Source organism: Cutibacterium sp. LaCa_286, assembly GCF_057198075.1.
The window spans coordinates 1-230,686 of record NZ_CP191091.1 but is presented as its reverse complement, the minus strand read 5'-3'; the positions used below and the strand labels follow the sequence as shown (position 1 = coordinate 230,686).

The window sequence follows — 230,686 nt, the reverse complement described above, 5'->3', positions numbered from 1 at the left end:
ACTGGACCACGCCTCGCGTCTGGCGACGTTCCGGTCGTGGGGCATGGGAGCCACGGTGCCCCGTGAACGTGCCAGCTCACGAGGTATCAGGAAGCGGTGGCGTAACTTCAAGGAGCGAAAGGCAGCTGGGACGAGCTGACGCGTACCACGCTCCCCTCGCACGGCCCCACCACTCGTCGACATCGTGGGATCCCCGAACCCCACGACCGGTGGATGCCGTCCTCCCGACGGTTCCTCGATCGTCCCATGACATACCCGGCGCGAAGGGGCCGGTCGTGAGGACACGCCGGCAGGGGTTCGTCGCACGGCCGACGTCACACGTGGTCAGATCGCCACGCCCACCTGGCGCGTCGTCGCCACGCCTACATGACACGTCGTCGCCACTCCGGGACGGAACGCACCGTCAGGTACACCATGCCACCCAGCGCGATCGGCACGCCGAACACCAGTCCGGCCAGCTGGCCCCATGGCACCCACGTCAACGTGGCGTGCTGTCCCAGGAGGGACAGGGCGATGATGGGGGGCACTGCCCCCACCAGTGCTCCGGCAACATGTCCGACGAAGGTGGAGATCAACGTCTGGATCGCCGTCATCCTGCGCATCGATTCACGGGAAGCCCCTATGGACGACAGGGTCTCGCGTTGGGACCGGGAATCCGCCAAGGTCAGGACGGTTGTGAGCATGCCGATGGCCATGAGCATGACGATCGCGATCCCGGTACCCCGATTCACGATGGTGCGCCCCATCCGCGAAGGTCCGGAATCCAGCACGAGGGTACTGGTGGGGCCAGAAGCCGCCGTCAATGACCGACTGATGGCTCTTCGATCATGGGCGCTGATCCCATGCGGCGTCCGAGCCCATATGTCTCCCTCGCTGGTCTGGACGTCCTGATTCGCCACGCCGAGCAGCCGAGCAGCCGCATCCCGACCGATGAGCACGGGAACTTGAGTGGCCTCGGTGTGGGATGGCGCCTGGAAGGCATCGACCTGCCGCACCTGGCTCAGTTGGGTGGCTGCTTCGCTGAACATCCCGATCGTGAGCTTGCCATCCTCCAGTTGATCGTGATTGAGCACCACCGGTCCGCGATGCAGGGCATCCAGGACGGCAGCATCAGGCTCGTGCCCGGTGATGATCGTGTACAGCGACCCGTCGTCAATGACGACCGGAAGCTGCGAACCCGTGACCTCACGCAGACCGGTGTGGGGCCCCTCGGAGGCTGGGCGCGCACCGGCATTGGGCACCTGTGCCGTGAGGATGTCACAACCCGACCGCCGCCGGCACCCCGGCTGCTTGATGAGTTCCTCAGTGACATGATCAACTGGCCCCACAGTGGCCTGAACCACTGCGATCTGTTGGGTGCGCACCACCTCGGGAACGGGGCGACCGGGAGCAACCGTCGACTCCAGCACGGCAACGTTCCTGGGCAGCCGGGGTGTGTAGTGATCCACGTTCAGCCGATCGACGAACCCACCAATGGTCAACACGGAGCTGACCAGCGTCATGACAGCCATTGATGCCGCCACACATGCCGAGGCACGTTCCCGATTGCGATCCATGTCACGCAGGGCAAGGGTGGCATAGACCCGCCGTTTGGGAAATTTCCCGACACTCCAGTGCAACACCCACGGAATGGTCATCAAGATGGCTGGGTACAGCAGCATGACGCTGAGGAGTACCGGAAGCAGCACCTCACTGTCGGCGAGTTGGGTGACGGAATGGCCGGCCGCCGTCGTGTGGGGCACCACGATCATCACCGCAAACGCCAGCAGGGACAGGATGAGAATGATCCATCGGCCGCCCAGTCTCCTCGGGGGCCGCAGGACATCTCGCACTCCCAGCAATGGATTGGTCGAGGCGACCTGTCGGGCCGGCAACCACGACGCCATCAGTGAGGACGCCATGCCCATGACGATGGCGCACAGGGCGTACCGCCAACGAAATGACATGGGAACCGGATAGTCCAGGGAATTGAGGTTCTGCAGCCAGATGACGAAATTGGCTCCTCCACACCCCAGCACCGCCCCCAGGATGGAGCCAGTCAATCCGAGCACCAGCCCCTGCTGCAGCACGATTCCCACGAGTTGACGCTCCACTGCCCCCGTCGTGCCCAGGATGGAGAGGGTCTGCCGTTGCCGCTGGGCACAGATGACGAAGGCCGAGGCAGCCACCGTCGCGCTGATGAGCGCCACGAGCGCTCCGCCGGTGAGGATCTGCGCAAGGAGCTGGGTACGTACTTCGAGCGAGTAGTCACCGGACAACGCAGCACGACTCACGACGGCCAGGCCCATGTCATTGAGATGGTCGACTTGTGCAGCTGTGAGCTGGGGACCGCGCACGAAGTAGCTGGGAAAGGTGTCGGAGACCACCAGAGAGCTTTCCGGGCGTACCCAGACCTCAGGTTCCCAGGTCTTCGAGGAGCGAACCAGACCGGTGAGAAGGTACTGCCTGCCATCCATGGAGACCGTCGTACCCACCTGCCAGTTGAACTGCTTGGCCGTGGTGGCTGACGCCCACATCTCGCCGGCAGCAGGCATCGGGGCATTCGGAATGACGAGACGCCGGTTGAGCATGCTGGTGAGATCAATGCCGTACACCTGCACATTGACCCAGGTCTTCCCCCACCTCAACGGTTGCCTGGCGGTGCGCATGCGATGCAATTCATGGTTGTCGAGCGTGAGCTTCTCCAGCGCCTTGCTCTGCTCGGTCTCCAACTCGCCCGGCGTGCTGTCCACAGCAGAATCCCCGCAGGAACGGCGGCTGAGCCCGTCCTGTCGACAGTGACCGTCCCAGTTGTCGATCCGCTCGACGATGAAGTCTGCGTCGCCCAGGATGTCACGGATCTGATCGTTCGGAGTGAGGTACTGCGCCTCGAGCGCGGTGCCCATCGCCGTCACGAAGATCACGGGCAGGGCGATGAGCATGACGATGACCATCGAGCGGTATCGGTGCTGAGTCATGTCCCGCCAGGCCAGTCGGGACAGCAGGTTCAGACGAGCCTCGCGACGATGCCCGTGTCGGAACAGCACGGCCCTGTGATGCCGAGGTGCCGCCCCACCGGATGGTTCCGCTCGGTGCCCTGTCTGTCCAGGTCGGTGCTCGGCCTGCTCAAGATGGTCATCCTCGCCCGAGACGTCACTCATGTCCACGGTCCGTCATCGGGGTCGAACGGATCGTCGAGGTCGCCGAACGGGTCAGGTGGCATGGCGTCGGGGATCTCGGGCCCGGTCTGATCATCATCGGACGCGACGCCGGTCACATCATCGGCAGGCTCAGCAGCGTCCACGATGTCGGCGACGTCGTCCTGCAACAGCAGGTCCATCGGATCACTGTAGGCCGCCGTCTCGTCAACGAGGACGCCGTCACGCAGGAAGACGACCCGATCGGCCCATCCAGCGTGTCGGGCCTCGTGGGTGACGAGGAGGACGGCGACCCCGGAATCGGCCAGATCTCGGATGAGGGACATGACCTCGTCACCGGAGGTCGAGTCCAATGCGCCAGTGGGCTCGTCGGCCAGGAGCATGCGACGATCCCCCACCACGGCACGGGCTATCGCAATGCGCTGGCGCTCGCCTCCCGACATGTCATCGACGAAACGATCGGCCAGCTGCGCCATGGAGAATTGTTCGAGCACGGACATGGCAGCCTCACGTGCCCGAGAGCCGGGAACCCCGTCGAGTTCGAGAGGCAGACAGACGTTCTCCATCGCCGTGAGGGTCGGGACGAGGTTGAGTTCCTGGAAGACGAACCCGAGCTGACGCCGTCGTATCCGTGCCAGGTCGTCGCGGCTCAGCCCATCCAAGGACTGCCCGGAAATGCGCACCTGCCCGCTGGTGGGCCGCTCCAGGCCCCCGGCAATGGCGAGCAGGGTGGACTTGCCGGAGCCCGAGGAACCCATGATCGACACGAATTCCCCGGTGTCCACCGACAGGTTGACGTCGTGCAGGGCAGTGACCTTGCCCTGCCCGTGACCGAATGAACGAGTCACATGGTCGAGCGCAATCACCGGTTGACGAGCAGTGCTGGAAGCAGACGTCGTACCTCGCGATGCATCCATACCTGCCTTCAAGGTTCAGACCTCCAGAGCTCAGCCTGCCACACCACCAGACGGTGGCGTGGCATCCTCGCGACAAGGATACAGAGCCTACGAGGTACTGAAGCTCACGGGAAGCAGGCGCACAGAACCATTGCTCGTTCTGGCTTGCCTGCCTCCGGTGCAGGACTGGCCTCAGTGCGCGAGCTGAGTCTCACGTGCCGGGGACTCCTCGGGAGCCTCGACGCGCTTCTGATGGGAGGCACGCACTGCGGCAGCCTCGCAGTGGTCGAGCCAACGGATCTCCGCCTCGGCATCGAAGACCATCCGCTCCAGGATGAGCTGACCGGCCAGATCATCCTCGGCAATGGTGCGGCGAACCTGGCGGTACTGCTGCAGGGCCGAGACAGTCACCCGACGCTGGGCCTGCACGATTCCTGCAACGTCACGTCCCTTGGTGGATGCAGCGATGGCCAACTTGATGGCGATCTCATTGCGAGGTGGCGTGTCCTGGACGACCGGGTTGCCGAACCACTGGTCAACGGCGCGACGGCCTTCCTCGGTGATGGTGACGATGACACGCCCTTCCTGGTTCTCCTCGCCACGCACGCAGAGCCCATCGCGCTCCAGACGCTCAAGGGTGGTGTACACCTGACCGATGTTGAGCGGCCAGGAGTGGTTGGTTCGCCGATCGAACTCAGACTTGATCTGGTAGCCATGGCGCGGCCGCTCGGCAAGCAGTGCCAGGATGGCGAACTTGATGGACATGGTCCCTCCCTGTGCGTTGCACCAATGAGCGGGGCTCACCGATACAACGAATCGATTTCAGTGTCGACATACCTAGGAACCCCACAGCCTCGAGAAATATTCCTTCTCCTGCCATGCAAGGCCCATACACATGCCATACATGTAATTGAAACGGCTCAGCAGCTTGACGACACCCGCTCACGATGCCACCAACATGTGCCCATACGCAGCGTGCCAGCCATTTCTTGTTCCCAAGGATATCTCACGGCATCTCGCCGAACACCACCACCCCTTCCTTTGCCAGGACAACAAGGAAGCTCTCCTTGTGACGAGTGGTTTCAGGCGAGAAACTTCACAGTTCTGTGGGCTTTCCTGAGAATTTCTGTGTGTCCCTGAATCTCTGTGTGTCTCTGTGGGGTCCACTGCCACGCGGCGTCTGCACCGGGAGAGATGCAACAGCCACGGGCAGCGAGACAGCCATGGTGGCGTCATGACCGCGAGGAGTTCCATGGCCCCACCCTCTGAGGACGCCACGGCCCCGTCGGAGCCACACCGCCATGTCCCCTCCCCGCAGGCTCGGCGTGCCCGCATCGGCACCCTGCTCATGTTCACCGTCAATGGGATGACATTCGCCTCACTGGTACCGCGCCATCCGCAGATCAAGGCCGATCTTGGCGCGTCCCGGACGACATGGGGGCTCGCCGTGGGACTCGGGCCACTCGGTGGGCTGACCCTGGGGTTGTCCGCAGCTCACCTCATACGCCGACATGGTTCGCGCACCATTGCCCTGTGGCCCCAGATCCTCTCGACGACCTGCCTCCTCCTGCTGGCCCGCGCACCACACATCGCATAGGTGTTCGTGGCGATGATCGTCATGAACGTCTTCGACGCACTCACCGACATCGCCATGGACAATGTCAACTCCACCCCGGGACTGGCGGCTGGGTCCGGCCTCACGGTGGCGACGTGGAGCAGAAGGTTGGGTTTCATGATCCACCCCGTGCTCATCGGCCTGCTGGGCGACACCGTCTCGCTGCGTTGGGCGCTGGTCTGCCTGCCGGCAGGGGCAGTGCTGATCCTGATGGCCACCCCGGCGTTCCAGCCAGTCACAGCGGCGCCCCCGGACTGACACATCCACAGAGGTGATGACAGCCTGAGGCTGATCGATCAGCGACCGGTCAGGCGTTGGCCTCGACGTGCCGCCGCCCCTCGAAGGCACGTCCCAGGGTGACCTCGTCGGCGTACTCCAGATCGCTACCGACGGGGAGCCCGGAGGCCAGACGCGAGACCGCCACCCCCATCGGCGCAATGAGCCGGGAGAGGTAGGTGGCCGTCGCCTCCCCCTCCAGATTGGGGTTGGTGGCCAGAATGACCTCGGTGACGGTGCCATCGGCCAGTCGCTGCATGAGTTCGCGAATGTGCAGATCGGACGGGCCCTTGCCATCCAACGGCGAGATGGCACCACCAAGGACGTGGTACAGGCCGCGGTACTCGCGGGTGCGCTCGACGGCGACGACGTCCTTGGACTCCTCGACGACGCAGATCACCGTCTGGTCCCTGCGCGGGTCGCGGCAGTACTGACACTCCTCGTCGGAGGAGACGTTGAAGCAGATGTCACAGAACCGGGCCTTCTCCTTGACCTCACGCAACGCATCCGCCAGCGCGCCGACCTCCTCGTCCGGAGCGTCCAGGACGTGGAAGGCGATGCGCTGGGCACCCTTGGGGCCGATGCCCGGCAGTTGCGCCAGGGCATCGATGAGGTCCTGAAGCGGACCGTCGTACATGTGGTCTCCTCCTCGATCACTGTGGCACGGCCGATGACCGTGGTTCAGTGCTACCACCTCACACCACCTGGCAGGTGATGATCCAGTCAGGTTCGGTGCCGGGTGTACCGGCCATGCACTCCGAGACTGACAACCGAGACGATCAGAGTCCCATTCCCGGAATCTTGGGTGTCATGGCCTGCTGGGCTGCCGCAGCCTTGCCGCTGGCGTCATGGACGGCAGCAATGACCAGGTCGGCCAGGGTGTCGGTGTCGTCGGGATCGACGGTCTGCGGGTCGATCGTGAGCCCGGTGAGTTCCCCGGTGCCGGTGACGACGGCTTTGACGAGCCCACCGCCCGCCGAGCCGTCAAAAGTGGTGGACTCCAGCTGCTGCTGGGCCTGGGCGAGTTGGGCCTGCATGGCCTGGGCCTGGGCGAGCAACCCGTTCATGTCCACGTTGGACAGGTCGAAACCGCCGTTGGGTGTCGTCATGATGGATCCTTTCAGTGTTGTTCGAAAAGGGGACTGACACCGCGAGGAGCGATGTCTTCCTGGGCCCAATGGGGGTGGTGACGATCGATTGGTGGTGGTTCGTCACGGCCGATTGCCGTGCAACCTCAGGAGGCGGACCCCCGTTCGTCGGTGAGGACGACCCCGCCAAGTTCTGTGGTGATGAGTTCGATGGCCGATTCCCCCGAGGAGTCCAGGATCTCCCCGTCACCGGAGTCGGCCAGCTCCCACATGTCGTCGGGGGGCATGTCGTCGGCTGGAGGCTCCGATGGTACATGCCGGTCGAAATCACCATGCGGGTGCCCACCCGTCCCGCTGGCCTGGCCGGAGGCGTCATGGGCAGTGGACCTCTTCTGCCCGGGTGCAGGAGCGTCGAACCGATGAGCCCGGCCAGCAGCCTCGTCCGGGCCGGAGGCGGCACCGCGGGGGGTGGGCTGCGACGTCAGACGTCGCCGTGCGGGGTCCAGGAAGCGAGACCGCGCCGATTCCGGGTACACCTCGGCAGGTGTCTGCACCTGGTGTGGTGGCGGCGTCTGGCCCGACTCCGGGACGTCGGCAGCCTCGTTCACCGAACTCGTGTGCGCCGAGAGGTTCTCCTCACCTGAGGGGTCTGGATTCTCCTGGGAAGCGTCCGATGGCTCCACGGGGCTGTTCGCCACCTGGGAGACGTCCGGCGGGGTGCTCTGCGCACCTCGGTGGATGTCGTCGGCGTCATCGGCACCATGCGTGGAATCGTCGTCGGCAGCTGGGGGGCCACCAGCGGGACCCGTTTGGCGTGTCTGGGAGCTCTGCGGATGGGGGTTCGCCCCGGTCGCCCGACTCCGTGCATCGGGGGTTCCCCTGCCGGGAGCACCTGCTGATCCTGGCCGGGGGCCGTCCGGCCTGTTGCGACGCTCGTCATGGCCACGATGGGCCAACGTTTGGACGTCACCGGTCACCGGGACGAAATCCACGTCGACACCGAGCAGTTGGGCGACGACGTCATGCAGATGCTTGGCATGGTCACCGTGCAGATAACTGTCTCGCGCACCGGGGTTGGAGAATCCCAGGGTCGCCTGATTGCCGTTGACCCCGAGAATCTGCGCGTACTGGTTGAGCACGACGCTCATGTAGCGGCTGTACTCGGATCGGAACACCTCGATGATGCGTGGCCAGGCGTCGCGCAGCATGGTGACGTCCACCCCGTCGGGCCGCTCGGCGGTGGGGCCAGCGGATGGCACAGCAGGACCAGCGGATGCCGACGGATCAACCGGCCGAGCCCCCGACGAGGCAGCCTCGGAAGGCTGCTGGTGGGGCGGTCGTCCGCGCATGGGAGGTTCTGAGGCGGACCTCTGCTGCATCGGGGCCTGGGACTGCTCGGGAGTTGAGGACTGGGCAGAAGTTGTGGACTGGGCAGGTGTCTGGGACTGCGCGGCCCGCGGGTCTTCCCGTGAACCGGCCTGTCCTGTCATGCTCTGCGACGGCGCCTGGGGCTCCTGGGGAGCTGTCGTTCCGGCACCAGTGGGACGGTAGTCCGCGCGCCCCGGTCGTGGGCGACGCGGTCTCTCGGTCGGGTCGGGGGAGGGTGTCGTCCGCGCACCGGGCTGACTGCCCTGCCGGGCAGTTGCCGGAGCTGACCCGCCATCTCTCGAAGACTTGTCCAGAGCAGGATCGCCACCCCGCGGGGCACTGGCCGGGCGGCCCGGACGCGCTGGACGCTCACCGCTCTGCCACCGCTGGTGCTGGGCGGTCTCGTCATGCGACGACTCAACCTCGACGAGATCTCCGGAGCCGGCAGCACCGGCACCGACGATCCCCACCCGTCGTTCCAGACGGTCCAGACGCGCGTGCACCCCACGTTCGTCGGTGTCGGCGTCCGGCAGCAGGATGCGGGAGCACATGAGCTCCAGGTGCAGTCGGGGAGCAGTCGTCCCCCTCATCTGGGTGAGTCCGGTCGCCAGCACCTCGGCGGCTCGGGTGAGTTCCCCCGCCCCCATCGCAGCCGCCTGGTGGGCGAGTCGCTCCCCCTGCTCCGGGGAGACGTCGATGAGTCTGTTGTTCACTGCATCGGGTACGGCAGCGAGGATCACCAGGTCACGCATCCGGCGCAACAGGTCCTCGGCGAATCGACGCGGGTCCTGCCCCATGTCCATGACCTTGTCGATGGTGGCGAAGACCTCGTGGGCATCACCAGCGGCGAACGCATCGACCACCTGGTCCAGCAGGGCGTCGGGGGTGTAGCCGAGCAGGGCAGCCGCCAACTCGTAGGAGACGCCGTCCTCGTCGGCCCCGCCCAGCAGCTGGTCGAGCACCGAGAGTGAGTCACGTACCGATCCGCCACCGGCCCGTACCACCATCGGCAGCACGGCATGGTCGACGGTGATGTCCTCCTTGTCGCACAGCGTCTCCAGGTAGTTCACCAAGGTCGCCGGGGGCACCAGCCGGAACGGGTAGTGGTGGGTTCGGGAGCGGATCGTGCCGATGACCTTCTCCGGCTCCGTCGTGGCGAAGATGAACTTCACGTGCGGCGGGGGTTCCTCGACGAGCTTGAGCATCGCGTTGAAGCCCTGGGTGGTGACCATGTGGGCCTCGTCGATGATGTAGATCTTGTAGCGGGAGCGCACCGGGGCGAAGAATGCGCGTTCCCGCAGGTCACGAGCCTCGTCGACGCCGCCGTGGGAGGCCGCGTCGATCTCGATGACGTCGATGGAGCCTGGGCCGCCACGCGCCAGGTCGCGGCACGACTGGCACCCACCGCATGGGTACGGGGTCGGCCCCTGCTCACAGTTGAGGCAGCGGGCAAGGATGCGGGCACTCGTCGTCTTGCCGCAACCGCGCGGCCCGGAGAACAGGTAGGCGTGGTTGACGCGCCCGTTGACGATCGCACGCTTCAACGGTTCGGTGACGTGCTCCTGACCGATGACCTCGTCGAAGGTGTCCGGGCGGTAGCGCCGGTAGAGGGCCAGTGGCGGGTTCTGCACCGACGTGTCTCGTGAGTCGGCGGCGGCCGCCGGGGTGGGGGACGCGTCGGTGTCCCCGGGTGGGTCACTGGCGGCGGGGGCATCGTCGTCGGTCACGTCCGCCGGCTCGGTGAGTTCGGCGACTCGATCGACCACGCGGGGGTCGAAGGAGTCGTCCTGCTCGTCGGTGTCCAGACCATCGGGCTCGGCAGGGGACTCCGACCCGGCAAGGACGTCATCAGGCTGGGTCGGTTCCTCCGCCGCCGGGTCGGCATCCTGTTCCGGCTTCGATGCGCTCGCCCGGGAATCCGTCTGATCGGTGGAGCCGGAATTGTGCAGCTCCTCCCGGGGCGGCTCGTCCTGACCGAACAGGTCTGGGCCGTCCTGGTCGTACCACTCGTCGGCATCGCGATCATTGCTGGCCTGGTAATCCTCGTCCACGCACAGAAGCCTAGTTGACCGGTGAGACAGTTCTCAGGAGACGAAGCTCAGAACGACGACGAGAAGCGTCACCACCGTGAAAACGGTCCATGCGATGAGGACGGCACCGCGTGCGGAATGCCCCAGCCGGCTGGCCTTGCGACCGCATGACGTCGCAAGCAGGGCCGGGACGAGGAAGGCTGCGATCTCGCAGGCGATGACTGTGTAGGTGACGGAGTCCGGGACCCCGGGTGAGTGCAGCTGTGGATACCCCAGATTGGCTGGCAAGGTCGTCTGGACGAGCATCGCGACGAGCCCGGAGAGCACGAAAATCAGTAGACAGCACCATGTGATCCGGTTCCAGATCTGTCCGGCCCGATCCGTCGTGATGATTCGACTGGGCATGCACACCCCCTGACTGTGACGATCCTGCTGCCGCACGCTTGCACCGGCTGGGCACGGCCCGGCCTGCCAGGAACGAGACTACGACACGACCTGCTTCGTGCCCAGTGCACCTCGCACACAGTGCTGACCAGGAGAATCAGAGATCTCGAGGCGCGCAGGCCCTCGCGGGGCGACAAGGAGCCCGGTCATCAGGAAAGCCCCCTTGAAAAGGGCCTTGACCACCATGGAAAGCCCCCTTGAAAACGAAAAGGGGCTCCCCGCGCACCCGGTAGAGCCAACCTACCCTTGCTGCCTCTCGGCCCTGGGGGAGTTCGGTCAGGTGCCGCCGCGCGGAGAACCTTGCATCCATACTAGAGCGCCACCCAACCCCCCGCCAAACCAACCCGCAGTGTTCGAACCGCACAGCTGCCCCGACAGTTGGATCGGGGCGTTGCGGGAGTCGACACCGGTTTCGAGAAGCCTGAACGGCGCTGCTCAACGACGTGGATGTCAGACTCTGATACCTGCCCAGGCCGTAGTGAGGCCCCACGACCGGTGCCATGAACGGGTCACCTCGTCCGCGGGTTCGGAGCTGGGGATGTGGAGGTGCCCCCACACCAGGTTTCGAGGGGTTGCAGAGGTCTCTTCCTCGCATCATTGAGCCCTCGGGGGTTGCAAGGGGGTCGCCCCCCTTGCATCATTAAGTAATGACTCGCATTGACGCGTGGCTGTGGTCCGTTCGAGCCTTCAAAACGCGCTCCATGGCCACTGCCGCCATCAAGGGCGGCCACGTACGGCTCAACGACGCCCCGGTCAAACCCGCCCATGAGGTGCACCCCGGAGACGTCGTCACCATCCGCACCCCCGGCTGGGATCGGGTGCTCAAGGTGGTTCAGCCGATCTCCAAACGAGTCGGCGCCAAGGACGCCGCCCTGGCCATGGAGGATCTCTCACTCCCCCGCCCGGCATATCTCAATGCCCCGGTTGCCAGACGTGACCGAGGCGCTGGCCGACCCACGAAACGCGACCGCCGCAAGATCGACAGCCTCATGGGACGCTCGAACCGAAATGTCTGATTGGCGTCATCGTCCGTTCACCCGTATGATGTCTCGCGGAGGATTCGCCTAGAGGCCTATGGCGCTCGCTTGGAAAGCGGGTTGGGTTCACGCCCTCACGAGTTCGAATCTCGTATCCTCCGCCACTAGCCCACTTGACCATTGGTCAGGTGGGCTTTTTCGCGGGACTGCCCCGCTCGTTCCGACACCGAGCCAGGACACAGCTCGCGGGAGCACCGAACGCAGGGCAGCACCGATACCGGACAGAGCACCATGCCCACACCCCAGCTCCACCTCCACCTTCGAGACTCTCGCCCTCGCCACCCCACCTTCGAGGCCCGCGTCCGGCAGCCAATAGCCTTGTGGTCATGGAGTCGCTCGTGGTCACCGGTGGGGCCGGATTCATCGGCAGCAACTTCGTGCACTGGGTGATCCAGCACACGGATGTCCGAGTCATCGTCCTGGACGCCATGACCTACGCAGCCAACCCGCGTTCCCTCATCGGCCTGCCCAGTGATCGTTGCACGGTGGTTCCCGGCAGCATCACCGACGCAAGTCTGGTGGACGACCTCGTGCGCGAGGCAGACGCTGTCGTCAATTTCGCAGCGGAGTCCCACAACGACAACTCGCTGCGCAATCCCGAACCCTTCCTCACGACCAACGTCATGGGCACCTACACCGTGTTGGAGGCGGTTCGACGCCATCACGTGCGATTCCACCAGGTCTCCACCGACGAGGTGTTCGGGCCACTGGGAATGACGGACCCACCAGTCACGGCCGACGCGCCGTACCGCCCGTCATCTCCCTACTCGGCATCCAAGGCCAGCGCCGACCATCTGGTGCGAGCCTGGGTGCGTTCCTTCGGGGTGGCCGCGACCACATCGTGTTGCACGAACAACTACGGGCCACGTCAACATGTCGAGAAGTTCATCGCACGCCAGATCACCACCATCCTCGACGGCCATCGCCCCAGGCTCTACGGCGACGGCCGGCACATACGCGACTGGATCCACGTCACCGATCACGCCCGGGCCATCTGGACGATCCTGCACCACGGACGAATCGGACAGACGTACCTCGTCAGCGCCGAGAACCAGGCATCCAACCTCGACGTCGTTCGCCTCATCCTCGACCTCATGGGGCATCCGATGGACGACTACGACCTCGTCGCGGACCGGCCCGGCCACGACCTGCGATACGCCCTGGACTACACTCGAACGCGTGAGGAGTTGGGCTGGCACCCGCAGTACACCGATCTGCGCGCCGGACTCGCGGACACAATCGACTGGTACCGAGCCAACGAGGCCTGGTGGCGCCCCGACAAGGCAGCCACCGAAGCCAGCTACGCACGAACCGGGCAATGACTCCCGGGCGAGAATGACCCCGACAACGATCACACTCCACCACGACTGCCCCAGGAAGGCACCCCCAGGGAATCGACCGTCGTCTTGCAGGGCTCCGCACCCGTCCCCCGCAGCCCAGCAAGACACCTGAGGTCTCATCGCGTAACATGTGGCCTTGTCACAGGTTTTCCAGCGCTTTTGTGTGCCGTTGACGCACTGTCGTGCTCCTTTTTTCCGTGGGCACTGGGTAGACTCGCTGTGACTAGGGTGTGTTCTGCAACCTGACGAGCGCATTTCGCAGGGCCTGGAAAGGGGGACTCGTGGGTATCTTGGACAAGTTCAACGTGGACCTCGAAAGGGTCTCCGACAACCTGTTCTCCCGAATATCCAAGTCCGAGGTGGAGCCCGTCGAGATTGCCGCTCGACTGCAACGCGAGCTCGATTCCCACGCCAAGCTGTTGTCCAAGGGTCGCCGGCTCGTCCCCAATGAGTTCACGGTGCGCCTGTCACCTCAGGACTACGAGCGTCTGGCCCCCTACACCAAGACACTCAACGGCGAGATCATTCCCCAGCTGAGGGATCACGCCACCGAGCGCCGCTACGTCTTCAACGGGCCGATCCGCGTCGACTACGACTTGGACGAGGAGTTGGGAATCGGTCGTTTCGAGGTGGACTCCGGTCCTCGTGCCCAGGCCACCCACCCCAGTTCGGGACGGCTCGTCCTGGAGGTCAACGGGGTGCGTCATCCCCTCACCCCACCCGGACTGTTCATCGGACGTGGCACCGAGGCGGACCTGCGGCTCAACGATCCAGGAGTGTCACGCATGCATGCCCGCCTGCACGTGTGGCCCACCGACGACGGCGTGGGGGTGTCCATCGAGGATCTGGGATCGACCAACGGCATCATCGTCGACGGGGTCCGGGTGAGCACGACAGAACTGCACGACGGATCGCGCATCGAGGTTGGTTCCACTCGCATGCTCGTCCACGCCCCGACGGGAATGTGATACATGAGTGAGTTCCTCATCGGCGTGTTGCGTATCGCCTATCTGGCAGTGCTGTGGGCGTTCATCCTCCTCGCCGTCAATGTCATCAGGACCGACATCTTTGGCCACAGCGTGGCGCGCGGCGCCGAGGGACATGTCGGCACCCCGGCCACAGACTCCACTGGTCGCCGCCGACACCGACTGGGCCGCAGGAAGGCTGACCGGCCCGCCACCCTGCAGATCATGTCCGGTGACCAGGCCGGCCTGGAGATTCCGCTCATCGACACGATCGTCATCGGCCGTGGCGGGGGCTCCACCCTCGTCATCGAGGACGACTACGCCTCCACCGAGCATGCCGAGATCAGCCAAGGATTTGATGGACTCTGGTTCGTCGAGGACCTCACCTCCACCAACGGCACCTACGTCAATGGGCAGAACATTGAGGAGCTCACCCGTCTCGACGTGGACGACGAGGTCCGCATCGGTCGAACCGTGATGGTGGTGCGGGGCCAGCGGTGACGACGACTTTCTCCCTCAACACACGCAGCCACAGCGAGATTGGGCTGGTCCGCAAGAACAACCAGGACTCGGGCTACGTCTCCGCCACGATGCTGGCGGTGGCCGACGGCATGGGTGGTGCCGCCGCCGGCGACCTGGCCTCCACCGTGGCCATCGACCACATCTGTGCCGCCGATGCCCACCGTGAGGGTGAGGACATGCTCACGACTCTTGCCGGGGCCGTGGCGGCAGCCAATGATGACCTCGCCGACCTCGTCGCCTGGGACGCGAGCCTCGATGGCATGGGTACGACCTTCTGCGGAGCCATGTTCTCCGGGACCCAGCTCGGCCTGGTGCACATCGGTGACTCACGTGCCTACCTGCTGCGCAACGGCCAGCTGAGTCGTCTCACCCACGACCACTCCTGGGTGCAGTCCCTCATCGACGAGGGTCGCATCACCCCGCAGGAGGCTGCGGTGCACCCGCACCGTTCGCTGCTGCTCAAGGTGCTCAACGGACAGGCCCAGCACTCCCCAGACGCCAGTCTGGTCGACGTGCGTCTGGGTGACCGGTTGCTGTTCTGCTCCGACGGGCTGTGTGGTCTCGTTGACGACGAGACCATCAAGCGCCTGCTGACAAGGCCAGATCCCAACGAAGCCCTGTCCCGCCTCGTCGACGCCGCACACCGTGCCGGAGGCAAGGACAACATCACCATCATCGTCTCCGACGTCGTCGCACAGAGTGACGAACTGGACGCCGTCGAGGGCACGGTCATCGGGGCTGCCGCCACGACACGGATCCCACGTCACGAGAGCACCACCGAGATCCCGACGACATCCGAGCGTCCCGCGCATGCAGCAGATCACCCCAGCCGCCAGGTGCTCTTCGACTCAGAGGCCGAGGAGTCCATGCGCTACGCCCCGATCGCGAAGTCGGCCAGGCAACGATTCCGCTCCTGGCTCGTCGTGCTCGTGTGCATCGCCGCCGTCCTCGTCGCGACGGTCCTCGGCGCCCGGGCCTACCTGAGGTCGCAGTACTACGTGGGAACCAGTGGTGAGAACGTGGCGATCCATCAAGGTGTCCCAGAGAAGCTGTTGTGGATGGACCTGCATTCCGTCGTCGAGGATTCCGACATCAGGGTGGCCGACCTGCCCCGTGACTACCGCAGTCGTGTGGAATCAAGCATCCGGGTGCCCTCGGTGGAGTCCGGGCGAGCCACGCTGGAGGAGCTGCGTATCGGTGAACAGTACTGCCGGGCCGTACGCGACCAGCATGCCCGCTCGACCAGCACGACGCCATCAGCACCCGCAGCGCCGCCTGGCACACCATCCTCGGCAACGGTGAGCCCGTCGGCGGCTCCCTCTGCCAGCAGCACACCAACTTCTGAGGCCCAGTTGCCCCAGGTGCAGGCAGGAGACTGCCCATGAGCGTGTCCACCGACGAGCAGCAGACCATCATCGTCCAGCCCAAACGTCATTGGAGCCAGCTGGGACTGCTCATCCTCGCCTGGGCGTTGGGGGTGAGTGGCTACCTGCTCACCGAACTCAACATCCACGATGACCTACCCACCAACTGGCAGGTCATCGTGGGCGGTTGGCTGGCAGTCGCGCTGGCATGTCACCTCGTCACGAGGTTTGCCATTCCCTACGCCGATCCCATCATCCTGCCAGTCGTCGTCACCCTCAACGGGCTCGGCCTGGCGATGATCCACCGCATTGACCTCATTGCGAGTCCGCCCCGGCAGCGTTTCGAGGCCCAGCTCGTCTGGACCCTGGGCGGCATGATCCTGTGGGCGTTGACGGTGACCGTCCTGCGCGACTATCGGAAGTTGCAGCAGATTCCCTACGTGCTGTTCCTCGTCGGTCTCGTGCTGCTCCTGCTGCCCATCGTCCCGGTGATCGGTACTGAGATCAACGGGTCGCGGATCTGGGTGCACCTCGGACCGTTCTCGTTGCAGCCCGCAGAGATCGCAAAGGTCGTCCTGGCCATCGCCTTCGCGGGATATCTCGTGGAGAAACGCGACGTGCTCTCGGTGGCGGGCAGGAAGGTGCTGGGGCTTCAGTTGCCGCGGCTGCGCGACATCGGCCCCATCTCCGTGGTGTGGCTCGCATCCATGCTCGTCATCGTCTTCGAGCGGGATCTCGGCACCGGCATGCTGTTCTTCGGCATGTTCGTCGTCATGCTCTACGTGGCCACCGGCAGGACTGGTTGGGTGGTGCTCGGTGGCACCGCCGCGATCGTCGGGGCGTGGGGAGCCATCGCCCTCACCCCGCACGTCGGTACTCGTATCAATGCCTGGCTGCACCCGTTCGACGACTTCGACAAGAACCGTCAGGTCATCGAGGCCCAGTACGGCATGGCCTGGGGAGGTCTGGCCGGGCGCGGATGGGGGCTGGGACGTCCCGGCCTGGTGACCTTCTCGTGGAGCGACTTCATCTCGTCCTCCATCGGCGAGGAACTGGGCGTCACCGGGCTGCTCGCCATCATCGTGCTGTACGCCCTGCTCGTCTTTCGTGGCCTGCGAGCCGCCCTGGCCTCCCGGGACGGTTTCGGGACGCTGCTCGCCGCGGGGCTGGCCTTCGTCTTCGCCCTGCAGGTCTTCGCCATCATCGGTGGTGTGACCAGGTTGCTGCCCCTCACCGGCCTGACGACCCCATTCATGAGCCAGGGCGGGTCGTCACTCATCGCCAACTGGGTGATCATCGGAATCTTCATGACCATCAGCCACCAGGCCCGCCGCCCCGTCGACCAGATCATGATTCCGACTCCACGAGGGGGTGAGCAGGCATGAACCGCCCGATTCGCGCCGTCGCCGTGTTCACGGCACTGATGTTCCTCGCGTTGTCCGTCAACGTCACCTATGCTGCGCTGTTCCGGCAGTCCGACCTCAACAACGACTCCCGCAACACCCGCGTACGTGACGCCGAATTCTCCCAGAACCGCGGTGACATCCTCGTCGGGTCGACGGCCGTGGCTCGTACCGTCGCCTCCGACGGGCAGTTCCACTACCAGCGCACCTACGCGCACGGCAAGAAGTACGCCCCCATCACCGGGTACTACTCGTACTACTACGGGCGCACCATGCTCGAGCAGACCCAGAACCCACAGCTGACCGGCACCTCGGACGCCCAGTGGCTCTCGCGTCTGACCGGCACCCTGGGCGGGCACAAGCCACAAGGCGGCTCCTTGTTGACGACCGTCAATGCCAGTGCCCAGGACGCAGCCTGGGAAGGCCTGCGAGGCAAGAAAGGTGCAGTCGTCGCCCTCGACTACTCCACCGGCGCCGTACTGGCGATGGCCTCCAACCCGTCCTTCGACCCGAACCTGCTGGCCACCCACGACCTCAAGGCCTCCCAGCAGAGTTGGAAACGGCTGCTGGACGACCCCGACAATCCGATGGCCAACCGGGCCAGCCGTGAGATCTACCCGCCGGGGTCCACCTTCAAACTCGTCACGGCCGCCGCTGCCCTGCAGCACGGTTACACACCAGATTCCCAGGTGAGCTCGCCCAAGGCGTACACCTTGCCGAACACCACCAATTCCCTGACCAACGAGATCAACTGTGGCGGTGACAACGTCACCCTCACGCATGCCCTGGAGATCTCGTGCAACACCGCTTTCGCCAAGCTCGGTGTGGGACTCTCCGAGCGCACCCTCGCCGATCAGGCCAGCAAATTCGGTTTCGGTTCCGAGCCCGACTCCGACATCTCGATGGCCACCTCGAAGTTCCCCACCCAGCTCAACGACGCCCAACTCGCGCTGAGCTCCATCGGCCAGTACAACGTCGCCGCCTCCCCGCTGCAGATGGCGATGGTGGCTGCGGGAATCGCCAACGACGGTGTACTCATGGAGCCCTACCTCACCAGATCCGTGCGAGCCGCGAACCTGCAGACGGTGTGGAGCCACAAGGACACCCCGATGTCGACCCCGATGACCCGCAAGTCGGCGAAACAGCTGCAGGAGATGATGGTCTCGGTCGTCAACAACGGTACTGGCAGGAATGCCAGGATCAGCGGCGTCACGGTGGGGGGCAAGACCGGTACAGCCCAGACCTCCCCGGACAAACCGCCCTATGCCTGGTTCGTCGGCTGGTCCGACAAGCCGAAGGTTGCCGTGGCGGTGTTCGTCGAGTCGTCCAACACGGAGCGCTCCGAGATTGCCGGCGGACGTCTCGGTGCCCCTATTGCTCGCGACGTGATCGAGGCCCTGAGATGATCGACACGGCACCGCTCCTCACCACGGTGATCAGCACTGGCAGGACGCCCGGAAGTACTGGGGCGAATGCCAGGACGAACATGCCAACCATCACCAACAGGTGGCACATCCTCACCAGCAGTCCCGTCCGCACGAACGCGGCGTCCTGCTGTGAACCCTGCGAAGGAGTACTCCCATGAGTGATTCAACGACATGGCTCGGTGATCGCTACGAGCTACTCGACATCATTGGTCGCGGCGGCATGGCCGAGGTGTGGCAGGCCCGTGACCACCGGCTGGGGCGTCTGGTCGCCGTCAAGCGCCTGCGCGTCGATCTGGCCAGTGATTCCACCTTCCAGGCCAGGTTCCAGCGTGAGGCACAGTCGGCGGCCGGGTTGAACCACCCGAACATCGTGGCCGTCTACGACACCGGTGAGACCACCGATCCGACCACCCACATGCCGGTGCCCTACATCGTCATGGAGCTGGTGGAGGGCCACACCCTGCGTGAGGTGCTGCGGGACGGTCGCAAGATCCTGCCCGAACGTGCCCTGGAGTTCTGCGTGGGGGTGCTCAATGCCTTGGCGTACTCCCATGCAGCCGGCATCGTCCACCGTGACATCAAGCCGGCCAACGTCATGCTCACCCGCAACGGGTCGATCAAGGTCATGGACTTCGGTATCGCTCGGGCAGTGGCAGACACCTCGGCGACGATGACCCAGACGGCAGCTGTCATCGGCACCGCCCAGTACCTGTCCCCGGAACAGGCTCGCGGTGAGACCGTCGACAACCGTGCCGACATCTACGCCACCGGATGTCTGCTCTACGAACTGCTGGTGGGACGTCCCCCCTTCGTGGGTGACTCGCCCGTGTCGGTGGCCTACCAGCACGTACGTGAGGTCCCCTCACCGCCGTCAACCCTGGACTCTGAAGTGACGCCGGCCATGGACGCCGTCACACTCAAGGCCTTGGAGAAGGACCCGGAGCACCGCTACCCCACCGCCACACAGATGCGTGAGGACTTGGAACGGGTCCTCACCGGAGCAACTCCGCAGGCTCTCCTCGAGAGCAATGAGGACGCCTCTCCCGACGACCAGGCCACCCTGCTGGTTCCAGCCGTCACCGCTGAGGAGTCGCCGACCCGAGCCCTCACCTCGACGCCGGCCCACGCGGCCCCTGGCGAGCCCGTCGGTGATGATGTGGCGAATGAGGACGAGACGAAACCACGCAAGAAATGGCCCATCATCCTGGCCATCGTGCTGGTGCTGGCCGCAGCCGGTACTGGATTCGCCCTGTGGCACGCGCACCGTTCCGGTCCCCCCGCCCCCAGTCCCACACCGCAGGTGAAGATGATGAAGGTTCCTGCCGTCAAGGGACTGAGCAAGGACGGTGCCATCTCGACCCTGAAGAATGCCGGTCTCACCGCAGAGGTGAAACACACCAAGTCCGACAGGGACACCGCCAATCAGGTGCTCAAGCAGAATCCAGAAGCTGGCAAGTCGGTCCCGATGGGGACGACGGTGACCATCACCGTCAACGACGGACCTGGCCAGCACACAGTCCCTAAGCTTAAGAGTCTCGAGGAGAGCGACGCTCGTCAGGCCCTCAAGGATGCTGGATTCAGTGATGCCGAGATCCGGGTGGAGTCTGACAATAATCCGCCGGCCAGTAGGGGAACGGTCATCCGGGTCTCGCCCTCGGAAGGTAGTAAGGTCGACGACGGCACGATCGTGACACTCACCTTGGCCACCGGGAATTCCGTGGTCCCCAACGTCGTAGATATGTCCCTAGAAGATGCCCAGAAGGAGCTCGAAAGGGCTGGGTTACGGGTTGCGCTCTCGTCAGGAGACGCTTCTGACAAGAGCGCAACAGTGCTCTCACAAACCCCGTCGGGAGGTAGCGATGAAATCGTTGATTACGGAACCGTGGTGACACTGACCGTCGCCACACGTCAGCCCGACAATCACGAGCAGCCTTCACATTCCCAAGGCACCGCAACCACCCAGCCGACTCAAACCACCGAGCCGGCCGCCCCCACGCAGACCGACCAGCCGAGTGAACCCACCGATCCCAGCGAGGAAGGTGACCCAACCGAGCGCTGAGGCAAGGGCGGTGGCCCTACCCTTTTCCCGGCAAACCTGACGAGAGCAGGAGCTCACGGGTGCCCGTCAAACCTGACGAAAGCAGGTACCACGAGGTGCCCGGGCACCTCGTCCCGTGACGGCGGGGAGGGGATCTGACTCGTCGACCTTGGCCGAGGCCGACGTCATGTCGGCCGGCTCACCTCGTGGGTTGCGGGGTGACCACACCTGTGGTGGCCTGGCCCGCGAAGGGCGGCATGATCACCGAGGGCTTGTCCCTGACCTTCCACCCCAGCTGGTAGGCGTCGACGTACTGCTGGTAGATGCGCACCGACTCCGACTCGTCCAAGGCTTGGTGCAGCGACTCCAGATCGCCGATCGCCTGGATGTGGTACGGCGGGGCGTAGGGCACCCCGTGCAGGACGACGGTGTTGCCCACGCACTTCACCGCAGTCATGGCGGTGACGCGCTGACCCTGGATGGTCATCGCCTCGGCACCACCGGACCACAACGCATTGACCACGGCCTGGATGTCCTGCTGGTGCACGACGAGCATGTTTGCATCGACCCCATCGGCCTCGACGGACAGTGGTGCATCGGAGAGGACGACCTCGATCGCGGGACCCTTGACAGGTTGCAAACCTGCCGGTGCTGCCACGGCGCTGGCAGTGGGATCGGCAGAAGGGGCTCCCTGTTTCTCCCGCGACAGTTTCTCCACCTCGCTGCGCAGGCCATTGGCCTCGGTCTGCAGGTCGGAGTTGCGCTGCGCCTGTTTGCGCACGATGTCGGTCATCGAGGAGTTGGTGTCGGGGCGCAGATCCTGGCCGCGGGAGTTGATGGCGGCCGTCGTCATCATGAATCCTGCCAAGCACACGACGAGAATCGACGCGCCGCGACGTCTGCGTTTGGTGTGCGGGCTGGACCCGTGATCCGACGAGGGATCGGCATCTGGGTCCTCGTCAACGTTGCGCCCCGGCCGCGGAACAGCCCTGGAACTCGAGGCAACCTTCTCTGGGCGTGAACTTCGAGAAGCAGGACGCTCAGTCCCGGGATGCTCGTCATGGTCGTCAGCCATGATCTTGCCTTCCATCAGTCCATCAGTTCCTTAGGGCGCGGCCCCAACCAACCGCCGTGCGCCAACGACTCAACTGTAGTTGCCGGTCTGTCAGCAGCTGTGCTGTGTCGTCTGCAGTGTCTGATGGGCGTGGACGATTACCTGCGCCGTCGAACCGTCAACTAGGCTATCCCTACCACAACGTCGATCTCACATTCTAGGAGCAGTGCCGTGCCGGAATCGAAGGTTCGTCCCTCTGCCAAGAAGAAGGCCCAGGCCAAGCAGCACGACAAGGAGCGTGAGGCCGAAGCCAGGAAGAAGGCGGCTCCCGTCGATCGCTCCTGGGTGCCGTGGGTCTTCGTGCCGCTGGGTCTGTTCGGGGTGCTGTGGCTCGTCGTCTACTACATCGGCGGCGCGTACATCCCGTTCATGAAGGCCATGGGAAACTGGAACATGCTGGTCGGCATCGGTTGCATGGCCGCATCGTTCGTCGTTGCAACGTTCTGGAAGTAATCGGACCAGGGCTGGCCACGTGGATGTGACCAGCCCTGCACCTGGTCTCTAGCTTCCCGTGACGTCCGGGCACAGTGCTCGCACGCCACGGGTTCGCGTGCGGTGGCGTACCACGACGCCACCGCAGCAGCTCACCGTTCTGGTTTGAGCAGGGGGAACAGGATCGTCTCGCGGATACCGGCGTCGGTGAAGAGCATGACGAGCCGGTCCACACCAAGTCCCAGCCCACCCATGGGTGGGCAGCCGAACTCCAGGGCCTCGAGGAAGTCCTCGTCGAGCTCCATGGCCTCCGGGTCGCCGGCAGCTGCTGCCAGGGACTGTTCGGTGAGCACCTTGCGCTGGATCACCGGGTCGACGAGCTCGGAGAATCCGGTGCCCCGCTCCATGCCACCAATGATGAGGTCCCAGGCCTCCACCATGCGCGGGTCGTCGCGGTGCGGGCGAGCCAGCGGCTGGGCGATGGCCGGGTAGTCACACACGAAGGTCGGCTGGATGAGGGTCGGCTCGACGATCTCGCCGAAGAGTTCCATGACGATCTTGCCGGCCTCCCATGCCGGATCGATCTCGACGTCGTGCTCGGCGGCGATGGCACGCAGCTCCTCGACGGGAGTGTCCAGGGTGATCTCACGTCCCAGACGCCTGGACAGCTCGGGATGGACGTGCACCCACTCCCACTGCCCGTCCAGATCGATGACGCCCTGCTCGGTCTGGATCTGACGCCCGCCCAGCGCATCGGCAGCACGCACGATGATCTGCTGGATCACCTCGGCGATGGTGAACTGGTTGCCCCAGCTCATGTAGGCCTCGAGCATGGTGAACTCGGCGGAGTGGTTGGAGTCGATGCCCTCGTTGCGGAACACCCGCCCCATCTCGTAGACGCGATCCATGCCACCGACCATTGCCCGCTTGAGGTAGAGCTCCAGGGCGATGCGCAGGCTCATGCCGATGTCGAAGGCGTTGAGGTGCGTGTTGAACGGGCGGGCAGCCGCGCCACCATGCACCAGCTGCAGGATCGGTGTCTCGATCTCCAGAAAGCCCAGCTCGTCCAAGGTGGTACGGATGGCCCGGGTGATGGCGGCACGCACCCGCACCATCTGACGAGCCTCCTCACGGGCCACCAGGTCGGCGTAGCGACGCCGTACACGGGTCTCCTCACCGAGCTCCTTGTGCAGGGTGGGCAGGGGACGCAGTGCCTTGGAGGCCATCTTCCACTCGGTGGCCATCACCGAGAGTTCCCCGCGGCGAGATCGGGCGACGAATCCCTTGACCCACACGAAGTCGCCCAGGTCCACGTCGGACTTCCAGGCGGCCAGGGCCTGCTCACCGACGAGGGCCTTGGACAGCATCACCTGGAGGCGTTCCCCGTTGGACGACTCGGTGAAGCCGTCCTGCAGGCTGGTGAAGCAGAGCTTGCCGGTGTTGCGCAGGAACATGACACGTCCACCGATGGTGACGACGTCGTCGGGAACCTCCTCACCGACCTCGAGGGTGAGCTCACCAGCCTCGTCGGTGTACTTCTCACGGATCTGTTTGAGGGTGTGATCGCGCAACAGGTCGACCGGGTAGGCCTGCCCACCCTCGTCGATGATGCGAGCGCGCTTGTCGAGACGCACCTGCATCTGCTCGGAGACCTCAGGGGACGTCTGTGGAGTGTTTTCACCAGTCTGCTGATCGTCAGTCACCAGACAAGACTACCCAGCGAGTCGGTCAACCAGCCAGCCGGTCACGGCCGTGCCTCGGGCGAGGCGCCCCGACGTCACCTCGGACGCACCATGACCCCCGTCTCGTCACGTACGAACTGCACTTGGGAGAGGTCTGGCACGACGACGTCGGCGTGGATCCGCTCGATGGGCAGGGTCGTGAGGAGCCCCAAGGTGGCACATCCAGCCGCCTTGCCCGAGACGAGACCAGCCTCGGAGTCCTCCACGACGAGGCATTCTCGCGGATCGACGTGCAACCGCTCGGCCGCAGCAAGCCACGGCTCGGGATCCGGCTTGCCGTGCTCGACGTCGGTACGGGTGATCGTCACCGAGGGAACGGCCAGCCCCTCGAACAGGTCACAGCGTTTCTCGAAGAGATCGCGGTCGCAGGAGGTGACGATGGCACACGTGTGATCGTCCAGCCCCGCCAGGGCGTCCCGCCCACCGGGGGCCAGGACGATACCGTCGGTGGCGCCCAGCTCGAGCTCACGGATGCGCGCCAAGGCCTCGGGGCGTCGATCGGGGCCGATGACGGCGTTGACGGTCTCGATGACGGGCACACCGTGTCGCAGGGCAGCAGCCTCGACCCCGAACTCGTGCACCCACTGTCGCCAGGAACGCTCCACCGCACTGGTCGAGTTGACGAGGGTGCCGTCGAAGTCGAACAGGACGGCCTGGAATCGACGCGACACCCACTGGGCCAGATCTGCGGCAGACATGCCCCCAGCTTACCGAACCCGCAGTCCGTACCGTTCGGTCTGACGAGCTGCTGCGTCGGCAACGGCCGGCAGCATCGTCGAGACGGGAACGTTCCCGGTCCAGGCGCGAGTGATCGGGGCGAAGGCCTCACAGGTGGCCTGCCAGGCCGGTGATCTCGCCGAGTCACGGGTGATTCTGCCCCCCAGGTCGGACAACTGGGCAACGACGTCGGACCCGATGAACTGCCAGGCCTGCGGGGTGACGAGCTTGTCGACATTGGCAGCCGGCATGAGTCCGCGGGGCACGAGCAGCTCGGCATTCCTGCTGCACGTGGCAGCGAAGGCCAACGCGTCGGTGACGCTCGGACAGTCCTTGAAGACGGCCCACGAGCTGCCGCCGTAGGAGACGATGCGTTCGGACTGCCCGGTGGGGTTGGGCAGCTGGGCCACCGCCCAGTCGTGTTGCCGCGAGCTGGGGCGCCGGGACAGCCCGGACACGAGTGCCGGTATGTCGCGTGGGGCACCGATGTGCCCGACGAGTGCCCCGGAACCCAACAGCTGAGCGATCTGAGGGGTGGCGAATCCGTGGCTGAGCGGCAGGCCTGCGTCACGTACGAGTTTCTGCCACGTCAGTGCCAGCGCAGCAACCTGCGCGGAGTCGATGTTGATCTGCCAGTCACCGTCGTCGGTGACCCGGAACCACGGGGTACCGGTGGCATCACAGATCGCGGCGAACCAGGCGATGTCGTTGACCGGGAAGTCGGTGATGTACCTGCCCCGTCTGGCAAGTGTCGTGCCCACCTTGAGCAGATCGTCCCAGGTCGTCGGCACGGCAACCCCGGCACTGTCCCAGGCCTCGACGTCGTAGAACAGCACCAGGGGCGAGGAGTCCAGGGGCAGTCCCTGGATACGATCCAGGTAGGTGATGTGGGACATCGGGCCACGGTCGAAGATGTCGCGGTACTGCTCGGCAAAACCGGTGACATCGCCCAGGATGCCCTCCTGGGCGAACTGGGGGACGAGGATGTCGGGAAGTTGGGCCAGGCTGGGGGCATCGGCGGTGTCGATCGCCTTGCGGAGCTGGGCAAGGTACCCCGGCCCGACCATCGATTCATGGATGGTGATGGCCGAGGCCGGGCGGCGGCGTCCGAAGTCGAACGCCATCTGTGTCATGGATCGTGCCTGCTCGTTGGGTGGCAGCTCGTGCCACACCCGTACGCGGTGATCCTCACCGGAGGCGGAACGGTCCCGGGCACGGGGAGCGCAGGCCGTCGCTGCAGCGGATGCCGCCAGCAGGGACAACACCGTCCGTCGCCCTGGCTGCGCCATGTCATTGCCTGCCTTCCAGCCCCACGATGGCTCGTTCGTCACGTCTCGATGCCCCTGCGGCATCGACACCAGAACCCTAACGCGTGGGGTTCCTCGGTGCGCAGGATCGCCCGGCCGGCCGATCGCGTGGCCATCGTATTCTTGATACGTACGTGTTCGTCCGTGAGCGAGAGGGGGCGGTACCCGCTTGCGAGTGAGTGCTCACTCACATAGCCTGACCCCGTGACACCCCGAGCCAACCCCATGCCCGCCGACCAACGACGCGCGTCCATCATTGCCGCAACCCGCCCCCTGCTGGCCGAGCACGGGCTGGACCTCACCACCAGACAGGTCGCCGAGGCCACCGGCATCGCCGAGGGGACGATCTTCCGTCACTTCGCGTCCAAGGACGAGCTCATCTCCGCCGTGATCGCCGACAGTCTCGACGTCGATTCCCTGAGTGCGGACCTGCGTGCCATCGACCTCGAGCTGCCCCTCACCGATCGGGTCGCCGAGGCCATGACCGTACTACGGAGCAGCTTCACCTCGATCCATGAACTCACCGCAGCCCTCAAGACCCGTCCTCAGCACACCTGCGTGATGCGCGGGCAGGACAAGGAGGGGTTCAGCCATCCCAGTCACGACATGATGGCCACCTGGACTCGCGAGATCACCACCCAGATCGTGCGTCTGCTGGAACCCGACGAGGAGCGACTGTGCGTCGACCTCGACGTGGCGGCCCAGCTCGTCCTCGCGGTGAGCCACATCGGCCTGCACCGTTTCGATCCCACCTCCGTCACCTTCTCGGCAACCCAACTGACCGACGTCGTGCTGCACGGCGTCGTGCGTCATCCCGAACCGATGGAACAGGAGCCGTCGTGCTCATAGGACTCATCAACCGCCACATCAAGCCGTACTGGCCGCAGCTGGTGCTCATCGTCATCCTGCAGGCCGGCGCACAGGTGGCTGCGCTCACCCTGCCCACCATCAACGCCAACATCATCAACAACGGTGTCGTCACCCTGGACACCCACTACGTCAAGACCCACTCGGCCGTCATGCTCGGCGTCGCCGCAGTCCAGGCCCTGTGCCAGATCGTCGCGGTGTACCTTGCCGCCCGAACTGCCATGGGATTCGGTCGCGACGTGCGCGACGCCGTCTTCGACCGGGCCCTGAGCTTCTCGGCGCGCGAGCTCAACCAGTTCGGCGCCCCCTCGCTCATCACCCGTACCACCAATGACGTCCAGCAGGTACAGATGCTCGTCTTCCTCACCCTGGCGATGATCGTCGGCGCCCCGATCATGATGGTCGTCGGCGTCGTCATGGCGCTGCGCGCCGACGTCGAGTTGTCGTGGATCATCGTCGCCGCCGTCGTCCTGCTGGGCAGCATCGTCGGAGTCATCGTCGCCCGGATGGGCCCGCTGTACCGCACCATGCAGCAGCGCATCGACGACCTCAACCGCGTCGTGCGCGAGCAGATCACCGGCATCCGCGTCGTGCGGGCCTTCGTGCGCGAACCCTACGAGTCACAGCGATTCGACCGGACGAACTCCCAGCTGCGCGACGTGCAGATCCGCGTCGCCCGACTCATGGCAGCGATGTTCCCCGTCGTCATGTTCGTCATGAACCTCTCCCAGGTGGGAGTGTTCTGGTTCGCCGCCCCCCGCATGGACTCCGGACATCTGGAGGTCGGCGCCCTGGCATCGTTCACGACCTACCTCATCCAGATCCTCATCTCCGTGATGATGGCGGCAATGATGGTGGTCATCTGGCCCCGGGCCGCCGTGTGTGCCGAGCGCATCACCGAGGTGCTCGACACCGAGACGAGCGTGCCGGAACCTGCCCGGCCCCTCACCCGCATGCCCGAACGTGGCACCGTCGAGTTGCGTCACGTGGAGTTCAGCTACCCCGGTGCGCAGTCCCCGGTGCTCTCCGACATCTCGTTGCGCATGGAGCCGGGAACGACGACGGCGATCATCGGCTCGACCGGTGCCGGCAAGACGACCCTGGTCAACCTCATCCCCCGGCTCTTCGACGCCACCGGCGGGCAGGTGCTCGTCAACGGGGCGGATGTGCGCGACCTGGACCCGGAGGCCCTGTGGAGCACGATCGGTCTGGTGCCGCAGAAGCCCTACCTGTTCAGCGGTACCGTGGCCAGCAATCTGCGTCACGGCAACTCCGAGGCCAGCGATGAACAGCTGTGGGAGGCACTGCGCATCGCCCAGTCCGACGACTTCGTCCACACCATGGACGGTGAGCTCGAGGCGAGCATCTCCCAGGGCGGCACGAACGTCTCGGGTGGTCAACGTCAGCGGCTGTCCATCGCCCGGGCCCTGGTCAAGAAGCCCGACATCTACATCTTCGACGACTCCTTCTCCGCCCTCGACGTCACGACCGACGCGAAACTGCGCCGGGCGCTGGGCCGGCACACCGCCCAGGCCGCGGTGCTCATCGTCGCCCAGCGTGTCTCGACCATTCGCGACGCCGATCAGATCCTCGTCATCGACGAAGGTCGCATCGTCGGTGCCGGGAACCACGAGACCCTGCTCGACACGTGCCCCACCTACCAGGAGATCGTCAACTCCCAGCTCTCGGCCCAGGAGGCGGCAGCATGAGTTCGAAGCCCACGTCCACGAAGGCCACCACGAAGAAGTCGACCACCCTCACGGCCGAGGAACAGGCCGAGATCGCACGTCAGTCGTCCCGCACCATCCGCCGAGGTGGCGGCCACGGTGGCGGCAGCCGGGTGGCCGAGAAGGCCGTCAACTTCGGTCCCTCACTCAGACGTCTGCTGGGCACCCTCAAGCCCTACCGGGGCGTGTTGAGCATCGTCGTCGCCATCGCCGCCATCGCCGTGACGATGAACGTCATCGGACCGAAGATCCTGGGACGTGCCACCGACGTCATCTTCGGCGGCATCATGACCCGTAGGATCGGTGAACGCATGCCCCAGGCCAAGGGGCTGACGACCGAGCAGTTCATCGACCAGCTCAGGTCCAGCGGCAGGGCCGACGGCAAACTCATCGACATGCTCGGCCAGTACCCCGGCCTGCGCATCGGTGAAGGGGTCGACTTCCACCGGCTGGGCATGATCGTGCTGCTGGCCCTGTGCCTGTTCACCGTCTCGGCGATCCTCATGTACCTGCAGGGGGTGCTGCTCAACACCGCGGTGCAGCGTGCGATGTACGACATGCGCAGCCAGGTGAGTGCCAAGCTCGACAAGCTTCCGCTGAGCTACTTCGACAGGCAGCCGCGCGGCGAACTCATGAGTCGGATGACCAACGACATCGACAACGTCGCCCAGACCCTCACCCAGACCATGCAGCAGCTGCTCAACGCCATTCTCACGGTCATCGGTGTGCTCATCATGATGTTCTGGGTGTCGCCGCTGCTGGCCGTGGTGAGCCTCATCGTCATCCCGACTGCCGGGTTCGTCGCCGCACACATCGGCAAACGTGCCCAGGTGCAGTTCGCCCACATGTGGAAGGCCACCGGCATGCTCAATGCCGAGGTCGAGGAGAGCTACACCGGCCACTCCCTGGTCAAGGTCTTCGGGCGACGCCAGGAAGTCACCGAGAGCTTCCACGAACGCAACGAGGAGCTTTACCAAGCCTCCTTCCGGGCACAGTTCGTCTCGGCGACGATCCAGCCGGTGATGTTCCTCATCGGCAACATCAACTACGTACTCATCGTGCTCATCGGTGCGCTGCGCGTGGTTGCCGGGCGCATGCCACTGGGTGACGTCCAGGCATTCATCCAGTACTCCCGGATGTTCACCCAGCCGATGACGCAGATCGCGTCCATGACGAATCTGCTGCAGTCGGGGGTGGCCTCGGCCGAACGCGTCTTCGAGGTGTTGGACGCCGAGGAGCTCTCCGCGGAGGGCGAGGGCCACCTGCCCCCGACACGTGGCCACGTCGAGTTCGAACACGTCCGCTTCTCGTACTCCCCCGACAAGCCGCTCATCACCGACCTCAACCTCGTCGCCAGACCAGGCCAGACGGTTGCCATCGTCGGGCCGACCGGGGCGGGCAAGACGACCCTGGTCAACCTGCTCATGCGGTTCTACGAGATCGACGAGGGCCGCATCACCCTGGACGGGATCGACACCCGCACGGTGCCGCGCGCGCAGCTGCGCTCCCACGTCGGCATGGTGCTGCAGGACACCTGGCTGTTCAGTGGCACGATCCACGACAACATCGCCTACGGACGACCCGAGGCCACCGAGGACGAGATCCTCGCCGCCGCCAAGGCCGCCTACGTCGATCGGTTCGTCCATTCCCTGCCCGAGGGCTACGACACCGTCATCGACGAGGAGGGATCGAACATCTCGGTGGGTGAGAAGCAGCTCATCACCATTGCGCGAGCCTTCCTGGCCCGTCCCGACCTGCTCATCCTCGACGAGGCGACCAGCTCGGTGGACACCCGCACCGAGATGCTCGTCCAGGAGGCCATGAACAGATTGCGCCAGGGACGCACGAGTTTCGTCATTGCCCACCGGCTGTCGACCATCCGCGACGCGGACCTCATCCTCGTCATGGAGCACGGCGACATCGTCGAGCAGGGTTCCCACGACGAGCTGCTCGCGGCGAAGAGGCACTACTACGACCTCTACCAGTCGCAGTTCAGCGCGAGCGTGCCCCCGGAGGCATGATCGTCCGTTTCCCGTGCCGAGACCGCGGGGGCTCACCTGCGACCTCGGCACGTGCTGCCAAGACGTGACGCAGGACCCGCCGGTCCGACTCGGTGAGCAGCCTGACCAGTTCGACGAGGGTGTCCGAGCGTGCTGCACCGGCCTCGCCGAGCACCTGGGCCATCTCGCCGGCCAGGAACTGTGCCTTGGAGCTGGCCGGCCGGTACCACCAGGCCCGTTGGCGCTGCTGGCGCACGACGACATGCTTCTTGGCCAGCCGGCCGAGCACCGTCATGACGGTGGTGTAGGCAATCCTGGCGTCGGCGAGCAGTTGGGTGTGGACGTCTCGAACGGACTGTTCCTCCTGCGATGCCCACAGCACGTCCATGACGCGATGCTCCAACTCTCCCAGTACGGCCATGTCCTCAGTCTAACCACAAGTACGACGCATCGTAGTAGCAGCGTGGGGAAAGGCCGTCCAGCGCGTCGTGCCCTTATACACCATCCCTCCGTCAGGAAATGGACATCCCCTCCTCTTTTGTAACTTTCGACAGAAAGTACAATGCTCGGGCCATCCTTGTAGACTCCTACCCTCAGTCGTAGTAGGTTTCGTCTCATGGACCAGACAACGATCGCCCGATGGCAGTTCGGGATCACGACGGTCTACCACTTCTTCTTCGTCCCGATCACCATCGCTCTGTCGATGCTTGTCGCTGTGATGCAGACGGCGTGGTACAAGACTGACCGCGACAGGTACCTTCGGCTCACCAAGTTCTTCGGCAAGCTCTTCCTCATCAACTTTGCACTGGGTGTCGTCACCGGAATCGTGCAGGAGTTCCAGTTCGGCATGAACTGGTCAGAATACTCTCGATTCGTCGGCGACATCTTCGGCGCTCCCCTGGCTCTGGAGGCGCTGCTCGCGTTCTTCATGGAGTCGACCTTCATCGGCCTGTGGATCTTCGGCTGGGACAGATTGTCCAAGGGCGTGCACCTGGCCACGATCTACCTCACCGCCATCGGCACGGTGGTCTCCGCCGTGTTCATCCTGGCCGCCAACTCCTGGATGCAGAACCCGGTCGGAGCCACCTTCAACCCGCAGACCGGCCGTGCCGAGCTCACCGACTTCGGCGCCGTGCTGGGCAACCCGGTGTTCCTCACCACCTTCCTGCACACGATCGCCGCGTCGTACATGGTCGGCGGGGCCCTCATTGCCGGCATCTCGTTCTGGCACCTGTCCAAGGTGGCCCGTGGACGTCACACCTCCGAGATCTCCGACGCCAGTGAGGTCGAGGACGTCTCCACCTGGCGCTGGGCAACGAAGTTCGGCGCCTGGGTGCTCATCGCTGCTGCCGCGATCACAGCTGTCAGCGGCGACATCCAGGGCAAGGAGATGACCAAGCTCCAGCCCATGAAGATGGCTGCGGCCGAGGCCGCCTGGGAGTCCACCAGCGATTTCTCCGTCATCACCTTCGACACCGGCGACGGCACCGAGGAGATCGGCGGCATCAAGATCCCCGGCATGCTCGGTTTCCTCGCCAACAACGAGTGGGGTTCGCAGATCCAGGGCGTCAACGACCTCAAGAAGCACGACGTCAACGCCTACACCTACACCCACAACGACGGTTCCCAGACCGAGCTGCAGGCCTCCTACGCCTCCGTGCTGCGTGAGAAGGTCGACGCCAACAACATCGACCTGGCCCCGAGCATCGGACTGTCCTACTGGAGCTTCCGTCTCATGATCGGGCTGGGCATGGCCGGTGCCCTCATCGGACTCATCATGCTCATCGAGCTACGCGGGGGACGCAACCCCCGGCAGACCGGATGGCACAACTTCTGGACCTTCGTCACGCCGTTCCTGCCACTCATCGGTATCTCGTTCGGGTGGATCTTCACCGAGATGGGCCGTCAGCCGTGGATCGTCACCGGCGTGCTGCCCACCGCCTCCGCCGTCTCACCGGGGGTGTCGGCCGGATCGGTCCTGTTCTCCACGATCGCCTACACGGTGGTCTACGGAGCCCTGGCCGTGGTCGAGCTCTTCCTGTTCCTGAAGACGATGCGAGCCGGCCTGCCCGACGTCAGCACCACCGACAACGCCGCGGACGGGGACGCCCCCCTGTCCTTCGCATACTGAGGAGATGAGCACTGTGTTCCCGCTTCTTGAAGTTGCTCATTCTGCACTGACGCCGGTGTGGTTCATCCTCATCGCCGTCCTGTGGATCGGATTCTTCTTCCTCGAGGGATTCGACTTCGGCGTGGCCATGCTCCTGCCCTCCCTGGGCAAGGAGGACGAGGACCGCGACATCATGGTTCGTGCCATCGGACCGACCTGGGACGGCAACGAGGTGTGGCTGCTCACCGCTGGCGGTGCCACCTTCGCCGCATTCCCCGGCTGGTACGCGACGATGTTCTCCGGGCTGTACCTGCCGTTGCTGCTCGTGCTGCTCGGTCTCATCGTTCGGGGGGTGTCGTTCGAGTACCGCTCCAAGCACCCGTCCAGTTCCTGGCGCAACACCTTCGACTGGATGGCCGCCATCGGCTCCTTCCTGCCGTCCCTGGTGCTCGGCGTCGGGTTCGCGAACTTCGTGCGTGGTCTGGCCGTCGGTCCCCATGACGTGCCCGGCGGCGGTACCGCCCCGCTGGTGACGACCTCCTTCTGGGGACTGTTCACCCCGTTCGCCCTCGTGGGTGGTGTGCTCTTCGTCATCCTGTTCTGCGCCCACGGCGCCGGGTTCATCGCCCTGAAGACCCGTGGACCGATCCACGAGCGGGCCTCGCGGAAGGCCGTGCGGCTGGGCTGGATTGCCGCCGTACTCATGGCTGCCTGGGCGATCATGCTCAACACCATGTACGCCCCCGAGACGAGTGTGCGCCACACCCTCACCTGGATCCTCGGCCTGCTGGCCGCCATCCTGGTGGCCGTGGCCGCCACGTCGCAGAAGAAGGGCAGTGACGGCCTGGCCTTCGTCCTCAACGGTCTGGCCATCGCCGTCATGATGGTGACGATGTTCATCAAGATGTGGATCAACATCGGATTCGTGCCCGAGGGCATCGAGTTCGACATGTGGATCGCCTCGTCCAGCCCGATGACGCTGAAGATCATGACGATCGCCGCATGCGTCTTCGTACCGATCGTGCTGGCCTACCAGGCGTGGAGCTACTGGGTGTTCAGCAAGCGGCTCTCGCGAGAGGCCATCTCGGACAACGCCGTGGCAGCCTGAGATTTGCTCGACCACCCATCACCTTGACCCCCGGGAGTACTCTCCTGGGGGTCAAGACATGTACTACGGAAGGTGCACATGGCTGCCCCGCTTGATCCCCGGCTCGTGCGTCGCGCCCGAGCGACCCTGCCGTTCCTCGTCGCCCTGTGCGTGGTCGGGGTGGGCACCGCCCTGCTCATCCTCGCCCAAGCTTGGTTGCTGGCGGAGTCGATCTCCTCGGTCTTCGACACCCACACGACGACCGGTCTGGCACGGTGGGCCGGACTGCTCGCCGCGGTGTTCGCCGGACGGGCACTGCTGGCCTGGGCCCAGGAGTCGCTGGCCCATCGCGCCTCGGCGGCGGTGAAGTCACAGCTGCGCCGAGACATCCTGACAGCTCGGCTGGCCCGTCCCACCGACGCACGCACCTCCTCGAGCACGCTCATCACCTTGGTGACGACCGGCTTGGACGCCCTGGACGGCTACTACTCCAAGTACCTGCCCCAGTTGGTGCTCGCCTCGATCGTGCCGGTGGTGCTCGCCATTGCCATCGGTCTGCAAGACCTCAGAAGCCTCGTCATCGTCATCATCACCGTGCCACTCATCCCGGTGTTCATGGCCCTCATCGGCTGGCGCACCGAGGCGGCGATGAAGAGACGCTGGCAGACCCAGTCGAGACTGGCCAATCACTTCGCCGACCTCGTCGCCGGGTTGCCCACCCTGCAGGTCTTCGGACGGGCTCGTGCCCAGCTCACCGGGCTCAAGCGCACCGAGGACGCCTCGCGAGCCGGAACCATGGGCACCTTGCGCATCGCCTTCCTCTCCAGTTTCGCCCTGGAGCTGCTCGCCACCTTGTCGGTGGCACTGATGGCCGTGACCATCGGTTTCCGGGTCGACGCCGGCGGCATGGATCTGCGCACCTCACTGTTCATTCTCATTCTGGCCCCCGAGGTGTACCTGCCCCTGCGCCAGGTGGGAACCCTCTACCACGACGCGGCGGACGGCATGGCAGCTGCCGAGGAGGCCTTCAGCCTCATCGAGCACGGCCAGCTCACAGCCGGGCACGCCCAGACCGTCCCTTCGGCTCGCACCTCCCCGCTCGTCGTCGACGAGCTGACCTACACCTACCCCGACGCGCAGACCCCTGCCGTGGATGGTGTGAGCCTGCGCATCGACCCCGGTGAGCTCGTCGCCCTGGCTGGCCATTCCGGTGGCGGCAAGACGACGGCGATGAACTGTCTGCTGGGCTTCCTGACCCCGCAGGCCGGGTCGATCAGGATTGGTGACGTCGACCTGTGCCAGGCCAGTGCGGCGACCCTGCAGGCGTGGCGGGAACAGATCGCCTACGTCCCGCAGACTCCTGGCCTCATCCACGGCACCGTCGCCGACAATGTACGGCTGGGGCATGGCGAACTCACCGACGCCCAGGTCCGACAGTTGCTGGATCGCTGCGGGGGCCAGTCGCTGGGTCTCGCCAAGACGGTCTCGGACGACGCCGAGGGGCTGTCTGCCGGGGAGCGACGCCGCGTGGCACTGGCCCGAGCCCTGGCCCGGGTGGAGCTGGGCGGGGCCGGGCTACTCGTGCTCGACGAGCCCACCGCCGGGTTGGACGCCGACACCGAGCAGACCGTCCTGGACGCGGTACGAGCCAGCGGTGCCTCGGTGCTCGTCGTGAGCCACCGCCCCCAGGTGCTCGACCAGGCCGACCGCGTCGTCACCGTGACGGAGGTGGCGGCATGACCAACAGACACACTGAGGGCGCGAGGCCCACGACATCCACCACGCCCAGCAGCACCGGAGCCGCCAGCGAGCGACCCGTCGAGGCGGAACTCCATGACACGCAGCATCCGAGCACGAGACGGGGAAACACGAACAGAGTGGGGGCAGGACCCATGACGAACTCCACGGACGCTGGGTCTCGTTGGCAGACCGAGATGCACCAGGGCGAGCAACACACGGGGCAGGTCAAGCGCACGGGGCAGCTCATGAGCCACCCCTCCCCCGGCGTCGAGCTGGCCGAGACCGGCCCGGTACGCACCCCACGCAATCTTCTGAGGATCCTGCTGGCCGACGTCAAGCACGGCCGTTGGCTACTCGTGCTGTCCACCCTCCTGGCCGCCTGCGCCTCAGGTGCCTCGGTGGCACTCATGGGCGTGTCGGCCTGGCTGCTCTCGCGGGCCGCCGAGATGCCTCCGGTGCTCTACCTGGAGGCTGCTGCCGTCGGGGTGCGATTCTTCGGTATCTCCCGCGGCGTGTTCCGCTACGCCGAACGACTCGTCGGCCACGACCTGGCCCTGCGGATGCAGGGAGTGCTGCGGATGCGCAGCTACGACAAGTTGTCCGGCACCACCTTGGTGGGGCGACGACGCGGCGACCTGTTGGTACGCGTCACTGCCGACGTCGAGGCGATCCTGGACGTCGTCGTGCGAGTACTGGTGCCGGCCTGTGCGGCATCGCTTGCCATCATCGGGACGACGGCCCTGCTGGCCCGATTCTCCCCGGCCAGCGCCGCCTGGCTGCTCGGTTCGGCCCTGCTGGCCGGGGTCGTCATCCCGTGGCTGACGCAGGTGGCCTCCCGGCGCGCCGATGGGAGCACGGTGCCGCTGCGTGGCGAACTCGCCAATCGCACTAGGGAACTCGCTCATGCCGCCCCCGACCTGGTGGCCCTCAACGCCGCCGATCATCAGATGGAGCGGGTGCTCGAGGTGGACGCCAAGCTGCGTGACGCCGAGCGCCGGGCAGCCTGGGTGCGTGGTCTGGGCACTGCTGGGCAGATCCTGGCAGCCGGGGTGGCCGTCGTCAGTGCGCTGCTCGTGGGTGGGCAGGCCGTCGCGGACGGACGTATCGGTGGGCGGATCCTCGCCGTGCTGGTGCTCACTCCGCTGGCCCTGCACGAGGTGTTCGGCTCGTTCAATGCCGCCGCACAGACCTTCACCCGGGCTCGGACGGCCCTGAATCGCATCGTGGAGATCCTCGACGCCCCGACCGTGGGAGTGGGCGACTCCCCCACCGCCGAGAGCACCGGGCAGTCGCCCAGTCTGGAACTCACCGACCTCACCGTCGGCTGGCCGGACGGGCAACCGGTGCAGGGCCCCCTCGACCTGCAGATCCATCCCGGCGAGTCAGTGGCCCTGGTCGGGCCCTCCGGCATCGGCAAGACGACGATCGCCGCGACGATCATGGGGCTCATCCCGCCGATGTCCGGGCAGGTGCACACCACCGGGCGAGTGCGCTACCTGGCGCAGAATGCACACGTCTTCACCACGAGCATCGCCGAGAACGTGCGTATCGGTGCCCGTCAGGCCACCGATGAGGAGGTTGTGACGGCTCTGCAGCGAGCCGGACTGGATCTGCCGCCCGATCGGCTCGTCGGTGAGGACGGGGCGACGATCTCCGGCGGTGAGGCCCAGCGCCTGGCCCTGGCACGGGTACTCGTCTCGCACGCCACCAGCACGGATGACGGGGAAACTCACGAGCCGACGCCGGTGCCGGTCGCCGACACCGCGCCCGGTGACGTCCTCATCCTCGACGAGCCGACCGAGCATCTGGACGTGGAGACCTCCGAGGCTCTCATGGACGACCTCTGGGCCACGACACCGGGTGCGGCCAAGCTCGTCATCACCCACGACCCGCTCGTCATGGAGCGCTGCGACCGGGTGTGGGAGCTGGGTTGACCTCACCGACGCAGTGGCCAATGACAGGACACAACCTGATCGCAGGAAACAGACTCCAGCCACTTGCCCATCTCCACCATTCTCAGTATCCTTCGCCTGTGCAGACACAGTTGACGTGCCAGTTCTCTCGCAGCCAGGACGCTGTTCTGCAGCAGGACTGGAACGATCGGATGGGGTCGACAGCTCAAGGGGATCATCCCGCCTCCATACGAGGAATCCATGGAAAGAGCTCTGTTTCCGTCGCCTCCTTCCGAGTGAATTACTGACTGAGGCCCAACATATGATTCTTGACGAGGTGACGTTCTCCTACCGGCGCCGCCAGCCCGTGCTGACTGGCGTGAGTCTCGAGTTCACCCCGGGTCGCACCGTGCTGCTGGGCCCCAATGGTGCTGGCAAGTCGACCCTCTTCTCGTTGTGCTGCGGGTCTCAGGTGCCGAACTCGGGCTGGATCGGGCTGGACGCGAGGCACCCGTCATCACCGCGCGAGTTGCGTCGCCGGGTCGGTCTCATGCGCCAGAACATCCGCCCCATTGCCGGGCTGAGCGTGCGCGAACAGGTGACCTACTGCGGCTGGCTCATGGGGTTGCCGCTTCGCGAGGCCTCGTCGCGCACCGACGAGATCCTGGCAGCCGTTGATCTCATGCCCAAGGCGCAGACCCGCTGTGGGCAACTGTCCGGGGGCCAGCTGCGTCGCGTCGGGCTCGCCCAAGTGCTCATCGGTCGGCCACAGGTGTTGCTGCTCGACGAACCCACCGCAGGACTGGACCCGGCACAGCGGATGCGGCTGCGCACCGTGTTGCACCGCGTTCCCGACGACAACGTCGTGGTCGTCTCCACCCATCAGGTCGAGGACCTCACCGAGGACTACGACCGGGTCGTGGTCCTTGACGCTGGAGGGGTGGTCTTCGACGGCACCCCGCGAGCCTTCCTCGACCTCGCCCCCGAAGGGACGCCGCGACGGGCCGACATGGCCTACCTGAGTCTGGTGACCGACGAATGAGGTGGTCCACGAGGCTTCGGACGGCTCCAGGGGCCTGGCTGTCGCCACTGGTGGCACTGGTCCTCGTACTCAGCACCCGCAAGCCCACCGGGGAACCGTACTGGGTCAGTCGCATCGTCGCTGATGCCGGCGCAGCGGTGATCACCACTGCACTGTGTGCCCTGGCCGGGGCCCTTGAGGGACACCGACTGCGCACCGTGGCACTGACGTGCGACCGAGTGCGGCCCTGGTGGCGCGTCGTCATGGCCCCATGGGTGTGGTCGGCCACGGTGCCCACTGTTCTCCTCACTGTTCTCATGTCTCGGCATGGCTTCGCCACCCATCTGCTGGGGTGGCAGGTGTTCGGGGCGACGGCTGTGTCCATATGGGCGTGGGCGCTGGCCGGGATCGCCCTGGGACTGTCGATCCCCTTGGCCGTGGCAGCGCCGCTGGCTCTGGCCACACCCCTGGCATGGGTCATCTTCCCACCGGGAATGTCCATCTACTGGCTGCGTCACCTCACCGGGGAGTGGATCGACTGCTGCTCAGTCACCCAGACCCTTGATCCAGCCGTCGTCGCCGGGACAGCAGCCGTCAACCTCGGGCTGTTGCTCGCCTCCGGTCTCGCCGTGCAGGCCCGGGTCGTCCGAAAGGGCCGCAACCTGCTCCTGACCACCAGCATCGTCGTGCTGGCCGGTGGACTGGTCATCGGGGCCAGCCAGGTGAACCAGATGGACGCCTTCCCCACGAGGCCCCGTGAGATGGCCCTCACCTGTCGGCCGGTCACCGGCACGTCGGCCCGGCTGTGCCTGCTGCCCGAACATGAACCCCAGCGCAGTTCGGTCACCGCTGCGATGCAGCGGGTGTGGCCCGTCTGGGCACGCTCTGGAGTGCAATTGCCCGTGGTCTACTCCGAGCAGCCTGTGTCGGACATTGACGCGGTTGCCGTCAGCGCCTCCCCGGATCTCACCGATCCCTCCCGCGTCACGGCAGCCCTGGCGAGCGCCACCGCGACGTACCACTGCCCGGCACTCACCTCGGGACAACAGCCCGTTGAGGTCGTCGAGTTCGCCGGTCGCATCGACGCATGGCTGCGCCGGGTGGCTCGCGACGGTGGGCTCGAGGTGAGCACCGACGACCTGGACCCTCGGGACCAGAAGTGGGCCGATGACCTCACCGCCCGCAGTGCTGCCGTCCAGCGACACACTGTCTCCCAGATGCAGGACTATTTGAGGGCGTGTCCGCGGTGAGACTCTGGCTGAAGAATCGCATGGCCGTGTGCCAGCTCGTCGTGACGTGCGTCTTCTCGGTGGTGTGCGCGCTCACCGACCCGACCGGGGTCACCGTTCCAGCAGTCTTCGGCAGCATGGGGACGGTCGTCGTCGTGGCCAATCTGTTCGGGTTGGTTCTGGCGGTGCTGTACTCCGTGGGGCTGAGCAGGGCCGAACCCGACGTGGAGTACCGCTCGTCTCGGCCGGTTGGCTGGTGGGACGCCGCCCTGGGCGTGATCATCGTCCTTCTCATGATCCCTGGGTTGTGGGGTGGCCGCTCCAGTGCCTCGGTGGTGCGTGACGTACCGGTGCTCATGGGGTTGACGATGCTCGCGTCGCGTTGGGTGCCTCGCGCTCTGGCCTCGCTGCCCGCGATCGGATTCTTCTTCGTCTGTCTGCTCGCCGGGCGTCAGACCGAGGGAGCCGACGCGTGGTGGAACTGGGTGGTCGCCGACCCGTCGGGAGCTGTGAGCCTGGGGTGGGCCGGGGCGTCGATGGTGTTCGGAGTGCTGGCCATGGGCCTGCCCCGACGTGGCACCGCGCCGCAGGCGTGACTGACCCGTTCGCACAGCGGCTGGATGACGTTCAGGCGAGGCTCCGCGTCGGTGGTGTCGCTCACTGAACCCCCTCCGAACTGCAGTACGTGTCTGCGACGCATTGATGCCCCCGGGTTCGGGCGGAGGCGTCACCGACGAGGCGGTCAAGTACTCAACGTCACCGCGGTGCCCGCCGCCAAGGAGGCGGGCACGTCAATGAGGCGCTGGTTGTCGCTGCCTCGCCACGCCAGGGTGAGGGTGCGACGGGCAAGCAGGAAAGGGCCGTCGACCAGCACGTCGACCTCACCGAACAGCTGGGCGAGGTCGGGCTCGGCCTGGGCACGGCGCAGCAGCACCTCGAACCGGTGACCCGACCAGCACCACACGTCCCACCCGATCTCGTGGGCGTGACGCGCGAGCACAGCAGCATCGGCGGCCTGCTCGCTGGCAACGATTCGTTCCTCTCGGCCCGCCGCAGCTGAGTCTCACAACCCTCGGGCTGCCCAAGCGGCACCCGCGCAGAAGGCCGAGCCCCGTCACCGGTGGCCTCGACCCTATGAGGTGGCGGCTGGTGCCTGCGCCTCGGCCGTTGCGACCGGAGTCGTGGGAGGCCTGGGAATCGGCGGGACGATGATCGGCGCTGCCGTCACCAGCCTCGTCATCGCTCTGGGCGGTGCCTTCTTCACCAGATGGTTCTCCCGGACCCACGACAATGTCTCGGGAGCTCGTCAACGTCGAGGGATGTGGACCCGCATGGTCACAGTGGCCCTCGTCGTGAGTGTGTTCACGGTTGTCGTCGGGGTGCTGTGGTTGGCGCCATCGGTCGGTCAGGAAGCCGGATCCTGGGTGCATCGGGCCACCGGCTCGCTCGAGCAGTGGCGGGAGTCAGCCCAACGTGCCTGGCCCTATCTCAAAGCTGCCTGGCACGCCTTCCGGTGAACCTTCTCACGCCATCGTTCACCGAGGGCGTGACACTTTGTGTACTGGGTGCAGATTCTGCACTTGATGCAGACACTGCACTCAGTACAAAATTGTGAGTGTGACTTCACCAACAGCAATCCGCACTCAGGGCGTCATTCGCCGTGCTGCAATGGAATTGGCGGTCGAGAAGCCGGTGGACGAGGTCACAGTCGACGACATCGCCGAGCGTGCTGGGGTGTCGCGACGAACCGTGTTCAACCACTTCCCGTCCAAGTATGACGTCTATCTGCCTCCGGTGGTCGCCCACTCGGAGGAGGCCCTCGAGACCTTCGCGACGGACACCTCGACGTCACTGGCCGATGCCATTCGCACCCTGCTCGATGCCAGGTGGCGAAGCTTCGACGTCGACCTCGACGATCTGCGAGAGCTCATGAGAATCAGCGGGGAGAGCACCGAGCTTCGGATGGCCCTCAAGGAGTCCGTTGACTGTCAACGCGCTGCCCTCATGGCGGCAGCTGCTCGCCGGATCGGCCGCTCCGAGGACTCTCTGGAAGTCCTTGCCCTCGTGGGCACCATCCAGGCGATGGAGCGCTCAGTCTTCCAAGCGGCCATGGTCCGTCCTGGGGCCAGTTCTGCCGAGGTGGTCGGCACCTTTGACCGGGTCGTCGATGTCTGGGTCAGGCTGTCCGCGGAATTGGCCGGCGATCAGGTGTCGGTTTTGACGCCGTGAGCAGCGAGCTGACTCGTCACAACCTGCGCGACAACGCGCCCCGCATTTCCCATCCAACATCAGAAAGCTGTGACATGTCTGCAACTGCTGCCGCTCCTGAGGCTGCCAAGTTCAAACCAGATCGTCGATTCTGGGTTGTCTATCTCTGCCTCATGATGGTGATGTTCCTGTCCTCCTTGGACCAGACGATCGTCGCCACCGCTCTGCCGACCATTGTCGGTGACCTGTCCGGCGTCGAGCACATGGCGTGGGTCATCACCGCGTACACCCTGGCCATCACCGTCGGTATGCCGCTGTATGGCCGTCTCTCCGACCTCATCGGTCGTAAGACCCTTTACCTCATCGCCATTGGCCTGTTCCTGCTGGGGTCTGCCCTGTGCGGCACCGCTAACACCATGATCACCTTCATTTTCTTCCGCTTCATCCAGGGCCTGGGTGGCGGTGGCCTCATGATCTTGTCCCAGGCCATCACCGGCGACCTCATCCCACCGCGCGTTCGTGCCGCCTACATGGCGCCGATGGGCGCGATGTTCGGTGTGTCCTCGGTGCTCGGCCCGCTGCTGGGCGGCTGGCTCACCGACTCGATCTCCTGGCGCTGGGTGTTCTGGATCAACTTGCCGCTGGGTGTCGTGGCCTGGGTGGCCTGCCTCTTCGCCCTCAAGCTACCCAAGCATGAGCTGACGACGAAGATTGACTGGCTAGGTCTAACCCTCATGGACGTCGGCGCCGTGGCCATCGTGCTGGTGGCCACCTGGGGCGGTTCCCAGTACCACTGGCTGTCCTGGCAGATCATCGGCCTGAGCGTCGTCGCGGTCGTGGCGTGGGCTGTGCTGCCCGTCGTCGAGTGTCGGGTCGAGGATCCGGTGCTGCCGCTGGAGCTGTTCCACAACCGCACCTTCGTCGTCTCGACGATCATCGGAATGCTCGCCATGGGCGCCATGTTCGGTGTGCTGGCCTATCTGCCGACCTACATGCAGATGACCTACGGCTACTCGGCCACGGTGTCTGGTCTACTGCTCATCCCCATGACGATCGGTATTCTGTTGGCCTCGACGGTGACTGGCCTGTTGACCTCCCGGATAGGTCGTTACCGCATCTTCATCATCATCGGCCCGATCGTCGCTGCCGGTGGCATGACGCTGATGTCGACCCTGAACCAGGACTCCCCGGTCTGGCGGATCATGGGCGACACCTTCGTCCTCGGTCTGGGCATGGGTATGTTCTTCCAGCTGCTCGTCATGGCGGTCCAGAACGACGTCCGCCCAACCCTGCTGGGAACGGCCACCAGCCACAACAACTTCTTCCGTCAGATCGGTGTGTGCCTGGGCTCTTCTCTTATCGGCGTGGCCTTCACCACCCGCCTGACCAATCGTGTCACGGACCTGTTCACCTCCCTGGCCACCAGCAAGGATCCGACCGTTCTCAAGGCGCTGGGCTCGATGAGCTCGCACAGCCACGCCGCAGCCTCGCTGACCCCGGGTGCCGTCAATCAGATGCCTGACGCCATTCGGGACGGTATCGTCCAGGCCTACGTCAACTCCCTGACCCCGCTGTTCCTGTGGATGGCCCCGATGGTTGCTGTAGCAGGTCTGCTGGCCTTCCTCCTCAAGGACGTGCCGCTGTCCCACCACACTGGTATCCAGATGCGCGCCGCGTCTGAGTCTAGGGAGAGAACTTCTCAGGAGACTTTGGCAGCCTCCGGTGACGCCGTGGAGATTCCTTCCCTGGACGCCCGCGCTGAGGCTCCGGACGGCTCGGAGAGGGACGAGCCCTCCGGTACGCCACGGCATACCGCAGATGCCGTGAAGGTTGAAGGAGCTCCGCCGCGTCGAGCTGCTGGACCGGAACGACCAGCACAGGCCTGACAGTTCGGGACGCGCCACCTGGAAGAGGTGGCGCGTCCCGGCGTCTAGTTGTAATCGCCGGACAGGTTAGGTACGCGGTCGGCGGGTGATTTGCCTTTGAGCGCGGTGTGTCCGCGGTGGTGATTGTAGTGGTGCAGCCAGCCGGGGAGTTCGGCCAGGCGGTCGGTCTCGCTGGCGTAGGGCCGTGCGTAGGCCCACTCGGCGACCAAGGTCCTGTTGAACCGCTCGACCTTGCCGTTGGTCTTGGGCGTGTAGGGCCGGGTGTACTTGTGCGTGATGTGGGTGTCTTTGAGTGCCTTGTTGAAGGCTTTGGACCGGTAGCAGGAGCCGTTGTCGGTCAGGACCCGCTTGACGGTGATGCCCTGGCTGGCGAACCAGGCCTGGGCCCTGGTCCAGAACCCGGCGGCGGTGTCCTTGCGCTCATCGCTGAGGACCTCGACGTAGGCCAGGCGGGAGTGGTCGTCGACGGCGTTGTGGATGTAGTGATACCCACCCCCGCTGCCGGATCGGCCACGGTTGCGTACTCCTTGGGCGCGTCCGACCATGCGGTGGCCGCCGCCGTCGGGGATCCGGCCCAGCTTCTTGATGTCGACGTGGACCAGCGAACCGGGGGTGTCGTGTTCGTAGCGGACGGGTGTGGGCTGGGCGCGTAGCCGGGCGCCGGTGGCCTTGTCGATCCAGGTCAGGGGTGGGCATCCGTAGCGTTGCAGGATCTTGCCGACGGTCGAGACGCTGAGGTGCTGGTGGCGTAGGTGGTAGGCGATGCGTGCTGGGCCCCACTGGTGGGTGATGCGCAATCCCACCACCCGTCGTTGCGTGCGACGGCAGACCCGTCGGGGCTGGTGGTGGGATCGGCTGGAGTGATCACGCATTCCGGCCGGCCCGTGGGCGCGGTAGCGCTGTGCCCAGCGTTGGGCCGTGGTGACGCTGACGTTGAAGCGTTCGGCGGCCCGACGCAGGGGCCAGCCATCCTCGACGATGCAGCAGGCCAGGCGCAAACGTCCGGTTTCGGACAACGGGGCATTACGGTGGGTCATGAGGGCCTCTTGGGAGTCGTGCTTTGTGTGGTAGCAACACACTCCACCCAGAGGCCCTCGCCCGTGTCCAGCCAGAGCTGTCTCTGACCAGCCCGATGTACCTAACCTGTGTGGTGGTTACAGCTAGCCTGGACGAACTCAACGACCAGATCCGTGTCTGGGAAGTCGACGACAACACCCGCCGGATCGCCGGCCATGCGAACACGATCGGGCAGGACTACCGCGCCGAACTCGACCACCTGGCGCCGCTGCCGGCCGATGACTTCGACCCCGGCCTGATCCTCCACCCACGCGTCGACCGCTCCGCCCTGATCACCGTGCGCATGGTCAAGTACTCCGTTCCGGCGCACCTGATCGGGCAGCGCGTCCGGGTCATTCTGCGGACCTCGTGCGTGGTCGTGCTCGAGGGCCGCACCGTGGTCGCCACCCATCCCCGCCTCGGCACGCGTGGGGTGACCCGGGTCGAGCTGGACCACTACCTCGAGGTTCTGCGCCACAAGCCCGGCGCGTTCCCCGGCTCGACCGTCCTGGCCCAAGCCAGAGCCGCGGGGGCGTTCACCGCCGCCCACGACGCGTTCTGGGCTGCCGCCCGCAAGACCAGCGGCGACGTCGCGGGCACCCAGGAGTTGATCGACGTGCTCCTGCTCCACCGATCCCTTCCGGCCGAGGCGGTGATCGCCGGCATCACCTCAGCCCTGTCCGTTGGTGCGATCAGCCCCGACGTCGTCGCCGTCGAAGCCCGCCGCCACGCCATCACCCACACACCCGCCCCAGTCAGCCCGACCAGGCGGGGGACGGTCGTGAACCTGCCACCACGACGCCCCACCGACCCGCACCAGGTCATCGCGCACCTGCCCGAGGACACCCGCCCCCTGCCCACTGTCACTGCCTACGACGAACTCCTGCGCCGCCGCCAACCCGACCCCGCCCCGGCCTCCGCCGAGGTCCACCACCACACCCAGACAGGAACCCCATGACCACGAACACCAGCAGCTCCCGTCCGGGCAGTCTTCGTCGTCGTCACGGCCTCACCGAACAAGCCGCGCAGGCCGCGATCGACCAGGCCTGCCGCCGGCTGCGGCTGCCCACCATCCGCGCCGTCGTCGACGACGCCGTGACGGCCGCCACCAAGGAACAACTCACCTACCAAGGCTTCCTCGCCGAACTCCTCCTGGCCGAGGTCGACGACCGCGACCGCCGCTCCACCCTGCGTCGCATCAAGAGCGCCGGCTTCCCCCGCGAGAAATGGCTCGCCGACTTCGACTTCACCGCGAACCCCAGCATCAACCCCGCCACCATCAACGAGCTCGCCACCGGCGACTGGATCCGCCGCGGCGACCCCCTGTGCCTGATCGGGGACTCCGGCACCGGCAAATCCCACCTGCTCATCGCACTCGGCACCGCCGCCGCCGAACAGGGCTACCGCGTCCGATACACCCTCGCCACCCGGCTCGTGAACGAGCTCGTCGAAGCCGCCGACGAGAAACAACTCACCAAGACCATCAACCGCTACGGCCGCGTCGACCTCCTCGTCATTGACGAGCTCGGCTACATGGAACTCGACCGGCGAGGCGCCGAACTGCTGTTCCAAGTCCTCACCGAACGCGAGGAGAAGAACGCCATCGCGATCGCCTCCAACCAGTCCTTCTCCGCCTGGACCGACACCTTCACCGACCCCCGCCTGTGCGCCGCGATCGTCGACCGCCTCACCTACAACGCCACCATCATCGAAACCGGCACCAACTCCTACCGCCTCGCCCACACCCGAGCCCGACAGGCCGGGTGACACACTGCAAATAGGCAGTCGCCTACCGCCGGATCCACCAGTTGGGTCCGGCGGGTAGGCGTCACTCCCTGAGTCAGTTGCTGAGAGCGGTGAGCTGTTGCGTGCCGACGGGTTCGCGGGTCTGGGTGGGGATGACGGCCATGCGGTTGGTGGTGGCGGCCACCGCGTCCAGCTGCTGTTGCTCGGAGCGTGCGCGGGTGGCGAGCAGTGGGCTGGTGGGGTGGGCTGCCGCGAGGGAGTTGTTCACGACCCACGCCCACGGGTGGATGTTGGCGCGTTCCAGGTCGCTGGCCAGGGCCTGCGCCTCGGTGACGGGGGTGGTCTCGGGCAGGGTGACCACGATGATCTTGGTGTGGTCGGGGTCTTGGAGCCGCATCAGCGGGGTGGTGACGTGGCCGCGCCGGTCGTCGTCGAGGTGGCGGGTGATGTCGCGGTGGTAGGAACCGGTGGCGTCCATCAGGAGCAGGGTGTGGCCGGTGGGGGCGGTGTCCATGATGACGAACTGGTCGCGGGCCTTGTTCACGGCGCGGCTGAACTGCTGGAAGACGGCGATCTCCTCGGTGCAGGGGCTCATGAGGTCCTCGGCGAGGGCGGCGCGGCCGGCGTCGTCGAGCTTGGCGCCCTTGGAGGCCATGACGTGGTCGCGGTACTCCTGGATGGCCTTCTCAGGGTCGATGGCGCTGACCTCGAGCCCGTCGACGTCGTTGCCGAGGGTGGTCGACAGGTGCGCGGCGGGATCGGTGGTGGTGAGCAGGACCTTCTTGCCGCGCTGGACCAGGGCGATGGCGATGGCGGCTGCGACGGTGGTCTTGCCGACACCGCCCTTGCCCATCGTCATCACGAGCCCATGGTCGGCCTCGGCGAGCTGGTCGACCAGGCCGGCGAGGTGCGGCTGCTGGCCGATGCCCTGCCCGCCGGTGTCCTGCGCGTCGGCCTGCGGGGCGTCCTCGTCGTGGAACAGGGTGGCGAGTGCCTCCAGGCCGACCATGTTGACGCTCTTGAGGCTCACCGTGTCGCGGGGCAGGGCTGCCAGGGCGGCAGGCATGGCAGCGAGCGCGGCCTGTTCGCGGTCGTGGATGGCGCGGGACAGGTCGTCGGTGGCGGCCACGGCGGGCAAGACGCCGTTGACGACCAGGTTGGTGGCGTGGATGTCGAGCTCGGCGAGCTCGTCCAGGGTGCGGGCGACCTCGCGCAGCGTGGACTGCTGGGCCCGGGCGACGAGCACCAGGCGGGTGCTGGTGGGGTCGGTGAGGGCCTCGACGGCGGCGCGGTAGGTGGCGCGGTTCTTCTCGAGCCCGCTCATGGGCCCCAGACAGGACGCGTCGCCCTTGCCGTTGTCAAGGTAGCTGGTCCAGCTGCCGGGCAGCTGCAGCAGGCGGATGGTGTGGCCGGTGGGGGCGGTGTCGAAGATGACGTGGTCGTAGCCGGCGGTGGCCTGGGTGTCGGCGAGCAGGTCGGTGAACTCGTTGAACGAGGCGATCTCGGTGGTGCAGGAGCCCGACAGCTGCTCGGTGATGGCCTCGATCTCCTTGATGGGCAGGACCGCGCGCACCGGTTCCAGGATCTTGTTGCGGTAGGCCTCAGCGGCCTCGTCGGGGTCAATCTCCAGCGCGTCGAGGCCGGGCACCTGCGGAATTGGGGTGATCTTGTTGCCGATGGTGGCACCGAACACCTGGGCGATGTTGCTCGCCGGGTCGGTGCTGACCAGCAGCACCCGCTTGCCCTGGTGGGCGAGGTGCACGGCCGTGGCGCACGCGATGCTGGTCTTGCCGACACCGCCCTTGCCAGTGAAGAAAAAGTGCCGGGGCGGGTTGTCGAGAAACTGGGTCATCACCATCTCCTGAAAGTTCGAGTCGGGGTCAGCAGCAGCCGGACACGGTGCTGGTAGTGGCGGGCTGCCCACAGCAGCCAGTGGACGCGGCGGGGGCTTCCTGCTGCGGGCCGCAGCATCCGCCCTGGGGCTGGGCGTCCTTCGTCGGGTTCAGGCCGGCGTAGCGCTCCAGCTCGTCGCGGCGCGGGTGGCGGCCGGCCAGCACGGTGACGTCGTCGACCAGCGTCAGGGGTAGCCCCTCGGAGCCGGCGGCCTGCAGGAACTTGACGACCACGGGGTGCTCCGCGAACTGCGCCGGCTCGCTGGCCAGATTGGCGCGGTGGACGTCCACCCCCTGCGCCTTGAGGGCGTTGACCGCGGCGGTGAAGTCGACCAGCTCCTGGTCGAGGTCGGGGCCGCAGACCCCGGTGTTGCAACACAGTGCAGGTTCGAAGACACGGATGACGGGCATGGGAAACCTCCGGCTCGGGTGGAGGACGACCATCACGCATTGATGACCGTCGATATGAGTGAGCGTGGCACACATATCGACAAGTGTCAATATGAGCGGGTAGCATGTCTGCATGACCGAACTGCTGGAAGCCCCGATGGCCGCCGCCGAGGCCTGCGCGCCGGGTGGTGGCACGATCTCGATGGAGCAGGCGGAACGGGTTGCGCTCGTCGTGAAGGCGCTCGCTGACCCGGTGCGGCTGCGGATCCTGCACCACATCGCGGCCAGCCGGTGCTCCAGCGTGTGCGCGTGCCACATGCCCGAGGTGTTCGGCGTGACCCAGCCGACGCTGTCACACCACCTGAAGAAGCTGGTCGAGGCCGGGCTGGTGGACAAGGAAATGCGCGGCAAGTGGGCGCACTTCACCCCGCGACCCGAAGGGCTGGCCGCGTTGCACGAGTACCTCGCCATGCTGGGCTGAGGCCCGGCGACCCGAAAGGACATCCCCATGCACGTTGTGTGCGTCGGCGGCAGCGATGCCGGCATCTCCGCGGGGCTGCGTGCCCGCGAACTCGACCCGTCGACCGAGGTCACCGTCGTGGTGGCCGACGCCTACCCGAACTTCTCCATCTGCGGGATCCCCTACTACATCTCCGGCGAGGTCGGAGACTGGCACCACCTGGCACACCGCACCCGCGCCGACCTGGAGGCCGCGGGCCTGCACCTGCTGCTCGACACGCGCGCCACCCGCATCGACGTCGACGCCCGTCAGCTCGAGGCCATCGGACCCGACGACACCCCCGCCCTGGTCGACTACGACGCGCTGGTGGTCGGCACCGGCGCCCGGCCCGTGCGTCCCCCGATCACCGGACTCGACACCCTCGGCGCCGCCGACGGCGTCCACCTGTTGCACTCCATGGGCGACACCTTCGCCCTGGGCGACTCCCTCGAGAAGCTGCAGCCGCGCACCGCCTTGGTTGTCGGCGCCGGCTACATCGGCCTGGAGATGGCCGAAGGCCTCACCACCCGCGGCATCCACGTCACCCAGGTCGAGGCCGCCCCCGAGGTACTGTCCACCCTCGACCCCGAACTCGGTACCCTCGTCCATGCCGAACTCGTGCGGCACGGGGTCGATATCCACACCGGTACGAGCGTCACCGGCATAGCCAAGGGTGCTGACGGCCTGCACGTGACCGGTCAGGCCAGAGACGGCGAAGCCCTGTCGTGGGATGTGGACCTCGTTCTGGTCGTGGTCGGTGTCACCCCCGAGACCGACCTGCTCGTCCGATCTGGAGCCCAGACAGGGCCCCGCGGTGCGGTGCTCGTCGACGAGACGATGGCCACCGGCCTGCCACACGTGTGGGCCGCCGGCGACTGCGTGGCCACCCACCATCGCCTGCTCGGCACCACCTACCTCCCACTGGGCACCACCTCCCACAAACAGGGACGGGTCGCCGGCGAGAACGCGCTGGGCGGCAACGCCCGATTCGCGGGCAGCATCGGCACCCAGGTGCTCAAGGTGTTCGACCTGGTCGCAGCCCGCACCGGGCTGCGGGAGCACGAAGCCATCGCCGCCGGGTTCGACCCCGCCAGCACCACCTCGGCGCCCGACGACCACAAGGCCTACTACCCGGGATCCCACCCCATCACCATCCGCATCACCGGCGACCGCGCCACCGGCAGGCTGCTAGGTGCCCAGCTCGTCGGGCACCTGACCACCGAGACCGCCAAGCGGGTCGACACCTACGCCACCGCGCTCTTCCACGGCATGGACGTGGCCGACATCAATGACCTCGACCTCGCCTACACACCGCCGCTGGGCTCGCCCTGGGACGCCATCCAGATCGCCGCGCAGGCATGGGTGACCCAGCACCAGCCAGCGAGCACTCGCACCCAACCCTGACCCCTTGCAGTAATGAGCGCCCCCGCCGAGCGTGAACCCCGGGGGCGCTCCTCAGCGCGCGCTCACCACCCGCCCACACCCCCGACGGGCCAATCGTCAGCACGCCGCCGCCAAGCCATCCCCACCCCCGCCATGACAGGTGACCTCCACCCGGCCTAGCTCCACGGCCGCACCCCGACGCACCCGAAAGGGTTGAATCTCGACGACGAACACCCCGTGACTTGTCATATTGACGGTTTTCTATATGATGAGGACGTTCATATCGATGATCGTCAATGTGAGGTAGTCATGGCCGTAACCAACACCGAACCACCGTCCACACCGACCCGGACGCCCGTGGCGCAGCAGCTGTCCACGCTCGATCGCTACCTGCCCGTGTGGATCCTCGCGGCCATGGTCGTCGGGCTCCTGCTGGGCCGTGTCGTCCCCGGCATCGGCACGGCGCTGGCCGCCGTCGAGGTGGACGGCGTCTCGCTGCCCATCAGCATCGGGCTGCTCGTGATGATGTACCCGGTGCTCGCCAAGGTCCGATACGACCGGCTCGGGACCGTCACCCACGACCGGCGCATGCTGGTCTCCAGCCTGCTGCTGAACTGGGTCGTCGGTCCCTTGGTGATGTTCACGCTGGCATGGACCTTCCTCGCCGACCTGCCCACCTACCGCACCGGCCTGATCATCGTCGGGCTCGCGCGCTGCATCGCCATGGTCATCATCTGGAACGACCTGGCCTGCGGTGACCGCGAAGCGGCCGCCGTGCTCGTCGCGATCAACTCGATCTTCCAAGTCGTCGCCTTCGCCGCGCTCGGCTGGTTCTACCTGTCCGCCCTGCCCTCCTGGCTCGGCCTCGAGCAGACCAGCCTGAACGTCTCCGCCTGGCAGATCGCCAAGAGCGTCCTGATCTTCCTCGGCATCCCGCTGGTCGCCGGATACCTGACCCGCACCCTGGGCGAGAACGCCTGGGGCCGCGAAACCTACGAGCACAGCTTCCTGCCGAAGATCGGCCCCTGGGCGCTGTACGGGCTTCTGTTCACCGTCGTCGTGCTGTTCGCCCTGCAGGGCGAACAGATCACCAGCCGCCCCCTCGACGTCGTCCGCATCGCCCTGCCGCTCCTGGCCTACTTCGCGGTCATGTGGGGCATCGGCCACCTGCTCGGACGGAGTCTGCACCTGGGCTACGAACGCACCACCACCCTCGCCTTCACCGCCGCCGGCAACAACTTCGAACTCGCCATCGCCGTCGCCATCTCCACCTTCGGTGTCACCTCCGGCCAAGCCCTCGCCGGCGTCGTCGGCCCCCTGATCGAGGTCCCGGCCCTCATCGGACTCGTCTACATCAGCCTCTGGCTGCGCAAACGCTACCCCGTCGACAGCCAGCACTGACCAGCCTTCTCACCCCCACAGGAGCGCCCATCACCACACCACCCACCCAGTGACCCGGCCAACCACACGACCCCGGGCGACCGCCCCCGCGAACGTCCAACCCCAACCCATTCGCTAGAACGATCAACCCAAGAAGGAACCATGCGCTACTACACCTCCGTCGACGGCTACACCATCGACACAGGAAGCAGCCCGTTCACCCCGCAGACCCCCGCGCCCGCCGTCCAGCCCAAGGCCGAAGCGTCGGCCGTCCAGCCCGAGCGCCAAGAGCCCGCCCCCGAAGCGGCTGCCCCGCGAACCTCCGAAGCCAGCAGCGCGCCGTGGAACTACACCACGCGACAGGCCACCCACATCGACGAGGCCGGCTACAGGGACACCACACGGGGCACCATCGCCACCGACAACACCGACTGGAAGGGCGTCACCCGCGGGGTCGTCAAGAGGCGCTTTCCGCCCCAGCACTGACACCAACCCCATGGCACGCAACCCCACGCGCGTGCCATGGGCCTGCTGGCTCGCTTCGAAACCGGGCGGGTAGGTGTCCGCTATCCGATCCCGAACGGATCCTGTCCGCACGTAACGGGGTGGAGCCAATTGAGGCCGTCATTCCGGGGCCGGATTAGCTTGACACAGCCATGGCGGTCTGGGTGCTGGCGCCCGATGTCCCAGTGGATCGCCAGCAGCGGGCTTTGCGGGTGGTTGACGAGTTCTACAAGCGGGCGCTGCAGTACGGCGATGATCTCGAGCCATACGTGGATCGCACCCACCCGGAGGCCGGCTCTTGGCTGGATTCCCGCGAGCACATGCGACACCGTCGGACAGAGGCCAGGTCGAGGTGGGCCGATGCTGCGGGCCTGACCAAGAAGCAGGCACTGAACGTGACCACTGTTGTGGGGGCAGCCGCCGAAGTGGTCTTCAGCCCCAGCGCTGCTCTGGACGTGCGCCTGCTGTGGCGGCTGATGAGCGGCGACGCCCACGCCCTGACGTGGCAGCTGGTGGGCCGCAGCACCCTCACCCAGCATGTCGGCGGGGGCATGGCCGAGTTCGCGGCGGGTGGCGACCTGGTCGAGCTGGCCGACGTCTTTGGCAAGTGCTATCGCCTCACCAAGCAGGGTTGGTCGCTGTTCGACCGTCGATGCGAAACACCTAAGCAACCTTGCCCTGCTGCTTCGGCGTCACGATGACCGTCTCGGGGTTCACGATCCTCTTCCGCCAGTCCTTGTAGGCGTTCTCCTTGGTGCCGGGGGCCGCCAGCTCGATAGTGAACAGTGCGTCGATCAGGGCCCGCTTCTCGTCCTGGTCGAGCAGGGCCCACTCGTTGGCCACGGTCTCCGGGGGCACATCGAGAATGCGCTGGGCCACCGGGGAGACCGGGGCTGGCAGTTGCTCCTCCAACGCCGCGCGACGCGCGGCGAGCCGCTTGTTGGCGGCCTTGAACTGAGCGTCGTCCATCTCGTCGTCGGCCAGCATTGTGGCGTAGTGGATCCTCTTGGCGTCGATGTCGGCCAACTCCCGCTGGATGGCGGCCGCATCGACGTCGGGCGCGGCGGGTGCCAACAGGGCCCTCATCTCGACCTTGCGCAGGGCCTTGACCATGAGGTCTTCGACCAGGTCGTCGATGGGCGCGGATTCCCTGTAGACATGCGTCTGGTCGGTGCGGCAGCGGTAACGGCGCCGACCTGCTCAACGACAAGCAGAAGGACCGACTGGACACCCTGCTCGCCGACGACGCCCACGTCGAGGTCGAGGTCACGGAGCGTCTACCAGCGCATGATCGCCGCCTACCGCCACGAGAACCGGCGCCACGGCCGCGAGCTGATGGCCCGGCTCATCGACTCGATCAGCACCGGCGTCCCCAAGGCCCTGGTCGAGATCACCAAGCTCGGCAGGACGCTGAAGAAGCGCGCCGCCGACGTGCTGGCCTACTTCGACCGGCCCAGCACCTCCAACGGGCCCACCGAGGCGATCAACGGCAGGCTCGAGCACCTGCGCGGCTCGGCACTGGGGTTCCGCAACCTGACCAACTACATCGCCAGATCCCTGCTCGAGACCGGCGGGTTCAGACCCCGACTACACCCTGGATTCGGATGAGCCGAATTTCCTTGGCGTCCATAAAGAGGGTCACGTCGAGATGACGTGCTCATCCCTGACAAACCACCGGAGCACAACAGTCCCACGCTCGACACAGCGACTCATCTCGGCGGAAAGACGCCTGGCCCTGGGGACACTGGTGGATCATCGCTGGCGTTGCATGGACTCGACCGTCGAGTTCTCCTCCCATTCCACCGCGGTGCCCGCCGCCAAGGAGGCGGGCACATCGATGAGGCGCTGGTTGTCACTGCCCCGCCACGCCAGGGCGAGGGTACGACGAGCCAGCAGGAACGGGCCGTCCACCAGCACGTCGACCTCACCGAACAGCCGGGCGAGGTCGGGCTCGGCCTGGGCACGGCACAGCAGCACCTCGAACCGGTGACCCGACCAGCACCACACGTCCCACCCGATCTCGTGGGCGTGACGCGCGAGCACAGCAGCATCGGCGGCCTGCTCGCTGGCCTCGCCGCCGGTGAGCGTGAGCCCCTGCGCCAGCGACGAGGCACGCATGTCGGCCATGATCTCCGCCACCGGCATCACTGCACCACCGCACGGGTCCCAGCTGGCAGGATTCTGGCACCCTCGGCAGTGCAGGGAGCAGCCTTGGGCGAAGACGGCGTATCGCACCCCGGGTCCGTCGACGATGGACTCGGGCTCGATCCCCGCGATCCTCATCTGCGTCAGCCGTGCCGGACGCGGTCGTTGACCTCGGCGCGCTTGGCGTCGTTGAACCGGTCCAGCCCACCGACGAGGTAGCCGGTGATACGACGGATCCGCTCGAACGGCCCGGACTCCTCACCACGCCCGCACCGGGGGCACTCGTCGTCGATGATTCCGGTGTAGCCACACACCGGATCACGATCGACCGGGTGGTTGATCGAACCGTATCCCACACCGGCGTCGTGCATGGCCCGCACGATCGTCTCGAACGCCTCGACGTTGCGGCTGGGATCGCCGTCGAGCTCGACGTAGGAGATGTGCCCACCGTTGGTCAGCGCATGGAACGGCGCCTCCAGACGGATCTTCTCGGCTGCACCGATGTGGTGCCAGACCGGGATGTGGAACGAGTTGGTGTAGTAGTCGCGGTCGGTGATTCCCGGCAACGCACCGAACCGTTCCCGGTCCATCCGCACGAACCTGCCCGACAGCCCCTCGGCCGGGGTGGCCAGGGTGGAGAAGTTGAGCCCGGTCTCCTCGGCGGCACGGTCGGTACGCTCCCGCAGATGGCTGATGAATCGGTATCCGAGGTCCCAGGCCTCCTGGGACTGCCCGTGATGGGCCCCCACGAGGGCGGTGAGGGTCTCGGCCAGGCCGATGAACCCGATCGAGAGGGTTCCGTGGCGCAGCACCTCCTCGATGCTGTCGTCGGAGCCGAGCCCCGCAGAGTCGATCCACACACCCTGCCCCATGAGGAACGGGAAGTTGCGCACCTTCTTGCGAGCCTGGATCTTGAATCGTTCCAGCAGCTGATCGATGACCAGGTCGATGGATGCGTCGAAGTCCGACATGAACCGATCGACGTCATGGTCTGCCTGGATGCCCAGACGCGGCAGGTTGATGCTGGTGAACGAGAGGTTGCCACGCCCCCAGGTCTGCGCCCTGCTGGTGTCGTGGACGTTGGACATGACGCGGGTGCGGCAGCCCATGTAGGCGATCTCGGTCTCGGGGTGGCCGGGGCGGTGGTACTCGGCGTTGAAGGGGGCGTCCTGGAAGGAGAAGTTCGGGAAGAGACGCTCGGCGCTGGTGCGGCAGGCCAGCTGGAAGAGGTCGTGGTTGGGGTCGCCAGGATGGTAGTTGACCCCTTCCATGACGCGGAAGATCTGGATCGGGAAGATCGCCGTCTCGCCATTGCCCAGCCCGGCGCGGGTGGCCTCCAGCAGGCAGCGCATCACCAGCCGGGCCTCCGGGCTCGTGTCGGTGCCGTAGTTGATCGAGGAGAACGGCGTCTGGGCACCGGCGCGCGAGTTCATCGTGTTGAGGTTGGCGATGAAGGCCTCCATCGCCTGGTAGGTGGCTCGTTCGGTCTCGGCCACCGAGCGGGTGCGCACCTCGTGGTGGACTCGGGCCACCTGCTCGGCGGAGAGTTCGGGCCAGGCCTCGGCGAGTCGTTCCCGCTCGGCGTGCTGGGTGGCGTCGTCGGCCTCCAGGGGCCAGGTGGCGGCAAGCTGCGTCACCTCGTCCTGACGTTCCTGGTCAGCACCGAGGACGCCAGCGGACTGAGCCATGTTGGCTCGCATCCGATCGGCGCAGGTGAGGGCGACGCCGGGGGCCATGTCCCGGTCGAAGTTGGGGACGGCCTGACCACCATGCTGGTCGTTCTGGTTGGACTGGATCGCGATGCACGCCAGGGCTGCGTAGGAGTTGATCGAACGCGGGGAGCGCAGGTGTCCGTGCCCGGTGGAGAAACCGGTGCGGAACAGCTCGCTGAGGTTGATCTGGCAGCAGGTGGTCGTCAGGGTGAGGAAGTCGAGGTCGTGGATGTGGATGTCACCGTCCCGGTGGGCGGCGGCATGGGCCGGGTCGAGCACCGAGAGCAGGTTGAACTGCTTGGCCGACTCGGTGCCGAAGCGCAGCATCGAGCCCATCGCGGTGTTGCCGTCGACGTTGGCGTTCTCACGCTTGACGTCGCTGTCCCTGGCATCGGAGAAGGTGATCTCGCGCAGTGAGGTCATGAGGGCCGACTGCTGCTCGCGAGCCGTGGAGCGGCGCTGCCGGTAGAGGATGTACGCCTTGGCCGTCTCGGCCTGGCCGCGCTCCATGAGGACCTTCTCCACGACGTCCTGGATGTGCTCGACGTCGGGGATCACGGGGCCGGTCGCGGTGGCAGCCACCGTACCGGCACCGGGGCGCTGCTCGCTGCGTAGTTCGTCGACGACGGCCAGTGCGACGCTCAGCGAGATGGCCTCGGCCTCGGCGACGCCGGTGGCCTCCAGGGCCTTGCGAGCGGCATGGGCGATGCGGGCTGGGTCGAAGGCGACGATGCGCCCGTCGCGCTTGCGCACCTGACGCAGCACGGTGGAGGACGTCTGCCCCGGTCCATGCGACGTGAGCTGGGACGTGGTGGTGTGCCTCACGGGTGTGGTCGAGGGCGTCTGGGGGTGGTGTACGGTCATGTCTCTCCTCGGAGTTCGCCGCCCCTGTCACAGGGCTCGTGCAGCCGGGTCACAGCCCGGGTACTGGCAGGTCTTCGGACTCGGGGACGCGATCGTTCGATCTCCTACTGGGCGACGCTTCCCAGCCAGTGGCCAGTGCGTGTGTCGCCGGTCGTTTCCCCATACCGCTGCGGGACAGTCCCGGATTCCCACCGGGTTCCCTCTTGGCTCTCATATCCCAACATCTTGTGTTTGGACTGAAAGACCAGTACGACATCTAGTTATACACCATGTGGGACCTTCCGGCAGGCACACCCTGGGGCGTGTTCGGTGCAGGCGAATCTGCGGGCATGGGGAACGCCTCCACCCGATTGCTCGAGCGGAGGCGTTCCTCAAGGGATTGCGTCAGTCGATCGGCTCACTGATCTTTCACGACGACGACGTGGAGCTGACGTGGTCCGTGCACCCCATTGACTCGGGCCAGCTCGATGTCACTGGTCGCCGAACCGCCCGAGATCCACGTCAGCGGGTGATGATCGAGCACGGCCGGACAGATCCTGGCAGCCGGTCTGGCCGTCGTCTCCGCTCTGTGGATCGGTGGCAATGCGGTTGCCGACGGGCGTATCGGTGGGCGAATCCTGGCTGTGCTGGTCCTGACCCCGCTGGCCCTCCACGAGGTGTTCGGTGCCTTCACCGGGGCTGCCCAGACCCACACCCGGGCCAAGGCAGCACTACTGCGGGTCGTCGAAGTGTTGGACGCCCCGCAAGTCGGGACAGGAGACTCCCCCACCGCCGGGGCATCTGAGGAGGAGCCCTCCCTCGTCATCGACGGATTGACGGTCGGGTGGCCGGGTGGCCACCCCGTGCTGTCCGATGTGAATCTGACGGTTGCTACCGGGGAATCGGTGGCCGTCGTCGGGCGGTCGGGTATCGGCAAGACGACCCTCGCCGCAACCATCATGGGACTCATCCCGCCGCTGGCCGGTTCCGTGACGACGACCGGACGGGTGCGATACCTGGCCCAGAACGCTCATGTCTTCGCGACCTCGATCAGCGAGAACGTGCGCATCGGATGCAAGGACGCCACCAAGTCCGAGGTCGCCACTGCTCTGGATCGGGCCGGATTGACCATCCCGCCAGAAAGAGTCGTGGCCGAAGACGGCGGAACCTTGTCCGGTGGCGAGGCACAAAGGCTCGCCTTGGCTAGGGTGCTCGTCAACCACGACACATCCGAAGACCCTTCGGCCCATGATGTCCTCATCCTCGACGAACCGAGTGAGCACCTCGACGTCGAGACGGCCACCGCCATCATGGATGACCTGTGGGCGTCCACCCCCAAAGCCGCCAAGCTCGTCATCACCCACGACCCGCTCGTGATGGCCCGATGTGACCGGGTGTGGGACGTGGGCTAACTTACGCAGCAAACTCGCCGGGGACCGCCAACGTCGGACACACCGGGAGCATCTCCCCGGAACCTGCAACTTGCATTGGCGTCTCGACCTACCCACACCGTAGGTTCCTAGAACGCAGCAGATGCCCTTGCCCACTAGGCTCGCTGGCCATTAACCCTCGCTTAAGTCAGTGCAAGCACGGGTTTCCGACGCCCCAATGCGTCCTCCCCGGTCTCCCGAGGCAAACCTTTCCCGGCCCCAACGACGGGAGTCACTCAACCTCACGAACCAGCTGCAGTGGCGACCTTCAGCATTAAATGAGACTAATCTGAAATCTACACGGTCGTTACTTAATTGTGACACCCTCCACGTTATGATTTCGGCTGTGTCATCCATACGGCCCTCTCTTCAGATCCCCTTCGTCTATCTCACTACTGTCTGCCTCCTCGCAACAGCCGCACCTGCCTCTGCACATTCCACAACCTCCCTCAGTGCAGACGACAGTGCAGCACTCACCCGCAGTGCAGCCGCCTCCGCCAGTGTCGCACCAACAACATACCGAGAGTTCGTTAGTGATAGTCCTACGACTGCATCAACAGCTCAGGACACCGAACGTACTGAAGTTCGTGCCTCTAACAGCGGTAATTCAATTACTCACTTCTCAAACAATGAGTCTTTCTCAGTTTCCCTACCCGGGTCCTCCAGCACCGTCACGAGGAGCAGCGATAGCACAGTCGCAACTCTCGGCGACGGTGCCAGATCGGATAACTTTACACTAGCTATCACCAGCCCTGCTGAAGGTGAAGCAGCAGTCCACTCAATCCTCCTGACTGAGAGCGCTCCTCAAACGTTCTCCTACACCTTCCACGACATCACTCGGATCAGCAGCGACGGGCATGGCGGCGCTGATCTGTTTTATGCGGATTCGAACGACGAACTCGTTCAAGTTGGGCACGTCGAGCGTGCATGGGCTCGCGACGCAATCGGCCGGCCTGTGCCAACGCATTACGAGATCCATGGTAAAAAGCTCACCCAGGTCGTTGATCACAGAAGCGGTGGCTACACCTATCCAATCGTCGCCGACCCATCGTGGTCGGAAATCTGGTCCGCAATCAAGCATGGCGGATCGAAGGTCGCCAGCGCAGCCAAGTGGCTTGGCTCGAAAGCTGGATGGGTCGTTGGCAAGAGTTGGTCAGGCGTCAAGGTAATGGCCCCAAAGGGACTCAAAGCGGGGAAGTTCCTCGCGAAGAAGGTCGGACCGGGGGCCATTGTGCTCTGTGCTGCGGGAGCTGGCTGGGCTTGGTACCGCTCCGACGCACACGGCTGGGTCCGCGTTGGTGACACTGTCAGCGGCTGCCTATTCTAGTCTAAGGATATTCATCACCATGTCTCAACACTCTTTGCGCAACGCCTTCCTGGCCTTGGTCGGCTGGCTTGTCGCCGGTTTCATCGTCGTCAAAATCACCGATGCGCTCACCCACGGCACGCACTGGTGGATCTACATCCCGTTCGCTGTGATCGGCCTCGCGTCAGGGGCCATTCATGCTGCCACCGCACGTAGTAGAAGCTCGGACTCTCATTGACGCAGGCGCCTCCCGCCAGCCCCGCACGCAATACGCCCCCACCCCACGGCCCTGCCCTGCTCCCACCCCCGTGTGGTATTCGCGCTCCTGACACGGACCCGTGCCACGAGAGATGGCACCACCGGCACGCAGAACCCGCATCACCACACGCCGACACACAACCAGGCGGCCCCGGTCAAACCGGGACCGCCTGGCCTGGACGCGTGTGAACTACCTGGCGTGCCTCATCACGCCAGGGTCCGAATCACTGATCTTTCACGACGACGACGTGGAGCTGACGTGGTCCGTGCACCCCATTGACTCGGGACAGCTCGATGTCGCTGGTCGCCGAACCACCCGAGATCCACGTCAACGGGTGATGGTCGAGCACGGCCGGCTTGACGGCCTGCACGGCCTCCGGCACATCGGAGACGACCTGGCTTGCCTTGATCACGCAGACGTGACGGTCGGGAACCAGGGTGAGGGCACGTCGTCCCTGGTCGGCCAGATGGGTGAGCACGATGGTGCCGGTGTCGGCCACACCGGAGGCAGCTGCCGTGACGACGGCCTGGGTGTTGTCCAGTTCGGTCTTGCTCAGTTCCGGATCGTCGACACGAACCTCGATGCCAGCCTCGGCGATGGCCGTGCGCCAGGACTCGTCGAGTCCGGGGGGGACGACGACGGACTCGTCGGCACCGGTCTCCTTGAGGGCGTCGACGACGGCCTGGGGCACGTCGACGGCGGGAACCTCCACGACGGAACAGTTGTAGTCGCGCACCCGCTGCACGAAGGTGCCCACGACGTCGTCCATGTCGATACCCCGACCGTACTGCCAGGTGATCGGCGCATCCTTCTGCGGATCGGACTGCGTGACGTCTGCGGTGGCCTGGCGGATTCGGGCCAGGATGTCCTCACGGGCCTGAACTTCGTCGATCATCAGTGCTCCTCCCGATTCTTCTTCCACCAGTTGCGGAAACTCTGCGACGGGATCTCGTCGACGTCGCGGTACTTGAGCCATCGTTCGGCCACGGGAACCGGGATCGGCCCCAGCTTCTTGCCGCGCATCACCTTGCCGGCCAGCTGCGAGCCCTTCTGGACCATCTCGAAGTGTTTGGCGTCACCCAGGGCCCACTGTGAGGTCTTCATGAGCCCCATCTCACCGGCCACCTCGTAGTCGGCGGGGATCTTGTCGGCCTTCTCGGACTGCACGACACGCTGACGCAGGTGCACGAGGATGTCGGTGAAGGGGATCTTCACCGGGCACACCTCGTTGCACGCACCACACAACGAGCAGGCGTAGGGCAGGCCCCGGTCGACGGGATCCTCCACACCACGCAGCTGCGGGTTGAGGGCGGCACCGATCGGTCCGGGGTACACCGAACCGTAGGCGTGGCCGCCGGTGCGCTCGTAGACCGGGCAGATGTTGAGGCAGGATGCGCAGCGGATGCAGCGCAGCACCTCGCGTCCCAGCTCGTCGGCCAGAGCGTCGGTACGACCGTTGTCCATGAAGATGACGTGCTGCTCCTGGGGGCCGTCACCCTCGGTGACACCGCTCCACATCGAGTTGTAGGGGTTCATCCGCTCGCCGGTGCCCGAACGGGGCAGCAGCTTGAGGAACACCTCGAGGTCGTCGTAGCTGGGCAGCACCTTCTCGATACCGACGACCGACACGAGGGTCTCGGGCAGGGTGAGGCACATGCGGCCATTGCCCTCGGACTCCACGATGACCAGTGATCCGGTGTCGGCGAGCACGAAGTTGCCACCCGAGACGGCCACCTTGGCGCGCAGGAACTTCTCACGCAGGTGCAGACGGGCCGCGTTGGTGAGCTCCGGCGGGTTCTCCGAGATGTCCTCGGGGGCCGGGCGGCCGTAGTTCTTCATCTCCTGCAGGAAGATCTCCCGCACCTCGGAACGGTTGCGGTGGATGGCCGGCACGACGATGTGGGAGGGGCGGTCGTGGCCCAACTGCACGATGAGCTCGGCCAAGTCGGTCTCCCAGGCGGCGATGCCCTGTTCCTCCAGATACTCGTTGAGGTCGGTCTCCTGGGTGGTGATGGACTTGATCTTGACGACCTCGTCCACCCCCTTGGCCTTCGCGACCTGGGCGACGATCTCGTTGGCCTCCTGGGCGTTGCGGGCCCAGTGCACGTGCACCCCGTTGGCCTTGAGGGATTCCTCGGCCTGCAGCAGGTAGGTGTCCAGGTGACGCCCCACCCGGTCCTTGATCTCCTTGGCGGCACCACGCAGATCCTCCCAGTCCGGGGACTCGGAGACGCGCATGGCGCGCTTGTTGCGGATCGTCGTGGTGGCGTTGCGCATGTTCTTGCGCTGCACACCAATGCTCAGCTCATGCTTGGCGGCCTCGGAGAACTTCGGCATCCCCAGGAACGTTCCGGGGTTGTCCGGGGCCGGGGTGAGACGGGCCACCCCGTTGTTGCCCTCGGTGATCCGACGTAGTTCGGTGGTCATGGTCAGTCCTCCTCCGTGTTCGCCAGGATCTCGGCGAGGTGAATGGGCTTGACGCCAGAGTTCTGCCGCGACAGCACACCGCCGATGTTGAGCAGGCAGGAGTTGTCACCTGCGACGACGTACTCGGCGCCGGTCTCGCGCACGTGGCGGGCCTTGTCGGCCGCCATGGCGGCGCTGACGTCGGGGTTCTTGACACTGAACGTGCCGCCGAAACCGCAGCACTGCTCCTCGGCGGGCAGGTCCACCAGGGTCATGCCGCGCACGTTCTGGAGCAGTTTGAGTGGTCGGTCGCCCAGGTGGATGAGACGGCGTCCGTGACATGACGGGTGGTAGGTGACCGAGTGCGGGAAGTACGCACCGACGTCGGTGACACCCAGCACGTCGACGAGAAACTCCGGCAGATCGTAGATGCGCTTGCTGGTCTGGGCCGCTGCTCGCTCGAGCCCCTTGTCGCCGATGTGCTCGGCGATCATGGTGTGCTGGTCACGCACGGCTGCGACACACGAGCCCGACGGGGCGACGACGTAGTCGTAGTCGCTGAACGCGTCGACGTAGGAACGGATCATCGGAACCGTCTCGTCGAAGTATCCGGTGTTGGTGGTGATCTGGCCGCAGCAGGTCTGCTCGTAGGGGAACTCGACGGTGCAGCCGAGTCGCTCGAGCAGGCTGGTGACGGCCTGCCCGGTGCGAGGGAACATGACGTCGTTGATGCACGTGATGAACAGTGCGACGGTCATCCCCTGACCGGGACGCCCAACCTTCTCGGTGGCGTTCTGCGGGGTGATGGTGGTCATTGGAGCACCTCCTGATGGTGCATGGAAGGGGTTGACGACGTGACAGTAGTAATCATGGCACCATCCAGCCCAGGACCGGGGTGGACATGAGTCCAACGAGGATACACATGAGTACCAGCAGGATGAGCGAGTACTTGAACACCTTTCTCAGGATGACCGACTCGCCACCAGTCAGACCGATGGCCGTGGCAGCCACGGTGAGCGACTGCGGAGAGATCATCTTACCGACGACACCGCCGGAGGCACCGGCACCGACGAGCAGGTGCTTGGTGCCCGCCACGCCCAGGTGGGATCCGGCACCGATCTGGTCACCCACGCTGGCCTGCAGCTGGGAGAACAGGATGTTGGCCGAGGTGTCCGAACCGGTGACATAGGTACCGATCCAGCCGAGGATCGGGGCGAGGAACGGGTAGACGGCACCGGCACCGGCAATGAACAGGCCCAGGGCGAGGGTCTGGCCCGAGTCGCCCATGACGTAGGCCAGGGCGACGACCGCGCCGATCGTCAGGGCGGAGAACTTCATCTTCTTGGCGTTGGTCCACAGCTCGGTGAAGATGTCCTTGACCGGCACCTGGTAGATGAGTCCGACGAGGATGGCGACGATGGCCAGCAGGAATCCGGGTTGCGACAGCCAGGGCCAGGTGAAGCTCTGGTGGGCCGATGGTGCGCCGGAGGCGGACATGAGTCCCGAGAGCCCAGGCCAGTTCATCGGGGTGTCCGCCTTGACCAGGTCCTGTTTGATACTGGGGATGGCTGCCACGGAGAAGACGACGATGACGAGGATGTAGGGCACCAGGGCCATGAAGATACGGTGGCCGGTGAGACCTTCGGTGGAGGGGGCCTCGGCCGAGACGGGTTCGGTCTCCAGTGCCTCGTCCATGGGGATGCCGATACGCTCGGCGGCTTCGCGGCCGCCCTTGGGCTTCCACACCTTGAGGAAGATCATGGCCAGGGCGACGGTGACGACGGCGGCGAAGATCTCGGTGAGGTTGTACACGGCTGTGCTGCCGACGATGATCTTGGTGGCTCCGAAGACGATGCCGACGAACAGGCCGAACGGCCACACCTCCCTGACGCCCTTGCGGCCGTCCATGATGGCCAGCATGAGGAAGGGCACCACCAGGCAGAGCACGGCACACACCCGGGCGGTGATCGGGGCGACGTCGGTGACGTTGAGCCCACCGGTCTTGGCGGCCATGAGCACCGGCAGACCGACGGCGCCGAAGGCCACCGGAACGGTGTTGGCGACCAGGGCCGTCACTGCGGCACGCAGCTTGCCGAAGCCGATGGCAACGAGCATGGCGGCGGCGATGGCCACCGGGGCACCGAAGCCGGCCAGGGCCTCGAGCAGACCGCCGAAGCAGAAGGCGATGAGGATGCCGAGCACACGCGGGTCGTCACTGATGAGGAAGAAGGTGCGGCGCAGGTCGTCGAAACGACCCGAGATCACCGTCACCTGGTACATCCAGATGGCACTCAGCAGGATCCACACGATGGGGAACAGACCGTAGAGGAAACCCTCCACACTGCTGGAGAATGCCGTACCGAACGGCATCTTGAAGGCGGTGATCGCCACGACGAGGGCGACGAGCCACGAGAAGAGGCCGGCCCAGTGGGCTTTCCATCGCAGAGCGCCCAGGGTGATGAGCATGGAAAGAATGGGTAGCAGCGCCACCAGGGCAGACAGCCACTGCTTCCCCAGGGGGTTGGGATCAGGCGTGAACGCCTCGAGCAATACCATCGGGACTCCGTTGTTCCACAGTTTTGTTGTTCCACAATTTTTCAGGGCAAGGTGCAGGGATGGCCACGCGTCCCAGCGAGCACATCCGTGCAGGACCGTTATTGGTCCGACCAATAACATTGAGCCTATGGGGCGAGATTTCGCGTCGTCAAGCGGTCTAGCCGGATACTTCTACCATGCTTCTGCACGTTCGTGCAGGGGCTCGATCATGACCACGCGGACGCGACGACGTGCTCCCTCGGGCGGTGACGAGCACGTCGGGTGTGCCACACTGGTGAACCACACGAATGAGGCTGCTGGGCCCCACCGGTGACGTCGACGTCACCGTGCCACGGGCCATGACAGTCCCGGGAGGAAACCGTCGCCTGCGACGATCATGCTCACGCACCCCGAGAGAACACGCCCCATCCGGTGTCCCCCGAGAGCCCTCCGCCCGGAGCGCCCCGAACCAGGAGTGAGACGATGCCCGACAGTTTTGTCAGACCCGGCAGACGCAGCCACGGCGGAGGTTTCGACGTCGCCCTGGACTACTTCGAGGAAGGGATTTCCTCAGGACGACTCACCAATGGTGACAAGCTTCCCAGTGAACGTGACCTCGCCGCGCAACTAGGTGTGAGCCGCGGGGCGGTGCGTGAGGCGATACGGATGCTGCAGGCCCTGGGCATCCTCGTCTCGGAGACCGGGCGGGGCAACGGCACCCGGGTGGAGTCGTCCCCGTCCAACGCCATCGGAAGAATTCTGCGGCTGCAGCTGGCCCTCTCCCTCGTGTCGTTCTCCGACCTCACCGAGACCCGCGTCGCCCTGGAGCGCGCCACCAGCGCTGCTGCCGCACGTCAGCGTCGCCCAGAGCCGTTGGTCCGGGCGCAGAAGGTTCTGGATCGCATGTCCGACGCGAGCGACCAGGACACCTTCAACGAGCTGGACACCGATTTCCACATCGCCCTGGCCGAGGCGGGGGGCAATGGCCTCATGAGTGACCTCACGGTGGCCATCCGCGAAGCGGTGCACTCCCCCATCAAGTCGGCAGAGTTGGCGGTGGCGGACTGGCCCGGCACCCGACGGCAACTCGTCGACGACCACGTCGCCATGCTGCAGGCCGTCAAGGCCGGGGACACGGAACAGGCCGCGCGCCTCACCGAGAAGCACATCCGGTCGGCCTACGCCACCTTGCTGCACGAGTGAGCCACCCGGGAAGATCGCCTCGGGCAGGGTGCCCCCGAACCAGCGAGGCGGGCCACTGCCAGACCAGTCATCGTCGGGGCACGCGGTCACGTCTGCGTGGGAACGCTCAGCCCTGCTGCTTGTCGAGTTCTGTCTGCAGACGCTCGAGCTTGGCCGTCATCTCGCCGGTGCGACCGGGGCGGATGTCGGCCTTGAGCACCAGCGAGACGCGAGTGCCGTACTCACCGACCGCCTCGGTGGCGCGCTTGACGACGTCCATCACCTCATCCCAGGAGCCCTCGATCTCGGTGAACATGGAACTGGTGTGGTGCGGCAGACCGGACTCCTGGACGATGCGCACGGCGGACGCCACGGCGTCGGCGACCCCACCGTCCTCGCGGGAGGCACGACCACCACTGGGAACGAGACTGAATGCAACGATCATGGGTCCAGTATGTCCCCAGTACCCACTCAGGAGGGGGGGGAACCGGACCACTTCGGGAAATCATCTAGACTGCTCGACGCGGGCCTTGTCACACGAAAGTTCCCCGGCACATCGCACGAGGTGCTTCGTCACCGACACACGATCAGCCACCACCGCGGTGGCTCTCAAGCACAGTCGTACGTCCGCGAGGAAAGGATTCATGTCCAGCGGAGTCATCACACCTGCCACGATCCCCCAGCAGAGACGGTTCATCCGCAAGGTCACCCTTGCCACCGCGTGGGGAGAGGGTCTTGATGGCTACGACCTGGGAATCATCAGCGTCGTCATCGCCTCCATCGCCAAGGACCTGCACATGGGGGCTGGCGTGACGGGTCTCATCGGTGCGTCCTCACTCATCGGCATCTTCATCGGGGCACCCCTGTTCGGTTACCTCACCGATCGCTATGGCCGACACAAGATGTTCCTGCTCGACCTGGTGATCTTCCTCATCGCCGGTGTGGCCCAAGCCCTGGTCTCCGACGGATGGGTCCTGTTCTCCCTCCGCTTGGTCCTTGGCATTGCCGTGGGTGCGGAGTACTCGATCGGTGCCCCCATGCTTGCCGAGTTCATCCCCGCCCATGACCGGGGCAGACGTCTTTCGCTGCTGGAGGTCTTCTGGTACGTCGGGTTCCTGCTTGCCGTGATCGTCGGGTACGCATTCGCCGACGCAGGAATCCACTGGCGGTGGACCCTGGCCACGAGCGCCGTGCCGGCCGCCATCACCCTCGTCGCCCGCCTCGGCATCCCTGAGTCTCCTCGCTGGCTGGCACGTCAGGGACGCACCGACGAGGCTAGAGAGATCGTTGAACGTTGCCTCGGAGACGGTTACTACGACGCTGAGGCCATGGATGCCGAGGAGCCCCGATCAGGTGGGATGGGGAGGCTCTTCGCCCCGGGGGTGCGAAGCCGTACCCTCTTCGTCTGCACCTTCTGGACCTGCCTGGTGGCACCCTATTTCGCCATCTTCACGTTCGCTCCCCAGGTTCTCGGGGCGCTGCATCTCGATGATCCGAAGGCGGCCACCATCGCCACCAACAGCATCGCGCTGCTGGGGGTCACCGTCGGCATGGTGGTGATCGAGAGGATCGGACGCCGTGCCATGCTCATCCCGCCCTTCTGGGTCCAGACCGTGGCACTGCTGGTCATCGGACTCTGGAGCGGGGCCCCGACGTGGATCGTGGTGGTCTGCTTCGCGGCGTATGCCTTCTTCAACTCCGTGTCCGGGAATCTCACGGCGGTCTATCCAGCCGAGATCTTCCCCACCGATGTCCGCACCAGTGGCGTCGGCCTCGCCGCCGCTGCCAGCCGGGTGGGTGCCGCCATCGGCACCTGGCTGCTGCCACTGGGAATCGCCCACCTCGGCATCAGGGCATGCATGCTCATCGGCGCAGCCATGTGCGCCGGCGGCGCGCTGATGTCGCACTCCATGGCTCCCGAGACCACCGGGAAGGCCCTGACCCGAACCAGCGGTTGATCCCCCAGCGGACAGACGAGATGTGATGACCGTCCTGCACCAGACGAAGCTGGTTCGGGTGGTTCCTCAGGTGCACAGCGCTGCTCACCCAGAGTGAACATCCGTGCCACGCAATGAACAAAATTGCATGAGTGTCGTCAGTTGATGAACGAACCGCAAAAGGTACTACCATCGGTCGTAGTTGACCCGATGATCGAAAAGGGAGAAGTCAGGCATGAGCACGGACACCCCGGTCGCCCCCGAGGAAGAGGGCTACTTCGTCAAGGAACGGCAGGACATTGCCGAGCGCCCAGACCTGTCGAACACCACAGGGCGCGTGTCGCCGGTACGGTCGCGCCGTCCCGTGTACCTGGACATGCTGCCACCGTGCAACGGTGGGTGCCCCGCTGGTGAGAACATCCAGGAATGGCTGCGCCTCATCAAGGCCCACGAGGAGGAGAAGGCGTGGCGTCAGCTCACCACCGACAACCCCTTCCCCGCCATCGAGGGGCGTGTCTGCTACCACCCCTGTGAGGTCGAGTGCAACCGTGCCGACCTCGACGGTGCCGTCTCCATCCACTCCGTCGAGCGTTACCTGGGCGACATGGCCATCGAGAAGGGATGGCACTTCGAACGCCCCGTGGAGCGTTCCGGGCACCGCGTCCTCATCATCGGAGCCGGCCCAGCCGGACTGTCCGCCGCCTACCACCTGTCGATGATGGGCCACGACGTCGAGATCTATGACGCCGGCGACAAGTACGGCGGCATGATGCGCTACGGCATCCCCGAGTACCGGCTGCCGCGCGACATCCTCGAGGCCGAGGTGGAGCGTCTCGTCAACGACCTCGGCGTGAAGATCGTCCTCAACCATCCCGTCCAGGACCTCGACGAGGAGCGCGCCAAGGGCCGTTTCGACGCCGTCTTCGTGGCCATCGGTGCCCACCTGTCCAAGCGCGTCGACATCCCCACCGTCGACGCAGGACGCATGGTCGATGCCGTGAGCTTCCTGCACGACGTCTCCACCGGCAGCAAACCCGTCGTCGGACGCAGGGTGGCCGTCTATGGTGGCGGCAACACCGCCATGGACGCTGCCCGCGTCGCCAAGCGTCTGGGGGCCGAGGAGTCCATCGTCGTCTACCGTCGCACCGCCGACCAGATGCCCGCCAATGCCGAGGAACGCGAGGAGGCCGAGCGTGAGGGGGTGCAGATGAACTGGCTGCGCACCATCACCGAGGTGGGCGACGACCTCACCGTCGAGATCATGGAGCTCGACGAGAACGGCAAGCCGCACGGCACCGGCCGCTACGAGAAGCTCGAGGCCGACACCCTCATCCTCGCCGTGGGGCAGGAGGCCGACACGAGCTTCCTGCACAAGATGCCCGGCATGCGCTTCCGCCATGACGTCGTCGACGTCAACCCGCACACACTCATGACCGACATCCCCGGCATCTTCGCCGGTGGTGACACCGTGCCCTCCGAACGCACCGTGACGATCGGCGTGGGACACGGCAAGCGTGCCGCCCGCCAGATCGACCTGTGGCTCAACCGTGAGACCGCCTACCCCTCCCCGCGCAACACGACGGTCGGGTTCACCGACCTCAACCTGTGGTACTTCGGTGACCACGGACGCCGGCACCAGCCCGAGCTCGATCCCACCCAGCGCATCGGGTTCGCCGAGGTCATCGGCGGTCTGGGCGACCAGCAGGCCCACTTCGAGGCCGAACGCTGCCTGAGCTGCGGCAACTGCTTCGAGTGTGACGGCTGCCTGGGAGCCTGCCCGGAGGACGCCATCATCAAGCTGGGCGAGGGACACCGCTACCAGTTCGACTACGACAAGTGCACCGGTTGCGGAGCCTGCGCCGAGCAGTGCCCCGTCCACGCCATTCAGATGATCCCGGAGGACACCCTCATCGAGTCCATCCAGGGAGCCGGCAACCCCACGGCCGGATGGGCCGTACGCCCCACGCCGAACCCCGTGCGTTCGGCACAAGCCAAGTTCAAGCTCGTCGAGAAGAACTGAAACGGAGAGACGAGGACATCATGGAACGTACCCGCATGATCGCAGACGGAAACACCGCTGCTGCTTCCGTCGCCTACCGCGTCAACGAGCTCTGCTCGATCTACCCGATCACCCCGTCCTCCCCGATGGCCGAGACCGCCGACGAGTGGTCGGCCGCCGGACGCGAGAACATCTGGGGAGCGGTGCCCACCGTCATCGAGATGCAGTCCGAGGGTGGTGCCGCCGGAGCCATTCACGGTGCCCTGCAGGGTGGTGCCCTGAGCACGACCTTCACGGCCTCCCAGGGCCTGCTGCTCATGATCCCCAACATGTACAAGATCGCCGGTGAGCTCACCAGCACCGTCTTCCACGTCGCAGCCCGCTCCCTGGCCGCCCAGGGCCTGTCGATCTTCGGTGACCACCAGGACGTCATGGCCTGCCGGCAGACCGGTTTCGCCATGCTGTGCTCCTCGACGGTGCAGGAGTGCCACGACATGGCACTCATCGCACAGACCGCCACGATGAAGTCGCGTGTGCCGTTCATGCACTTCTTCGAGGGATTCCGCACCTCCCACGAACTCAACGTGCTCGAGACGCTCTCCGACGACGACCTGCGCCAGTTCATCACCGACGACATGGTCCACGCCCACCGGGAGCGCGCCCTGTCACCGGCACACCCGTTCATCCGTGGCACCGCCCAGAACCCCGACACCCACTTCCAGGCTCGTGAGACGGCCAACTCGTACTACAACGCCGTGCCCGGCATCGTCTCGGAGATCATGGACCAGTTCGCCGAGCTCACCGGACGTCAGTACCACCTGGTGGAGTACCACGGCGACCCGGAGGCCACCGAGGTCATGGTGTGCATGGGCTCTGGTGCCCGCACGATCGAGCACACCATCGACTACCTCAACAGCCGCGGCCACAAGGTCGGTCTGGTCGAGGTACACCTGTTCCGCCCGTTCCCGGCCGCCGAGATCGTCAAGGCCATCCCGTCGACCGCCCGCACCGTCGCCGTGCTGGACCGCACGAAGGAGCCCGGATCCAATGGTGAGCCGCTCTTCCTCGACGTCGTCGCCGCCCTCTCCGAAGGCGTCAGTCGGGGCGATCGCGCCTCGATGCCGCTGGTCTGCGGTGGCCGCTATGGCATCTCGTCGAAGGAGTTCACCCCGGGCATGGTGGCCGGCATCGTCGACGAGCTGGAGAAGGAGGAGCCGCGTCCGCGCTTCACCGTCGGCATCAACGACGACGTCACCAACCTCTCCCTGCCCTACACCGATCTGGACATCGAGGATCCCAAGACCCTGCGTGCCGTGTTCTTCGGCATGGGCTCCGACGGCACCGTCGGTGCCAACAAGAACACCATCAAGATTCTCGGTTCCGACGCCAACACCTACGCCCAAGGCTACTTCGTCTACGACTCACGCAAGTCGGGCTCGCGCACGACCTCGCACCTGCGTTTCGGACCCAACCCGATCGAGGCCCCGTACCTGGTGACCAAGGCCGGATTCATCGGCATCCATGCCTGGGGAATCCTCGAGTCCATCGACGTGCTGACGATGGCGCGCGAGGGCACCACCGTGCTGCTCAACTCGCCGTACGGCCCAGACGAGGTGTGGAGCAAGCTGCCGCGCACCTTCCAGCAGCAGGTCGTCGACAAGAAGCTCGACCTGTGGACCATCGACGCCCTGTCGGTGGCACGTGAGGTGGGCCTGCGCAACCGCACGAACACCATCCTGCAGACGTGTTTCTTCGCGATCTCGGGAGTGCTGCCCAAGGACGAGGCCATCGAGCGGATCAAGGACTCGATCCAGAAGACCTACGGCAAGAAGTCCCAGAAGATCGTCGACATGAACCATGCGGCCGTCGACGCCTCCCTGGAGCACCTGTTCCAGGTGAAGGTCCCCGAGTCGGTCGATGCCAGCCACGACCTCGTCGAGCCGGTGCGTGACGACTCCCCGGACTTCGTCAAGACGATCACCGCGAAGATGATCACCGGCGAGGGAGACCTGCTACCGGTCTCCAGTCTGCCTGCCGACGGCACCTACCCAGCCGGTACGACCCGTTTCGAGCACCGCACCCTCTCCGACGTCATCGCCGAGTGGGACCCGCAGGCCTGCATCCAGTGCGGAAACTGTGCCTTCGTGTGCCCGCACGGCGTCATTCGCGCCAAGTACTACCAGAAGTCGGCCCTGGAGGGCGCCCCGGAGACCTTCGAGTCCGCCCAGCTCAACGCCGCCGGTCTGCCGGAGTCGTGCTACACCCTGCAGGTGGTGCCCGACCAGTGCACCGGCTGTGGTCTGTGCGTCGAGGCGTGTCCGGCCCATCCGGTCGGACGCCCGGATCGCAAGGCCATCAACCTGGCCGAGCACTTGGACAAGACCGATCAGCGCGAGAACGTCGAGTTCTTCAACTCCCTGCCGGTCAACGACCGGTCTCGGGTGGACTTCGCCACCGTGCGTGGCACCCAGTTCCTCGAACCGCTGTTCGAGTTCTCCGGCGCCTGTGCCGGCTGCGGTGAGACGCCCTACGTCAAACTCATCACCCAGCTCTTCGGTGACCGTGCCGAGGTGGCCAACGCCACCGGTTGTTCGTCGATCTACGGCGGCAACCTGCCGACCACCCCCTGGGGCAAGAACGTCGACGGACGTGGACCGGCCTGGTCGAACTCGCTGTTCGAGGACAATGCCGAGTTCGGTCTGGGCATGCGGCTGGCCTCCGACGTACAGGCCGGGCTGGCCAAGCGTCACCTGCAGGCCATGTCCGACCAACTCGACCCCGAGCTCGTCGACGACCTGCTCAACGCCCCGCAGCTCACCGAGCACGACCTGGTGGACCAGGAACGTCGTGTCGCCAAGCTCGTCGACCAGCTGCAGACGATGGAGCAGACCCCGCTGGTACGCAACCTGCTGAGTGTCGCCGATCACCTGCTGCGTCGCTCGGTGTGGATCATCGGCGGTGACGGCTGGGCCTACGACATCGGTTCGGGCGGCGTGGACCACGTGCTCGCCTCCGGCCGTGACGTCAACGTCCTGGTGATGGACACCGAGGTGTACTCCAACACTGGTGGTCAGGCCTCCAAGTCGACACCGCTGGGTGCCGTCGCCAAGTTCGCCTCCGGCGGCAAGCAGACCGCCAAGAAGGACATGGCCATGCAGGCCATCGCCTACGGCTCGGTCTATGTTGCCCGGGTGGCCTTCGGCTCGGACCCGCAGCAGGCCCTGCAGGCCTTCCGTGAGGCCGAGGCCTACCCCGGCCCATCGCTCATCATCGCCTACAGCCACTGCATCGCCCACGGCTACGACCTCAAGAACGGCCTGGACCAGCAGTACAAGGCGGTGCATTCGGGGCACTGGCCGCTCATGCGCTACAACCCGGTACTGGCCGAGGATGGCAAGAACCCGTTCCTGCTCGACTCGCCCCGTCCAGACACCACGTGGCGCGACTACACCAAGCTGGAGCTGCGTTACCGGATGCTCGCCAAGGCCCACCCCGAGGAGGCCGAGCGGCTTCTGGACCTGGGTCAGCGTCAGGTCGAGAAGAAATGGCAGGAGTACGAGCAGATGGCAACGATGGGCCCGGAGTCCTTCGCCATCGACGCCCGACTCAAGAACATCACCTCCGGCTCCAACCGGGGCTGAGCTCCAATGACCGTCGACCGTGGCTCCGTCGTATCCTTCTCGGCTACAGCTACTCCTGTACGCGGGGCCACGGTCGGCTCCTTTCCCGTCCCCTCCCATCATCGATTGGATCCTGACCCCGTCGGTCCTGATCCGTCAGTCATTCCTCATCCCGGGGTCAATGAACCGGCTCCGGGTCGTCTGATCCATATCCACCTGGTCAGAAGTCAATCTGCCCCGGACCCGTCTGAGAGGTGCATCCCATGAGCGTCGATCTGAGCACGAACTATCTCGGTCTTTCCCTGCGCAACCCCTTCGTCGCCTCTGCTGGACCCATCCAGCAAACCACTGACGGCGTCAAGGCCCTGGCCGACGCCGGGGTCGGTGCCGTCGTCATGTACTCCCTGTTCGAGGAGCAGGTGCGGCACGAGGAGGCCCGGATGGCCGAGGTGGAGATGGAGTACATGGACTCCTTCGCCGAGTCGCTGAGCTTCTTCCCCACCGTCGCCAGCAACGCTGGTGGCATCACCGAGAAGTACCTCAAGCATCTCGAGGCCAGCGCCAAGGCGGTCGACATCCCCGTCATCGGTTCCCTCAACGCTGCCGGGGTGGGCAACTGGGTCAAGACCGCCCATCGCATGCAGGACGCCGGAGCCGCGGCCCTGGAGTGCAACATCTACGCCGTGCCCGACATCGGGATGAGTGGCCAGGAGATCGAGGATCGCCACATCGAGATCGTCTCGGCCGTCAAGGACGCCATCGACATCCCGGTGGCCGTCAAGGTTCTCCCGTTCTTCTCAGCCCCCGGCAACATGATGCTGCGACTGGCTGCCGCCGGAGCCGACGGGCTCGTCATGTTCAACCGGTTCCTGCAGCCCGACATCGACATCGAGACCCTCGGTGTCGAGTCCGGGGTGTGGCTGTCCAACAAGGTCGAGCAGCGCACCGCCCTCACGTGGATCGCCGCCATCTCCAAACAGGTGGACGCCTCCATTGCCGCCACCTCGGGTGTGGCCACCCCCGAGGATGCCATCAAGTACATCCTTGCCGGCGCCGATGTCGTCATGTCCACCTCGGCCCTGGTGCGCAACGGCGCCGACTACGCCACCGAGATCATTGACGGGCTGAGCAGTTACCTGGAACGCAAGCAGCTCGACCTGGAGCAGGCTCGTGGCCTGCTCGCCGTGCCCGACGACGCCTCGGCAGCCGAGTACGAGCGCAACGGCTACGTCTCGGCCCTGGAGAAGGCCAAGACCACCTACGGCAGCCTGCGCTGAGACCTTGAGGCACGGCCTCTGCAGGTACGCTGGCTGACACACATCGGGGTCCACGGCAGTCGCCGTGGGCCCCGCACGCGTACAGGGGAGACGTTCAGTCTTCAGATCGGTTTTCGAGTGTGTGTTGTCCGGGCCGGCCCGGACAACCCCGGACAACATTGAGAGAGTTCAGTCAGCGGTGAGACGTCACCCGTCCAGAACGGCGCAGTCAGATGGAACGCCTCGGGTGACCCGGTGCGACCGGATCACCGTCCCTCACTGGTAGCGCACCGTCACCAGACCGGCGCCGGGAGCGATGGCGTTCATCGCTGCGGTGGAGAGGTCCAGGCAGCGTCCACCGACGTAGGGGCCGCGGTCGTTGATGCGCACCGAGACCGTCTTGCCATTGCTGACGTTGGTGACGCGAATGGTCGAGCCGAGCGGCAGGGTGCGGCTGGCAGCAGTGAGCTTGGAGGGGTCGAAGGTCTCACCCGAGGCGGTCGGACCACCCGCGGTACCGTCGCCAGCTCCATAGGTGGAGGCCTGACAGGTGGTCCCGCCGGTCACCGGGTTGGAGCTGGAGCCGCCACCGTTGCTGACGGTCGACGCGCTGGCAGACTTGCCGGCAGCGCCCTTCTTCGCGGGTGAGGGTTTCGACGTGGACTTGGTCCCGACCTTCTTCACCTCGTCGGTGGCAGGCTTGACGGCCTTGCTGGAGATCTTGCGCTCACCAGCCTTCTTGCCGTTCTTGTAGGTGATCTCCCAAGTCTCCTCGTTGACGCCGTTGACGCCCTTGGTGGTGATCTTCGTGGTGCCCTTGTCCATCGAGGAGTCCTTGACCGTCTTGGTCTTGAACTTCGCGTCGGACTTGCGAGTCTCCTTCTTGGTGTCGACCTTGGTGAAGTCGATGACCATGCCATAGGTGAGCGGAGTGCCCAGGCCCGGCTTGGAGATGTCGTTGGAGTCCACCTTGATGCCAGCAGCCTTGAGGGCGTCGGCAACGGTTCCCCGCGCAGAAACCTGCTGGCTCTTGGAGCCAGTCTTGACGATGACGTCCTGGGCGGTGCGAACGGTGATCGACAGCCCCTGACGTGAGATACCGGACGAGCGGCTCACCGACAGGTTGTCGTTGGAGTCGACCAGGCCTGCCTTCGCGAGGAAGTCCGAGACGTTCGTCTCGGTGGTCCAGCGGGTGACCTTCTTGCCATCCACCGTGAGGACGACCTTGCGTCCGTACTTGACGGTGATGACCGATCCATCGGAGACGTCACTGTTCAGTGCCGGCTGCACGGAGTCGTGCTCACCCACCGTGATGCCCTGGGAACCCAAGACCTCCTGAACAGTTCCGGGGTGCACCTTGGCCTCACGAGAGACACCGTCCACCGAGATGGTGACATCGTCACGGTTGAGGACGTTGGCCATCGTCACGCCACCGGCAGTGGTCAGTGCAACGGCTCCGGCGATCGCAGAGGCAATGATCTTCGACATTCGCTTCCCAAGAGGTCGGGGGCTCGAGTGCTCTGTGGTTCTCGAGGACCCAGAACGGTCAGTTGCTATGTACCGGCCGGGCGTTGACGCCCAACCACACGCCGCGTGCGCAGCGCTTGGTAAACGATACGACGCATTCCCCCCAAAAACCAAAAATTTCCTGAGAAAAACTCAGACAGCAGGGCGCATGATGTTCCGCGTCGAGCCATCTGAGCCTGTCATGACGGGGTGAAATGGGTTTCTCATGTTCTCAGGATCGCGGGCGGAACCCGGTGAGCCTCAGACTGTTGAGCACGACGAACACCGACGAGAACGACATTGCCGCAGCAGCAATGACCGGGGTGAGCAGACCCAGGGCGGCGACGGGGATGGCGAGGACGTTGTAGCCGAATGCCCACCACAGGTTGCCCCGGATGATCCGACGGGTGGCATCGGCGAGCTCCAGGGCATCCACCCCGGCACCCAGATCGGCACGGGTGAGGGTGACGTCCGCTGCAGCGATGGCGACATCGGTACCGGTCCCCATGGCCATGCCCAGGTCTGCCGCGGCCAGGGCAGCCGCGTCGTTGACGCCGTCACCGATGAAGGCCACCCGACGCCCTTGGTGACGCAGCTGCTCGACGACCGTCACCTTCTGGCCAGGGGTGGTCTCCGCATGGACCTCGTCGATACCGACGGCCTCGGCCGCTGTGTGGGCAGCACCGGGGTTGTCACCGGTGAGCAGCACGGGCCGTAGCCCACGACGGCGCATCCGTTCGACGGATCGGGCGGAGCTGGGGCGCACGGTGTCGGAGACGGTGAGCGCCCCGCGCACCTGATCGGCCACGCTGACGACGAGTACGGTGTGGCCGCTTTCGGCGGCCTGTTCGACGGCGGCACGCAGGCCTTCGGGCAGGGGAACCAAGCCGGGGCGCCCCACCACGATCTGGACGGGTTCAGCCTGAGAGGTCTCCTCCTGCTGTCGATCTGTCTGCTGTTGATCAACGTCCGGTCGATCCGGCGTGTGCGCCTCGTGTGGTTGGTCCTGCGCCTGGCTCAGTCGACCACGTACCCCTTGCCCGGGCAGGGCCTCGACGTCGTCCACCTGGGCCGGACGGACACCCAGCTGTTCGGCTCGGTGCAGCACCGCATGGGCGATGGGGTGTTCCGAGCCGGACTCCACCCCGGCCGTCAGACGAAGGAGTTCCTCGGCCTGTCGACCGTCAAGAGCTTCGCCGTCAGGTCCAAGAACCTGCACCACGGCCATGACGGCACTGGTGAGGGTGCCGGTCTTGTCCATGACGACGGTGTCGATGCCTTGAGCACGCTCCAACGCCTGGGGCCCACGGATGAGCACCCCCATGCGGGCACCGCGCCCGGTCCCGGCGAGCAACGCCAGCGGAGTGGCGAGCCCCAGAGCACACGGGCAGGCGATGATGAGCACCGAGATGGCCGCGGTGAGAGCCGCTGACACGCGTCCGGTGACGAGCATCCACACCATGAAGATGAGCACGGCGACGCCGATGACCGCCGGGACGAAGACTGCCGAGATCTTGTCGGCCAGGTCCTGGCTGGCCGAGCGTCCAGTCTGTGCCTCGTCGATGAGACGAGCGATGTGGGCGAGCTGGGTGTCGTCGCCCACGGCGGTCGCCTGCACGACGAGCCGACCGGAGCTGTTGATCGCCGAACCGACGACGGCGTCCCCCGGACCGACCTCCACCGGCACGGATTCACCGGTGAGCATCGAGTTGTCGACGGCAGAGCGCCCCTCGACGACGGTCCCGTCGGCGCTGACGCGTTCCCCGGGGCGTACGACGAACCGTTCGCCCACCCCCAGGGCAGCGATGGGGCGTTCCACCTCGGTGCCGTCACTGGTGAGCAGGTGGACGGTGGTCGGACGCATGTCGAACAGGGCCTGCAGTGCCGAGCCGGCCTCGGCCCTGCTGCGATGTTCGATGTAGCGACCCGCCAGGATGAACATGATGACGCCAACGGCAGCTTCGAGGTACAGCGCCTCAGCAGCATGTGTCTGGGAGCTGGACAGTCGCCAGGTCATGTGGTGCCGCATGCCGACACGGCCCGCATCACCCCAGACGAGCGCCCACAGGGACCACCCCAGAGAGGCCAGGGACCCCATGCTGACGAGGGTGTCCATGGTCGTCGCGCCATGCTTGAGGTTCACCCAGGCTGCGCGGTGGAAGCCGAATCCGCACCAGAACACCACGGGCAGGGTGAGCGCCAGGCAGACCCACTGCCAGGCCGGGAACTGCAGTGCCGGCGTCATGGACAACACGATGACCGGCAGACCGAGCACCACCGCCCCGACGAGACGACGTCTCAACTGCGTCTGACGGTCGACGACCGGTTCGCTGGTGGACGACGGCCGGGCCTGGTATCCGGTGCGGGTGACGACGTCGATGAGGTCGTCCTGGCTCACCTGGGGCGGGGCCAGGACGTGTGCCTTGGCCGTGGCGTAGTTGACGGTGGCCTTGACCCCGTCGACCTTGTTGAGTTTCTTGGTGATCCGGGCAGCGCAGGAGGCGCAGCTCATTCCGGAGATGTCCAGGTCGACGGCTCGGTGCGCCCCACCATCGTCGGCAGGGTCGTCAGCCGTCATGACGCTGGTGTCCAGGCGGTCATTCGCCGTGCGGTCGTTGCGGGCAGGTGTGACGGTGTGCGGGGAACCGGCAGCCGACCCTCCGGTGCTGATCGGATCAACACCGGAGGCACCGGCCACCGTGACGTTCCTTGACTCGTTCTGGTCGTGTCGAGACGTGGGTACTCCTCAGTGATGGCCGCCGCACTTGCACTCGCCCTCATCGTGGGCGGCGTGCTTCTCGGCAGCATCGGCAGCATGGTCGTGATGGTGGTGTCCACCGCACTTGCACTCGCCCTCACCATGGGCAGCGTGCCTCTCAGCAGCATCGACGGAGTGCTTGTGCTCGCCACAGCCGCAGTCACAACCATCCTTCTCGTCGTGACAGTCGCACTCACAGTCCTTGTCGGCACCGGCCTCGCCAGCGTGCTCGCAACAGTCATCGTGCTTGTCACCGCACTGGCAGGCGTCCGCGGAGTTCTTGCCACAGGCACACGTACCCTCGGGGTGGCCAGCGGTGTCGAGGCTGTCCGCCTTGGTTGCGGTGTACTCGCCAGCCTCGTCCAAGGCCTTGTTGATGGCATCCATGCTGATCTCCTCAGCCGAGTCGATGGTCATGGAGCCGGTCTCCAGGCTCACGTACACCTTGTCGACGCCGTCGATGGCCGAGACCTCCTCGGTGATCGCCTTGACGCAGTGCTCGCAGGTCATGCCGGTGATCGTGTATGTCGTGTTCATGTCAGTACCTTTCGTTGGGAACGTTGGATCGTGGGAAGAACGGAGATGACGTCTGGCCCGAATGGGAGTCCAAGACCCCTGGAGCCGTGCACGGCGGGAGTACGGAACCGAGTCGAGCCTCAGGACCTGACGAGCCGGGCAATGGCACGATTCGCCTCGTCGATCTTGTCGGTCGCCTCCTGACCACCGCATTGGGCAGCCCGAGCCACACAGTGGTTCATGTGTTCGGACAGCAGCTTGAGCGACAGCGACTTGAGGGCGGAGTTCACCGCAGCGATCTGGGTGAGGATGTCAATGCAGTACTTCTCCCCCTCAACCATCCGCTCCAACCCGCGCACCTGACCTTCGATACGGTGCAGACGACGCAGGTAGGCGTCCTTCTCGCCGAGATATCCGTGCCCCGGCGACCCGGGGGCAGTGGTCGACGACGTGACGACGCCGACGTCCGTACCTTCCTGGGGCTCGACGTCCTCTCGGGGCATTGCATCCGAGACCGACGCGTCCTGGGAGAACGCGAGATCCATCGCACTACCGCACTGGCACGATTCAGCCATCTGCCACCTCCGACTCGGACGATACCCCAGTGGGGTATTCGAGACAATGGCTCGACGCTGCTCTTCACTCTCGACGAACGTCCACCATCCGCATCCCCTCACCCGTCGCATCCCGCCAACCGGGAATGGCACCTCGAGCCATTCGAACGCCGGCTGCGATCACGACCCCTCACACCCCCATGATCATGTGGACAACTCCTTGCCAGAGCAGGAAAAAGAAGTCACTCGGGAGTGTTCGACACCTGTGTGCAGCACGTTCGATACACAGGGTTCACCGGTGTGTCACTGCCGAAAAATATCGGTCGTTTTTATGTTTCTCCTAGTCAGAGCGGTTCCATCGGCGTGTCGTCAACAGGGAACAGTGAGTTGTCCACAGTTGTCCACAAGTTTTCCCCACCCGGTCCACCGGCTTCCACCGGTTGTCCACATACCCTGTGGAAAACTCCGTCCTGGTTAGTTGACAAGCGTCCATTCCAGCCCCTTGAATGGAGCCGGCGACACCGTCCTGCCGTTGCGCAAGCGCTGCACACGTTCAACCCTGTGACGGCCGCCCCGGCACCCGCACGTCCCGAGAGGCACACCGCCTTGCCGGGCCCTCGTCCTGAAGGTGATGACTTTGCCAGACCCAGCGAGCAGCATGCGCGCAGATCTCACTCCGCCCCAGGACCTCGATGCCGAACGCTCCGTGCTCGGTTCGATGCTCATGAGCAAGGACGCCATCTCCGACACCGTCGAGATCCTCAAGGGACGGGACTTCTACCGCCCGGCCCACGAGACGATCTTCGACGCCATCCTGTCGCTGTACTCACGCGGCGAGCCCGCCGACGCCATCACCGTCGGCGCGGAACTGGAACGCACCGATCAACTCGATCGGATCGGTGACCGCGTCTACCTGGCCGACCTGCTCGGTTCGGTCTCGATCGCCGAGAACGCCTCGTACTACGCCAGGATCGTCTCCGACAAGGCAGTGCTGCGCCGTCTCGTCGACGCCTCGATGCGCATCTCACAGATGGCCTACCAGGGGCAGGGGGACGTCGCCGACACGGTGGACGCCGCCCAGCAGGAGCTCTACGACGTCGCCGAGGGGCGCACCAGCGACGACTACCACGTTTTGTCCGAGCTGCTCGAGAGCACCTGGGACGAGCTGGAGACCATCGAGAGCCGCGGTGATGCCATGGGCGGCATCCCCACCGGGTTCGCCGATCTCGACGAGCTCACCAATGGCTTCCAGCCGGGACAGATGATCATCGTCGCGGCCCGTCCGGCGATGGGCAAGTCAACGGTGGGGCTGGACTTCGCCCGAGCCGCGTCGGTGAAGAACAACCTCACCAGCGCCATCTTCTCCCTGGAGATGGGGCGCAACGAGATCGTCATGCGACTGATGTCGGCCGAGGCGGGCATGGAGCTGTCCCGGATGCGCAGCGGGCGCCTCACCGAGGAGGACTGGCAGCGGTTGGCGTCCACCGCGACGAAGATCTCGTCCGCCCCGCTGTACATCGACGACTCCCCCAACCTCACCATGATGGAGATCCGGGCCAAGGCACGTCGCCTCAAGCAGAAGCACGACCTCCAACTCGTCGTCATCGACTATCTGCAGCTCATGACGAGCGGCAAGCGGGTGGAGTCGCGTCAGCTGGAGGTCTCGGAGTTCTCCCGCCAGATCAAGCTGCTGGCCAAGGAGTTGGAGATCCCGGTGGTCGCGCTCTCCCAGCTCAACCGTGGCCCCGAGCAGCGCACCGACAAGCGACCCATGGTGAGCGACCTGCGCGAGTCCGGATCATTGGAGCAGGACGCCGACATGGTCATCCTGCTGCACCGTGAGGACGTCTACGACAAGGAGTCACCGCGCGCCGGGGAGGCCGACTTCATCGTCGCCAAGCACCGCAACGGCCCCACTCGCACCATTCCCGTGGTGTTCCAAGGCCACTACTCGCGGTTCGTCGACCTGCAGAAGTGATCGATTGTTGGGCTGGAACAGGCGACGGGCTACCGTGAGGTCATGGACGCCATGCATGCTGTCGCCGTCACCCAGTCCCTGCCGATCACCGATCCCGACGTCTTCGTCGACGTGGATCTGCCAGTGCCCAGCCCTGGCCCGCTCGACCTGCTCGTGGAGATCGAGGCGATCTCCCTCAACCCCATCGACGTGAAGCTTCGCCGCAAGGCCGGAACCCCCGACGAACCGCTCATCCTGGGTTTCGACGCCGCCGGAGTGGTACGCGCCGTCGGTGAGCGGGTGAGCGACTTCCAGGTGGGCGACTCCGTCTGGTTCTCCGGGCAGAGCAACCGTCCGGGCAGCTACGCCCAGTACACCCTCGTCGACTCCCGGATCGCCGCCCGACGCCCGACAAGCCTGAGCGCCGCCGAGGCCGCCGCCATGCCGTTGACGAGCATCACGGCATGGGAAGGGCTGCACGATCACCTGCGCATCGGCGCCCACGACTCCCTGCTCATGATCGGCGGTGCCGGCGGGGTGGGGTCGATGGTGATCCAGCTGGCCCGACTGGCCACCGACGGGGACGTCGTCGCCACGTCCTCCCGGGAGGCGTCCCGAGCCTGGTGCCGGGACATGGGGGCCACCGCAGTCATCGACCACCGCAATGATCTTGCCCAGGAGCTGCACGAGGTCGGGGTCAACGGCGTCGAGACCGTCTTCTCGGCCTACACCGTCGGTAGGGAGGCCGAACTGGCACAGCTCATGAGCCCGTTCGGCAGACTCGTCATGATCGACGGCACCGATTCCTTCGACATGACGGCGTTCAAACCCAAGTCGTTGAGCGTCACCAGCGAGTCGATGTTCGCTCGCCCCATCTTCGGCACCGACGACGTCGCCGAGCAGGGCCGGATCCTGGCGCGAGTGGCCGATCTCGTCGACGAGGGGCGACTGCGCACCACGGTGGCCCATCAGTTGCAGGGTCTGACGGTGGACAACATCGTCGAGGGGACAGCCCTGGTGGAGTCGGGCCGGATGGTGGGCAAGATCGTCGTCACGGCGTGAGGGTCCAGAACCATCCGAACGACGCGACGCCCGAACCACTCGGGGTCATGGCAGCACGAGGAGGATCCGACGTGTCAGAGTCAGGATGCGTGACGGGGCCAGGCCACGTGACAGGGCCAGGACATTCCCGGCCACGCCCCTTGGGGAAGAGCGCTGGGCTGGACCTGTCCGAGACAGCCGATCGGGTGGCACCACGTCTGCTCGGGGCGACGATCATGCACGGTTCGGTGGGGGTACGACTCACCGAGGTCGAGGCCTACCTGGGCATTGACGACCCGGCATCGCACGCGGCACGCGGACCCACCCCGCGCAGCTCGGTGATGTTCGGCCCACCCGGTCACATGTACGTCTACCTCTCCTACGGCATTCATCGGTGCGTCAATGTGGTGTGCAGCCCGGACGGGACGGCCTCGGCGGTGCTGCTGCGTGCCGGGCAGGTCGTGTGCGGAGTGGGCGAGGTGCGTTCCCGACGCGGCACCGTGCCCGCACGTCGGCTGGCCAGCGGCCCGGGCAATCTCGGATCGGCTCTGGGAGCGGATCTCACCGACTGGGGAGCGGCCCTCGCAGTGTGTGCCATGGGTTCGCCCATCGAACCGGCCACCGAGGGCCTGGCAAACGATCCCCCGCACCTGGACGGTCATGACCGGCTGGGCGCGGATCAGTCCACACCAGATGGCGTCACCCACCATGACTGCCCACCCCGATGGCGGCTCATCCCGGCCCGCGAGCCTGTTCGGTACCGCACCGGGCCGCGGGTGGGGATCAGTCGCAATGCCGATGCTCCGTTGCGATTCTGGATCGACGGCGACCCCACCGTGTCCGGGCGACGATGAAGCTGCCCGGAGCCTGACCCCCGGTCACGAACCGCCGGGGCATCGAGACGGGCCCCGGCGCGAACGGAGCCGAGGGCAGCCAACTGCCCAGCTCCCTCCGAGTGCCCCAGAAAGCGGGCGTCACCAGGAAGCCGGGGGTGTCATTCGGGATTGCTCGGCCCCATTCACCGTCCCGACCGGGTCGTGCCGCGCATCGGGGTGGCGGTGAGCGGGTCCTCGGGCCACGGGTGTTTGATGTAGCGTCCCCGATTCTCCGCTCGTACCTGCGGGTAGACGTTGGCCCAGAAGCTCGCGAGATCGTCCGTGACGGCCAGGGGACGTCGAGCCGGGGAGAGCAGGTGCAGGAGCACCGGCAGGCGTCCGTCGCATATCACCGGGGTCGTCGTCCACCCGAAGCACTCCTGCAGCTTCACCGCGAGCACCGGGGGCGAGTCGTCACCGACCTCGGGGTAGGCGAGCCGAATGTGGGAACCGGTGGGCACCTCGATGGTCTCGGGCACGAGATCGTCCAGATGGCTGGCCTGTGGCCAGGGCAGCAGGGCACGCAACCCCGCTGCCGGGCTGAATGGCCGTCCGGCAGCGACGGCGTCCAGGTCGATCCACTCACGAGCCCGGTCAATGAGGGCGGCTTCGCCCACATCGGGCCAGTCTCCCCCAGCACCCCCGCCATTGTCGGCTCCCGCGCCCATGACCCCCGCACCCATGACTCGGTGCAGCACGCCGAGCCGTCGACGCAGCATGTCTGCCGAGGCCGACCAGGTGAGCACCCCGTGACCATCGATGCCCAGACCATGCTCGTGCAGTGCCGCCACCACCGCGTCACGAGCCGCCTGTCCACCGACGGTGATCGGGGTGGAACTCAACTCGATGGCACCCAGCCGGTGCACCAGTCGCCCTTGGACCTTGCCGCCACCAGATCGACCCGCACCGTCCTGCCAAGTGGCAATCTCCTCGGTGACCTCGAGGCCCTGCGCAGCCTGCATGACGTGTTCCGGGGCCAGCGGTGCCGCCGAGCGGATGACGGCACCGGACTGGCCGCGCCGCGTGGTGCGGGAGACGTCGGCCACCGCGAGCCACTGCGCATCCGTCAGTGGTGACCCGGCAGGTAGATCGGCTGCCGTACCGGAGGCGAACAGATAGCTCCTCGACCCCGCACCACGCTGGCGTGCGACGTTCTGGGGACGGGCCAGCGCCACGACGAGGGCCACTGCGTCGTCCGCGTCACCGGCAAACCCTCCGATCGGGGACGCAGCACCGTGTGAGGTTGGTCCAGCAGCGTCCCCCACCCGGCCATGTTCAGTGGGGCCAGGCTCGGTTCGACCAAGCTGGGCCAAGCTGGCTCCTGCCGTACCCGGTTGCTGCGAGCCCTGGTCTCGGGCGATCTGCTCCAGCCGCCGCACCTGCACCCGCCACTGGGGTGACGCACGATGGTTTCCCGACCGCAGTGCGTGCACCAGCCCCGGGAGATCCGCCTCGGCGGCGCGTTCCCCAAGCTCCAGGGTGGCGACGGTCTGTGCAGCGGCCCGAGCACCAACCATCTGGGCTCCCCTGAGCAGACCGCTGGCCAGGGCCGGACTCGTCGGCACCTGGGCGAGTCGTCGTCCCCAGCGTGTGGGACGTCCCCGCTCGTCCACCGCTCCCATGACACGCAGCTGCTCCACGGCGTCGCGCACCTGGTCCGGCGGCAGCGGATCGGGCAGGGCCATCCCCGCACCGCAGGGTGATCCCCAGCAGGACAGGGTGAGCAGGGGACCCGTGAGGTCGGCATGCTTGATCTCCGGTGCGGGCTCGGCGTCCATGCCGGCCCAGTCCTCGGCTGCCAGACAGCGCACAGCCACCCCCGGTCCCAGGCGAGCAGCGCGTCCGGAACGTTGGATCGCCGCGGCCCGGGACTCCCGGGTCGTCACCAGGCCGGTCATGCCCCTGCCACGGTCCAGACGCGGCTCCCGGGCCAGGCCTGAGTCGATGACCAGCCGCACCCCCGGCACGGTGAGGGACGACTCGGCGATGGAGGTCGCCACGACCACGCGCGGTCTGGTCGGGGCGGTGAGCACCTGGTCCTGGTCGCGCAGACTCATCGAGCCGGTGAGGGCCATCACCTCGACCTGCGGCAGCGCGGTACGCAGGTGTGCAGCCACCTGCTCCACCTCCCACGCCCCGGGCAGGAAGACGAGGGCGCAGGTGGGTGCGTCGGTACCCGATGCGTCCGGACCGTCGTCGGCGCGTGGTTCCCGGGCGCCCTCGTCACCAGACCCACAGGTGTTCCCGGTGCCGGGATCACTGGTCAGCGTCGTGATGGCCTGGCAGGTCTGACGGCTCACATGGTCGAGGAATCTCCGATCCACCCGAGTCCCGTCGGTGGCAGGCGCACCGAACGGCGCCCAGCGCACCTCGAGAGGGTGCAGCACCGACGGCACCTGCACCGTGGCCACCCGGCGTCCGGTGCCGCGGGTCAGCAGGTCCGACCACCGCTCGGCGTCCAGAGTGGCCGACATGGCGACGAGTCGCAGGTCGTCGCGCAACTGGGCGAGTTCACAGAGCATGGCGACCAGCAGGTCGGAGTCGAGATGACGCTCGTGGACCTCGTCGAGGACGACGGCGTCAACCCCGCCAAGTTCGGGATCGGTGAGCAGCCGACGCACCAGCACCCCGGTGGTGACGAACTCGATCCTGGTCGAGGGACCGAGGGTGGACTCGCCACGCACGGTGTGGGCAGCCACCTGCCCCGGCCGGGTGCCGGTGAGTTGGCACAGACGCCGTGCCGCGGCCCGAGCCGCCATCCGTCGCGGCTGGGTGACGATCACCCGACCGGTACTCCCATCGTTCGGATGGGCACCGTTCGGACGGGCATCACCCGCAGCATCCGTGGCGGGGAGGGCGGCGACCAGGGGCGGCACGAAGGTCGTCTTGCCGGTACCGGGTGGGGCCTGGACGACCATCGCCCCATCCGCCAGACCAGCTTCCAGACCGGCGCGGTACTCACCGATCGGCAGTCCGGCGCCGATGTGCTGCAGGTCGATGGGCCCTGCATCGATGGGCCCTGGGGCGGCGGTCACTGGGGTTGGGAGGACTCGTTCACACCATCATCCGCCGAGGTGGCAGATGGTTCTGCACCACCGTCGGGGCCGGACTCGTCGGTACGAGGATGCCGGAGGTTGGCGTCCCGGGCCACCGGGGGCTGCCCCACCGACTCGGGATTCTGCACCGTCTCGGTGAGTGGTTCGGGTGCGTCGTCCAGGGTGAATGCGGTGGCCGGCACCTCGGACCAGACACCGACGACGTTGCGAGCGATCATGGTCATGATCTGCACGGCGTCATGTTCGGAACCCGCCAGGGCAGCGAACTCGTCGGGGCTCATCCAGGCCAGTTCCCGGGACTCCCCTGGTCCGGGTTCCCCCACCGGGTCCTCGTCGGTGATCATGGCCATGACGAGGTCGGAGTGGAAATGGCCCGGGTAGGGGCTGTGAGTGTTGACGGCGACCGGGGCGGGGTGCATGACGTCGTGAATGCAGCCCTCGACCACCGGCAGGGCCTGCAGCACGCGCAGCTGGCTGAGCTCGTAGCCGGTCTCCTCGCGCAGCTCGTGGGCCAGTGCCTGCCACGGATTCTCGGTGTGCTCGATGTGCCCGCCGGGCTGCAACCAGATGTGCAGCTTGCGGTGCCGGTGCACCAGAGCCTTGACCTCACCATCCTGACGGCGCATGATCCAGGCGCTGATCGTCATGTCGTGTCCGTGCGGCTGGGTGTGAAGATGCGGCATGGGTCCAGATTTTCACACCCGCACAAGGGTTGTCAGTCCACAGCTGGATGGGCGGCTCACCCCACGGTGAGAAGGTAACATTCCTCACATGAGCCGTAACACCACCATCATCGCCAGCGTGGCCGTGGCCGCCGTCACCATCGTCGCCGCCACCGTTCTTGCCAAGGCGCGCAGCGGCGCCGATCCGCGTATCGACGCAACCACCAACACCTCCCTCAAGACCCTACGCAGGACTCGTCCGTCCGGGGGCCGGCACACCCGCCGCCGCGATCCGCTCGCCGATGGCCATGCCACCCCCGCCGCTGGACTCAACTCGGTGCGTCAGGCCCCCAAGTACTTCACATACGGGCGCTGACCTCACCCTCGAGCAAGCTTGTCGGACACCGTCCCGACCGCTTGGCTGACGAGCCGGCCGGCAACGCCGGCCAGGGATCCGGCCGTCCGACCAGCCGCACGCACCGACTCGTGCACCGCATGGTGCGCCCGTCCGGCACGGGTGCGGGAGCGTCCGGACTCCCACTGTTCCATGACCTCGTCGAGCAGCTGCTCCATGGTGCGAGCTGCCGCCTCACGGGAGTACCTCGTGTTCAACAGCTCGGCCTCCCGTGCAGCCCACCGTCCCCGGGTGGCCTCATCGGCGTCCAGGACGGCGCGCACCCCGGAGGCGATGTCGTCGGGATCGGTCACCGCGCCGATCTCGTCGTCGCCGATGACCTTGGCGAGTGGTGTGCGGGCATTGGTGACGACCGGCAACCCCGCCGCCATGTAGTCGAAGAGTTTGGTGGGGCTCATGCCCTTGTCGAACACCGGGATCGGGGCGACGACGTGCAGTCCGATGTCACAGGCCTTGAGCAGTCGAGGAACCTCGGTCTTGGCGATCGGGTCGCGGAACTCGATGTTCGAGATTCCCTTGGAGCGTGCCAGCTCGACGCACCGGTCCTTGTCGCCCCCCTCCCCGACGAGCAGGAAGTTCACCTCGGGGCAACGCTCGGCGGCATTGACGATGTGCTCGACGCCGTCCTTGACGCCGTGCGACCCGGCAAACACAGCCGTCACCCCGTGGATGTCGAACTCCTCGCGCAGCTTCTCGCGGTCCTCGTCCACCTCGAAGTCCGAGAGTTGGGTGCCATTGGGGATGACGACCATGAGACCTTCGGGGTCGATGCCCAGGTTGCGGAAGTGATCGCTCCAGTCGACGACGGTGACGACCCGCTCAGCCTGGGTGTAGATGAACTTCTCCAACTCGATGAGAACCTTGTGGATGGCGCTCCCCTCGCGCAGACCGCCGGTGGAGACCAGTGAGTCGGGCCACAGGTCACGCACCTCGGCGACGTAGGGGCGTCCACGCAGCCGGGCTGCGATCATACCAGCCACTGGGTTGAGCAGGTGGGGGCTGGAGGTGTACACCAGATCGGCCTTGCGCACACTCGCCACGGCGGCCGCCTCAGCCGTGAAGAACAGCCATCCGACAAGGCGTTTCACGCCGTTGTTGTGGTACTCGGGAACCCAGACCAGGGTGAATCGTGGATCGTCGGTGTGCAGCCGTTGTTTGGCGTGGTGGGCGAAGTTCGCGCCGATGAAGTGTGGCGTCCAGCTGGCCACCCGGCTGAAGATGTCGGCATTACGGGTGGGGCCGACGACCCCTTGGGGCACGGCGAACTGGTTGACGACGGTGACCTTGCGATCGGTGGTCATGGACGTTCCTTTCCGGCGAGCGGAGCCGCCACATTCTTCACGAGATTCGTTCGGGGCGGTGCGCCGCACCGCATCGGGATGCACGCAGCCCTTGCCACGCCGTCGTCGGGTCGATTCCGTGAGATCGGCCACGAGGGTTTCGAGGGTGCGGGCCTGAGACTCGAAGTTGAGATGGTCGGCGATGGCCTGGGCCCCGGCCTGCCCCATCCGGGCACAACGCTGCGGGTCGGCCAGCAGCGGCGCCAGCCCAGCGCAGGTGGCGTCCAGGGACTCGGTGTCGACGAACACTCCGGCACCCCAGCCGCCGAACATCTGCTGCCAGGCATCGAAGTTCGAGGCGCAGAACGGCACCCCGGAGGCCATGTACTCGAAGAGTTTGGTGGGCAGGGAGCGGGTGTAGTTGGGCAGTGGCTCGAGCATCACCAGACCGATCTGGGCCGCGGAGATGATCTGCGGCACCTCGGTGGGCCCCACCATCCCGTGATAGGTAACGATGCCCTCACCCACAGCATGCTCGATGGCTGCCCGACACGCGCGTCGCGAAGCTCGTCCGGCCAGGTGCAGGTGGACGCGTGGATCGTCGGCGTGCAGTCGACGAGCCACCTCGATCATGAAGGAGAGCTTGCGCTCCTCGGTGAGGTCTCCGACGTAGACCAGACGTCCGGGCACCGGCTGAGGATCGACGGCGAAGTTGTGCTGCCACGGGTAGTTGCGCACCTGCACGGTGCGGGCATGGGAATACGTGTCTGCGATGGTGTCGGTTGCGGCGACGATGGCGTCGGCATGACGATCTGCCAGCCTGGTGAGGATTCGAGCCGCACCACGAGCCACCGGGCGAGTGAGACGATTGAGGTACGGCTTGGTGTCGATCTGGCCGACGAGGTCCTCGTGGGCGTCGTAGATGACGGCGCAGCCACTGCGCGCCTTGAACACCAGGGCCATCGGGATGAGCTCGGGATCGTGGATCTGCAGGACGTCGGGGCACAGCCGCTCCAGCACCGACCAGGCCTCCCGCTGGCCGCACACCAGTCGTCGCAGGCGCCCGCCCGGGTGCAGGGCGATGATCGGCACGCCGTCGTCGACGCCGTCCCGGTCAGCGCGAATCACCAGGTGGAAGTCGTACCCGGCCTCCGCCATCGCCCGAGCCTCCTTGTTGAAGACCCGATTGTCATGGGTGTGGTGCACGGTGGACAGGTGGACCACGGTGGTGTCAGCAGGCTGGATCACTGTTTCTGTTCTCCTTGGTCGTGCCGAGGCTGCTCACGTCGGCCGGTGCCGCCGTTCAGAGGGTGACAGTGCGCATCGTGCTGCGGTGACCGGTCCGCGCCCGACTGCTGTTCGCCAGCCGATTCCTGCACCATACCGGGGAGTTGATCGGAGTCGTCAAGCACGAGCGCAGTGAGGCACAGCATCACTGCCAGCCATGCCGCAGTGACATTCGGACCGATGAACTGACTGTTGGCGCAGGCCAGCAGTGGACTTGCCACCAGCAGCCCCATGAGCACACCAGCGGTCGCTGCACGTACTCCCTTCCGATGGTCTCGCCCGGCTCGCCAGGCTGTGACGAGTGCGCCGATCCACACTGCCACGAGCAGGGCGAGCACCACGAGGCCATAGTCCACGGCAACCTCGATCATCCCGTTGTGCGCGTTGATCTTGCCGTGCAATACAAAGGTGTGCTGGTTTGCTGCGGCTCGCGCGAACCCGTCCGGGCCGGCACCCAGCAGCTGGTGTCCCTGCAGCAGAGTGAGCCCGAAGGCCAGCAGGGACATGCGCACCGGTAGGGAAGCCGACCCATGATCGGTGTGGTCCCGCCACACCGACAGCCACATCTGCCAGTGGTCCGCGCCGAATCGCCACGCCCCCAGGGCAAGTGCCAGTACGGCAGCGACGGCGATGACCCCTGCGACGCGAGACGGCAGCTTCTGCACGAACACGGCAGCCGCCAGCACCACCATCCCCAGGATGCAGGCCCGCGAATGGGTGATCCACAGCAGCCAGGCTCCACACAGCAGGACGGCACCGTCCCATGCCAGTGCCCAGCGACGCTGCCCGGTACGGATCCGGCAGGAGGCCAGCCAGCCGCCCAGCGCCAGCCCGACGGTGAGGAACAGGGCGTAGTAGTTGGAGTTGACGAAGAAGGTGGCTGGGGTGAAGTACGTATTGGGGTGGTGCTGCCACACACCGCCCCCGTAGTCGGGCAGGTGCCTGGCAGTGTGCCACTCCCACTGGGCGATCGGGGCACTCGCTGCGATCGCCCACTGCCAGCCCCGCGCCAAACCGCTCAGGAGGCGTCGACCACGCAGCCGGGCCAAGGCCCATGCCAACACCCAGCCGACGGCGAGGTTGACGATGCCGCCGAGGGACGCCCCGGGGTTGGCCAGGCACGAGACGACGCCCAGCACCAACCAAGCGACTCCGAACCCGAGAAACCACCACTGACCCCGCCACGCGCGTCCACCTAATGCCGCCATGACGAGGAGCACAAGGACCAGGGCGCGAAACATCGTCATCGACCCGAAGGCGGCATAGTGACCGAGCAGGACGCTCCATGGCAAGAGGAAACCGGCGGCGTTGATCGCTCTGTCACCAGCCGGACCAATCGATCCGGAAGTTTTCACGGCGTCATCCCACTGCGAGATCGGGGCACACCGAACATGAGAGGTCCTCGACCCATCTCGAGGAGATTGAAATGATCATACGCACAGTCGAGATGTCTTTCGGAAAGACCCCGCTCTCCTCTCCCCTCTCGGTGCGTCGGTTGGGATCTGTCGAGTGGTGGCAGGGCGGTCAAGTCACCGTGGGGAGCACGATCGAGAGAATTGGGCTTCGTCGGAGGCGGAGTTGATCCAATCGTCACGAGTGGTCCCGCTCGCCAGCTTCCAGCAACACCGTTGCAACATTGCGAGCAGCCCTGCCATCACCGTACGGGTGCCCCGGATCGCCCGCGGGATGCTGACGGGTGGCGTGCTCGGCGAGATGCTCGGCGTCGGGATCGAGCACGTTCCAGCCGTTCTCGACGGTCTCCACCCACTCGGTCTCGGTACGCACCGTCGTGCAGATGGTGCCGAGCAGGAAGGCCTCCTTCTGTAGACCGCCGGAATCGGTGATGACGCCGGCGGCATGGGTGACGGCGTTGACCATGTCGGGGTAGGCCAGCGGATCGATGGTGGTGAGGTTGCCACGAGCAATGGTGATGCCGTCGGCCTCGGCGCGGGCACGCAGTCGCGGATGTACCGGCAGGATGACCTTACGATCCACGTTGCCGAGAGCATCGAGGATGTGGGTCAGACGCTCGGGATCGTCAGTGTTGTCGGCGCGATGGATTGTCGCCATGACGTATTCCTCGCCATCCTTCACGCCGGGCACCGGGCGCGGATTGGCAAGGACGGAGTCGCGCACCTGCAGGCAGACATCGGTCATGACATCACCGACGAGCACGGAGCGAGCAGCCAGTCCTTCGTCGGCCAGATGACGCATGGCCACCTCGGTGGGAGCCAAGCACAGGTCTGCAGCATGGTCGGTGAGAACACGGTTGTGTTCCTCCGGCATGCGACGGTTGAAGGAGCGCAGCCCAGCCTCCAGGTGGGCGACCGGCAAGTGCATCTTGACCGCCGAGAGGGTGCCAGCAATCGTCGAGTTGGTGTCACCGTAGACGAGCACCCAGTCCGGATCCATCTCCTCGAGGACCGGATCGAGCTGTTCGAGCATCCGACCGGTCATGACGCCGTGGGAGCCGCCCCCCACACCAAGATGCAGGTCCGGGTTCGGGATGCCGAGTTCGACGAAGAAGGAATCGGACATGTTGACGTCGTAGTGCTGTCCGGTGTGGATGATCCTGTGGTCGATCCCCTTGGCGGCAAAGGCCCTGGCCACCGGGGCCAACTTCACGAACTGGGGACGAGCCCCAACGATGCTCACGACGCGCATTGATGAACCTTTCTTGGGGCGGAGGGCATGCTGTACGGCACTGCAGTCTAGCGGCTGGCACCGGCGACGCCGCGGCGCAATGCCAATGCCAGCCCACCACCTGTCCACAGACTGCCACGTGATCAGTCTGGCCTCACCGCCGCGCAGATGTCGAACGTGGTGGCTGTGCGACCACGGGCAGATGAGAGGTCAGCCCTCGACGATCCGGGAGTCCGGACGCTTGAGAGCGTGTTGTTCCACCTCGATGAGGGCAGGCACGTCGGCCTCGAAGTTGAACTCCTCCTCGATCGCTCGACGTCCCCTGACGCCCATCTCATGACAACGCTGCGGATCAGCCATCAACTCAACAGCAGCTCGTTGCGCCTCGCTGCTGTCTTGGACGGTGTCGACGAAGACGCCACAGTCCCATTTCTCGAGGCTCTCAACCAGTGCAGGAAGATTCGAGGCGATGAATGGGATTCCAGCTGCCATGTACTCGAAGACCTTGGTAGGCAACGCGTCCAGGTGGTTCTTGTCAGGACGCATGAACATCAGCCCGGCAACTGACGAGCCCAGCAGGTCAGGCACCTGATCACCCGGAATCGTGCCTCGATAGTCCACACTCGGATGCTTGTCGAGCTCGTCGAAGAGGTGAGCCACCTCCGGGTCAGGCTTTCCGGCTATGACCAGCGTCGCCTTGCCACCGAGTTCGTCAGCCAGCTCAAACATCTTGTCGGTCTGCCGCCCACCGGAAAGCATCCCGACGTAGACCACCCGATCCGGAACCTTCTCGACATCGACCGGTAGGTGGAAGCCCGAGAGCAATGGATAGTTGTGGACCAGTCGCTTGTTGGAATGGGTAAAACCCTTGGCGACGGCAGGAGTCACCGCGATGATGCCGTCGTAACACTTGTCGGCAAGGGCGACCAGCGTCTTGGCCACCATCCGGGCCAATGGGCGTACCCGCTCGGAGAGGTATGCCTTGCTGTCGATCTGGGCGACGAGGTCCTCGTGGGCGTCGAAGACGGCAGCGCGGCCACGCAGCTTCACCCACGCCAGGACCATGGGGATGAGCTCGGGATCGTGGATGTGGACGAGATCGGGGTTGACGCGCTCCAGCGCCTTCCACGCCTTCACCTGACGACGAGTCAGACGGTCAATACGGTTGGTGGCCTTGCCGATCCCGACCACGTGCACCCCGCTGTCGATCTCGTCACCGTCCTGGGCACCGATGAACCACACATCGGCACCACGCTTGGCGAGGCTGGCGCATTCCTTGCGGAAGATACGGCCATCCCGCGGCGGGTGGGCGGTGGACAGGTGGCAGACGCGAGCAACGCTCATCAGGCCACCTCTCCGTCACCGACGACGACGACCTGCACGCCGTCCCACTTGGCCGGGTCGACGACGTGACGACCGTCGACGAGCACCTTGATGCCCGGCAGGTCGGCCGGGGTGAAGTCCTGGTACTCAGGATGGTCGGCCTGCAGCAGGGCCGCGTCCACCTCGTCGCCGACGTGGTAGGCGGTGAAGCCGAACTTGGCGAGCTCCTCGTCGGTGAACATCGGGTCGTGGACGAACACGGTGGCCCCGGCGGCCTCGAGGTCCGCGACGGTCGGGAAGACGCCGGAGAAGGCGGTCTCCTTGACCTTTCCGCGGTAGGAGGCCCCCAGGACGACGACCTTCCTGCCCTGCAGCCCGCCCAGCCCCTGGGAGGCGGCGTCGACGCAGTACTGCGGCATGGTCATGTTGGCCTGACGGGCGGTGCGCACGATGGTGGCGTCCGGGTCGGTCCACAGGTACAGACGCGGGTACACCGGGATGCAGTGCCCGCCGACGGCGATGCCGGGACGGTGGATGTGGGAGTAGGGCTGGGAGTTGCAGGCGTCGATGACCTTGTAGACGTCGATGCCGTTCTTGGCGGCGAACTTGCCGAACTGGTTGGCCAGGCCGATGTTGACGTCGCGGTAGGTGGTCTCGGCGAGCTTGGCCATCTCGGCGGCCTCGGCGGTGCCCATGTCCCACACACCGTTGGTGCGCGGCAGATCGTCACGCTCGTCGAAGTCGAGCAGCTGCTGGTACAGCTCGATGCCCTTGGCGGTGCCCTCGGCGCTCAGTCCGCCGACGAGCTTGGGGTAGCGGCGCAGGTCGGCGAAGACGCGGCCGGTGAGCACCCGTTCGGGAGAGAAGACGAGGTGGAAGTCCTGGCCCTCGGTGAGCCCGGAGATCTCCTCGATCATCGGCTTCCAGCGATTGCGGGTGGTGCCGACCGGCAGGGTCGTCTCGTAGGAGATGACGGTGTCGGGGGTGAGGTGGGCGGCCAGCGACTTGGTGGCGGCATCCATCCAGTCGAAGTCCGGCTCCCAGGTCTCGTCGTTGACGAACAGCGGCACGACGAGGACGATGGCGTCGGCCTGTGGGACGGCCTCGGCGTAGTCGGTGGTGGCGCGCAGCTTGCCGGCCGGGACGAGCTTCTTGAGCTTCTCGTCCAGGAAGGCCTCGCCGGGGAACGGCTCGTTGCCCTTGTTGATCTCGTCGACGACGCGTTGCTGGACGTCGACACCGATGACGTCGTGGCCCTTCTCAGCGAACTGCACAGCCAACGGCAGGCCGATCTTGCCCATGGCAATGACGGCGATCTTCATGCAAGACTCCCTCTGGTCTTCTCCGAGGCTCAACACTCGGAACGGATTGCGGCGCGCCGCCCCAACTCACACGAAGCAGACCCGCATGGCCGCGTGAAGTACGAACCCGTGCAGGCAGGGCAGACGGTCACCGGCAAGTGTACCTTGCATGCACCGGTGATGGCAGTGGCCAGATGAACACGCCCCGGCCCAACTGGCTAGGCTCGGGGCATGGACAACGAGACCCCCCAGACTCCGAATGACGGCACCCCGGTTGTCGAGCTGCGTGACGTCAACAAGCATTTCGACGACCTGCACGTGTTGCGGGACGTCAATCTCTCGGTGCACAAGGGCGAGGTCGTCGTCATTCTTGGGCCGTCGGGATCGGGAAAGTCGACGCTGTGTCGCACGATCAACCGGCTGGAGACGATCGACTCGGGCACGATCCTTTTCCACGGCGAGCCGCTGCCCACCGATCCGCAGCAGCTTTCCACCCTGCGCACCAAGGTGGGAATGGTCTTCCAGTCGTTCAACCTGTTCGACGGGATGACGGCACTGGAGAATGTCATGTTCGGCCCGACGAAGGTGTTGGGTGTCGCCGAGGAGGAGGCCCGCTCGCAGGCGATGGAGTTGCTGAGTGGCACCGGGATGGCCGAGCAGGCCGACAAACACCCCGCCGAGCTCTCGGGGGGTCAGCAGCAGCGGGTGGCGATCGCCCGATCACTGGCCATGCAGCCTGAGGTGATGCTCTTCGACGAGCCGACCTCGGCCCTGGACCCGCACATGGTCCACGAGGTGCTCGATGTCATGACTGGTCTGGCCGACTCGGGGATGACGATGGTCGTCGTCACCCACGAGATGGCCTTCGCCCGGAAGGCGGCCGACCGGGTGATCTTCCTGGCCGACGGGCAGATCCTGGCGGACACCGACCCGCAGACCTTCTTCAACCATCCGGACACCGAGCAGGCTCGGGAGTTCCTGGGTGAGCTGGAGGGGTGAGAGAGGGCCTTGGAAGTCGTGGGAGGACCACCCCCTCACACCTTCCGAGCAGACGGAAGCAAGAACACAGGAACCAAGAAGGACGACCACCCGAGAAGGGCGACCAGCCCCCGAGGGGTGCAAGGGGGATCGCTCCCCCTTCGCATCCTTCCAACCGGAAGGACAACCAACCTCGGGGGTGCAAGGGGGATCACCCCTCTGCAGCGTCTGCCGGGAAGGAGAAGAACACCGTGTACCCAGCTGAACGCCACAAATGGCTCGTGACCACTGCGCGGGACGAGGGGCGTGTCTCGGTGACACAGGCCTCGGAGCGTCTGGGCGTCGTGCCCGAGACGATTCGCCGTGACCTGGACGTGCTGACCTCTCGCGGTCTGCTGACCAGGGTGCATGGTGGGGCGATTCCAGCCGGCTTCGATCTGCTGGGTGATCAGCCGTTGGAGACGCGCGACTCATCCGCCGTGACCGAGAAGGAGAGAATTGCGCAGGCTGCGGTGGAGTTCCTGCCGTCGGGACGCAGCGCGATCATCCTCGACGCCGGTTCGACGATGGCCCGGTTCGCCGCACTGCTCTCTCCGTCCTCCCAGTTGACGATCTTCACCGACTCGGCTCCCGTGGCGACGTCTGCATCGACCCATTCCACCTGTGACGTGCAGTTGATCGGTGGACGGGTGCGTCCCACCACCCAGGCCACGGTGGGCAACGTCGAGCAGTTCGACAGGCTGCGGGTGGAGGTGGCGTTCCTGGGCACCAATGGCATCTCGGTGGACCACGGTCTGTCCACCCCCGACGTGGACGAGGCCGCCACGAAGGCGGCGATGGTCCGTTGTGCCCGTGAAGTTGTCGTTCTGGCCGATTCGCGCAAGATCGGTGCGGAGTCGACGACGCGGTTCGCCACCCTGGACGACATCGACGTGCTCATCACCGACGAGGGCATCTCGGAACATCAGCTCAAGGCTCTGAAGAAAGCTGGGGTGGACGTCGTCATCGTCTGAGCCACCACCCTGACCTCTCCGCATGTCATGTGTGACCCACGAGGACGTGGCTTCCGATGACATGAGTGCCTCTGACGTCCTGCTGTCCGATGCGGACCCACCAGATGTCTGGAAAAGTGTTTTTCTGTTGTTTCATCTGGTTACCGCTGCTAATATGTCACTCATTCCAACATATCCGGTGCGTTGGCACCGCCTCAGGGATCGACGAGGGAGTCACAGTGATCGTCACCGTCACGCTCAACCCGAGCATCGACCGCACGGCGGGTCTGTCCGGTCCGCTGAATCGTGGCCGGGTGAACCGACTCGGCAGCTGCGACGAGGTCGCCGCAGGCAAGGGAGTCAACATCTCCCGAGTTCTGCACGGTGCCGGGGCCGACACCTGCGCCACCGTGCCAGCCCATTGTGAGGATCCCCTGGTGATCGGGCTCCAGAACGACGACATCCCACATCTGGCGGTCCCCATTCGCGCCGCGACGCGGACGAACCTCACCCTCACCGAACCCGACGGAACCACGACGAAGATCAACGAGCCGGGGGCCCACCTCTCCCCCGACGAACTTGCCGCCATCGAACAGGCCGTCGTCACGAAGGCTCATGAAGCCACTTGGGTGGTGCTGTCGGGATCGCTGCCGCCAGGTGCACCTGCAGCGTGGTACGCCACGATGACCGAGCGACTGCACGAGGCCGGCGTCAAGGTTGCCGTCGACACCTCCGACGAACCGCTCCACGAACTGGCGACCCGTCTGCCCGAGGCCGCACCCGACCTCATCAAGCCCAACTCCGTCGAGCTCGGCCAGCTGTGTGGAGCTGACGGCAAGGCTCTCGAGACCGCGGCAGACCACGGTGACTTCAACACCGTCGTCTCGGCGGCGCGACGTCTGCACGGCATCGAGAACGTCCTGGTGACCCTGGGTGGTGCCGGTGCCCTGCTGGTCACCGAGCACGACGCGTGGCACGCCCGTTTTGAGCCGGTCGAGGTGCGCTCAACCGTCGGAGCCGGGGACTCCTCCCTGGCCGGTTTCCTGCTGGCCCACACCCGAGGCGACCAACCCGAAACCTGTCTGCGCACCGCCGTTGCCTGGGGCACGGCCGCCGCAGCCCTGCCGGGATCGACCATGCCGACCCCGGCCCAGGCCGACGCCATCGACGTCAGCCTCGTCCACCTGTGAGATCGGAGAACCGATGAACGTTCCTCTCATCACCCCTGAACTGGTGTGCCTGGACGCCGATCTGGGATCGACGAAGGCCGAGGTCATCACCTCGGTCGCCGGAATCATCGCCGCGGCCGGACGCGCCGACGCCGACGGCCTGGCCCACGACGCCCTCGGTCGGGAGGCCCAGAGCCCCACCGGGATGCCCGGCGGCTTTGCCATTCCACACTGTCGCTCCGCAGCGGTGAGCCAGCCATCCCTGGGGTTCGCCCGACTGTCTCCTGCAGTCGACTTCAACGGACCCGACGGGCCGGCCGACCTCGTCTTCATGATCGCGGCGGCTGAAGGTGCTGGCGCAGATCACATGAAGCTGCTTACCCAACTGGCTCGTGCCCTGGTGAAACCCGAGTTCGTCGAACAGCTGCGGCAGGCCGCCGACGCACAGACCGTGGTGGACCTCATCGAGTCGGTCGTCGAGCCAGACGCAGCCGCACCATCCTCTGCAGCGGTGTCACCGGCCGGCGCGACACCGGACCCAGCGGTTCAAGCCCCAGCGGTTCCGTCGCAGACTGCCGGCACCGAGGCAGACCAGCAGGGTTCCGGTGCGGAGGGGACGCAGGCCGACACCACCAACCAGACCCACGTCGTGGCAGTGACCGCCTGTCCCACCGGGATCGCCCACACCTACATGGCCGCCGACTACCTCACCGCCGCTGGCAAGAAGATGGGGATCGACGTCAAGGTCGAGCCACAGGGGTCCACCGGAACCGAACCACTGAGTGCCGCAGACATCGAGAGAGCCGATGCCGTCATCTTCGCCACCGACGTCGGTGTCAAGGGGCGGGATCGGTTTGCCGGCAAACCCGTCATCGAGTCCGGGGTGAAACGAGCCGTCAACGAACCCGAGAAAATGGTCGCCGAGGCGGTCGCGGCGGCCAGGGATCCCCACCCCCACCGCGTGTCGGCCAGCACTGGCGAGCACGACGAGGCCGAACAGGCCGGTTCGCAGATCGGATGGGGCAAACGCCTCGAGCAGGCCCTCATGACTGGCGTGTCGTACATGATTCCCTTCGTGGCTGCCGGTGGTCTGCTCATCGCCCTGGGATTCCTCTTCGGCGGCTACGAGATCGCCCAGGACGGCATGGACATCGCCCTGCACAACACCTTCGCCAACCTTCCAGCACCTACCGGGCATGCCCTGGGTGGATCCGCTGCGATGACGTACCTCGGGGCCGTCTTCTTCGCCGTCGGACAGGCCGCCTTCGCCTTCCTGCTCCCGGCCCTGGCCGGCTACATCGGCTTCGGCCTGGCCGACCGGCCCGGAATCGCCCCCGGTTTCGTGGCCGGGGCCATTGCCGGAGTGACCGGAGCAGGCTTCATCGGCGCCATCATCGGTGGTCTGCTGGGCGGCTTCATCGCCTACGGATTCACTCGTCTCAACCCGCCGCGGTGGCTGCGCGGTCTCATGCCGGTGGTCATCATCCCGCTGGTGGGGTCCCTGTTGGCCGGCGGGCTCATGTACGTCGTCCTGGGGCGTCCCCTCGCCGCCATGACGAACTCGCTCAACAACTGGCTGGGTGGCATGAGTGGCGCCTCAGCCGTCATCCTCGGCATCATCCTGGGGCTCATGATGTGTTCCGACCTCGGCGGGCCGATCAACAAGGCTGCCTACCTGTTCGCGACGACGAACCTCGCCGTCACCAACGCCGGATCGCTCAAGGTCATGGCCGCCGTCATGGCTGCCGGAATGGTGCCCTCGTTGGCGATGGCGCTGTCCACCGCAGTGCGTCCGAAGCTCTACCAGCCGGCCGAGCGGGAAAACGGAACCGCTGCCTGGCTGCTGGGTGCCTCCTTCATCTCCGAGGGAGCCATCCCCTTCGCCGCAGCCGATCCGTTGCGCGTCATCCCCTCGATGATGGTCGGCGGTGCCGTCACCGGCGCCCTCTCCATGGCCCTGGGCGCTGCCTCCAAGGCACCCCACGGCGGAATCTTCGTGTTCTTCGCCATCGACCGATTCTGGGCGTTCATCCTGGCCGTCATCGTCGGTACCGTCGTGTCCGCCCTGCTCGTCACCATTCTCAAGGCGTCGGCCCAGCACAAAACCACCCAGCGCAAGGACAAGACAGCCGCTGCCGCCTGAATCCCTGCACACCCCATAGGCCCTGCACACCGCAACACAACATCACAACCCGGAAAGGAAACATCATGGCAAGCAGAACCGTCACCGTCGGATCCTCCGTCGGACTCCATGCCCGCCCAGCCGCCATCATCTCGCAGAAGGCCGCCCAGCTCGGCTCCGCCGTCACCCTGGCCACCGACGGCGACCCGATCGATGCCAAGTCCGTCCTGGGCATCATGACCCTGGGCGCCTCCTCCGGCGACTCGGTCACGGTGACGGGTGACGACGAGGGGGACGTCAACACCATCGCCGATCTGGTGGCGTCCGATCTGGACGCCTGAGCACGACCTGCCACGAGAGAACCTGCCCAGCTGGGGCCGTCATCATCACGGGTGGCGGCCTCCACTCGTGCGCTTCCCAGCCCCACATCCTGATGCCCACCTCTGCTCCCAAGGTGACTGGCCCGAAGGCAACATGTCCGGAGCGTGTCCAGGGGCTGATGGGCAAGACAGTGTGTGGCAGGTCGGGTCACGACGAGGCAGATTGGTCGGCCGTCCGCTCGGCCTCCAGCACGAGCAGCATGAACACGGCCACCCACCACAGCAGTGACACCGGAAAGTTCTTGATGAGGTAGGTGTCGACGAGCAGCCCCGGCAGGCTGGCGAGGATCGTCATGGCAAGCACCCGGTTGGGTCCTCGTACCGCCCGTACCGCAACGACGATGACGACTCCGAAAATCACCAGCAACGCCGCAAGACCCACGAGACCCATCTCCCCGAAGACCGCGACGACGGTGTTGTGGGCGTGCGGCAGGCAAGCACCGAAGAAGGTGGTGCGCACCGCGTGGCTGCGCAGCGGCAGTGCGCCGGTCATTCCGCCAAGCCAGGGCCACAACCGTCCATAACCCACCCCGAACAGCACCGTGGTCACGTCAGTGGTGGCAGCATGCCACGCCGTGCGCCAGGTGAGGGCCCGGGCCCGGTCCACCAGGGAACCTCGCATGAGACTCATCCCCACCACGGCCGCACACACCGCTAGGAGCACCGTCGTCACCAGGGCTGCCCGGGCCTTGAGAGTGCGCAATCGACGTTGTGCGTACCACAGCACCAGCATTCCCGCGAACAGTCCCACACCGACGATCCCGGCGCGGGACCCGCTGAGCACCAGGACGACGAGCAGGATCGTCAGCACCGGGACCGAGATCCATCGGCGCCAGCCGTGCAGGAGGGCCTCAATCATGGCGCCGATCCCCAGCAGGTAGACGATGTGGATCGTCGCCGCCCCGCCCAGCCGGGTGGCGACCCGCCAGCCGTAGTAGTTGCCGGTGTCGTACTCCCGGACGATGTCACACGCCGTGGCGAGGGCGAGCACCACCGAGGCACGCCACAGGGCACGCAGCAGACCACTGCGCGGAATGGCCGTCACCAGGGCGAGCGCGACCAGCACCGTCAGGGCAGACTGCACCAGTGGCACGGTGAAGAGCCAGCCTGGCGGATGGGTGACCACCGCGTCGTTGACGCGCACGGCGTGATCGTGGAACCCCAGGCTCACTGCCGCCACGGCGACGACGAACAGGAACGCACCGACGGTGACACGCAGCCACCGCCGGTCCCCGACCACCGCACGTCTGGTGTCGACGTCCAGCACGCACCACCTTGCCAGGTGCACCACCAGCAGCACCCCGAGTGCGATGCACAGCACCAGCTCGAAGATGGGCAGGCTCTGCCTGTCACGCACCGGGCGCTCCGTCGTCACGAAGGTGGCAGTGATGACGAGAGCTGCCAGGACGCACTCGGCCACCATGCCAGTGACCCTCGTCCCCAAGCTCCTCTCGTCGGGGTACCACTCGGCCACCAGACGGCGAATCACGTCCATGTCGTCACTTCCTTGTCAGGATGCTCGTCGGAGCCAGCCATGGGGCTACTGGCTGTCGGAAATGGCGTTCCTCACATATGGCACTGGGCCCACCGTCTCACGACGGCAGGCCCATCCGCAGCTGTTCGGGTACCGACGGGCGCCGGTACACGTCAACCGACTCAGTTGATCTCGATGAACTGGTTCGTCCTGGCGGACTCGATCATCGCCTCGCACACCTGAACCACTCGGGCACCCTGCTCCATGGTGACGATGTCGGAGCCCTTGCCCAGCACGGCGTCACGGAAGTTCTCGTGCTCGGTGCGCAGCGGCTCGGGCTTGGGGATCGCGAACCGGGTAACGTCACCCTCGGCGACGCCACGGAAGTTGGCGATGTCGTCCCAGACCGTCTCCACCTTGGCATTGGCGTAGAAGGTGAGATCGGCGGTGAGGGTGTCGGCGACGAACATGCCCTTCTCACCGGTGACGAAGGTACGACGCTCCTTGGTCGGGGTGAGCCAGTTGACGAGGTGGTTGCTCATGAGCCCACCGGAGAGCTGACAGGTGGCCGAGACCATGTCCTCGTACTCGCGTCCGGCCTTGAACATCGTGCGAGCCGCGACGAGTTCGAAGTCCCGCTGGGTGACCCAGGAGGTGAGGTCGATGTCGTGGCTGGCGAGGTCCTTGACGACGCCGACGTCGGCGATACGGGCAGGGAACGGTCCCTGGCGGCGGGTGGCCACCTGGTAGAGATCGCCGAGGTCGCCATTCTCCAGACGCTTGCGCAGCGACTGCAGGGCCGGGTTGTACCGCTCGATGTGTCCGACGGCCCCCACCAGACCACGGGAGGCGAACGCCTCGGCGAGGTGTTTGGCAGCGGTGGTGTCGTAGGCCAGCGGCTTCTCGATGAGGGCGTGCACACCGGCCTCGGCAAGCTTGAGACCGATCTCCTCGTGGAACTTCGTCGGAGCGGCGACGACACAGTAGTCGACACCGGTCTCGATGACGGCGTCCACGTCGGGCAGGATGGGCAGGTCACCAGCGACCCCGAACGGGTCCTTGCCGGAGGCGTCTGCGATGGCGACGAGGTCGACACCGTCGATCGCCCGCAGGTTGCGGACGTGGTTCTTGCCCATCGATCCGATGCCGACCATGCCGGCGCGCAGGTTTGCCATCACGCACCTGCCTTCGCGGCCTTGTTGACGGCCTCGGCGATGCGCTCCAGGTCGGCCTGGGACAGCGAGGGATGCACCGGCAGCGAGACACACTCTGCTGCAACCTTCTCGGTGTTCGGCAGCTCCAGACCCGGGGCGTAGGGGGCCAGCGAGGGCAGTCGGTGGTTGGGGATCGGGTAGTAGACACCCGAACCGACCTGATGCTCCTCCTTGAGGGCGGTGACGAAACGGTCGCGCTCCTCGCCGGTGGCTCCCTCCACGCGAATCGTGTACTGGTGGTAGACGTGCACGTAGCCCTCCGGGACGGTCGGGGTGACGGCCTCGGTGATGTTCTGCGAGAGGAACGCGGCGTTGTCCTGACGGATCTTCGTCCAGCCAGCCAGTTTGCCCAGCTGAACGCGGCCGATGGAGGCGTGGATGTCGGTCATGCGGTTGTTGAGGCCGACGAACTCGTTGGCGTAGCGCTTCTCCATGCCCTGGTTGCGGATCATGCGGGCCTTGCGGGCCACCTCGGGATCGGATGTGGTGATCATGCCGCCCTCACCGGAGGTCATGTTCTTGGTCGGGTAGAACGAGAAGGCGCCGAAGGTGCCGAAGGTGCCGACGTGTTTGCCGTTGATGGAGGCGGCGTGGGCCTGGGCGCAGTCCTCGAAGAGCTGCACACCGTGCTTGTCGGTGATGGCGCGAATCTCGTCCAAGTTGGCCGGCAGACCGTACAGGTGCACCGGCAGGATGCCCTTGGTGTTCTCGGTGATGGACGCCTCGACGGAGGCCGGGTCCAAGCAGAAGGTGTTGGGATCGACGTCGGCGAAGACCGGCTTGGCGCCGGTGAGGGCCACCGAGTTGCCGGTGGCGGCGAAGGTGAAGGACGGGACGATGACCTCGTCACCGGCCCCGATGCCCGAGGCCAGCAGGCCGATGTGCAGGGCGGAGGTGCCGGAGTTGACGGCCACACACTCCACACCGTCGACGACCTGGGCAGAGAACTCCTCCTCGAAGGAGTGGACCTGGGGGCCCTGGGCGACCATGCCGGAGGCGATGACGGCGTCGACGGCCTTGCGCTCGTCTTCGCCGAGGATTGGCTTGGCCGGTGGGATGAATTCGAGAGTCACTGTGTCTCCTTGCGTTGGATTGTGCCGACCTGGTTCAGCCGGTTCGTGTTGTGGTGCCGATCTGAGGTTTTCAGTCGGTTCGAGGTGCTGTACTGAGTTCGTGAAGCTGTACTGGGATGAACCAGTCGGCGGTCAGTTCTCGTCGCCCTCACCGACGAGGGTGAGGGTGTCGGTGGTGGGGTCCTCGGTGAATCGGTCCCCGGTGCGGGGATCGATCCAGCGATTCTCACCGTCGGGCTCGAGGGGGAATCCGGAACGTCCAACCCACTTGATGCGCTTGGCAGGCACACCGGCAACCAAGGCGTAGGGCTGCACGTCCTTGGTGACGACGGATCCGGCTGCCACGGTGGCCCATTCCCCGATCGTCACCGGGGCGATGCACACGCTGCGGGCACCGACCGAGCAGCCGCGCTTGCACGTGACGCCCACCTGCTCCCAGTCGTCGGCGGACTTCAATGACCCGTCGGGGTTGATGGCGCGCGGGAAGTGGTCGTTGGTGAGCACCACTGCCGGGCCGATGAACACGCCGTCCTCAAGTTCGGCGGGCTCGTAGACGAGCGCGTAGTTCTGGATCTTGCAGTTGTCACCGACGTGCACCCCCTCCCCGATGTAGGCGCCACGTCCGACGACGACGTTCTCGCCGAGGACGGCTCCTCCGCGTACCTGGGACAGGTGCCAGATCGACGAGCCGTCGCCGATCGTCACTCCCTCGTCAAGATCTGCGGTCGGAATGATCCGCGGTTCACTCATGGGTCCACCCTTCGGGACAGATGTGTGGGTCAGTGCACAGACTACCCACCTCAGCGGTTTGGTCACATGCTGCCGCGCCCGTCACCCCGTCGAGGGGCCTGGACGCGAGGTGTCAGAACGCTGTGCACGATCCACGACACCACGAACCAGTTTGCTACGCCGTTCCAAGTATGTACGTCGGGACGACTCGTCGGCATCGCACCGCCCAGCAAACTCCTCCTCCAGACCAGCTGTCGCATCGGGGCGCAGGAACTCGCAGAACACCGCCACCGTGGCCATCTGGGCCCAAACCACCGGGTTCTTGAGGTAGGAGCTGTTGGCCAGGGCGATGACCGGGATGACGAGCATGCTCGCCACGACCGTCTGCAGTATCAATCTCTGTGCCGATCCCGGATCCAGGTCCCACAACCGGCGCGTCCCTGCCCACAGCACGGCGATTCCGATGGCCAGCAGCACCGTGCCCAGCAGCAGGCCGTAGCCCACGAAGAGTTCGGCAAAACCGTTGTGCGGGTCAATCGTGCCGCGGTTGGGCCAGGGGGCGAGCAGGACGGCGTCCTGGAACTGTCCAGGCCCGAGCCCCACCCCCTTCGAGGCGACGAACATCCAGATGGCGTCCTGGTACACGCCCAGTCGGGACCGCCCGGAGTTCGAGGAGAGGTGGTGAATCGACATGGCGACCTCGTCAAGCACATCATCCAGCTTGCCGGAGACGATGATCGCCAGGGCCCCGGTGAGGGTGAGCACCACCGCGGCGATGAGCAGTTTGCGGTACCTGACCATGAGCCAGGCGAGGATCACCAGTGTGGACATCAACGCCAACCGGGCACCAGCCAGCACGAGCAGCGGGAAGCACAGCACGAAGGTGCCGATGTACATGAGCCGGACGAACCAGTGCCGTTCCACCGTCCATCCAACGACCATGACGATCATTCCTGCGACGAGGAAGTAGGCGAAGAGGTTGGGATTGACCATGAACGAGGCGATCTCGCGATAACGGCCCATCGTCTTGGTACCGCCCAGGTAGTTGGGCAGGTGCTTGCCAGTGCGTACCTCGTTGAGTGCCGGCAGGATGGCGACGACGAGCCCGAGGAGCCAGGCCCGACACACCGTGACAATCCATCCCGGCCGATCAGCGGTCATCGTCATCGCAGCCATGGTGAGCAGCCCGAAGGCCACGCAAAGCAGTTCCTTGACACCGGTGGTGCCGGCAGGAAGCACCAGACCGAGGATCATCCACATCCCGGTCACCACGAGGATGCCCTGGGTGACGACGGACAGGTAGCGCCGCCGGATGAGTACCAGCACGACGAAGACCAGGGTGAGCAGACGCACCGGGGCCTGACCGGCGATCGTCACGGTCGATCCCCAGGCCGACAGCACCGGCATGAGGACGAAGCACACCGCGAGCAGCCACTCACACAGTCGTGCGAAGGGGGAGGGGCTCTCCTCGACGACGTTGGCCGCCCGGGCACCGAGATACCGGGGACCGTGGTCATGACGACGGGTGAACGCACGCTGGGAAGGACGATGCTGCGAGGAGTCGTGCGCCATGTCCTGCTCGAGCCGTGCCCCGCCAGCGTCGGAGCTGGTGAGGATGCCGGATCCAGCACGGAGGACACCACTGGGCGTGGTGGTGCTGGTGGCCGGATGGGTGCTGAGACCGCTGGGCATGGAGTTGTCGGTCATGGGCGACTCGCCAGGTCGATGAGGTGTTTGATGAAGGTCTGATAGTTGGTCTGCTCGTCGAAGTCGGCGCGGACCTTCGCAGCCATGTCGGCACGGATCCGGGGGTCCTTGACCTGCTCATGGTGCTCCCAGATGGTCTGGGCGATGTGCTCGGCTGAGGGGTTGGCTGTCATGAGCCAGTCTGACGGCACGATCTCCCGAACCCCTCCGACGTCGGTGCCCAGCACCGGCACCTCGCGAGCCATCGCCTCCATCATCGACACCGGGATGCCTTCCGATGAGCTCGTGTTGACGAGCAGGTCCACTTGGTGGTTGCGGTAGTACTCGAGCAGTTCGTCGTGGGGGAGGATGCCGAGCCATTGCACATCGACACCCTGCAACGTGGTGGAGACCTGGGCCGCCAGATCGTCGTGCAGTGGTCCGTCACCGGCATGCACCCAGCGCAGGGTCATCTCGGGATGCTGCTCGTGCAGCACGGCAAGGGCGTCGATGAGCAGGTGAAGCCGCTTGAACCGACTCATCGTGCTCACTGACATCACCGTGAGTTCGCCACTCGGGCTGGGGCTACTCGTCTCAGAACCCTCGACGAGGGTGACGCCCAGCCGATTGACCAGCACTGTCTGCGGTCTGAATCCGTAGCGGTCGACGAGGAACTCTCCCCCGGCGGCCGAAATGGGTTGTACCGCGTCGAAGCAATCGGTCACCTGGCGGATGAAGGGGTGATGACCGGTGGGATGTTTGTCCTCGTAGAGGTCGTAGTTGTGGCCGCGCGAGATGGTGTGGTGAACCGTGCCCGCGGCATGTTCCAGCGCAGCGGCGGTTGCCGATGGGGCCAGCCAGTAGGTGTAGACGAGGTCCGCGTCCCGGTAGTGGTCCCGCAGGAAGCGTCGCACCAGAGCCACCTGGACACCGGTACGTGCCACGAATGCAACGACCGGTCTGGTGAGCCGCCCGAGTTCACGCACCTGGGCCAGTTCCCGCCACAGGAGTGGTCCCGTGAGGGTGTCGACGACGGCCACCGCACGCCACAGCGGACTGGTCCAGCGACGCCGCAGCCGGTCATCGACGTCAATGCCGGGCAGACGCGGACGCGGCGGTATCTGCGGTGTGTCGTTCTTCTCGGGGACGATGGTGAGTCTGGCACCAGATCCCAGCCAGTGGGGCAACTCGGTCTCCAGGAACTGTTCCCCCGTCCCATAGGGGAACCTGGAGGTGATGAGGACGACGCGCGGACATGCGTCAGGCAGCTCGGCCCCATTGACGCGGGGACTTTCCCTGCCAGTGCCACATGTGCCTGACGTGTGCGTACTGCCGTGGCGCAGGCAGTTGCGCGCACCCCTCACGTGGTTCGCGAGCCGGCGACGGACGTCTGCACAGTGACGACTGCCCATGGCCACGCAGTTGGCAATCCTGTGCAGGCAAACGCCCATCACAACTCCCATCGTCGATACCGCTATATTCTGGGACACACCTTAGCAATCGTGTCGAAGAGATCGGTCGAGTATGCAATTGCGCACAGTGATGAGGAACATGGCCCGAATGTGGCGGTCAAGTCTCATCGTCTTCGTCATCGCCGCCATCGTCCTTGGCGCCCTCAGCTATGCCCTCGCCAAACCCAAGTACCGTGTCGAGGGCGATGTCCTCTTCTCGTCGCAGGCATTTCACGCCTTCGACACCCCGGACGCCGCAGCAACGTACACCACCTCGTTGGTGACGACCTACGGCACCTACGCCAAGTCGGCCTCCCTGCTCGACGAGGTGGGCCAGTCCGTCTCCCCACAGATCGACGGAGCCACCCTGCAGCAGGCAGTCGTCATCAGCACCGCACCGATGATGGTCTCGGTGAGTTTCATGGACTCCGACAAGGACCGGGCCACCGCTGTCGTCAAGACGATCACGGATTCCCTGCAGGAACAGGTCAAGAAATCGGCACCGGACGTCGACGGCAAGCCCGCACTGTCGGTGGCGAACTCCTCGGTCATCACCACACAGGTGGCGGACAGCGCCCCCTCGGCCAAGCGCAGCGCACTGATCGGTGTGCTGGGAGGTCTCGTCCTGGCCCTGCTGGTGCTGCTGGTACGTGCCCTGGCCAGCACGAGGATCGGTGACGTCGCCGACCTCGCCGATGTCACCGATTCATCGATACTGGGCGTGATCCCCAGGAAGGGATCCACCGCACAGGGCGGTGGCGAGCTGGAGGCGGTGCTCGGACGCAACCTCTCGTTCATTCCACCCAGGGACGGTCTGCGCACGGTGCTGCTGGCCCCCAGTCTCGCCAGTGAGGATGCCTCGACCGTGACCCTTGCCGCAGCCGATCGTCTGCACGCCGACGGACACAGTGTGGTCGTCGTGGATGCCGATCTTCGACGCGCCACCGCCACCAAGGCGGCCGGAGTGACCTCGAGCGCTGGCCTGTCGGATCTGTTGGCGGGTCGTGCCACCCTGCAGCAGGCCACGTACGACCGCAGCGGGGCGCCGATCGTCGCCGCCGGCACCACCGTGGGCAATGCCGCCGAGCTGCTCGCCACCGAGACCTTTGCACAGACCCTGGCCGAGTTGGGGCGCGAGTACGACACCGTCCTGCTGGTGGGGGCCCCCTTGCTGACCTACACCGATTCCTCGGTCATCGCGGCCCAGGTGGCCTCCGTCGTACCAGTGGTGCAGTCGGGCACAGTGCGACGCTCCCAGCTGCAGCAGACCCTGGAATCCTTGGACCTGTGCCGGGCGCATGTCGGCGGCTTGGTACTCACCGACGCGAGGGTGTCGGCGCGCGCTCGACAGATGGTTGGCGCCGGAAAGTGACTGCACCCCTCTGATCGGGGCCTGACTGCTCGGGGCCTGGGCTGGTACTCACCGGCTCAGGCCCTCCGTCTTCCCAGATGGAGTGGTGGCACCGAGATCGGCCCAGACTGTTCCGAGGCCCCAGTCCGTTCCGGGAGACCTCGAACAGCTCGAGCCGTTCATCGTCGTCCTCGTGCGGGCATGACAGCTGCTCTCGATTCGTCGGGTCACGACCACCAGCGAAACTCCGTGATGCCGAGACGATTCGGTCCAGCACCACACTCACGGTTGTCGATGGCTGGACGCCGACTGCGCAACGCCACCATCCTGGCCAGCACTGGTCCGCTCATCGGCGATCCCCGCGGCACGCAGGGCCACCACCCACCACCACATCGACACGGCGAAGCCCTTGACGAGGTAGGTGTCGACGGCCCATGCCAGTGTCGTCGCCGCCAGCACGATGACGGTCACCCCATGACGGTGTGAACCCAGACCACGACTCATGACGCTGCAGGCGGGGCGCCACAGGGCCACCACCATGACGAGCAGCACGACGAGCATGATGGCCCCCAGCTCCACCAGGACCTCCAGATACACCGAGTGGGCGGATATGAGGGCACGTCCGAACCGACTGTCCACCATCCCCGTGCCGGCAAACGGGTACAGCTTGGCCTCGATGGCATACCACGGAAACATGGTGCCGGACCCCACACCGATGAGCATCGACCTGGCCGAGGAGCTCACCGTCTGCCAGCCCACGGTCCAGGTGTCCATGCGTCGGGACGAGCTCAGACGGAGCATCCGCTGGAAGCACGACACCCTGAGGCAGACGGCGACCACGGCAATTCCGACACACAGCGCCGCTGCTGCCAGCCAACGCACCGCCATCTGACGTCGCAAGGAGACGACGAGCGCAAGGCAGGTCGCCACCAGCACGATGAGCGCAGCTCGCGAGCCAGTCAGAAGCATCATGAGTACCGACGCACCGCCACCTGCCCATGCCACCCGAGTACGCCAGGTGGGTCCTGGCACACCTCCGGCAGGGCCCGGTGCGTGTCCGGTGGTGTCTCGTGCGACGTCGACGAGCACCGCACCGGCCAGGGCGATCGGCACGTGGATGACGGCCGAGCCGCCCATGCCGCTGGCCAGTCGTATCGAACGGTGAATGGGCACCTGAACCGGCCAGTCGGCCAGTGCCCCCAGCAGAAGCCCCACAGCAGCAAGGGGAACGTAGCGGGCGCGTCCCTGCTGCCCGAGGGCAAGGAGGACGACGAGCACCGCAGCCATCGTCACCCATCCGGTGATCACCGGCATGACCTGGTAGACGCGTGGCACGACTCCCTGCTTGATGACAGCCTGTGGAGCGACGAGGCTGGAGACCAGCGCCCATGCCTCGATGAGGGTGAAGCCACCACACAGGATCCATCCCGTGCGGGTGAGAGCCCCTCCCCGAGGCGTCCCTGCCTGTCGACGCATCCTCACCTGCCGGTACGCGGCAGGGGCGGCGACGAGCAGTGCAGCGCCACAGACGAGGAGCTGGGCACTCACCATCCAGGGGCGGGTGATGCCGTGGCGCAGATCGACGAACTGGGCTCCGGTCATGAGCAGCACGAGGGACCACCCCAGGACGTGCTGCCACGTGGTGATGGATCGGCGGGCCGAAGACGTCATCGCGGACTGCGCAGATGTCTCGGCCCGGCTGGGGCTCACGGGCTGGTTCGCTGTACTCTGTCCCGGAACTGGCGGGCGATGCGGCCTGCCGGAGCGGGAGCCCGCGGTCTTTCTGCTCAACTCGCCCACGCCCCCGTGTACAGCAGCCATCCCCACCAACACATGACGCCGAGGTCAACCACGACGAGGACCATGACGACCCCCCGCCACAGCTTCACCAGAGCGTTGGCCTTGGATGGCACGGCAGCTGCCTCGGCCAACATGATCGCCGTGGGGAACCACAGCAGAACGGCCCGGTTAACGCTCATGTACCAGTGTCCGATGGAGAAGGCGATGATCTGGATGCCCACCCATGCGGCGGAGGCCCACCTGCGCCTGAGCAGGCAGTAGATCGTCGTCACCAGGCCAATGGCGACCGAGACGAGCTCGAAGCGGAAGATCATGGCCACCCTGGCGGCTCCCTCGTGGTACACCCCACGCCACATGTCGGTGTGTGTGGCGGGCAGAGTGTTGTGCAGGGTCTGCAACGGGGTGGTGAATCCGCGTCCCCAGCCCTTCTCCTGGGCCTGGTGCCAAGCTGTCCACGAGCCGGTGAGTTCATGCAGGAAGATGACGTAGCACACGAGCACGGCGGCGGGGATGATGAGGGTCGCCAATCGCGAGCACACCTGCTCGACGTCGATGCGACGCTTCGACCCGCGCCGTCGTGCCGGCTTCTCCCCGTCACCGACGACTGCCATGACGGCGAGCGCACCGACGAGGAACAGACCCGAGACCCGCATGGTGCATGCCACGGCTGCCAGGGCCGCCGCCTGCCACCACCGGTTCGAGCGGGCCCGCTCCCACGCCCAGAAGGCCGCCGCCACGAAGGGTGCCTCGGTGTAACCGATGGTGGTGAATGCCGCAGTGGGCGCTATGAGCCAGAGCATCGCCGGAACCGCACCGCCGATACGATACAGGGCTGCTGCTGCCAGCCCCGAGCAGACCAGGGCGACGACCACCCCGGTGATCTCCGGGGGCAGACCGATCCAGGAACCAGCGTGCATGATGGCGGGCAGACCCGGGAAGAACGCCATCTCCAGCGGATCGGCATAACCGTGCCGGGCGATGTTGACGAAGTGCTTGACGTCCCAGTTCCCCGTGGCCTGGACGAAGCTCAGGTCCTTGGCGGCCATGACGAGGACGAGGGTGAGCCCGAGCAGGATGCGGGTACCGATCCACGTTCGACGCGCCAGGACTGGATCGTCGGCCGGGGTGACGGGCTTGACGGTTGGGCTCACCGTGCTCCTCTCGAGGGTGGTGGACGATGCCTCGGCGGTGCTCAGTGCACCGATGACCGGTGCGTCCGGGGCGTGATCAAGCACTCCCCCGGTGGGATCATCACCGTAGCCCGCCCGTACGGAGTCGTTCCACGGGCGACGCATCTCGTCGACGACCGTCCAGGCGAACCACACCTGGGCAGCGACACGCACGATGATCGCCCCCCAGTAGACGGCGTCCACGGTGGATCCGGCAGGTTTGGTGGCGCCGGCCAGGTGTCCCCACACGACGAACTGGTAGAACACCTCGCCGGTCATGAGCACCCCCCAGTTGCGCCAGTCGGGGCAGGCCAGGGCGGCCAGGGGCACCAGGAGCAGCGAGTACTGCGGCGAGTACGACTTGTAGGCCACGAAGATGATGACGAGGGCGACGAGGGCCACCTGGGCCACTCGGGGCCGACGCGGAAGCCGCCAGACGAACCAGGTGAGCCACAGCAGGCCTGCGGCAGCAAGGACGCTGCTCAGCACGCCGACGTGCGCGATGGAGTCCTTGGTGGCGTCCTGGAAAATGAACCACAGGCTGCCCAGGCCCACCTGAGGCCCGAAGGTCGCGGCCAGGGTGGCCTCCCAAGTGGCCGGGGAGAGCGCAGCGGCAACACCGTGGCAGATGACCAGGACGCCCGCGGTTGGCCCCAGGTACCGCCCCAGCGACGCGAGCTTGCCCGCACGCAGGCACAGGACGATGACGGCGAGGACGACCACGGCGGTCTGCAGGCTGCCGGAGACCGCCAACCCGGCCAGCAGACCGGCGAGCATCGGACGTCTGGTGGCCCAGGCGAGCAACGAGAGGGTCATGAACCCCACCGGCACCAGGGTGAAGTCGACCATGCCGGCTGCGAGAACCAGCGGGCTGCAGGCGACGAGGAACACGTCCCAGCTACGTCGACGAGTCCGTGCTGCGACCTCGGTGACCACAGCAGCGGTGGGTGTCGTTGCGCTGGTGGCCGGTCGGGGCGATGGGATGTCGCTGCTGCGTCCGAGCAGCATGACACCCACGACCGTCGCAAGGAGACCGAGGAACAACAGCACACTTGACAGGGCCCAGTAGGCATTGGCGGCCTGGGTGACCTGCTGATCGGTGGCGGTCGGCCCCACCACCCAGCCAAGGTGGCCCACGAGCCAACGATTGACGGCCATGATGGCCACGGTGATCGGGGACTGGCGCACGGATCGCTCTGCCAGCAACGCGCCGCCCCTACCCATCCCCGAGGAGGTGAAGATCACCGGGATGTCGGAGTAGCACAGCCGCTGATACCGGTTGAACTGACCACTGGCACCGGTGTGTGCACAGGGTTGGTGGCGCAGGATCGTCAGTACCCAGGTGAGGATCGCCGCACCGATCGCCCACCGGGCCGGGTCGAAGAATTCACCTCGCGGATGGGCATGGCGTCCCACCGGGCCTCCGAGCCAGGTGTCCAGTCCCCACCGGGAGGGCAGGGAGCGATGCCACGCAGGAGCGACGGAGTGGTCACCGGTACTGGTGCTGTCTTGGGGCTGGGTCACGAGAGCAGACTAGCCTTCCTTGAGATCGTCGGGACCAACCTCGTGCGGCTGTGTCGTCGGTCCCACTGGGCGCGGCGTCGGTCCCACTGGGCGCGGCGTCGGTCTCACTGGCTGATGCGTGGGTCTGATGGGTCTGATTGTCGGTCTGTTCGGTCGTGGCCGCACCGAGGGGCGGCTCGGTCTGCTGGGCCGTACCGGGGTGTCGGGTGCCGACGTGCGCGTGGGTTGCACCGTCGGGCTCGCGATGGGCGAGTGTGTCGGAGGCGTGCTCTCGTGCTGGCCATTCTCGTGTTTCCGGGGAGTCGGCGTGGTGGTACCGGCAGTGGATCGGGGGTGCGGCGTGGCGGGGACGATGTGGTCGTCGATGTCCTCGCCGTGGTGCTTGCCCCACAGGTTCACGCCCTGCCTGCCGGCGAACCTCTCATGCTCCTCGCCCTTCATGGCCACCTCCATGACGGCCGCCCAGGTGCGTGCCGGGTACGTGCCACCGAAGAAAGTCGGGTTGTCCGGGGCATGGAACGGGTCGAGGTCGTCGGTACCGCCGTCACCCGCGACGAACATGACGGCAGTGGAGATCTGCTTGGTGTAGGCCACGAACCAGGCGGAGGTGATCTTGTCGCCGACGCCGTTGGTGCCGGTCTTGCCAGCCACCTGGTAACCGAGTCGGGACACTGCCGCACCGGTGCCCTGCTCGACCACGGAACGCAACGCATGGGTGGTGTCGCGGGCAATGTCTGGCTCGATGGCCTGGGCGCCCTTGGTCTTGTTCTCATACAGGGTGTTGCCCTGCGGCCCGACGACCTTGGCGACAAAGTGGGTGGGCATACGCACCCCGTCATTGGCAAGGGTGGCGTATCCGGCAGCCTGGTCCAGCGGACTCACCTCGGCGGTACCCAGGGCGATACGGTTGTTGAGGTCCCATCCGTCTCCCTTGGGCACCCCAGCGTCGTTGGCGGCCTTGATCACCTGGGCAGGGCCATTCTTCATGCGTGAGACGACGTCGACGAAGGCAGTGTTGATGGACTTCTCGGTCGCCGTCTGCAAGCTCACCGTGCCGTACTCGTGGTGGAACTCATTGCGCACCGGTTTCGAATCGCCCTTGGGGGTGAAGGTGTTGCCCCCCAGGGCGGACTGCAGGCTGAAACCATTGCGCAACGCGGCAATGACGGCGTAGGTCTTGATGCTGGAGGCTCCCGGACGGGCGGTCGTCGCCCAGTTGCGGGAGTTCCTGACGTAGTCGTCGCCGCCGTAGATTCCCAGGACACCGCCGGTCCTGGCATCGACCGAGGCGATGGCGGGGTGCAGTCTCGCCGGCCCGTCGTCACCAGCATTGTTGCCGGCGATCCTCTTGTACCTCTGCCCGGCGTCAACGGCCGCCTGCTGCACCTTGGGGTCCAAGGTGGTGGTGACCTTGAGACCGCCGCCAGCGATCTGGGACTCGGTGAACCCCTGGGCGACGAGTTCGTCCTGGACGAGCTTGAGGAGGTATCCCTTGGTTCCCTGCCAACGGTTGTTGACGGGCACGTCGGGGAAATCGGGCAATGCGTGCGAGGCAGCGTCGTGATCGTTCTGGCTGATCCTGCCCATCTCGAGCATGCCGTCCAGGACGTAGCGGTAGCGTCCGAGCAGACGCTCCCGTGCCGCCGGTCCATCGCTGGGATCGAAGAGGGTGGGATTGTTGAGCACGGCGGCGAGCACCGCGGCCTGCCTCAGGTCGAGATCCTTGGCATCGATGTTGAAGTATGCCTTGGCCGCCGCCTGGACGCCATAGGCGCCGCGCCCGAAGTAGATGGTGTTGAGGTAGCCGGCGAGGATGTCCTCCTTGGGCACCTTGCGGCCCATCTTGTCGGCCAGGACGAGTTCCTTGAGCTTGCGCTGCATGGTGCGTTCCTGGGACAGGTAGAGCACCTTGATGTACTGCTGGGTGATCGTCGATCCGCCCTGGACATCGCCACCCCTGAGCACGCTGAACGCAGCTCGAGACATACCTTTCACCGAGATCCCGGGGTCGCTCCAGAAGGTGCGGTTCTCGGCCGAGACGACTGCGTCCCTGAGGTTCTGGGGCATCTCGTCGTAGGTGATCGACTGACGATTCTGCACCGAGAAACTACCGATCTTCGATGCCGAGTCGTTGTAGTAGATGAACGACGTGTTCGACGAGAACCCCTTGTTGGGGTCGGGCAGCTCGGTGCGATGGTAGAACACCGCCCCGGCCGCGACGATGGCCATGACCATGACGAGAATGAGGATGAGCAGTCCCCGCAGCACTCGTCGTAGTGGACTGCGACGCCGCCTGCCACGAGTCGACGAGCGCGACGTCCTCGCGCGTCCCGACCTGGTCGAACCACGTCTCGAGCCACGTCGTGCGCGGGATCGTTCAGCCATAGATATCCTCCACGGTGGGTTGGTGACGAGGCGGCCGGCGTCGCCTGCCGTCACCCAGGACGTAGTGGGTCAGGACGTGGTTCCACCCACAGTCGGGGCACACCTCGACCTCGTAGACCCGAAACTCCCCGAATTCGTGTTCCATTTCCTCCAGCTCGGCAACCGTACGAATACGTCCGGAGAATTGTCCGAGCTGAGAACCAAATGTATACCGCAAAAGTACCAACTGGGGCGACTCGCACACTGGGCATGGTTCCTCACGGGGTTCCCCGTGGTGCAAGGCTGCACGTACCAGCATGGGGTCCGCGTCGCACTGGGTGGGGGCGTTGAGGTCCACCTGGGGGCTCCACAACTGCTCCAGGGCACGGCGACGCTGCAGAGCATGGGAAACTTCAAGTCGGCGCGTCTGCATGGCCCCCAGAGTACGGCGTCGTGCCAAGCAACTCGGCGCTGCACGAACCAGCCCTCCCTGGGCATCCAGCACTCCGCCAGCCCCCATCGCACCCGGATCAGCACCTATGCTCGGTGTCATGCCGAATCTGGACGCACTCGTCACCACCACCCTGGACAATGGCCTGGACGTCATCGTCGACTCGGATCTCACCCTGCCCGCAGTGGCGATCAACCTGTGGTACAACGTCGGATCCGCCGACGAACAACCTGGACGCGACGGTTTCGCCCACCTCTTCGAGCACCTCATGTTCTCCGGCACCACCAGTGGCATCGCCTCAGGTGAACATCTGGCAACGATCGAGGCGGTCGGCGGGTCGGCCAATGCCACGACGAGCTTCGATCGGACGAACTACTTCGAGCTGGTGCCACCCGGAGCGCTGGAGCTGGGTCTGTGGCTGGAGGCCGAGCGCATGGCGCACCTGGCCGTCACCGAGGAGAGCCTCACCACCCAGCGTGACGTCGTCAAGGAGGAGAAGCGGCAGCGCTACGACAACAGCCCCTACGGCGACCTGCTCGACGCCGTGTTGGCAAGCCAGTATGACGCCGACGAGCCCTACGGCCACTCCCCCATCGGATCGGAGCATGATCTGGACGCCGCCAGCCTGGACGACGTCGTCGCCTTCCACGACCGGTGGTACCGCCCGTCCAATGCCTCCCTGGTGATCAGTGGCTGTGTCGACGCCGAGGAGGCGTTGCGACTCGCCGAACGATACTTCGCCCCGGTGAGTGACACCGGGGCACCGGCTCCGCAGCATCGCCGGGGCGGGATCCATCTGGACAGTGCGCGACGCAACCGGACGATCGTGCGTGACGTACCGCGCACCTCGGTGGTGCTCACCTGGCCGGTGCCACCCGTTGCCAGCCCGGCAGCCGACACGACCCCGATGTCCGATCACACCTGCCCGACTGGCCCCACCCACACGGCCGATCCCACGGCGGTGGCCTGCGACATGGCCCTGTCGGTGTTGGCCGGGGGCATGTCGTCCCGGCTGGTGCGCCGGTTGGACCGGGAGTTGGGTCTGGTGGACGGTGTCTCGGCGAACAGCCTGGGGCTGTCCCGACAGCGCTCGACGGCGATCGTGGCGGCGCATCTGAAACCGGGGGTGAGCGTGGAGCGGTTCCGCCGCGAGCTCGACCCGCTGCTCACCGAGTTGGCCGCCCAGCCCCCGACGCCGCAGGAGATGGCTCGCTGCCGGGCCCAGGCGCAGCGAGACTGGTTGGAGAGTTGGGCCACCGCCGATACCCGGGCGGACGTACTCAACGCCGCACACCAGATCCTGGGCGACGCACGCCAGTGCCACGACGAGTTCGACCTGATGGCCGCCATGACGTGCGAACAGGTGGGCGAGGCAGCCGAGTTGCTGGATCCGAGCCAGGCTTCGATGGTCATCCACACCGCCGAGCAGACCGATTCGGTGACCGATGGAGCCAACGATGACGAGGAGGACGCCCGATGAGTCATGCCACACCGCCGAGCCAGACATCTCCGAAGGATCCTGCTCCACAGGTACAGCAGGCACCGCTGCGGCCGCGTCCGACGGTGACGACGGGATCGGCGTGGACCTTTCCCCACGTCGAGCGTCGGGAGCTCGGCAATGGTCTCACGGTGCTCACCGTGCCACTTCCCGGCCAGGAGGTCATGAGCGTCCAGCTCGCCCTGGACGTGCCGTTGGCCAGCGAGCCCACCGATCTGGAGGGGATCGGGGCCGTCACGGTGCGCACCGCCGACGAGGGCACGGCGCCCCATCCCGGCCACGAGTTCGCCGAGCAGATGGAGCAGATTGCCGCCAGCTACGGCGGCAGTGCGATGCAGACGTCAACCATGCTGAGCCTGGACGTGCCGGGTGAGCAGCTCCCGACGGGCATGGAGCTCTTCGCCGAGCTGCTCATCAGCACCGCACTGGACCCCGTTGACGTGGGCCGTCAGGTGGACGCGTCGGTGGCCCAACTGGCCCGCACCGCCCACAGTGGCCCGTCCCTGGCCCAACTGGCTGCCAACCGTCTGCTGTGGCCATGCTCCAGCAGACTGTCCCGAGCCTCAGCCGGGTCGATGAGCACCTTGGCCACCATCGACGCCGAGCGGGTGCGTGAGTTCTGGAACCAGATGTGGCGACCCGGCCGTGGTGTGCTCGTGGTGGCCGGTGACCATGCCGACGAGGTGGATCTGGACGTGTTGGAGCAGTGGACCGGCACCCCACGGGCCGAGTCGACGCGTGAGCTCACCACCACCGCCGCAGCACGCCGAGTGCTGCTCGTCGATCGTCCGGACGCCGTGCAGGCCGACGTACGCCTCCAGCTGGGCACCCCCGGACGTGACCACCGGCTGTGGCCTGCGCTCAAGGTGGCCGCAGCTGCCCTGGGCGGTACGTTCTCCTCGCGTCTGAACTCGGTGTTGCGTGAGGAGAAGGGTTGGTCGTACGGGGTCGGCATGTCGGTGCGGCCGATGAAGTGTGGTGCCATTGCCGCGGTGAGCGGGGCATTTCGTACCGAGGTGGCCGCCGAGGCCCTCGTGACGACGATGCAGATCCTCGACGCCGCCGGTGACCCGCTGGGCCGCACCGAGGTGGACCAGGCCCGTGACCATCTGGTCGGGGTGGCTCCCCTGCAGTACGACACCGCGGAGGCGGTCTCCGCCCAGCTCGCCGTGCTCCACCTGGCCGGGCTGGACAGCAGCTGGATCGACGAGCACTTCACCCTCCTGGCACGGGTGGGCCATGACTCGGCCAACGAGGCCTGGCAGCAACTGCTGGACGTCACGGCCTGGCAGATCGGCATCAGCGGCCAGGCGAGTGTTCTCGCCCCGCAGCTGCGCGAGGCTGGTTTCGAGGTCGAGGTGATCTCGCCCGACCGTCTGCTCGACCTGGCAGGCTGAGCCGTCACCGGAGGCCACCCGCTGGAGCGTCACCCCTGCAGGCGATCCAGCAGCCCCATTTCGCATCTGCGTCGTTGTGGCATAGAATGTCGAGGTCCATTGGGGCATTGGCGCAGTTGGTAGCGCGATTGCTTTGCAAGCAATAGGTCAGGGGTTCGAACCCCCTATGCTCCACAACCACAAGGCCCGAATCCTCGCCACTCTCGATGGTCCCGATTCGGGCCTTGTTGCCGTTCTGGAGCCCGGAGGGACGAGTGTTGATCTCGAGAGCCGGGAGCAGTCGGCTTCATCACCTTCCATCGATCAGACGGATGACGCAGGGGTGCTGGAGCCGTCCAGCTCCTGCCAACGCTCTTCACATGCACGAACACCGCTGACGGCGATCGGCACTTGTCACCGGAGGCCTCCCAAGAGGTTCGTGAGGGGCTGAATCCCCTCAGGTCGAAGGGTGAAGTGTGCCCAGCGTCCACGCATTTCACGGTTCACCAGACCAGCTTCCACAAGCTTCTTCAGATGATGCGACAGAGTGGGTTGCGTCACGCCGAAGACCTCGGACAGATTGCATGCGCACACACTCGAACACCGGCTCGCTGCGATGTGGTGGAAGATTCGCAGCCGCACCGGATCCGACAGTGCCTTGGCCACGAGTGCCACCTGCTCAGCGTGCCGGGGTGAGATCGTGGATCCGCCAGGTAGGCAGCCCCCCGCCTCCGACTGCGACTCAATTGGCATGGTCATGGGTGGATGATACCTCACATATTGACAGTCATCTATATTTTGCTACTCTCACCCATATAGACACCTGTCAATACGTTGGGTGTCGGATTCCTTTCTCGCGGAGGTTCTCATCATGCCAGTCATTCGCGTATTCGAGCCCGCACTGTGTTGCAACACGGGAGTGTGTGGGCCGCAGCTTGACCAGGAACTGGTGGATTTCACAGCCGCTGTCAGTGAACTCAAGACACGCGGTGTGGACATCGAACGAGCCAACTTGGCCAGTGAGCCGAGCCAGTTCGCCCACAACCCTGTGGTGGTCAATTTCCTGAGGACCGCTGGGTCGGAAGGCCTTCCACTGACGCTGGTCGACGATGTGACGGTCCTGACAGGACGTCATCCCCGACTGGAGGAACTCGAGCGCTATGCAGGTCTGACTGACACTTCACGTACGGAATGCTGCTCCTCGGACACGGCAACCCCCTCGTCCTGCTGTGGCTCACAAGCCATACTGCCTGTTCCTGCCGTCGGCGGATGCTGTGACTCCACCAATGCACCCTCCACCGAATCCGGCTGCTGCTGATCTCGTCGATGTCCACGGGAGATTGTGATGATGAAATTCCTTGCTGAGGCCCCACGGCACTTCTTCTTCACTGGCAAGGGCGGTGTGGGCAAGACAAGCATCGCATGTGCCACAGCTGTCCACCTGGCCCGACAAGGCAAGCGAGTTCTGCTGGTCAGCACCGATCCGGCAAGCAATGTCGCCCAGGTCTTCGGGGCAACGATCGGCAACCGAGTCACCCCCATCGAACAGGTGCCGGGACTGGCCGCCTTGGAAATCAACCCCGATGAGGCGGCAGAGGAATACCGAAACAAGATCCTCGACCCAGTTCGCGCCATTTTACCGGCCAAGGAGATCAAGGAGATCACCGAACAGCTGTCTGGCTCGTGCACCACCGAGATTGCATCGTTCAACGAGTTCACTGACCTCCTGGCCGATCCTGAGACGACTCGTGACTACGATCACATCATCTTCGACACCGCACCAACAGGCCACACCATTCGTCTGCTGCAGCTGCCAGGTAGTTGGACCAGTTATCTCGACGCTGGCAAAGGTGATGTCTCATGCCTGGGGCCGATGAGCGGACTGGAGAAGAACCGCGCCACCTATCGGGCCGCAATCCAGACCCTGACCGACACGGCGCAGACACGACTGGTCCTGGTCGCCCGAGCCCAGCAGTCGACGCTCAGCGAAGTGGCCCGTACCCTGGACGAGTTGGCCGAACTGGACATACACGCCACCAACCTGGTGGTCAATGGCCAGTTGCCATCCGCTGCTGCAACCGATGACTTCTCGCGCACCATCCATGCCCGCGAGCAGGCTGCCGTCGATGGCATGTCACCGACGCTGGCTGCGCTTCCGCGAGACACGATCGAGCTCAAGGCGACCAACATGATTGGCCCGGAAGCCCTCACGACGTTGTTCAACCAAGGAGCCGAGACTCCGACTGACGATGCCGCTGCGAGTCCGACTGGCGCCCCCGATGCAATTCCACCCCGACTCACCTGCCTGGTCGACGAACTAGCCCAGAAGGACCACGGCCTGGTCATGGCGATGGGCAAGGGTGGAGTCGGCAAGACCACTGTCGCTGCGGCGATTGCCATCGCACTGGTGCAGCGCGGCAAGAAGGTCCTGCTCACCACCACCGATCCCGCCGCCCACTTGACGACAACGCTCGGCAGCGATGTCCCCGGACTCGAAGTCAGCGCCATCGATCCCGCACAGGCCACCCAGGAGTACCGAGACCGTGTCATGGCTTCCAAGGGCACGAAGCTCAGCGATGCCGGACGCGCTGCCCTTGCCGAGGACCTGATGAGTCCCTGCACCGAGGAGATCGCCGTCTTCCAACAGTTCAGCCGCACTGTGGACAAGGCACACGACCAGTTCGTCGTCATGGACACTGCCCCCACCGGACACACTCTGCTGCTCATGGACGCCACCGGTGCCTATCATCGCGACATCACCCGACACCTCGATGAGACGCAGCACGAGCACGTCACGACTCCCCTCACCCAGCTGCAGGACCCAGACCACACCAAGATCGTGGTCGTCACCCTTCCGGAGACCACGCCGGTCACCGAGGCACGAGCTCTCGCCGCGGATCTCGAACGCGCCAACATTCGACCGTGGGCGTGGGTGATGAACAACTCTCTCGCCGCGGCCAGTCCCACCAGTCCGCTACTTGCCGTTCGGGCCCGCTCTGAGCAACAACAGTTGGAGCTCGTTTCGACCATCGCCACGCGCTGGGCGGTGATCCCCGCCCAAACTGACGAGCCCGTTGGAGCTGAGCAGCTTTCCGCGCTCTGCAGCTGACCAATCCCCTACTGCAGTCTGCCGGCGGAGCCACACAGATGGACGGCAGACTGCTCTCCACCATGGAGTCGGCCCGCCGGGCACGGGCGAGGCGGTTCAGCTTCGATGATGGACAGCGACGTCGGTGATCCGTGAGCAGAGTGTGAGCCGACACCGCTGGCACCAGAACCACTTTCACGGCGAGAAATAGCGTCACTGGCCGAACGGGGCGAGCCGGAGGGGTCGCAGCCACCCGTATGGATTCCGTGTGCAAGGGCGACACAAGGTCGGGCCAGGGAGTTGCATCGAGACGGGTACCAAGCTGGTACCCCCGGCGCAGCCGGTCGTCCGAACGGAGTCCCACGTGCTTGACGTCGCCTACGTACTTGGAGCCATCGCGCTGTTCGTCCTGTGCGATCTCGCCGTGAAGGGGGCGAGATCCCTGTCATGAGCCCCATTGACGTCATGAATGCCATCGCCGCAGTTCTGGGGGTCGTCGCAGTCCTCTTCCTGCTGCACGCCCTCATCCATCCGGAGAAATTCTGATGAACTGGATCTGCCTTCTCATGACGACCGTTGTCATGGCCGTCATGTTGGGCCTGGCGCACAAGCCGCTGGGTGACTACATCGCCACCACCCTGGAAAGCGACAGGGACACCAAGGTGGAGAGCTGGATGCACCGCATCATCGGTGTGGACTCCAGCAAGGAACAGAGCTGGTCGGCCTACGCCCGTTCCGTGCTGGCGTTCAGCCTCATGGGTGTGCTCCTCCTCTACCTGCTGCAACGCATCCAGCAGTGGCTGCCCTTCTCCCTGGGAGACGGCCCGGTCGCCCCGCAGGTGGCCTTCAACACGGCCATCTCCTTCGTCACCAACACCAACTGGCAGGCCTACTCGCCCGAGACCACCTTGGGCTACACCGTGCAGTTCGCCGGACTCGTGGTGCAGAACCTCGTCTCGGCCGCCACCGGTATCGCCGTTGCCGTGGCCCTGGTACGCGGACTGGCTCGCCGCCACTGCGCCACCATCGGCAACTTCTGGGTGGACCTGGTGCGCATCACCGGGCGCGTCCTGCTGCCGGGCGCAGCCATCGGCGCCATCGTGCTCATGGCCGGTGGAGTCGTGCAGAACCTCGAGGGGTTCAGGACGGTCACCACCCTGGCCGGCCACGTCCAGACCATCCCCGGCGGGCCCGTGGCCTCCCAGGAGGCCATCAAGGAGCTCGGCACCAACGGGGGTGGCTTCTACAACGCCAACTCCTCCCACCCCTTCGAGAACCCCCAGGCCTGGACGAGCTTCTTCGAGACCTTCCTCATCCTCGTCATCCCCTTCTCGTTGCCGCGCACCTTCGGCACGATGGTCGGCGACAGACGTCAAGGCATGGCGATCCTCAAGGCCATGGCCACCCTGTTCCTCCTCACCCTGGCTGCCACGGCCGCCTTCGAGTTCACCGGTTCGGGCACCGCGTCGCGACTGGCCGGATCGGCCATGGAGGGCAAGGAGCAGCGGTTCGGTCTGGTGCAGTCGGTGTTCTTCGCCAACGCGACGACCAGCACCTCCACCGGTGCCGTCAACTCGATGCACGACTCCTACACCGCCCTGGGTGGCATGGTGCCGCTGCTCACCATGATGCTCGGCGAGGTGAGCCCTGGCGGTGTGGGCACCGGACTGTACGGAATGCTCGTCATCGCCGTCATCGCGGTGTTCATCGCCGGACTGTTGGTCGGGCGCACCCCGGAGTACCTCGGCAAGAAGATCGGCCCGGCGCAGATGAAGATCGCCTCGCTGTACATACTCGTCATGCCGGTGCTCATCATCGGCGGAGTGGCGCTGAGTCTCACGATCCCCGGGGCGCGCAACTCGGTGCTGGGCTCCTCGATCTCCAACCCCGGCTCGCACGGGCTCACCGAGCTCATCTACGCCTTCACCTCGGGGGCCAACAACAACGGTTCGGCCTTCGCCGGGCTCATCGCCGACACTCCCTGGATGGCCTCGGCCATCGGCGTCGTCATGGCTCTCGGACGTTTCATCCCGATCATCCTGGTCCTGGCCCTGGCCGGCTCCCTGGCCCGGCAGGGCAGGGCTCCCGCCACCGCCGGGACCCTGCCCACCCACTCCAACCTCTTCGTCGGCCTGGTCGTGTTCACCGCGGTCCTGGTCACCGCCCTCGTCTTCTTCCCGGTCCTGTCCCTCGGACCGCTCGCGGAAGGACTCCTGTGATGTCAACTGTCGATGTGACGAGCTCGCCCGAGCAGAGCAAGGAGGGCGAGATCTCGAAAAGGCCCGTCACCGGCGCCTGGAACGCTGCTCAGCTGTGTCAGGCCCTGCCCGGTGCGCTGCGCAAGCTCAATCCTCGTGATCAGTTCCACAACCCGGTCATGGCCCTGGTGTGGGTCGGTGCCGTCCTCACGACGATCCTGGCGATCATCGAGATCGTCATGGGGGACCCGCAGACCTCCAGTGGGACACCGGTCCCCGGCTCCTTCGTGTGGATCGTCGCCGGATGGCTGTGGTTGACGGTGATCTTCGCCAATCTTGCCGAATCGGTGGCCGAGGGACGTGGCAAGGCCCAGGCCGAGACCCTGCGCAGGACCCGCACCACCACCGTCGCCCACCGCGTCATCAACTACGATGCGAGCAACGACCCGGCCGCCCTCGAGGCCGCGACGACGGAGGTCTCCTCAGGCGACCTCGCCCTGTCGGACGTCGTCGTGGTCGTCGCCGGTCAGACGATCCCCGGTGACGGAGATGTCATCGCTGGTATCGCCTCGGTCGACGAGTCGGCCATCACCGGTGAGTCGGCCCCAGTGGTGCGCGAGTCCGGCGGCGACCGTTCGGCCGTCACCGGCGGCACCCGGGTGCTGTCCGACCGCATCGTCGTGCGCATCACCTCCAAACCCGGCCAGACCTTCGTCGACCGCATGATCGCCCTGGTGGAGGGTTCGGCACGCCAGAAGACCCCCAACGAGATCGCCCTCAACATCCTGCTGGCGAGTCTGTCGATCGTCTTCGTCATCGTCGCCCTCGCCCTCAACCCGATCGCCTCCTACGACGCCGGATTGGTGGGCATCCCGATGCTCGTCTCCCTGCTCGTCTGCCTCATCCCGACGACGATCGGTGCCCTGCTGTCGGCCATCGGCATCGCGGGTATGGATCGTCTGGTACAGCACAACGTGCTGGCGATGTCCGGGCGTGCCGTGGAGGCCGCCGGTGACGTCACCACCCTGCTGCTCGACAAGACCGGCACCATCACCCACGGCAACCGTCGAGCCAGCGAATTCGTCACCATGCCCGGGGTCGACGCCGCCGAACTGCGCGACGCCGCAGCCCAGTCCTCCTTGGCCGACCCGACCCCGGAGGGCACCTCCATCGTCGCCCTGGCCCGAAAACAAGGATTCGCCGACGGTGAGGTGGGCGGGGCCGTCGTGCCCTTCACCGCCCAGACCCGCATGTCTGGTCTGGACCTTCCCGACGGCACGAACATCCGCAAGGGTGCTGCCTCGGCGGTGCTCGCCTGGCTGGAGGAGGTCAATGGCGAGCCGCTGGACACCCAGCTGTCCACCGAGCTGGACACTCGCGTGCAGGCCGTCTCCAACAGTGGTGGAACCCCTCTGGTGGTCGCCGTGCGTCGACCCGGCGGACGTGGTGGGGCCCTCGGCATCGTCCACCTCAAGGACATCGTCAAGGAAGGCCTCACCGAGCGCTTCGAGGAGCTGCGTCGCATGGGTATCCGCACCGTCATGGTCACCGGTGACAATGCCCTGACCGCCGCCGCCATCGCCAAGGAGGCCGGCGTCGACGACTTCATCGCCGAGGCCACCCCCGAGGACAAGCTCGCCTACATCAAGGCCGAGCAGGAGGGTGGACGATTGGTCGCCATGACCGGTGACGGCACCAATGACGCCCCCGCCCTGGCACAGGCCGACGTCGGCGTCGCCATGAACACCGGCACCTCGGCAGCCAAGGAGGCCGGCAACATGGTCGACCTCGACTCCGATCCGACCAAGCTCATCGACATCGTCGCCATCGGAAAACAGGTGCTCATCACCCGCGGCGCATTGACGACCTTCTCGATCGCCAACGACATCGCCAAGTACTTCGCCATCATCCCGGCCATGTTCATGGGTATCCATCCGGGATTGTCCAAGCTCAATGTCATGGGTCTGCACTCGTCCTCCTCGGCGGTGCTGTCGGCGGTGATCTTCAACGCGCTCGTCATCATTGCCCTGGTGCCCTTGGCCCTCAAGGGGGTCAGGTACCGTGCCGTGTCCGCCGCCCAGGCGTTGCGGCGAAATCTCACCATCTACGGTGTCGGCGGCATCATCGTCCCGTTCGTCGGCATCTGGCTCATCGATCTGTTGGTCCGGCTCATCCCCGGATTCTGAAGTGGCAGGAGATCACCGTGAACACCACATTGCGCAATCTGTGGGTCGGCCTCAAGGCCATCCTGGTACTCACCCTCGTCGTCGGTGTGCTCCACACATTCGTCATGACGGGTCTGGGACAGCTGGTCTTCCACGACAAGGCCAACGGCTCGATGCTGGAGTCGGGCGGACGAGTCGTCGGTTCCTCACTCATCGGGCAGAACTTCACCGATGGCAGGGGCAGGCCACTGCCCCAGTACTTCCAGTCCCGTCCCTCGGCAGCCGGTGACGACGGTTACGACGGTGGTGCCTCCGGGGCGTCCAACATGGGCCCTGAACACCCCGAACTCGTCAGGCAGGTGCGCGAGCGCAGGGCTCGAGTGGCGTCCTTCAACGGGGTCGCCGAGTCCAAGGTTCCCGCCGACGCCCTGACGGCCTCCAGCTCCGGCCTGGATCCCCACATCAGTGTGGCCTACGCCGACATCCAGATCGATCGGGTCGCCCGTGCCCGGCACATGGATTCCGATGATGTGCGTACGCTTGTCAACGATCACACCAGCGAGCGCCAGTTCGGCTTCCTGGGTGAGCCGAGGGTCAATGTGCTCGAACTCAACGCGGCCCTCGACCGACGAAAGGGCTGACATGGGCAATCGTGGGCGACTCCGGGTGTTGCTCGGGGCCGCCCCCGGGGTCGGCAAAACCTGTGCCATGCTCGAGGAGGGCAAGAGGCTGCAGGACAATGGCGTGGACGTCGTCATCGGACTGTTGGAGACCCACGGGCGCACCATGACCGCCCGGATGGCCGAGGGCCTGCCCCAGGTACCGCGTCGGCAGGTGGACCACCGCGGGGTCGAGCTCGACGAGATGGACGTCCGGGCCCTCCTGAGGCGTCACCCCGAGGTGGCCCTGGTCGACGAGCTGGCCCACACCGACGCCCCGGGCTCCGATCACCCCAAGCGTTGGCAGGACGTCGAGGATCTGCTCGACGCCGGGATCGACGTCATCTCGACGGTGAACATCCAACACATCGAGTCGCTCAACGACGTCGTCGAACAGATCACCGGGATCGTCCAACGCGAGACGATCCCCGACACCGTGCTGCGCCACGCCGACCAGGTGGAGGTCGTGGATCTCGCGCCCCAGGCCCTGCGCGACCGACTCTCCTCGGGTGACGTCTACCCCTCGGAGCGGATCAACGCTGCCCTGTCGAACTATTTTCGGCTGGGCAATCTCACCGCCCTGCGTGAGCTGGCGCTGCTGTGGATGGCCGACGACGTCGACCAGGCCCTCAAGCTGTACCGAGAGGAGCACGGTATCGAGGGGCGTTGGGAGGCCAGGGAACGAGTCGTCGTCGCGCTCACCGGCGGGCCGGAGGGCGAGACACTGCTGCGCCGCGGTGCACGCATTGCCGCCAGATCCTCAGGTGGGGAACTCATCGCCGTCTTCGTCTCCAATGAGGACGGGCTGCGCTCCCCCCGTCCCACCGAACTCATCCGACAACGTCAACTCGTCACGACCCTCGGCGGAACCTTCCACCAGCTGGTTGGCAGCGACATCCCGGCCACCCTCATCGACTTCGCGCACTCGGTCAACGCCACCCAGCTGGTCATCGGTGCCACTCGGCGCGGCTGGCTAGCCAAGATGCTGTCCGGGCCGGGGATCGGCAGCATCATCATCCGCGAGTCCGGTGACATCGATGTCCACATCGTCAACCATGCCGCTGCCGCCAGGTTCACACTGCCCAACCTGTCGGCAGGAGCGGTGTCGGTGCGCCGACGCGTCGTCGGCTTCGCGACCCTGGTGGCGACCGGCCCGTTGCTCACGTGGGGGCTGGCAGCGGCCCGCGGCCCCGAGATGCTCGCCGTCGTCGTGCTGTCCTACGTACTGCTCACGGTGGTCATCGCCATCATCGGCGGTTTCTGGCCTGCGGTGACGGCTGCTATGGCGTCCGGTCTGGCCCTGGACTTCTTCTTCATCGACCCACGGCTCACCGTGTCGGTGGGCCAGCCCCAGCACCTGATGTCGTTGCTGCTCTACATCGTCACGGCAGTGGGGGTGTCGATGGTGGTGGACCGGGCCGCCCGCCGGGCCCGGGTGGCCCGACGGGCTTCGGCGGAGTCTGAGCTGCTGCAGACCATCGCCAAGTCGATGTTGCAGGGCCAGGACGCCATCTCGGCGGTGTTGGAACGCAGCTGCGCCACCCTGGGACTGGACGGGATGGGTCTGGTCGTCGCCGATGAGATCGTCGAGAAGTGCGGGGTCATGATTGGCGCCCCCACCACCGTGCCGGTGGGCGATCACGGGGTCCTGAACCTGTACGGTGACCTGGATGCTCCAGCCCTGCGGCTCATGTCTGCCATTGCCAGCCAGATCGAGAGTGTCCTGGAGCACCGGGACCTGGAGGCCACCGCTCGCGAGCTCGAGCCGCTCACGGCCACCGACAAGGTGCGTACCGCCCTGCTCACTGCGGCTGGCCACGACCTGCGTCGTCCACTGGCCGCTGCCTCGGCAGCAGTGGGCGGGTTGCGCAGCCAGGGCGCACACCTGAGCGCTGCGGATCGTGGGGAACTGCTGCGAACCGCCGATGAGGCCCTGGGAACGTTGTCGGTGCTGGTGCGCGATCTGCTCGACGTGTCACGCCTGCAGTCGGGCGTGCTCGCCGTCATGACGACGGCGGTGGACACCGCTGACGTCGTCCTGACCTGTCTGGACGAGCTGCACGTGGGCCCGGGGGAGGTGGAGCTCGACCTGGACCAGACGGTTCCGGAGGCCTGCGCCGACCCGGTGCTGCTGCAACGGGCCGTGGTCAACGTGCTGTCCAACGCCATGCGCTACGAGCCCGATCACCGCCGAGTGCGGGTGACGACCTCGTGCTTCGCCAACCGGGTCGAGATCCGGATCGTCGATCATGGTCGTGGGGTGGCCCCGGAGCGCCGCGAGGAGATCTTCGTACCCTTCCAGCGTTTGGGCGACACCGACACGACAACCGGTTTGGGACTGGGGTTGGCCCTGTCCAAGGGATTCATCGAGGGGATGGGTGGCACGCTCGAACCCGAGTCCACCCCTGGTGGTGGGCTCACGATGGTGATCTCGCTGCCGGACACCCGGAACGCCGACACCGATGACGAGGAGGGGTGATGAGAATCCTCATCGCTGACGACGACCCGCAGATCCTACGGGCGCTGCGCATCACCTTGGCCGCTCGCGGCTACGAGGTGCTGCTGGCTCGTGACGGCGCCGAGGCCCTGAGCCTCGCCGTCGACCGTCACCCCGACCTCTACCTGCTGGACCTGGGCATGCCCAGGTTGGACGGCATCAAGGTCATCGAGGCGATACGCGGTTGGTCCCAGGCCCCGATCCTCGTCGTGTCGGGTCGCAGCGGGTCCAACGACATCGTCGCGGCTCTGGACGCTGGTGCCGACGACTACGTCACCAAGCCATTCGCCATTGACGAGCTGCTCGCCCGGATTCGTGCCCTCGGCCGACGAGTTCCCCAACCCGAGGATCCCGGCCTGGTCGTGGACTTCGGTGACGTCACCGTCGACCTGGCCGCCCACAGTGTGCTGCGCGACGGCAGACCGGTGCGGCTCACCCCCACCGAGTGGAAGGTGCTGGAGTTGCTGGTGCGCAACGAGGGACGTCTGGTGACCCGTCAGACCATGCTCACCCAGGTGTGGGGGTCCGAGCACGTCACCGACACCGGGTACCTGCGGCTCTACCTCTCCCAGCTGCGCAAGAAACTCGAACCGGATCCCCGGAGTCCGCGCCACCTGCTCACCGAGTCCGGCATGGGCTACCGGTTCGTGTCGAAGGGCTGAGAACTGTCCTCCCGCTGCTCCTGTGTCAAGCGATGAGCAGGTGGCGCACAATGCGCCATGAAGGACGAAACATACCTGCTACACCCTGCGTCCACTCCTTTCTCGGAAACACAGCACTATCACTCCGCCAACTCGTGTACACTCATGATCCGTGCTACCAGCACAACATACTTGTAATTCCTAGCATTTGAGGCATGTGACCTACTCGTCATTCAGCAGGTCGTGCCGGAAGGATGAACTCATGAGGATCACGAAGAATCTCAAGACCCTCGGTGCCCTGACTGGTGCCCTGGCCCTTGGAACGAGCGCCGCCCTCACCGCTGCGCCACTTGCCAGCGCTGCCCCTGTCACGCCGAGCCACGCCACGATGGCCTCCTGCCAGTACTCCGCCCCGGACCAGAAGTCCGGTGTGCACGTCGACGCCACCGTCAACCATGCCGGCAAGCCGGTGCAGAGCGGCTCCACCGTCGTCCTCACCGACTCCGACAAGGTGCTTCACGTCACCTTCAAGAACACCGGTGACCAGTCCATCTCGAAGCTGCAGTGGACGATCGCCAACTTCCGCAACTCCCAGCCGGTGACCTTCACCTTCAAGCTGAACACCAAGCTCAATGGCAATCACGCCATCGCCCCCGGTGAGACCGGTTCCGCCGACCTCACCATTGGCGGCCTGCCGCACGGAATTGACGCCACCACCGACATCACCATGAAGTTCGGCTCCGACCTGCTGTGCTCCAAGCCCGACACCCTCGAGCTCCACGGCGTCCACATCGTGACCCCGCGCGAGAACTGATACTCAATATCATAAAATCAGTGCCGTCATACCGGGAAATTCCTGGTATGACGGCCCCGTGACATTCACACAGCGATTATCTGGCACCCCGCGATTCCCGACCGTGGCCCCAGGCGTAGGACGTCTGCGTACCACGTCTGGTCACCGACTCGGCGGCATACTGGTTGGCAGCCCGGATGGACTCCTCGACGTCACCGGTCGTGGTCCACATGTGACTGAAGCAACCGATGAAGGCATCCCCGGCACCGGTGGTGTCCACCGCTTCCACGGTCTGCGCAGGAATGAGCCGTTGCCCTGCGGCACTGACCCACAACGCCCCCTTGGCCCCCAGGGTGACGATGACATGGGGGATGCCGGCATCCAGCAGCACGTGGGCGGCGTTGACGATGTCGGCACGGGTGTCGACGGGCATCCCGGAGATCAACGACAGCTCGCTCTCGTTGGGGACGATGAACTCGACACCCCTGACCCTGTCCAGCGACATCCTCGGATCGGCTGGAGCTGGGTTCAGCAGCACGGGGATACCCAGTTCCCCCGCCAGGTCCACCGTGGTGTAGACCGTCTCCAGCGGAATCTCCAGCTGCGTGATGATGAGCTTGCATCCCGCGATGGCCTGCCGTGCCGCAGCGATGTCGTCGGCGCAGAGCTTGGCGTTGGCACCCTTGACGATGATGATCGAGTTGCGCGACTGGGGATCGACGAAGATCGGCGCCACCCCGGACGTCGCCTCGGTACGCATGACGTATGTCGTGTCGATGCCATTGTCCTCGAGATTGCGAATGGTGTTGTCGGCGAACATGTCGTTGCCCACTCGCGTCACCATGAGGACGTCGGAGCCCAGTCGGGAGGCGGCCACGGCTTGGTTGGCTCCCTTGCCGCCACATCCCAGTCGGAAGTCCGGAGCCTCGACGGTCTCCCCCTCGGTGGGCATACGATCGATGTAGCTGATGAGGTCGACCATGTTCGACCCAACTACTGCGATGTCCATCGTCAGTCCTCCCTCAGATCGGCCCCGGTGGAGTTGGTCGTCTCCACTCCGGTGTGCACGGTGACGTCCAAGTGTAAGGAGCTTGTGCCGGCATGGGCACAGAACCTGACGAGATTTCGGCAATTCCGTGCACCAGCGCCGTACATTCTGCCCGCCGCAACACTCATGATGCGCCTGCATGACACAAGATCCGACCGTGAACGGGGGCGGCGTGGATCCCAGTCCTCCTGCCAACCGTAACTATCGGCGGTGGTTCACCGCACCAGCCCTGGCTGTGGATCACCACGCGTCACGGGCATTGGGCATCGGCGTCACCGCGCTCGGAGCAGCAGGCATCGCCGTCCTTACGACGAGCAGATCCATCCGTCACCTGCCAGCACTCAAGGAGCTGGGCTGATGAGCCGCATGGTCACCGGCGCATTCGCGATCAAGCCTGCGGAACATCGGTGTGAACGAAGTCATGGCCCTTGAACAGTAGAGGTTCACCCACCGCCATGGCTGCCCCGTAGGAGAAACAATCGCCAAGGTTCAATTTGGCCCGTGACCCAGATCCTCGCCCATACTTCTCCATGCCGATTCGGGCCCATTTCACATGTTCGTCATTGACATCGAGGACTCTCAGCCCGAGCTGCTGCACAACAGCATCCACAGTGCCAGGCCCTGAGGCCCTCATGACGAAGGCGAGTTCCAACACAGTAGCCGCGGAAATCTTCAGGCACGTAGCAGATCTCAACTTGGCCTCGAGTTCAGCAGAATCATCCTCGTCTCTGAGAACAGCAACAATTGCCGAGGTGTCAACGATCATCGGGGAAGACCCTCGGAATCGTAGAGGCCCTCGTCAGTCAGCCATTGGTCGGACGTATCGGCAACCATGGCTCGCAGATCGGCGATGGCGGCTGTGAGATCGGGTCGCACAGGCTCTCGATCCAGAGCCTCTTGCAACGCTGTCTCCACCGCAGCGTCCCTCGTGGTGCCGCGACGTGCAGCGAGCTCGTCCGCCAGATGGGACACTCGGGGAGAAAGTGTCACTGTTGCCGTCATGGGTCAATGATATGCGCCGAGGATCAGCAGCCTGCCCAGCAGCAGGGCCCGTGCACGTACATGCGTCACCCCAGCAGGGCCGGGACCAGCGTCGAGCAGATGATCACGGCGATGGCGACGACCCCCCACAGGTCAGCAGCGCCGAACCGGGATTCCTCGGCCCAGGTGCGGTGGATGGCGGTGGCGAAGCCCCGGGAGTCCATGGCCCGACTGAGCGCCTCGGCCGAGCGCAGGGAGTCCAGGATCATCGCCATCGTCATCGACCCGGCGTAGCGCAGGTACGCACCGGGGGTGGCACGGCGTCTCGTCCCGCGCGGCCCGAGCCCACGCAGGGTGCGCACGTCACGGGAGATGCCCCAGGTGCGAGACGTCTGCCCCATCCGGATCATCCCGGCCACCGACGCCACCACTGGCCGGTCCGGCAGGTGCGTGTTCTGCCCCAAGGAGTCGCCGAGCCGGGTGGGATCCAGGGCGCACGAGGCCATCGCACCGGGCATGACGAGCACGAGGATGCGACCTCCCTGACGCAGTGCCTCGGCCTGCACAGCTGCATCGGTGAACCCGTGATGGAGCATGAGGGTCGTCCACACGAGGATGACGGCGGCAAAGAGCACCGGGAGCGTGTGTGCCAGCGCCTGCCTGCCACTGCGGGCACACAGGAATCCCAGGACGACCGACGGCACAAGTCCGATGAGTCCGATGAGAGGCGTGTGCACCCAGACAGACGCCACGATGCCGGCCACACCGATGGCCATGAGGGTGAGCGGATTGAGATGCCGTTGCATCCACGGGACGCGTTGGGAGGCGGCAGGGGGGTCGGGCAGCCGGTGCGCTGTCAGGTCGACGACCTCGTCGGCAAGCTGGACGACCAGCGGATCGTGGGTGGACACGATGACGGCAACACCCTGCTCGGCAGCCTGCGCGACGGCTGCCAGGACGGATTCGACGTGGTCGGCGTCGAGCCCCACGGTGGGCTCGTCGAGGATGAGCAGGTCGGGCTGCTGGGCGAGGGCGGCGGCAATGGCGAGGCGGCGCTTCTCCCCGCCCGAGAGCGTCATGGGGTGTGAGTGTGCCAACCCGGTCAGACCGAACCGTCTCAGAGCAGCAGGTGTGACGGGTTCCGGAACAACTGGGTCAATGGTGGCGGACGCGTCTTCCACCTCACCGAGGGACGGGTCATCGGCTGGCCTGCCCTGCGACGCTGCGCGGGGCGATTCCTCCACAGCCGCTGCGCGGGGCGATTGCCCCGCACCTGGCGCTGGGGCGGGGTGTGTCGTGGATGGTTCGGCCGGGGGTGATCCTTCCACGATCGTCTGCACCCGGGCACGGGAGGCGGCAGCGCAGGGGGCGTCATCATCTTGAGGGTGACGAGCGGCGTACGGGGAGGCCACGAGCTCATCGGCGACGGTGGTGGCGACGAGGTAGTGCTCGGGATTCTGCGGTACCCACGCCACACTCCCCGGAGCCGGAGTGGTGGCCCACCTCCCCTGATGCAGGGGGTGTTTGCCCCGGGCACGGGAAGGGCCATCCTGGGTCGGTGTCGCACGGCCCCCGGACGCCGAGGTGGCGTGCTCACACCAGCGCACCTGGCCGGCCGCCGGATCGTCCAACCCGGCGAGCACTCGCAGCAAGGTGGACTTTCCGATTCCAGACGGCCCCACGAGCGCAGTGATGGTGCCGGCGCACACGTCCAGATCGATGTCCCGCAGCAGGACGGTGTCACGAGAAGGATCGTCGACATCGGTGCGGCCCGGGCAGTCGTCGCGAGCCACGTCCTCAGCTGGCGTCGCAGCCGGCGTGCCGGCAGCACGGTGGTTGTCCGGGGTCCTGTGCCTTGCAGCCCTGACCCCCGGGCGGGCCACGTCCACCCCGATGGCCTGCACCACGGTGGCCCCGGAGCGCCCAGGATCAGTGGTTCGGGTGGGTGGCTGCGGGGTCACGTACTCGGCAAGGTAGTCGTCCATGCCGACGATGCGATCCACGGTGCCCTGTTCGGTGAGCACGACGACGGTGTCGAGCACGTCTCGCCAGGTTCGTGGATGATGGTCGACGACGACGAGACTTCGTTCACCCACCGTGGCGGCAACGAGGTCGCGCACCTGACTGCTGGCCTGTGGGTCGAGCATGGACACCGGCTCGTCGAGCAGCATGAGACCGGGGTCGCAGGCGAGCACCCCGGCAAGAGCCAGCCGTTGCATCTGACCCCCGGACATCTCCAGGGACTTGTGGTCCAGCCCCGTCTCCAGGCCCACCCGGTGGTGCAGATCGGCGGCCAACGGCCACATCCGTTCCCGGGGCTGCTGCAGGTTCTCCGGGCCAAAGGTGGTGTCCCGCCCGGCTCGTTCGGCGACGACGGCGTTCTCCGGGTTCTGCTGGAGCAGACCAACCGTCCCGACGACATCACCAGCACGCTCCACCGAACCGTCAAGGCAGTAGCTCTCTTCGTCCAGCAGACCGCCCAGGGCGTGCAGCAGAGTCGTCTTGCCGGCCCCGGACGGCCCGGCGAGCAGCACCCGGGAACCGGCTGGCAGGTCGAGGTCGATGGGCCCGAGGATGGGGTTCACAGCCCCCGGCGGGGTCACCGTGAGACCACGAACCGTGATCCCCGTGGTGGCGGGAGCCGTCGTCATTTGGCGTCGGAAGCCTGCAGGCGGGCCCGTTCCCGTCCGACCGGGAAGGAGTTGAGTGCACCGGCACCGGCCAATCCCTTGACGATGAGCTGGCCCAGGACGCCAGCGAGGACCGCCCCGGAAATGAGGCAGAAGATCAGGTAGAAAACGGTGTCGGTGGGCCGGAACATCGAGTAGTAGTAGAGTCGTTCGAAGACCGACTCGAAGAGCGCACCAATCATGCCGCCGACGACGGCGACGCGCATGCCACCCCTGCGGTAGCGCCACACCGCCAGCGAGATCTCCATGCCGAGGCCCTGCAACACCCCGGAGACCAAGGTCATGGCGGCCCACTGGCCCCCCAGCAACATCTCGATGGCAGCTGCCAGCAGCTCGGCGAGCAGGGCCGCACCGGGTTTGCGCACGATGAGCCCGGCGACGGCACCGGAGAGCAACCACAGCCCCATGAAGAGGCCTTCGGTGGGCTTGTAGAGCAGCCACAGCGGTGACAGGGCGTTGAACAGCGCCCCCAGTCCGATGAAGATGACACCGAATGCCACGGCGATCATCACCGGGGTGACGATGTCGATGGTGCGGTACCGAACCTTGTCAGCCATGAATGGTCCTTCCATGTCGCGGAAGGGGCGTGCGCGCACGCAAGAGTCCCGACTCCCTACGCCGGTACTGGCCGGTTCAGGTTCGAGGGTCTGGGCGCCATGCCCACTCTCAGCACCGATGTGCTCCCCTGTCGTAGGCCCCATCGTAGGCACATCGGGGCGCAGTTCGCGAAACGCACATGCCCCGAAGGCACGGCACAGAGCAGGGCCACGGTGGCAGGACGAGAAGGGCACCGTCCCGGAAGGTCAACATGACACACGGCAGCGACGGGACGAGGCTTGGCCCATCGTCATATTGTTTCTGCGGGGTCACCCCGAATGACGTCGACGTGAGGGCGGTGCCGTGCAGCTCGAGAACGAATCATCCCTGTCGCAGACCCCGGGCCGCGATGACGGCGTCCACGGTGAACCGGCAGACCGTGGGAGAAGCCGTCACGGCGGGTCCACGGGCCGTGGGGGTGGCCGCCGCAGTTGGCACCGCCGGGCGTCCCGACCGGTGTCCTTCTGGCTGGTCGCGCTGCTCGTCGTCGCACTCGCCGGGCCGGTGATCCACCAGCAACGCTGGCTGCTGGTGCACATGGTCACCCTGGGTGTGGCGACGACGTCGATCCTGGTGTGGGGCCAGTACTTCACCGAGGCGATCCTGCACACCAAGCTCGGTGACGAGGCCCGGCGCGTGCAGGTGTGGCGGATCTGGACGCTGCAGGTCGGCATCGGTACGGCATGCGTCGGCATGATCGGGGACTGGCCGTGGGCCGTCATGGCCGGTGCGACGATCGTGGGGCTCGCCGTGGCCTGGTTCGGCATCGGGCTGGTTCGTCAGGTGCATCATGCGTTGCCGGGACGATTCGACTCGACGGTGCGGTTCTACGCCGCCGCAGCCTGTCTGTTGCCGTTCGGGGCGAGCCTGGGAGCGATCATGGCGTTCTCCCCGCGCGAGCCGTGGCGCAGCCGACTGCTGCTGGCCCACCAGGGGTTCAACATCCTGGGATTCGTCTCGGTGACGGTGCTCGGCACCTTGATGACGTTGTGGCCCACCGTGCTGCGCACCCCCATGCTGCCGGGGCAGGACCGCAGGGGACGTCGAGCCCTGTGGCTGGTGCTGACGGCGGTCGGCGTCCTCACCGGTGGGGCACTCGCCGGGCTGTGGTGGCTGGCCGGGGCGGGGGTGCTCCTGGAGTTCGTCGCCCTGCTCGTCGTCGCCGTCGACCTGGTGGGATGTGCAGCACGTCGTCCGCCACGTGACTACCCGGGATATGCGATCGGAGCCGCCATCGTGTGGTTCGGGGGCTGGCTCGTCTGGCTGCTGGCCACCATCGTCGCCCATCGCGACACCCTGATGTACGAGCAGCTCAGCGTCCTCACCCCCACCGTCATCATGGGGTTCCTACTGCAGTTGCTGCTCGGCGCCATGAGCTACCTCATGCCCATGGTCATGGGTGGCGGGCCATCCGTCGTGCGGGCCACCAATGCCAGGATGCACGCATTCGGGGCCACCCGGGCCGTGCTCACCAACACTGGTCTGCTCATCTGGGTACTGGCGCGCGGACGAGCCGTGCAACTCGTGGGGATCGTCACCGCCGGGATCGGTCTGGCCGGGTTCCTGCCCGCGATGATCGCCATGGTGCGCACCGCCATCCCGTTGCTCAAGGAGCGCGGAATGGCAGCCGCCAGGGCTCGCGCAACCCCACACCCGGACAATGGGGCCTCCACAATTCGGAGGTCGGACGCCGAAGCGTCGGGGCACGACAAGGACGCCGGGGGCGGCACCAGAACCGATGGCGTCGTCGCGAACGCCACGCGCAAGCCTGCAACCCACCCCGATCCGAGCTCCACCGCACCACCGGGGCGTCGTTCCTTCGTGGAGTCGGTCGTCGGACTGTCGGCCGTGCTGGGGGCCAGCGCTGCCGCCCACGGGTGGGACGAGCACCGAGCCAGCTCCGCCATCCACGTCGCACCGACCGGGCACACGACGACGATCGAGATGACGGCCCACGACATGCGCTTCCATCCCGATCACGTCGAGCTACCAGCCGGGGACCGTCTGGTCGTCAAGCTCACCAACACCGACCCTGCCCAGGTCCACGATCTGCAGCTGGCCTCCGGCCCGTACTCGGGACGTCTGGACCCCGGACAGACCACGACCCTGGACGCCGGGGTGCTCGAGCAGTCCCAAGAGGGCTGGTGCACCCTCGTCGGTCACCGATCCATGGGCATGACGCTGCAGATCGACCTCGTCGGAGCCACGTCGTCGCCCCAGGGAACACCGAATTCCCGGGCCACCTCACCCAGGCGCGCAGTGGATCTCACCCAGCCCCCGGGCCGGGATTTCCGCACCCGCGACGCCCGACTTCCCCCGCTGGAGGCCAGTCGGACCCATCGCGTCGACCTCACCGTCCGCGAGAGGGAACTCGAGGTGGCACCAGCCACGACCCTGGCCGCGATGACCTACAACGGCCATTTCATGGGGCCGGTGCTGCGGGCTCGAATCGGTGACCGCATGCAGGTGCATCTGGTCAACGACGGCTCCATGGGTCATTCCATCGACTTCCATGCCTCCCGATCCTCCCCCGACACGACGATGCGCACCATCTCCCCCGGTCGGAGCCTGGACGTCGAGTTCACCATCGATCACGCGGGAATCTGGCTGTACCACTGCTCGACGATGCCGATGAGTGCCCACATCGCCGCCGGCATGTTCGGAGCGCTCATTGTGGCCCCGGCAGATCTGCCCACCGTCGACCGGCAGTACGTGCTCGTACAGTCCGAGACCTACCTGGCCGAGCAGAACAACCAGCCGGTCGACACCGGAAGGATCGCCGACGAGAAGGTCGACCTCACGATGTTCAACGGCCATGCCAACCAGTACCTCTTCGCCCCGCTGCAGGCCCGGGTAGGTGAACGGGTGCGGTTCTGGGTGCTGGCCGCCGGACCCAGCCGGGGGATGAGTTTCCACATCGTCGGGGCACAGTTCGACACCGTGTTCAAGGAGGGAGCGTACCTGCTGCGCCGCGACGATCCTGGTTCTGGCGGGTCCCAGGCCCTCGACCTGGCAAGTTGTCAGGGCGGATTCGTCGAGACGGTGTTCACCGAGCCGGGCCGCTACACCTTCGTCAACCACTCCTTCGTCGAGATGGAGCGCGGCGCACGTGGATTCATCGAGGTACGGCCATGAGCCACGACTGCTGAGCCGCCCGATCCACCAACGCCTCGCTGCCAGACCTGCGAATCCCTGGGCGACGACGGACGCCACCGATCGCCGTGAGAGACATGCGGGGCGGAACAACCCGCCACGAGAACTGGTTACCGCCACCATGAGCGATGTCACCGTAACCAGAAACGCAGAACAGTCCCGTTACGAAGCCCACATCGACGGCGAACTGGCAGGGTTTACGCACTACACGCAGCAGGACGACGTCGTCGTCATGGATCACACCGAGACCGAGGACGGCTTCACCGGGCGCGGCGTGGCAAGCCAGGTCGTCAAGTACGCCTTGGATGATCTGGCACGTCAGGGTGCCACAGTGCGACCGACCTGCCCGTTCGTCGCCTCGTGGCTCGACAAGCACCCGGATCACCCGATCACGGTACAGCAGGGCGGTCACGGGCAGCAGGGCTGAGCCACCACCCGACGTTCTGACTGAGCCACCTGTCTCGAGATCGACTCCCACCGCCGCGGAGCTCCCAATGCTGCAGGCTCTCTGCGACGCGGGGGCCGTCCTTGATGCACCCAGTGCGTCCGGGTCGGGGCCCCGATCATCCATGCCGAACCGGCCTGTGACGGCCGGGCGCACTGGTTGATCGCCGGGGCGCCCTGGTCGTCCGAAGCCCCTGTGCTGCCCGGGAGCACGGAACGCCCACCAGCCGACGGGCTCCGGCACCTCGCAGCTCAGTCGCCGAGGCTGGTACCCACTTCACGAGCGGCCTCCACCCACGGGTGGTCCGCCGGCACGTACTTCACCTTGCCGGCCACCTCCTTGAGGGCGACGGTGTCGGTGCCGGAACCCTTGGCGGCCACCATGATGCCGAAGCTCCCCTCCTGCACCATGCGGGCACCCATTGTGCCCAGCCGGGTGGCAAGCAGTCGGTCGTGGGAGCACGGCGTGCCACCGCGCTGGACGTAGCCCAGGATCGACACCCGAGACTCCAGACCGGTGGCTTCCTCCAGCTCGGAGGCGAGCTTGATGGTGTTGTCGCGCATGGAGGCCTCCAGATCGCGCTTGGCGCGTTTGGCCGCCGGTTTGGTCTTGGCACTGGAGTTGTCCACGAGGGCACGAGCACCCCGCAGGGCCATGGCGTCTGAGACGTCGCGTGCCCCCTCGGCCACGGCGATGACCGAGAAGTTGAGTCCCTGGCTGCGCCTCCTCTCCACGGCCTCGGCAATCGACTCGAGCTTGTAGGGCACCTCGGGCAGCAGGATGATGTCTGCCCCACCGGCGATGCCCGAGCCCAGGGCCAGCCAACCGGCCCGGTGCCCCATGACCTCGGCCAGGATGATCCGGTGGTGGGAGTGGGCGGTGGAGTGCAGCCGGTCAATGGCGTCGGTGGCCACCTCCAGGGCGGTGGAGAAGCCGAACGAGTCGTCGGTGCCGACGATGTCGTTGTCGATGGTCTTGGGCAGGTGGATGACGTTGAGACCGGCCTTGTGCAGTTTGTAGGCGTTCTTGGAGGTTCCACCCCCGCCAAGTGTCACCAAGGCGTCCAGGCCGAGCTTGTCGTAGTTGTCGACGATGGTCGGCACCATGTCCGTCTCCTCGCCATTGACGATCATGCGATTGACCTTGTCACGGCTGGTTCCCAAGATCGTCCCGCCCACGGTGAGGATGCCGGAGAGGTCGCGTTGGGTGAGGTCGACGTAGCGGTTCTGCGCCAGGCCCAGGAATCCGTCATGGAAGCCGACGAGTTCCATGCCGTACTCGCGGATGGCCGCCTTGCCGAAGCCACGGATTGCTGCGTTGAGGCCGGGGCAGTCTCCCCCGGCGGTGAGAATGCCGACTCTCTTGTGGTTTCCCATGCTTCCTCCCGGTCGCTCACACCATCGGTCGTCTCACACCATGTTCGCAGATGACATGGCAGGGATGCACACCCCGGGTGTGCGGGAGACGTCACACGGACTCAGAAATCTCAGGAATGCAGGGCGCAAGGGAATGCAGGCGAAAATCCTAGCATCACGATGTGGACGAGAGGTCAGACGCAACATCGGCCCCGACCAGTCCCGACACCGTGGACAGGCAAGACCAAGACACCGTGACAGGCAGGGCATGGACGTGCCCGGGAGTCAGCATCCATGCCGACTCACATGTGGGCCGCACACGTCAGCGAGGACGCTGGCGCCCTGCCAACCCATCGATCCCCTCCAGGGCGATCCGCCGTACCTGAGCGTGTCGGTGATGTCTGGCCGTCGCGAGACGTTCCGCAACGATGACTCCCGCCACCAGCGCTGCTGCCACCACCAGTCGTGCCTTCACACCAACCTCCTGTTGCACCACTCGGGTGCCACGTGTGCCGGAGCAACCAGACCGAATGTGACACATCCGGCGAAGAGTGGCCCCGACGAGTGACCCCAGGGCAATTCTGCTCCATCCACAGCAACTGACACACCGAGGCGAACAGTGTTCGCCCAACCGTCACACACGCGATTGAATGGCACGGTGAGCAGTCCCAGCCCAGCCGTACCTCATGAACCACCAGCCGTGCCGCACGAACCGGGCGAGATTCAGCGCCACGCCACCACCGTCGTCTCCCGAACCGACGCCGGGAGCCGCCATGCCGACCTCCAGGTGTCTCGGCTGCGCGACCTGCTGCTCGCCGACGTACCGGCTGGGCGTCTGGTCATCGCCTGTGACGCCGTCGGGGGCATAGGCTCACGGCCCGGGGACCCCTACCCGGCAGATCCGACGTGGTGTGCCCATCTGGCAGCGCGAGTACCACTGCTGGAGGTGCTGTGCGTGAGAGCCCGACCGATGATCCTCGTCAACACCCTGTGTCAGGACGCCACCTCGGCCCAACCGCTGATCGAGGAGTTCCAGCGGTGCGCGGTTGCCGCGGGGATCGATCCCCAGGCCGTCACCGGATCGACGGAGGACAACGTCATCACCACCCAGACCGGAATTGGGGTGACGGTCATCGGGGTACGACCGGACAGAGCCCCTGGCACGCCGGTTCCCGGCGAGGCTTCGGCGGCAGCGGCACAGGCGCAGGAAGCCGACGTGCTCGTATGCGTCGGCTCCCCGATCTCGGCGCCGGATGACGAGGTACGCCCTGGTCGGCGCGAGATCGTCACCCTGGACGAGGTGCGTGCGCTGCTGGGCTCGGGCCTGGTGCACGACTGTGTACCGGTGGGATCGCACGGAATTGCCTGGGAGGCCGATCAGATCGCCGTCACCGCAGGACTGCGGTTCGATCCCGGCAGGACCGATCTCGATCTCACGAAGTCCGGCGGACCGTCAACCTGCGTCGTACTGGCCTGCGCACCAGAAGACGTCAGCGAGCTGCGCACACATGTGAGCGACGACCGGCCGTGGACTCGGATTGGCACATTGCAGCCCCAGCACAGGGATTGACACCAGACATGCTATTTTGTGCGTGTCCCGGGTCGGACTCGGCCCGAGGTACTCCGCAGCGAGCGAAGTCGGTGCAAGTCCGACACTGTCGCGCAACGGTGATGCCCTCCAGCTCAGTCCGGTCGCCTCCCTGCGAAGTGGCATTCACCGACTCTCGCCGTAGGAGTCTGCCGAGCACACCGGGTGTGCCCCAGCGGGTCCTGCGACACGACTGCAGGAGACTTCATGGGTACTCCACTGCCGAGACGTGTCTCGGTCCTTCTCACCCTTCTCGTCGTACCTTCCCTGGCCCTGACGGGCTGCTCGGGCACGAAGGACGGCTCCACCTCCCCGAGCTCCTCGACGACCACCCCATCAGCTGGCACCGGTGCCAACATGTCCGGGTGCATCAAGTCCGGGGAGTTCGACAAGGACAAGGACTACTTCGGTGACAAGGTCACCTTCACCGGGGCCAGGAACGTCCACGTCAGCTATCACAAGTCCTACAAGGTCCTCACCCTCGGCAAGCAGGACAAACCGTCGCAGACCTTCGTGTTACTGCAGTGCGGTGCCCCCAGACCAACGCTCACCGGTGAGCTCGCCAAGGCCCCGATCATCGACGTCCCGGTCAAACGAGTCGCCGCCTCCTCCACCACCCAGATCCCGGTCCTCCACACCCTGGGATCCTTGGACGCAGTCGTCGGCGTCAACCAGCTCGAGCAGATCTATCGCGGACCGGCACGAGACGCCCTCGAGGCCCGCAACACGCCCAGCTACGGGTCGAGTCGGATGCAGATCGACACGGAGAAGCTCATCTCCCTCAAACCCGACGCCGTGCTGGCCGCCAGCTCAGAGGTGAAGGAGTTCAAGCAGGTGCAGTCCGCCGGCATCCCGGTGCTGCAGGACCTCGACTACCTCGAGTCCACCCCGCTGGCCCGAGCCGAGTGGATGAAGACCTACGGCATCCTCCTCAACAAGGAAGGCGCCGCCACGAAGAACTTCGACGGCATCACCAAGCGCTACACCGAGGTGGCGAAAAAGGCCAGGAACGCCACCGACAAGCCCAGCGTGCTCGTCGGCCAGGAGACCAAGGGGCAGTGGTACGTCCCGGGAACCGACTCCTACATGATCAAGTTCATGACCGACGCCGGAGCCACCGACGCCATGTCCCAGGCCGTCAAGGGCAACGGAGCCACCCCAACCGACGCCGAGGTCGTCTTCAAGTATGGCTCCAAGGCCGACTTCTGGCTCAACGGCAACTACATGTCCATGACGACGTGGCACGGCAAGGACGACGCCCTCAAGCAGAACCCGCGCTACGCGAACCTGTCGGCCTTCCAGCACGGCAACGTCTGGAACCCCAGCAAGCGCACTGCCCCAGACACCGGGAACGACTTCTGGCAGTCCGGGATCGTCCAACCCGACGTCGTGCTGGCCGACCTCACGTACATCTTCCACCCTGACCTCATGAAGGGGTACACGCCGTACTACTACACCAAGCTCAGCTGACCCTCTCAGCGGCGATGTTCGCCGCACCACCATCCCCTCACCTCCACTTGGGAGCAACCATGTCCATCAATCGTCTGGTGGCGGGCCTGGCCGCCACCACCATGTGCGTCGCCACCCTCACCGGGTGCTCACACTCCGAGAAGTCGGATTCCTCGGCGAACGCGCCGTCCAGCACGTCCTCCCAGCAGGGCTGCATCAAGAACTTCGACCCCTCGAAGGACTACTTCGCCGACAAGGCCACTTTCCGCGACGCCCGCGACATCACCGTGTCGTACCACAAGTCGTACAAGGTCGTGACGCTCAAGCACCCGTCGAACACCGCGAAGAAACCCGTGCAGTACGTCCTGGTGCAGTGTGGCGCCCCGCAGCCGAAGCTGAACGGTGACCTCGCCAAGGCGCAGAAGATCACCATCCCCACCACCAAGGTGGCGCTGGGTTCGACGACCCTGCCAATGAAGTTCCAGATGTTGGGAAAGCTGGACTCCGTGGCTGGCATGGTCAACGTCGACAGGGTGGGGAATGCGGACACCCGTCAGGCCCTCAAGGACCACAAGGTCGCCAGTTTCGCGGCAGGTGACAACGCCACCGAGATCAACACAGAGAAGCTGGCGGCGCTACGCCCGGACCTGTTCATCTTCAACCTCGTCAGTGGTAGCGACAACACCAGCAAGATCGACAAGATCAAGGAGATGGGCATCCCGGTCGTCGCCGAGCCGAACTTCCTCGAGAGCACCCCGCTGGGGCGTGCCGAGTGGATCAAGTACGACTCGCTGTTCGTCAATGCCGAGAGGACGGCGAACCAGAAGTACGACGAGATCGCCGAGAAGTACCATGCGACCGCGAAACGCGCCGCCACGGTGACGACACGACCGACCGTGCTCCACGGATCGCAGTACAAGGGCGTCTGGTACATCAAGCCCAACGAGAACTACGCCATCCAGTTCCTGCGCGACGCAGGTGGTGAGTACGTGTTCAAGGACCTCCACGGGGTGGCATCCAGGAAGATGGACACCGAGGCCATCATCAAGAAGGCCCACGACGCCGACTTCTGGATCGACGGGCCGGAGAAGTCGTCCATCCCGCAGATCCTCAAGGCCGACCCACGTCTGAAGTCGCTCAAGGCCCTCGACAACGGCAACGTCTGGGACGCCACCCTGCGAGCCGACCCGAAGCACGGCAACGACTACTGGCAGACCGGGGTCGTGCGCCCCGACCTCGTCCTGGCGGATCTGACGGCGATCCTGCACCCTGAGCTGGATGCCGATCACCAGTTCTACTTCTACCGCAAGGCCACCGCGAAGTGACTGCGACTCAGGATCTGATGCCGGGACGTCGCGGGAGACACGGACGTCACGAGGCACACGGCGAACGGATCAGGGGCACCTGGTGAACAGCCACCAGAAGACGCCACAGAACCGAGAGGCACCGGGCCGGGACGTACGAGGTCAGGATGGGCGGGGCCGGGACGTGCGGGATCACCGAGATGTGCGGAGCCGCCAGACGCAGGGACGACGCGGGCTGCCACTGCCGGTGCGTTTCACGATCCTCGCAACGATCTTCGTCGCCGTCACCTTGGCCGGCCTGGCGCTGGGATCGGTGAACATCCCGCTGGGTGACGTCATGACGATCCTCACCGGTGGCACCGACGTCGACCCAGTCTCGATGACGATCATCCGCGACGTCCGCGAGCCTCGTACCATCACCGCCCTGCTCGTCGGGGCGGCGCTGGGAGTGTCCGGGCTGGAGATGCAGACCCTGTTCCGCAACCCACTGGCCGACCCATACGTGCTGGGTATCTCCTCGGGTGCCAGTCTGGGCGTCGCCCTGGTGGTGCTGTCCACCTCGGCATCGGCGGGGGCGGCCAGCTTCGCCTCCGGGCTGGGAATCGGGCCGGACCTGTTGGTCATGGTCGCCGCGGCACTGGGGGCAGCCGTCGTCCTGCTCATCGTCATGCTGGCAGGACGATTCATCCACTCCTCGACGATCCTGCTGCTGCTCGGCGTCATGATCGGATACTTTGTGTCGTCGGGGGTCACCGTGCTGTTGTCACGAGCCAGTCCGGAGCTCATCGCCCAGTACACCCGCTGGCAGTTCGGCAGCTACCACGGCGTGACGTGGCAGAACCTGCGGGTCATGGTGCCGATCATGGTGGTCATGATCCTCGCCAGCCTGCTGCTCGCCAAACCGCTCAACGCACTGCTGCTGGGGGAACGTTACGCCCAGACGATGGGGATGAACCTCAAGGTGGTGCGCACCCTGCTGGTGGCCAGTACCGCGATCCTCGCCGGCGCCGCCACCGCGTTCTGCGGGCCGATCAGTTTCCTGGGCATCGCAATCCCACATCTGACGCGTGGGGTGCTGGGAACGGCCGATCATCGTCATCTGCTGCCCGGATGCATCCTCACCGGCGGATCCCTGGCATTGATGGCCGACATCTTGGCACAGCTGCCCGGCGACGACGTGCTGCCCGTCAACGCCGTCAACGCGGTGTTCGGGGCGCCGGTCGTCATGATCATCCTGGTGCGCTGGTACCGAGAGGCGGAGGCGACATGACCGGTCTCACACTGTCGAACCTGACGGTCGGGTACCGTTCGGGCCGCCACGTCACCACGGTGCTGTCGGGGGTGACGGGGTCGGTGGGTGCCGGGCAGATGATTGGGCTCGTGGGGCCCAATGGTGCCGGAAAATCCACCCTGCTGCGCTCGGTGGCCGGGCTTCAGCCAAGCCTCGGCGGCGAAGTGCAGGTCAACGGCACCCCGACGTCACGGATGTCGCGCCGTCAGGTCGCCCGGGCCCTCTCGACCGTCCTCACCGACCGGGTGTCGGTGGCCCGGCTCACCTGCCGCGACGTCGTCTCACTGGGGCGTCATCCACATTCGGGCATCGGTGGGCGGCTGCGGCCTCATGACCATGCGGTCATCGACGAGTCGCTGAGGGCGGTGGGCGCCGCCGATCTGGCCGAAGCCTTCATCGGGGAGCTGTCCGACGGTCAGCGTCAACGGGTCATGGTGGCCCGCGCCCTGGCCCAGGAGCCGTCCATCCTGTTGCTCGACGAACCGACCTCCTTCCTCGACCCGCCGGGCAGAATTGCCCTGCTCGGTATGTTGCGCGAGGTGTGCACAACGCGCACCATCGCGGTGGTGGTGTGCAGCCATGACATCGAGGCGGTGATGCGTTACGCCGACATCCTGTGGGTGGCTGGGCGTGACACCGACGTGACAATCGGGGCCCCGGAGGATCTGGCCCGGGACGGTTGCCTGGAGGAGGCCTTCCGCACCGAGGGAATCACCTTCGACCTGCGCACCCTCACCTTCTGGCAGTCCGACGAGGGGCGCCCGAGGGCAGTGGTCGCCGGAGCAGGCACGGACGCCGACCTGGCCCGTCACACCTTGGCACGGGCTGGGTATCGAGTGGTGGAGGAATCCCTCGCCACCACGGGCACCGATCTGGCCAGTGCTGGTACGAGCAGTACTGACGAGGGCACCACCCCACTCACGGTACGCGTCGTTGCGGGCGGCTGGGAGGTGGACGGCACGGTGCTGCCAACCCTGGCCGACCTGCACGAGCTTCTCGTTTCGCACCGGGAGGGCTGTTGCGCTTCCCACCGCGGCCGGGGAGGCACGTCGGCGCAGCTCAGACGAGGCACGGCTGACGATAGGCGAGGGTGCAACATCGCCGGGCAGGGGGCCGCTGGAGAGGAGACGGCCACCGCCCCCGACCCGGGACGTTCCACGGCTCATCGAATGGACGCAGACCCACCAGACGCAAAGAGTCGGTCATGACCGTCCGCTACCTCGTGCTGTGGCCCACCGCCGCCTGTGACCTCGCCTGCCCCTACTGCTACCGACGAAACCGCCGGGGCGGCCGGATGAGCCTTGAGGTGGCGGACGCGGCACTGGATCTCGTCGCCGATGGCGTGCGCGGCACCGGTCGGCCTGCCCACGTCCAGCTGGCCGGCGGGGAGCCGACCCTGGTGCCGGACCTCGTCGAGCACGTCGCCCGCCGGGTCGCAGCCATTCGAGGCGGGCGGGTCACCTGCGGCATACAGACCAATGCCACCCACCTCGATGGCGACATGGTAGCCATGCTGAGACGCCATCGGGTGCGTGTCGGGGTGAGCCTTGACGGGCCGCCACAGGTGCAGGAGCAGGCGCGTGGGTCGGCAGCCTCGACCTTCCGGGGCCTGCTTGAGCTGGCTCGAGCCGATGTCCCGGTGCGAGTGACGACGGTGCTCTCGGCCCTCAACGTCGACCACCTGGGTGAGCTGGCGGTCACCCTGGGCGGACTTCCCAATGTCACCGGGTTCGGCCTGGACCCGTTGGTGCCGATCGGCAGCGCTGCAGGTCGGGAAGATCTGGTGCCGTCCGAGGAGGCCGTCGTCGCGGGGGTCACCGCCCTGCACCGATGCCTCGCGCAGGTCAACGCGATGCGGACCGACCCGTTGCGCTGGCGTGAGCTGGAGACCGTTCGGGCAGCGCTGCGTCACGCGCCAAGCGGTCCCACTCGCCCCGGGCCAGGACAACCGCGTCCACCAGCCACCGGGGAAACGTCCCGGATCCGATCCACATACCCCTGCTGCATCCGCACACCAACACCCGCCGACGATTCGAGCCACACCGGCACGTCGAGCCCTCGTGGCAATCCTGTTCGTAACGACGTCAACTGCCACGCAGACGTGGTCGACCCGTCCGGGCGAACACTTCTGCCACTGGCAATGCCGAACCGACCGTACTGTCATGCGGCGGTCGGCGAATCCTTGGCGGTGGCTCCCGACGGGAGCGTCTACCCCTGTTCCCAGGCCGTCGGAGACGTGGCGTCCCGGGTCGGAACCATCGACGACGTCGACTGGGATGGCTTGAGGCGTCGTTTCGCGCACGATGTCCACACGTTGCGCGGACCGTGTCATCGCTGCGCCCTGGCAGACCGGTGCCCCGGCGACTGCCCGTCCCGGGTGGAGGCGAATGCGTTGGCCGACCCGGAACACCGTCACACCCCGCTCACCTGCCTCATCGACGACACCCTTGCCCGTCTGGAGATCGCGTCATGACCACCCTGTGCTTCTTCTCAGCCACCGGAGGGGAACTCACCCTCGTCAGCCAGGCCCTGGCTCGGATGCGTGCCGACGGCCTCGACGTCACCCTCTTCGGCCGCACCAAGGACCAACTCCTCGATCCGGAGTTGTCCCGTGCCTTCGCCCGAGCAGCCGCTCGCAGTGACGCCGTCGTGCTGAGTCTCCACGGTGGGACGGCCTCCTGCCCGGCATGGTCGGACCTCGTCGAGGCCTGGCAGGGCCGCCGCTCCCGCGGACTTTCGCTGCCGTGGATCCACGTCCAACCCACCTCCGGGGACGATGACGGGCTGCTGGCCGCCCAGGACTGGGCCAGTGGCCTGGACGACGGCACCTGGCAGGGCCTTGTCGGGCTGCTGGGGATGAACGGTCCGGTCAACGTCGAGTCGGCACTGCGAGTCCTCGTCGACCGGGTACACGGAGGCTCGGCCCCGATCCCCGACGTCGTCCCCGCCCCCACCGAGGGAATCTGGCATCCGCGTCACGGCCTGTTCACCAGCCTCGCCGAGTATCGGCAGCACCTGAACCCCGACCGACCCACCGTCGGCATCACCTTCCCACGCAGCTACTGGCTGGAGCACAACACGGCCCACATCGAGGCCCTCGTCACTGCCGTTGAGGAGCTCGACGCCAACACGGTGCCGTTCTTCTGCCTGCGGCTGCCCGACGCGCGACGCGGCAACCCCGGCATGGCGCAGGTTCTGGAGAATCTGTTGCGTGACGACGAGGGCCGATGTGTCGTCGACACCCTGGTCGACGTCCACGGGATGTCCATGACGGCTGGCGTGCCCGCCAATGCCGACGCCTACCCGAATCTGGGGGTGAGTGTGCTGCACGCCCTCACCTCCTACGCCCCACGAGCTGCCTGGCAGGCCACCGCCCAGGGCATGGGGTCGATGGACGTCGCCACCCAGGCCGCGCAGCCGGAGTTCGACGGCGCCCTCATCACCAAGTTCCTGGCCACCCGGGAGGTTGACACCGTTGACGACCTCACCGGAGCCGTCGTGCCCCGCATGGTCCCGGTCCCGGGCCGGGCGCAGGCGATGGCAGAGCTGGCCCTGTCCTGGGCCCGGCTGGCTCGCACCCCAGCCGATCAGCGCAAGGTGGCGATCGTCTTCCATCACCACCCGCCACGCAATGATCGCATCGGCTGTGCCTCCGGTCTGGACACCTTCGAGTCGGTGCGTCAGCTGCTCATCCGGATGGCCGACGAGGGGTACGACGTCCCGGAACAGTTCGAGACCGGCGACGACATCGCCCAGGCGCTGTTGTCGTGCCTGACCTGCGACCAGCGCTGGCTCACCCCCGAGCAGATGCACGAGAGGGCCGAGGCCCACGCCGATCTGGAAATCTCGCGTCCCTGGTACCGGGGGCTGCCGGACTCCGTGCGGGAGTGCATGGACCGCAACTGGGGGCCGCATCCGGGCACCCTCTTCGTCCACGACGACGAGTTCTCCTTCGCCGGTCACCTCGACGGCAACGTGTTGCTGACGATCCAGCCGCCGCGCGGGACGTTCGAGGCCGTCACGGACTCTGCCATCCACGACCCGGTGCTGCCTCCCCCGCACCACTACCTGGCCCACTACCGCTGGATCCGTGACGTCTTCAAGGCCGACGCCGTCATCCATGTGGGCACCCACGGCAGTCTGGAATGGCTTCCCGGCAAGGGGCTGGGCCTGTCCGAGGAGTGCTACCCGGAGCTCGCCCTGGATCGGATGGTCAACATCTACCCCTACATCATCAACAACCCCGGCGAGGGCACTCAGGCCAAGAGGCGCAGTGCCGCCGCCCTCGTCGACCATCTCACCCCACCCATGCGTCAAGCCGACCTGTACGACTCCACCGCCGAGATCGACCGCATCCTGCGCGAGCATGCCGGGGCGCAGTCACAGAGCCCGCAGCGCGCCCGCCTCGTCGCCGAGCAGGTGTGGGACGCCGTCGTCGAGGCCGGCTTGGACACCGATCTGGGCCTGACCGCAGGTGACGTCGACTCAGACCCCGCCGAGCTGCTCGACAAGGTCAATCACCACCTGCTCGAGCTGCAGGATCGCGAGATCTCCGACGGTCTGCACGTCCTCGGACAGCTCGTCGCCGGCCAGGACGACCCCGCCGCGGCCGAGGTGGAGTACGTCGCCCAGCTCACCCGTCAACCCAACGGGCAGGTGCCGTCGCTGCGCGAGGCGGTGCTGGATGCCTGGGGGACGAGTCTCGACGAGGTCAGTGCCAAGGCGGGCGAGCCGGTCACCGTCACCGCTGACCTGCCCGACGGGCTCACCGGACGCGAGATCATCGAGGCCACTCACCGGCAGTGCGTCGACCTGCTGGCCCCAGTCGTCGCCTGTCACCACGGTGGATGCTTCGACACCGAAGGGGCCCACGACCTGGCTGCCCAGCTGTGCCGAGAACAGCTCGGTGCCGAACGGGGTGACGTCGTCGAGACCCTCACCTGGGTCGCCACCGACCTCATGCCGCGCCTGGACGCCACGACCGACGAGATCGAGTCGATCATGACGGCCCTGGACGGTGGATTCGTCTCCCCCGGACCGTCGGGAGCGCCCAGCCGTGGCAACGCCCACATCCTGCCGACCGGACGGAACTTCTTCTCCCTCGACCCCGAGACCATGCCGACGCCAACCGGTTGGCGAGAGGGGGTCGAGCTCGCCGAGCAGCTGCTGGCCGGGTACGCCGAGGCCCACCCCGACCAGCCGTGGCCGCGCACCGTCGGTGTCGTGGTGTGGGGAACGGCCAACATGCGCAGCGGCGGGGCCGACATCGCCGAGATCCTGTACCTCATGGGGGTGCGCCCGGTCTGGGAGTCATCAGGCCTTGTCAGCGGGTTGCAGATCATCGACCCGGATGAACTGGGACGTCCTCGCATCGACGTCTCCCCGCGCATCTCCGGGTTGTTCCGGGACGCCTTCCCCAACCTCGTCGAGATGGTCGACCGGGCGGTTCGGATGATCGCCGCCCTGCCGGAGGATGGCGACGACAACATGCTGCGTGCCCACGTCAAGGCCGACGTCGCCGACATGATCGCTCGCGGGATCGACGTCGGGCAGGCTCGCCGCAAGGCGACGCTGCGGGTCTTCGGTTGCCCACCCGGCGGATACGGCGCCGGTGTGGAGGAACTCATCGAGACCAAGGCGTGGCAGGACAAGGCCGATCTGGGTCGGGCCTACATCGCGGCCTCCTCCCACGCCTACGGCGAGGGGGTGTTCGGGGACGTCGAGACCGAGAGATTCACCGCTGCGTTGTCGCGGATGGACGTCACCGTCAAGAATGAGGACACCCGCGAGTACGACATGCTCAGCTGCACCGACTTCTACAACTACTACGGCGGGCTCATCGCCGCTGCGACGACGGTGCGCGGTGAGGCACCGATGTCGTTCGTGGGTGACTCCTCCGATCCCGCCCGGATCGCCACACGCACCACCACGCAGGAGGCCCGGATCATCCTGCGCTCCCGAATCCTCAACCCGTCGTGGATCGAGGGTCTGCAGCGCCACGGGTACAAGGGGGCCGGGGACCTGTCCAAGGTGCTCGACATCCTCATCGGCTGGGACGCCACCGCCGACGTCGTCGACGACGGCCTGTGGGAGAAGGTGGCGCGTCGTTATGCCCTCGACCCGGCGATGCAGGAGTGGTTCCACGAGGTCAACCCGCACGCCCTGCACAACATCGTGGACAAGCTCCTTGACGCCGCCCAGCGCAACATCTGGCAGGCCGACCCGGGCACCGTCGAGGAGTTGCAGGACACCTACGCCGACATCGAGGGGACCATCGAGGAGGTCTCCGACGACCCGTGCTCGGGCACCGGCGGCACCCCCGACGCCCCCATCAGCCCCAGGAACCCCATCAGCTCTAGGGATACCACCGGCACCGGAGACTCCCAGGGCTCGACGAGCACCACCAGCCCGGCCGAGACTGCCCCACCAAAAACCTCCGACGGGGGCTTGGACCTTGCCGCGCTGAACCTCACCTCACTGAGGTTGAACCGATGACGTCTGTTCCGATGATCTACCCGTTCACCGCCGTCGTCGGGCAGGACGAGGCCAGGAGCGCCCTGCTGCTGTGCGCCGTCAATCCTCGTATTGGCGGGGTGCTGCTCAGCGGGGAGAAGGGGACGGCCAAGTCGACGGTGGTCCGTGGCTTGGCCGAGTTGCTTCCCGGTCGGGTGATGCGCACCCTGGCGCTGGGGACCACCGAGGACCGTCTCGTCGGTGGGCTGGATCTCGAGGCCACCCTGGCCACCGGTCGTCCAGTGCTGCAGCCCGGGTTGCTCAGTGAGGTCGACGGTGGGGTGCTCTACGTCGACGAGGTCAACCTGCTCGACGACCATCTCGTCGACCTGGTCATCGACGCCTGCGCCGGCACACTCCGGGTGGAGCGGGAGGGCCTGACAGCCATCCTGGCAAGCCGCTTCGTCCTAGTCGGGACCATGAACCCGGAGGAAGGTGCGCTGCGCCCCCAGTTGCTGGACCGGTTCGGACTGTGCGTCGAGGTGCACGGCGAGTCGGACCCGGACACCCGCGCCGAGATCATCCGTCGTCGTCTCGACCACGACGCCGACCCAACTGGGTTCGCACGCCGTTGGCAGGACGACCAGGAACGTCAGACCGCGGCCATCGGCAGGGCACAGCGCATCGTCGACCAGATCGCGCTGAACCGCACCGTCACCGAGCTCATCTGCTCGCTGTGCCGACACAACCACGTCGCCGGGCACCGGGGCGACGTCGTCATGGCAGAGGCCACTCGTGCCCATGCTGCCCTGGCCGGCCGCAGGACTGCCACCGAGGACGACGTGTTGGCGGTCAGCGAGATGGTGCTGCGACACCGCCGACGTGACGAGACGCCGGCTGACCCTCCCCCACCGCGAGACCAGCACCCCGAGAACCGTCCGGACCGGCCCGAGGACCCCTCCCGCAATCCTGATTCCACCCCCGAGGGGTCCGATCCACCTCAGAACTCGGAGCAGGGCCCCGACCCAGGCGTGGAAAATCTGCATGGGAACGACGATGCTGCCACCTCAGGTGGCACACCGGGCGATCACGCGCACGATGACCACGGCAACGCCGAGGACAGCGACCCCGGTGACGATCTGGCAGGCGGGAATCAGCAGTCCGAGGGCCAGCGCGACGCGGATCGCGACAGCACCAAGAACCCATCCCCCGGCAGCGACCAGGTGGCCGCCCTGGGGGAGGCATTCGCCGTGCGCCCCCTGGAACCCGAGCAGGATCGCCTCTCCCGGCGAGCTTCGGGGCGACGCCTGCGCACCCGTAGCGAGGGCCGTCGCGGCCGTTACGTCTCGTCCCGCCCCACCGACCGTCCCGACGATCTCGCCCTGGACGCCACCCTGCGAGCCGCAGCGATCCACCAGAAGTCGCGGCGGACCGGCCCGCACCGCTCGGGCAAGACGCCCTCCAGCGGGGCGATTCGCATCGAACCCGTCGACTGGCGTGCCAAGGTGCGGGTCGGTCGAGCTGGCTCCTGCGTGATCCTCGTCGTCGACTCCTCAGGGTCGATGGGGTCACGTGGCCGGATGACCGCGTCGAAGGGGGCAGTCCTCTCCCTGCTGCTGGACGCCTACGTCAAACGTGACCGGGTCTGCCTCATCGGGTTTCGTCGGGACCGGGCCGAGGTGCTGGTCCCGGTGACCTCCTCGGTGGAGGTGGCCCAGCGCTGCCTCGCCGAGCTGCCCGTCGGCGGGCGCACCCCACTGGCAGCTGGACTGGTCAAGGCCTGTGAGGTGGTTCGCCCGCTGCTGCTCAAGGATCCCGGGCTACGGCCGCTCCTGGTGCTCGTCACCGACGGGCGCGGCAACGTCGGTCTGGACGCACGACCCAACGGTCGAGCCACCGACGAGGCAATCGCGTTGGCAACCGAGATCGGTGCCGACCGACGTCTCAGCTGGGTCGTCATCGACACCGAGGATCCACGCGGCATCCGGTTGTCCCGTGCTCGCGACATCGCCGCCGCGTTGGGCGGGCCGTGCCTGCACATCGACGACCTGCGCGCCGACGACCTCGTCAACGTCGTCTGCCAACTCGACCCCACTGCTCCCCGAAAGGACTGCTGACATGGCACCACGTCCCGTCTACCCGTTCTGCGCCATCGTCGGACAGGAGGAGATGAAACTCGCTCTCATCCTCGCCACCATCAGCCCCGACCTGTCCGGGGTGCTCATCCGCGGCGAGAAGGGCACCGCCAAGTCCACCGCAGTCCGCGGTCTGGCAGCCCTGCTCCCGCAGCACCGGGAGGTTTCCGGTGCCTACCACCTGTCCCCCGAGGAGTACTCGGCCCACGCCGAGGGACTCGACCTGCCAGCGACCATGCCCGAGCCGCGTACCGTCCAGGTGCCCGTCGTCGAACTACCGGTGGGGGCCACCGAGGACCGCGTCACCGGGACCCTCGACATGGAGACTGCCCTGCGGGAGGGACGACGTCGCTTCGAGCCCGGTCTGCTGGCTGCGGCCCACCGGGCGATCCTCTACGTCGACGAGGTGAACCTGCTCGACGATCACGTCGTCGACCTGCTGCTGGACTCCGCCGCGATGGGCGTCAACACCGTCGAGCGGGAGGGAATCAGTGTCACCCATCCGGCGAGATTCACCTTGGTCGGTACCATGAATCCCGAGGAGGGCGAGCTGCGCCCCCAACTGCTCGACCGGTTCGGACTGTGTGTCACCGTCGGCGGGGAGGACGATCTCGACCAGCGTGTCGAGGTCATCCGGCGCCGGCTGGCCTTCGAGGACGACCCGGCAGGATTCACACGCACGTGGGAGGAAGCCAGCCACGAGATGAGCGAACGAATCACACGGGCCAGTGACCTCGTCGATCAGGTGGTCATTGACGACGAGACCCTCATGACGGTGTCGCGCACCTGCCTCGACGCCCACGTCGACGGCCACCGAGCCGACATCATGATGGTACGGGCGGCCCGCACCCTGGCAGCTTGGCAGGGACGCACCCAGATCTCCACCGACGACCTCGCCCGGGCAGCCCGGCTGGTGCTGCCACACCGCATGAGACGGCGTCCCCTGGAATCCGTGGGGTCGCTGGGGCCGGCAACTCCTTGGGAGCAGAGGAGCTGATGAGGCCCGTGGAAACCATGGATCCCGGACACTGCACTCACCTCGAGCCAGTGGGGAGCGTGGGCTGCGTCAGTGACGCGAGTGCGGTCGGCAGTTCATCCGATGGTCCGGGAGCAGTGTGATTCGCTCCCCGCACCGTTCCTGGCACCCGAGAATACGGTGGCTGCCCCGCATCCCCGGGCAGACCTCGCCGGCCATCGACGATCCCCTCATCGACACGAGCCAGACCCACGACGGTCGTGCCCTGATCCGGCGCATGGCTCATGACGGACGACACTGGCTGCGACCCGGATCCATCGCATCGGCCCTCGTCAGCTTGGTGAACATCGGTGTCCCGATGGCCCTGGGACGCGCCATCGATGACGGGGTCGTGGCTGGTGACGCGACTGCCCTGGCCGGGTGGTTGGCCCTGGTGGCGCTGGCCTACGTGGTCCGTGCGGCGGCCCAGACGGCGCGGATGCAGACCAACGTCGGGGCTGCGGTGAGTGAGCATGACCTTCGGGTGCAGGCCCTCGAACGCATCATTGCCCCGGAGGGGATCGGGGGCCCACCACGTCTTCCCGGTGACCTGCTGTCCGTCCTCGTCACCGACGTACGGACGGTTTCCCGTTCCTTCATCGCGTTGGCGTCCATACCGGGCAACGTCGTCACCCTGTTCGGGTCGCTCATCGCGATGGCACTCATCAACGGCTGGCTGGTACTGGCGACGGTGTGCACCATTCCGCTGCTCATCCTGCTGTCGGTCAAGGGGGTGGCGCCGGTCAAGCGCAGCACTCGTCGAGAGCGGCGGGCCGAGGCTGCCGTGGCCGGTTCAGCGGCAGATCTCACCAGTGGGCTGCGAGTCATCCAGGGGCTGTCGGCCTCCCGTCGTGCCACTGTGAGGTTCCGGGTCGTCAGCCGGGAGGGTTTGGCAGCCACCTTGCGCACCCGCCGGGTCAGGGGAGTCTACACCGGCACCGTCAATGCCTCGGTGGGAGTGTTCATCACCGTCCTGACGGTGCTGGCCGGCTGGCTCACCCTGGACGGGCGAATCAGCGTCGGAGGCCTCGTCACCGTGGTGGGATTGGCCCAGACCCTGGGACCACCGTTGCGAGCTCTCGGTGTCGACACCGCGACGATGCTTGCCAACGCCCATGCCTCCGGGGATCGGTTCTGCGAGCTGCACGACAGCCCGGCTGCCTGGCAGGTTCCTCCCGACGACAGCGAGCGCTCTGCCCCCGCAGGCCGACCCGACGGGAACTCGAGGATCAACTCGGGCGAGAGTCCGGATGGTTTCCCCGACGCCAACCCGACGGGTAGCCCCACACACTCTGACAGCCACCCACTGCACACCCCGGTGCACCTGCACGTCCAGGTCGAGGACCCGAGCCTCCAGCTCGACGTGCCCCCCGGGGCGCACCTGGGGATCGTCGCCCCCCAACAGGTGTGTGACGCCTTGGCACAGGACATCGTGCATGGTTCCCACACCCTCCTCAACGGGGTGCCGGCCAGCCAGCTGAGTCCGGCTCGCAAACGTGCCCTGGTGCTGGTGGCACCGCGCTCCCCGGAGCTGTTCGACGACACCGTCCAGGCCAACATCATGTTGGGCAGCACGAGGGACGACATGTTGGACGCCGTCGTACGGGCGGCTGCCCTGGACACCACCATCGCCGAGTTGCCGCATGGGCTGCAGACCGGCGTCGGGGAGGGCGGTCGGCACGTCTCGGGCGGCCAGCGGCAACGGCTGGCCCTGGCCCGCGCCCTCATCCATGCCCCCGATGGTCTGGTTCTCATCGACCCCACCACGAGCATCGACGCCGCCACCACCGCCGCCATCGCCGAACGGATGGGTGAGCTACGAGCTGGGCGCACCACTCTCATCACCACGACCTCTCCCGCCCTGCTGGACCGCATGGACGAGGTGGTGCTGTTCGACGACGACGGTCACCTGGTCGCTCGTGCCCCGCACCGGGAACTGTTGAGTCACGACGGCTACCGGGAGATGTTGTCATGAGCACCCGGCACTGGTTGCCACTGGCCACCCCAGCGCAGGTCCGCCGAGAGGTCCACCGGACCTCGACGGGGGTGCGCAGATACTTCGTCGCCGCCATCGTCGTGGTGGCGCTGGGAGCCATCCTCGATCTGGCGGTGCCGATGGCCACTGGGTGGATCATCGATGCTGCGCGCACCCGCCAATCGCCGTCCGCGCTGCTCACACCGGCCTTGGTGATGGGGGCTGCAGTCGTCGGTTCGGGGATCTGCAACGGCGCCGCCCAGGCGCTCACGCCGTCCTTCTTCACGACCATCGTCACCCGCCTGCGGGAGGAGATGATTGCGGTCGGGCTGGGGCTGGACCAGCAGCGGGTGGAGGGGGCCGGCACCGCCGACCTCGTCTCGCGAGCCTCCGACGACGTCACCGCGGTGCGGGATGCCGCCAACGGGGCGCTGCCACGGCTCGTCAACACCATGATCATGGTGATCGTGTCGGTGGGGGCGCTGGCAAGCCTGCATCCATCCTTCTTCATTCCCGTGGTGCTCGCTGGGGTGCTCTACGGGTTGGCGATCCGGGAGTTCCTGCGCACTGCGCAGCCGGTGTACCAGGCGGAGAGACGAGCCTCGACGACCCAGTCGCAACACATCCTGTCGACGATCCACGGGCTGGACGCGGTGCGCGCCTTCGGCGTGGAGGGCCTGCGCACGCACACGGTGGCCGACGGGTCGTGGCAGGCCGTGCGATGGAGTCTGCGTGGGCGATTCCTCGGCAACACCCTGGTGGTACGGCTGCTCGTCGGTGAGGCAGTGGCCACCATCGGCGTCGCCTGGACGGGGTATCTGCTCGTCGCCACGAACCGGGTGAGCGTCGGCGCAGCTGCGACAGCGGTCCTGGTGCTGCTCCGATTGTTCTCCCCGGTGCGGTTCCTGCTGATGTTCCTCAACAATCTGCAGGCCGCCTGGGTGTGTCTGCAGCGGGTGGTCGGGGTGATCTGTCTGCGCACCGAGGAGCCTGCAACTTCGAAACAGGCTGTACTCGAGGCGCACGGCCATGTTGGACCCGGGTCACAGGGACGTGGTGAACCCGGGTCGACGGATCATGCCCGGCCCGCAATACCGACGGAGACCAGAGAAGAATCGATCCATCACGATCACAGCACCTACGACCCAGCTCTGCGGAAAGAACAGAGCCGTGAACTCAGTCGGCCCCCGATCGAGCCCTCTCCCCCGCGGCAGCACCCACGAAGGCCTGCGTCGGTGCGGGTGGAGCAGGTGAGTTTCAGCTACCAGAACGGTCCAGACGTCCTGCACCAGGTGGATCTGGAGATTCCGGCCGGTCACACGACGGTGCTCGTCGGGGAGTCGGGGGCGGGCAAGTCCACTCTGGCCGCTCTGGTGGCCGGTCTGTTGGAGCCCCGGTCGGGCAGGATCGCCATGACGCCTGCCTCGGCCCGGACGGTGCTTGTCAGTCAGGAGATCCACATCTTCTCGGGCACCTTGCTTGACGACGTGGCGCTGGGCCTGCCGGTCCAGGCCGAGGACTGGCCCGACGAACGGGTGCGCGAGGCCGTCCTGGACGCCCTGTCCAGGGTCGGTGCCGACTGGGTTGACGACCTTCCCGATGGAGTCGACACCGTGGTGGGTCGCCTGGGAACTCGGCTGTCACCGGCGCGCGCCCAGCAGGTCGCGCTGGCTCGTGCCCTGCTGGCAGATCCTCCGATCATCATCCTTGATGAGGCCACCGCGGAGGCGGGAAGCTCCGGTGCGGCCGTCCTGGACCGGGCTGCCACCGAGGTCGTGACAGGCCGGACTGCGCTGGTCGTGGCCCACCGATTGTCCCAGGTGGCGATGGCCGACGAGGTCGCGGTGATGGATGGTGGCCGGATCGTTGAGGTCGGGTCCCCCGAGCAGCTGCGTTGCGGTGACGGCCGGTTCGCCCAGCTGTGGCAAATGTGGTCGAACCAGAGGCGCGTGTAAAGCGGCGTGGCAGCACAGCGCCGCACGCGCAGAATTACCACACCGACATCGCCCTCGTCACCATCGTTGCCGTCACGACGTGGGCACCATCATGGCTTCAGCAGTCAGGCGGCGGCCAGGATCATCTCGCCGCCACCGCAGTTTTGAGTCCAGCTTTCTGCCCAGCCGGTCGGGCGGCGCTGCAGGCCAGCGTCTGATCCTGGCGCGACCACCCTCAGCCCTCGTTGGAGCCACAGAACTGTTGCCCGCCAGACAACCTGGAATCGACGTGTGGCAATGATGTTGCCATCGACCCCGCATGCCACCCACAGTGGTAGCACCCATGGATCCTCGGGAGTTCTCCACAGAAAACGGATGTCCATGACGAAACTTCCGCAGCTTCCCGACCGCTTGAGCTTTCTCCCACCGCAACATGACGGCAATCTCGTCCACCTGCACGATGTGCACCACGAGATCGCGCAGCACAGTGGATGCCATGCCGACGACACCGCGCCTAGACGCTCCCCCGACCGACATCGCCCCAGGTGTCCGGTGCGCACCCAGCACTTGTGCCGAGCTGACTCATGACGAGTTATCTACACCGCTGCTCTCATCTTTGACGTCAGGAAATAGATGAATGAGCAGACGACAGCTAGAAGTATCGGGATGATGAGCATCACCATGCTGATTCCATTCCCGTTGTGAGGCAGACTGATCCAGGTACACCATGCTGATGATCCAGTCACGATGATCGTCCAAGCAATCAGCGTGAGGACTCCAGAGATTCTTTCCCGCCTACCCAGTTGTCCACCAGAGAACTCGTCAGCCCACTGCAATTCATTGGCGAAAGATTCTCTTTCACCAATGCTGATCATTGTTTGCGCCACTATCCCAACGAGTGCGGTTGTGAGACCAACAGCAAGCCCTATTGATCTGAGCATGACGGCATCGTCGGGGTTTGAATTCGATTGAGGAAAAGCCGTTGGTGTTGACATGAGAAGTATGGAACGCATCAGGGACTGCTTCCTCGAGTCAAGATTCATATACCCCGGAAGGGCGACAAAAAGAAGTCTTGATCGCAGTGGGGAAAGGTACTTCCCAGCCGGGGTTTTCGATCCAACAAGAACCACAGATGCAACATCTGCTTCCAGTCTACTTCCTGGAGTCACGGTAGCAGGCTGAAGTTTTTTGATCATTCCTGCGTCATTGACGACAGCGACACTGAATTTTCGTCCGGTGAAGTTGCTCGGCGGGAGCACTCGGTTCACTGACGCATTGTCCAGCACGACAGTGGTAGGAGAATCGTCTCCACACTCTTCAAGACGCTGCTCAGGTGCTTTGTTGCTCTTTTTCCAGCATGTCGCAAAGTCCTCTGATATCGCCAGCACCTGCTCGCCATCATGCCCTGCCAACATTGCATATTTTTTGGGCGGGGCATTGGAGATCTGAGAATAACTTGATTGGATCAAATCAAACTCTGAATCTGGAACGCCTACGACTTGCAACACGTTCGATGTGGCATCGGATGTTGTATTGTCTGAAGCGGTTCGTTCCATCGCAAGAACCCAGGAGAATGATCCAAACAAGAGAAACCCGACGAGTAACCCAGAGATGCGGCGACGACGTGATGTTGTTCTCGCGAATTTCGCTGTGATCGGGTTCAACCCCACAGTTCTGATATGGGCATCCAACCAAGGAATCGTGAGGAGTGACAAAACCCCCAGAGGCATTGCCGCACCAACTGGAACAAAGGGGAGTCTACCACATAAGATTGAAATCCCCATGTAGACCATCAATGCTCCAGAAAGCGCACCAACTGCACCCCCAATACGGAGCAAATTATTTTCCAGGTCCAGTGAGCGCCTCACTTTCTTCATGCGTCCAGATCGGTGCTCGGCTAGTTGTGCTGAGATCAGAGACACCAGCAGGGGATCAGCGCCAAGAAGAAGAAAACAAGAAGCAACTCAGTCAGTTCGGGAAGTACTGGACTCCAGTACTCGCCAAAGAATACACCTAACTTCTGAACATAAATTGGCTGCAACCCGTATACAATTAGTCCGCCAATGAGCAGAGCCATCGCCCTGGGAAGGAACAACGCACCGTGGAGTGAACTCCATGCTTTTGATTGCGACATTCCCGCAGCGCTCAATCCATCAATTATTGGTTGAGAACTCCGCCGGAGAGCCACATCGAAAAGTATGATCAGACCGCTTCCAAGTACTAGTAAAACCCAGCGCAGGGACAGCAGGTTGCTTAGTATCCCGTAGATGGGGTTGGCATTCTGGTCGCCAAAATCATCGCCGATGGTAGTAACTTGTGGGGGATTCGCCGAATCGATGGTCTTGGGCGTCGAATCCCCCAACCAAAGTGTGGGGGCATGCGGAAGCTCAGCGGGAACCGTCCGGCTGGCAAAGTCCAGCTCTGGGCTCAGCGGTTGAACGATGAGACCACTGATCCGAAGCAATGACGTGGAACCAGATCCAACGGAGACCGTGTCTCCGATCTGCACATTCAGGGATTGAGCCAAGTGAATGGATACCGCAATTTCTCCTCCACTGGAGGGGAAGGATCCTTTTGTAAGAATCCCAGGCGTCTTACCCCCGTGCACAGTGGTCCGCACAATGGCAGTTGAAACGGAGTCATGCCCTGTGACGCGAAGGCTCTCGTCCAAGACTGGAGTGTAGCCACTTCGGCGAGCCACCTCCTCCTGATCCTTGGTCGCTCCGGCCATGGCATATCGATACCCACCTTGCGATGCAGAGACACTCGCGTTCAGAGCTTGGGTGAAGTGCGCATGCATGGAGGTGATCAGGAATACTGCGGCGCAGAACAGCACGATCACTACGCAGGTTGGAATCCAATCGCGTAGTTGTCGACGACAATAGAGGATGGGGATCTTACGGGAGACACTCATGCCGGAAGGTCTTTCTCCACTACTGCGGATCCGTCACCCACAAGGCGTATCAGTTGATCAGCAACAGATGCCACCTTTTCATCGTGCGTGGCGAGAACCACCGGTATTCTTGAGGTCTTCGAGATTTCGCGAAGCAGATGAGAGACATTGTCGGAGTTCTTCCGATCTAGAGCACCTGTTGGCTCATCGGCCAGGAGAACTGAGGGTGAGGAGGCGAGGGCGCGTGAGATGGCAACACGCTGTTTCTCGCCTCCGGATAGTGTCTGAATTCTGCGGTCCTCAAAGTCTTGGAGACCTACCATTGACAGCAGTGTATCCAATCGTGACCCAGAGACATCCACATTGTGCAGTTCACAGGATAGTCGAATGTTCTCGAGTACCGTCAAAAACGGCACCAACCTGTAGTCTTGATGTACTACGGAGAATCTTTGGGAACGCTTCTCTGGGAGTTCCTTCCCTTCAAGGAACAGCCTTCCAGACCGAACCTTCACCATGCCCAGGAGTGCAGAAAAAAGTGTGGACTTTCCACTGCCACTTGGTCCAACCACGGCTGTTGTCCCGATTGGGAAGTCGAGATCCACATGGTCAAGGACAGGACGTTCTGACCCTGGATAGGTAACTGTCAAGTTACGTACTTCTAGCATGGATGGCTTTCCCCTAAAATTTTCGAACGTCCACTGAGGACTGTCCGGGATGCGTGAGTTTCAGATCTTTGCAGTCTGTACGTCAGCCCGTGGAGCCAGCCCACGGACGGGTCCCCGTCTTCACAGTTCCGGCCGTCGTGCGCCATTCGCTGACAGCGTTGGGAAATGTATTCGAGGTGAGGATTGCCTTGAACTTGTGACCAGCCTGAAGTGGGTTGCAGGTGGTCTGAGCATGGGCCTGATCAGGCTGACAGCTGAGCACGACCTTTTCCCTGGAGCTGCTGCAGTGCGAGGAAGGAGCAGCATCGGCATGCGCTGCAATCGTGAGAGTTGTGCTCCCCAGAGAGATGGCAGCAACTGCTATCGCGATTCTCTTCTCCATTTTTCGCCAATCCCGGCATCGAGGTGAGTTGACAGTAGGTGCCTACTGCCAACTCATGACAGTAGCAGAGGCCGAAACCACTTGAACCGATCACCCATTCCTCCGAGTCATCCCTGAGCAGCTGAGGGAGATCGCCGACGTGTGGCAATGATGTTGCCATCGACCCCACCTGCCACCCACAGCGGTAGCACCCATGGATCCCCGGAAGCTCTCCACGGAAAACGGATGCCCATGACGAAACTTCCGCAGCTTCCCGACCGCTTGAGCTTTCTCCTACCGCAGCATGACGGCAATCTCGTCCACCTGCACGATGTGCACCACGAGATCGCGCAGCACAGTGGATGCCATGCTGACGACACCGCACCAAGACGCTCCCCCGACCGACATCACCCCCGGTGCCCAGCTACGCACCCAGGCGCTGACGAAGACCTATGGCTCCACCCATGCCCTCGACCACGTCGACCTCACCATCCCCGCTGGTCAGTCGGTCGCCGTCATGGGACCGTCTGGCTCGGGCAAGACCACCCTGTTGCACTGCCTGTCGGGGATCCTCTCCCCCGATTCCGGCAGCATCGAACTGAACCTGCCCAGACGTACCGTCAACGTCGAGTCCCTCACCACCGAGGACCGTGCCGGACTGCGACGTGAATCCCTCGGGTTCGTCTTCCAGCAGGGCATGCTCGTCCCCGAGCTCACTGCCGTGGAGAACACGGCACTGCCCCTCATGCTCAATGGCACACCGAAGGACGAGGCCATCCGCCATGCTGCCCAGTGGCTCAGCTCCATGGGGTTGGCTGGCATGGAGGAGCGCCGCATCGGTCAGCTCTCCGGGGGCCAGGCACAGCGAGTCGCCATTGCGAGGTCGCAGGTGATCAACCCAGCGATCGTCTTCGCCGACGAGCCCACCGGGGCCCTCGACTCGGCCACCGCCATCGAGGTGATGTCCATCCTGCTCGCGGCCACCACCGGACGCGGACGCACCCTTGTCGTCGTCACCCACGACGAGGACGTCGCCCGGCGCTGCCAACGCATCGTGGGGCTGCAGGATGGCCGGATCGTCTCCGACGAGCTGCGTCAACCCAATGGAAGGTGGTGACCATGACGTCCACGTCTGCTGCCGTCGAGCAGCCGAACCCGACGATCACCGTCCCCGAACCGCTGAAGGTCGGACCCAGGCGTCCAGCGACTCGGCAGATCCTCGCCATGACCCTGCGCGCCTCGATCTCCGATCGCTCCACCTGGCGGCTGCCCGTGATCGCTTTCGCCGTCATCTCGACGATCATCCTCGACGTCACCGGTGGGGCCGTGATGATGTGGCACATCCACGGGGACAATGCCGCTTTCTACCGGGTGACCTCGACGATCGCCGTGGTACTGCTGATACTTCCCCTCATGACGCTGGCCTCCTCGGCAGCGAAGCTGTCGGCAAGACGCCGGGACGATCGACTGTCGTCGTTGAGACTCATCGGGGCGTCGGCGCATCTGCTACGAGTGATGACCCTGGCCGAGGCCGGGCTGCAGGCCCTCACCGGTGCGATCCTCGGCATCCTGGGATACCTGCTCTGCGTTCCAGCCCTGGGGCGGTTGTCGTTCAACGGTGAGGTCATCGGAGCACGTTCGGTGCTGCTCGGCCCCGTCCCCGTGATCGGGGTCATCGCGGCTCTGGTGCTGCTCGCCCTCACGAGTTCTGCCATCGGACTGCGCCGGGTCGACGTCTCACCGCTGGGAGTACGGATGCGCAGCCAGCCGACGTCGGTCTCGTGGGTCCGACTGGTCGTCGGTGGCATCATGCTGCTGCTCATCGTCTTCTCCCGGAAGATTCTGGGTTTCCTCGGAAGCCAGGCTGGCACCATCGGCGGGTACATCTTCGTCATCGCCTTCCTCACCATCGTCGTGGAGATCGCCAACATCATCGGGCCGAAACTGCTGTCCATGTGGTTCACTCACCGACTGCGCAAGGCCAGGAACGCGACCGAGCTCATCGCCGCCCGTCAGGTTCTGGAGAATCCACGCGCCGCCTGGACCCAGGTGGCCTCGCTGGGTGCGGTGTGCGTGGTGGGAATGTTCGGAGGCACGGGTGCGGCCTTCATGCAGCTGTTCGGCACCGGACCCGACGCCGACGAGGTCGCCCGCACCATCGGCCGAGACGTGCAGACCGGCGTCATGTTGCTCATCCTGTTCGCCTTCGCCACGGTTGCCTGCTCGGTGGGGGTCAATCAGGCTGCCGCAATCCTCGATCGTCGCCAGGTCGAGGTGGGACTGGACGTCGTCGGAATGGATCTGACGGCCCAGGACAAGGCACGACGCATCACAGTCCTGTCGCCGATGCGATTCGCCATGGCCATCGGCCTCATCGCCACCGGACTGCTGCTCATCCCCCTGGTGGGCATGGCACTGCTCGCCAGGCCGGTTGCGGTGATCACCACCGTGGGCACCATTCTGCTGGGAGCCGGCATGGTCCGGTTGGGACTGTGGAGCACCCGTCCCCTCCTTGGCCGAGTGCTCGATGACGGGCTGGCACGCACTGAGTGAGACCGGACCGAATGAGGGGCCACCTCACCTCGACGATCAGCTCCACTGCTCGTCGCCAGGTCCCTCGTCGACTCGCCATGCCGAATCGCCACACCTCGTCTATCCAACCCCTCCGAACCGAGCGGATCCGGCTGGTCACCGCAATGGCGCTGGCCAGCACGGCAGGACTCGCGAGGAGGGGTTTGTTCATGGTGTCACTCCAGATCACCGCTGCACGCTGAAGCTGAGCTGGCAGCCAGAAGTTCCTTGGCGCTGGTCTGACGCCGCCGTCCCACCGCGAGCAGGCTGGCGAGGAGAGCGGCCACCGCCCATGTGACGACGGCCAGCAAGGATCCGAAGCTGGGATTGTTCCCAGCCACGACGGCCTGCACAGCCTGCAACGCAGGTCGCAGCGGGGAGACGGCGTCGCCCCAGTGCACCGGGGCGGGGACAGTGCTCGCCAGCCCGGCAGCAACACTCACCGTCACCAGGACGACACTGATGAGCCGCCCCAGACCATGCAACCATGCGGCCAGGGCGTGGTTGACTAGGCCGAACATCGCCCCGATGAGGAGCAGCAATCCTCCCAATCCGATCGACCGTGGTACCGAGAGACTCAACACCACCCCGCCGATGACCGTCAGGCCAATACTCACCGCGACGGTCACGATGGCGCCGACCGACATCGTCCGGACCAGCAGTCCCAGGGTCGAGCGCGCGGAACTCAGCGCCCGCGAGGGAACTGTGCGAGCCACCAGCCAGGTCGCCAGAGCAGCGATCCAGGCACCAAGGATGAGCAGAACCGCCACCGCGGCCACCGAGGTCGCAATGGCAGGCCCATTCCCATTGACGGGAGCGGACACGACGTCAGCCAGCTTGGTGCGGTCATTCTGAGAGTAGGTCGGCACCTTCTTGGTCCCGGACGCAAGCTCACCGGAGAACTTGCCAGTGCCGTCGGTGAGTCTCTGGGCCCCACCGTTGAGTTTCGTCATCCCGGACGCAAAGGTGCCGACCCCCGCGGAAGCCTTCATCACCCCGTCAGAGAGCTGATTCACACCGCCGACGTACTGATTGACTCCCTGCTCGAGCTTCGAGGTCGAGGCGGCCGCCTTGGAAACCCCGCCGGTGTAGGTGTCAACACCATTGGCGAAGGTCACAGCCCCCGCGGAGAGCTTGGCCCCGCTTCCCTTGAGTTGTCGGGACTTGGTGGCCAGGGTCTGGGCACCAGTGGCGGCCTGGTGGATGCTATCTCGCAGCTGGGCGATCTGGCCGACCACCTTGGGCAGTCCGGTACGTATCTCGACCGTGAACTTGTCGACACCCTGGGACAGCTGCGAGGAGCCGTCAGCCAGCTGGTCGATGCCGTCGTCGATGCTCATGCCGGAGTTGGGATCCTTGATGGCCATCGCCTTGACGGCCACCGCCGAGCCAGCGCGCACGCCGAGGGCGTACCCGTCGGTCATGGCGTCGTGGACGAGAGGCAGCAGATTCTGACAATCCTGTGCGGTGTGCCTCTGGGTGCAGCGTGCCATGAAGTCCGCCTCACCCTTGGACAAGGACTCCTTCTTGAGTTCGGCAGTCTTCTCCCCGGAGGCGTACTGACGAATCTCGGTGCGATACCCGACCAGGCCACCCGTGAACTGATCGATCCCGTCTGCCAGCTGGCTGGCCCCGTCAGTGAGCTGGTTGAGCTGGGAGGTGTCGATCTTGCCGGTGGCCGCACTGACCTTCTGGTCCATCGTCGTCAGGCCAGCGGACAGCTGACCGATTCCGTCGACGACCTTGCCGGTGCCATCGGTGTAGGTCGCCACCCCGCTGGCCAACCCGTTCGCACCGTCACTGAGCTGTTTGCCCTTGTCGGACAGAGCGCTGAGGCCACCCGAGAGCTGGGAGACGCCGTCAGTGAGCGTGCCCCCGTTGGCCTGCAACTGCCGGGCTCCACCACTGAGCTTCGTCATGCCGGTGGCCAGGGTCCTCGCTCCGGCGGCTGACGTCTTCGTGCCATCGGCAAGTTTCGTCGCCCCGTCATCGAGCTTGGCGGCGGCGTCGGCCATCCTACCCATCTGCTGGGCGAAGCGGTTGAAGCCGATGTAGACGTTCTCGAGGTACCTCGAGGTCAGGGTGGTGTTGAGGGAACGTCGCGCCACCTGGGCAGTGAGGGCCGCGATGGTGGTGTCGGAGACCGGTGAGGTCTGGGAGGTGGTGATGTCGATGAGGGCCGGCCTGGCCTTGGTGGCGTCATTGGCCGAGTAGGAGGTGGCGTCGGCCGAGAAGGACTCCGGAATCGTCACGACCACCGAGTACGTGCCATCTCGCAATCCCCTGGCCGCCCCGTCAGCGTCGGTCAAGGTCCAGTCGACGGTGTGTCCGTCGGTGGCAGGAGAGCCGGAACCGACCAGTTCCGCGGTGAGCTGGCGTCCCATGGGAACCACCTGTCCACGGACCTTGACGGCCTTGTCCTTGTTGACGACCGCCGCCTTCACCTGACCCAGCCGGTCGGTGGTCTGCCAAGTGGTGCCGACCAGGCCGGCCACCACCAACAGTGGTACGAGGATCAGGGCAACCACCGCCGGCCACCGCAACCTGATCGTGGAGTGGGAACGTTCGGTCATCATCGGGTACCTCCGAGGGACGGCTCGGGCTGATCGATCAGGTCATGGACGGCCTGTGGCTCCAGCCAGTCAATACGGCCGGCACGCTGGGCTCCCAGGATCACGGCGGCCTCACCGGCCTGGTTCACCTGGCGAATGAGGGATTCCAGCTGATCGCGGTGAAACTGCTCGACGATCTGATCAGCGTGGTCAATGAGGAACAGACGCGGTGGGCGCCGCGGTGGATGGGTGAGAGCTGCCGTGGCTGCCTGGAGTTCTTCAGTGAGGTCCTTGTCGGCGGCATCGATGAGCCATGCCACCCGACGCACCGCGGAGGCTCGCTCCGGGAGGAGGCGTCCGCCCGACCTCATCCGACCGTGGTCGATGGCAAGTCGTCCTCCGACCGCGAGCAGCACGGCCGTGACCGGGCCCCGGGGACCCACGACGGCCTGCACCTCATGAGGCTCGACGTGCAGATCGAGGCCGGCGAAGAGACCGTCGACCCCGATCCCCTCGGCGTGCAGGGCCTCGGTGTGGTCAGGGGTGGGCCATTCTGCGAATTGCTCCTCGTGGGCAATCCCCTCCCCCTCGATGTCGAGTCGGGGCAGGCGGCGATCCAGCCATGTCGGCAGCCACCAGGCCTTGTCACCGAGCAGGCTCATGACTGCCGGGACGAGGGTCATTCTCACCAGGAAGGCATCAGCGAGGATACCGACGGCCAGGGCCAGGGCGATCTCCTTGATGGCATTCATGCCCTCCGGGATGAAGAAGACGAAGACCGAGACCATGATGACAGCGGCTGCCGTGACGACCTTGCCCGAACCGATGAATCCCCTGATCACCGAACCCTTGGCGTCACCGGTGTGGACGTACTCCTCGCGCATTCTCGACACCAGGAAAACCTCGTAGTCCATGGCCAGGCCGAAGAGGATGCCCATGACGACGATCGGCATGAAGGAGATGATCGGGACAGGACGGTCGAGGTTGACCACGGACAGGCCGATGCCTCGGTTGAAAACCAGCTGCGCGGCTCCGAAGGCGGCCAGCACCGAGAGCAGGTAACCGATGGTTGCCTTGATGGGGACCGCGATCGACCGAAACACCACCGTCAGCAGCACCAGGCACAGCCCGACGACGAAGATTCCAAAAGGCAGCAGGGCGGCTCCCAGACGGTTGGAGACGTCGAGCTTGATGGCCGTCAGTCCGGTGACGGCGGTGTCAACCCCGTACTTGTCGTGCCATTCGGACTTGTGGTCGCGCAGTTCGCGAACCAGGTCACTGGTCGCCTCGTCGGTGGGGCCGGTGGTCGGCAGCACCTGGATCATGGCGGTGTCGGCGTTCTGGTTCGGAACGGCCAGAGCGACGGTGTCGACGCCGGGGAGCTTCTCGATGTCGGCCTTGAGCCCGTTGACGATCTTCATCGGGTCGGTGGAGGTGACGATGTCGGCGGTGACGATGACCGGGCCGTTGAATCCTGGTCCGAACTTCTTCTCCAGGGCGTCATAGGTCTGACGGGCGGTGTTGTCGGCGGGCAGTTCCGCGGCGGTGGGCAGGCCGAGGTGGAGGTCCTTCATCGGAATGGCCAGGGCCCCCAGCCCCACCACGACGACGAGGATGGTCACCAGTGGGACGCGGGTGACGGTGCGCACCCACCACCCGAAGATCCCGCCGGAGCGTTCCCCCTTGCCAACCGCAGTGGTGCTGGTCGACGGTGCGTCCCCACCAGCTGTGGCATTGTCGTCACTGTTCGCCCCGGTTGCCATCGCAGTTGGCTTCGACCCCCGTCCGCGACGAGATTTCCACGGGCGCAGTCTCTCTCCCATGAGCCCCATGAAGGCCGGCAGCATTGTCAGGGCGATGACAACCGCCAGAGCGACACCGATGGCAGCGAAGACGCCCATGACGGTGAGGAAGGGAATGTTGGCGATGGCCAGGCCAATGAGGGCGATGAGGACCGTCGTCCCGGCGAACACCACTGCCGAACCCGAGGTCGCAACGGCTCGGGCGGCCGATTCCTGCACCTCAAAGCCGTCACGCAACTGGTCGCGGTGACGCGACAGGATGAACAGGGCGTAGTCGATCCCAACGGCCAGCCCCAGCATGACGGCAAGCATCGGTGTGACTGAGTTGACCGTCGTGAACCGGGTGAGGATCGCCATGATCGAGTACGTGATCCCCACCCCGAGGACGGCTGTGATGATCGGCATCCCGGCTGCCACCAGGGATCCCAAGGTGATGGCGAGGACGACGAGGGCCACCCCGACGCCGATGACCTCGGTGATCGACAGGGAGGGCAGCATGGCCTCGAAGGCTTGGCCACCGACGTGGACGTGTGACCCCGACGGGAGGCCAGCCTGTATGTCGTGACTCACCTGTTGCAGGTCGTCACGCCCGGAATCGGGGAAGGTCACCGCGCTGACCTGTCCCAGTTCCACCTGGATGACGGCTGCGGTGTGATCCTTGTTGATCATCCCGGTGACGTGCTTGTTCCAGGGCGAGGTCGCCCCGGTGACGTCCTTGAGGTCCTTGAGCTCCTCAACCCCCTTCTCGATCCGGGAGCGAATGGGTGTCGAGAAGATGTCGGTGCCATCCGGCACCGTGATGACGACATTGGCGCTCAGCGCGGAGGCTTGCGGGAAGGTCACCTGGAGCTTGTCGTAGGCCAACTGGGAGGGGGCACCCGGGATGGTGAAGGAATCGTCGTAGTCGCTGTGCAGGGCGACCACTCCTAGCCCGAGCAGAACCAGCAGGCCCAGCCACAGGGCGACGACGGTCTTTGCTCTGCGGAAGCACCAGGCCCCAAGATCGTGAAGGAAGGAGGACATCATCACCCCGCAATGAACTCGTCCGCACACCACTCGACACAAGTATGTATTCGATGCGGTATCGAATCCGATACAGCATCGTATTCAACGGTCGAGGTCCCCCAGGAGCGTCATACCCGTCGCCACCTTCGCCCGCATGGGTGTGCCGGGATCCACCGTCGAGGAGACCTGCGAGGAGACTGGTGTCACCTGCGAAGCCTTCCACCCCAACGTCATTCCAAAGGACGAGCTGTGCACGGCGGTGCTGAGCCGCACCGACAAGAGCCTGGCCGCCCTGGGACCACGGGCCGGGAAAACACCACTGGCCCCGCACGAGTGCGAGGCCAGTGACAGGTCGGGGATTCGGAAGATCAGTACCCCAAGATCTCCTTGCGACGGGGCAGCCAGGCGATGGCGTCACGGATGCCGTCGGCCGGGGTCAACTCCGCGCTCCAACCGAGCAGGTCCTTGGCACGGTGTGAGACGGTGTAGGCACCGGCGACATCTCCGGGGCGTGGTGGGCCGTAGACGACATTGAGAGCCTTGCCAGTACCTTCCTCGAAGGCCTTGACGAGCTCCTTGACGGTCACGCCGTTCCCGGTGCCGATGTTGAACACCTGGTAGGGCTCGTCGGCGGTCACCTCGTCGAGGTGCTCCAGAGCGGCGACGTGGGCCTGGGCCAGGTCCCAGACATGGATGAAGTCGCGGATGCCGGAGCCGTCTCGGGTGGGCCACTCGACACCCGTGACGGTGAAGGTGGAGTCCTCCATCCAGGCGTCGATCATCTTGCCGAGCACGTGGGTGGGGTGTTCGATCTGCTGGCCGGTACGTAGCTTGGGATCCGAGCCGATCGGGTTGAAGTACCGCAGGCTGAGTGCCTTGAGGTCGGAGGCGTGGGCGGCGTCACGCAGGATGTGCTCCACCATGAACTTGGTGGTGGCGTACGGGCTGCCGGGGTCCAGCGCGGAGTCCTCGGTCACCTTGAACTCGTCGTCGGTGGCGTAGATCGACGCCGAGGAGGAGAACAGGATACGGTGCACGCCGTTGCGCTGCATACCCTGCAGCAGCTTGACCGTCTTGCCGACGTTGTTCTCGTAGTAGCCCAGCGGGTCGGCAACCGACTCCGGGACGATGATCTTGGCCGCGCAGTGCACGACGGCGTCGATCTGGTTCTCGGTGAAGACGCGGTCGAGCAGGTCCTGGTCGGCGATGTCGCCCTGGTAGAAGGTGCGGTCGCGGACGAACTCGCGGCGTCCCGCGGACAGGTCGTCCAGGACGACGACCTCGTGGCCTGCCTCCTCGCATGCCGAACCGACCGTCGATCCGATGTAGCCGGCTCCGCCGGTGATGAGAATCCGCATGAGTCCTCCGAATTGCTGGTGATGGACACCATGTTATGCGGTGCGATGCAGGGCCATGTACATCGGTGGCCGTGAATCCCCACGCCCGCGACCACCACACCTGCGAGGGCCCCATCATGTGGTCGAAGGGCCTTGGCCGTGCAGGAATACGGGTTGCCGAAGGGCCTTGTAGTGCAGGTGCACGGGTTGTCCGGAGAGGCTGCGGCCGTCCCACCGACCCCACGGTCATCTCACCGACCCTCAGAATCCAGGGGAGCAGGAACCCATGCCCGAGGTTCGTCGAACAAGGTGTGTCGAACAGGCCCCCAGCTGGCCGGCCGAGCCGTCCCGGCACGACGACCTGCCACCTTCCAGGGGCCACATAAACTGGAATCCATGGCAACCAACCGGATCGACCAGACGAGCGGTTCTGCTGACCCTGCCGACCTCACCGGATCCTCCCCCAGCAGCGACGAGGCTGCCACGCGCCCCCAGGAGTCGCACTCCCGCCCGCCCGGCCAGCCCAGCGCTCCCCGGGAGCAGGGCAGAACCGACCAGCAGGAGTCGCCGGCCAAGGGATCCTCCGGACGAGCCACGTCCTCGGTACGTGCCCGGTTGGGGCGCCTCGGGGCGAACCGATCCTCCGAGGAACAACTGTCGATCCCCGGGATGGAGGAGGTCCTCAACCCCACCGTCGACGATGGGCGCCCCACCGACCCGGAGCGGACCCTGTGGGTCGACATGACCCTCATCACGGTGTTGACGACCCTCACCATCGTGCCGTACCTGGCTGCAAGCATCCAGGCACCGATCCCCGAATATGTCGCCGCCCTCGTCTCGTCGATCATCATGGTGTTCAGCCTGTTGCTGCGTCGGGATCATCCGGGGGCGCTCATGGCCCTGCTGCTGGTTGGCGGACTCATCCAGCTCATCTTCGTCCCGTTCCCGGTGCTGTCGATCATTGCCGTGCCGATCGCCTCGTACGCCGTGGGTCGGTGGACGGCAGGGCGTCAGTCACGCATCATCCTGTGGCTCGGCACGATCGGTGCCATTCTGGGGCCGTTGCGCTGGCGGGACACCCTGGCTGCCGACTACGACTCCTCCGGCACCCCGTGGGTCATGTGGTTCCTCGCCACGACGGTGTGTCTCGGCCTGGTCGTCACCCCCTATGCGGTGGGCAGACGACTGCGTGAGGCGGCGCTCATCGAGTCCCAGCAACGCATCGCCAAGGCCCAGCGGTTCCGGGCGATCCTCGCCGAGCGTGAGCAGGCAGCTCGCATGGCCGAGGAACGCACCCGCAACGACATCGCTCGGGAACTGCACGACATCGTCGCCCATTCCCTGTCGGTGATGATCGTGCAGGCCGAGGGCGGCAAGGCCCTGGCCACGAAGAAGCCCGAGGCGGCCATCGACGTGCTCGACACCATCGCCGACACCGGACGCGACGCCCTGGTCGAGATGCGTCGCATCGTCGGCGTGCTGCGTCAGGACCCGGATGCCAAGGCCGACTACGCTCCCTCCCCCGGCCTGGCCGACATCCCAGAGCTGGTGGCGAGGTCTGGCCCACGCGTACAGCTGCAGGTGCATGGACAGCGCCCCGAGGTGTCCCAGACGATCGGTCTGACGGCCTTCCGGGTGGTACAGGAAGCCCTCACCAATGTTCTCAAACACGCCGGCCCCACCGCCCATGCGACGGTGGACGTCGACTACGGCCCCCGCCTCATCACCCTGCGCATCGACGACGACGGCTATGGCGACGCGGTCAAGGGGGACGGGATGGGACACGGCCTGCAGGGCATGCGGGAGCGCGTCTCATCGATGGGTGGCGCGCTCACCGTGGGACCACGTGAGGAAGGTGGCTTCTGCGTCGCGGTGAGCTTGCCGGTCGTGACGGACTCACGGTTGCGGTGAGGCAGGGCTTTCCCAACCTCACGCGGACACCCCAGATCGAGTACCACCACGGCATCACGTGCAGTGGATTCTCGGACGATCGGGGCATGAAGTACCATCAATCTGTGTCGACTCGTAGCTCCGTGTGGTACCTGGATCGCGTGGTCCTCGTCATGGCTGTGTCGCTGGGGCTTTTCGGACTGGTGGCGTGGGCGATCCTTCCGCCCTCCCAGGCGCCGCTGGGCACGTCCTTGGGCATCTCTGCCGCATCCTGGCTCGTGACGTTGGTCCTTGGCTTGGTACTGCGTCCGTTTCCCACCAAGCTGACCGGCAAGGTTGACGCCGACGAGATGAGGAATGCCGTCGCCAGGAAGATGTCCATCGCGTGGCTTGGGACGACGTGGCCTGCGCTCATCCTGTTCATCCTTGCGTTCCTGCTGCACCTGCCCCGCGCATTCGTCCTCCTCGGCATGATTGCCGACGGCGCAACGATGTTCCTCCTCCTTCACTCGACCGATCAGCGGCTGGAACAATTCGCCGAGACCTGGTGCGGCGACCAGTACGATCCGGCGAATCCAGAGATTGACAAGTTCCTGCACGACACGCCCCCTGCGAGCCCGTCCTGAGGGTGCCCGCCACCCGGCGACGACCGGGGGACTGCTGGGTTCGGGTTCCCCATGTCGGCCATTGCAGCCAGGCCCATTGGGCTGCCGTCACGCACGAGCGCCGGTGTCAGAGGTGATGGATGGGCACCACGATGGAGCCCATGACACAACGAACCACACCAGATCGTGACCCAGGCGGATACACTGGCGCCAACCACGAAGTCACCGGGAGGAATCACCATGGCCGAACCCATCCGCGTCCTCCTGGTCGACGACCAGTCCCTGGTCCGCTCGGGATTCCACATGCTCATCGATTCCGAGGATGACATGGCGGTTGTCGGTGAGGCGTCGAACGGCGCCGAGGCGTTGGAGAAACTGCGCACCATCGAGGTGGACGTCGCCCTCATGGACATCCGCATGCCGGTGATGGACGGGGTGGAGACCACCCGCAGGATTGCCGCGTCCAGCCTGCCCACCAGGGTGATGATCCTCACCACCTTCGACCTGGACGAGTACGTCTACGCTGCCCTCAAGGCCGGCGCCTCCGGGTTCCTCCTCAAGGACGCCCGCCCCGCCGAGCTGCTCTCGGCCATTCGTTCCGTGGCGGACGGGGAGGCGGTCGTGGCACCATCCGCCACCAAGCGTCTGCTCGACCACGTCGTGCCCACCCTGCCCGCCGATCCCCATGCCGCCGACGAACGACTCGCCTCACTCACCGATCGGGAGCGCGAGGTGCTGGTGGAGATCGCCAAGGGTGCCACCAACGCCGAGATCGCCCAGACCCTCTACATGGCCGAGGGCACCGTCAAGACCCACATCGGACGTCTGCTGAGCAAACTGGACTGCCGCGACCGGGTGGGTCTGGTGCTGCTCGCCCACGAGGTCGGCCTGGTGCGCTGAGCGTGTGGGGATGGCTCCCCATACCAGCCCCGTTTGCACACCCCTGTGACCAACGCTGCCCCGTGGTCAAGGGGCCTCGCAGTCAACGCGGCCCGCGGCGCACGCGCCCCTGCGCAGGGTTAGTTTGCGCAGGATTCAGCGAAACCGAGGGTCAGAACTCCACGTCGCCCTGAGTCGCGACGCGATCCACGCCCAAGCTGCCCACGCCCAGTCTGCCCCGTCTCGGGGGACCGGCTCGTGCCAAGCCGGCGGCATCCCCTGGTGCTCATCCACCGGTATCGGCCTCGGCCACCCCACACCTTCCCCGGTCGGAGCCATTTTTCATCCCACGGAAGGATGTTGGCCACCCGGAACGTTGCATACCGTGTGTGCCATGACGGCGAAAGACGCCTCTTCCCGACGAAAGGCCATCATGACCACACCACCGCGTTACGCAGTCAGCCCTGCAGATCCGGCAGCTGGCTCCTCGACGATCGCCCCCGACGCTGCCGCCGGCCTGCGGCTCAGCAAGGTGTACGGATCCGACGAGACCCGTGTCATCGCACTGGACCAGGTCGACGTGCGTTTCGCCCGCGGCACCTTCACCGCGATCATGGGCCCGTCCGGATCGGGCAAGTCCACCCTCATGCACTGCTTGGCGGGCCTGGACACCATCACCTCCGGACGTGCCTTCCTCAATGGTCACGAGCTCAACACCATGCCCGACAAGCAGCTCACCAGACTGCGTCGTGAGGAGGTCGGGTTCATCTTCCAGTCGTTCAACCTGTTGCCGATGCTCACCGCCAAGCAGAACATCCTGCTTCCCTTGGAGCTTGCCGGCAGGAAGCCCGACAAGGAACTCTTCGACCAGATCGTGGATGAGCTGGGCATCGCCAACCGACTGGGGCACCGTCCCTCGGAGCTCTCGGGTGGTCAGCAGCAACGCGTGGCCTGCGCCCGCGCCATGGTGACCCGTCCCTCGGTGGTCTTCGCCGACGAGCCGACTGGTGCCCTGGACTCCAAGGCCGGCACCCGTCTGTTGGAGTACATGCGCCACAGCGTCGACGACCGCGGCCAGACGATCATCATGGTCACCCACGACCCGCGCGCCGCGTCCTACGCCGACCGGGCGCTCATGCTCTTCGACGGCCGTATCGTCGATGACTTCGAGTCCCCGCAAGCCGAAACCATCAGCACGGCCCTGGCCAGTCTGGAGGCGTGATGATCAGCCAAGCTCTCAAGGAAGTGCGCTACCACCCCGGCAGGGTGGTGGCCACCATCGTCGCCATCGCCATCTCGATCGGCTTCCTGTCAACGATCTCCATCTTCCTGCGCACCCAGGGCACCGCCGAGGGCAAGCGTCAGGCCATCTACAGTACGAGGGCCGACTCGGTCGTCACGGTCACCAAGGCCATCGAGAAGCCCGACAAGGTCACCAAGGCCATCGAGGACACCGACGGCGTCAAGGACGTCGAGCTGCTGTACAGCAGCTCGGGCATGGCCAGCCACAACGGCTCGGACGTCATGGGCACCAGCTACAGCACCCCGTCCGAGGGATTCCGGTGGTCGAAGCTCACCGAGGGAAAGTGGCCCGAGAAGCCCAACCAGGTCGTCGCCTCCAAGGACGGCGCCAAGAAACTCGACCTCAAGGTGGGCGACACCTTCAAGTTCAACGATCAGGACGCCACCTTGGTCGGCATCGCCGATGAGCCCAAGGCCCTGCTCAACGAGACCTTCTACGTCGGTGGGCCAGGAAAATCGGGCGACGACGGCGACAGCACCTGGCTGGTGCACGTCAAACCGGGGTCCGACACCACTGCCGTCAACAAGGCAATCGTCAAGAACGTCACGGGCGTGCAGAAATTCGACACCGACGAGCCCGTCACGGCGCAGACCGCCAAACAGTTCCAGGACGCGTCGATCAAGGATCTCATCGGCAGCTTCGACGTCACCAAGTACGGCCTCATGATCTTCGGTGCCATCGCATTGTTGGTGGGGGTCATCATCATCAGCACCACCTTCGGCATCCTGCTGGCGCAGCGCCGCCGTCAGATCGGCCTCATGCGCGCCGTGGGCGCCTCCGGGGGGTACGTGCGCCGCATGGTCCTCGGGGAGGCCATCGTGCTCGGCGTGCTCGGCTCCCTGCTGGGCATCGTGCTGGGTATCGTGTTCTCCCTCATCGCTGCCGCCCGCACCGGTGCTCTGTGGTTCGGTCTGAGCTGGCCGGTGGGTGAGCTCGTCGGTGAGTTCCTCATCGGCGTGCTCATCACGATCCTGGCTGCCTTCCTGCCCGCCATCCGGGCCACTCGGGTGGCTCCGTTGGAGGCACTGCGCCCGGTTCCCACCGTGGAGGAGCGTAGGAAGGCCTCGATCGCACGCATCATCGTGTGCTCACTGCTGTTCCTGATCGGCGTCGGGCTGTCGGTGCTCACCTTCCACGTCGACAATCTGGCATCCATCCCGGTGGCCATCGGCTCGGCGATCCTCCTGTCGATCGCGGTGCTCGCGGCGGCCCCGCTGTACGTGCCCAGTCTCATCAAGCTCTTCGGACTGGTCATCCGCCCGTTCGGACCGACGGCGCGACTGTCGACCTCCAATGCGGTGCGCAACCCGAGCCGTACCTCGCTGACGGCCGTGGCTCTCATGCTGGCGGTTGGTCTGTCGATGACCTTGCAGATCGGTACCGCGACCATGCGTTCCACCGGTGATCGGATGATCGAGGAGCACTTCCCCGTCGACATGCAGATCTCGACGCTGCCTCCCATGGACGATGAGCCCGCCCCGGACGGGGAGCAGAGTACTGCAGACGCTGAGTCTGGGTCGTCTACACCTGATGCCACCGCTGGGACGTCGAACGGAAAGGCTGGGCAGCACCCAGAGGCTCCGGCGTTGCCCAAGACCGTGCTGGGCACGATCGACGACCTGCCCAACGTCGCCTCACAGCTGCAGCTTGAGAGCACACTGGCCGATCTCGGCGACAAGGGCAAGGATTCTTACCAGAACTCCGTGGTCGTCTACGGTGCCGAGAAGGACAAGATGTCGCAGATCAGCGACGTCGTCTCCGAGAAGCTGAATGACGACACCATCGTGGTCAACGACAGCCTGCCGTTCAGGACGGGCGAGAAGATCAAGGTCACAGGATCGAAGGGGACGGTCGAACTCTCCGTCGTGAAGGTCTCTGGTGTCCTCGATTTCAGCGAGGCCCTGACCACCACGGCCGCCCTCGACCGACTCTCCGACAACCATCAGGTGAGCGCGGTGTGGATGAAGATGCAGGACCGCACCAACATGACCTCGGTCATGGAGCGGCTCACGCCCCTGATGTCCACCTCGGGCGTCAGCGTCAGCGGCGGTTTCCCGGCAGCCGGCATGCTCGACAAGATCCTGGACGTCATCCTCATGATCATCACGGCCCTGCTGGGCGTGGCAGTGCTCATCGCCCTGGTGGGTGTGGCCAACACCCTGGGCCTGTCGGTGCTGGAGCGACGCCGCGAGTCGGCGTTGCTGCGGGCCATGGGCATGCAGAAGCGCAGTCTGCGTCTCATGCTGCTCCACGAGGCCCTGCAGACCAGCTTCGTCGGGGTGTTCGTCGGAGTGGTCGCCGGTGGATACTTCGCCTGGTTGGGGATCTCGTCGATCTTCCGGACTGCCGACACCAATGTGCAGATACACTTCGGCGTCGACTGGCCGTGGACGATCGGGCTCATCCTCATCTGCATGGCGGCCGCTGCGTTGGCATCGATATTGCCGGGCAGCCATGCCGCCCGGACGGCACCGACCGAGGCGCTTGCCGAGGAGTGAGTCTGCTGAGCTGAATGGTGGGTGACGCCGCTGCCACCGTGATGACGGCCCGCACCACCTGACGATGACCGTGGTGGTGTCACCCACACCAGAACAGCTCGATGCATGACTGGCCCGGCCCCGAAAAGGGGTCGGGCCAGGTGCCGTGTCCACCTCCCCCTCGGACCGGATTCTGATTGACCCTTGGCGGACTGAGAGACAGCGGTACCCCCACCTCCCCCTCGAACCGAATCCGATCGAGACGAACAACGCGTATCCGCAGCACGAGGATCGAGCAGACGCCTCGTCCACACCCCTGCGATGAGTTCGGTGATGCCCACGATCCGGTGGGGACACATGACCTGGGAATCATGACAGTGCCCCTTGCCAGTTCGGCATTGACCACACCTGCATGGCGTTCAGGACGTCACCTGGTTCGGGAGCAACCTCTACACTGGCAGTCGTGACCCACGTCTGGAAGATCCTCACCGCAGCGGCAACGGTGTTCCTCCTTGCCATGGCCGGTCTGCTGTTCGTTCTGGCTGACCGCAACCAGACATTCCTTGCCACCGGCGATCACATCACCGGAGTCGTCACCCAGACCAGCACCGCTTCCCGGCTGTGTGAGGATCCCTGGCAGCGGACCAGGCGACGTGCCTGCACTGTGGCGGCCATCACGTACCACGATGAGGGGCACGACGGGATCCTCCTGTCCCCGCCGCTGTCGAACGGTCAGCTCTCCCAGGGTGACCGCGTCAACCTGGTCATCGACCGGCAGGGGCATGACGTTGACGACGACATCGTTGCCCTGGACAAGCCGCTGGGCATCAAGTACCGGATGGTTCCGTGGTTGTTCGTCGCTGCAGCCGTCGGCGTGGCCGGCTGGGGTGTGGGTGCTCAGAAGAGGCCGACGACCTGACCGTTGTCGTCGATGTCGATGCGTTCGGCAGCCGGATGGGCTCCCAGTCCGGGCATGGTGCGCATGTTGCCGCAGATCGCGTAGACGTACCCGGCGCCCACGGCAGCGCGCACCTCACGCACCGGCAGACGCCAACCGGTGGGACGGCCCTTGAGCTGGGGGTCGTGGGACAGCGACAGGTGGGTCTTGGCCATGACGACGGGCAGTCGGCCGTAGCCCAGCTCCTCGAAGTGGGCGAGGTCCTTGGCGGCCTGCGGCGAGATGTCGATGCCGTCGGCCCCGTAGACCTCGGTGGCAATCTTCTCGATCTTGGTCTCCAGACTGTCGGCCAGATCATAGGTGTAACGAAAATCGGTGGGCTGGTGACAGGCGTCGACGACGGCGCGGGCCAGCTCCATGGCTCCGTTGCCTCCGTCGACGACGTGGGTGGAGGCGGCGAAGTGAGCACCTTCCTGCTCGGCGACACGACGCACCGCTTCGATCTCGTCGTCATGGTCGTCGGGGAAGACGTTGAGTGCCACGATCGGCGACACCCCGAAGGTGCGGACGATCTCGATGTGCTTGCGCAGGTTGTCGGCACCGGCGAGTACGTCCTCGGGGCTGTCGGCAAGCATGTCGGGGGGTAGTGGTTTCCCGGCGACGATCTTGTAACGTCCCGAGTGTGCCTTGAGGGCGCGAATCGTCACCACCAGGACGGCGGCGTCGGGGCGCAGACCAGAGGTGCGGCACTTGATGTTGAAGAACCGCTCGGCCCCCATGTCGGCACCGAATCCGGCCTCGGTGAGCAGGAAGTCACCGCACCTGCTGCCCACCCGGTCGGCGATGACCGAGGAGTTTCCGGTGGCGATGTTGCCGAATGGTCCAGCGTGGACGAGCACCGGGGTGTTCTCGGTGGTCTGCAACAGGTTGGGTTTGATGGCGTCCTTCATGATGACGGTCATGGCACCTGCCGCATGGAGGTCCTCGGCACTCACCGGCTCACCGCTGCGGGTGTAGGCGACGACGATGCGCCCCAGCCGGGCTCGTAGGTCGGCCAGCGAGGTGGCCAGGGACAGGATGACGCCGACCTCGCTGGCTGCGGTGATGTCGAATCCGGTTTGCCGGGGCACACCGTCGATCCTGGATCCCAGACCGACGATGGTGTTGCGCAGGGCCCGGTCGTTGACGTCGACCACGCGACGCCACGAGATGGAGTGTGGTTCGATGTCGAGGGCGTTGCCCTGGTGCAGGTGATTGTCGATCATTGCCGCCAGGAGGTTGTGGGCGGCGGTGATGGCGTGGAAGTCGCCTGTGAGGTGCAGGTTGAGCTTCTCCATGGGGAGCACCTGGGAGTATCCGGCCCCGGCAGCGCCGCCCTTGATGCCGAAGGTCGGTCCCATCGAGGGTTGACGCAGGGCGAGCATCGTCTTCCTACCGATCTTCTCGAGCCCCTGGGCCAGTCCGACTGCCGTCGTCGTCTTGCCCTCGCCCAGTGGGGTGGGGGTCACGGCGGTGACGACGACGTACTTGGCACGGGGGCGTCCCTCGTGGGCCTGCTCGATGTCCAGGGACACCTTGGCGACGTCGCGGCCGTAATGCTCGAGGTAGCTCTCCGGGATCGAGGCCCGGTTCGCAACGTGCTCAATGGGCTCGAGGCGAGCCTCCCGGGCGATCTGCAGATCCGACTTCATCGCCATGTCCTCCATATCGTCGTTGCCTGGTCGTCGCCTGTCGGCGCGGTACTGGTGACCCTACTGCCCAATATCGTAGGTGGATCCGACACGGGGCGACGTCATCCCCCCCGGCTTGCACCATCCGATTCTGAATGTGGATCACGTACCGCTGCATGTGTTGCTGCAGGTTTCATCCTGCCGCACCGTGGCGGTTCTGGTGACACAACACGGCACACCACTCCACTGCTCCGACTGCTGGACCACCGTCGTCACGTCAGGGGATCCGCGCACATCACAGACGCCTGAACGCCTGCCCTGCGGAGTTCATGTCACACAGTGCCATGATCGGATTACTTTGTCCGTGACCTCTTGGGCTTTTCGGCGGGGGCGCAGGAAGACCCGCGATCACGAGTTTTCGGCAGCCTCGTGACACCCTCGTGGTCGCACACCCCATACTTTTCTGGCACGCGTAGGATCGTCTCAGCCGACATGTGTCGACGAAGGAGAGTTCGTGTTCTGGCAGAACCTCAAGCGCCTGTGGCGTCACCCCAGGTTCCGCAGGATCCTTGGGGTACGCATCTTCACCCAGGCTGCGGACGGCACCCTACAGGTGGGCATGGCCTCCTACGTCCTGTTGTCGCCGGAGCAGCAGCCGGACGCGTGGTCCATTGCCATGGTGCTTGCCATCACGCTGCTGCCCTTCTGTCTGCTCGGCCCATTCGTCTCCCTGGTGCTGGATCGATGGTCACGGCAACGCATCCTCGTGGGAACGGACGGTCTGCGTTGCCTCATCGCCCTGATGCTGGGCGTACTGGTGTGGAACGGCGCACGCGACAAGGCCTCCCACATCGCCCTGCTCATCCTGCTGCTGGTGGCGATGAGCATGAACCGTTTCCTGCTCACGGCACTCACCGCCGGACTGGAACACACCATTGACAAGCGCGAATATCTGACGGCCTCGTCGATCATGCCGATCATCGGGCCGCTGGGGCTCATGCTGGGTGCCGTCATCGCGACTGCCGTGCGCCTGATCGCCGGCCGACACATGCCGGTGCATCATGCCGACACCATCATCTTCGTCATCTCGGCGACGCTCTTCGCATTCTCGGTGGGTCTGGGCATGCGATTCGACCGTTGGGAACTCGGACCGACCCACGTCGATCGCAGCGAGAGCGCCTCCGACGTGTTGCGCTCGACCCTGGAGGGATTCCGTCACTGCGCCCATCTGCCCACGGTACGTACTGGGTTGACGTTCATCGGCGTCCAGCGGGTGCTGTTCGGGGTGTACTCGGTGGCAATGATCCTCGGCTACCGCAATCTGCTGCACGCCCAGACCGACATCAACGGGGCGATGGGCGACATGATGGTGTGGGGTGTCGTCATGGGAACGGGGATCGTGCTGTCGGCGGCATTCATGCCCCCCTTGGTGCACGGCATCGGTATGCGACGGGCCCTGACCAGTCTCATGGTCGCCACCGCCGTGGTGCAGGTGTTCCCCGGGTCGATCATCAATCGATTCGCCCTGCTCATTGCGTCGTTCTTCATCGGTGTGTTCGCCCAGTCGGTCAAGGCGGGCACCGACACCATCTGTCAGGCCCACGTCGCCGACGCCTTCAAGGGACGTGTCTTCATCGTCTACGACATGGTCTACAACGCAGCCTTCGTCGCCGGATCCGCGCTGGCTGCAGCTCTCGTCCCCGATGAGGGCATGTCCACCCCGCACCTCCTGGGTCTGGGTGGGGCGTACCTGCTGCTGGGGATCGGTTTCCTGCTGCGCACCCATCGCTACGGCGACACGGAGTTCAATCGGGGCACTGCCCTGGGCGGGGAACCACTGGCCATCCAGAAGACCCTGCCCGAGAGGTGACCTGGCCCGAGGGATGACCCTGCCCCCGCCACGTCAACCGTGACTCGACCAATGGCCCAACGATGCCAATGCCCGAGCCAGATCCGCTCAAGAGTGAGCTGACACCGGTGCAAACCATGCACACATGCAGGAACACGTAGGACCGGACCCGTCAGCGACGGCCGCCAACCCTGCACATGTGAAGGTGTGAAGGACTGACAATGCCCGACGTCGTGCTGACCCCACGACGTCGTGCCGAACGCCTCCAGCTGCGGGGCCGACCCCGACGTGGCATTGGCTCACCGCCTCACACCACTCGGGTACGTGGTCGTCCCTCCATCACCTCCTGAAGCACGGTGACGGTCTCGTCCGACAGGTCGACGCCGATGCGGCGCGCCTGGCGCGCCAACAGGTACACCAGACGTTCCGTCTCACAACGATCATCGGCCAGGTGAGCGATACGGATCTGTGTGGTGAGCAGCACCTCATCCTGGGGGCACGCACTCAACGCTCGATTCACGGCGCGTCGGGCTCCGTCGAGATCACCTTCGGCCATCCGACGCCGAGCCAGCTCGGCCCCGATGTCGCGGATGGTCTGCACCATCTCCAGCCGCCATTCCTCAGCCCACAACCACTGCCCAGGGGCGGCATCGGCAAGTGGTGCACCGCGCACCAGGTCCAGGGCTCCGGCAAGTGCCGCATCGGTGGCACGGGCCACTCCAGCGGTGATGAGGACCTCGAGATGCTCCCAGTCGGTGGTGATCTCGTCACAGAGCCGCAGACGCCCGTCATAGGCGTCAGCCAGATAGGGCTCGCCAGAGTCGTCATTGCCCAACCACCGTCGCAACCGGGACAGATTGGATCGTCGGGTGGTTTCGGCAACCAGCAAACTGTCGGACATCTGGGTGGAACGGGCCCCAGGGTGGGCCAGGATCCACGCCGCGTACTCCAAGCACTGGCGTCGAGCCTTGCTGGGAATCTGACCACGGGCACCGACCAGATCGACCGGGCCCAACAGCCGTAGCACAGGGCTGGGCCCTGCACTGGATGATGGATTGGTCGTCATCGTGTCCTCCAGAAGTACCTTGCCAATGATGGGTTCAGGTCGTCGTATCCTTGCAGGCTCTCGGTCTGGTGGCTCGTCCATGCTGTGAGAAGGCTGGAGAAGAGCGGTCCGAGGCGGGTCCCCGCCGCTTTCATCATTGTCAAGAACCTCGCCTGAACTGTCCGGGGTGAGCCCATCCGGTCCGGGAGACCCGTGTGCCGTCCCGCCGTCCCACCACGGGGCTGGCTCATCTGCTTGTTGACCAGTGAGCTCGACCAAGTCGACTATGGCCCGTCTCATGGGACGATCGACGCCCTGCACCTCGAAGGTGGTTCGTCCCATCTGCCCGACAAGCTGGCTGGCACTTGGTCGAGCTCGTTCTGCAGCACCCGGACTTTCCCGTCCAGCTCGTTCCGCAACGTGAATGACCAGTCCACCGGATGCCGATCCGAGGTGGACGAGCACCATGCCGGCAGCCCGGACCGCCGCAACGTCGTCAACGTCAATCGGCTCGTCGGCAAGGATGACGCGCACCACCTCAGGCGCCGCCATGTCATGCGAATGAGGGTGGGCTCGGGAGGTCCACCACTGCAGTGCCCGGCTCACCTCGTCGGTGGTCATCGGCTGGACGTCCTCGATCCCGGTCTGGGCGAGCCAGCGCAATGACTCCCCCACCACGATCACGTCGACCCCGCTACTCCACCTCGAAGCCACCAGGCACAGACCGATCGCCGCCACCAGACTCTGGCAGGGCCGGTCAGGACCTTCGACCGTCACCAGACCCGGGGAATCGGCAAGGTCCATGAGCATCGGGGTACCGTCGAGTCGCTGGCCAAGCACGACGGTCGTTGCCGTGAGTTCATCACCCGTCTGTCCGGACAGCTGACCTGGCAGTGCCTCATTGGAGGAACACGACGCTTCCCCACTGGAGACCTCGTACTCCGCCATGTCATCGTCATGGAGCGCCTCGGTACCGGGTTCATCATCGACATTGCCGTCTCGTGCGTCGCTCGCATGTTCCGGCTCCGTGGCGTCGTCAAGCTCCTCGAGTCCCTCGGTCATGGACCGGATCAGTTCGCTGGCCGCCGTGGTACGGGCACGCCACGGCGCATCCGGGGTATCGGTGACCTCACTGGTTGGGTCGATGGACATGCTGGTCTGATCCCCGGGCACGACGACTGGGCCTCTCGCCTCGGCCGACGCGCAGCTGTCTGCAGCCGTCTCGTCCGTGGCCCCAGCCCCATCAGACCCAACGGCACCGGCTGCATCCAGGAGTTGCTTGGTCCGTTGCCGTTCCTCGGGCACGGCCGGAATCCTCCTACCCACCTTGCGACTGAAGAGTTGCTGCCGACGTCTGCTCACCAGTGCCCCCGAGATGCCACCAGCCAGGAACAGGCTCATCCCGGACAGGGCTCGCACGAGCAGCTCGGAATCCGCCCCAGTACCATCGCCGTCCCGGGGCAACCCACCGGTGGGATCCGACCCCACGGCACGTGACGCAGCTGCAGCAGGCGTATCTTCACTCGCCCCTGCGGTGGGTCGAGGTGATGGCCCGACCTCTGCAGCAGACGATGACGTGGCTTTCGGGGCACCCGCAGAACCGGTCGGTGAAGGCACACCTGACGCCAGCGGCATCCATGTCCCGATTCTGGTCGACGACGTCTCGCTGCCAGCAGGGATTCCACCGGTACTCCCCGGAGTCGGGACCAATGGTGTGGAGGTGTGCGTGCCAGGTACCGTGGTGGCGGAATCCATCTCGTCATGGGGCCCGTGGGAAGCCTTCGGCCGTGTCGGACTGGCAGATTCAACTCCTTCGGAAGCAGTCGTGTGACTGGCAGCCGCCTCGTGCGTCCTGCCACCATCATGCTGTGCCGTTCGGTGTGCAGTACCGTCATCCTGCCCGGACGCATGCTCAGAGGTGCTCGGCACCGTGATCTGCCATCCCACATCGATGACGTCGGGATCGGTGACGAGATCACGATTGAGCTGCCAGATCTGTGGCCAGGCATCGGCATCTCCCAGATGTTCCCGGGCAAGCTTGCTCAAGGTGTCGCCCCGGTGCACCACCACCGTCGTCGTCGAGGGATGGGAGAGGGACGAGTCGGATGACGGCGCAGCTGCCGAGTCAGTGCTCGAGGAGGAAGCCTCCGCAGTGGCACCACCGGTCGCCGCAGAGTCGGTACGGGAGAGGTCTCCTGCCCCGTGCGCAGGATCAACGGTCGTACCGGTGTTCGGAAGATTCCATGTGCCAGCAACGGGAGCACCCGGCGCGGACGTGGGAGGCGTGGAATCAGAGAATGTGGTACCCGCGTCGAGTGTGTCGGCTCCCGGCGTGGCTGGGTTGTGGGTGCCGAGACCGTGCATGCCGGCTTGGGGCAGCTTGATCTGGTCACCCACTGGCAGATGCTGCACATCCATCCCTGGGTTGGCTCTGGCAATCTGGTGCCAGGCAGTTCCCTCGCCGTAGACACGCTCCGCGAGGCTCCACAGGTCGTCCGTGGCACTGATTCGATACATGTCGTAGTCAGGCGTGGATTCTGCAGTCATCTTTCGGGCAGGCCCCGACGCTCGTGCGGAGTTGTAATCCGTGAACTCCATCGGCCGACTCTGGGATCCCCGCACCTCCTGACTGATGCTCCCACTCGTCTCCGATCGCCCCGGGACGTCTTCCTGCAGCATCGAGTCGCCTCGCGTCTGCTGAGCGATGCCGACCGCTGCGACAGTGGTGTTCTGCTGTGTGGGACTACTGCCGCGTGCCGCCGGTGCGAGGATGGCGAGACTTGCCACCAGAAGTCCCGCAGCCAATCCCTGGACCAGGGAGAGTCCGGGCAGGGTGACATGCACGCGACTGTGAGTCGCCAGAGCGACTGCCTCGATGACGACACTCAGGGTGAAGACGAACCATGCCGCCCACCCAGTGACGGTCACCAGCCCCAGGACGATGGTGCCGTCGTCAGGACCCATGAGTGCTGAGGGGCTCAGCCGCGCCAACCCATCCAGACGTCCCCAGGCCAGCAGGGCCGTGGGGCTTCCGATGACGAGAGCAGCGAGCAGAAGGGTTGAGCCCACCGATGTGATGAGACGTTTCATGGTGTGCGCTCCCGGTGACTGTCGACGGGGGCCTGTGCGCTCCCATTGACGTGGATGGATCCGGGTAGTGGCAGCCCAAGATCCGACAGGGATACGGTGCAGCTCACCGAGGCACTGACGCTGCCACGAGTACCGACCCGTCTGGAGAAGGTGTCTGCGGCAATGCGCAGTGACGCTCCCCGGCATCGTGTTCCGGCCAGTTCGGCGGATCCAGCCTCAGTTCCCGCAGTGACAGCCTGGCCGGATGAATGGGCCATGGCCGCCGTCCGTGCCGCGGACTGGGAGGCTGACTGCACGTCGGCTCGAGCCTGCCAGACTCGCCAGGAAGCGGTCGCCGCGGACACGATGAGAATGACCAGCGGCAGCAGAAGCACAGCCTCCACCGAGACCGCGCCACGCTGCCGGTGACGTGGTCCTCGACTCCCCGGGACACGAAGGTGTTGCCACGAGCCGGTCATCATTCGAGTGCTCACCCCGGTTGCACTTTGCTGAGACGTTCCGATGCGAATCATGTTCCCTCCTTGGGAGCCACGGCATGGGCACGCACGGTGGTGAACCGCCCCGCCGGGAAGAACCTCGCAGCCTGCACGTTGACGTCGACTCGGACGATTCGTGCGTGACGGTCGGTGTGCACGTGCAGCTGGGACACCCCCGATCCGGCGCAGACCTGGCTGGCAGCCCGGGGCGCGTCGGAGGGAGTCGAGCCCAACATGGCATCGGCATGTACAGCGGCTCGGGCAGCCTCGATGGCCACCGATCTGGCCTGGAGGACCAGAACTGTCTGGATGGCAGCGGCAATCGCCATCATCACCACCGGCCACACCAGGACCCACTGCACCGATTCCGACAAACCCCGCTCGTCGCGCCTGGTGACCCGGGTTTCCCGTACCGGTCGTGCCCGGAACAGGTGTGCTCGGGAAAGACCCGTCCACAGCGAGTTCGTTCGGGACGTGCCCACCCAGGCACGAGCCGACGTGGCCCAGGTCACCAGGAGCGGATTCACTTGGGCAGGTGCTTCGACACGTAACCAGTGATGACCGAGACGACGATGGTGGCGATCGCCACGGCTCCGAGCAGCAGGACGGCGTTCTCGGTTGACTGGCTCAGGCCCCGTTCGTCTCGTGATGATGGCTGACCGGTGAGGACGGGCAGTGCGGAACCGAGCAGGATGTGAATCTGTTTCATGATGTCTCCTCATGGGTGTGGTGATGGTTGGATTCCTGTGAACCTCGCCGGGATTGACGAGGGGTATCGGGGTGGCCGGAGGGGCGGTGGAACTTCTCATGTGCCCACTCCGGCCAGGGTGAGCATCGCGGGGGTGAGCAGCACCAGCCCGAAGACCAGGACTGGCACCACCATCCACACCGTCATGGACTCGCTGACTCGCTGGGCCGCGACCTTCTCACGAGTGAGGTGGGCGTCACGCATGTCGGCGACCCGGGCCCGCAGCACCTGTGCCAAGGAAGCGCCCTGGTCATCCAGACGTAACACCTCGGTGAGTTCGGCAAGTTGCGGCAGGTCAAGCTCCCCAGCGAGCGCCTCCAGCCCGGACCAGGGAGGTTTCTGCTCCAGTCGGGAGCGCTCCAGACTCGAGCGAATACGCACCAGAACCGAGTGGTCACTGATGCCACCGGCTATCCACAACGACTTGGTCGACGACTGGTTGGCGAGCCGTGCCAGAGTGACGAGATCGACGAAGGTGAGGATTGCCTCGACGGCATCCTGCTGCACCTGCACGCGAGCCGAGCGCAGCCGCAGCAGCGGAACGAACCAGCCGGTGACACCGGCGACGAGGCTGGCGAGGACGGGGATCGTCCACGTCCCCATGCCCAGACTGGGCAGAACCTGCACCAGGACCGGGATCAGCACCCCGCCACCGGCCCACACGCACCGTTCGACGGTGAAATCGTTCAGCGATCGGCCTTGCAGAGCCAAGGTACGGTGCACATTCCTCGGCACTGTTGCAACACGTTGTCCAGCCAACCACGACATCCACCTGTCGAGGGGACCGGTGTGGCTGGCAGTCGCGGACTGGCTGACCTCTGCTGCCCCGGGATTCACGACGGCGTCCACGGCATCGCCGAGCTTGAGTGGGACTCGGCGTGTCCCGGCAAGGATGAGTACTGGAGCAAGCAGCACCACGGATCCACACAGGATCAAGATGGTCATGGGCTCAGGCATCGCGTGCCTCCCAACCCCCAGTGGCTCCACCCAGTGCGGGAACCTCGAGTTCCAAGTGGCCACCCCCGCGAACCGGCGGAAGCAATGTCTGCGAGGCCGTCGTCCCCTCCGAACGACGGGCGTGTGAGGAGACGAGGATCCGTTCACGAGCTCTCGGCCTGCTGCGACGATGCAGCACCCACAACGACCCCAGATAGGCGAGTACGTACACCCCGAGCAGTATCTGGCCGAGTGAACTGGAGTAGGGACGGAAGAACCTCTGCCCCATGCATCCGGCGAGGACGAGCATGATGCCGATGATCGTGCTCACCTGACGCACGACGATGCGAGGTTTGGCTCGCTCGGTGGCAATCTCGCGATGGGCTCGAAGCCGTTGCTGCATGGATTCCGCCAAACACACCAGAGTCGTCGTTGCTCCCGTCCCACCCAGCTCTGCTGCCAGGATGAGTGCCGCGACGATCTGGTCCGCGTCCGGACTGTCGAGGTTGTCGGCAAAGGCCTGGAACGCGTCTCGGGCACTCCACCGCGAGTCCAACCGATTGACCAGAGCCTCCAGGGGATCGTGCAGCACCTCCGGCGCCTGATGCCGAGTGGTACGGATGGCGTCCAGGACGGACTTGCCGGTGGACGCGGAGCCACTGAGCAGACGCACCCACCGTTCCAACCCAGCGAGCAACTGCAGGTCGCGATCGGTTTCGTCGGCCAGGAGTTCGGGAAGGGCGACGACGAGGATCGGTACGCCTGCCACGAGCACGACCCACCCGGTCAGCAGCGCCATCGCTGTCCCCAGGACCAGTCCTACGATGAAGCGCCAACGAAGCCGTCGCGGGATGTGGACCAGTCGCTTTTCCACCGTTGTCCACAACCCTGTGGACAACTTTGTGGATTGTATGTGGATCGGGCGTAGCCCCCACACGAGCAGCGCTCCCCCTCCGGTGACCATGACACCCAGCAGAGCCGCAATGATCCCGTTCACAGCACCCCTCCCACTCGCGGGTCGAACTGAACCAGCTCGTCAAGCAGCTCGGGTTCGGGGTGGAACACCACCGGGTTGGTTCCGGTGGCAGCGCGATACACCAGGTGCGTGACGGGTCTACCCGATTCCATCGCGCCGGTGAGTTGACGGATTTCCGAGACCACCCTTCGCCGCACCCCGCCTCGCCAGGTGTCGTCGACGAGGACGACGTGGATGAGGAAGGTGATGTTGTGGGCAATCTGGCGAAATGCCTCCTCGGTGGTGAGCACCCCACCTTGGGCGACCCGAGCGGCCAACCGATCCATCGTCGACGACGCCGAGTGGGAGTGGGTGGTGCTCATCGTCCCGGCACCGGCCTGCATGGCCTCGAACATGGCTCCAGCCTCAGAGCCACGCACCTCACCCACGATGATCCGTGACAAATTCTGTCGCAGTGCCTCGGGAATGAGGTCGGCAACACTGAACTCACCCACCCGTCGTCCGTCCACCGTTTCACCCATGCCGACGGTGGCCTGCAGAGCAACCATGTTGCGTCCGGGCTGGAGATGGGTGAGCAATTCGTAGTCGGTCTCCAGGGTGCCGAACCGTTCGGTACGGGGAATGGCATCGATGAGCGCGCGCAGCAGGGTCGTCTTACCGGCTCCCTGGTCACCGGAGATGACGATCGACTTGCGTGCGAGCACGGCAGCTCGCAGCAGTCGGGCAACGGTGTGCGGCATCATTCCGGTGTCGGCCAGCTCGTCCAGGGTGACGTCGGTGAGGGTGTGGTGTCGGATGACCACCGAGGGACGATGAGCCAGCCCAAATCCAATGGCGTGAAGCCGGTAGCGATCACCCAGGGCCACCGTCATCGTCGGGTGGGCGTCGTCGAAGGGACGTGGCGGTGCAGCCGACTCACCCAGGAATCGGATTGCCTCCACGAGTTCCTCGTCGCTGTCGGCCACTGGCGGGTGCTCCTCACGGTGCCCGTCACCGTACTGGACGTGCACTGGTTCGCATCCGCTGATCTCGATGTTCTCGGCCTCGGCGATGTCGAAGAGGGGCTGCAGTCGCCCGTAACCGAATATCGCGTCGGTGAGGGCGTTGACGTGGGCCAGTTCCTCGGTGGTCGTCCACAGCGCCTTCCCGTCGACGGCCAGCCGGTCGGCGTAGGAGTGGACGACGCTGCGGATGATGGCGCCGCCCAGCATTCGGGAGTCCTCATCGGAGAGCTCGAGGCCAGTGCGTTGACGATGGTCGTTGCGAGCCGAGGTGATGCGTCGGGAGGCTTCTCGACGCAGTTTGACGACCACCGCCCAGTCGACTCCCGGTGTGGTGAATGTTGTGGACATCGACGTGTCGGGCGTCGTCGCAGGTGGAGTGCATGGGTCCGTGACAGGCGGATTCATCTGCTGTGCTGGGGCCACCGTGTCGATGAGCCCGGCCAGATCGGCGGCGTCTGTGGGTCCTCGCATCAGCAGACCTCCAGCTCGCCATGTCGATGGACCATGCTGGGTTGTTGAATGGCAACGGAGTGTGGCGCAGGTCCTGCCGTGGCTCGGTGTTGTCGCGCCTGCTCGGCGAGGATGTGTGCCACGCGGGAGAGGCTCGTCGCCAGGCTGCTGCGTCGCCACCGTCGCGGTGACGGTGCATCCAGCAGGCACGCCGCAGTTCGAGGATCGTCGGCGAGGGTGGCGAGCACCGGCAGATGGAACTGTTTGGTGATCTCCCGTGGCCCATAGGGTTGTCCCGGTCCGATGACCAGCAGTCCGCGACGCGCCGTACCTTCGGCATTGATCTCGCCGATGAGCTCGCCGTGCAGGGCCAGCGGCACCAAGGAACGCAACTGGCTACGGGTGACGACGGCCACGACGGATGCTGCCGCCATGAGACTCTGCGGCGGACGGGCCGTCCCCGTCCGCCCCACGTCGACGATGACATCGATCTCGGCCTGGTCGAGGTCTCGCAACGCATCGACGATGGAGGGCCACATCGTCTCCATGAGCTGAGCCTGCCCCAGATGTGAGTAGCCGGGCAGGAAGTTGGTTCGCGGGCCCTCCCCACCATCTGGCTTGGGCAGGGCAATGACGTGTTGCCACAACACGGAAGCCATGTCGGCACCGCTACGCTGCACGGCAGCCATGCGCGACAGTCCGGAACCCACGGCGACCTGCCCGCCCAGGTATCCCGACTCGACCGCGCGACACGGATGTGGATCGGCATCGACGAGCAGACATTCCCGGGGCCATTGCAGGGCAAGCCCGAGAGCCGTCGTCGTCACGCCGGGTGAGGCACCCACACTGGTCAGGACGATGATCGCCATCACTGCTCCTCGATGATGAGAGCCACACGTGACCGGGCGGAAAGGTCCGCCAGTCGGGCGGCGCTCTCCGAGGGCACGGCGAGGTCCACGAGAACGTCGTTGCTGGCCTCCAGCGATCTGGGCTCGACGGTGACGACTCCGGGCACCGAGGTGGGATGATCACCGACCGGCTGCTCCTCACTGACCTCGATGGCCCTCACCTTGGTTCCGGCTGGCATGGGTTCGATCGGTACGTGACCAGGTGCAAGAGTGAGCCCGACGTGTGAGGTCCCCCGTTGCACCTGCGCCTCACCCACCGAATCCGCTGAGACCAGACTTCCGGCTGGAAGGTCCACCACGGCGTGCTGACCGACGAGACGGTCACGGGCATCGGCCGGAAGCCTCTTGACCTGCTCCCCCACGGATGCCTGTGTCACACCGATGTCATTGGCCGTGACGAGCTTGCCCCGCGGCACCGAGTGGGTCATGACGAGCACGGACTCCGTGTTGCTGGCCTGATGCCATGCCCAGGCTCCACCCAGTCCGCCAAGGCACATGCACAGCACTCCCACGGCGATGAGCACCGGTGAACGTCTGCCTCGGCCATGCCTGGGTCCAGCAGTGGGGGCACCAGGAGTGCTCGGAGGTGTGTCGGCGGGACGTGGGTCACGTGTCATGCGCACGTCGGCAGGTGACACGGGCCGATTCGCGGTCGACTGGACGACCGGATCATCGGCCGTGGTGTGTCGGTGTGGTCGGGTGAGAACAGGCATGCTGTGAGATTAGGAAGGCCGTTCGCCCCTGCCCAGAGCCATTTTCACATCTGTGGAAAAGTTTTTGAGCTGTGATAATCGTCACAGTGATCTCACATGTTTTCCACTGACTCCTGCCACTTGTCCACACCCCTGTGGACATCTCCTGTGGACAATTCAGGACAGATGAACATCGCCGGAGACTGTCCACCCCAGGCCGGGATCAGGCGCCCCGGACTCGTCAACCACGGTGACCTTGCCCTTGATCTGCAGCTTTTCGGCAGACTCGAAGGGCACCAGATGCCCCATCATGAAGGACTCCCCCGATGCGAGCACATAGGGCGCCGGACCAGGATGCCGTGTGAACGGGACGGCTGGACACCCCAGCTTCTCCTCGAGTTTCTGGTCCCGCATGGCAAGCAGGTCCTGCGACCAGCTCCAGTCGGGATACCGGGTCGACATGGTCACCGTTCCCAGGCCCAAGCGAATGGGATCATCCGAGACATTCGTGACGACGTAACGCAGCCCCACCAACGTGTCACCCTTCTTGATGATCGGCTCCGAGGTACGCGGATCGACCATCACCGAGGCCCGCGGAGAGGTTGCCATCCCCGCCTGGAAGACGTCGATCCTCACTCGGGAGTCGCCGAAAGCGCCCAACCAGGTCCCGGAGGTCCTCACTGGGACGGCCCATCGGGCGTTTCGCACACTGCTGAGCGGGGTTGCAGACGAGCTGGTGCTGGGGGGAGGGGGCGTAGGTGACTGGTCGTGGCCACAGCCGCCGAGCAGCATGGCAGGGCAAAGGACCGCTGCGAGCAGGGAGACAGTGGTGCGTCCGCAACGTCCCGTACCCATTGTCTTCTCCCGTGTGGTGACCCCTTGACTCAGGCAAATGTACCTTTCCCAGGGCTCGCCAATCTCCATGCGCCCATGCTGGGGCTGTCCCACCCGAGTGCAGTACTGCGCTGAGCAGCACGGAAGTACACATCATGAGACACGCGCATCCTGCTCCGGAAAGATGTCCCTTGTTGGGCACATGTGATGAGACTTTTATACAATTGATCATACCTAAGTGCTCTTAACCCTTGTTTTCATGGCATCTAGTACACCCCCGATTTGTGTAGTCAAGCATCAGAAACCTACAGTGACATAGGTAACTGCTAATTGAGCAGATGCCGTCCCCGAAGGAGAACCATTATGGCCTTTAAGCACGTAGCGGCCCCACTGATCGCCGGCGCCTTGTTCGGATCGATTGCAATCACTGCTCCGCAAGCCTCCGCCGCTCAGCCCAACCGTGAGATCGTTCCCGCAGCCAGCTCTACCCTTCCCAAGCCCAACCTCAGCCCTGACTGCATCCAGGCGCTCAAGGATGAGGGTAAGCTGTCCACCGAGATCAAGAAGCAGCTGCTCATCGCAGGTCTCAGTGCCAAGGACGCCGCCCGTCTGGCTCCGAAGATCGCTGCCGAAATCCTCACCGAGAAGGGCATCGTCATCAAGGAGTCTGCCCTCTCCGCCATCATCGCCAAGGATCTCGGCGCACAAGGTCTCCTCCTGAGCGATGCTGCCGTCCACAAGGTCGCTGCTGGCATCGAGCTGAGCATCAATGCCACCCTGATCCCCGCCATCATCGCCAAGGCAGGCATCAAGGCACCTGCTCTTGCAGCACTCATCCTCAAGAATCTTGGTGCCAGCGCGGTGGGCAGTGCGCTCATCCTGGGCCAGGTCGAGGATCTCATCCGTCACTCTGCCAACCCTGCCACGTGGCCTTTTGCCGCCAATGACATCGTCGAGATCGGTCTGATCCTCAGGGCCAAGGGCGTCCACGTGACCACGGCAGGTGTTGAAGCTGCTCTGCTCTCCGCCGTGCCGAGCCAGGTCGTCGGAGATGTGGTGCTGCACCACATCAACCACAAGCTCATCGTGAAGAACCTCGTCAAGTCCGGTCTTGACGAGGCAACCGCGAAGGCCCTTGCGCCGAAGATCGCCTCCGAGGTGGCCGCGAAGATTGCCGCGAAGCCGGCCCTCCTCCTCAACAGCCACAAGCTCATCAACGACGTCGTTCGTCAGGTTCTCGACGGTCTCAACATCAAGGACAGCGCGACCAAGATCGTCGACATCCTCAAGAACCAGAAGCCGGCTCTCGACAAGACCGTCAAGGAGGTCTGCTTCCCCAGCGACTCCACACCCACGGCTGACCCAACCGTGAGCCCCACCGACGAGCCCACCGCCGACCCAACCGTGAGCCCCACCGACGAGCCCACCGCCGACCCAACCGTGAGCCCCACCGACGAGCCCACCGCCGACCCAACCGTGAGCCCCACCGACGAGCCCACCGCCGACCCAACCGTGAGCCCCACCGACGAGCCCACCGCCGACCCAACCGTGAGCCCCACCGACGAGCCCACCGCCGACCCAACCGTGAGCCCCACCGACGAGCCCACCGCCGACCCAACCGTGAGCCCCACCGACGAGCCCACCGCCGACCCAACCGTGAGCCCCACCGACGAGCCCACCGCCGACCCAACCGTGAGCCCCACCGACGAGCCCACCGCCGACCCAACCGTGAGCCCCACCGACGAGCCCACCGCCGACCCAACCGTGAGCCCCACCGACGAGCCCACCGCCGACCCAACCGTGAGCCCCACCGACGAGCCCACCGCCGACCCAACCGTGAGCCCCACCGACGAGCCCACCGCCGACCCAACCGTGAGCCCCACCAGTACTCCCATTGCCACTGCCGCCGCCACCCTCACTCCCGCCCACAAGGTTGCTGTGAAGACGACGAACGGCAAGCTGGTTGCTGCCAACACCACCTCTCACGCTCCGCTGGCTCTGCCAAGCACTGGTGCCTGAGGTGATTTCTCCATCATGGAGATGAGCTCTTAGCTCAAGAATCTTGTTGGGGGGTGCCCGCTGAGGGCACCCCCAAGTTGTATTCAAGGAAGTTTTGAAAAGTGCAGCATACATCGGTGAGAGCAGCGAGAAGTCACATCGCGACATGCTTTCGCGCACTCACACCGATTCAGTGATTTGTTCATTTTTTGGATACCAAAAATTCATCTTTCCAGTAGGGAATGCTCGTCAGAGCCTGTCATGAATCTCTGCCAGAGCTGAGATCACTGTGTCGTTGTCGCGGGGAGTCCCCAGACTCACTCGGATCCCCTCGCCCTCCCACCACCGAGTCATGATGGCTGAGTCATGCAACTGCTCGGCCACTCGTGCAGTGTCACCGCCCGTGTCGAGCCAGATGAAATTCGCCTGGGACGCTGCAACTCGCCACCCCTGATGGCCAAGCTCCCGAGTCACTCGGCCTCGCTCGCGGGTGGTGAGGTCCACTCGAGCTGCGAGCTCGTCCTCGGCGAGCATGGAAGCCATGGCGGCTCGTCCCGCAAGATTCGTCACCGTGAACGGCAGACTGAACTGCCGAACCGTGTGAGCCACCTCCCTGGAGCTCACCGAGAAGCCGATGCGCAGACCGGCGAGACCATAGGCCTTGGAGAAGGTGTGCAGACAGATGACGTTGGGATGCTCGGCGAGCAGATCGAGACCACGCACCGCATTCGTGTCCTGGTTGAAGTGGGTGTAGGCCTCATCGAGAACGACGTGGACATCACTGGGAATCCGCGCAAGGAAGTCGACGACCTCATCGGTGTGCAAGACGGTACCAGTGGGATTGTTGGGGCTGCACAGCATAACCATGTGTGTATGCTCGGTAACTGCCGCTGCCATGGCCGGAAGGTCATGGGTGAGCTGCGCGGTGAGCGGAACGGGAACGGCCGTGGCACGTGCTCGCTCGACGACAGAGGGGAATGCCTCGAAGGATCGCCACGGCAGGACGACCTCCGCACCGGGATCCACGAGCACGCAGACCAGATTGGCCAGCACGTCGACGGATCCGGCACCCACACAGATCTGGTCGGCATCCACCCCGCAACGTACGGCGATGGCGGTACGCAGATCCAGCGTGGACACACGGGGGTACCGATTGATTCCCGCAAGCTCCTGGCTGATGACCGTCGTCACCGACGGCAGCGGTGGGTACGGACTCTCATTGTTGGCAACGTTGATGATCCTGTCGCGACCATGAGGGTCGGCCGACACCGAACCGTAGTGCGGAGTGCTCTGACGTGACATGTCCTGATGCGGGTTGATCATGAGGTCCCCTTTCCCACCGTCTCACCGAACTGTGACACATTGGGAAGTGGGTGATCGGTGCGTCCGCCGGCTGGACGGCACACCTCGTCGGCAGAGGTGAGCGGCGGAGACGGACCATGGGACGGCAACGACCAATGGCGCCCGTGGGGTCAGGGGAACCTGGTCGTTACACCAGGCACCGAGCGAACCACCGTCGACTCCAGCAGCGTGTTCTTCGCATCGCTGACGATCTCTCGATGTGAGACCTGAGGACCGATTCTTGAAATTTTGGATCAATCGTGCTTGCATAAATTCAGCACAACGGGCATCGCGCCGAGGCTGCACAGTGAGTTTCACGCAGCTGCCGACGTGTGGTGCGCATCGTTGGTCATGGTTATGTCAATGGAGGGACGAGATGGTGAACACGCACCGTGTCTGGAGCCTTCGTGCCGGTCGACCCGTCATGATCTCCACCATGATGTGTTCCATCTGTCAGTGTTGCTGTTGATCCACGCTGATCCTCGCACCCACTTCTGAGCACGTGCTTGCAGCACGATCTGCTCGGGGTTCACGTATTCGTTGAACCCATCGTCCCCATCCCTCCTCCGGCATCGCCGCACATCTTTTCGGATGATGCCGGAATGTTCGAATGGAACACACCATGATCCTCACCGGTCTTGCCGTCGGAATCGCCTTCGGCTTCGTCCTCCAGCGTGGACGTTTCTGCGTCACCAATGCCTTCCGCAGCGTATGGGTTGCCCGCAGTGGCACATGGATCACGGCTTTCCTGCTCGTGATCGCTGTCCAGGCAATCGGCGTCACCGCCCTCACCCAGCTCGACCTCATCCACCTGTCATGGGGTTCGCTGCCGTGGCTCGGGGTGATCGTCGGAGGTCTGCTCTTCGGAGTTTCGATCGTGCTCGCCGGTGGCTGCGCGACCGGAACATGGTTCCGCAGTGGTGAAGGACTCGTCGGGTCATGGATCGCCCTGAACTTCTACGCGATCGGTGCCGCCGCCATGAAACATGGCTCCCTGTCAGGAGTCAATGCCTCGGTGCGCTCCTTCACGGTTCCGGTGACGACCATCCCGGCGTTGGGAGTGTCTGCGTGGGTACCCACCGTCGTCCTGGCCCTTGTCGTCGGTGTCCTGGTGCGGCATCAGCTGCGCAAGCCGGCTCGAAAGGTCGCCACCCTTCCGCCGGAAAAGACGGGCCTTGCGCACTGGCTCTTCGAGGCACCGTGGCACCCGTTCCTCACCGCAACACTCATCTCTGTCATGGCGATCATCACCTACCCGCTGAGCGAGGCAACTGGCCGGCACGCTGGCTTGGGGATCACCACTCCAACAGGAAATCTTCTCGAATGGGCCGTGACCGGTGACGTCTCGTACATCGACTGGGGAGTACTCCTGGTCATCGGAATACTCGTCGGATCCTTCATTGCCGCGGCGGCATCTGGAGAGTTCCGCGTCCGGGTTCCCGACTCGACCCAGGTCGTCAAATCAGTTGTCGGCGGCTTGGGAATGGGAGTGGGGGCCAGCTGGGCCGGCGGCTGCACCATCGGCAATGCCATGGTCGAGACTGCCCAGTTCAGCTTCCAAGGATGGATTTCCTTCCTCTTCATGTTCCTGGGTGTGGGCCTGGGCACGAAGGTTTTCGTGCTTGACGCCACCCACCGTGCTCCCGCCGCCGCGGAGCTGCGAACCGCCGTCGTCACCGAAGGAGGGTCATGACCACACATGTTCTGGAAACCGGTGGGCAGGTGTGCCCGTTCCCGCTGATCGAAGCCCAGAAAGCCATGGCTGAGCTGCCGGTCGGAGATCGTCTGACGATCAACTTCGACTGCACTCAGGCCACCGAATCCATCCCCGAGTGGGCCGCACAGGCCGGTTACCCGGTCACCAGTTTCCGAAAGGTGGGGAGCGCAGACTGGACCATAACCGTCGAAAAGGCATGACGAACAGCACACAACGATTCATCACCATTTCTCGACCCGACACAGTTGGCCGACCAACACCCCTCGAAAGGAAAACATCATGACGAAGATCGCAGGTGACGTCACCGAGCTCATCGGCAACACCCCGCTCGTGAAGATCAACAAGCTGTTCCCGGACTCCAAGGCCACCATCCTGGCCAAGCTGGAGTTCTACAATCCTGCTTCCAGCGTCAAGGATCGTATTGCCAAGTCCATCATCGACGCCGCGGAAGCCTCCGGTGACCTCAAGCCCGGCGGCACCATCGTTGAGGCGACCTCTGGAAACACCGGAGTCGGGCTGGCCCTCGTCGGAGCAGCCCGCGGGTACAAGGTCATCATCACCATGCCCGAGACGATGTCCAAGGAGCGCCGCGCCATCATCCGTCTGCTGGGCACCGAGCTCGTGCTCACCCCGGGCGCCGACGGTGTTCCGGGAGCCAATGCCAAGGCTGCCGAGATCGTCAAGGACACCCCGGGCGCCATCCTGGCCAGTCAGTTCGACAACCCGGCCAACCCGGCGATCCATCACGACCGCACCGGCGAGGAGATCTGGAACGACACCGACGGCGCGGTTGACGCCATCGTCGCCGGCATCGGCACTGGCGGCACCATCTCGGGTGCTGGCAAGTACCTCAAGGAGAAGAACGCCGAGGTCAAGGTGTTCGGGGCCGAGCCTGCCGAGTCTCCGGTCATCACCAAGGGTGAGAAGGCCCCCCACAAGATCCAGGGATGGGGGCCGGGCTTCGTGCCGGACAACCTCGACAAGTCCGTCGTCGACGAGATTCTGCTGGTGAGCGGTGAGGACGCCATCGGCTTTGCCCGTCGTGCTGCAGCCGAGGAGGGAATCATCACCGGCATCTCCGGCGGTGGTGCCCTGCAGGCTGCCGGTCAGGTGGCCGCTCGCCCGGAGTTCGCCGGCAAGACGATCGTCACCGTCATCGCCGACACCGGTGAGCGTTACCTGTCGACCCCGCTCTTCGAGGGTCTCGTCGACTGACGACGTCGCGACACGCACTCGGCCGGTCCTCGTCTGGGGGCCGGCCGAGCTGTCACTTGGGCATCACGTCGACAGACGGAACCTTGCAGCTGTCACCAACGCCCGGATCCAGCGCGACGTATCGGTGCACTGGTGATGTCGTGGACAATCTGGAAGTGCATGCCGTGTTCGGCACGGATGATCCGGGGCTGACCAACCTCACATGATTCCCTGACTTTCGTCTCAAGTCACTTGCCCCGGGATACCCATACGGGTGTTCCGGGGTCGTTTCGTGTCGCGAGAGATGGATCTACAGCGTCCGAATCCGCCACAAATCATCTACCGATTTTTCGGTGATCGGTGTTTGCCCTAGTCAGAAGCATGTTTCTGGGTGGGCCTAACTGGACTTGAACTTCCCTTATAGGGGCTACCGAGAATGTGTCGTTGTTCCCCGTCTGACTAGGTGAAACCTGCTCTGGCTAGGTGGTTCGCTGTGGTGTTGTCGTGTCTCTAGCCTAATGCACAACCGGCGCGAGCGGCTAGAATGGACTCAAAACTCCCCCTATTCTCCCCCCAGGGGGAGTTCTGGCAGACGAGGTGAGACATGGCCCAGCGACGCAAAAAACAACGAGGCACCATCGAGAAACGAGGCAACCTCTACCGCGCCTATTACGAGCATCACGGAAAGCGTCATCGCGCCCCTCACCACTTTGGGTCGTGGAAGTTGGCTCGTGGCTGGCTCGACCAGGAATACCGCCTCATCGACCTAGACGAGTGGACACCACCGTCCGTCAGACAGGCGAGAGCTGAGCAGCAGTCGATCACCCTAGGCGAGTACGCCTGCGAGTGGATCGAGCATCGCACCACCGCCGCTGGACGCCCCCTGGCAGACAGCACCATCAACGAATACCACCGCTATCTGGCAGGCCGCCTTGCATCATTGACGCCTCTACCGTTGAACCAGATCAGCCGGGAGCGCGTCGAGCAGTGGTGGGAGGACAACAAGGATGCCCCGGCCATGCGGCGTGACTGCTATGCGCTCATGAAATCTGTCCTGAGTGCTGCGCTCGATGCCGAGATCATTGAGCGTAACCCGTGTCGTGTCCCCAACGCCTCCAGGCGTGCCCCGAATCGTCCCGAGGCCGATCAGCGGGCCGTGGTGCTGGCCATGACACCGGAGAAGATTCAGCAGCTGTCACAGGCCATCGATCCTCGCTGGTCGGCACTGATCGTCCTGCTGGCCTACAGCGGGCTGCGTATCGGGGAAGCCCTGGCACTCAACCGCTCCGACCTCACCTGTAGCGAGGTCGACGGGATGCCGCGCTGGAAGGTATCGGTTCGTCGGACGATTGCCCGCGACGAGCAAGGCAAGCACCACATCGCAGACACCACCAAAACCGAGGAGTCACAGCGAGACATTCCGATACCGCCGCATGTCGCCGTTGCCCTGGTAGGCCACATGGAGCAGTTCACCGCCGCCGGAAGAAACGCCCCGGTATTCCCATCAACGCCTCGTGGACTCAACCCTGCCACCAGCCCAATGGTCTGGGGGTCGCGCGCCAAGAAGCGCACCGGAGCTGATGCATATCGGCGCAAGGCCACCATCAGGCCTGCCACTGGCTTTGCGGGGGCGGTTGAGCAGATAGGTCTGCCAGACACCGTAGCCAGCTGTATGCGGGTGCACGACCTGCGCCGCGTGGCTCAGCACCTGTTCGCTCAAGCAGGCATGGGTGACATCGATTCTGAACTGATGGTGGGACACAAGCTACCTGCGGTACAGCGGGTGTATCGCACGTGGGACCCAGACAGTCTCTGGCCCGTCATGGATGAACTATCCCGTATGGCTGGCTGGACGCCTCCCAGCGCCCCTCACGCGCCCTTGCAGGCGCTCCCGGATGTCGAGGAGGCACCGTCTATCAATGTCCGTCTACTTGCACACATGACGGTTCCTCTGCTGGCTACCACGCTGGCTGACATGTCAGATGCCGAGCTTGACCAAGTAGCTGGCCAGCTTCCACCCGACAAATACCTAGCCGCCTTCCACTACCTCAACACCACACAGAAGGAAAACCATGTCTGACGAAATGAAGGAGTTCAGGGAGAAGCTGATACAGGCAGTCTCACCCGAACGCGACAAGGAGGCGCAAAACTTGTGGGAACTGCTGAGAAGGGAAGGCAAGGTCAGGTGCTTACCTCACGTGGAGTACAGGTGCCGTGCCGAGAAATGTTTGCTGCTGGGTGCCTATGACATCAATGGCGAGGTGCTGATTCATCAACGCGAGTACAAGTACAGTCCTGCAAAGAACGAGGCTTGCAGCAACGCTGCAGGGCGTGCCAAGCACACCACCGATAACAACCGTCACTGGAGAGGACACACTTACTGGATTGGCACCTCGGCATTGGACCGTTCCTGGACCAGCGGAGGAGAAGCAGTACCGACGGTGACAGTGTTCATAGACGAGGACGGTAAATCCCATCATGGGTCTACTCTCAGCGGTATAAGTCTGACGTGTGACCACCTCGATTCGACGTTGCTCACGGCTGACCGTTTCTGGAATGACTGGGAGCGACGCACGACAGGTAATAGCTGCATCCTCATTCCATGAATGGCTAATAGCGCACCACCGGCGCTTGTGGTACTGTCAGTGGCGTAATCAGCCTGCTCATGGAATGACAGACCTCGGAGGATAGGCGGCCGGGAGGACCCTAGGGGGACTCTACCGTCATGACCACCGCATCAACCATTACCGGCGTATTCACCGACGCTGAACGCCAGGCAATCCTCGATGAATACGGGCCGCTGGTGACCCGCAGAGTTGCCGCGAAAATTATTGGATCATCCGAGCGCACCATAGGCCGTCAGGTCGATGCTGGCCGCCTCAAGATGTACAAGGTTGGCTGCGCACGATCCCTGCGCGTGAGAACAACCGACGTTCTCGACCTCGTAGAGCGGGTCGCCTGAGATGACCCAGACACATGAAACCCCCCGCGCCGGGCTGAACGCGGGGGGCAAGAAGACATCGCAACTGCCCTCAGAATACACCATCCGTAAGCTGTACCAGCTGCTTGACGGCCTCAAAGTCCCCCTCTGGCCAGCCTCTCAGAGGGGAGGTAGCCGCGAGTTCGCCTTCCCGGCTTGGAAGGGGTTCACGCACGACACCAACCACACTCGCCTAGCTGCCCTCGACCACGCGGACGCGGTGTGTGGAACTACCTGTTCCGCGTGGGCTGCCGTTGACGTCGACACGAAGAATGGTGCCGACATTGACGCAGTAGCCTCATGGCTGGACGGATTGGGAGTGAAGCCGTGGGCACGGATTGACACACCGTCGGGCGGTGTCCATTTCTACATCAACCCTCATGGCAAGCAGGGTAACTTCCCCTCCACGTCATCTGCATGGTCACGAATTGGCCTAGAGGGTGTCGAGGTGTTCGCAGGCAACCACTTCATGTTCCTGCCAGGGACTAGACGGCCGAAATATGCCGGGAGCGGTTACCGTATCGCCTGGGTAAAGCCCGATCAGATCAACGAGGACGCCTCCCAGCTGTTCGATGAACTACAGCGGGCCAAACATGATGGGGACGCATTCACCGTTGGGCAGCCCAGCCAGCCGAGCAGGGTGGCAGACACGTCCAATCCGGCATGGACGCAGGCCATGTTGGACGGCTGTATCACCGAACTGGCCAGCTGCCCCCGTGGTGGCAGGAACGCCAAACTCAACGATACGGCGTTGCGGTTGGGCCACTACATTCCCGGTGGCCACCTGGAACGCAGCACTGTGGAACAAGCGCTCATGGACGCCTGCCAGACAAATGGGCTCATCTCCGATGATGGCATCTCTGCGGTGCGTGCCACCATCGGAAGTGGGCTGAATACAGGGATGGCCGAACCTATGGAGCCGCCGTCCCCCCAGCAAGCGTTGACCTTCACTCCTGGCCAGCCCCGTGAAAAGGCGAGCCAGCAGACATCCAGTGAAGCAGCCACCGTGTCAAACATCCTTGCTGAACGAACTTTCACCGCTCAATGGTTGGACAGTCAGCAGTTCCCTGAGCTGCAGTGGGCAATCCCTAACCTGGTGGCCGAGGGGATCGGTTTACTGACCGCCCCTCCCAAAGCGGGTAAATCGTGGCTGGTGCTGAATCTGGCACTTGCGGTGGCCTCGGGTGGCCGCGCTCTGGGTTGTATCAATGTTGCTCCACGCCCGGTGCTGTACTGCGCACTGGAGGATGGGGCTAGGCGGTTGCAGTACCGCTGCAGGCACCTCATGGGTGACGAATCCTTGCCAGAGGGGTTGATGTTCATGACACAACGACCCACCGACATGATGGAAGCCACCACCTTGCTGAACCAGTGGTGCAATGAACATCGCGCTGGTCTGGTGATCGTTGACACACTCGCGGCGATCAGGGAAGCCCCAAAAGGAAGACAGTCAGAGTATCAAGCCGACTACGACACAATGAGTCAGCTGAAACGCATCACCGACACTCACGAGGGCACCTCGATGCTGGTGGTACACCACACCCGCAAAATGACCTCCACGGACTGGGCAGATTCCACCTCTGGCACCAACGGTCTCAACGGTGGTGTTGACTTCGTCCTCAACCTGGCACGCCCCCGAGGTGAAGCGTCCTCGCTGCTCAACCTCACAGGCCGCGACGTACCAGAAGGCAGCTATGCGCTCACCATGAAGAATGGGGCGTGGAGCCTTGAAGGCGACGACCTGAAGGCCGCCGGGCTGGCAGCCCTGTCGTTGCAGACTACCGGCGGTCTGGGAGAACGCTCCCGCGACCTGATCGAGGCGGTAGCTGCTCATCCTGAAGGAGTATCGACCAAACAGCTGGCTGAAGATCTGGGCTGGTCAAAAGCAGACGTGTCGAAGTATGCGGGACGTGCCGTCGAGCAAGGTCGAATCGTCAAGCTGAGCAGGGGACGATGGGCACCTACCGGGAATGGAGTTGACACTGTTGACACTATGCCAACTTCAAAAAGCCTCAACAACACCGCTGTGACTACGGATGTTGACAGAGTTGACACTGTTGACACTTCCTATGACACCCTTCCTGGCACGCAAGAAGTTGACACCAGTCATGTAAGAAACACTGTCAACAGTGTCAACTCTCTACCCGGTAGGCAATCAGAGGGTGTGACTCCACCGGAGCAGAATCCCCACGGCATGCCTCATGACCCCGACGCCTGCAGCGCCTGTGGAGACTCACTCACCCGTACACCAGGACTCCTTTCCCGGTGCCATGACTGGCACGCGGAAGCCCAACAGAACATCAACCACAACTGAAAGGACCACCACCATGACCACCGACAACATCTACATGCTCTGTGACGATGACGGCACCCCGGCTGGCATGGTCGACCTCGACGCCATCGAGTCGGCTGCGACCGTGCTGGCCTACCGCATGGCAGACGCCTGCGACGACCCCGCCCGCCTCGACGCCATCACCACCCAGGCAATCACCGAGCAGGGCAGCGACGGGTTCGGCTACGTGGCAGCCGCAGCGCTACGTATTACCATCGAGCATCTGCTGGCACCCACCCTCGCAGTCACCGACGCCGCCGGTATCGACCTACGCACCGCCCTGCATGAGGGGACACGCAACGCCGAACACCAGGCAGGCCACCACAACTGAGACAAGGCCCCACCACCAGAGGGGGTAGCACACACTACCCCCCTCTCCCTGAAGGGGGTATCCGCCGTATGGACACCCCCGATGAGGTGAAGGGTGCCCACTCCCCTACCCTTCTGGCTCGCCCTCCAGACGCGCTCCCGATCAATGCACGCCATGCACCACCAGTCGCAACCTCATGGACGATTCACCGTTCACAGCAACCGCGAACCACGTTCAACGACGAAGCAGCCGAGCGACCACAGCTGCACACCAACCACCGAAAGGACCACCGCCATGACCCGCATCCTCATCCCCGACGAGGACGGAAACCTCACCACGATGCTCACCCTGTCAAGCAACGAACAATTCGCCCTGGAGACAATCGAGCGCCTCAACCAGCAAACCAAACAGATCGGCAACACAGCCATCACGCTCAGCGACGCACTGATCGATGCCGATGAGCGTGTCAGCAGACAACTACTGTGTAGCGCCGTCGACCTCGTTGCCCGCAACGGGTTGAGACCACTGCTCGAGACCGCCAAACTAAGCGGCCTCAACCTCGCCTACACAGCACTGAAAGCCGCCGGAACCAACCCGGACACCACACCACACCTGGCAGTACTCCCCTTCACCTGACCCCCACTGGCCAGCCACGGGACTAGGTGTACTAACCGGAGACATTGATTGAGCTGGGCGCTGGAAGCAGTCTAGTTGACGTTGTAACTACCAGTATGTACACTGGCGACATGGATACAAGGACACGTCTCTTGGATGCCACTCAGGAACTGCTGTGGGAGCGGGGTTACGCAGCAACCAGCCCGAAGGACATACTGAGCCGAGCCGCCGCGGGCCAAGGCAGCATGTACCACCACTTCTCGGGCAAGCAGGACCTCGCAGTGGCCGCTCTGGAGGCCAGCGCGGCGGCCATGCGGGATGATGCGGATGCGTTGCTCCGTGGCGAGGGAACGGCCACGGAGCGTCTCGTCGCTTATCTCGAGCGTCAGCGCGCCTCCCTCCGGGGCTGCCGCATGGGTCGCATGACTTATGACGCCGACGTGCTCTCTACGCCTGAGCTGCTTCAGCCGGTCTCTGCGACCTTGGCCTGGCTGGTCGAGACGATCGGGGCAGTCGTCAGCGAGGGGATCGACGCCGGCGAGTTCCCGTCCGAGACTGACGCCCACCAGCTGGCCTCGATGGTCGTGGCCACAGTGCAGGGCGGCTATGTCTTGGCTCGCGCCCAGCAAGATCCTGCAGAGTTCGACGCTGCCGTCCACGGCGCAACCACGCTCCTGCACACTTGGAGTCGGCGATGACCTTTACTCCTGAGCACTTCACGGGTGCTGTCGAAGCCACGACCTTGGCGGCGCCTACTCGTGAGTCGACTCTGGCCGTGTACGCCGTCACGTTCGCAGCTGGAGCGCACACTCACTGGCACACCCATCCCAAAGGGCAGGGGCTGTATGTCACGGACGGCGTTGCCCTGGTCCACATTGAAGGGCAAGCGCCCCAGCACCTGGCCGAGGGCGAGTCCATCTGGATCAACGCCGGGCAGCGGCACTGGCATGGCGCTACACCTGAACGGGCCATGACCTATGTCGCCTACCAGCAAGCTGCCGATGACCTGTCGACCATCTGCTGGCAGGAGGCCGTCACTCCCACCACTTACTCGCACGCCACCAAGGAGAACCACTGATGTACGCCATGCAGTACCAGATCACGTTGCCCACCGACTACGACATGCAGATTATCCGCGATCGCGTCACTCGCACGGGACATCTCATGGACGGTTACCACGGGCTGGAGTTCAAGGCCTACCTCATCCAGGAGAATGCCAAGGGTGCACCCCGGAACGCTTACGCACCCTTCTACGTCTGGCGCGACATCGACGGAATGCGTCAGTTTTGCTGGGGCGAACCCGGCTACTCGGCCATCGTGCGCGACTTCGGCCGCTACCCGATCCACGACTGGACTGTCCACCAGTTTGTTGCCGGCCCGGCCGACTACTCCGCAGCCCGAAGCCTGACCGTCAAGACCGTGCCCCTCCCGGTTGGCGCCGCGCCGTCCCACTGCATCGAGGACATCACCGCGGACTTCCTCGCCACGACCACTGACTCCACCGTGGCCCGCGTCGCCGCCGTCGACGTCACGGCCTGGACCGTCATCCTCGTCGAACTCTGCACCCGTGAAGCCGACGAGAGCTCCACCGGTGTCGCCGCCTACGAGGTACTGCACGTTTCCGCTGCTGCCTGACTCACACACCTTCGAGCCGCCCCGCGGGGGCACTTGGCCTTCTTGGGCGGCGTCTGCCACTCAGGGAGGCTTCTTCATGTCTCATCCCAACGCCGCTCTCACGCCGCGCCACCGCTTGATCGTCGCCCAGCTCGTGGTCGACCAGGGCTGGCCGATAAGCGAGGTCGCCGCCAGGTTTCAGGTCTCTTGGCCCACTGTGAAGCGCTGGGCCGACCGCTACCGGGCGGGCCAGTCCATGCAGGACCGCTCCTCGCGGCCTCACCACTCGCCAAACAGGACCAACCCGAAGACGACGAAGCGCTGCATTCAGCTCCGCCTCCGATTGCGCGAGGGCCCGGTCCAGCTCGCGTGCCGGCTGGGGATCGCGCCGTCGACGGTCTACCGGATCCTGGTCGACGCGCACCTGAACCGGCTCACCCACGTTGACCGCGCCACCGGGGAGCCAGTGCGCCGTTACGAGCACGACCATCCCGGGGCGATGCTGCACGTCGACGTGAAGAAGCTCGGCAACATCCCCGACGGCGGCGGCTGGCGCTACGTCGGCCGGCAACAAGGCGACCGCAACCGAGCCGCCACCCCGGACAAGCCCCGCAACAAGTACCGGGATCCGCTCATGGGCAAGGCCTACGTCCACACCGTCATCGACGACCACTCCCGCGTCGCCTATGCCGAGATCCATGACGACGAAACCGCCCTTACCGCCACCGCTGTCCTCGTCCGGGCCGTCGAGTGGTTCAACCAGCGCGGTGTCACCGTCGAGCGCGTCCTGTCCGACAACGGTGGCGCCTACCGCTCACACCTGTGGCGAGACACCTGCGCGGAGTTGGGCGTCCGGCACAAGCGGACCAGGCCGTATCGGCCGCAGACCAACGGGAAGATCGAACGTTTCCACCGCACCCTGGCCGACGGCTGGGCTTACGCCCGCTGCTACACCTCCGAAGCTGAGCGGCGAGGGGAGCTTGACGGCTGGCTGCACTACTACAACCATCACCGGCCCCACACGGCCTGCGGCAACCAACCGCCCTTCTCACGATTGACCAACGTCCCCGGCCAGTACAACTAGGACACGCCAGGCAACAGAACAAGAAGGCATGGAAGCCCCAACGCCACCTCACCCTAAGTACTACTTAGGGCGTCGATGAACCCAGCCCCCCGGGAACACAACCAGACCGGGGGGTATGGCCCTCCCCCCGTCGAATCCCGCCCGACCACGGCAAAGCGAAAAATCTCCCCAACAGATTCCGCCGAGTGACACACCATGAACGTCGAGGCTCAACCCGTCAACCATGACGGACCACCCAGCCACGACACGTGAATCGGGCCGTCACCACCTGCCCAACCCCCCGATGGGGTCAACCCCAAAAAGGTCATCTGACCATCGAGACGCAAAGTTCCCCGTCTTGAGTTATTACGGGGTCCCGTAAAGTTTCCCGCCCCCGGGAATCATTGTTGGGCGATCCCCGCAAAAGTTCTCCGCCTTGAGTTATTACGGGGTCCCGTAAAGTTTCCCGCCCCTGGCACTACCCCTCCTGGCTAGCCTCATCCCGCCATGCCTCAACCAGGACACGAGTATCAGCAGCCCACCGATAAGGCACCTGCTCGACATGCGCATACTCGCCTCCCAGACGGTAAGCCGTACCCTCCACGGGGGGCCTGCCAGCAGCAATGAGCTCACGGGCCTGCACCAACACCATGACCGTCGCCTGAACGTCCAAGTTCTCCCACACCTCAACCCACCACACCGGACCACCACAGGAATCCTCCTCGGCAGTCAACGCGCCATCCCACCACGTGCCACCCTGAGTCCGACACGGCTCAGACAGGCCATAGACATGCACCCCCTCACCCTCAAGCAGACGCCGCAACTCGCACTCCCGGCGCTCCCAATACGGCTGGGCAGCATCACACATGCCAGCCAGCAGGGTGCCTACCGCATGATGCACCGTCCACGCATCACACACAGCGCACCACAGCCTGCCATGAACGTAGTCGGCATCGTCGTGGGTATTCCTCGCCCCGCAACGGTCACACATGACAGTGATAGGCGGCTTCATGATCGCTCCTCAATCTTGAGCGAACCACCTCGACTGGGAGCGACGGGGATCAAAACTCCCCCTATTCTCCCCCTCGCCTTCACCGTTGTAGACGTTTGCCCTAGTCAAATGGGCATAGCAATAGTGGGCCTAACTGGACTTGAACCAGTGACCTCCGCCTTATCAGGGCGGCGCTCTAACCAACTGAGCTATAGGCCCGAACCGTGACCGTCAACCGGTCGCGAAAATGAACATTACCGTATGAGTGACAGATGTACAAAATTGAGGCGGCATCACCTCAGCAGATCTTCCATCCACTGACCATCTCCCCCATCAGGACGGGCTCATGCCATGATGGGCGACAATCCACGAAAGGATCGACATGTCGCTCGCCCCACACCTCGTCGTCATAGGAATCGGCCATGTCGGTTCCGACGTCGTCACCAATGCTGCTTCCCTGGGATTCTTCTCGCGCATCTCCGTCATCGACGCCGACGAGCACGTGCGTGACGGTCAGGCTCTGGACAATCACCAGGCCACCGGCGTACTCCCTGCCGTGACCGACGTCACCGCCGCCGACTACAGCGCCTGCCAGGATGCCGACGCCATCATCGTGGCGGCCGGACCCTCCATCCTGCCGGAGCATCACAATGGTGGGCACGACACCCGCAATCAGCTCGCGGAGGTGAACGCAGCCGTCATTCGTGAGGTGATGGCAGGCGTCACGGCCCACACCCACGACACTCCCATCGTCCTCATCACGAATCCGTTGGACGTCAACGTTCACATCGCCGCCACCGAGTTCGACTACCCCAGGAACCTCATCGTGGGCACCGGAACCTCGTTGGACTCGGCCCGGTTACGCCGTCACATTGCCGATCTGGCCCATGTGAGCCCGAACTCGGTGCAGGCATTCATGCTCGGGGAACACGGCGCCACGGCATTCCCCTACCTGTCCCACGCGATGATTGGTGGCATGACGCTGGCTGAGGCGTCCGCAACCCTTGGCTTCGGACCGTTGGACCCCAACCAGGTGAGTGAAGCGGTCGTGCAGTCGGCCTTCGACGTCCTGCACGGCAAGGGATGGACGTCCTCAGGAATCTCACGTGCCGCGGTGAGCCTGGCCCAGGCCATTCTGCGTGACGACCACTCGATCCACCCGGTGAGCGCGCTGGCTGACGGGGTGCTCGGATTCCATGGCGAGGTGTCCTTGTCACTGCCGGCGATCATCGGGGTCGACGGCGTCCACCAGCACCTGGACATCACCCTGAACGACTGGGAGCAGGAACACCTGGCCGCCTCGGCACAGGCAGTGACGACGATCTACGAATCGGTACGCCCCGCCTGAGCACACGAGATGCCCGCGAGTGACCAGAGCACCTCATGCCCTGGCCCGCGAGCATACTGAAAACGCACGGTCGGGTACCGGTCCGGACGATGAGGAGTCAGATGAAGAGGTGGCTCTTGCCGATCTCCCCGAAGTCGATGATGTGTTCGGCCATCCAACCGCTGCAGGTTGGCACGTGCACCTCGTCGAGGTGCAGCAGATGGGCCAGGTAGTGACGGGCGCAGAACAGCAGCTGTCCGCCATCGGCCTCCGTCACGTAATGAGTGACTGGCATGACACACACCGATTCGCTCCAGCTGCAGAAGGGGCCTACCCCATCGTCATCCGGGACGACGTCGTCCAAGACATCATTGGTGTTGGCATTGGTGATCGGCACGGCACTACTCCTCATCTCGGTCGACGTGTCCAGACAGCACCAGGGGGCCATCCACATGAGCCAACAGCATCCGTGTGGTGTCCGTTGGACGTATCGTGATCATTCTTCGTCGTCCGGATCCGCAAACTCCGGATCCTGCAATATCTTGAGCCCCTCAAGGACCTGTATGGCAACGTCGGACTCCACCATCTGCTGGGTGAAGGCCCACTCCTCGGGATCGAAGGGGACGTCGTCGTCGAGGAGCCGGCCGTATCTCTCGTTGTAGGCGTACTGCAGCTTCCTCTCCTGACGTGCCAGACGATGACTGCACACCTGCAGCATGATGGATGCTCCGTCGTCGTCGACGTACACATCGAGGTCGCACCAGCCGACGGGAACGATGATGCCATCCCCCAGATTGCCGTGAGGGACACCGACCCACAGATACTCCGGGGGCACATCATCGGGTCCGAACTCGTAGGTCTGACACACGGACTCCGACAGCGCCGACCAGGTGTGGGTCATCTCGGAGATGACACCGTGGTCCTCTGCCTTGACCTCCAGATCCATGTAGTCATAACGCGGTTGGTCCCAGTACTCCCGTATGGCTGCGCCAGTGGGGAACGCATGTTCGTTGACGGTGAGGCGATCATCGCCGTGCCGAGCACATTCGATGGCACCGTGTTCGAACTCCCGTTTTCCCTTGACGAGTTCGACGGTGTCCTCCCCACCCTGAGTGGCACGTCTGCGCAGTGCCTTCACCCGAAACATTCCAGCCAGAAGAGTTGACTCGAGATAGGAGTCCAGCCATGTCTGAAGGGTGTTCTCGGTGGTTCGGGAGTCGACGAAGATACCGGTGTCGACGAAGGACGACACGCCGATTTCCTCACGTTTGAGCATTGTGTCGACCGAGTCACCGAACCACATGGCCCGAGTGCTGCTACTGATGCACTCATCGGCGCGCAAGGCGAAAATCATGCGGCACCACGTGCCGAACAGATGCAACCCGTCATTGTGGACCAAGGAGTCGATGTCGATCGATTTCATCTGGTCACCATCAACGTAGCAGGTACACCACGTCATCTCCGGGCGCTGCTCCCCCAGAGCCTCGCACACCGACGGCAGCCAGGTGCACCCGTATTCGACGTCCTCGAGCTCGTCGAGATCCATCATGCGGCCAGCACCGTCGTAGGGAAGATAGGTTCCCATGCCGTCGACGCCTGACGGTTGGGGACCGTGGGGCACGATCTCGTACACCATGGGTTCGGAACGAAACGGTGGTGCCGCGGGAACCGTGATGCGCCACGCCACAGCAGGGTCACCGTTGGGATGCTGCCGAGCGACGGGTTCGAAATCCTTCATCGTGAGGTCGCAGCGGTACGGGATCGGGAAACTCTGGCCAGTCCCGTCACCGAACTCGTCGCGCAGATCGGGAAACACGGCGCCTGACGACATGCGAATGAACTTCACGATTCCTCCCAGTGAGCACAGCACGGGTCATGGATCGAACGAGTGTCACTGGCAAGTTTATGCGTCCTGGTTGCCTCGAGAGCGAAAATGGCATCACCGAGAAGGACAGCGACAGACCCGATGGGCCTGTCGCTGTGGAAAAGCGTCAACTCCTGAAAGGTCAGTCCTCGGCCAAGGTGAGTTCCAACCCACCCATGATCTGGGCGGCAAGGTTGTACAGGAAGGCAAAGACCACTGACAGAGCCGTGAAGAGCACGGCGTCGATGACGCCGATGACCGCTGTGAGGCCCAAGACTCGCCCGGTGTTGACGTAGTCGGAGAGCTGGAACTTCTTGGTGGACGTCGGTGAGCTCACCAAGTCGTTGACGGCCTTGTTGATCGACTCGAAGGCACCCGACACGCCAATGACGCCCCACACCACCCACACGGCAATGAAGAGGATGATGGCGCCAGCCACACCGAACAGCAGCGCTGTCTTGAGCACCGACCACGGGTCGACCCTCGTCAGCCGGAGACGAGCCTTGCGGGTACGCCGGGAGACGTGCTCCCAGTCGGAGGAGGAAGCCATCTCCCGAGGACGCGACGAGGTCTCGCCACGACGCACCGATCGCTGTGTGCCGGCATGCGCGTCATCGCGGACGGCATCATGCGTGGGATCATTGCCGCGCCTGGAGGCAAAGTTCTTCTTGGCGTCACCAGCGGTCCACTGGGTCTTCTCAGGGTCGTACGGCTGACGCCTCGAGGTGGATTGATCGCTCATGTCGTCCTTCCGGATCAGGCCTGCTCGCCGTGCTCACCAGCATCGTCCGATGCCTCATCTGAGACTACGGTACCTGCTGTGTCCTCATCAGTGCTCGCGTCTTCGTCCGACGCACCGTCGCGAGCCTCGGACTCACCACCCTGGGTGGTGCCTCTCACCTCGTCATGGCTGGGTTGGGGGTCGTCGGGCTCCTCGTGCTCCGGATTGAGGGCGATGATCGAGACGGCGTCCTTGCCACGTACATTGACGAATTTCACGCCCATGGTGGAGCGCCCCTTGACCGGTACCTCTGCGACGGCCGACCGGGTGAGCTGGCCAGAGGTGCGAATGGCAATGACCTCGTCGGCCTCCTGGACGACGAGACCACCGACCAGAGAACCGCGATCCTCCGACAGTGCCATCGCCTTGATGCCCAGGCCGCCACGCCCCTGACGACGGTACTCACTCACCAGGGTGCGCTTGGCATAACCGCCATCGGTGGCGGTGAAGACGAATCGCTCGTCCTCGTCGGTACCGGCCTCGATGACCGACATGGACAACAGCTCGTCGTCGCCACGGAACTTCATTCCGGTGACCCCGGAGGTGGCTCGTCCCATCGGACGCAACTGCTCGTCGTCGGCGCCGAACCGGATCGCCTGACCCTTGCGACTGATGAGCAGCACGTCGTCGTCTGGTCCGCACAGCTCGGCCCCGATGAGCTCATCGTCATCGGTGCGGAAGTTGATGGCGATGACGCCGGCCTGACGCGACGAGTCATAGGCCGTCAGCTGGGTCTTCTTCACCAGACCGGCTCGAGTCGCGAGCAGCAGGTACTTCGCGTCGTCGTAGGAGCGCAGGGTCATGACACGGGTGATGTGTTCCTCGGGAAGGAAACTCAGCAGCCCGGCGACGTGACCGCCCCTGGCGTCCCGACTGGCCTCGGGCAGCTGCCACACCTTGGTGCGATACACCCGCCCCATGTTCGTGAAGAACAGGATCCACTGGTGGTTCGTCGTGGTGAACAGCTGGGCCACCTCGTCGTCGGCGCGCAGGCTGGCTCCGCGAACTCCCTTGCCACCACGCTTCTGCAGCCGGTACAGGTCGGTACGGGTGCGTTTGGCGTACCCGCCGCGGGTGATGGTGACGACGACGTCATCGTCGGGGATGAAGTCCTCCTCGGAGAAGTCCCCGTCAGCGGCGATGATGCGGGTGCGACGCTCGTCACCGTACTTCTCGACGATCTCGGCCAGCTCGTTCGAGATGATCTGACGCTGACGGTCCTCACTGGCGAGGATCGCCTGGTAGTCGGCGATGAGCCGTTCCAGCTCGTTGAGCCGGTCGATGATCTTCTGACGCTCCAGGGCGGCCAGACGACGCAGCTGCATGTCGAGGATGGCGCGGGCCTGGATCTCGTCGATCTCCAGCAGCTTCTGCAGACCCAGGTTCGCCTCCTCGGTGTTCGGGGAGCGACGGATGAGCGCGATGACCTCGTCGAGCATGTCGAGGGCCTTGACGAGGGCCCGCTGGATGTGGGCGTCCTTCTCGGCCTGGGCCAGCCGGTACTCGGTGCGCCTGCGGATGACCTCCATCTGGTGGTCGATCCAGTAACTGATGAACTGGTCCAGCCGCAGGGTGCGCGGAACGTTGTCGACCAGCGCCAGCATGTTGCAGCCGAAGGTGTCCTGCAAGCCCGTGTGCTTGTAGAGGTTGTTCATGACGACGCGCGGCTGGGCGTCACGTTTGAGGACGATGACGAGCCGCTGGCCGGTACGCGCCGAGGAGTCGTCCCGAATGTCGGCGATACCGTTGATACGACCGGAGTTCACCAGGTCGGCAATCTTGGTGGCGAGGTTGTCGGGATTGCACATGTAGGGCAATTCGGTGACGACCAGGCACTGGCGCCCCTTCTTGTCCTCCTCCATGTCGATGACGGCACGCATCGTCACCGAGCCGCGACCGGTGCGATAGGCGTCCTCGATGCCCTGACGGCCCACGATGAGGGCACCGCCGGGGAAGTCCGGTCCCTTGACGCGTTCCATGGCCGCCTCGAGCAGCTCCTCGGAGGAGGCGTCGGGATGGGCCAGGGACCACTGCACGGCCTCGTTGACCTCACGCAGGTTGTGGGTCGGGATGTTGGTGGCCATGCCCACGGCGATACCCGAGGAACCGTTGACGAGCAGGTTCGGGAATCGGGCCGGCAGGACGACCGGCTCGGTCTCCTTGTTGTCGTAGTTGGGTTGGAAGTCGACGGTGTCCTGGTCGATGTCGCGAACCATCTCCATGGCCAGCGGCGCCATCTTGCACTCGGTGTATCGCATGGCCGCGGCACCGTCATTGCCCTGGGACCCGAAGTTGCCCTGGCCCTGCACCAGCTTGTGGCGCATCGCCCACGGCTGGGCCAGACGCACCAAGGTGTCATAGATGGCCGAGTCGCCGTGCGGATGGTATTTGCCCATGACGTCACCAACGACACGGGAGCACTTGTTCCAGCCGCGATCGGGACGGTACCCACCGTCGTACATGGCGTAGATGACGCGACGGTGCACTGGTTTGAGGCCGTCTCGCACGTCGGGGAGGGCTCGCCCGACGATGACACTCATCGCGTAGTCGAGGTAGGCGTTCTGGATCTCGTCACGAATCTCGACCGGCCGGATGCCGACGTGGCGACCGGTCACCAGACCTTGGTCGTCAGCCGCAAGCTGCTCGTTGGAGCTGTGGTCATCAGCCATGCAGAATCCTCAATTCACGAAAATCATTCGAAAGAAGTCGATACCAGACGTTCGGGTGTCCTCAGATGTCGAGGAACCGCACGTCCTTGGCATTGCGCTGGATGAACGACCGGCGCTGCTGGACGTCCTCGCCCATGAGGATGGAGAACATCTGATCGGCCATGGCGGCGTCCTCCAAGGTCACCTGGAGCAGCAGACGCTTGTCCGGGTCCATCGTGGTGTCCCACAGATCCTCGGCGTCCATCTCTCCCAAGCCCTTGTAGCGCTGGATCGGGTTGACCTGCGGCAGCTTCTTGCCATGTTCCAAGCCGTCGGTGCGCAGCAGGTCACGCTCCTCGTCGGAGTAGGCCAGCTCGTGTGAAGCATTGGTCCAGCGCAGCCGGAACAGTGGGGGCTGGGCCAGATAGACGTGGCCGGCCTCAATGACCGGGCGCATGAATCGGAACAACAGAGTGAGCAGCAGGGTACGGATGTGCGCGCCGTCGACGTCGGCGTCCGCCATGAGAATGATTTTGTGGTACCGCAGCTTGTCAAGATCGAATTCCTCGTGGACGCCAGTACCCAGCGCGTTGATGATCGACTCGATCGTCTCGGAGTTGAGAGCCCGATCCACCCGGGCCTTCTCCACGTTGAGGATCTTGCCACGCATCGGCAGGATCGCCTGGATGCGTGGATCACGCCCCTGGGAGGCCGAACCACCGGCGGAGTCACCCTCCACGATGAAGATCTCACACTCCTCGGGATTGGTCGAGGAGCAGTCCTTGAGTTTGCCCGGCAGCGACGTCGATCCGAGCAGGCCCTTGCGGTTGCGGGCCATGTCGCGAGCCTTGCGTGCCGCAACACGGGCCTGGGCAGCCGCTTGGGACTTGGTGATGATGAGCTTGCCCTCCTTGGGGTTCTGCTCGAACCAGTCCGAGAGCTTCTCGTAGAGCACCTTCTGCACGAAGGATCGCGCCTCGGTGTTGCCCAGCTTGGTCTTCGTCTGACCCTCGAACTGTGGCTCGGTGAGTTTGATGGAGACGATCGCCGTGAGTCCCTCACGGATGTCGTCACCGGAGACGCGATCCTCGCGTTTCTTGATCATGCCCCAGCTCTCACCCCACCGGTTGACGACACTGGTGAGTGCGGCGCGGAAGCCCTCCTCGTGGGTACCACCCTCGATGGTGTTGATGGTGTTGGCGAAGGTGTGCACGCTGGTGGCGTACGACGTGTTCCACTGCATCGCGATCTCCAGCCCCATCCCCTCCTCGGGACGGTGTGCCTCCAGACTGATGATCGTGGGGTTGATGACGTCCTTGGTCCCGATGAGGAACGTGACGTAGTCCTGCAATCCATCTACATAATGGAATTCGTCATGCAGGGCCGCACCGTCCTCGTCGACGTGTCCGTCGCGCAGATCACGCAGGCTGATGCGCAGACCCTTGTTGAGGAAGGCCATCTCGCGGAACCGGGCCGCCAGGGTTTCGTAGTCGAAGACGGTGGTGTCGAAGATGTCGGCCGAGGGTTCGAAGGTGATCGTCGTACCGGTGGTCTCGGTCTCCTCCAGCTGTTCCAAGGGCCCATCGGGCACACCAAGGGTGAAGGACTGACGCCAGTGATAGCCATCGCGGAACACCTCAACGACGAATGTGCTCGACAGGGCATTAACGACCGAGGAACCCACACCGTGCAGGCCACCGGACACCTTGTAGCCGCCGTCACCGAACTTGCCACCGGCGTGCAGCACGGTGAGCACCAGGGTGACGGTGGGGATGTGTTCGACGGGGTGCTCCTTGACCGGGATACCACGGCCGTCGTCACTCACTCGGCAGCGTCCGTCGTCCAGCAGTTCGACCTCGATGGAGTTGCAGTAGCCCGCCAAGGCCTCGTCGACGGAGTTGTCGACGATCTCGTAGACCAGGTGGTGCAGGCCGCGCTCACCGGTGGATCCGATGTACATGCCGGGACGCTTGCGAACCGCCTCGAGACCTTCCAGCACCGTGATCTGCCCGGCATCGTAGGTGCCGTCGACCAGTGAGGGAGTGGCCTCGGTGGGAGGCTCGTCTGCGTGGACGGTGGATTCCCCCTGCAGATCCTCGACGGAGGAAAGAGCAGACTGGGATTCAGATGATGACGGCTGGCTCACGGACAATGCGCTCCTGTTGAGTGATCGGGTCCAGGGTGGATCCGATTCCCGCGACTCGATGAGGGCGGCACGATCTTTCGACGTCGCGCACACATGCCCCTTCGAGTTCATGGACTAACGAAGACAGTCTACCCCAGATCGGGCCAATCCCTGTGGTAGCCCGCGCCGAATCGGCGTGGATGCCACATCAATCAGCCGTGAGAGACGCGTCAGGTGCCTTTGCAGCGCCTCCACCCTCGACCCAGTCCCGGGGATCAGCCATCACCTCCGCACCGCTCAGAAACGAAAAAGTTCCTCCGGTGCGTGTGACAGTCGCAGGCATGGTCTGGTCACGTGTGTTCTCCCGACGTCACAGCTCGTCGGGGAACTCCTGACAGATTCCGGGGGCAGCAAGGAAACCCACTGCGGAGCCAGTGACGTGCACCTGCTGCCCGGCACTGATCCAGACAGCCTGCCCAGCCCGTACTTGGGTCACCTCAGCACTGGTGTCGGTGCTTGTCACACCAGCTGAGGTGATGAGGCTCATTCGGCCGTCCAGGACGAGGAGGATCCGGCCAAGACCGGTGGCCGGCAGGTCTGTCTCCACGCGTTCTCCCAACCGCCACAGGGTGAACTCGGGAAACGGCGTCCGGTAGTGCTGGAGACCACCGGGCAACTGACGAGGACACTCCGGTTGGACACATGTCGCAGTGAGGTCTGCGTGAGCGAGCAGAGCAGGCACGTCAATGTGCTTGGAGGTGAGACCACCGCGCAACACATTGTCCGAACTCGCCATGATCTCGATCCCGGTACCGTGCAGATACGCATGCATGGTGCCCGCACCGAGGAACAAGCTCTCACCGGGGCGCAGATGCACCCGATTCATGAGCAGTGCGGCAAGGATGGAGGGATCACCGGGGTAAGCCCGATCAAGTTCGACGGCAGTGCGGGCCAGCTGTGGTGCGTCCTCCTGCATGGATGCCGGGTCGTGGCCTTGGACGAGATCGTGTGCCGCGGCGATCATGCCGGCGATGACCCGTCGGTTTTGCTCATCGGGCTGCAGACAGGACGTCAGTACCGCAGCGATTCCCTCAGATCCTGGATCCTCCAGAGGCGCGACGAGGCCGGGGAAACCGTCCACCGCGTCGAAGACGGTCAGCATTCGGCGTGATTCGTGGGGGTCACGAAAGCCATACAGGGCATGGAACTCGGTGAGAGCGACGATCATCTCGGGTTTGGGCCAGTCGTCGCGATAGAGGCGACGCGGATCATCGATGGGCACCCCAGCAGCATTTTCCTGGGCAAAACCCAGCTGAGCCTGGGTACGTGACGGATGGGCCTGAATGCTCAGTGGCTGTTCTGCCGACAATATCTTGAGCAGGAAGGACAGTCTGTCACCAAAGACCTCACGGCTGGCCTGGCCAAGCTGGTCGGGGTGCTCGGCAAGCCAACGATCCAGGGGCTGTCCACCGTCGGCACGGTCGGCTCCATTGATGTCACAGTCGTCGGCCAGCAAGGAGGGTGCCTTGGGATGGGCACCCAACCAGTACTCGGCCCACGGACACCCATCGGACTCCACACCCAGCAGACGTGGGATCTCGGCGATGGTCCCCCAGTCGTAGTGCTGAACCTGTCCAGTGACGACGTGCATGAGACGATCCCATCATGTTGGTGTCGGGTGTGTCATGCCAATTCACTGACGCACCGTGGCCGTGACGTATTCATTGTATGCACTGGCCCTTCTGACCCATGCCACGAGTGCAGGGCGCACCACCAGTGTTGCATCATCCATAGGTGTCGCGTGGTCCTCTACCTGGCACTGATCGCGGACCATGCTTCCAGCTCGGTGCGCTCGGCCCTTCGATGACGACACGCGTCACCGTACCCTGTCCCAGCCGCCGATTGAGTTCGGCAACGAGATTGGGGGCGATCATGCGCATGCTCGTGGCCCACACGGTGGCATCGGTGCGCACGGTGAGCACGGTCTTGGTGTAGGACACCGGCGTGGAGTGGGCGGCATTGGCTGGGCCCACCAATTTCTCCCAGTTGTCGAGCACCTGACGCAGACTCACCTGGGTCGACCAGCCGCGAGACCGAATGAGCTTGTCGATCGCATCGCCCAATGGCACGGGGTCACGACGATCAGGTCCGGGCCCGGACCAGGTGGCATGGTGGACACGACTCCGACGTCTACGAGGACTGCGTATGCCACGTGGCGCCGGCAGCTGCACCTGGGGATCGGGCAGAGCGCCGGTGCGAGGCCGAGGAGCACCAGCTGGATCGCCGCGAGCTGCCCGGGCAGTGCTCTGGGCCAGGTCGAGACCGTCATCACTGTGCTCGATGTCGACCTGTTGATCCTGCTCGCTCACCGTCTCCGAGACGATCCGGCGACGATCAGCTCGTCCGGAACGGGATGGCTCAGCAGACGCCGGTTCCCTACGAGAATCAACGTCGCCAGAGGGCGAACCGTCTCGTTTCCCCGACTGGGAACGTCCTCGCCGAGATGGCAGACGTCCTGATCGAGACGGCATGCCGGCATCCTCATGCGGCGGGAGGTCACCGTTCATCGAGCACCTCCTCATGGGCCATGACGTTGCCACCACCCACGTCGAACCTCGCCCCGTGCAGCACCTCAGGCACGTCGGAGGCAACGGCCGTGGTGACGAGCACCTGATCGGCATCGACGATGGAACCGGCAAGTCGATCCCGTCGAGTACTGTCGAGCTCGGCGAAGACGTCGTCAAGAACGAGTACCGGCTCGATGCCGTCAGCACGCAACAGCTCGAAGGATCCGAGCCGCAGAGCGAGTGCCAGCGACCACGACTCACCGTGGGAGGCATAGCCCTTGGCCGGGAGCTGACCGATGTGCAGGACGACGTCGTCACGGTGCGGGCCGGCCAACGTCACCCCCCGGACGAGTTCGTCCTTGCGACGAGCCGACAGGGCATCTCGAAATCGCTCGGTGAGAGCAGCCCGATCCACCGGATCGCTCGGGGTGTCTGCCTGCGGGGGTGACCACAGATCGCTCAGATCGATCGTTGACCGGTACTGGACAGTGGTGAGGTCATTGACGGGAGCGATGTCTCCATAGGCCTTCGCGGCCAGCGGCATGAGGGAACTCAGGGTGTCCAACCGCGCGGAGAGCAGTTCGGCGCCGATCGTTGCCAACTGCTCGTCCCAGATCTCCAGGGTCGCTCCCGCCTCACCGCCGGCAGAGGCACCTCGCCCGGCAAGGGATTTCAGCAGAACATTACGCTGTCTGAGGATGCGCTCGTAATCAGCCTTGACCCCGGCCATCCGTGGCCAGCGGGTGATGACCAGACCGTCGAGGAAATGACGTCGATCCGATGGATCCCCTCGTACGATCGACAGATCGTTGGGACTGAATACGACAGTGCGCAGCACCCCGAGAAGGTCACGAGTACGCTGCGTCCTTGCCCGATTGATTCGGGTTCGGTTGGCCCGCCCGGAGTTGATCTCCACCTCCAGCAGCAGGGATCGCAGGTCATCGCTTCCAGCCCGGACTCGGGCGCGCACGATGGCCTGGCGGGCTCCCAACCGAATGAGTGGCACGTCGTTGCTCACTCGGTGCGAGGACAGGGTGGACAGGTACTCGATGGCCTCGACGAGGTTCGTCTTGCCCTGCCCGTTGGAGCCGATGAACGACGTCACACCTGGTTGCAGTGTGATGGCAGAACGCACGTAGGACCGGAAGTCCACCAGTTCCAGCTCAGCAACATACACGCTTTCTCGTAGCCTGCCGATCGCCTCAGTTGGGCAACCTCATGAGCATGATGACGTGTTTGTAGTCCTGCTCGATCTCGCCGTCGATCTCGTTGAGACCAGCCACCAGACATGGTTTGCCAGGTGCTGTGAACGAGAAGTGGACGTAGGGGGTGTCCAAGGCACCCAACGCGTCGGAGAGGTAGTTCGGGTTGAACCCGGCAGCGGTGATCGTGGGATCGCCCTCCACGTGATCGGTCACCGAAGCTTCGATGGCCTCGGAGGCCTGAGCCTGGTCACCGGTGGCTGCTGACAAGGAGATGGAGTCGTCATTGATGACGATACGCAGCGGGGTGTTGCGCTCGGCAACCAGAGCGACACGCCGGACCGCCGCGATGAGGGCATCGGTACGCACCCGCACCGAACGAGTGGGCTTGATGTCCATGAGGTGACGCACCTTGGGGAACTCGCCATCAAGCAGACGAGTCGTCATCTGACGCTGACCATGCGCCCCGTCCCCCTGGAAACCAACGAGTCCGTCACCGGTGTCCGCAGCGGAGAGGTTGATCGACACGTGGTCCCCAGTGGTCATGGAACGGGCAGTCTCGTTGAGGACCTTGGCTGGCACCAGAGCCGCAGCATCCATCTGTGTGGAGCTGGGATTCCACGTGATTTCCTTGAGAGCCATGCGATAACGGTCAGTGGCAAGCAGGGAGAGCTTGTCACCGTCGATCTCCACACGGATGCCGGTGAAAACGGGCAGCAGCTCATCTCGGCCAGCAGCGACGAACACCTGGGAGACGGCTTTGGCGAAGACCGCCGTGTCCACCGTTCCAGTGGTGGCAGGCATTTGAGGTAGCGATGGGTATTCGTCAACCGGGAGACCTTGCAGCGTGAAGTGCACCGATCCACACACGAGTTCCATCGATGCCGGATCCGCTGTGATGTCGACCGGTTTGTTCGGAAGGGCCTTGGCGATGTTTGCCAACAACTTGCCCGACACGAGTACCTGACCAGGTTCCTCCACCTGGGCCGGCAGGGTGATCTGTGCGGTGGTCTCGTTGTCGGATCCGGACATCGTCACGCCGTCCTCAGTGGCAGTGATGAGCAGACCGGCGAGGATGGGCACGGTGAGGTGGGTGGGCAGGCTACGGGCAGCCCACCCAACGGCGTCGGCCATCACGTCGCGTTCGAGCCGAATTTTCACGTATGTCCCCTCTGAAGTGTCACTGGTGCACGGATGGTGCTTGCTACTGCGATCATATCCGGTTTCCTCCATCGGATCGGAACCAAGGTTGAGGGTTGCGTATTCTCGCAGCTGGCTGGGGCAGTTGCACACAGGCGTTACCTTGGACGACCTTTTTGCGTGTATCTCTTCAGTCGTCGTCATAACCGTTGTGAATTTTGTGAAGAACCACCGTAACTCCTTGTCACATGGGTTTTGAGGCGGTGGATAAGTCGGTGGGGGAGCTTGGGAAAAGTCCGTGACGATGTGGATGGTGCTGGCCTGTGTATGACCGTCCACAGGGTTTCCACGGGTTTTCCACAGGATTGTGGGGATGGTGTCTCGTTGGGGAAACCGCCTCACCTCGAGGTGTGGGGGTGTGTGCATCCTGTGTCGACGGTGGCGGGATGCGTGTGAGTCAGAACGTCTTGATGAGGTTGGTGAGTTCGGTCACCTGATCGAAGATCTCGCGGTTCTCCCCCAGCAGAGCCCGAATCTTGCGTTCGGCGTGCATGACGGTGGTGTGATCCTTGCCACCGAACTCGTCGCCGATCTTGGGCAGGGAAAGATCGGTGAGTTCCCGGCACAGGTACATCGCTATCTGACGAGCCCGTACCAAGGTCTGGGCACGAGAGGTTCCCAGCAGATCATCACGGGAGATCGAGAAGTACTTCGCCGTCTCGGTGATGATCCCGTCGGCGGTGACCGGGGCCTCGCCGCCTTCGGGAATGAGATCCCTGAGGACGACCTCGGCCAGCGACAGATCCACCTGTTGGCCGTTGAGGCTCGCGAAAGCTGCCACCCGGATGAGGGCACCCTCCAGCTCACGGATGTTGGTCTGGATGCGCGAGGCAATGAACTCCAGCACATCTGGTCCGACGGTGAGTCGTTCAGCCTGGATCTTGCGTTGCAGAATGGCTATCCGGGTCTCCAGGTCGGGCGGCTGGATGTCGGTGAGCAGACCCCACTCGAAGCGACTGCGCAACCGCGGTTCCAAGGCCTCCAACAGCTTCGGGGGTCGGTCGGAGGTCATGACGATCTGCTTCTGCGCATTGTGCAGGGTGTTGAAGGTGTGGAAGAACTCCTCCTGGGTCTGGATCTTGGACTCCAGGAACTGGATGTCGTCAACCAGCAGGACGTCGATGTCGCGGTATGCGCGTCGGAACTCTGCGGTGCGATTGGTGCCGATGGCGTTGATGAAGTCGTTGGTGAGTTCCTCGGTGGAGACGTACTTCACCCGCACGTTGTGGTAATAGCTGAGCACGTAGGAGCCGATGGCGTGCAGCAGATGCGTCTTGCCGAGCCCCGAACCGCCATAGATGAGCAACGGGTTGTACGACTTACCCGGTGACTCGGCCACGGCCACGGCGGCGGCATGGGCGAACCGGTTCGACGATCCGATGACGAAGGAGTCGAAGGTGTACTTGGGGTTGAGGTGCGCAGCCGGGTCATCGGACTGCTCGGCGCCACTTCCGGCATCCGAGGGCAGGACGGGCGCCGGAGACACCCCCGCTCGCGGGACGAACTCGGCGACAGGAAGTTCCTCCTCGTCATCCTCCGGGCGATCCGGGGCACCCAGAGCCAGCTCCAGATCGGGATCAATGGTGATGGCCAGATGAATGGGGCGGTGGAACGAGTCGGAGAGCAGCTCCTCCAGCTCAGCACGCATCTTCGTCTCGATGTGGTCACGAGCGAACTCATTGGGTACGGCAACCATCGCCGTCGAGGAGTGCATCGTCACCGGGGTCGCATTGCGCAACCAGGGACGGTTGGCCTTGGAGACGTTGTCCAGCAGTGAACTCCACGCCTCGGCCAGGGCCTCGGTCGGATCGACGGGTTCCCGGGCGCTCATGGGAGGAGGAAGGACGGCGTTGGGATGAACGCGTGGCAGGGGCCGGTCATCGGAGGAGTGGAGGTGGTCATCGGCGGAGCCTGGAGCATCAGCGGACTCGGCTGGTTGACCAGTGGTCGAGTGGTTGCTCAT

Annotated in this window: 171 protein-coding genes, 3 tRNA genes, 1 other RNA gene, 13 pseudogenes and 3 riboswitches (1 of these 191 cut by a window edge); of the genes and pseudogenes, 102 read left to right on the top strand and 86 right to left on the bottom strand. The window is 65.2% G+C overall.

Annotated elements, in window-relative coordinates; translation table 11 throughout:
* Positions 1-139, top strand: partial view of a threonine/serine exporter family protein gene (locus ACP8JZ_RS00940; RefSeq protein WP_484482525.1) — the end only. 1,658 nt of this gene lie to the left of the window's left edge; the window shows 139 of its 1,797 coding nt (coding positions 1,659-1,797); the start codon falls outside the window, past its left edge; the stop codon is at positions 137-139.
* A gap of 223 nt (positions 140-362) precedes the next feature.
* Here the strand turns inward: ACP8JZ_RS00940 and ACP8JZ_RS00935 are convergent, their stop codons facing one another.
* The 3 genes and pseudogenes from ACP8JZ_RS00935 to ACP8JZ_RS00925 all read right to left on the bottom strand — a co-directional run bounded on the left by ACP8JZ_RS00935 (position 363) and on the right by ACP8JZ_RS00925 (position 4,798).
* On the bottom strand, positions 363-3,026 hold the full coding sequence (locus ACP8JZ_RS00935) for an ABC transporter permease (RefSeq protein ID WP_484484259.1): 2,664 nt from the start codon (positions 3,024-3,026) through the stop codon (positions 363-365).
* Between the two features lie 281 nt (positions 3,027-3,307).
* Positions 3,308-4,054, bottom strand: a pseudogene (locus tag ACP8JZ_RS00930) (ABC transporter ATP-binding protein); the annotation flags it as partial.
* Between the two features lie 171 nt (positions 4,055-4,225).
* Positions 4,226-4,798, bottom strand: a complete 573-nt coding sequence (locus ACP8JZ_RS00925; protein WP_306517873.1) for a PadR family transcriptional regulator — start codon at positions 4,796-4,798, stop codon at positions 4,226-4,228.
* Between the two features lie 487 nt (positions 4,799-5,285).
* Between ACP8JZ_RS00925 and ACP8JZ_RS00920 the strand changes: the two genes are divergently transcribed.
* Both ACP8JZ_RS00920 and ACP8JZ_RS00915 read left to right on the top strand, forming a co-directional pair.
* Positions 5,286-5,630: a hypothetical protein gene (locus ACP8JZ_RS00920; protein WP_484482523.1), complete on the top strand. Its 345-nt coding sequence runs from the start codon at positions 5,286-5,288 to the stop codon at positions 5,628-5,630.
* 6 nt (positions 5,631-5,636) lie between these two features.
* The gene (locus ACP8JZ_RS00915) at positions 5,637-5,906 is read left to right on the top strand and encodes a hypothetical protein (RefSeq protein ID WP_484484258.1); all 270 of its coding nucleotides are present in this window, start codon (positions 5,637-5,639) and stop codon (positions 5,904-5,906) included.
* Positions 5,907-5,955: 49 nt separating this feature from the next.
* On the opposite strand, the gene recR is transcribed toward ACP8JZ_RS00915, so the two are convergent.
* From recR to ffs, 5 genes are all read right to left on the bottom strand, one after another.
* Positions 5,956-6,561, bottom strand: coding sequence for a recombination mediator RecR (gene recR / locus ACP8JZ_RS00910; protein ID WP_021103820.1), 606 nt, complete (start codon positions 6,559-6,561; stop codon positions 5,956-5,958).
* Positions 6,562-6,703: 142 nt separating this feature from the next.
* Positions 6,704-7,033, bottom strand: a complete 330-nt coding sequence (locus ACP8JZ_RS00905; RefSeq protein WP_021103819.1) for a YbaB/EbfC family nucleoid-associated protein — start codon at positions 7,031-7,033, stop codon at positions 6,704-6,706.
* A 125-nt stretch (positions 7,034-7,158) separates the two neighbouring features.
* The gene (locus ACP8JZ_RS00900; RefSeq protein ID WP_484482772.1) at positions 7,159-10,461 is read right to left on the bottom strand and encodes a DNA polymerase III subunit gamma and tau; all 3,303 of its coding nucleotides are present in this window, start codon (positions 10,459-10,461) and stop codon (positions 7,159-7,161) included.
* A 3-nt stretch (positions 10,462-10,464) separates the two neighbouring features.
* Complete coding sequence (locus ACP8JZ_RS00895; RefSeq protein WP_323458482.1) at positions 10,465-10,815, bottom strand: hypothetical protein; 351 nt, start codon at positions 10,813-10,815, stop codon at positions 10,465-10,467.
* Between the two features lie 245 nt (positions 10,816-11,060).
* Positions 11,061-11,157: signal recognition particle sRNA small type (gene ffs / locus ACP8JZ_RS00890), an RNA gene on the bottom strand.
* A gap of 344 nt (positions 11,158-11,501) precedes the next feature.
* Between ffs and ACP8JZ_RS00885 the strand changes: the two genes are divergently transcribed.
* From ACP8JZ_RS00885 to pknB, 9 genes are all read left to right on the top strand, one after another.
* Positions 11,502-11,870 (top strand): RNA-binding S4 domain-containing protein, encoded by a 369-nt coding sequence (locus ACP8JZ_RS00885; protein WP_323457355.1) that lies wholly within the window; start codon positions 11,502-11,504, stop codon positions 11,868-11,870.
* A 37-nt stretch (positions 11,871-11,907) separates the two neighbouring features.
* Positions 11,908-11,995: transfer RNA gene (locus ACP8JZ_RS00880), tRNA-Ser, on the top strand.
* A 222-nt stretch (positions 11,996-12,217) separates the two neighbouring features.
* Complete coding sequence (gene rfbB, locus ACP8JZ_RS00875; protein ID WP_484482522.1) at positions 12,218-13,213, top strand: dTDP-glucose 4,6-dehydratase; 996 nt, start codon at positions 12,218-12,220, stop codon at positions 13,211-13,213.
* Between the two features lie 299 nt (positions 13,214-13,512).
* Positions 13,513-14,199, top strand: coding sequence for an FHA domain-containing protein (locus ACP8JZ_RS00870; protein WP_277101351.1), 687 nt, complete (start codon positions 13,513-13,515; stop codon positions 14,197-14,199).
* Positions 14,200-14,202: 3 nt separating this feature from the next.
* The gene (locus ACP8JZ_RS00865; protein WP_277101350.1) at positions 14,203-14,697 is read left to right on the top strand and encodes an FHA domain-containing protein FhaB/FipA; all 495 of its coding nucleotides are present in this window, start codon (positions 14,203-14,205) and stop codon (positions 14,695-14,697) included.
* A gap of 38 nt (positions 14,698-14,735) precedes the next feature.
* Positions 14,736-16,103 (top strand): PP2C family protein-serine/threonine phosphatase, encoded by a 1,368-nt coding sequence (locus ACP8JZ_RS00860; RefSeq protein ID WP_306517715.1) that lies wholly within the window; start codon positions 14,736-14,738, stop codon positions 16,101-16,103.
* A complete protein-coding gene (locus ACP8JZ_RS00855; RefSeq protein WP_306517701.1) occupies positions 16,100-17,467 on the top strand; it encodes an FtsW/RodA/SpoVE family cell cycle protein in 1,368 nt (455 codons plus the stop codon). Before ACP8JZ_RS00860 ends, ACP8JZ_RS00855 begins: the two co-directional genes overlap by 4 nt.
* Positions 17,464-18,891, top strand: coding sequence for a peptidoglycan D,D-transpeptidase FtsI family protein (locus ACP8JZ_RS00850; protein ID WP_484482521.1), 1,428 nt, complete (start codon positions 17,464-17,466; stop codon positions 18,889-18,891). Before ACP8JZ_RS00855 ends, ACP8JZ_RS00850 begins: the two co-directional genes overlap by 4 nt.
* A gap of 175 nt (positions 18,892-19,066) precedes the next feature.
* Positions 19,067-20,971 carry a Stk1 family PASTA domain-containing Ser/Thr kinase gene (gene pknB, locus ACP8JZ_RS00845; RefSeq protein ID WP_484482520.1) on the top strand — a complete coding sequence of 635 codons (1,905 nt, stop codon included), beginning with the start codon at positions 19,067-19,069 and terminating at the stop codon, positions 20,969-20,971.
* Between the two features lie 178 nt (positions 20,972-21,149).
* On the opposite strand, the gene ACP8JZ_RS00840 is transcribed toward pknB, so the two are convergent.
* A complete protein-coding gene (locus tag ACP8JZ_RS00840) occupies positions 21,150-22,025 on the bottom strand; it encodes a DUF881 domain-containing protein (RefSeq protein WP_394371446.1) in 876 nt (291 codons plus the stop codon).
* A 210-nt stretch (positions 22,026-22,235) separates the two neighbouring features.
* On the opposite strand from ACP8JZ_RS00840, the gene ACP8JZ_RS00835 reads away from it, so the two are divergent.
* The gene (locus ACP8JZ_RS00835) at positions 22,236-22,517 is read left to right on the top strand and encodes a cell division protein CrgA (protein WP_021105906.1); all 282 of its coding nucleotides are present in this window, start codon (positions 22,236-22,238) and stop codon (positions 22,515-22,517) included.
* Positions 22,518-22,648: 131 nt separating this feature from the next.
* On the opposite strand, the gene lysS is transcribed toward ACP8JZ_RS00835, so the two are convergent.
* From lysS to ACP8JZ_RS00820, 3 genes are all read right to left on the bottom strand, one after another.
* The gene (lysS, locus tag ACP8JZ_RS00830; RefSeq protein ID WP_286321822.1) at positions 22,649-24,136 is read right to left on the bottom strand and encodes a lysine--tRNA ligase; all 1,488 of its coding nucleotides are present in this window, start codon (positions 24,134-24,136) and stop codon (positions 22,649-22,651) included.
* Positions 24,137-24,273: 137 nt separating this feature from the next.
* Positions 24,274-24,936, bottom strand: coding sequence for an HAD-IA family hydrolase (locus ACP8JZ_RS00825; protein ID WP_484482519.1), 663 nt, complete (start codon positions 24,934-24,936; stop codon positions 24,274-24,276).
* Between the two features lie 9 nt (positions 24,937-24,945).
* On the bottom strand, positions 24,946-26,286 hold the full coding sequence (locus tag ACP8JZ_RS00820; RefSeq protein WP_484482518.1) for an ABC transporter substrate-binding protein: 1,341 nt from the start codon (positions 26,284-26,286) through the stop codon (positions 24,946-24,948).
* Positions 26,287-26,466: 180 nt separating this feature from the next.
* On the opposite strand from ACP8JZ_RS00820, the gene ACP8JZ_RS00815 reads away from it, so the two are divergent.
* Genes ACP8JZ_RS00815 through ACP8JZ_RS00805 form a run of 3 tightly spaced genes read left to right on the top strand, consistent with a single transcriptional unit; the run spans position 26,467 to position 30,877 of the window.
* Positions 26,467-27,111 (top strand): TetR/AcrR family transcriptional regulator, encoded by a 645-nt coding sequence (locus ACP8JZ_RS00815; RefSeq protein WP_484482517.1) that lies wholly within the window; start codon positions 26,467-26,469, stop codon positions 27,109-27,111.
* A 5-nt stretch (positions 27,112-27,116) separates the two neighbouring features.
* Positions 27,117-28,838, top strand: a complete 1,722-nt coding sequence (locus tag ACP8JZ_RS00810; protein WP_484482771.1) for an ABC transporter ATP-binding protein — start codon at positions 27,117-27,119, stop codon at positions 28,836-28,838.
* A complete protein-coding gene (locus ACP8JZ_RS00805) occupies positions 28,835-30,877 on the top strand; it encodes an ABC transporter ATP-binding protein (RefSeq protein ID WP_484482516.1) in 2,043 nt (680 codons plus the stop codon). Before ACP8JZ_RS00810 ends, ACP8JZ_RS00805 begins: the two co-directional genes overlap by 4 nt.
* Here the strand turns inward: ACP8JZ_RS00805 and ACP8JZ_RS00800 are convergent.
* On the bottom strand, positions 30,849-31,277 hold the full coding sequence (locus ACP8JZ_RS00800; protein WP_323456568.1) for a BlaI/MecI/CopY family transcriptional regulator: 429 nt from the start codon (positions 31,275-31,277) through the stop codon (positions 30,849-30,851). The genes ACP8JZ_RS00805 and ACP8JZ_RS00800 overlap by 29 nt on opposite strands.
* A gap of 195 nt (positions 31,278-31,472) precedes the next feature.
* Here ACP8JZ_RS00800 and ACP8JZ_RS00795 point away from each other — a divergent pair, with 195 nt between their 5' ends.
* The 7 genes from ACP8JZ_RS00795 to ACP8JZ_RS00765 all read left to right on the top strand — a co-directional run bounded on the left by ACP8JZ_RS00795 (position 31,473) and on the right by ACP8JZ_RS00765 (position 40,531).
* Positions 31,473-32,987 carry a cytochrome ubiquinol oxidase subunit I gene (locus tag ACP8JZ_RS00795; RefSeq protein WP_484482515.1) on the top strand — a complete coding sequence of 505 codons (1,515 nt, stop codon included), beginning with the start codon at positions 31,473-31,475 and terminating at the stop codon, positions 32,985-32,987.
* A gap of 13 nt (positions 32,988-33,000) precedes the next feature.
* Positions 33,001-34,074, top strand: coding sequence for a cytochrome d ubiquinol oxidase subunit II (cydB, locus tag ACP8JZ_RS00790; RefSeq protein ID WP_308614509.1), 1,074 nt, complete (start codon positions 33,001-33,003; stop codon positions 34,072-34,074).
* A gap of 78 nt (positions 34,075-34,152) precedes the next feature.
* Positions 34,153-35,793, top strand: a complete 1,641-nt coding sequence (gene cydD, locus ACP8JZ_RS00785; RefSeq protein ID WP_484482514.1) for a thiol reductant ABC exporter subunit CydD — start codon at positions 34,153-34,155, stop codon at positions 35,791-35,793.
* A gap of 152 nt (positions 35,794-35,945) precedes the next feature.
* Positions 35,946-37,727: a thiol reductant ABC exporter subunit CydC gene (cydC, locus tag ACP8JZ_RS00780; RefSeq protein ID WP_484482513.1), complete on the top strand. Its 1,782-nt coding sequence runs from the start codon at positions 35,946-35,948 to the stop codon at positions 37,725-37,727.
* Between the two features lie 280 nt (positions 37,728-38,007).
* The gene (locus tag ACP8JZ_RS00775; RefSeq protein WP_023034773.1) at positions 38,008-38,727 is read left to right on the top strand and encodes an ATP-binding cassette domain-containing protein; all 720 of its coding nucleotides are present in this window, start codon (positions 38,008-38,010) and stop codon (positions 38,725-38,727) included.
* On the top strand, positions 38,724-39,956 hold the full coding sequence (locus ACP8JZ_RS00770) for a DUF7224 domain-containing protein (protein ID WP_023034772.1): 1,233 nt from the start codon (positions 38,724-38,726) through the stop codon (positions 39,954-39,956). Before ACP8JZ_RS00775 ends, ACP8JZ_RS00770 begins: the two co-directional genes overlap by 4 nt.
* A complete protein-coding gene (locus tag ACP8JZ_RS00765) occupies positions 39,953-40,531 on the top strand; it encodes a hypothetical protein (protein ID WP_484482512.1) in 579 nt (192 codons plus the stop codon). Before ACP8JZ_RS00770 ends, ACP8JZ_RS00765 begins: the two co-directional genes overlap by 4 nt.
* Before the next feature lie 146 nt (positions 40,532-40,677).
* Here ACP8JZ_RS00765 and ACP8JZ_RS00760 read toward each other — a convergent pair.
* Positions 40,678-40,962: pseudogene (locus tag ACP8JZ_RS00760) on the bottom strand (4Fe-4S cluster-binding domain-containing protein); the annotation flags it as partial.
* On the opposite strand from ACP8JZ_RS00760, the pseudogene ACP8JZ_RS00755 reads away from it, so the two are divergent.
* The 3 genes and pseudogenes from ACP8JZ_RS00755 to ACP8JZ_RS00745 all read left to right on the top strand — a co-directional run.
* A pseudogene (locus tag ACP8JZ_RS00755) lies at positions 40,958-41,452 on the top strand (hypothetical protein); the annotation flags it as partial. The pseudogenes ACP8JZ_RS00760 and ACP8JZ_RS00755 sit on opposite strands and share 5 nt — an antisense overlap.
* Positions 41,453-41,552: 100 nt before the next feature.
* Complete coding sequence (locus tag ACP8JZ_RS00750) at positions 41,553-42,164, top strand: TetR/AcrR family transcriptional regulator (protein WP_065861038.1); 612 nt, start codon at positions 41,553-41,555, stop codon at positions 42,162-42,164.
* 74 nt (positions 42,165-42,238) lie between these two features.
* Positions 42,239-44,029: an MDR family MFS transporter gene (locus ACP8JZ_RS00745; RefSeq protein WP_065861037.1), complete on the top strand. Its 1,791-nt coding sequence runs from the start codon at positions 42,239-42,241 to the stop codon at positions 44,027-44,029.
* A 44-nt stretch (positions 44,030-44,073) separates the two neighbouring features.
* Here ACP8JZ_RS00745 and ACP8JZ_RS00740 read toward each other — a convergent pair whose 3' ends face one another.
* Positions 44,074-45,066, bottom strand: a complete 993-nt coding sequence (locus ACP8JZ_RS00740; protein ID WP_484482511.1) for an IS481 family transposase — start codon at positions 45,064-45,066, stop codon at positions 44,074-44,076.
* Positions 45,067-45,164: 98 nt separating this feature from the next.
* Between ACP8JZ_RS00740 and ACP8JZ_RS00735 the strand changes: the two are divergent.
* Together ACP8JZ_RS00735 and istB are read left to right on the top strand one after the other, a co-directional pair.
* A pseudogene (locus tag ACP8JZ_RS00735) lies at positions 45,165-46,043 on the top strand (Mu transposase domain-containing protein); the annotation flags it as partial.
* A complete protein-coding gene (gene istB / locus ACP8JZ_RS00730; RefSeq protein ID WP_484482510.1) occupies positions 46,040-46,852 on the top strand; it encodes an IS21-like element helper ATPase IstB in 813 nt (270 codons plus the stop codon). The pseudogene ACP8JZ_RS00735 and the gene istB, both read left to right, overlap by 4 nt.
* A 73-nt stretch (positions 46,853-46,925) precedes the next feature.
* On the opposite strand, the gene arsA (ACP8JZ_RS00725) is transcribed toward istB, so the two are convergent.
* Positions 46,926-48,683, bottom strand: coding sequence for an arsenical pump-driving ATPase (gene arsA, locus ACP8JZ_RS00725; RefSeq protein ID WP_484482509.1), 1,758 nt, complete (start codon positions 48,681-48,683; stop codon positions 46,926-46,928).
* Positions 48,684-48,711: 28 nt separating this feature from the next.
* A complete protein-coding gene (gene arsD / locus ACP8JZ_RS00720; protein ID WP_484482770.1) occupies positions 48,712-49,167 on the bottom strand; it encodes an arsenite efflux transporter metallochaperone ArsD in 456 nt (151 codons plus the stop codon).
* A 79-nt stretch (positions 49,168-49,246) separates the two neighbouring features.
* On the opposite strand from arsD (ACP8JZ_RS00720), the gene ACP8JZ_RS00715 reads away from it, so the two are divergent.
* From ACP8JZ_RS00715 to ACP8JZ_RS00695, 5 genes are all read left to right on the top strand, one after another.
* Positions 49,247-49,594 (top strand): ArsR/SmtB family transcription factor, encoded by a 348-nt coding sequence (locus tag ACP8JZ_RS00715; RefSeq protein ID WP_002546835.1) that lies wholly within the window; start codon positions 49,247-49,249, stop codon positions 49,592-49,594.
* Between the two features lie 27 nt (positions 49,595-49,621).
* Positions 49,622-51,016 carry an FAD-dependent oxidoreductase gene (locus tag ACP8JZ_RS00710; RefSeq protein WP_002546834.1) on the top strand — a complete coding sequence of 465 codons (1,395 nt, stop codon included), beginning with the start codon at positions 49,622-49,624 and terminating at the stop codon, positions 51,014-51,016.
* A 288-nt stretch (positions 51,017-51,304) separates the two neighbouring features.
* On the top strand, positions 51,305-52,396 hold the full coding sequence (arsB, locus tag ACP8JZ_RS00705) for an ACR3 family arsenite efflux transporter (RefSeq protein ID WP_484482508.1): 1,092 nt from the start codon (positions 51,305-51,307) through the stop codon (positions 52,394-52,396).
* A gap of 141 nt (positions 52,397-52,537) precedes the next feature.
* Positions 52,538-52,861: a hypothetical protein gene (locus ACP8JZ_RS00700; RefSeq protein WP_008598593.1), complete on the top strand. Its 324-nt coding sequence runs from the start codon at positions 52,538-52,540 to the stop codon at positions 52,859-52,861.
* Positions 52,862-53,064: 203 nt separating this feature from the next.
* Positions 53,065-53,580, top strand: a complete 516-nt coding sequence (locus ACP8JZ_RS00695; protein ID WP_484484257.1) for a hypothetical protein — start codon at positions 53,065-53,067, stop codon at positions 53,578-53,580.
* Here ACP8JZ_RS00695 and ACP8JZ_RS00690 read toward each other — a convergent pair.
* On the bottom strand, positions 53,543-53,992 hold the full coding sequence (locus tag ACP8JZ_RS00690) for a hypothetical protein (protein ID WP_002546830.1): 450 nt from the start codon (positions 53,990-53,992) through the stop codon (positions 53,543-53,545). The two genes, ACP8JZ_RS00695 and ACP8JZ_RS00690, sit on opposite strands and share 38 nt — an antisense overlap.
* Before the next feature lie 74 nt (positions 53,993-54,066).
* On the opposite strand from ACP8JZ_RS00690, the pseudogene ACP8JZ_RS00685 reads away from it, so the two are divergent.
* Positions 54,067-54,487, top strand: a pseudogene (locus tag ACP8JZ_RS00685) (transposase); the annotation flags it as partial.
* Between the two features lie 144 nt (positions 54,488-54,631).
* On the opposite strand, the gene ACP8JZ_RS00680 reads toward ACP8JZ_RS00685, so the two are convergent.
* From ACP8JZ_RS00680 to ACP8JZ_RS00670, 3 genes and pseudogenes are all read right to left on the bottom strand, one after another.
* Positions 54,632-55,162: a 4Fe-4S cluster-binding domain-containing protein gene (locus ACP8JZ_RS00680; RefSeq protein WP_484482507.1), complete on the bottom strand. Its 531-nt coding sequence runs from the start codon at positions 55,160-55,162 to the stop codon at positions 54,632-54,634.
* Between the two features lie 5 nt (positions 55,163-55,167).
* Positions 55,168-57,600 carry an anaerobic ribonucleoside triphosphate reductase gene (locus ACP8JZ_RS00675; protein WP_484482506.1) on the bottom strand — a complete coding sequence of 811 codons (2,433 nt, stop codon included), beginning with the start codon at positions 57,598-57,600 and terminating at the stop codon, positions 55,168-55,170.
* 48 nt (positions 57,601-57,648) lie between these two features.
* Positions 57,649-57,864, bottom strand: a riboswitch (cobalamin riboswitch).
* Positions 57,865-57,997: 133 nt separating this feature from the next.
* Positions 57,998-58,129: pseudogene (locus ACP8JZ_RS00670) on the bottom strand (LUD domain-containing protein); the annotation flags it as partial.
* On the opposite strand from ACP8JZ_RS00670, the pseudogene ACP8JZ_RS00665 reads away from it, so the two are divergent.
* The 3 genes and pseudogenes from ACP8JZ_RS00665 to ACP8JZ_RS00655 all read left to right on the top strand — a co-directional run.
* Positions 58,122-58,991, top strand: a pseudogene (locus ACP8JZ_RS00665) (ATP-binding cassette domain-containing protein); the annotation flags it as partial. The pseudogenes ACP8JZ_RS00670 and ACP8JZ_RS00665 overlap by 8 nt on opposite strands.
* A 973-nt stretch (positions 58,992-59,964) precedes the next feature.
* Complete coding sequence (locus ACP8JZ_RS00660) at positions 59,965-60,336, top strand: hypothetical protein (protein ID WP_004810293.1); 372 nt, start codon at positions 59,965-59,967, stop codon at positions 60,334-60,336.
* Positions 60,337-60,355: 19 nt separating this feature from the next.
* A complete protein-coding gene (locus ACP8JZ_RS00655; RefSeq protein WP_015583419.1) occupies positions 60,356-60,553 on the top strand; it encodes a hypothetical protein in 198 nt (65 codons plus the stop codon).
* 244 nt (positions 60,554-60,797) lie between these two features.
* Here the strand turns inward: ACP8JZ_RS00655 and ACP8JZ_RS00650 are convergent, their stop codons facing one another.
* From ACP8JZ_RS00650 to ACP8JZ_RS00635, 4 genes are read right to left on the bottom strand one after another with little or no spacing between them, the layout of a single operon-like run.
* On the bottom strand, positions 60,798-61,469 hold the full coding sequence (locus ACP8JZ_RS00650) for a LutC/YkgG family protein (protein WP_484482505.1): 672 nt from the start codon (positions 61,467-61,469) through the stop codon (positions 60,798-60,800).
* On the bottom strand, positions 61,469-63,001 hold the full coding sequence (locus tag ACP8JZ_RS00645) for a LutB/LldF family L-lactate oxidation iron-sulfur protein (protein ID WP_308614480.1): 1,533 nt from the start codon (positions 62,999-63,001) through the stop codon (positions 61,469-61,471). Before ACP8JZ_RS00645 ends, ACP8JZ_RS00650 begins: the two co-directional genes overlap by 1 nt.
* 2 nt (positions 63,002-63,003) lie before the next feature.
* Entirely contained in the window at positions 63,004-63,795 is a 792-nt protein-coding gene (locus tag ACP8JZ_RS00640; RefSeq protein ID WP_308614479.1) for a (Fe-S)-binding protein, read from the bottom strand.
* 52 nt (positions 63,796-63,847) lie between these two features.
* A complete protein-coding gene (locus ACP8JZ_RS00635) occupies positions 63,848-65,536 on the bottom strand; it encodes an L-lactate permease (protein ID WP_484482504.1) in 1,689 nt (562 codons plus the stop codon).
* 462 nt (positions 65,537-65,998) lie between these two features.
* Between ACP8JZ_RS00635 and ACP8JZ_RS00630 the strand changes: the two genes are divergently transcribed.
* A complete protein-coding gene (locus tag ACP8JZ_RS00630) occupies positions 65,999-66,718 on the top strand; it encodes a FadR/GntR family transcriptional regulator (protein WP_286320387.1) in 720 nt (239 codons plus the stop codon).
* A 106-nt stretch (positions 66,719-66,824) separates the two neighbouring features.
* Here ACP8JZ_RS00630 and ACP8JZ_RS00625 read toward each other — a convergent pair whose 3' ends face one another.
* Positions 66,825-67,142 carry a thiamine-binding protein gene (locus ACP8JZ_RS00625; protein WP_021103782.1) on the bottom strand — a complete coding sequence of 106 codons (318 nt, stop codon included), beginning with the start codon at positions 67,140-67,142 and terminating at the stop codon, positions 66,825-66,827.
* Positions 67,143-67,341: 199 nt separating this feature from the next.
* Here ACP8JZ_RS00625 and ACP8JZ_RS00620 point away from each other — a divergent pair, with 199 nt between their 5' ends.
* From ACP8JZ_RS00620 to ACP8JZ_RS00605, 4 genes are all read left to right on the top strand, one after another.
* The gene (locus ACP8JZ_RS00620) at positions 67,342-68,655 is read left to right on the top strand and encodes an MFS transporter (protein WP_308614565.1); all 1,314 of its coding nucleotides are present in this window, start codon (positions 67,342-67,344) and stop codon (positions 68,653-68,655) included.
* 214 nt (positions 68,656-68,869) lie between these two features.
* Positions 68,870-70,654, top strand: a complete 1,785-nt coding sequence (locus tag ACP8JZ_RS00615; protein WP_023034759.1) for an NAD(P)-binding protein — start codon at positions 68,870-68,872, stop codon at positions 70,652-70,654.
* Positions 70,655-70,674: 20 nt separating this feature from the next.
* Entirely contained in the window at positions 70,675-74,274 is a 3,600-nt protein-coding gene (nifJ, locus tag ACP8JZ_RS00610) for a pyruvate:ferredoxin (flavodoxin) oxidoreductase (RefSeq protein ID WP_484482503.1), read from the top strand.
* A 242-nt stretch (positions 74,275-74,516) separates the two neighbouring features.
* Positions 74,517-75,530, top strand: coding sequence for a dihydroorotate dehydrogenase-like protein (locus ACP8JZ_RS00605; protein ID WP_306517816.1), 1,014 nt, complete (start codon positions 74,517-74,519; stop codon positions 75,528-75,530).
* A gap of 255 nt (positions 75,531-75,785) precedes the next feature.
* Here the strand turns inward: ACP8JZ_RS00605 and ACP8JZ_RS00600 are convergent, their stop codons facing one another.
* The 4 genes and pseudogenes from ACP8JZ_RS00600 to ACP8JZ_RS00585 form a co-directional block, all read right to left on the bottom strand.
* Positions 75,786-76,997 (bottom strand): ubiquitin-like domain-containing protein, encoded by a 1,212-nt coding sequence (locus tag ACP8JZ_RS00600; RefSeq protein ID WP_306517817.1) that lies wholly within the window; start codon positions 76,995-76,997, stop codon positions 75,786-75,788.
* 250 nt (positions 76,998-77,247) lie between these two features.
* Positions 77,248-79,593 carry a heavy metal translocating P-type ATPase gene (locus tag ACP8JZ_RS00595; RefSeq protein WP_306517822.1) on the bottom strand — a complete coding sequence of 782 codons (2,346 nt, stop codon included), beginning with the start codon at positions 79,591-79,593 and terminating at the stop codon, positions 77,248-77,250.
* 252 nt (positions 79,594-79,845) lie between these two features.
* Positions 79,846-80,310: pseudogene (locus ACP8JZ_RS00590) on the bottom strand (heavy-metal-associated domain-containing protein); the annotation flags it as partial.
* Between the two features lie 119 nt (positions 80,311-80,429).
* A complete protein-coding gene (locus tag ACP8JZ_RS00585; RefSeq protein ID WP_484482502.1) occupies positions 80,430-80,864 on the bottom strand; it encodes a metal-sensitive transcriptional regulator in 435 nt (144 codons plus the stop codon).
* A gap of 610 nt (positions 80,865-81,474) precedes the next feature.
* On the opposite strand from ACP8JZ_RS00585, the gene dnaB reads away from it, so the two are divergent.
* The 3 genes from dnaB (at position 81,475) to ACP8JZ_RS00570 (ending at position 84,695) form a co-directional block, all read left to right on the top strand.
* Positions 81,475-82,821, top strand: coding sequence for a replicative DNA helicase (gene dnaB / locus ACP8JZ_RS00580; RefSeq protein ID WP_306517818.1), 1,347 nt, complete (start codon positions 81,475-81,477; stop codon positions 82,819-82,821).
* Between the two features lie 42 nt (positions 82,822-82,863).
* Positions 82,864-83,862: a zinc-binding alcohol dehydrogenase family protein gene (locus ACP8JZ_RS00575; RefSeq protein ID WP_306517819.1), complete on the top strand. Its 999-nt coding sequence runs from the start codon at positions 82,864-82,866 to the stop codon at positions 83,860-83,862.
* A gap of 215 nt (positions 83,863-84,077) precedes the next feature.
* Complete coding sequence (locus ACP8JZ_RS00570; protein ID WP_371415924.1) at positions 84,078-84,695, top strand: DNA-3-methyladenine glycosylase; 618 nt, start codon at positions 84,078-84,080, stop codon at positions 84,693-84,695.
* Positions 84,696-84,859: 164 nt separating this feature from the next.
* On the opposite strand, the gene ACP8JZ_RS00565 is transcribed toward ACP8JZ_RS00570, so the two are convergent.
* Together ACP8JZ_RS00565 and ACP8JZ_RS00560 are read right to left on the bottom strand one after the other, a co-directional pair.
* Entirely contained in the window at positions 84,860-87,751 is a 2,892-nt protein-coding gene (locus ACP8JZ_RS00565; protein WP_323458762.1) for an ATP-dependent RNA helicase, read from the bottom strand.
* A 152-nt stretch (positions 87,752-87,903) separates the two neighbouring features.
* Positions 87,904-88,455, bottom strand: a pseudogene (locus ACP8JZ_RS00560) (NUDIX domain-containing protein); the annotation flags it as partial.
* Positions 88,456-88,543: 88 nt separating this feature from the next.
* Here ACP8JZ_RS00560 and ACP8JZ_RS00555 point away from each other — a divergent pair.
* Positions 88,544-88,810, top strand: a complete 267-nt coding sequence (locus ACP8JZ_RS00555; protein WP_306517584.1) for a hypothetical protein — start codon at positions 88,544-88,546, stop codon at positions 88,808-88,810.
* 2 nt (positions 88,811-88,812) lie between these two features.
* Here the strand turns inward: ACP8JZ_RS00555 and ACP8JZ_RS00550 are convergent.
* The 6 genes and pseudogenes from ACP8JZ_RS00550 to ACP8JZ_RS00525 form a co-directional block, all read right to left on the bottom strand.
* Positions 88,813-89,994, bottom strand: a pseudogene (locus tag ACP8JZ_RS00550) (glycosyltransferase family 4 protein); the annotation flags it as partial.
* A gap of 270 nt (positions 89,995-90,264) precedes the next feature.
* Positions 90,265-91,377: pseudogene (locus ACP8JZ_RS00545) on the bottom strand (glycosyltransferase); the annotation flags it as partial.
* Complete coding sequence (locus tag ACP8JZ_RS00540; protein WP_484482501.1) at positions 91,374-92,771, bottom strand: O-antigen ligase family protein; 1,398 nt, start codon at positions 92,769-92,771, stop codon at positions 91,374-91,376. The gene ACP8JZ_RS00540 and the pseudogene ACP8JZ_RS00545, both read right to left, overlap by 4 nt.
* A gap of 235 nt (positions 92,772-93,006) precedes the next feature.
* The gene (gene wecB / locus ACP8JZ_RS00535; RefSeq protein WP_484482500.1) at positions 93,007-94,080 is read right to left on the bottom strand and encodes a non-hydrolyzing UDP-N-acetylglucosamine 2-epimerase; all 1,074 of its coding nucleotides are present in this window, start codon (positions 94,078-94,080) and stop codon (positions 93,007-93,009) included.
* A 189-nt stretch (positions 94,081-94,269) separates the two neighbouring features.
* Positions 94,270-95,403, bottom strand: coding sequence for a glycosyltransferase family 4 protein (locus ACP8JZ_RS00530; RefSeq protein WP_306517590.1), 1,134 nt, complete (start codon positions 95,401-95,403; stop codon positions 94,270-94,272).
* Positions 95,403-96,704: a nucleotide sugar dehydrogenase gene (locus ACP8JZ_RS00525; protein ID WP_021103755.1), complete on the bottom strand. Its 1,302-nt coding sequence runs from the start codon at positions 96,702-96,704 to the stop codon at positions 95,403-95,405. Before ACP8JZ_RS00525 ends, ACP8JZ_RS00530 begins: the two co-directional genes overlap by 1 nt.
* Positions 96,705-96,914: 210 nt before the next feature.
* On the opposite strand from ACP8JZ_RS00525, the gene ACP8JZ_RS00520 reads away from it, so the two are divergent.
* From ACP8JZ_RS00520 to ACP8JZ_RS00500, 5 genes are all read left to right on the top strand, one after another.
* Positions 96,915-97,682, top strand: a complete 768-nt coding sequence (locus tag ACP8JZ_RS00520) for an amino acid ABC transporter ATP-binding protein (RefSeq protein WP_306517591.1) — start codon at positions 96,915-96,917, stop codon at positions 97,680-97,682.
* Between the two features lie 230 nt (positions 97,683-97,912).
* On the top strand, positions 97,913-98,674 hold the full coding sequence (locus ACP8JZ_RS00515; RefSeq protein WP_306517592.1) for a DeoR/GlpR family DNA-binding transcription regulator: 762 nt from the start codon (positions 97,913-97,915) through the stop codon (positions 98,672-98,674).
* Positions 98,675-98,892: 218 nt separating this feature from the next.
* On the top strand, positions 98,893-99,843 hold the full coding sequence (gene pfkB, locus ACP8JZ_RS00510) for a 1-phosphofructokinase (RefSeq protein WP_306517593.1): 951 nt from the start codon (positions 98,893-98,895) through the stop codon (positions 99,841-99,843).
* 13 nt (positions 99,844-99,856) lie between these two features.
* Positions 99,857-101,965, top strand: a complete 2,109-nt coding sequence (locus ACP8JZ_RS00505) for a PTS fructose transporter subunit IIABC (RefSeq protein WP_484482499.1) — start codon at positions 99,857-99,859, stop codon at positions 101,963-101,965.
* 65 nt (positions 101,966-102,030) lie between these two features.
* Positions 102,031-102,285 carry an HPr family phosphocarrier protein gene (locus ACP8JZ_RS00500; protein ID WP_021105357.1) on the top strand — a complete coding sequence of 85 codons (255 nt, stop codon included), beginning with the start codon at positions 102,031-102,033 and terminating at the stop codon, positions 102,283-102,285.
* 187 nt (positions 102,286-102,472) lie between these two features.
* Here ACP8JZ_RS00500 and ACP8JZ_RS00495 read toward each other — a convergent pair whose 3' ends face one another.
* The 6 genes from ACP8JZ_RS00495 to ACP8JZ_RS00470 form a co-directional block, all read right to left on the bottom strand.
* The gene (locus ACP8JZ_RS00495; RefSeq protein WP_484482498.1) at positions 102,473-103,819 is read right to left on the bottom strand and encodes an O-antigen ligase family protein; all 1,347 of its coding nucleotides are present in this window, start codon (positions 103,817-103,819) and stop codon (positions 102,473-102,475) included.
* A 161-nt stretch (positions 103,820-103,980) separates the two neighbouring features.
* Entirely contained in the window at positions 103,981-104,973 is a 993-nt protein-coding gene (locus ACP8JZ_RS00490) for a Gfo/Idh/MocA family protein (protein WP_065860971.1), read from the bottom strand.
* Positions 104,973-106,085, bottom strand: coding sequence for a DegT/DnrJ/EryC1/StrS family aminotransferase (locus ACP8JZ_RS00485; RefSeq protein ID WP_484482497.1), 1,113 nt, complete (start codon positions 106,083-106,085; stop codon positions 104,973-104,975). The genes ACP8JZ_RS00490 and ACP8JZ_RS00485 overlap by 1 nt, the downstream gene beginning before the upstream one ends.
* A gap of 132 nt (positions 106,086-106,217) precedes the next feature.
* Positions 106,218-106,835 carry an acyltransferase gene (locus ACP8JZ_RS00480; protein ID WP_306517598.1) on the bottom strand — a complete coding sequence of 206 codons (618 nt, stop codon included), beginning with the start codon at positions 106,833-106,835 and terminating at the stop codon, positions 106,218-106,220.
* An 81-nt stretch (positions 106,836-106,916) separates the two neighbouring features.
* Positions 106,917-108,521 carry an O-antigen ligase family protein gene (locus ACP8JZ_RS00475; protein ID WP_484482496.1) on the bottom strand — a complete coding sequence of 535 codons (1,605 nt, stop codon included), beginning with the start codon at positions 108,519-108,521 and terminating at the stop codon, positions 106,917-106,919.
* A complete protein-coding gene (locus ACP8JZ_RS00470) occupies positions 108,518-109,912 on the bottom strand; it encodes a glycosyltransferase (RefSeq protein ID WP_306517607.1) in 1,395 nt (464 codons plus the stop codon). Before ACP8JZ_RS00470 ends, ACP8JZ_RS00475 begins: the two co-directional genes overlap by 4 nt.
* A 148-nt stretch (positions 109,913-110,060) precedes the next feature.
* On the opposite strand from ACP8JZ_RS00470, the gene ACP8JZ_RS00465 reads away from it, so the two are divergent.
* Positions 110,061-111,323, top strand: coding sequence for a polysaccharide biosynthesis tyrosine autokinase (locus ACP8JZ_RS00465; protein WP_023034733.1), 1,263 nt, complete (start codon positions 110,061-110,063; stop codon positions 111,321-111,323).
* A 261-nt stretch (positions 111,324-111,584) separates the two neighbouring features.
* Here the strand turns inward: ACP8JZ_RS00465 and ACP8JZ_RS00460 are convergent, their stop codons facing one another.
* From ACP8JZ_RS00460 to ACP8JZ_RS00445, 4 genes are all read right to left on the bottom strand, one after another.
* Positions 111,585-112,973 (bottom strand): O-antigen ligase family protein, encoded by a 1,389-nt coding sequence (locus tag ACP8JZ_RS00460; RefSeq protein ID WP_484482495.1) that lies wholly within the window; start codon positions 112,971-112,973, stop codon positions 111,585-111,587.
* A 116-nt stretch (positions 112,974-113,089) separates the two neighbouring features.
* Positions 113,090-114,148 (bottom strand): glycosyltransferase family protein, encoded by a 1,059-nt coding sequence (locus tag ACP8JZ_RS00455; RefSeq protein ID WP_484482769.1) that lies wholly within the window; start codon positions 114,146-114,148, stop codon positions 113,090-113,092.
* Between the two features lie 1,656 nt (positions 114,149-115,804).
* Positions 115,805-118,180 (bottom strand): transglycosylase domain-containing protein, encoded by a 2,376-nt coding sequence (locus ACP8JZ_RS00450; protein WP_484482494.1) that lies wholly within the window; start codon positions 118,178-118,180, stop codon positions 115,805-115,807.
* On the bottom strand, positions 118,173-118,592 hold the full coding sequence (locus tag ACP8JZ_RS00445) for a DUF5318 family protein (RefSeq protein ID WP_036902920.1): 420 nt from the start codon (positions 118,590-118,592) through the stop codon (positions 118,173-118,175). The genes ACP8JZ_RS00450 and ACP8JZ_RS00445 overlap by 8 nt, the downstream gene beginning before the upstream one ends.
* 106 nt (positions 118,593-118,698) lie before the next feature.
* Between ACP8JZ_RS00445 and ACP8JZ_RS00440 the strand changes: the two genes are divergently transcribed.
* The 3 genes from ACP8JZ_RS00440 to ACP8JZ_RS00430 all read left to right on the top strand — a co-directional run bounded on the left by ACP8JZ_RS00440 (position 118,699) and on the right by ACP8JZ_RS00430 (position 121,679).
* Positions 118,699-120,090 (top strand): M16 family metallopeptidase, encoded by a 1,392-nt coding sequence (locus ACP8JZ_RS00440; protein ID WP_484482493.1) that lies wholly within the window; start codon positions 118,699-118,701, stop codon positions 120,088-120,090.
* Positions 120,087-121,505, top strand: coding sequence for a M16 family metallopeptidase (locus ACP8JZ_RS00435; RefSeq protein WP_484482492.1), 1,419 nt, complete (start codon positions 120,087-120,089; stop codon positions 121,503-121,505). Before ACP8JZ_RS00440 ends, ACP8JZ_RS00435 begins: the two co-directional genes overlap by 4 nt.
* Positions 121,506-121,606: 101 nt before the next feature.
* Positions 121,607-121,679, top strand: a tRNA-Ala gene (locus ACP8JZ_RS00430).
* A 219-nt stretch (positions 121,680-121,898) separates the two neighbouring features.
* Here ACP8JZ_RS00430 and ACP8JZ_RS00425 read toward each other — a convergent pair.
* On the bottom strand, positions 121,899-122,237 hold the full coding sequence (locus ACP8JZ_RS00425) for an ArsR/SmtB family transcription factor (RefSeq protein ID WP_316326890.1): 339 nt from the start codon (positions 122,235-122,237) through the stop codon (positions 121,899-121,901).
* A gap of 118 nt (positions 122,238-122,355) precedes the next feature.
* On the opposite strand from ACP8JZ_RS00425, the gene arsD (ACP8JZ_RS00420) reads away from it, so the two are divergent.
* From arsD (ACP8JZ_RS00420) to ACP8JZ_RS00380, 9 genes are all read left to right on the top strand, one after another.
* Positions 122,356-122,802, top strand: coding sequence for an arsenite efflux transporter metallochaperone ArsD (gene arsD / locus ACP8JZ_RS00420; RefSeq protein ID WP_484482491.1), 447 nt, complete (start codon positions 122,356-122,358; stop codon positions 122,800-122,802).
* Positions 122,803-122,829: 27 nt separating this feature from the next.
* Positions 122,830-124,593, top strand: coding sequence for an arsenical pump-driving ATPase (arsA, locus tag ACP8JZ_RS00415; RefSeq protein WP_484482490.1), 1,764 nt, complete (start codon positions 122,830-122,832; stop codon positions 124,591-124,593).
* 426 nt (positions 124,594-125,019) lie between these two features.
* Positions 125,020-125,118 carry a potassium-transporting ATPase subunit F gene (locus tag ACP8JZ_RS00410; RefSeq protein ID WP_023034722.1) on the top strand — a complete coding sequence of 33 codons (99 nt, stop codon included), beginning with the start codon at positions 125,020-125,022 and terminating at the stop codon, positions 125,116-125,118.
* Entirely contained in the window at positions 125,118-126,791 is a 1,674-nt protein-coding gene (gene kdpA, locus ACP8JZ_RS00405) for a potassium-transporting ATPase subunit KdpA (RefSeq protein WP_484482489.1), read from the top strand. The genes ACP8JZ_RS00410 and kdpA overlap by 1 nt, the downstream gene beginning before the upstream one ends.
* A 14-nt stretch (positions 126,792-126,805) precedes the next feature.
* Positions 126,806-128,956, top strand: coding sequence for a potassium-transporting ATPase subunit KdpB (kdpB, locus tag ACP8JZ_RS00400; protein ID WP_484482768.1), 2,151 nt, complete (start codon positions 126,806-126,808; stop codon positions 128,954-128,956).
* Between the two features lie 11 nt (positions 128,957-128,967).
* Positions 128,968-129,576, top strand: coding sequence for a potassium-transporting ATPase subunit KdpC (kdpC, locus tag ACP8JZ_RS00395; protein WP_323458412.1), 609 nt, complete (start codon positions 128,968-128,970; stop codon positions 129,574-129,576).
* Between the two features lies 1 nt (position 129,577).
* Complete coding sequence (locus ACP8JZ_RS00390) at positions 129,578-132,073, top strand: sensor histidine kinase (RefSeq protein ID WP_484482488.1); 2,496 nt, start codon at positions 129,578-129,580, stop codon at positions 132,071-132,073.
* Positions 132,073-132,753, top strand: a complete 681-nt coding sequence (locus tag ACP8JZ_RS00385; protein ID WP_306517447.1) for a response regulator — start codon at positions 132,073-132,075, stop codon at positions 132,751-132,753. Before ACP8JZ_RS00390 ends, ACP8JZ_RS00385 begins: the two co-directional genes overlap by 1 nt.
* Before the next feature lie 241 nt (positions 132,754-132,994).
* Positions 132,995-133,546 carry a hypothetical protein gene (locus ACP8JZ_RS00380; RefSeq protein WP_023034716.1) on the top strand — a complete coding sequence of 184 codons (552 nt, stop codon included), beginning with the start codon at positions 132,995-132,997 and terminating at the stop codon, positions 133,544-133,546.
* A 76-nt stretch (positions 133,547-133,622) separates the two neighbouring features.
* Here ACP8JZ_RS00380 and rbsK read toward each other — a convergent pair whose 3' ends face one another.
* Positions 133,623-134,534, bottom strand: a complete 912-nt coding sequence (gene rbsK / locus ACP8JZ_RS00375) for a ribokinase (protein ID WP_306517446.1) — start codon at positions 134,532-134,534, stop codon at positions 133,623-133,625.
* A gap of 178 nt (positions 134,535-134,712) precedes the next feature.
* Between rbsK and ACP8JZ_RS00370 the strand changes: the two genes are divergently transcribed.
* Positions 134,713-134,931 carry a hypothetical protein gene (locus tag ACP8JZ_RS00370; RefSeq protein WP_306517445.1) on the top strand — a complete coding sequence of 73 codons (219 nt, stop codon included), beginning with the start codon at positions 134,713-134,715 and terminating at the stop codon, positions 134,929-134,931.
* Positions 134,932-134,961: 30 nt separating this feature from the next.
* On the opposite strand, the gene ACP8JZ_RS00365 is transcribed toward ACP8JZ_RS00370, so the two are convergent.
* From ACP8JZ_RS00365 to ACP8JZ_RS00350, 4 genes are all read right to left on the bottom strand, one after another.
* On the bottom strand, positions 134,962-135,339 hold the full coding sequence (locus tag ACP8JZ_RS00365; RefSeq protein ID WP_323458410.1) for a type II toxin-antitoxin system VapC family toxin: 378 nt from the start codon (positions 135,337-135,339) through the stop codon (positions 134,962-134,964).
* The gene (locus tag ACP8JZ_RS00360; protein WP_306517443.1) at positions 135,336-135,575 is read right to left on the bottom strand and encodes a type II toxin-antitoxin system VapB family antitoxin; all 240 of its coding nucleotides are present in this window, start codon (positions 135,573-135,575) and stop codon (positions 135,336-135,338) included. The genes ACP8JZ_RS00365 and ACP8JZ_RS00360 overlap by 4 nt, the downstream gene beginning before the upstream one ends.
* 65 nt (positions 135,576-135,640) lie before the next feature.
* Complete coding sequence (locus tag ACP8JZ_RS00355; RefSeq protein WP_484482487.1) at positions 135,641-138,205, bottom strand: ATP-binding cassette domain-containing protein; 2,565 nt, start codon at positions 138,203-138,205, stop codon at positions 135,641-135,643.
* Positions 138,202-138,801, bottom strand: coding sequence for an ECF transporter S component (locus ACP8JZ_RS00350; RefSeq protein ID WP_484482486.1), 600 nt, complete (start codon positions 138,799-138,801; stop codon positions 138,202-138,204). Before ACP8JZ_RS00350 ends, ACP8JZ_RS00355 begins: the two co-directional genes overlap by 4 nt.
* 36 nt (positions 138,802-138,837) lie before the next feature.
* Positions 138,838-138,941, bottom strand: a riboswitch (TPP riboswitch).
* 437 nt (positions 138,942-139,378) lie between these two features.
* On the opposite strand from ACP8JZ_RS00350, the gene ACP8JZ_RS00345 reads away from it, so the two are divergent.
* Both ACP8JZ_RS00345 and ACP8JZ_RS00340 read left to right on the top strand, forming a co-directional pair.
* Complete coding sequence (locus ACP8JZ_RS00345; RefSeq protein ID WP_484482767.1) at positions 139,379-141,976, top strand: multicopper oxidase domain-containing protein; 2,598 nt, start codon at positions 139,379-139,381, stop codon at positions 141,974-141,976.
* A 139-nt stretch (positions 141,977-142,115) separates the two neighbouring features.
* Entirely contained in the window at positions 142,116-142,421 is a 306-nt protein-coding gene (locus ACP8JZ_RS00340) for a GNAT family N-acetyltransferase (protein WP_323458651.1), read from the top strand.
* A gap of 269 nt (positions 142,422-142,690) precedes the next feature.
* Here ACP8JZ_RS00340 and ACP8JZ_RS00335 read toward each other — a convergent pair whose 3' ends face one another.
* Both ACP8JZ_RS00335 and ACP8JZ_RS00330 read right to left on the bottom strand, forming a co-directional pair.
* Positions 142,691-143,815, bottom strand: coding sequence for a 6-phosphofructokinase (locus tag ACP8JZ_RS00335; RefSeq protein ID WP_306517439.1), 1,125 nt, complete (start codon positions 143,813-143,815; stop codon positions 142,691-142,693).
* 301 nt (positions 143,816-144,116) lie between these two features.
* Positions 144,117-144,269, bottom strand: coding sequence for a hypothetical protein (locus ACP8JZ_RS00330; protein WP_323456719.1), 153 nt, complete (start codon positions 144,267-144,269; stop codon positions 144,117-144,119).
* Positions 144,270-144,515: 246 nt separating this feature from the next.
* Here ACP8JZ_RS00330 and ACP8JZ_RS00325 point away from each other — a divergent pair, with 246 nt between their 5' ends.
* From ACP8JZ_RS00325 to ACP8JZ_RS00275, 11 genes and pseudogenes are all read left to right on the top strand, one after another.
* On the top strand, positions 144,516-145,364 hold the full coding sequence (locus ACP8JZ_RS00325; RefSeq protein WP_484482766.1) for a transcriptional regulator: 849 nt from the start codon (positions 144,516-144,518) through the stop codon (positions 145,362-145,364).
* A 12-nt stretch (positions 145,365-145,376) separates the two neighbouring features.
* Positions 145,377-145,512, top strand: a riboswitch (cobalamin riboswitch).
* Between the two features lie 227 nt (positions 145,513-145,739).
* The gene (locus tag ACP8JZ_RS00320; protein ID WP_306517454.1) at positions 145,740-146,852 is read left to right on the top strand and encodes an ABC transporter substrate-binding protein; all 1,113 of its coding nucleotides are present in this window, start codon (positions 145,740-145,742) and stop codon (positions 146,850-146,852) included.
* A 59-nt stretch (positions 146,853-146,911) separates the two neighbouring features.
* Positions 146,912-148,156: an ABC transporter substrate-binding protein gene (locus ACP8JZ_RS00315; protein WP_306517437.1), complete on the top strand. Its 1,245-nt coding sequence runs from the start codon at positions 146,912-146,914 to the stop codon at positions 148,154-148,156.
* Positions 148,157-148,235: 79 nt separating this feature from the next.
* Positions 148,236-149,405: a FecCD family ABC transporter permease gene (locus ACP8JZ_RS00310; RefSeq protein ID WP_306517453.1), complete on the top strand. Its 1,170-nt coding sequence runs from the start codon at positions 148,236-148,238 to the stop codon at positions 149,403-149,405.
* Positions 149,402-150,439, top strand: a pseudogene (locus ACP8JZ_RS00305) (ABC transporter ATP-binding protein); the annotation flags it as partial. The gene ACP8JZ_RS00310 and the pseudogene ACP8JZ_RS00305, both read left to right, overlap by 4 nt.
* Before the next feature lie 191 nt (positions 150,440-150,630).
* The gene (locus ACP8JZ_RS00300) at positions 150,631-151,899 is read left to right on the top strand and encodes a radical SAM/SPASM domain-containing protein (protein ID WP_306517436.1); all 1,269 of its coding nucleotides are present in this window, start codon (positions 150,631-150,633) and stop codon (positions 151,897-151,899) included.
* Positions 151,896-155,921 carry a cobaltochelatase subunit CobN gene (gene cobN, locus ACP8JZ_RS00295; RefSeq protein WP_306517435.1) on the top strand — a complete coding sequence of 1,342 codons (4,026 nt, stop codon included), beginning with the start codon at positions 151,896-151,898 and terminating at the stop codon, positions 155,919-155,921. Before ACP8JZ_RS00300 ends, cobN begins: the two co-directional genes overlap by 4 nt.
* An 11-nt stretch (positions 155,922-155,932) precedes the next feature.
* Positions 155,933-157,996 carry a magnesium chelatase subunit D family protein gene (locus ACP8JZ_RS00290; RefSeq protein ID WP_306517452.1) on the top strand — a complete coding sequence of 688 codons (2,064 nt, stop codon included), beginning with the start codon at positions 155,933-155,935 and terminating at the stop codon, positions 157,994-157,996.
* Position 157,997: 1 nt separating this feature from the next.
* On the top strand, positions 157,998-159,011 hold the full coding sequence (locus ACP8JZ_RS00285) for a magnesium chelatase ATPase subunit I (RefSeq protein ID WP_484482485.1): 1,014 nt from the start codon (positions 157,998-158,000) through the stop codon (positions 159,009-159,011).
* Positions 159,012-159,267: 256 nt separating this feature from the next.
* The gene (locus ACP8JZ_RS00280) at positions 159,268-161,004 is read left to right on the top strand and encodes an ABC transporter transmembrane domain-containing protein (RefSeq protein ID WP_484482846.1); all 1,737 of its coding nucleotides are present in this window, start codon (positions 159,268-159,270) and stop codon (positions 161,002-161,004) included.
* Positions 161,001-162,959 (top strand): ABC transporter ATP-binding protein, encoded by a 1,959-nt coding sequence (locus tag ACP8JZ_RS00275; protein WP_484482484.1) that lies wholly within the window; start codon positions 161,001-161,003, stop codon positions 162,957-162,959. Before ACP8JZ_RS00280 ends, ACP8JZ_RS00275 begins: the two co-directional genes overlap by 4 nt.
* A gap of 575 nt (positions 162,960-163,534) precedes the next feature.
* Here ACP8JZ_RS00275 and ACP8JZ_RS00270 read toward each other — a convergent pair.
* From ACP8JZ_RS00270 to ACP8JZ_RS00260, 3 genes are read right to left on the bottom strand one after another with little or no spacing between them, the layout of a single operon-like run.
* A complete protein-coding gene (locus ACP8JZ_RS00270) occupies positions 163,535-164,815 on the bottom strand; it encodes a hypothetical protein (protein WP_484482483.1) in 1,281 nt (426 codons plus the stop codon).
* Between the two features lie 35 nt (positions 164,816-164,850).
* A complete protein-coding gene (locus ACP8JZ_RS00265; RefSeq protein WP_484482482.1) occupies positions 164,851-165,852 on the bottom strand; it encodes a hypothetical protein in 1,002 nt (333 codons plus the stop codon).
* Positions 165,849-166,433 (bottom strand): ABC transporter ATP-binding protein, encoded by a 585-nt coding sequence (locus ACP8JZ_RS00260; protein WP_161485339.1) that lies wholly within the window; start codon positions 166,431-166,433, stop codon positions 165,849-165,851. Before ACP8JZ_RS00260 ends, ACP8JZ_RS00265 begins: the two co-directional genes overlap by 4 nt.
* 791 nt (positions 166,434-167,224) lie before the next feature.
* Between ACP8JZ_RS00260 and ACP8JZ_RS00255 the strand changes: the two genes are divergently transcribed.
* Both ACP8JZ_RS00255 and ACP8JZ_RS00250 read left to right on the top strand, forming a co-directional pair.
* Positions 167,225-167,974 carry an ABC transporter ATP-binding protein gene (locus ACP8JZ_RS00255; RefSeq protein WP_308613485.1) on the top strand — a complete coding sequence of 250 codons (750 nt, stop codon included), beginning with the start codon at positions 167,225-167,227 and terminating at the stop codon, positions 167,972-167,974.
* Positions 167,968-169,410, top strand: coding sequence for an ABC transporter permease (locus ACP8JZ_RS00250; RefSeq protein ID WP_484482481.1), 1,443 nt, complete (start codon positions 167,968-167,970; stop codon positions 169,408-169,410). Before ACP8JZ_RS00255 ends, ACP8JZ_RS00250 begins: the two co-directional genes overlap by 7 nt.
* A gap of 194 nt (positions 169,411-169,604) precedes the next feature.
* On the opposite strand, the gene ACP8JZ_RS00245 is transcribed toward ACP8JZ_RS00250, so the two are convergent.
* The 4 genes from ACP8JZ_RS00245 to galE form a co-directional block, all read right to left on the bottom strand.
* The gene (locus ACP8JZ_RS00245) at positions 169,605-172,004 is read right to left on the bottom strand and encodes a YhgE/Pip domain-containing protein (RefSeq protein WP_484482480.1); all 2,400 of its coding nucleotides are present in this window, start codon (positions 172,002-172,004) and stop codon (positions 169,605-169,607) included.
* Positions 172,001-174,808 carry an MMPL family transporter gene (locus ACP8JZ_RS00240; RefSeq protein ID WP_484482479.1) on the bottom strand — a complete coding sequence of 936 codons (2,808 nt, stop codon included), beginning with the start codon at positions 174,806-174,808 and terminating at the stop codon, positions 172,001-172,003. Before ACP8JZ_RS00240 ends, ACP8JZ_RS00245 begins: the two co-directional genes overlap by 4 nt.
* Positions 174,809-174,889: 81 nt before the next feature.
* The gene (locus tag ACP8JZ_RS00235) at positions 174,890-175,060 is read right to left on the bottom strand and encodes a hypothetical protein (RefSeq protein WP_410172616.1); all 171 of its coding nucleotides are present in this window, start codon (positions 175,058-175,060) and stop codon (positions 174,890-174,892) included.
* A 95-nt stretch (positions 175,061-175,155) separates the two neighbouring features.
* Positions 175,156-176,145, bottom strand: coding sequence for a UDP-glucose 4-epimerase GalE (galE, locus tag ACP8JZ_RS00230; RefSeq protein WP_484482478.1), 990 nt, complete (start codon positions 176,143-176,145; stop codon positions 175,156-175,158).
* 375 nt (positions 176,146-176,520) lie between these two features.
* On the opposite strand from galE, the gene ACP8JZ_RS00225 reads away from it, so the two are divergent.
* The 6 genes from ACP8JZ_RS00225 (at position 176,521) to ACP8JZ_RS00200 (ending at position 184,197) form a co-directional block, all read left to right on the top strand.
* A complete protein-coding gene (locus tag ACP8JZ_RS00225) occupies positions 176,521-178,035 on the top strand; it encodes a sensor histidine kinase (RefSeq protein ID WP_323458151.1) in 1,515 nt (504 codons plus the stop codon).
* Positions 178,036-178,121: 86 nt separating this feature from the next.
* Complete coding sequence (locus tag ACP8JZ_RS00220) at positions 178,122-178,640, top strand: hypothetical protein (protein ID WP_306517155.1); 519 nt, start codon at positions 178,122-178,124, stop codon at positions 178,638-178,640.
* Positions 178,641-178,859: 219 nt separating this feature from the next.
* A complete protein-coding gene (locus ACP8JZ_RS00215; RefSeq protein WP_306517154.1) occupies positions 178,860-179,519 on the top strand; it encodes a response regulator in 660 nt (219 codons plus the stop codon).
* A 133-nt stretch (positions 179,520-179,652) separates the two neighbouring features.
* Entirely contained in the window at positions 179,653-180,720 is a 1,068-nt protein-coding gene (locus ACP8JZ_RS00210) for an ABC transporter ATP-binding protein (protein WP_484482845.1), read from the top strand.
* Positions 180,720-183,299 carry an ABC transporter permease gene (locus ACP8JZ_RS00205; protein ID WP_306517152.1) on the top strand — a complete coding sequence of 860 codons (2,580 nt, stop codon included), beginning with the start codon at positions 180,720-180,722 and terminating at the stop codon, positions 183,297-183,299. The genes ACP8JZ_RS00210 and ACP8JZ_RS00205 overlap by 1 nt, the downstream gene beginning before the upstream one ends.
* Before the next feature lie 442 nt (positions 183,300-183,741).
* The gene (locus ACP8JZ_RS00200; RefSeq protein WP_286320240.1) at positions 183,742-184,197 is read left to right on the top strand and encodes a hypothetical protein; all 456 of its coding nucleotides are present in this window, start codon (positions 183,742-183,744) and stop codon (positions 184,195-184,197) included.
* On the opposite strand, the gene ACP8JZ_RS00195 is transcribed toward ACP8JZ_RS00200, so the two are convergent.
* Positions 184,176-185,873: a formate--tetrahydrofolate ligase gene (locus tag ACP8JZ_RS00195; RefSeq protein ID WP_484482477.1), complete on the bottom strand. Its 1,698-nt coding sequence runs from the start codon at positions 185,871-185,873 to the stop codon at positions 184,176-184,178. The two genes, ACP8JZ_RS00200 and ACP8JZ_RS00195, sit on opposite strands and share 22 nt — an antisense overlap.
* Positions 185,874-186,360: 487 nt before the next feature.
* Here ACP8JZ_RS00195 and ACP8JZ_RS00190 point away from each other — a divergent pair, with 487 nt between their 5' ends.
* Entirely contained in the window at positions 186,361-187,716 is a 1,356-nt protein-coding gene (locus ACP8JZ_RS00190; protein WP_484482476.1) for an MFS transporter, read from the top strand.
* 286 nt (positions 187,717-188,002) lie between these two features.
* On the opposite strand, the gene ACP8JZ_RS00185 is transcribed toward ACP8JZ_RS00190, so the two are convergent.
* The 10 genes and pseudogenes from ACP8JZ_RS00185 to ACP8JZ_RS00140 form a co-directional block, all read right to left on the bottom strand.
* The gene (locus tag ACP8JZ_RS00185; protein ID WP_484482475.1) at positions 188,003-191,830 is read right to left on the bottom strand and encodes a LysM peptidoglycan-binding domain-containing protein; all 3,828 of its coding nucleotides are present in this window, start codon (positions 191,828-191,830) and stop codon (positions 188,003-188,005) included.
* The gene (locus ACP8JZ_RS00180) at positions 191,827-192,342 is read right to left on the bottom strand and encodes a TadE/TadG family type IV pilus assembly protein (protein WP_306517149.1); all 516 of its coding nucleotides are present in this window, start codon (positions 192,340-192,342) and stop codon (positions 191,827-191,829) included. The genes ACP8JZ_RS00185 and ACP8JZ_RS00180 overlap by 4 nt, the downstream gene beginning before the upstream one ends.
* On the bottom strand, positions 192,339-192,833 hold the full coding sequence (locus ACP8JZ_RS00175) for a TadE/TadG family type IV pilus assembly protein (protein ID WP_306517148.1): 495 nt from the start codon (positions 192,831-192,833) through the stop codon (positions 192,339-192,341). The genes ACP8JZ_RS00180 and ACP8JZ_RS00175 overlap by 4 nt, the downstream gene beginning before the upstream one ends.
* Positions 192,830-193,015 (bottom strand): hypothetical protein, encoded by a 186-nt coding sequence (locus ACP8JZ_RS00170; RefSeq protein ID WP_021103675.1) that lies wholly within the window; start codon positions 193,013-193,015, stop codon positions 192,830-192,832. Before ACP8JZ_RS00170 ends, ACP8JZ_RS00175 begins: the two co-directional genes overlap by 4 nt.
* Before the next feature lie 96 nt (positions 193,016-193,111).
* On the bottom strand, positions 193,112-194,011 hold the full coding sequence (locus tag ACP8JZ_RS00165) for a hypothetical protein (RefSeq protein ID WP_306517147.1): 900 nt from the start codon (positions 194,009-194,011) through the stop codon (positions 193,112-193,114).
* Between the two features lie 130 nt (positions 194,012-194,141).
* A pseudogene (locus ACP8JZ_RS00160) lies at positions 194,142-194,954 on the bottom strand (type II secretion system F family protein); the annotation flags it as partial.
* 29 nt (positions 194,955-194,983) lie between these two features.
* A complete protein-coding gene (locus tag ACP8JZ_RS00155; RefSeq protein ID WP_371415868.1) occupies positions 194,984-196,177 on the bottom strand; it encodes a TadA family conjugal transfer-associated ATPase in 1,194 nt (397 codons plus the stop codon).
* Between the two features lie 263 nt (positions 196,178-196,440).
* Positions 196,441-197,289 carry a hypothetical protein gene (locus ACP8JZ_RS00150; protein ID WP_306517145.1) on the bottom strand — a complete coding sequence of 283 codons (849 nt, stop codon included), beginning with the start codon at positions 197,287-197,289 and terminating at the stop codon, positions 196,441-196,443.
* Complete coding sequence (locus ACP8JZ_RS00145; RefSeq protein ID WP_286320218.1) at positions 197,289-198,041, bottom strand: SAF domain-containing protein; 753 nt, start codon at positions 198,039-198,041, stop codon at positions 197,289-197,291. Before ACP8JZ_RS00145 ends, ACP8JZ_RS00150 begins: the two co-directional genes overlap by 1 nt.
* Positions 198,042-198,197: 156 nt before the next feature.
* Entirely contained in the window at positions 198,198-198,701 is a 504-nt protein-coding gene (locus ACP8JZ_RS00140; protein WP_286320216.1) for a hypothetical protein, read from the bottom strand.
* Positions 198,702-199,217: 516 nt separating this feature from the next.
* Here ACP8JZ_RS00140 and ACP8JZ_RS00135 point away from each other — a divergent pair.
* Positions 199,218-200,873 (top strand): hypothetical protein, encoded by a 1,656-nt coding sequence (locus tag ACP8JZ_RS00135; protein ID WP_484482474.1) that lies wholly within the window; start codon positions 199,218-199,220, stop codon positions 200,871-200,873.
* A gap of 228 nt (positions 200,874-201,101) precedes the next feature.
* Here the strand turns inward: ACP8JZ_RS00135 and ACP8JZ_RS00130 are convergent, their stop codons facing one another.
* Positions 201,102-202,154: a histidinol-phosphate transaminase gene (locus ACP8JZ_RS00130; protein ID WP_484482844.1), complete on the bottom strand. Its 1,053-nt coding sequence runs from the start codon at positions 202,152-202,154 to the stop codon at positions 201,102-201,104.
* 649 nt (positions 202,155-202,803) lie between these two features.
* On the opposite strand from ACP8JZ_RS00130, the gene ACP8JZ_RS00125 reads away from it, so the two are divergent.
* From ACP8JZ_RS00125 to ACP8JZ_RS00065, 13 genes are all read left to right on the top strand, one after another.
* Positions 202,804-203,886 (top strand): YeeE/YedE family protein, encoded by a 1,083-nt coding sequence (locus tag ACP8JZ_RS00125; protein WP_306517142.1) that lies wholly within the window; start codon positions 202,804-202,806, stop codon positions 203,884-203,886.
* A complete protein-coding gene (locus tag ACP8JZ_RS00120) occupies positions 203,883-204,110 on the top strand; it encodes a sulfurtransferase TusA family protein (protein ID WP_023034667.1) in 228 nt (75 codons plus the stop codon). The genes ACP8JZ_RS00125 and ACP8JZ_RS00120 overlap by 4 nt, the downstream gene beginning before the upstream one ends.
* A 79-nt stretch (positions 204,111-204,189) precedes the next feature.
* Positions 204,190-205,125 (top strand): cysteine synthase A, encoded by a 936-nt coding sequence (gene cysK, locus ACP8JZ_RS00115; RefSeq protein ID WP_484482473.1) that lies wholly within the window; start codon positions 204,190-204,192, stop codon positions 205,123-205,125.
* Between the two features lie 583 nt (positions 205,126-205,708).
* A complete protein-coding gene (locus ACP8JZ_RS00110; RefSeq protein WP_484482472.1) occupies positions 205,709-207,184 on the top strand; it encodes a tyrosine-type recombinase/integrase in 1,476 nt (491 codons plus the stop codon).
* Entirely contained in the window at positions 207,177-207,710 is a 534-nt protein-coding gene (locus ACP8JZ_RS00105) for a hypothetical protein (RefSeq protein WP_484482471.1), read from the top strand. Before ACP8JZ_RS00110 ends, ACP8JZ_RS00105 begins: the two co-directional genes overlap by 8 nt.
* Positions 207,711-207,829: 119 nt before the next feature.
* Positions 207,830-208,066, top strand: a complete 237-nt coding sequence (locus tag ACP8JZ_RS00100) for a hypothetical protein (protein WP_484482470.1) — start codon at positions 207,830-207,832, stop codon at positions 208,064-208,066.
* Position 208,067: 1 nt separating this feature from the next.
* A complete protein-coding gene (locus ACP8JZ_RS00095) occupies positions 208,068-210,398 on the top strand; it encodes an AAA family ATPase (RefSeq protein WP_484482469.1) in 2,331 nt (776 codons plus the stop codon).
* 13 nt (positions 210,399-210,411) lie between these two features.
* Positions 210,412-210,747: a hypothetical protein gene (locus ACP8JZ_RS00090; RefSeq protein ID WP_484482468.1), complete on the top strand. Its 336-nt coding sequence runs from the start codon at positions 210,412-210,414 to the stop codon at positions 210,745-210,747.
* Between the two features lie 273 nt (positions 210,748-211,020).
* Entirely contained in the window at positions 211,021-211,362 is a 342-nt protein-coding gene (locus ACP8JZ_RS00085) for a hypothetical protein (protein ID WP_484482467.1), read from the top strand.
* A gap of 110 nt (positions 211,363-211,472) precedes the next feature.
* Entirely contained in the window at positions 211,473-212,039 is a 567-nt protein-coding gene (locus ACP8JZ_RS00080; RefSeq protein ID WP_484482466.1) for a TetR/AcrR family transcriptional regulator, read from the top strand.
* Entirely contained in the window at positions 212,036-212,419 is a 384-nt protein-coding gene (locus ACP8JZ_RS00075; protein WP_484482465.1) for a cupin domain-containing protein, read from the top strand. The genes ACP8JZ_RS00080 and ACP8JZ_RS00075 overlap by 4 nt, the downstream gene beginning before the upstream one ends.
* The gene (locus ACP8JZ_RS00070; RefSeq protein ID WP_484482464.1) at positions 212,419-212,976 is read left to right on the top strand and encodes a DUF4865 family protein; all 558 of its coding nucleotides are present in this window, start codon (positions 212,419-212,421) and stop codon (positions 212,974-212,976) included. Before ACP8JZ_RS00075 ends, ACP8JZ_RS00070 begins: the two co-directional genes overlap by 1 nt.
* A gap of 76 nt (positions 212,977-213,052) precedes the next feature.
* Positions 213,053-214,039, top strand: coding sequence for an IS481 family transposase (locus ACP8JZ_RS00065; protein WP_484482463.1), 987 nt, complete (start codon positions 213,053-213,055; stop codon positions 214,037-214,039).
* A gap of 1,115 nt (positions 214,040-215,154) precedes the next feature.
* Here ACP8JZ_RS00065 and ACP8JZ_RS00060 read toward each other — a convergent pair.
* Positions 215,155-215,228, bottom strand: a tRNA-Ile gene (locus tag ACP8JZ_RS00060).
* 163 nt (positions 215,229-215,391) lie between these two features.
* On the opposite strand from ACP8JZ_RS00060, the gene ACP8JZ_RS00055 reads away from it, so the two are divergent.
* Positions 215,392-216,357: a lactate/malate family dehydrogenase gene (locus ACP8JZ_RS00055; protein WP_306517140.1), complete on the top strand. Its 966-nt coding sequence runs from the start codon at positions 215,392-215,394 to the stop codon at positions 216,355-216,357.
* A 97-nt stretch (positions 216,358-216,454) separates the two neighbouring features.
* Here ACP8JZ_RS00055 and ACP8JZ_RS00050 read toward each other — a convergent pair whose 3' ends face one another.
* The 10 genes from ACP8JZ_RS00050 to dnaA all read right to left on the bottom strand — a co-directional run bounded on the left by ACP8JZ_RS00050 (position 216,455) and on the right by dnaA (position 230,554).
* On the bottom strand, positions 216,455-216,733 hold the full coding sequence (locus tag ACP8JZ_RS00050) for a hypothetical protein (protein ID WP_484482461.1): 279 nt from the start codon (positions 216,731-216,733) through the stop codon (positions 216,455-216,457).
* Between the two features lie 99 nt (positions 216,734-216,832).
* Positions 216,833-218,182 (bottom strand): hypothetical protein, encoded by a 1,350-nt coding sequence (locus ACP8JZ_RS00045; RefSeq protein WP_306517139.1) that lies wholly within the window; start codon positions 218,180-218,182, stop codon positions 216,833-216,835.
* 160 nt (positions 218,183-218,342) lie between these two features.
* Positions 218,343-218,942 carry a DUF3566 domain-containing protein gene (locus ACP8JZ_RS00040; protein WP_023034662.1) on the bottom strand — a complete coding sequence of 200 codons (600 nt, stop codon included), beginning with the start codon at positions 218,940-218,942 and terminating at the stop codon, positions 218,343-218,345.
* A 14-nt stretch (positions 218,943-218,956) separates the two neighbouring features.
* Positions 218,957-221,650, bottom strand: coding sequence for a DNA gyrase subunit A (gene gyrA, locus ACP8JZ_RS00035; protein ID WP_484482460.1), 2,694 nt, complete (start codon positions 221,648-221,650; stop codon positions 218,957-218,959).
* 61 nt (positions 221,651-221,711) lie between these two features.
* Entirely contained in the window at positions 221,712-223,775 is a 2,064-nt protein-coding gene (gene gyrB / locus ACP8JZ_RS00030; protein WP_306517137.1) for a DNA topoisomerase (ATP-hydrolyzing) subunit B, read from the bottom strand.
* Positions 223,776-224,124: 349 nt separating this feature from the next.
* Entirely contained in the window at positions 224,125-225,405 is a 1,281-nt protein-coding gene (manA, locus tag ACP8JZ_RS00025) for a mannose-6-phosphate isomerase, class I (RefSeq protein ID WP_306517136.1), read from the bottom strand.
* 133 nt (positions 225,406-225,538) lie between these two features.
* Positions 225,539-226,285: a DciA family protein gene (locus ACP8JZ_RS00020; RefSeq protein WP_306517135.1), complete on the bottom strand. Its 747-nt coding sequence runs from the start codon at positions 226,283-226,285 to the stop codon at positions 225,539-225,541.
* A 25-nt stretch (positions 226,286-226,310) separates the two neighbouring features.
* Positions 226,311-227,498 (bottom strand): DNA replication/repair protein RecF, encoded by a 1,188-nt coding sequence (recF, locus tag ACP8JZ_RS00015; protein ID WP_484482459.1) that lies wholly within the window; start codon positions 227,496-227,498, stop codon positions 226,311-226,313.
* Between the two features lie 25 nt (positions 227,499-227,523).
* Positions 227,524-228,684: a DNA polymerase III subunit beta gene (gene dnaN, locus ACP8JZ_RS00010; protein ID WP_036903555.1), complete on the bottom strand. Its 1,161-nt coding sequence runs from the start codon at positions 228,682-228,684 to the stop codon at positions 227,524-227,526.
* Between the two features lie 436 nt (positions 228,685-229,120).
* On the bottom strand, positions 229,121-230,554 hold the full coding sequence (gene dnaA / locus ACP8JZ_RS00005; protein ID WP_036903553.1) for a chromosomal replication initiator protein DnaA: 1,434 nt from the start codon (positions 230,552-230,554) through the stop codon (positions 229,121-229,123).
* Positions 230,555-230,686 lie beyond the last annotated feature (132 nt).

Bases quoted from the DNA above. Each gene is read 5' to 3' on its own strand.
- ACP8JZ_RS00865 (WP_277101350.1), top strand. From the start codon at position 14,203: ATGAGTGAGTTCCTCATCGGCGTGTTGCGTATCGCCTATCTGGCAGTG.
- ACP8JZ_RS00365 (WP_323458410.1), bottom strand. From the start codon at position 135,339: ATGATCGTTGACACCTCGGCAATTGTTGCTGTTCTCAGAGACGAGGAT.
- ACP8JZ_RS00070 (WP_484482464.1), top strand. From the start codon at position 212,419: ATGTACGCCATGCAGTACCAGATCACGTTGCCCACCGACTACGACATG.
- ACP8JZ_RS00300 (WP_306517436.1), top strand. From the start codon at position 150,631: ATGACCGTCCGCTACCTCGTGCTGTGGCCCACCGCCGCCTGTGACCTC.
- ACP8JZ_RS00255 (WP_308613485.1), top strand. From the start codon at position 167,225: ATGCTGACGACACCGCACCAAGACGCTCCCCCGACCGACATCACCCCC.
- ACP8JZ_RS00575 (WP_306517819.1), top strand. From the start codon at position 82,864: ATGGACGCCATGCATGCTGTCGCCGTCACCCAGTCCCTGCCGATCACC.
- ACP8JZ_RS00090 (WP_484482468.1), top strand. From the start codon at position 210,412: ATGACCACCGACAACATCTACATGCTCTGTGACGATGACGGCACCCCG.
- ACP8JZ_RS00320 (WP_306517454.1), top strand. From the start codon at position 145,740: ATGTCCGGGTGCATCAAGTCCGGGGAGTTCGACAAGGACAAGGACTAC.
- ACP8JZ_RS00805 (WP_484482516.1), top strand. From the start codon at position 28,835: ATGAGTTCGAAGCCCACGTCCACGAAGGCCACCACGAAGAAGTCGACC.
- ACP8JZ_RS00600 (WP_306517817.1), bottom strand. From the start codon at position 76,997: ATGTCGAAGATCATTGCCTCTGCGATCGCCGGAGCCGTTGCACTGACC.
- arsB (WP_484482508.1), top strand. From the start codon at position 51,305: ATGGCCGTAACCAACACCGAACCACCGTCCACACCGACCCGGACGCCC.
- ACP8JZ_RS00675 (WP_484482506.1), bottom strand. From the start codon at position 57,600: ATGACCGTACACCACCCCCAGACGCCCTCGACCACACCCGTGAGGCAC.
- ACP8JZ_RS00020 (WP_306517135.1), bottom strand. From the start codon at position 226,285: ATGCCGTCTCGATCAGGACGTCTGCCATCTCGGCGAGGACGTTCCCAG.
- cysK (WP_484482473.1), top strand. From the start codon at position 204,190: ATGACGAAGATCGCAGGTGACGTCACCGAGCTCATCGGCAACACCCCG.
- ACP8JZ_RS00205 (WP_306517152.1), top strand. From the start codon at position 180,720: ATGATCAGCCAAGCTCTCAAGGAAGTGCGCTACCACCCCGGCAGGGTG.
- ACP8JZ_RS00795 (WP_484482515.1), top strand. From the start codon at position 31,473: ATGGACCAGACAACGATCGCCCGATGGCAGTTCGGGATCACGACGGTC.
- ACP8JZ_RS00120 (WP_023034667.1), top strand. From the start codon at position 203,883: ATGACCACACATGTTCTGGAAACCGGTGGGCAGGTGTGCCCGTTCCCG.
- ACP8JZ_RS00080 (WP_484482466.1), top strand. From the start codon at position 211,473: ATGGATACAAGGACACGTCTCTTGGATGCCACTCAGGAACTGCTGTGG.
- ACP8JZ_RS00470 (WP_306517607.1), bottom strand. From the start codon at position 109,912: ATGGGCAGTCGTCACTGTGCAGACGTCCGTCGCCGGCTCGCGAACCAC.
- ACP8JZ_RS00630 (WP_286320387.1), top strand. From the start codon at position 65,999: ATGCCCGACAGTTTTGTCAGACCCGGCAGACGCAGCCACGGCGGAGGT.
- ACP8JZ_RS00245 (WP_484482480.1), bottom strand. From the start codon at position 172,004: ATGATGACCGAACGTTCCCACTCCACGATCAGGTTGCGGTGGCCGGCG.
- ACP8JZ_RS00185 (WP_484482475.1), bottom strand. From the start codon at position 191,830: ATGAAACGTCTCATCACATCGGTGGGCTCAACCCTTCTGCTCGCTGCT.
- ACP8JZ_RS00450 (WP_484482494.1), bottom strand. From the start codon at position 118,180: ATGGCTGAACGATCCCGCGCACGACGTGGCTCGAGACGTGGTTCGACC.
- ACP8JZ_RS00180 (WP_306517149.1), bottom strand. From the start codon at position 192,342: ATGATTCGCATCGGAACGTCTCAGCAAAGTGCAACCGGGGTGAGCACT.
- ACP8JZ_RS00525 (WP_021103755.1), bottom strand. From the start codon at position 96,704: ATGAAGATCGCCGTCATTGCCATGGGCAAGATCGGCCTGCCGTTGGCT.
- ACP8JZ_RS00145 (WP_286320218.1), bottom strand. From the start codon at position 198,041: ATGCCTGTTCTCACCCGACCACACCGACACACCACGGCCGATGATCCG.
- ACP8JZ_RS00215 (WP_306517154.1), top strand. From the start codon at position 178,860: ATGGCCGAACCCATCCGCGTCCTCCTGGTCGACGACCAGTCCCTGGTC.
- ACP8JZ_RS00265 (WP_484482482.1), bottom strand. From the start codon at position 165,852: ATGAGTGTCTCCCGTAAGATCCCCATCCTCTATTGTCGTCGACAACTA.
- ACP8JZ_RS00715 (WP_002546835.1), top strand. From the start codon at position 49,247: ATGACCGAACTGCTGGAAGCCCCGATGGCCGCCGCCGAGGCCTGCGCG.
- ACP8JZ_RS00680 (WP_484482507.1), bottom strand. From the start codon at position 55,162: ATGAGGATCGCGGGGATCGAGCCCGAGTCCATCGTCGACGGACCCGGG.
- ACP8JZ_RS00585 (WP_484482502.1), bottom strand. From the start codon at position 80,864: ATGGCTGAATCGTGCCAGTGCGGTAGTGCGATGGATCTCGCGTTCTCC.
- ACP8JZ_RS00650 (WP_484482505.1), bottom strand. From the start codon at position 61,469: ATGATCGACGAAGTTCAGGCCCGTGAGGACATCCTGGCCCGAATCCGC.
- ACP8JZ_RS00040 (WP_023034662.1), bottom strand. From the start codon at position 218,942: ATGAGCGATCAATCCACCTCGAGGCGTCAGCCGTACGACCCTGAGAAG.
- ACP8JZ_RS00505 (WP_484482499.1), top strand. From the start codon at position 99,857: ATGAACGTTCCTCTCATCACCCCTGAACTGGTGTGCCTGGACGCCGAT.
- ACP8JZ_RS00690 (WP_002546830.1), bottom strand. From the start codon at position 53,992: ATGGTCAAGGCCCTGCGCAAGGTCGAGATGAGGGCCCTGTTGGCACCC.
- ACP8JZ_RS00700 (WP_008598593.1), top strand. From the start codon at position 52,538: ATGCGCTACTACACCTCCGTCGACGGCTACACCATCGACACAGGAAGC.
- ACP8JZ_RS00155 (WP_371415868.1), bottom strand. From the start codon at position 196,177: ATGCTGGGCGGCGCCATCATCCGCAGCGTCGTCCACTCCTACGCCGAC.
- ACP8JZ_RS00605 (WP_306517816.1), top strand. From the start codon at position 74,517: ATGAGCGTCGATCTGAGCACGAACTATCTCGGTCTTTCCCTGCGCAAC.
- ACP8JZ_RS00620 (WP_308614565.1), top strand. From the start codon at position 67,342: ATGTCCAGCGGAGTCATCACACCTGCCACGATCCCCCAGCAGAGACGG.
- ACP8JZ_RS00270 (WP_484482483.1), bottom strand. From the start codon at position 164,815: ATGAAGAAAGTGAGGCGCTCACTGGACCTGGAAAATAATTTGCTCCGT.
- ACP8JZ_RS00460 (WP_484482495.1), bottom strand. From the start codon at position 112,973: ATGACGTCTTCGGCCCGCCGATCCATCACCACGTGGCAGCACGTCCTG.
- ACP8JZ_RS00385 (WP_306517447.1), top strand. From the start codon at position 132,073: ATGAGAATCCTCATCGCTGACGACGACCCGCAGATCCTACGGGCGCTG.
- ACP8JZ_RS00740 (WP_484482511.1), bottom strand. From the start codon at position 45,066: ATGACCCACCGTAATGCCCCGTTGTCCGAAACCGGACGTTTGCGCCTG.
- ACP8JZ_RS00745 (WP_065861037.1), top strand. From the start codon at position 42,239: ATGTCTGCAACTGCTGCCGCTCCTGAGGCTGCCAAGTTCAAACCAGAT.
- ACP8JZ_RS00615 (WP_023034759.1), top strand. From the start codon at position 68,870: ATGAGCACGGACACCCCGGTCGCCCCCGAGGAAGAGGGCTACTTCGTC.
- ACP8JZ_RS00380 (WP_023034716.1), top strand. From the start codon at position 132,995: ATGAGGATCACGAAGAATCTCAAGACCCTCGGTGCCCTGACTGGTGCC.
- ACP8JZ_RS00770 (WP_023034772.1), top strand. From the start codon at position 38,724: ATGAGGTGGTCCACGAGGCTTCGGACGGCTCCAGGGGCCTGGCTGTCG.
- ACP8JZ_RS00165 (WP_306517147.1), bottom strand. From the start codon at position 194,011: ATGCCTGAGCCCATGACCATCTTGATCCTGTGTGGATCCGTGGTGCTG.
- ACP8JZ_RS00855 (WP_306517701.1), top strand. From the start codon at position 16,100: ATGAGCGTGTCCACCGACGAGCAGCAGACCATCATCGTCCAGCCCAAA.
- ACP8JZ_RS00595 (WP_306517822.1), bottom strand. From the start codon at position 79,593: ATGACGGCTGACGACCCTGCCGACGATGGTGGGGCGCACCGAGCCGTC.
- ACP8JZ_RS00285 (WP_484482485.1), top strand. From the start codon at position 157,998: ATGGCACCACGTCCCGTCTACCCGTTCTGCGCCATCGTCGGACAGGAG.
- ACP8JZ_RS00440 (WP_484482493.1), top strand. From the start codon at position 118,699: ATGCTCGGTGTCATGCCGAATCTGGACGCACTCGTCACCACCACCCTG.
- ACP8JZ_RS00645 (WP_308614480.1), bottom strand. From the start codon at position 63,001: ATGACCACCGAACTACGTCGGATCACCGAGGGCAACAACGGGGTGGCC.
- ACP8JZ_RS00445 (WP_036902920.1), bottom strand. From the start codon at position 118,592: ATGCAGACGCGCCGACTTGAAGTTTCCCATGCTCTGCAGCGTCGCCGT.
- galE (WP_484482478.1), bottom strand. From the start codon at position 176,145: ATGCGGATTCTCATCACCGGCGGAGCCGGCTACATCGGATCGACGGTC.
- ACP8JZ_RS00775 (WP_023034773.1), top strand. From the start codon at position 38,008: ATGATTCTTGACGAGGTGACGTTCTCCTACCGGCGCCGCCAGCCCGTG.
- ACP8JZ_RS00355 (WP_484482487.1), bottom strand. From the start codon at position 138,205: ATGACGACGGCTCCCGCCACCACGGGGATCACGGTTCGTGGTCTCACG.
- ACP8JZ_RS00125 (WP_306517142.1), top strand. From the start codon at position 202,804: ATGGAACACACCATGATCCTCACCGGTCTTGCCGTCGGAATCGCCTTC.
- ACP8JZ_RS00825 (WP_484482519.1), bottom strand. From the start codon at position 24,936: ATGTCTGCCGCAGATCTGGCCCAGTGGGTGTCGCGTCGATTCCAGGCC.
- cydD (WP_484482514.1), top strand. From the start codon at position 34,153: ATGGCTGCCCCGCTTGATCCCCGGCTCGTGCGTCGCGCCCGAGCGACC.
- ACP8JZ_RS00370 (WP_306517445.1), top strand. From the start codon at position 134,713: ATGACACAAGATCCGACCGTGAACGGGGGCGGCGTGGATCCCAGTCCT.
- ACP8JZ_RS00490 (WP_065860971.1), bottom strand. From the start codon at position 104,973: ATGGCAAACCTGCGCGCCGGCATGGTCGGCATCGGATCGATGGGCAAG.
- ACP8JZ_RS00520 (WP_306517591.1), top strand. From the start codon at position 96,915: ATGGACAACGAGACCCCCCAGACTCCGAATGACGGCACCCCGGTTGTC.
- ACP8JZ_RS00465 (WP_023034733.1), top strand. From the start codon at position 110,061: ATGTGGCGGTCAAGTCTCATCGTCTTCGTCATCGCCGCCATCGTCCTT.
- cobN (WP_306517435.1), top strand. From the start codon at position 151,896: ATGACCACCCTGTGCTTCTTCTCAGCCACCGGAGGGGAACTCACCCTC.
- ACP8JZ_RS00055 (WP_306517140.1), top strand. From the start codon at position 215,392: ATGTCGCTCGCCCCACACCTCGTCGTCATAGGAATCGGCCATGTCGGT.
- ACP8JZ_RS00635 (WP_484482504.1), bottom strand. From the start codon at position 65,536: ATGGTATTGCTCGAGGCGTTCACGCCTGATCCCAACCCCCTGGGGAAG.
- ACP8JZ_RS00360 (WP_306517443.1), bottom strand. From the start codon at position 135,575: ATGACGGCAACAGTGACACTTTCTCCCCGAGTGTCCCATCTGGCGGAC.
- ACP8JZ_RS00905 (WP_021103819.1), bottom strand. From the start codon at position 7,033: ATGACGACACCCAACGGCGGTTTCGACCTGTCCAACGTGGACATGAAC.
- ACP8JZ_RS00895 (WP_323458482.1), bottom strand. From the start codon at position 10,815: ATGCCCAGTCGAATCATCACGACGGATCGGGCCGGACAGATCTGGAAC.
- ACP8JZ_RS00655 (WP_015583419.1), top strand. From the start codon at position 60,356: ATGTCTCAACACTCTTTGCGCAACGCCTTCCTGGCCTTGGTCGGCTGG.
- ACP8JZ_RS00350 (WP_484482486.1), bottom strand. From the start codon at position 138,801: ATGGCTGACAAGGTTCGGTACCGCACCATCGACATCGTCACCCCGGTG.
- ACP8JZ_RS00075 (WP_484482465.1), top strand. From the start codon at position 212,036: ATGACCTTTACTCCTGAGCACTTCACGGGTGCTGTCGAAGCCACGACC.
- rbsK (WP_306517446.1), bottom strand. From the start codon at position 134,534: ATGGACATCGCAGTAGTTGGGTCGAACATGGTCGACCTCATCAGCTAC.
- ACP8JZ_RS00220 (WP_306517155.1), top strand. From the start codon at position 178,122: ATGAAGTACCATCAATCTGTGTCGACTCGTAGCTCCGTGTGGTACCTG.
- recR (WP_021103820.1), bottom strand. From the start codon at position 6,561: ATGTACGACGGTCCGCTTCAGGACCTCATCGATGCCCTGGCGCAACTG.
- ACP8JZ_RS00105 (WP_484482471.1), top strand. From the start codon at position 207,177: ATGTCTGACGAAATGAAGGAGTTCAGGGAGAAGCTGATACAGGCAGTC.
- ACP8JZ_RS00340 (WP_323458651.1), top strand. From the start codon at position 142,116: ATGAGCGATGTCACCGTAACCAGAAACGCAGAACAGTCCCGTTACGAA.
- ACP8JZ_RS00110 (WP_484482472.1), top strand. From the start codon at position 205,709: ATGGCCCAGCGACGCAAAAAACAACGAGGCACCATCGAGAAACGAGGC.
- arsA (WP_484482490.1), top strand. From the start codon at position 122,830: ATGATGAAATTCCTTGCTGAGGCCCCACGGCACTTCTTCTTCACTGGC.
- cydC (WP_484482513.1), top strand. From the start codon at position 35,946: ATGACGAACTCCACGGACGCTGGGTCTCGTTGGCAGACCGAGATGCAC.
- ACP8JZ_RS00530 (WP_306517590.1), bottom strand. From the start codon at position 95,403: ATGAGCGTTGCTCGCGTCTGCCACCTGTCCACCGCCCACCCGCCGCGG.
- ACP8JZ_RS00410 (WP_023034722.1), top strand. From the start codon at position 125,020: ATGAGCCCCATTGACGTCATGAATGCCATCGCCGCAGTTCTGGGGGTC.
- ACP8JZ_RS00065 (WP_484482463.1), top strand. From the start codon at position 213,053: ATGTCTCATCCCAACGCCGCTCTCACGCCGCGCCACCGCTTGATCGTC.
- dnaB (WP_306517818.1), top strand. From the start codon at position 81,475: ATGACTTTGCCAGACCCAGCGAGCAGCATGCGCGCAGATCTCACTCCG.
- ACP8JZ_RS00170 (WP_021103675.1), bottom strand. From the start codon at position 193,015: ATGAAACAGATTCACATCCTGCTCGGTTCCGCACTGCCCGTCCTCACC.
- ACP8JZ_RS00095 (WP_484482469.1), top strand. From the start codon at position 208,068: ATGACCCAGACACATGAAACCCCCCGCGCCGGGCTGAACGCGGGGGGC.
- ACP8JZ_RS00100 (WP_484482470.1), top strand. From the start codon at position 207,830: ATGACCACCGCATCAACCATTACCGGCGTATTCACCGACGCTGAACGC.
- ACP8JZ_RS00390 (WP_484482488.1), top strand. From the start codon at position 129,578: ATGGGCAATCGTGGGCGACTCCGGGTGTTGCTCGGGGCCGCCCCCGGG.
- ACP8JZ_RS00130 (WP_484482844.1), bottom strand. From the start codon at position 202,154: ATGTCACGTCAGAGCACTCCGCACTACGGTTCGGTGTCGGCCGACCCT.
- ACP8JZ_RS00240 (WP_484482479.1), bottom strand. From the start codon at position 174,808: ATGATGTCCTCCTTCCTTCACGATCTTGGGGCCTGGTGCTTCCGCAGA.
- ACP8JZ_RS00625 (WP_021103782.1), bottom strand. From the start codon at position 67,142: ATGATCGTTGCATTCAGTCTCGTTCCCAGTGGTGGTCGTGCCTCCCGC.
- ACP8JZ_RS00290 (WP_306517452.1), top strand. From the start codon at position 155,933: ATGATCTACCCGTTCACCGCCGTCGTCGGGCAGGACGAGGCCAGGAGC.
- ACP8JZ_RS00280 (WP_484482846.1), top strand. From the start codon at position 159,268: ATGGCTCATGACGGACGACACTGGCTGCGACCCGGATCCATCGCATCG.
- ACP8JZ_RS00085 (WP_484482467.1), top strand. From the start codon at position 211,021: ATGACCCGCATCCTCATCCCCGACGAGGACGGAAACCTCACCACGATG.
- dnaA (WP_036903553.1), bottom strand. From the start codon at position 230,554: ATGAGCGCCCGGGAACCCGTCGATCCGACCGAGGCCCTGGCCGAGGCG.
- ACP8JZ_RS00475 (WP_484482496.1), bottom strand. From the start codon at position 108,521: ATGACCGACAACTCCATGCCCAGCGGTCTCAGCACCCATCCGGCCACC.
- ACP8JZ_RS00480 (WP_306517598.1), bottom strand. From the start codon at position 106,835: ATGAGTGAACCGCGGATCATTCCGACCGCAGATCTTGACGAGGGAGTG.
- ACP8JZ_RS00555 (WP_306517584.1), top strand. From the start codon at position 88,544: ATGAGCCGTAACACCACCATCATCGCCAGCGTGGCCGTGGCCGCCGTC.
- nifJ (WP_484482503.1), top strand. From the start codon at position 70,675: ATGGAACGTACCCGCATGATCGCAGACGGAAACACCGCTGCTGCTTCC.
- arsA (WP_484482509.1), bottom strand. From the start codon at position 48,683: ATGACCCAGTTTCTCGACAACCCGCCCCGGCACTTTTTCTTCACTGGC.
- ACP8JZ_RS00710 (WP_002546834.1), top strand. From the start codon at position 49,622: ATGCACGTTGTGTGCGTCGGCGGCAGCGATGCCGGCATCTCCGCGGGG.
- ACP8JZ_RS00150 (WP_306517145.1), bottom strand. From the start codon at position 197,289: ATGGCGATCATCGTCCTGACCAGTGTGGGTGCCTCACCCGGCGTGACG.
- manA (WP_306517136.1), bottom strand. From the start codon at position 225,405: ATGCACGTCGTCACTGGACAGGTTCAGCACTACGACTGGGGGACCATC.
- ACP8JZ_RS00195 (WP_484482477.1), bottom strand. From the start codon at position 185,873: ATGGCGATGAAGTCGGATCTGCAGATCGCCCGGGAGGCTCGCCTCGAG.
- gyrA (WP_484482460.1), bottom strand. From the start codon at position 221,650: ATGGCTGATGACCACAGCTCCAACGAGCAGCTTGCGGCTGACGACCAA.
- istB (WP_484482510.1), top strand. From the start codon at position 46,040: ATGACCACGAACACCAGCAGCTCCCGTCCGGGCAGTCTTCGTCGTCGT.
- ACP8JZ_RS00335 (WP_306517439.1), bottom strand. From the start codon at position 143,815: ATGGGAAACCACAAGAGAGTCGGCATTCTCACCGCCGGGGGAGACTGC.
- ACP8JZ_RS00885 (WP_323457355.1), top strand. From the start codon at position 11,502: ATGACTCGCATTGACGCGTGGCTGTGGTCCGTTCGAGCCTTCAAAACG.
- ACP8JZ_RS00455 (WP_484482769.1), bottom strand. From the start codon at position 114,148: ATGGCCGCCAAGGACCTGAGCTTCGTCCAGGCCACGGGGAACTGGGAC.
- ACP8JZ_RS00800 (WP_323456568.1), bottom strand. From the start codon at position 31,277: ATGGCCGTACTGGGAGAGTTGGAGCATCGCGTCATGGACGTGCTGTGG.
- ACP8JZ_RS00925 (WP_306517873.1), bottom strand. From the start codon at position 4,798: ATGTCCATCAAGTTCGCCATCCTGGCACTGCTTGCCGAGCGGCCGCGC.
- ACP8JZ_RS00500 (WP_021105357.1), top strand. From the start codon at position 102,031: ATGGCAAGCAGAACCGTCACCGTCGGATCCTCCGTCGGACTCCATGCC.
- ACP8JZ_RS00275 (WP_484482484.1), top strand. From the start codon at position 161,001: ATGAGCACCCGGCACTGGTTGCCACTGGCCACCCCAGCGCAGGTCCGC.
- pknB (WP_484482520.1), top strand. From the start codon at position 19,067: ATGAGTGATTCAACGACATGGCTCGGTGATCGCTACGAGCTACTCGAC.
- arsD (WP_484482770.1), bottom strand. From the start codon at position 49,167: ATGGTCGTCCTCCACCCGAGCCGGAGGTTTCCCATGCCCGTCATCCGT.
- kdpA (WP_484482489.1), top strand. From the start codon at position 125,118: ATGAACTGGATCTGCCTTCTCATGACGACCGTTGTCATGGCCGTCATG.
- rfbB (WP_484482522.1), top strand. From the start codon at position 12,218: ATGGAGTCGCTCGTGGTCACCGGTGGGGCCGGATTCATCGGCAGCAAC.
- ACP8JZ_RS00640 (WP_308614479.1), bottom strand. From the start codon at position 63,795: ATGACCACCATCACCCCGCAGAACGCCACCGAGAAGGTTGGGCGTCCC.
- ACP8JZ_RS00135 (WP_484482474.1), top strand. From the start codon at position 199,218: ATGGCCTTTAAGCACGTAGCGGCCCCACTGATCGCCGGCGCCTTGTTC.
- ACP8JZ_RS00225 (WP_323458151.1), top strand. From the start codon at position 176,521: ATGGCAACCAACCGGATCGACCAGACGAGCGGTTCTGCTGACCCTGCC.
- lysS (WP_286321822.1), bottom strand. From the start codon at position 24,136: ATGCAGGTGCGTCTCGACAAGCGCGCTCGCATCATCGACGAGGGTGGG.
- ACP8JZ_RS00570 (WP_371415924.1), top strand. From the start codon at position 84,078: ATGCACGGTTCGGTGGGGGTACGACTCACCGAGGTCGAGGCCTACCTG.
- ACP8JZ_RS00495 (WP_484482498.1), bottom strand. From the start codon at position 103,819: ATGGACGTGATTCGCCGTCTGGTGGCCGAGTGGTACCCCGACGAGAGG.
- ACP8JZ_RS00920 (WP_484482523.1), top strand. From the start codon at position 5,286: ATGGCCCCACCCTCTGAGGACGCCACGGCCCCGTCGGAGCCACACCGC.
- ACP8JZ_RS00435 (WP_484482492.1), top strand. From the start codon at position 120,087: ATGAGTCATGCCACACCGCCGAGCCAGACATCTCCGAAGGATCCTGCT.
- ACP8JZ_RS00840 (WP_394371446.1), bottom strand. From the start codon at position 22,025: ATGGCTGACGACCATGACGAGCATCCCGGGACTGAGCGTCCTGCTTCT.
- ACP8JZ_RS00850 (WP_484482521.1), top strand. From the start codon at position 17,464: ATGAACCGCCCGATTCGCGCCGTCGCCGTGTTCACGGCACTGATGTTC.
- arsD (WP_484482491.1), top strand. From the start codon at position 122,356: ATGCCAGTCATTCGCGTATTCGAGCCCGCACTGTGTTGCAACACGGGA.
- wecB (WP_484482500.1), bottom strand. From the start codon at position 94,080: ATGCGCGTCGTGAGCATCGTTGGGGCTCGTCCCCAGTTCGTGAAGTTG.
- ACP8JZ_RS00345 (WP_484482767.1), top strand. From the start codon at position 139,379: ATGGTCACCCTGGGTGTGGCGACGACGTCGATCCTGGTGTGGGGCCAG.
- ACP8JZ_RS00315 (WP_306517437.1), top strand. From the start codon at position 146,912: ATGTCCATCAATCGTCTGGTGGCGGGCCTGGCCGCCACCACCATGTGC.
- ACP8JZ_RS00425 (WP_316326890.1), bottom strand. From the start codon at position 122,237: ATGCCAATTGAGTCGCAGTCGGAGGCGGGGGGCTGCCTACCTGGCGGA.